217 protein-coding genes, 1 other RNA gene and 1 pseudogene (1 of these 219 only partly in view) are annotated in these 228,219 nt (G+C 65.2%); 131 read left to right on the top strand and 88 right to left on the bottom strand.

The features are described 5' to 3' along the window. Window positions 1-103: 103 nt before the first annotated feature. Together CMV14_RS22185 and CMV14_RS22190 are read left to right on the top strand one after the other, a co-directional pair. Window positions 104-1,297 (top strand): DUF932 domain-containing protein, encoded by a 1,194-nt coding sequence (locus tag CMV14_RS22185; RefSeq protein WP_066965574.1) that lies wholly within the window; start codon window positions 104-106, stop codon window positions 1,295-1,297. A gap of 125 nt (window positions 1,298-1,422) precedes the next feature. Further along, entirely contained in the window at window positions 1,423-3,492 is a 2,070-nt protein-coding gene (locus tag CMV14_RS22190) for a ParB/RepB/Spo0J family partition protein (RefSeq protein WP_096367809.1), read from the top strand. Window positions 3,493-3,638: 146 nt separating this feature from the next. Here the strand turns inward: CMV14_RS22190 and istB (CMV14_RS22195) are convergent, their stop codons facing one another. Both istB (CMV14_RS22195) and istA (CMV14_RS22200) read right to left on the bottom strand, forming a co-directional pair. Beyond that, complete coding sequence (gene istB / locus CMV14_RS22195; protein ID WP_066970386.1) at window positions 3,639-4,439, bottom strand: IS21-like element helper ATPase IstB; 801 nt, start codon at window positions 4,437-4,439, stop codon at window positions 3,639-3,641. A gap of 11 nt (window positions 4,440-4,450) precedes the next feature. Beyond that, window positions 4,451-5,971, bottom strand: a complete 1,521-nt coding sequence (gene istA / locus CMV14_RS22200) for an IS21 family transposase (protein ID WP_096367681.1) — start codon at window positions 5,969-5,971, stop codon at window positions 4,451-4,453. A gap of 218 nt (window positions 5,972-6,189) precedes the next feature. Between istA (CMV14_RS22200) and CMV14_RS22205 the strand changes: the two genes are divergently transcribed. The 8 genes from CMV14_RS22205 to CMV14_RS22240 all read left to right on the top strand — a co-directional run bounded on the left by CMV14_RS22205 (window position 6,190) and on the right by CMV14_RS22240 (window position 14,760). After that, entirely contained in the window at window positions 6,190-6,684 is a 495-nt protein-coding gene (locus CMV14_RS22205; RefSeq protein WP_066966574.1) for a DUF6878 family protein, read from the top strand. Window positions 6,685-6,694: 10 nt separating this feature from the next. Next, a complete protein-coding gene (locus CMV14_RS22210) occupies window positions 6,695-7,102 on the top strand; it encodes a DUF6915 family protein (protein ID WP_066966793.1) in 408 nt (135 codons plus the stop codon). Beyond that, complete coding sequence (locus tag CMV14_RS22215; protein ID WP_083215995.1) at window positions 7,099-7,368, top strand: DUF5983 family protein; 270 nt, start codon at window positions 7,099-7,101, stop codon at window positions 7,366-7,368. Before CMV14_RS22210 ends, CMV14_RS22215 begins: the two co-directional genes overlap by 4 nt. A gap of 80 nt (window positions 7,369-7,448) precedes the next feature. Further along, complete coding sequence (locus CMV14_RS22220) at window positions 7,449-7,967, top strand: hypothetical protein (protein WP_066966576.1); 519 nt, start codon at window positions 7,449-7,451, stop codon at window positions 7,965-7,967. Then, the gene (locus tag CMV14_RS22225; RefSeq protein WP_066966578.1) at window positions 7,954-8,169 is read left to right on the top strand and encodes a DUF6117 family protein; all 216 of its coding nucleotides are present in this window, start codon (window positions 7,954-7,956) and stop codon (window positions 8,167-8,169) included. The genes CMV14_RS22220 and CMV14_RS22225 overlap by 14 nt, the downstream gene beginning before the upstream one ends. A 43-nt stretch (window positions 8,170-8,212) precedes the next feature. Further along, a complete protein-coding gene (locus CMV14_RS22230) occupies window positions 8,213-12,562 on the top strand; it encodes a strawberry notch family protein (protein WP_066966581.1) in 4,350 nt (1,449 codons plus the stop codon). A 1-nt stretch (window position 12,563) separates the two neighbouring features. Then, window positions 12,564-13,613: a DUF7146 domain-containing protein gene (locus CMV14_RS22235; protein WP_066966583.1), complete on the top strand. Its 1,050-nt coding sequence runs from the start codon at window positions 12,564-12,566 to the stop codon at window positions 13,611-13,613. A gap of 235 nt (window positions 13,614-13,848) precedes the next feature. Then, entirely contained in the window at window positions 13,849-14,760 is a 912-nt protein-coding gene (locus CMV14_RS22240) for a DUF2493 domain-containing protein (RefSeq protein WP_066966586.1), read from the top strand. A 389-nt stretch (window positions 14,761-15,149) separates the two neighbouring features. Here the strand turns inward: CMV14_RS22240 and CMV14_RS22245 are convergent, their stop codons facing one another. Both CMV14_RS22245 and CMV14_RS22250 read right to left on the bottom strand, forming a co-directional pair. After that, window positions 15,150-16,391, bottom strand: coding sequence for a DGQHR domain-containing protein (locus CMV14_RS22245; RefSeq protein WP_066966589.1), 1,242 nt, complete (start codon window positions 16,389-16,391; stop codon window positions 15,150-15,152). 13 nt (window positions 16,392-16,404) lie between these two features. Beyond that, window positions 16,405-16,932 (bottom strand): hypothetical protein, encoded by a 528-nt coding sequence (locus CMV14_RS22250; RefSeq protein WP_066966591.1) that lies wholly within the window; start codon window positions 16,930-16,932, stop codon window positions 16,405-16,407. A 497-nt stretch (window positions 16,933-17,429) separates the two neighbouring features. Between CMV14_RS22250 and CMV14_RS22255 the strand changes: the two genes are divergently transcribed. The 14 genes from CMV14_RS22255 (at window position 17,430) to CMV14_RS22315 (ending at window position 33,989) form a co-directional block, all read left to right on the top strand. Then, window positions 17,430-18,512, top strand: coding sequence for a GTP pyrophosphokinase (locus tag CMV14_RS22255; protein ID WP_066966594.1), 1,083 nt, complete (start codon window positions 17,430-17,432; stop codon window positions 18,510-18,512). Further along, entirely contained in the window at window positions 18,509-21,079 is a 2,571-nt protein-coding gene (locus tag CMV14_RS27655) for a sigma factor-like helix-turn-helix DNA-binding protein (RefSeq protein WP_066966597.1), read from the top strand. Before CMV14_RS22255 ends, CMV14_RS27655 begins: the two co-directional genes overlap by 4 nt. Window positions 21,080-21,087: 8 nt before the next feature. Continuing rightward, window positions 21,088-23,067, top strand: a complete 1,980-nt coding sequence (locus CMV14_RS22265) for a DEAD/DEAH box helicase family protein (RefSeq protein ID WP_083215996.1) — start codon at window positions 21,088-21,090, stop codon at window positions 23,065-23,067. Further along, window positions 23,057-23,254 carry a CxC ATPase DNA modification system associated small protein gene (locus tag CMV14_RS22270; RefSeq protein WP_066966600.1) on the top strand — a complete coding sequence of 66 codons (198 nt, stop codon included), beginning with the start codon at window positions 23,057-23,059 and terminating at the stop codon, window positions 23,252-23,254. The genes CMV14_RS22265 and CMV14_RS22270 overlap by 11 nt, the downstream gene beginning before the upstream one ends. Continuing rightward, window positions 23,244-25,223, top strand: coding sequence for an AAA family ATPase (locus tag CMV14_RS22275; RefSeq protein ID WP_066966602.1), 1,980 nt, complete (start codon window positions 23,244-23,246; stop codon window positions 25,221-25,223). The genes CMV14_RS22270 and CMV14_RS22275 overlap by 11 nt, the downstream gene beginning before the upstream one ends. Then, a complete protein-coding gene (locus tag CMV14_RS22280) occupies window positions 25,223-25,690 on the top strand; it encodes a hypothetical protein (protein ID WP_066966605.1) in 468 nt (155 codons plus the stop codon). The genes CMV14_RS22275 and CMV14_RS22280 overlap by 1 nt, the downstream gene beginning before the upstream one ends. Window positions 25,691-25,840: 150 nt before the next feature. Continuing rightward, window positions 25,841-27,325: a DNA phosphorothioation system sulfurtransferase DndC gene (dndC, locus tag CMV14_RS22285; protein WP_066966608.1), complete on the top strand. Its 1,485-nt coding sequence runs from the start codon at window positions 25,841-25,843 to the stop codon at window positions 27,323-27,325. Beyond that, the gene (gene dndD / locus CMV14_RS22290) at window positions 27,322-29,307 is read left to right on the top strand and encodes a DNA sulfur modification protein DndD (RefSeq protein ID WP_066966611.1); all 1,986 of its coding nucleotides are present in this window, start codon (window positions 27,322-27,324) and stop codon (window positions 29,305-29,307) included. The genes dndC and dndD overlap by 4 nt, the downstream gene beginning before the upstream one ends. Beyond that, window positions 29,288-29,665 (top strand): DNA sulfur modification protein DndE, encoded by a 378-nt coding sequence (gene dndE / locus CMV14_RS22295; protein ID WP_066966614.1) that lies wholly within the window; start codon window positions 29,288-29,290, stop codon window positions 29,663-29,665. The genes dndD and dndE overlap by 20 nt, the downstream gene beginning before the upstream one ends. A gap of 68 nt (window positions 29,666-29,733) precedes the next feature. Next, window positions 29,734-30,825, top strand: a complete 1,092-nt coding sequence (locus CMV14_RS22300) for a cysteine desulfurase family protein (protein WP_238147119.1) — start codon at window positions 29,734-29,736, stop codon at window positions 30,823-30,825. A gap of 452 nt (window positions 30,826-31,277) precedes the next feature. Beyond that, window positions 31,278-31,676: a DUF2958 domain-containing protein gene (locus CMV14_RS22305; RefSeq protein ID WP_083215997.1), complete on the top strand. Its 399-nt coding sequence runs from the start codon at window positions 31,278-31,280 to the stop codon at window positions 31,674-31,676. A gap of 670 nt (window positions 31,677-32,346) precedes the next feature. Beyond that, the gene (locus CMV14_RS26910) at window positions 32,347-32,511 is read left to right on the top strand and encodes a hypothetical protein (protein ID WP_176489091.1); all 165 of its coding nucleotides are present in this window, start codon (window positions 32,347-32,349) and stop codon (window positions 32,509-32,511) included. 144 nt (window positions 32,512-32,655) lie between these two features. Further along, window positions 32,656-33,060, top strand: a complete 405-nt coding sequence (locus CMV14_RS22310) for a hypothetical protein (protein ID WP_066966802.1) — start codon at window positions 32,656-32,658, stop codon at window positions 33,058-33,060. Window positions 33,061-33,668: 608 nt separating this feature from the next. Continuing rightward, a complete protein-coding gene (locus tag CMV14_RS22315) occupies window positions 33,669-33,989 on the top strand; it encodes a DUF736 domain-containing protein (protein ID WP_066966805.1) in 321 nt (106 codons plus the stop codon). Between the two features lie 69 nt (window positions 33,990-34,058). On the opposite strand, the gene CMV14_RS22320 is transcribed toward CMV14_RS22315, so the two are convergent. After that, window positions 34,059-34,268 (bottom strand): helix-turn-helix domain-containing protein, encoded by a 210-nt coding sequence (locus CMV14_RS22320; RefSeq protein ID WP_066966622.1) that lies wholly within the window; start codon window positions 34,266-34,268, stop codon window positions 34,059-34,061. A gap of 292 nt (window positions 34,269-34,560) precedes the next feature. Here CMV14_RS22320 and CMV14_RS22325 point away from each other — a divergent pair, with 292 nt between their 5' ends. The 10 genes from CMV14_RS22325 to CMV14_RS22365 all read left to right on the top strand — a co-directional run bounded on the left by CMV14_RS22325 (window position 34,561) and on the right by CMV14_RS22365 (window position 41,280). After that, the gene (locus CMV14_RS22325) at window positions 34,561-34,773 is read left to right on the top strand and encodes a DNA -binding domain-containing protein (protein ID WP_238147120.1); all 213 of its coding nucleotides are present in this window, start codon (window positions 34,561-34,563) and stop codon (window positions 34,771-34,773) included. 151 nt (window positions 34,774-34,924) lie between these two features. Beyond that, a complete protein-coding gene (locus CMV14_RS27250; RefSeq protein ID WP_238147121.1) occupies window positions 34,925-35,218 on the top strand; it encodes a transcriptional regulator domain-containing protein in 294 nt (97 codons plus the stop codon). After that, window positions 35,136-35,696 carry a DUF2285 domain-containing protein gene (locus CMV14_RS22330; protein ID WP_083215999.1) on the top strand — a complete coding sequence of 187 codons (561 nt, stop codon included), beginning with the start codon at window positions 35,136-35,138 and terminating at the stop codon, window positions 35,694-35,696. Before CMV14_RS27250 ends, CMV14_RS22330 begins: the two co-directional genes overlap by 83 nt. A gap of 130 nt (window positions 35,697-35,826) precedes the next feature. Further along, entirely contained in the window at window positions 35,827-36,099 is a 273-nt protein-coding gene (locus CMV14_RS22335; RefSeq protein WP_066966808.1) for a helix-turn-helix transcriptional regulator, read from the top strand. 9 nt (window positions 36,100-36,108) lie between these two features. After that, the gene (locus CMV14_RS22340) at window positions 36,109-36,987 is read left to right on the top strand and encodes a replication initiator protein A (RefSeq protein ID WP_066966629.1); all 879 of its coding nucleotides are present in this window, start codon (window positions 36,109-36,111) and stop codon (window positions 36,985-36,987) included. 146 nt (window positions 36,988-37,133) lie between these two features. Continuing rightward, window positions 37,134-37,673 (top strand): DUF2840 domain-containing protein, encoded by a 540-nt coding sequence (locus CMV14_RS22345; protein WP_238147122.1) that lies wholly within the window; start codon window positions 37,134-37,136, stop codon window positions 37,671-37,673. After that, window positions 37,670-38,248, top strand: a complete 579-nt coding sequence (locus CMV14_RS22350) for a S26 family signal peptidase (RefSeq protein WP_066966632.1) — start codon at window positions 37,670-37,672, stop codon at window positions 38,246-38,248. Before CMV14_RS22345 ends, CMV14_RS22350 begins: the two co-directional genes overlap by 4 nt. A 3-nt stretch (window positions 38,249-38,251) precedes the next feature. Then, complete coding sequence (locus tag CMV14_RS22355) at window positions 38,252-38,581, top strand: DUF736 domain-containing protein (protein WP_066966635.1); 330 nt, start codon at window positions 38,252-38,254, stop codon at window positions 38,579-38,581. A 19-nt stretch (window positions 38,582-38,600) separates the two neighbouring features. Continuing rightward, a complete protein-coding gene (locus CMV14_RS22360) occupies window positions 38,601-39,287 on the top strand; it encodes a lytic transglycosylase domain-containing protein (protein WP_269148371.1) in 687 nt (228 codons plus the stop codon). Window positions 39,288-39,534: 247 nt separating this feature from the next. Then, entirely contained in the window at window positions 39,535-41,280 is a 1,746-nt protein-coding gene (locus tag CMV14_RS22365; RefSeq protein WP_066966639.1) for a relaxase/mobilization nuclease domain-containing protein, read from the top strand. Window positions 41,281-41,283: 3 nt separating this feature from the next. On the opposite strand, the gene CMV14_RS22370 is transcribed toward CMV14_RS22365, so the two are convergent. Together CMV14_RS22370 and CMV14_RS22375 are read right to left on the bottom strand one after the other, a co-directional pair. Next, window positions 41,284-41,577, bottom strand: a complete 294-nt coding sequence (locus tag CMV14_RS22370) for a hypothetical protein (RefSeq protein WP_066966642.1) — start codon at window positions 41,575-41,577, stop codon at window positions 41,284-41,286. A gap of 7 nt (window positions 41,578-41,584) precedes the next feature. After that, window positions 41,585-41,782, bottom strand: coding sequence for a hypothetical protein (locus CMV14_RS22375; RefSeq protein ID WP_096367875.1), 198 nt, complete (start codon window positions 41,780-41,782; stop codon window positions 41,585-41,587). A gap of 216 nt (window positions 41,783-41,998) precedes the next feature. Here CMV14_RS22375 and CMV14_RS22380 point away from each other — a divergent pair, with 216 nt between their 5' ends. The 13 genes from CMV14_RS22380 (at window position 41,999) to CMV14_RS22440 (ending at window position 54,264) form a co-directional block, all read left to right on the top strand. Further along, a complete protein-coding gene (locus tag CMV14_RS22380; RefSeq protein ID WP_066966652.1) occupies window positions 41,999-43,987 on the top strand; it encodes a conjugal transfer protein TraG in 1,989 nt (662 codons plus the stop codon). Then, window positions 43,984-44,373 carry a CopG family transcriptional regulator gene (locus CMV14_RS22385; RefSeq protein WP_066966656.1) on the top strand — a complete coding sequence of 130 codons (390 nt, stop codon included), beginning with the start codon at window positions 43,984-43,986 and terminating at the stop codon, window positions 44,371-44,373. Before CMV14_RS22380 ends, CMV14_RS22385 begins: the two co-directional genes overlap by 4 nt. Window positions 44,374-44,652: 279 nt before the next feature. Continuing rightward, entirely contained in the window at window positions 44,653-45,615 is a 963-nt protein-coding gene (gene trbB / locus CMV14_RS22390; RefSeq protein WP_066966658.1) for a P-type conjugative transfer ATPase TrbB, read from the top strand. Between the two features lie 62 nt (window positions 45,616-45,677). Beyond that, window positions 45,678-45,965 (top strand): TrbC/VirB2 family type IV secretion system protein, encoded by a 288-nt coding sequence (locus CMV14_RS22395; protein ID WP_238147319.1) that lies wholly within the window; start codon window positions 45,678-45,680, stop codon window positions 45,963-45,965. After that, the gene (locus CMV14_RS22400; RefSeq protein ID WP_066966663.1) at window positions 45,965-46,240 is read left to right on the top strand and encodes a VirB3 family type IV secretion system protein; all 276 of its coding nucleotides are present in this window, start codon (window positions 45,965-45,967) and stop codon (window positions 46,238-46,240) included. The genes CMV14_RS22395 and CMV14_RS22400 overlap by 1 nt, the downstream gene beginning before the upstream one ends. A gap of 5 nt (window positions 46,241-46,245) precedes the next feature. Further along, window positions 46,246-48,696, top strand: a complete 2,451-nt coding sequence (gene trbE / locus CMV14_RS22405) for a conjugal transfer protein TrbE (RefSeq protein WP_066966673.1) — start codon at window positions 46,246-46,248, stop codon at window positions 48,694-48,696. Window positions 48,697-48,701: 5 nt separating this feature from the next. Beyond that, window positions 48,702-49,475: a P-type conjugative transfer protein TrbJ gene (gene trbJ / locus CMV14_RS22410; protein WP_083216000.1), complete on the top strand. Its 774-nt coding sequence runs from the start codon at window positions 48,702-48,704 to the stop codon at window positions 49,473-49,475. Window positions 49,476-49,479: 4 nt separating this feature from the next. Next, complete coding sequence (gene trbK-alt, locus CMV14_RS22415; protein ID WP_066966676.1) at window positions 49,480-49,836, top strand: putative entry exclusion protein TrbK-alt; 357 nt, start codon at window positions 49,480-49,482, stop codon at window positions 49,834-49,836. 1 nt (window position 49,837) lies between these two features. Beyond that, the gene (trbL, locus tag CMV14_RS22420) at window positions 49,838-51,154 is read left to right on the top strand and encodes a P-type conjugative transfer protein TrbL (RefSeq protein WP_066966678.1); all 1,317 of its coding nucleotides are present in this window, start codon (window positions 49,838-49,840) and stop codon (window positions 51,152-51,154) included. Window positions 51,155-51,159: 5 nt separating this feature from the next. Next, window positions 51,160-51,843 (top strand): conjugal transfer protein TrbF, encoded by a 684-nt coding sequence (gene trbF / locus CMV14_RS22425; protein ID WP_066966681.1) that lies wholly within the window; start codon window positions 51,160-51,162, stop codon window positions 51,841-51,843. Next, window positions 51,840-52,850, top strand: a complete 1,011-nt coding sequence (gene trbG, locus CMV14_RS22430) for a P-type conjugative transfer protein TrbG (RefSeq protein WP_066966684.1) — start codon at window positions 51,840-51,842, stop codon at window positions 52,848-52,850. Before trbF ends, trbG begins: the two co-directional genes overlap by 4 nt. Then, window positions 52,847-54,040, top strand: coding sequence for a TraB/TrbI/VirB10 family type IV secretion system protein (locus tag CMV14_RS22435; RefSeq protein ID WP_066966689.1), 1,194 nt, complete (start codon window positions 52,847-52,849; stop codon window positions 54,038-54,040). The genes trbG and CMV14_RS22435 overlap by 4 nt, the downstream gene beginning before the upstream one ends. After that, window positions 54,037-54,264, top strand: a complete 228-nt coding sequence (locus CMV14_RS22440; RefSeq protein WP_066966692.1) for a DUF2274 domain-containing protein — start codon at window positions 54,037-54,039, stop codon at window positions 54,262-54,264. The genes CMV14_RS22435 and CMV14_RS22440 overlap by 4 nt, the downstream gene beginning before the upstream one ends. Here the strand turns inward: CMV14_RS22440 and CMV14_RS22445 are convergent. After that, entirely contained in the window at window positions 54,252-55,148 is an 897-nt protein-coding gene (locus CMV14_RS22445) for a LysR family transcriptional regulator (protein WP_066966695.1), read from the bottom strand. The two genes, CMV14_RS22440 and CMV14_RS22445, sit on opposite strands and share 13 nt — an antisense overlap. 165 nt (window positions 55,149-55,313) lie before the next feature. On the opposite strand from CMV14_RS22445, the gene CMV14_RS22450 reads away from it, so the two are divergent. From CMV14_RS22450 to CMV14_RS22470, 4 genes are all read left to right on the top strand, one after another. Continuing rightward, window positions 55,314-55,895 (top strand): TetR/AcrR family transcriptional regulator, encoded by a 582-nt coding sequence (locus tag CMV14_RS22450; RefSeq protein ID WP_176489092.1) that lies wholly within the window; start codon window positions 55,314-55,316, stop codon window positions 55,893-55,895. 71 nt (window positions 55,896-55,966) lie between these two features. After that, complete coding sequence (locus tag CMV14_RS22455; RefSeq protein ID WP_066966701.1) at window positions 55,967-56,191, top strand: tautomerase family protein; 225 nt, start codon at window positions 55,967-55,969, stop codon at window positions 56,189-56,191. Window positions 56,192-56,225: 34 nt separating this feature from the next. Next, window positions 56,226-56,801, top strand: coding sequence for a carboxymuconolactone decarboxylase family protein (locus CMV14_RS22460; RefSeq protein WP_066966704.1), 576 nt, complete (start codon window positions 56,226-56,228; stop codon window positions 56,799-56,801). Between the two features lie 724 nt (window positions 56,802-57,525). Next, window positions 57,526-58,176 (top strand): DUF6969 family protein, encoded by a 651-nt coding sequence (locus CMV14_RS22470; protein ID WP_066966709.1) that lies wholly within the window; start codon window positions 57,526-57,528, stop codon window positions 58,174-58,176. Window positions 58,177-58,179: 3 nt separating this feature from the next. Here the strand turns inward: CMV14_RS22470 and CMV14_RS22475 are convergent, their stop codons facing one another. The 4 genes from CMV14_RS22475 to CMV14_RS22490 are packed head-to-tail and all read right to left on the bottom strand — an operon-like array spanning window position 58,180 to window position 63,748. Next, complete coding sequence (locus CMV14_RS22475) at window positions 58,180-58,779, bottom strand: carboxymuconolactone decarboxylase family protein (protein ID WP_066966713.1); 600 nt, start codon at window positions 58,777-58,779, stop codon at window positions 58,180-58,182. Between the two features lie 12 nt (window positions 58,780-58,791). Then, on the bottom strand, window positions 58,792-59,412 hold the full coding sequence (locus CMV14_RS22480; RefSeq protein ID WP_066966716.1) for a CDP-alcohol phosphatidyltransferase family protein: 621 nt from the start codon (window positions 59,410-59,412) through the stop codon (window positions 58,792-58,794). Window positions 59,413-59,438: 26 nt separating this feature from the next. Next, complete coding sequence (locus CMV14_RS22485) at window positions 59,439-60,704, bottom strand: NupC/NupG family nucleoside CNT transporter (protein WP_083216001.1); 1,266 nt, start codon at window positions 60,702-60,704, stop codon at window positions 59,439-59,441. Window positions 60,705-60,718: 14 nt separating this feature from the next. Further along, window positions 60,719-63,748 carry a TonB-dependent receptor domain-containing protein gene (locus CMV14_RS22490; RefSeq protein ID WP_083216002.1) on the bottom strand — a complete coding sequence of 1,010 codons (3,030 nt, stop codon included), beginning with the start codon at window positions 63,746-63,748 and terminating at the stop codon, window positions 60,719-60,721. Window positions 63,749-63,911: 163 nt separating this feature from the next. Here CMV14_RS22490 and CMV14_RS22495 point away from each other — a divergent pair, with 163 nt between their 5' ends. From CMV14_RS22495 to CMV14_RS22510, 4 genes are all read left to right on the top strand, one after another. Further along, window positions 63,912-64,883 carry a DUF3179 domain-containing protein gene (locus CMV14_RS22495; RefSeq protein ID WP_066966719.1) on the top strand — a complete coding sequence of 324 codons (972 nt, stop codon included), beginning with the start codon at window positions 63,912-63,914 and terminating at the stop codon, window positions 64,881-64,883. Beyond that, window positions 64,880-65,269: a thioredoxin family protein gene (locus CMV14_RS22500; protein WP_066966723.1), complete on the top strand. Its 390-nt coding sequence runs from the start codon at window positions 64,880-64,882 to the stop codon at window positions 65,267-65,269. Before CMV14_RS22495 ends, CMV14_RS22500 begins: the two co-directional genes overlap by 4 nt. Window positions 65,270-65,359: 90 nt before the next feature. After that, window positions 65,360-65,815, top strand: a complete 456-nt coding sequence (locus CMV14_RS22505) for a CBS domain-containing protein (RefSeq protein WP_066966726.1) — start codon at window positions 65,360-65,362, stop codon at window positions 65,813-65,815. Between the two features lie 3 nt (window positions 65,816-65,818). After that, window positions 65,819-66,598 carry a YiiX/YebB-like N1pC/P60 family cysteine hydrolase gene (locus tag CMV14_RS22510; RefSeq protein ID WP_066966729.1) on the top strand — a complete coding sequence of 260 codons (780 nt, stop codon included), beginning with the start codon at window positions 65,819-65,821 and terminating at the stop codon, window positions 66,596-66,598. 12 nt (window positions 66,599-66,610) lie between these two features. On the opposite strand, the gene CMV14_RS22515 is transcribed toward CMV14_RS22510, so the two are convergent. The 10 genes from CMV14_RS22515 to CMV14_RS22560 form a co-directional block, all read right to left on the bottom strand. Continuing rightward, complete coding sequence (locus tag CMV14_RS22515; RefSeq protein ID WP_083216003.1) at window positions 66,611-66,832, bottom strand: GDCCVxC domain-containing (seleno)protein; 222 nt, start codon at window positions 66,830-66,832, stop codon at window positions 66,611-66,613. Between the two features lie 41 nt (window positions 66,833-66,873). After that, complete coding sequence (locus tag CMV14_RS22520) at window positions 66,874-67,395, bottom strand: peroxiredoxin-like family protein (protein ID WP_066966732.1); 522 nt, start codon at window positions 67,393-67,395, stop codon at window positions 66,874-66,876. A 32-nt stretch (window positions 67,396-67,427) separates the two neighbouring features. Beyond that, window positions 67,428-68,147 carry a cytochrome c biogenesis CcdA family protein gene (locus CMV14_RS22525; protein WP_066966735.1) on the bottom strand — a complete coding sequence of 240 codons (720 nt, stop codon included), beginning with the start codon at window positions 68,145-68,147 and terminating at the stop codon, window positions 67,428-67,430. Between the two features lie 25 nt (window positions 68,148-68,172). Then, on the bottom strand, window positions 68,173-68,562 hold the full coding sequence (locus tag CMV14_RS22530; RefSeq protein WP_066966738.1) for a thioredoxin family protein: 390 nt from the start codon (window positions 68,560-68,562) through the stop codon (window positions 68,173-68,175). Window positions 68,563-68,643: 81 nt separating this feature from the next. Continuing rightward, window positions 68,644-68,775 (bottom strand): hypothetical protein, encoded by a 132-nt coding sequence (locus tag CMV14_RS27420; RefSeq protein WP_255250185.1) that lies wholly within the window; start codon window positions 68,773-68,775, stop codon window positions 68,644-68,646. A 400-nt stretch (window positions 68,776-69,175) separates the two neighbouring features. Then, a complete protein-coding gene (locus CMV14_RS22540) occupies window positions 69,176-71,323 on the bottom strand; it encodes a dihydrolipoyl dehydrogenase family protein (protein WP_066966745.1) in 2,148 nt (715 codons plus the stop codon). 58 nt (window positions 71,324-71,381) lie between these two features. Further along, entirely contained in the window at window positions 71,382-71,573 is a 192-nt protein-coding gene (locus CMV14_RS22545) for an anti-sigma factor family protein (protein ID WP_096367813.1), read from the bottom strand. Window positions 71,574-71,575: 2 nt separating this feature from the next. Next, window positions 71,576-72,178: a sigma-70 family RNA polymerase sigma factor gene (locus CMV14_RS22550; RefSeq protein WP_066966753.1), complete on the bottom strand. Its 603-nt coding sequence runs from the start codon at window positions 72,176-72,178 to the stop codon at window positions 71,576-71,578. Beyond that, window positions 72,179-72,397, bottom strand: coding sequence for a nitrate/nitrite transporter NrtS (nrtS, locus tag CMV14_RS22555; RefSeq protein ID WP_066966825.1), 219 nt, complete (start codon window positions 72,395-72,397; stop codon window positions 72,179-72,181). An 11-nt stretch (window positions 72,398-72,408) separates the two neighbouring features. Beyond that, entirely contained in the window at window positions 72,409-73,527 is a 1,119-nt protein-coding gene (locus tag CMV14_RS22560) for a slr1591 family oxidoreductase (protein ID WP_066966756.1), read from the bottom strand. A gap of 11 nt (window positions 73,528-73,538) precedes the next feature. Here CMV14_RS22560 and CMV14_RS22565 point away from each other — a divergent pair, with 11 nt between their 5' ends. Next, window positions 73,539-74,411, top strand: a complete 873-nt coding sequence (locus tag CMV14_RS22565; RefSeq protein ID WP_139114749.1) for a DUF1499 domain-containing protein — start codon at window positions 73,539-73,541, stop codon at window positions 74,409-74,411. A gap of 20 nt (window positions 74,412-74,431) precedes the next feature. Here the strand turns inward: CMV14_RS22565 and CMV14_RS22570 are convergent, their stop codons facing one another. The 8 genes from CMV14_RS22570 to CMV14_RS22605 all read right to left on the bottom strand — a co-directional run bounded on the left by CMV14_RS22570 (window position 74,432) and on the right by CMV14_RS22605 (window position 79,118). Beyond that, window positions 74,432-75,088, bottom strand: a complete 657-nt coding sequence (locus CMV14_RS22570; protein WP_066966761.1) for an NrsF family protein — start codon at window positions 75,086-75,088, stop codon at window positions 74,432-74,434. Between the two features lie 5 nt (window positions 75,089-75,093). Beyond that, entirely contained in the window at window positions 75,094-75,618 is a 525-nt protein-coding gene (locus CMV14_RS22575) for a sigma-70 family RNA polymerase sigma factor (protein ID WP_066966764.1), read from the bottom strand. Then, window positions 75,615-76,073, bottom strand: a complete 459-nt coding sequence (locus CMV14_RS22580; RefSeq protein WP_066966768.1) for a DoxX family protein — start codon at window positions 76,071-76,073, stop codon at window positions 75,615-75,617. The genes CMV14_RS22575 and CMV14_RS22580 overlap by 4 nt, the downstream gene beginning before the upstream one ends. Beyond that, on the bottom strand, window positions 76,074-76,835 hold the full coding sequence (locus CMV14_RS22585) for an HvfC/BufC family peptide modification chaperone (protein WP_066966771.1): 762 nt from the start codon (window positions 76,833-76,835) through the stop codon (window positions 76,074-76,076). It lies immediately after the preceding gene. Beyond that, the gene (gene bufB, locus CMV14_RS22590; protein WP_083216005.1) at window positions 76,822-77,748 is read right to left on the bottom strand and encodes an MNIO family bufferin maturase; all 927 of its coding nucleotides are present in this window, start codon (window positions 77,746-77,748) and stop codon (window positions 76,822-76,824) included. Before bufB ends, CMV14_RS22585 begins: the two co-directional genes overlap by 14 nt. 30 nt (window positions 77,749-77,778) lie before the next feature. Continuing rightward, entirely contained in the window at window positions 77,779-78,117 is a 339-nt protein-coding gene (bufA1, locus tag CMV14_RS22595) for a BufA1 family periplasmic bufferin-type metallophore (RefSeq protein WP_066966777.1), read from the bottom strand. A 21-nt stretch (window positions 78,118-78,138) separates the two neighbouring features. Next, entirely contained in the window at window positions 78,139-78,438 is a 300-nt protein-coding gene (gene bufA1 / locus CMV14_RS22600; RefSeq protein ID WP_066966780.1) for a BufA1 family periplasmic bufferin-type metallophore, read from the bottom strand. 110 nt (window positions 78,439-78,548) lie between these two features. Further along, a complete protein-coding gene (locus tag CMV14_RS22605) occupies window positions 78,549-79,118 on the bottom strand; it encodes a TetR/AcrR family transcriptional regulator (RefSeq protein WP_066966783.1) in 570 nt (189 codons plus the stop codon). A gap of 194 nt (window positions 79,119-79,312) precedes the next feature. Here CMV14_RS22605 and CMV14_RS22610 point away from each other — a divergent pair, with 194 nt between their 5' ends. The 6 genes from CMV14_RS22610 to CMV14_RS26915 all read left to right on the top strand — a co-directional run bounded on the left by CMV14_RS22610 (window position 79,313) and on the right by CMV14_RS26915 (window position 83,566). Then, the gene (locus tag CMV14_RS22610) at window positions 79,313-80,089 is read left to right on the top strand and encodes a cysteine hydrolase family protein (RefSeq protein ID WP_066966787.1); all 777 of its coding nucleotides are present in this window, start codon (window positions 79,313-79,315) and stop codon (window positions 80,087-80,089) included. Window positions 80,090-80,141: 52 nt separating this feature from the next. Continuing rightward, window positions 80,142-80,570, top strand: a complete 429-nt coding sequence (locus CMV14_RS22615; protein ID WP_096367814.1) for a nuclear transport factor 2 family protein — start codon at window positions 80,142-80,144, stop codon at window positions 80,568-80,570. A gap of 47 nt (window positions 80,571-80,617) precedes the next feature. Then, a complete protein-coding gene (gene istA / locus CMV14_RS22620) occupies window positions 80,618-82,138 on the top strand; it encodes an IS21 family transposase (protein ID WP_096367681.1) in 1,521 nt (506 codons plus the stop codon). Between the two features lie 11 nt (window positions 82,139-82,149). Then, window positions 82,150-82,950 carry an IS21-like element helper ATPase IstB gene (gene istB, locus CMV14_RS22625; RefSeq protein WP_066970386.1) on the top strand — a complete coding sequence of 267 codons (801 nt, stop codon included), beginning with the start codon at window positions 82,150-82,152 and terminating at the stop codon, window positions 82,948-82,950. A gap of 174 nt (window positions 82,951-83,124) precedes the next feature. Continuing rightward, the gene (locus tag CMV14_RS22630) at window positions 83,125-83,304 is read left to right on the top strand and encodes an SDR family oxidoreductase (protein WP_066970355.1); all 180 of its coding nucleotides are present in this window, start codon (window positions 83,125-83,127) and stop codon (window positions 83,302-83,304) included. A gap of 121 nt (window positions 83,305-83,425) precedes the next feature. Then, the gene (locus tag CMV14_RS26915) at window positions 83,426-83,566 is read left to right on the top strand and encodes a hypothetical protein (RefSeq protein ID WP_190282641.1); all 141 of its coding nucleotides are present in this window, start codon (window positions 83,426-83,428) and stop codon (window positions 83,564-83,566) included. A gap of 117 nt (window positions 83,567-83,683) precedes the next feature. On the opposite strand, the gene CMV14_RS22635 is transcribed toward CMV14_RS26915, so the two are convergent. The 4 genes from CMV14_RS22635 to CMV14_RS22650 form a co-directional block, all read right to left on the bottom strand. Then, window positions 83,684-85,951: a TonB-dependent receptor gene (locus CMV14_RS22635; RefSeq protein ID WP_083216194.1), complete on the bottom strand. Its 2,268-nt coding sequence runs from the start codon at window positions 85,949-85,951 to the stop codon at window positions 83,684-83,686. A gap of 216 nt (window positions 85,952-86,167) precedes the next feature. Further along, the gene (gene istB / locus CMV14_RS22640) at window positions 86,168-86,926 is read right to left on the bottom strand and encodes an IS21-like element helper ATPase IstB (protein WP_066970376.1); all 759 of its coding nucleotides are present in this window, start codon (window positions 86,924-86,926) and stop codon (window positions 86,168-86,170) included. Then, entirely contained in the window at window positions 86,923-88,419 is a 1,497-nt protein-coding gene (gene istA, locus CMV14_RS22645) for an IS21 family transposase (protein ID WP_066970373.1), read from the bottom strand. Before istA (CMV14_RS22645) ends, istB (CMV14_RS22640) begins: the two co-directional genes overlap by 4 nt. 58 nt (window positions 88,420-88,477) lie before the next feature. Continuing rightward, complete coding sequence (locus CMV14_RS22650) at window positions 88,478-88,933, bottom strand: hypothetical protein (RefSeq protein ID WP_153046171.1); 456 nt, start codon at window positions 88,931-88,933, stop codon at window positions 88,478-88,480. A 234-nt stretch (window positions 88,934-89,167) separates the two neighbouring features. Between CMV14_RS22650 and istA (CMV14_RS22655) the strand changes: the two genes are divergently transcribed. The 3 genes from istA (CMV14_RS22655) to CMV14_RS22665 all read left to right on the top strand — a co-directional run bounded on the left by istA (CMV14_RS22655) (window position 89,168) and on the right by CMV14_RS22665 (window position 92,460). Continuing rightward, window positions 89,168-90,688, top strand: a complete 1,521-nt coding sequence (istA, locus tag CMV14_RS22655) for an IS21 family transposase (protein WP_096367681.1) — start codon at window positions 89,168-89,170, stop codon at window positions 90,686-90,688. 11 nt (window positions 90,689-90,699) lie between these two features. Further along, entirely contained in the window at window positions 90,700-91,500 is an 801-nt protein-coding gene (gene istB, locus CMV14_RS22660) for an IS21-like element helper ATPase IstB (RefSeq protein ID WP_066970386.1), read from the top strand. Window positions 91,501-91,815: 315 nt separating this feature from the next. Then, window positions 91,816-92,460, top strand: coding sequence for a glutathione S-transferase family protein (locus tag CMV14_RS22665; RefSeq protein WP_066963839.1), 645 nt, complete (start codon window positions 91,816-91,818; stop codon window positions 92,458-92,460). A 65-nt stretch (window positions 92,461-92,525) separates the two neighbouring features. Here CMV14_RS22665 and CMV14_RS22670 read toward each other — a convergent pair whose 3' ends face one another. From CMV14_RS22670 to CMV14_RS22685, 4 genes are all read right to left on the bottom strand, one after another. Continuing rightward, complete coding sequence (locus tag CMV14_RS22670; RefSeq protein ID WP_066963836.1) at window positions 92,526-95,027, bottom strand: S8 family peptidase; 2,502 nt, start codon at window positions 95,025-95,027, stop codon at window positions 92,526-92,528. Between the two features lie 5 nt (window positions 95,028-95,032). After that, window positions 95,033-96,028 carry an AAA family ATPase gene (locus CMV14_RS22675; RefSeq protein WP_066963833.1) on the bottom strand — a complete coding sequence of 332 codons (996 nt, stop codon included), beginning with the start codon at window positions 96,026-96,028 and terminating at the stop codon, window positions 95,033-95,035. A 180-nt stretch (window positions 96,029-96,208) separates the two neighbouring features. Then, window positions 96,209-96,532, bottom strand: a complete 324-nt coding sequence (locus CMV14_RS22680) for a helix-turn-helix domain-containing transcriptional regulator (protein ID WP_066963904.1) — start codon at window positions 96,530-96,532, stop codon at window positions 96,209-96,211. A 58-nt stretch (window positions 96,533-96,590) separates the two neighbouring features. Then, the gene (locus tag CMV14_RS22685; RefSeq protein WP_066963830.1) at window positions 96,591-97,859 is read right to left on the bottom strand and encodes a tyrosine-type recombinase/integrase; all 1,269 of its coding nucleotides are present in this window, start codon (window positions 97,857-97,859) and stop codon (window positions 96,591-96,593) included. A 407-nt stretch (window positions 97,860-98,266) separates the two neighbouring features. Between CMV14_RS22685 and CMV14_RS22690 the strand changes: the two genes are divergently transcribed. The 9 genes from CMV14_RS22690 to CMV14_RS22730 all read left to right on the top strand — a co-directional run bounded on the left by CMV14_RS22690 (window position 98,267) and on the right by CMV14_RS22730 (window position 108,944). After that, window positions 98,267-98,800 carry an RNA polymerase sigma factor gene (locus CMV14_RS22690; protein WP_176489027.1) on the top strand — a complete coding sequence of 178 codons (534 nt, stop codon included), beginning with the start codon at window positions 98,267-98,269 and terminating at the stop codon, window positions 98,798-98,800. Next, the gene (locus tag CMV14_RS22695; protein ID WP_066963827.1) at window positions 98,793-99,803 is read left to right on the top strand and encodes a FecR family protein; all 1,011 of its coding nucleotides are present in this window, start codon (window positions 98,793-98,795) and stop codon (window positions 99,801-99,803) included. Before CMV14_RS22690 ends, CMV14_RS22695 begins: the two co-directional genes overlap by 8 nt. Before the next feature lie 92 nt (window positions 99,804-99,895). Then, window positions 99,896-102,517 (top strand): TonB-dependent receptor, encoded by a 2,622-nt coding sequence (locus CMV14_RS22700; RefSeq protein WP_066963824.1) that lies wholly within the window; start codon window positions 99,896-99,898, stop codon window positions 102,515-102,517. Window positions 102,518-102,689: 172 nt separating this feature from the next. Next, window positions 102,690-103,949, top strand: a complete 1,260-nt coding sequence (locus CMV14_RS22705) for an MFS transporter (RefSeq protein WP_066963821.1) — start codon at window positions 102,690-102,692, stop codon at window positions 103,947-103,949. A gap of 163 nt (window positions 103,950-104,112) precedes the next feature. Beyond that, complete coding sequence (locus CMV14_RS22710) at window positions 104,113-104,472, top strand: hypothetical protein (RefSeq protein WP_066963818.1); 360 nt, start codon at window positions 104,113-104,115, stop codon at window positions 104,470-104,472. Between the two features lie 102 nt (window positions 104,473-104,574). Beyond that, entirely contained in the window at window positions 104,575-105,978 is a 1,404-nt protein-coding gene (locus CMV14_RS22715; protein ID WP_066963815.1) for an MmgE/PrpD family protein, read from the top strand. A 152-nt stretch (window positions 105,979-106,130) separates the two neighbouring features. Continuing rightward, complete coding sequence (locus CMV14_RS22720; protein ID WP_238147123.1) at window positions 106,131-107,369, top strand: cytochrome P450; 1,239 nt, start codon at window positions 106,131-106,133, stop codon at window positions 107,367-107,369. A gap of 22 nt (window positions 107,370-107,391) precedes the next feature. Continuing rightward, on the top strand, window positions 107,392-107,712 hold the full coding sequence (locus CMV14_RS22725) for a 2Fe-2S iron-sulfur cluster-binding protein (protein WP_066963898.1): 321 nt from the start codon (window positions 107,392-107,394) through the stop codon (window positions 107,710-107,712). A gap of 140 nt (window positions 107,713-107,852) precedes the next feature. Beyond that, on the top strand, window positions 107,853-108,944 hold the full coding sequence (locus tag CMV14_RS22730) for a Zn-dependent alcohol dehydrogenase (protein ID WP_066963808.1): 1,092 nt from the start codon (window positions 107,853-107,855) through the stop codon (window positions 108,942-108,944). Window positions 108,945-109,193: 249 nt separating this feature from the next. Here the strand turns inward: CMV14_RS22730 and CMV14_RS22735 are convergent, their stop codons facing one another. Further along, window positions 109,194-109,970, bottom strand: a complete 777-nt coding sequence (locus CMV14_RS22735) for an ABC transporter permease (RefSeq protein ID WP_066963807.1) — start codon at window positions 109,968-109,970, stop codon at window positions 109,194-109,196. Then, the gene (locus CMV14_RS22740; protein WP_066963804.1) at window positions 109,967-110,899 is read right to left on the bottom strand and encodes an ABC transporter ATP-binding protein; all 933 of its coding nucleotides are present in this window, start codon (window positions 110,897-110,899) and stop codon (window positions 109,967-109,969) included. Before CMV14_RS22740 ends, CMV14_RS22735 begins: the two co-directional genes overlap by 4 nt. Window positions 110,900-111,077: 178 nt before the next feature. Here CMV14_RS22740 and CMV14_RS22745 point away from each other — a divergent pair, with 178 nt between their 5' ends. Together CMV14_RS22745 and CMV14_RS22750 are read left to right on the top strand one after the other, a co-directional pair. Then, window positions 111,078-111,578 carry a hypothetical protein gene (locus tag CMV14_RS22745; protein ID WP_066963801.1) on the top strand — a complete coding sequence of 167 codons (501 nt, stop codon included), beginning with the start codon at window positions 111,078-111,080 and terminating at the stop codon, window positions 111,576-111,578. 53 nt (window positions 111,579-111,631) lie between these two features. Next, the gene (locus CMV14_RS22750; RefSeq protein ID WP_066963798.1) at window positions 111,632-112,141 is read left to right on the top strand and encodes a hypothetical protein; all 510 of its coding nucleotides are present in this window, start codon (window positions 111,632-111,634) and stop codon (window positions 112,139-112,141) included. A 10-nt stretch (window positions 112,142-112,151) separates the two neighbouring features. Here CMV14_RS22750 and CMV14_RS22755 read toward each other — a convergent pair whose 3' ends face one another. The 4 genes from CMV14_RS22755 to mscL form a co-directional block, all read right to left on the bottom strand. Next, complete coding sequence (locus tag CMV14_RS22755; protein WP_066963895.1) at window positions 112,152-112,850, bottom strand: glutathione binding-like protein; 699 nt, start codon at window positions 112,848-112,850, stop codon at window positions 112,152-112,154. A 163-nt stretch (window positions 112,851-113,013) separates the two neighbouring features. Continuing rightward, entirely contained in the window at window positions 113,014-114,831 is a 1,818-nt protein-coding gene (locus tag CMV14_RS22760) for a DUF885 domain-containing protein (protein ID WP_066963794.1), read from the bottom strand. A gap of 278 nt (window positions 114,832-115,109) precedes the next feature. Continuing rightward, window positions 115,110-115,451: a transfer-messenger RNA gene (ssrA, locus tag CMV14_RS22765) on the bottom strand. Between the two features lie 110 nt (window positions 115,452-115,561). After that, the gene (gene mscL / locus CMV14_RS22770) at window positions 115,562-115,999 is read right to left on the bottom strand and encodes a large conductance mechanosensitive channel protein MscL (protein WP_066963791.1); all 438 of its coding nucleotides are present in this window, start codon (window positions 115,997-115,999) and stop codon (window positions 115,562-115,564) included. A gap of 135 nt (window positions 116,000-116,134) precedes the next feature. On the opposite strand from mscL, the gene CMV14_RS22775 reads away from it, so the two are divergent. Genes CMV14_RS22775 through CMV14_RS22790 form a run of 4 tightly spaced genes read left to right on the top strand, consistent with a single transcriptional unit; the run spans window position 116,135 to window position 118,774 of the window. Further along, window positions 116,135-116,728, top strand: coding sequence for a LemA family protein (locus tag CMV14_RS22775; RefSeq protein WP_066963787.1), 594 nt, complete (start codon window positions 116,135-116,137; stop codon window positions 116,726-116,728). Window positions 116,729-116,784: 56 nt separating this feature from the next. Then, window positions 116,785-117,576 carry a TPM domain-containing protein gene (locus CMV14_RS22780; RefSeq protein WP_096367817.1) on the top strand — a complete coding sequence of 264 codons (792 nt, stop codon included), beginning with the start codon at window positions 116,785-116,787 and terminating at the stop codon, window positions 117,574-117,576. Beyond that, window positions 117,576-118,244, top strand: coding sequence for a TPM domain-containing protein (locus CMV14_RS22785; RefSeq protein WP_066963784.1), 669 nt, complete (start codon window positions 117,576-117,578; stop codon window positions 118,242-118,244). Before CMV14_RS22780 ends, CMV14_RS22785 begins: the two co-directional genes overlap by 1 nt. A 29-nt stretch (window positions 118,245-118,273) precedes the next feature. Beyond that, window positions 118,274-118,774, top strand: coding sequence for an NUDIX hydrolase (locus tag CMV14_RS22790; RefSeq protein ID WP_066963892.1), 501 nt, complete (start codon window positions 118,274-118,276; stop codon window positions 118,772-118,774). A 180-nt stretch (window positions 118,775-118,954) separates the two neighbouring features. Here the strand turns inward: CMV14_RS22790 and CMV14_RS22795 are convergent, their stop codons facing one another. The 4 genes from CMV14_RS22795 to CMV14_RS22810 form a co-directional block, all read right to left on the bottom strand. Then, entirely contained in the window at window positions 118,955-121,048 is a 2,094-nt protein-coding gene (locus tag CMV14_RS22795) for a malate synthase G (protein ID WP_238147321.1), read from the bottom strand. 136 nt (window positions 121,049-121,184) lie between these two features. Next, window positions 121,185-121,400, bottom strand: coding sequence for a hypothetical protein (locus CMV14_RS22800; protein WP_066963777.1), 216 nt, complete (start codon window positions 121,398-121,400; stop codon window positions 121,185-121,187). Between the two features lie 124 nt (window positions 121,401-121,524). Then, entirely contained in the window at window positions 121,525-122,235 is a 711-nt protein-coding gene (locus tag CMV14_RS22805) for an anti-sigma factor family protein (RefSeq protein WP_066963774.1), read from the bottom strand. Then, window positions 122,232-122,723, bottom strand: coding sequence for an RNA polymerase sigma factor (locus tag CMV14_RS22810; protein WP_066963771.1), 492 nt, complete (start codon window positions 122,721-122,723; stop codon window positions 122,232-122,234). The genes CMV14_RS22805 and CMV14_RS22810 overlap by 4 nt, the downstream gene beginning before the upstream one ends. Window positions 122,724-122,861: 138 nt before the next feature. Between CMV14_RS22810 and CMV14_RS22815 the strand changes: the two genes are divergently transcribed. Together CMV14_RS22815 and CMV14_RS22820 are read left to right on the top strand one after the other, a co-directional pair. Beyond that, the gene (locus CMV14_RS22815; RefSeq protein WP_066963768.1) at window positions 122,862-124,130 is read left to right on the top strand and encodes a S8 family serine peptidase; all 1,269 of its coding nucleotides are present in this window, start codon (window positions 122,862-122,864) and stop codon (window positions 124,128-124,130) included. 190 nt (window positions 124,131-124,320) lie between these two features. Further along, entirely contained in the window at window positions 124,321-124,908 is a 588-nt protein-coding gene (locus CMV14_RS22820) for a hypothetical protein (protein WP_066963765.1), read from the top strand. 150 nt (window positions 124,909-125,058) lie between these two features. Here the strand turns inward: CMV14_RS22820 and CMV14_RS22825 are convergent, their stop codons facing one another. Beyond that, a complete protein-coding gene (locus CMV14_RS22825; RefSeq protein WP_066963762.1) occupies window positions 125,059-125,889 on the bottom strand; it encodes a S1 family peptidase in 831 nt (276 codons plus the stop codon). Between the two features lies 1 nt (window position 125,890). Next, window positions 125,891-126,313: a DUF350 domain-containing protein gene (locus CMV14_RS22830; RefSeq protein ID WP_066963759.1), complete on the bottom strand. Its 423-nt coding sequence runs from the start codon at window positions 126,311-126,313 to the stop codon at window positions 125,891-125,893. Between the two features lie 180 nt (window positions 126,314-126,493). On the opposite strand from CMV14_RS22830, the gene CMV14_RS22835 reads away from it, so the two are divergent. Next, complete coding sequence (locus CMV14_RS22835) at window positions 126,494-126,967, top strand: DUF2383 domain-containing protein (protein ID WP_066963755.1); 474 nt, start codon at window positions 126,494-126,496, stop codon at window positions 126,965-126,967. 63 nt (window positions 126,968-127,030) lie between these two features. Here the strand turns inward: CMV14_RS22835 and CMV14_RS22840 are convergent, their stop codons facing one another. The 3 genes from CMV14_RS22840 to CMV14_RS22850 are packed head-to-tail and all read right to left on the bottom strand — an operon-like array spanning window position 127,031 to window position 129,484. Next, on the bottom strand, window positions 127,031-127,600 hold the full coding sequence (locus tag CMV14_RS22840) for a Smr/MutS family protein (RefSeq protein ID WP_066963752.1): 570 nt from the start codon (window positions 127,598-127,600) through the stop codon (window positions 127,031-127,033). Then, a complete protein-coding gene (mltA, locus tag CMV14_RS22845; protein WP_176489026.1) occupies window positions 127,578-128,837 on the bottom strand; it encodes a murein transglycosylase A in 1,260 nt (419 codons plus the stop codon). The genes CMV14_RS22840 and mltA overlap by 23 nt, the downstream gene beginning before the upstream one ends. Beyond that, on the bottom strand, window positions 128,834-129,484 hold the full coding sequence (locus CMV14_RS22850) for a Tim44/TimA family putative adaptor protein (protein ID WP_066963749.1): 651 nt from the start codon (window positions 129,482-129,484) through the stop codon (window positions 128,834-128,836). The genes mltA and CMV14_RS22850 overlap by 4 nt, the downstream gene beginning before the upstream one ends. Before the next feature lie 224 nt (window positions 129,485-129,708). On the opposite strand from CMV14_RS22850, the gene secB reads away from it, so the two are divergent. The 3 genes from secB to trpS all read left to right on the top strand — a co-directional run bounded on the left by secB (window position 129,709) and on the right by trpS (window position 133,089). Then, a complete protein-coding gene (secB, locus tag CMV14_RS22855; protein ID WP_066963746.1) occupies window positions 129,709-130,209 on the top strand; it encodes a protein-export chaperone SecB in 501 nt (166 codons plus the stop codon). Window positions 130,210-130,371: 162 nt separating this feature from the next. Beyond that, complete coding sequence (gene murJ, locus CMV14_RS22860; protein WP_066963743.1) at window positions 130,372-131,949, top strand: murein biosynthesis integral membrane protein MurJ; 1,578 nt, start codon at window positions 130,372-130,374, stop codon at window positions 131,947-131,949. 144 nt (window positions 131,950-132,093) lie between these two features. Further along, the gene (gene trpS / locus CMV14_RS22865) at window positions 132,094-133,089 is read left to right on the top strand and encodes a tryptophan--tRNA ligase (RefSeq protein WP_066963740.1); all 996 of its coding nucleotides are present in this window, start codon (window positions 132,094-132,096) and stop codon (window positions 133,087-133,089) included. Between the two features lie 110 nt (window positions 133,090-133,199). On the opposite strand, the gene topA is transcribed toward trpS, so the two are convergent. The 3 genes from topA to plsY form a co-directional block, all read right to left on the bottom strand. After that, window positions 133,200-135,746 carry a type I DNA topoisomerase gene (gene topA / locus CMV14_RS22870; protein ID WP_066963737.1) on the bottom strand — a complete coding sequence of 849 codons (2,547 nt, stop codon included), beginning with the start codon at window positions 135,744-135,746 and terminating at the stop codon, window positions 133,200-133,202. Window positions 135,747-135,811: 65 nt separating this feature from the next. Next, a complete protein-coding gene (gene dprA, locus CMV14_RS22875) occupies window positions 135,812-136,912 on the bottom strand; it encodes a DNA-processing protein DprA (RefSeq protein WP_066963882.1) in 1,101 nt (366 codons plus the stop codon). A gap of 2 nt (window positions 136,913-136,914) precedes the next feature. Continuing rightward, window positions 136,915-137,502, bottom strand: a complete 588-nt coding sequence (plsY, locus tag CMV14_RS22880) for a glycerol-3-phosphate 1-O-acyltransferase PlsY (protein WP_083215861.1) — start codon at window positions 137,500-137,502, stop codon at window positions 136,915-136,917. Window positions 137,503-137,662: 160 nt separating this feature from the next. On the opposite strand from plsY, the gene murI reads away from it, so the two are divergent. After that, on the top strand, window positions 137,663-138,457 hold the full coding sequence (gene murI, locus CMV14_RS22885; RefSeq protein ID WP_066963735.1) for a glutamate racemase: 795 nt from the start codon (window positions 137,663-137,665) through the stop codon (window positions 138,455-138,457). Window positions 138,458-138,580: 123 nt separating this feature from the next. Continuing rightward, complete coding sequence (gene hemA, locus CMV14_RS22890) at window positions 138,581-139,795, top strand: 5-aminolevulinate synthase (RefSeq protein ID WP_066963732.1); 1,215 nt, start codon at window positions 138,581-138,583, stop codon at window positions 139,793-139,795. A 58-nt stretch (window positions 139,796-139,853) separates the two neighbouring features. Here hemA and CMV14_RS22895 read toward each other — a convergent pair whose 3' ends face one another. Beyond that, the gene (locus tag CMV14_RS22895) at window positions 139,854-141,404 is read right to left on the bottom strand and encodes a methyl-accepting chemotaxis protein (protein WP_066963729.1); all 1,551 of its coding nucleotides are present in this window, start codon (window positions 141,402-141,404) and stop codon (window positions 139,854-139,856) included. Then, on the bottom strand, window positions 141,401-141,697 hold the full coding sequence (locus CMV14_RS22900; protein WP_066963726.1) for a hypothetical protein: 297 nt from the start codon (window positions 141,695-141,697) through the stop codon (window positions 141,401-141,403). The genes CMV14_RS22895 and CMV14_RS22900 overlap by 4 nt, the downstream gene beginning before the upstream one ends. Before the next feature lie 219 nt (window positions 141,698-141,916). Between CMV14_RS22900 and rimP the strand changes: the two are divergent. The 5 genes and pseudogenes from rimP to rbfA all read left to right on the top strand — a co-directional run bounded on the left by rimP (window position 141,917) and on the right by rbfA (window position 147,955). After that, window positions 141,917-142,440, top strand: a pseudogene (gene rimP / locus CMV14_RS22905) (ribosome maturation protein RimP). A gap of 6 nt (window positions 142,441-142,446) precedes the next feature. Next, window positions 142,447-144,042, top strand: a complete 1,596-nt coding sequence (nusA, locus tag CMV14_RS22910; protein WP_066963720.1) for a transcription termination factor NusA — start codon at window positions 142,447-142,449, stop codon at window positions 144,040-144,042. Between the two features lie 58 nt (window positions 144,043-144,100). Beyond that, on the top strand, window positions 144,101-144,844 hold the full coding sequence (locus CMV14_RS22915) for a DUF448 domain-containing protein (RefSeq protein ID WP_066963716.1): 744 nt from the start codon (window positions 144,101-144,103) through the stop codon (window positions 144,842-144,844). Window positions 144,845-144,860: 16 nt separating this feature from the next. After that, window positions 144,861-147,425: a translation initiation factor IF-2 gene (gene infB, locus CMV14_RS22920; protein ID WP_066963713.1), complete on the top strand. Its 2,565-nt coding sequence runs from the start codon at window positions 144,861-144,863 to the stop codon at window positions 147,423-147,425. A gap of 134 nt (window positions 147,426-147,559) precedes the next feature. Beyond that, window positions 147,560-147,955: a 30S ribosome-binding factor RbfA gene (gene rbfA / locus CMV14_RS22925; RefSeq protein WP_066963710.1), complete on the top strand. Its 396-nt coding sequence runs from the start codon at window positions 147,560-147,562 to the stop codon at window positions 147,953-147,955. A gap of 31 nt (window positions 147,956-147,986) precedes the next feature. Here rbfA and CMV14_RS22930 read toward each other — a convergent pair whose 3' ends face one another. Continuing rightward, window positions 147,987-148,727 carry an HPP family protein gene (locus CMV14_RS22930; protein WP_066963708.1) on the bottom strand — a complete coding sequence of 247 codons (741 nt, stop codon included), beginning with the start codon at window positions 148,725-148,727 and terminating at the stop codon, window positions 147,987-147,989. A 102-nt stretch (window positions 148,728-148,829) separates the two neighbouring features. Here CMV14_RS22930 and CMV14_RS22935 point away from each other — a divergent pair, with 102 nt between their 5' ends. Next, window positions 148,830-149,420, top strand: a complete 591-nt coding sequence (locus CMV14_RS22935; RefSeq protein WP_066963705.1) for a hypothetical protein — start codon at window positions 148,830-148,832, stop codon at window positions 149,418-149,420. A gap of 5 nt (window positions 149,421-149,425) precedes the next feature. Next, complete coding sequence (locus tag CMV14_RS22940; protein WP_066963702.1) at window positions 149,426-150,025, top strand: thymidine kinase; 600 nt, start codon at window positions 149,426-149,428, stop codon at window positions 150,023-150,025. A 14-nt stretch (window positions 150,026-150,039) separates the two neighbouring features. Here CMV14_RS22940 and CMV14_RS22945 read toward each other — a convergent pair whose 3' ends face one another. From CMV14_RS22945 to CMV14_RS23010, 14 genes are all read right to left on the bottom strand, one after another. After that, complete coding sequence (locus CMV14_RS22945) at window positions 150,040-151,050, bottom strand: sensor histidine kinase (protein WP_066963699.1); 1,011 nt, start codon at window positions 151,048-151,050, stop codon at window positions 150,040-150,042. A 187-nt stretch (window positions 151,051-151,237) separates the two neighbouring features. Continuing rightward, on the bottom strand, window positions 151,238-151,735 hold the full coding sequence (locus CMV14_RS22950) for a CcdC protein domain-containing protein (protein ID WP_066963696.1): 498 nt from the start codon (window positions 151,733-151,735) through the stop codon (window positions 151,238-151,240). 75 nt (window positions 151,736-151,810) lie between these two features. Next, on the bottom strand, window positions 151,811-154,147 hold the full coding sequence (pnp, locus tag CMV14_RS22955) for a polyribonucleotide nucleotidyltransferase (RefSeq protein WP_066963693.1): 2,337 nt from the start codon (window positions 154,145-154,147) through the stop codon (window positions 151,811-151,813). 203 nt (window positions 154,148-154,350) lie between these two features. Beyond that, window positions 154,351-154,620: a 30S ribosomal protein S15 gene (gene rpsO / locus CMV14_RS22960; protein WP_066963690.1), complete on the bottom strand. Its 270-nt coding sequence runs from the start codon at window positions 154,618-154,620 to the stop codon at window positions 154,351-154,353. Then, window positions 154,617-155,537, bottom strand: a complete 921-nt coding sequence (truB, locus tag CMV14_RS22965; protein ID WP_066963687.1) for a tRNA pseudouridine(55) synthase TruB — start codon at window positions 155,535-155,537, stop codon at window positions 154,617-154,619. The genes rpsO and truB overlap by 4 nt, the downstream gene beginning before the upstream one ends. 59 nt (window positions 155,538-155,596) lie before the next feature. Further along, on the bottom strand, window positions 155,597-157,699 hold the full coding sequence (locus CMV14_RS22970) for a catalase (RefSeq protein WP_066963685.1): 2,103 nt from the start codon (window positions 157,697-157,699) through the stop codon (window positions 155,597-155,599). Window positions 157,700-157,804: 105 nt separating this feature from the next. Beyond that, on the bottom strand, window positions 157,805-158,770 hold the full coding sequence (locus tag CMV14_RS22975; protein WP_066963683.1) for an MBL fold metallo-hydrolase: 966 nt from the start codon (window positions 158,768-158,770) through the stop codon (window positions 157,805-157,807). A gap of 10 nt (window positions 158,771-158,780) precedes the next feature. Then, the gene (locus CMV14_RS22980) at window positions 158,781-159,128 is read right to left on the bottom strand and encodes an STAS domain-containing protein (protein WP_066963680.1); all 348 of its coding nucleotides are present in this window, start codon (window positions 159,126-159,128) and stop codon (window positions 158,781-158,783) included. A gap of 69 nt (window positions 159,129-159,197) precedes the next feature. Next, entirely contained in the window at window positions 159,198-159,821 is a 624-nt protein-coding gene (locus CMV14_RS22985) for an arylesterase (RefSeq protein WP_066963875.1), read from the bottom strand. Window positions 159,822-159,879: 58 nt separating this feature from the next. After that, a complete protein-coding gene (locus tag CMV14_RS22990) occupies window positions 159,880-160,458 on the bottom strand; it encodes a M23 family metallopeptidase (protein ID WP_066963677.1) in 579 nt (192 codons plus the stop codon). A 10-nt stretch (window positions 160,459-160,468) separates the two neighbouring features. Then, entirely contained in the window at window positions 160,469-161,461 is a 993-nt protein-coding gene (locus CMV14_RS22995; protein ID WP_066963673.1) for a L,D-transpeptidase family protein, read from the bottom strand. Between the two features lie 57 nt (window positions 161,462-161,518). Then, on the bottom strand, window positions 161,519-163,006 hold the full coding sequence (locus CMV14_RS23000; RefSeq protein WP_066963670.1) for a serine hydrolase domain-containing protein: 1,488 nt from the start codon (window positions 163,004-163,006) through the stop codon (window positions 161,519-161,521). Between the two features lie 23 nt (window positions 163,007-163,029). After that, window positions 163,030-163,473 carry an HPP family protein gene (locus CMV14_RS23005; protein WP_066963667.1) on the bottom strand — a complete coding sequence of 148 codons (444 nt, stop codon included), beginning with the start codon at window positions 163,471-163,473 and terminating at the stop codon, window positions 163,030-163,032. 4 nt (window positions 163,474-163,477) lie between these two features. After that, window positions 163,478-165,061, bottom strand: coding sequence for a peptide chain release factor 3 (locus CMV14_RS23010; protein ID WP_066963872.1), 1,584 nt, complete (start codon window positions 165,059-165,061; stop codon window positions 163,478-163,480). A 119-nt stretch (window positions 165,062-165,180) separates the two neighbouring features. On the opposite strand from CMV14_RS23010, the gene CMV14_RS23015 reads away from it, so the two are divergent. After that, window positions 165,181-166,368, top strand: coding sequence for a BaiN/RdsA family NAD(P)/FAD-dependent oxidoreductase (locus tag CMV14_RS23015; RefSeq protein ID WP_066963665.1), 1,188 nt, complete (start codon window positions 165,181-165,183; stop codon window positions 166,366-166,368). On the opposite strand, the gene CMV14_RS23020 is transcribed toward CMV14_RS23015, so the two are convergent. Next, window positions 166,314-167,483 carry an acyltransferase family protein gene (locus CMV14_RS23020; RefSeq protein ID WP_238147124.1) on the bottom strand — a complete coding sequence of 390 codons (1,170 nt, stop codon included), beginning with the start codon at window positions 167,481-167,483 and terminating at the stop codon, window positions 166,314-166,316. The genes CMV14_RS23015 and CMV14_RS23020 overlap by 55 nt on opposite strands. A gap of 269 nt (window positions 167,484-167,752) precedes the next feature. Between CMV14_RS23020 and CMV14_RS23025 the strand changes: the two genes are divergently transcribed. Next, window positions 167,753-169,558: a DEAD/DEAH box helicase gene (locus CMV14_RS23025; RefSeq protein WP_066963662.1), complete on the top strand. Its 1,806-nt coding sequence runs from the start codon at window positions 167,753-167,755 to the stop codon at window positions 169,556-169,558. Window positions 169,559-169,600: 42 nt separating this feature from the next. Here CMV14_RS23025 and CMV14_RS23030 read toward each other — a convergent pair whose 3' ends face one another. Continuing rightward, entirely contained in the window at window positions 169,601-170,950 is a 1,350-nt protein-coding gene (locus CMV14_RS23030; RefSeq protein ID WP_202820875.1) for an MFS transporter, read from the bottom strand. A gap of 73 nt (window positions 170,951-171,023) precedes the next feature. On the opposite strand from CMV14_RS23030, the gene CMV14_RS23035 reads away from it, so the two are divergent. Beyond that, window positions 171,024-171,434 carry a helix-turn-helix domain-containing protein gene (locus CMV14_RS23035; protein WP_238147125.1) on the top strand — a complete coding sequence of 137 codons (411 nt, stop codon included), beginning with the start codon at window positions 171,024-171,026 and terminating at the stop codon, window positions 171,432-171,434. A 19-nt stretch (window positions 171,435-171,453) separates the two neighbouring features. On the opposite strand, the gene CMV14_RS23040 is transcribed toward CMV14_RS23035, so the two are convergent. The 3 genes from CMV14_RS23040 to CMV14_RS23050 form a co-directional block, all read right to left on the bottom strand. Continuing rightward, the gene (locus CMV14_RS23040) at window positions 171,454-173,244 is read right to left on the bottom strand and encodes an acyl-CoA dehydrogenase C-terminal domain-containing protein (protein WP_066963655.1); all 1,791 of its coding nucleotides are present in this window, start codon (window positions 173,242-173,244) and stop codon (window positions 171,454-171,456) included. 153 nt (window positions 173,245-173,397) lie between these two features. Continuing rightward, complete coding sequence (locus tag CMV14_RS23045) at window positions 173,398-175,704, bottom strand: 3-hydroxyacyl-CoA dehydrogenase/enoyl-CoA hydratase family protein (protein ID WP_066963652.1); 2,307 nt, start codon at window positions 175,702-175,704, stop codon at window positions 173,398-173,400. A gap of 2 nt (window positions 175,705-175,706) precedes the next feature. Continuing rightward, on the bottom strand, window positions 175,707-176,843 hold the full coding sequence (locus tag CMV14_RS23050; protein ID WP_066963649.1) for a thiolase family protein: 1,137 nt from the start codon (window positions 176,841-176,843) through the stop codon (window positions 175,707-175,709). A gap of 166 nt (window positions 176,844-177,009) precedes the next feature. On the opposite strand from CMV14_RS23050, the gene CMV14_RS23055 reads away from it, so the two are divergent. The 9 genes from CMV14_RS23055 (at window position 177,010) to CMV14_RS23095 (ending at window position 187,152) form a co-directional block, all read left to right on the top strand. Beyond that, on the top strand, window positions 177,010-177,414 hold the full coding sequence (locus CMV14_RS23055) for a DUF2147 domain-containing protein (RefSeq protein WP_066963865.1): 405 nt from the start codon (window positions 177,010-177,012) through the stop codon (window positions 177,412-177,414). 32 nt (window positions 177,415-177,446) lie between these two features. After that, window positions 177,447-178,757, top strand: coding sequence for an OmpP1/FadL family transporter (locus CMV14_RS23060; protein WP_066963646.1), 1,311 nt, complete (start codon window positions 177,447-177,449; stop codon window positions 178,755-178,757). A gap of 20 nt (window positions 178,758-178,777) precedes the next feature. Further along, window positions 178,778-180,502: a long-chain-fatty-acid--CoA ligase gene (locus tag CMV14_RS23065; protein ID WP_066963643.1), complete on the top strand. Its 1,725-nt coding sequence runs from the start codon at window positions 178,778-178,780 to the stop codon at window positions 180,500-180,502. 3 nt (window positions 180,503-180,505) lie between these two features. Continuing rightward, the gene (locus tag CMV14_RS23070) at window positions 180,506-180,913 is read left to right on the top strand and encodes a MerR family transcriptional regulator (RefSeq protein ID WP_066963640.1); all 408 of its coding nucleotides are present in this window, start codon (window positions 180,506-180,508) and stop codon (window positions 180,911-180,913) included. A 542-nt stretch (window positions 180,914-181,455) separates the two neighbouring features. Next, window positions 181,456-184,011, top strand: coding sequence for a TonB-dependent receptor plug domain-containing protein (locus CMV14_RS23075; RefSeq protein ID WP_066963637.1), 2,556 nt, complete (start codon window positions 181,456-181,458; stop codon window positions 184,009-184,011). 92 nt (window positions 184,012-184,103) lie between these two features. Then, complete coding sequence (locus CMV14_RS23080) at window positions 184,104-185,708, top strand: flavin monoamine oxidase family protein (RefSeq protein ID WP_066963862.1); 1,605 nt, start codon at window positions 184,104-184,106, stop codon at window positions 185,706-185,708. Between the two features lie 5 nt (window positions 185,709-185,713). Beyond that, window positions 185,714-186,139, top strand: coding sequence for a c-type cytochrome (locus CMV14_RS23085; protein ID WP_202820876.1), 426 nt, complete (start codon window positions 185,714-185,716; stop codon window positions 186,137-186,139). An 18-nt stretch (window positions 186,140-186,157) separates the two neighbouring features. Then, window positions 186,158-186,670 carry a RidA family protein gene (locus CMV14_RS23090; protein WP_066963631.1) on the top strand — a complete coding sequence of 171 codons (513 nt, stop codon included), beginning with the start codon at window positions 186,158-186,160 and terminating at the stop codon, window positions 186,668-186,670. 125 nt (window positions 186,671-186,795) lie between these two features. Beyond that, the gene (locus tag CMV14_RS23095; RefSeq protein WP_066963628.1) at window positions 186,796-187,152 is read left to right on the top strand and encodes a c-type cytochrome; all 357 of its coding nucleotides are present in this window, start codon (window positions 186,796-186,798) and stop codon (window positions 187,150-187,152) included. 37 nt (window positions 187,153-187,189) lie between these two features. Here CMV14_RS23095 and CMV14_RS23100 read toward each other — a convergent pair whose 3' ends face one another. Genes CMV14_RS23100 through CMV14_RS23110 form a run of 3 tightly spaced genes read right to left on the bottom strand, consistent with a single transcriptional unit; the run spans window position 187,190 to window position 189,542 of the window. Next, window positions 187,190-187,696 carry a L,D-transpeptidase family protein gene (locus CMV14_RS23100; protein ID WP_066963625.1) on the bottom strand — a complete coding sequence of 169 codons (507 nt, stop codon included), beginning with the start codon at window positions 187,694-187,696 and terminating at the stop codon, window positions 187,190-187,192. Further along, window positions 187,693-188,748: a GTP cyclohydrolase II gene (gene ribA / locus CMV14_RS23105; protein WP_066963622.1), complete on the bottom strand. Its 1,056-nt coding sequence runs from the start codon at window positions 188,746-188,748 to the stop codon at window positions 187,693-187,695. Before ribA ends, CMV14_RS23100 begins: the two co-directional genes overlap by 4 nt. A gap of 2 nt (window positions 188,749-188,750) precedes the next feature. After that, window positions 188,751-189,542 carry an exodeoxyribonuclease III gene (locus tag CMV14_RS23110; RefSeq protein WP_066963619.1) on the bottom strand — a complete coding sequence of 264 codons (792 nt, stop codon included), beginning with the start codon at window positions 189,540-189,542 and terminating at the stop codon, window positions 188,751-188,753. A gap of 216 nt (window positions 189,543-189,758) precedes the next feature. On the opposite strand from CMV14_RS23110, the gene thyA reads away from it, so the two are divergent. From thyA to nikE, 9 genes are all read left to right on the top strand, one after another. Beyond that, complete coding sequence (thyA, locus tag CMV14_RS23115; RefSeq protein WP_066963617.1) at window positions 189,759-190,685, top strand: thymidylate synthase; 927 nt, start codon at window positions 189,759-189,761, stop codon at window positions 190,683-190,685. An 88-nt stretch (window positions 190,686-190,773) separates the two neighbouring features. After that, entirely contained in the window at window positions 190,774-191,265 is a 492-nt protein-coding gene (locus CMV14_RS23120; protein WP_066963614.1) for a dihydrofolate reductase, read from the top strand. Window positions 191,266-191,422: 157 nt separating this feature from the next. Next, complete coding sequence (locus CMV14_RS23125; RefSeq protein WP_066963611.1) at window positions 191,423-192,364, top strand: bifunctional riboflavin kinase/FAD synthetase; 942 nt, start codon at window positions 191,423-191,425, stop codon at window positions 192,362-192,364. A 132-nt stretch (window positions 192,365-192,496) separates the two neighbouring features. Next, on the top strand, window positions 192,497-195,391 hold the full coding sequence (ileS, locus tag CMV14_RS23130) for an isoleucine--tRNA ligase (RefSeq protein WP_066963608.1): 2,895 nt from the start codon (window positions 192,497-192,499) through the stop codon (window positions 195,389-195,391). Continuing rightward, complete coding sequence (lspA, locus tag CMV14_RS23135; RefSeq protein WP_066963605.1) at window positions 195,384-195,902, top strand: signal peptidase II; 519 nt, start codon at window positions 195,384-195,386, stop codon at window positions 195,900-195,902. The genes ileS and lspA overlap by 8 nt, the downstream gene beginning before the upstream one ends. Further along, complete coding sequence (locus CMV14_RS23140; RefSeq protein WP_066963602.1) at window positions 195,892-196,323, top strand: DUF3035 domain-containing protein; 432 nt, start codon at window positions 195,892-195,894, stop codon at window positions 196,321-196,323. Before lspA ends, CMV14_RS23140 begins: the two co-directional genes overlap by 11 nt. A 197-nt stretch (window positions 196,324-196,520) precedes the next feature. Beyond that, on the top strand, window positions 196,521-197,441 hold the full coding sequence (locus CMV14_RS23145) for an ABC transporter permease (protein ID WP_066963598.1): 921 nt from the start codon (window positions 196,521-196,523) through the stop codon (window positions 197,439-197,441). Then, a complete protein-coding gene (locus CMV14_RS23150) occupies window positions 197,438-198,220 on the top strand; it encodes an ABC transporter permease (RefSeq protein WP_066963595.1) in 783 nt (260 codons plus the stop codon). Before CMV14_RS23145 ends, CMV14_RS23150 begins: the two co-directional genes overlap by 4 nt. Then, window positions 198,217-199,767 (top strand): nickel ABC transporter ATP-binding protein NikE, encoded by a 1,551-nt coding sequence (gene nikE, locus CMV14_RS23155; RefSeq protein WP_066963592.1) that lies wholly within the window; start codon window positions 198,217-198,219, stop codon window positions 199,765-199,767. Before CMV14_RS23150 ends, nikE begins: the two co-directional genes overlap by 4 nt. On the opposite strand, the gene CMV14_RS23160 is transcribed toward nikE, so the two are convergent. Then, window positions 199,764-200,216, bottom strand: a complete 453-nt coding sequence (locus CMV14_RS23160; RefSeq protein WP_066963589.1) for a MarR family winged helix-turn-helix transcriptional regulator — start codon at window positions 200,214-200,216, stop codon at window positions 199,764-199,766. The two genes, nikE and CMV14_RS23160, sit on opposite strands and share 4 nt — an antisense overlap. A gap of 75 nt (window positions 200,217-200,291) precedes the next feature. Here CMV14_RS23160 and hppD point away from each other — a divergent pair, with 75 nt between their 5' ends. From hppD to CMV14_RS23180, 4 genes are all read left to right on the top strand, one after another. Beyond that, window positions 200,292-201,368 carry a 4-hydroxyphenylpyruvate dioxygenase gene (hppD, locus tag CMV14_RS23165; RefSeq protein ID WP_096367818.1) on the top strand — a complete coding sequence of 359 codons (1,077 nt, stop codon included), beginning with the start codon at window positions 200,292-200,294 and terminating at the stop codon, window positions 201,366-201,368. Between the two features lie 121 nt (window positions 201,369-201,489). Continuing rightward, window positions 201,490-202,758 (top strand): homogentisate 1,2-dioxygenase, encoded by a 1,269-nt coding sequence (gene hmgA / locus CMV14_RS23170; RefSeq protein ID WP_066963587.1) that lies wholly within the window; start codon window positions 201,490-201,492, stop codon window positions 202,756-202,758. Continuing rightward, window positions 202,755-204,029, top strand: coding sequence for a fumarylacetoacetase (fahA, locus tag CMV14_RS23175; protein ID WP_066963582.1), 1,275 nt, complete (start codon window positions 202,755-202,757; stop codon window positions 204,027-204,029). Before hmgA ends, fahA begins: the two co-directional genes overlap by 4 nt. Further along, on the top strand, window positions 204,026-204,367 hold the full coding sequence (locus tag CMV14_RS23180) for a gamma-glutamylcyclotransferase family protein (RefSeq protein WP_066963857.1): 342 nt from the start codon (window positions 204,026-204,028) through the stop codon (window positions 204,365-204,367). The genes fahA and CMV14_RS23180 overlap by 4 nt, the downstream gene beginning before the upstream one ends. A 42-nt stretch (window positions 204,368-204,409) precedes the next feature. Here the strand turns inward: CMV14_RS23180 and CMV14_RS23185 are convergent, their stop codons facing one another. Next, window positions 204,410-207,193, bottom strand: coding sequence for a porin family protein (locus CMV14_RS23185; RefSeq protein ID WP_202820877.1), 2,784 nt, complete (start codon window positions 207,191-207,193; stop codon window positions 204,410-204,412). A 166-nt stretch (window positions 207,194-207,359) separates the two neighbouring features. On the opposite strand from CMV14_RS23185, the gene CMV14_RS23190 reads away from it, so the two are divergent. The 6 genes from CMV14_RS23190 to CMV14_RS23215 all read left to right on the top strand — a co-directional run bounded on the left by CMV14_RS23190 (window position 207,360) and on the right by CMV14_RS23215 (window position 215,137). Continuing rightward, window positions 207,360-208,922: an ATP-binding protein gene (locus CMV14_RS23190; protein ID WP_066963579.1), complete on the top strand. Its 1,563-nt coding sequence runs from the start codon at window positions 207,360-207,362 to the stop codon at window positions 208,920-208,922. Window positions 208,923-208,989: 67 nt separating this feature from the next. After that, window positions 208,990-210,039, top strand: coding sequence for a helix-turn-helix transcriptional regulator (locus CMV14_RS23195; RefSeq protein ID WP_066963851.1), 1,050 nt, complete (start codon window positions 208,990-208,992; stop codon window positions 210,037-210,039). Between the two features lie 115 nt (window positions 210,040-210,154). Continuing rightward, the gene (locus tag CMV14_RS23200; RefSeq protein ID WP_066963577.1) at window positions 210,155-211,069 is read left to right on the top strand and encodes an alpha/beta fold hydrolase; all 915 of its coding nucleotides are present in this window, start codon (window positions 210,155-210,157) and stop codon (window positions 211,067-211,069) included. Between the two features lie 14 nt (window positions 211,070-211,083). Continuing rightward, a complete protein-coding gene (locus CMV14_RS23205; protein WP_066963847.1) occupies window positions 211,084-213,309 on the top strand; it encodes a TonB-dependent receptor in 2,226 nt (741 codons plus the stop codon). Between the two features lie 59 nt (window positions 213,310-213,368). Beyond that, on the top strand, window positions 213,369-214,586 hold the full coding sequence (locus CMV14_RS23210) for a spinster family MFS transporter (protein ID WP_083215855.1): 1,218 nt from the start codon (window positions 213,369-213,371) through the stop codon (window positions 214,584-214,586). A gap of 20 nt (window positions 214,587-214,606) precedes the next feature. After that, on the top strand, window positions 214,607-215,137 hold the full coding sequence (locus CMV14_RS23215) for a CinA family protein (protein ID WP_066963572.1): 531 nt from the start codon (window positions 214,607-214,609) through the stop codon (window positions 215,135-215,137). On the opposite strand, the gene CMV14_RS23220 is transcribed toward CMV14_RS23215, so the two are convergent. Then, window positions 215,118-215,876: a glycosyltransferase family 2 protein gene (locus CMV14_RS23220; RefSeq protein WP_066963569.1), complete on the bottom strand. Its 759-nt coding sequence runs from the start codon at window positions 215,874-215,876 to the stop codon at window positions 215,118-215,120. The two genes, CMV14_RS23215 and CMV14_RS23220, sit on opposite strands and share 20 nt — an antisense overlap. A gap of 2 nt (window positions 215,877-215,878) precedes the next feature. After that, entirely contained in the window at window positions 215,879-217,624 is a 1,746-nt protein-coding gene (locus tag CMV14_RS23225; protein ID WP_238147126.1) for a DUF885 domain-containing protein, read from the bottom strand. 153 nt (window positions 217,625-217,777) lie between these two features. On the opposite strand from CMV14_RS23225, the gene CMV14_RS23230 reads away from it, so the two are divergent. The 3 genes from CMV14_RS23230 (at window position 217,778) to CMV14_RS23240 (ending at window position 221,267) form a co-directional block, all read left to right on the top strand. Further along, a complete protein-coding gene (locus CMV14_RS23230; RefSeq protein ID WP_066963565.1) occupies window positions 217,778-219,307 on the top strand; it encodes a peptide ABC transporter substrate-binding protein in 1,530 nt (509 codons plus the stop codon). After that, complete coding sequence (locus CMV14_RS23235) at window positions 219,304-220,794, top strand: ABC transporter substrate-binding protein (protein ID WP_066963562.1); 1,491 nt, start codon at window positions 219,304-219,306, stop codon at window positions 220,792-220,794. Before CMV14_RS23230 ends, CMV14_RS23235 begins: the two co-directional genes overlap by 4 nt. An 80-nt stretch (window positions 220,795-220,874) precedes the next feature. Further along, the gene (locus CMV14_RS23240; RefSeq protein WP_066963844.1) at window positions 220,875-221,267 is read left to right on the top strand and encodes a DUF4112 domain-containing protein; all 393 of its coding nucleotides are present in this window, start codon (window positions 220,875-220,877) and stop codon (window positions 221,265-221,267) included. 47 nt (window positions 221,268-221,314) lie between these two features. Here CMV14_RS23240 and CMV14_RS23245 read toward each other — a convergent pair whose 3' ends face one another. The 3 genes from CMV14_RS23245 to CMV14_RS23255 all read right to left on the bottom strand — a co-directional run bounded on the left by CMV14_RS23245 (window position 221,315) and on the right by CMV14_RS23255 (window position 226,150). Further along, the gene (locus CMV14_RS23245) at window positions 221,315-222,079 is read right to left on the bottom strand and encodes a DsbA family protein (RefSeq protein ID WP_066963559.1); all 765 of its coding nucleotides are present in this window, start codon (window positions 222,077-222,079) and stop codon (window positions 221,315-221,317) included. Continuing rightward, window positions 222,076-223,470, bottom strand: coding sequence for a M48 family metalloprotease (locus tag CMV14_RS23250; RefSeq protein WP_408014352.1), 1,395 nt, complete (start codon window positions 223,468-223,470; stop codon window positions 222,076-222,078). Before CMV14_RS23250 ends, CMV14_RS23245 begins: the two co-directional genes overlap by 4 nt. 73 nt (window positions 223,471-223,543) lie before the next feature. Beyond that, window positions 223,544-226,150 (bottom strand): Rne/Rng family ribonuclease, encoded by a 2,607-nt coding sequence (locus CMV14_RS23255; RefSeq protein WP_096367819.1) that lies wholly within the window; start codon window positions 226,148-226,150, stop codon window positions 223,544-223,546. A 463-nt stretch (window positions 226,151-226,613) separates the two neighbouring features. Here CMV14_RS23255 and CMV14_RS23260 point away from each other — a divergent pair, with 463 nt between their 5' ends. Together CMV14_RS23260 and CMV14_RS23265 are read left to right on the top strand one after the other, a co-directional pair. Beyond that, window positions 226,614-227,858 carry an N-acetylmuramoyl-L-alanine amidase gene (locus tag CMV14_RS23260; protein ID WP_238147127.1) on the top strand — a complete coding sequence of 415 codons (1,245 nt, stop codon included), beginning with the start codon at window positions 226,614-226,616 and terminating at the stop codon, window positions 227,856-227,858. Window positions 227,859-227,989: 131 nt separating this feature from the next. Continuing rightward, on the top strand, window positions 227,990-228,219 hold the beginning of the coding sequence (locus CMV14_RS23265; protein WP_066968738.1) for a penicillin-binding protein 1A. It continues 2,242 nt past the right edge of the window; the window shows 230 of its 2,472 coding nt (coding positions 1-230); its start codon is at window positions 227,990-227,992; the stop codon falls past the right edge of the window.

Raw genomic sequence — 228,219 nt, forward strand, 5'->3', positions numbered from 1 at the left:
ACGCGAAGCATGTGCAGGTGAGAGTGAGAGGCTGGCGGGCTTCGCCGTGACGGGATGAGGGTCGAGAGAGAGGCTCCCGGCCGCCCGTCATGGAGGTTTCCCCATGAACATGCAGGTTCTCGATGCGCGCCGTGACGTCAGCGGCGGCTACAAGGTTGACGTGTCCCGCGGCGAGCGCGTCGGTCGGGTTTCGTCGGAGTGGTTTTCACGGCCCGACGATGAGCGGTATCTCTCGCTCGGCGACCTCGCGCGCTCGGTGCGCGGTCGGTCGGAGCGCAGCCGCACCCGCGTCGTCGAAAGTGCGCTGATCCACGTAGAGGCGAATCGTAACGATCCCGAGCGCCTGGCGCTGATGCTGCCGGGCGCCGATGCGCCTGTCACGCCGACGCACTGGAGCTTCGGTCAGCTGGCGAGCCAGGTTGGCGCGCCTGCGGCTTACCTCCGCCAGCTTCCAGCGCCGCTGGCGGCGATCAATCTGCAGTACGGCCTGACCTCGAACCGGACCGAGCAGATCAAGACGCTCGAAACCGACAATGGCCGTGTCGAACTGCGCGCGGTCACCGGTCCCGACTATGGCCGGATCTACGACCATGAACTTGTCGAGGCGGTGCAGAAGATCGCCGGCAACGGCACTGGCGACACGCGTTGGAAAGTGCCGGGCGTGCTCGACTGGTCGACCGGCATCTACAATCCCCGTGTCGACATCACCCGTGACACGACCACGCTTTATGCCTCGGACCGGGACGTGTTCCTGTTCCTGGTCGACGATCTCAACCCGATCGAGGCGGGCCGCTTGCCCGACGGCTCGCCCGATCTCTACTTCCGCGGCTTCTACTGTTGGAACTCGGAGGTCGGGGCCAAGACGCTCGGCATGGCGAGTTTCTACCTGCGCGCCGTCTGTCAGAACCGGAACCTGTGGGGCGTGGAGGATTTCGAGGAGATCAGCATCCGGCACAGCAAGTACGCGGCGAACCGCTTTGCCCATGAAGCCGCACCGGCGCTGGAAGGCTTCGCCAACTCCTCGCCGCTGCCCTTCGTCAACGGGATCAAGGCGGCACGCGAGCGGATCGTCGCCCGCACCGACGAAGACCGCAGCGAGTTCCTGCGCGCGCGCGGGTTCTCCAAGGCCGAGACCGGCAAGATCATCGAGACGGTGCTCGCCGAAGAAGGCCGTCCACCCGAATCGATCTTCGACTTCGTGCAAGGGATCACCGCGCTCGCACGCGACAAGGCTCACCAGGATGCCCGGCTAGATATGGAGGGCAAGGCGAAGAAGCTGCTCGACCGGGTCCACTGAGCCCGGACCATCCCGCCAGTTCTCCGGCGTGGCGCTGCCTTCTCAGAGTGAGAGGGCGGCGCTTCGCTTCGTGACGGGTCGAGGCCGAGAGAAAGGCTCCCGGCGGCCCGTCATGGAGAATTGCCATGACCAAGTCTGTTCCCAAGCTGGTGCTCAGTTCCTCGCGCGACATTCCGTTCTCGCAGCTGGTGCTGAGCCAGAAGAACGTCCGGCGCGTTAAGGCGGGCCTCTCGATCGAGGACCTTGCCGAAGACATCTATCGCCGCACCCTGCTCCAGAGCCTCAACGTCCGCGCCATGCTGGACGATGATGGCAAGGAAACTGGCTTTTTCGAAGTTCCCGCCGGCGGCCGGCGGTTCCGCGCGCTCGAACTGCTGGTGAAGTCGAAGCGGATGGCCAAGGACCAGCCGGTGCCCTGCGTGGTACGCGAAGGCGGCATCGCCGAAGAAGACTCGCTCGCCGAGAACGTCATGCGCGAAGGGCTTCACCCGCTCGACCAGTTCCGCGCCTTCAGCGCGCTCGTCGAGGCGGGCCTCAGCGAGGAGGACATCGCGGCCCGGTTCTTCGTCTCGGCTTCGACCGTGCGCCAGCGCCTGCGGCTCGCTTCGGTCGCGCCAAGTCTGCTCGACGTTTACAGCGAGGACGGCATGTCGCTCGAACAGCTCATGGCCTTTACCGTCACCGACAACCATGCGCGCCAGGAGCAGGTGTGGGAACAGGTCAACCAGGGCCAACACACTCCGGCCTATCACATTCGCCGGTTGCTGACCGAACAGGCCGTTGCCGCCAGCGACCGCCGCGTGCGGTTCATCGGCATCGACGCCTACACCGAGGCCGGAGGCTATGTGATGCGCGACCTGTTCTCTACGGACGAGGATGGCTGGCTGCAGGATCCGGCGCTGGTCGAACTGCTGGTGAACGAAAAGCTCAATGAAGCGGCGCGGGAAATCGGCGCCGAGGGCTGGAAGTGGGTCGAAGCCGCCATCGACCTTCCTTACGGCTGCGAGCGGGGCAAGCGCCGGATCACCGGCACCACCGTTCCCCTGACCGACGAGGAACAGGCGCGGCTCGATGCGCTGGTCGAGGAGTACGATGCCATCGGCGAGGAATACCGCGATGGCTGCGACCTGCCCGATGAGGTCGATGCCCGGCTGACTGAGATCGACGCCGAACTTACGCCGCTTACCAGTCGCCCCGTAGTCTACGATCTCGATGAGATAACTCGCGCGGGCGTCTTCGTTTCGCTGGCGCACGACGGTCGGCTGCGGATCGACCGCGGCTATGTCCGACCCGAGGACGAACCGGTGGCAGAGGATCAGGGCACATCGGTCGATGCCGAAGCTGGCCAGCAGGCATCCGGTCCTGCGATCGGCGTTGGCGGGCAGGTCCAGGCTGAGCACCAGGGCGAAGACGAGGACGACACCATCCGTCCGCTGCCTGACCGGCTCGTCTCCGAGCTGACGGCCGTGCGCACGGTGGCGCTGCGCAATGCTCTTGCGCAGGATCCGGGTGCTGCATTCATTGCCGTTCTCCACGCACTCACCCTGTCGGTGTTCCGGCCGCACGGCACCCATGGCTGCGTGCAGATCGGCGTCACCCAGGCCTGGCTCGGCAACGTTGCCCCGGACCTGCGCGAAACGCCGTGGAGCCTGGCGATCCAGGAACGGCACGAGCAGTGGGCGGCGCGCCTCCCCGACGAGCCCGGTGCGCTGTGGGACGCGTTGAACGCACTTTCGCACGACGAGCAGATGGCACTGCTCGCCCACTGCGTCTCGCTCGGCGTCAATGCGCTGTTCGAACCGGTCAAGGGCTATGGCGGGCAGATTTCGGCACACGGCATTGCCTGCCGGATTGCTGCGGCAGATGCCCTGGCGTCGGTCGTCGGCCTCGACATGGCCGGCGCAGGCTGGGCGCCGACGGTCGACAACTACCTCGGCCGCGTGACCAAGCCCCGCATCATCGAGGCCGTGCGCGAAGCCAAGGGCGATGCGACCGCCGTGCTGATTGAGCATCTCAAGAAGGGCGACATGGCCCGCGAGGCCGAACGGCTGCTCCAAGGCACGGGCTGGCTGCCCGAACCGCTGCGGCTGCCGGTTATCGACGTTGCGGAGCAGGAAGCGCCTGACACTGACCTGCCCGACTTCCTCAACGATGACGAAGGCGAATTCGATCCGATGGTGTCAACGCCGGGATAAAAACGGGCCAGGCACCGGTTTAAAATGGGGCCAGTTGGTTTGAACAAAAAGCCCCAAGGTTGAGGCTGGGCAGCATCGGCAGCGGGGAAGCGGCTGGAGCGGAGCGGAAGCCGATTTCCCGCTGCCGATGGCCGCCCGTTCTTAGGTCATTTATCCTCCCCCTTGTCCTTCTGGCGCTTGCGGCTGCTGGCGAGACGGAAGCTGTCACCATTCATCTCGAGAATGTGGACGTGGTGTGTCAGCCGGTCGAGCAGGGCGCCGGTCAGGCGTTCGGAGCCGAACACCGATGTCCATTCATCGAAGGGCAGATTGCTGGTGATCAGCGTGCTGCCGCGTTCATAGCGCTGGCTGAGTACCTCGAACAGCAACTCGCCGCCCACGGCGGTGAATGGTACATATCCCAACTCGTCGAGGATCAGCAGCTTTACAGATGCCAGATGCTTTTGCAGGCTGCGCAAGCGACGCTCGTCGCGAGCCTCCATCAGGTCATGGACCAACGCCGCGGCCGTTGTGAAGGCCACGCTGTGCCCTTTCTGGCACGCAGCCAGTCCTAGCGCGAGGGCGGTGTGGGTCTTACCGGTGCCGCTGGGGCCCAGCGCAATGACATTACGCCGCCGCTCGATCCATTCACCGCGCGCCAGTTCCAGAACCAAGGCCTTGTTCAGTGATGGCTGGGCTGCAAAGTCGAAGGTGTCAAAGCTCTTGGTGTGCGGGAAGCGAGCCATGCGGATACGGCGCTCCACCATCCGGCGCTCGCGATCAATCCGTTCAAGTTCGCACAGGCGCAGCAGATAGCGGGGGTAATCGGCCCGATCCTGCGCGGCCTCGAAGGCGACCTTCTCATACTCGCGCACAAAGGTGGGCAGCTTGAGCGCTTTGAGATGGTTGGCCAGTAGTACAGCGGGCGGCACGCTGGTGGGTTCGGCCTCGATGGCTGGCAGCGGCATCATGGGATCACTCATGCTGCCACTCCCGTCGCTGGAGTGCCTGCCTGCGAGAGCAGGCCCATGTAGGTGCGCGGATCGGTACGCCCGACATTCGCGCGCGGCAAATGCGGGTAAAATTGCAGATCGAGGCGCGGCACACGCTGTTCGAGGCGGGCCAGCGCGATCATCTTGATCGCATCGAAGCTGATTGCCCCCATCTCCAGCGCGCGGGCCACTGCCCATTCCACCAGGGACTGCTCGAAGCGTTCGCATAGCCGCAGCACCTGGATGAACTCGCGCCGTCCCTCTTTGCCGCTGCGCGCCTCCATCAGTCGTCGGATGCGATGCATCGGTTCAGCCAGCACCCAGCCATCGAGCGGCGCTGCCTGATCAAGCGCGCGGGGTTTCTGTTCTAACAGCGCCAGATAGTGCAGCGGGTTGGCAATGAAGTCCTCCCGCTCATAGCTGCGCGGATGCACTGCGATCAGCTCCCCGCCACAGATGATCGCAACCCGATCGACATAGCCTTTGATTACGACCTCCTGGTGGGCATAGGCCGTCGGCACCGAATAATCATTGGTACGATAGCGCACCAGCGACATCGACGAGGCCCGCCCCGTCACCATATGGCAGGGATCGAACGGCACCGCCGGTAGCGGCATAAAGGCCGCCAGATCAGCCACCAGCCTGTCACCGATGCTGCGCTCATGCCCGCGCAAGATGGCCTGTCGTCGCTCCATGCATTGTTCGACAAAGCGCGCGTTCAGCGCATCAAAGCTGGGCGCCTCTGGCCTCGGCACCATGAAGTGGCGCCGGGAATAACCGACCAGCCCCTCGACCTTGCCCTTGTCGTTACCCTTGCCGGGGCGCCCGAATTTGTCTTCGAACAGGTAATGGCTCTGGAGGGTCGAGAACATCCGGCTGCGCTCGCGCTTCCCGTCGCCCAGGATCTGCGCCACTGCCAGCTTGGTGTTGTCATACAGGATCGACTGCGGGATGCCGCCGAAGAAGGCAAAGGCCGCCACGTGCCCTTCGCAAAATGCCTCAGCCACCTCGGCAGGATAGGCTTTAACGAACGGCGCATCGCTGTGCGGCAGGTCCATGCAGAAATAGTGGAACCGCACCAACTTGCCGTCGATGATCCCGTCCGCCTCACCAAAATCCACCTGCGCATGCCCCGGCTTGTGGCTCAATGGTATGAACACCTCGCGGCTGCGCAACTTGGCGCCCGCCACATAGTCGCGAACAATGGTGATGCCGCCGGTGAAGCCATGTTCATCGCGCAGACGCTCGAAAATACGCGCGGCAGTGTGTCGCTGTTTGATGTGAACCTTGCGGTCATCCACCAGGATTTGGTCAATGATGTCGGTAAATCCGGACAGCTTGCGGCTGTAGGTTTGCCCGCTCCGGCCGTGCGCTGCTGGCTCTGGAAAGCACAGCATCTTGTCGACGGTCTTGCGATTGATCCCAAAATACCGGGCGGCAGCGCGACGGCTCATCCCGTCAATCAGCACGGCGCGGCGGACCTTCTGATAAAGCTCCACTCTCTTCATCCTCCACCTCCGCCCAAAAACGGAGGTCTAGCAGGACTGGCCCCTTTTTAATCCGGTGAGACTGGCCGATCCGTGGCCCCTTTTATTCCCGGTGTTCTCAGATGGCGATCGCCGCCGAATGAACAGGTGCGCGGGGCGCCCTCGGTCGCCCCGCAACCCGCCATTTTCCGACACATCGGTCGCCGCGCCTTGGCGACCTAATTCCGAAGGAAATCGATATGACCACCGACCAACCGGCCAGTCCGGAACCCCAGTTCACGCCTGTTCGATTCGACCATGAAGCCTGGCTTATCGACGACGCCAAACGCCGCGCGGATTTCGTCAAGGAAATGGCCGCGCTCAAGACCAGCCTGTTCGACACCCTCGCATCGCACGGCATTGTCAGCTTGACCGTCACCTTCGACGGCTGCGGCGACAGCGGCCAGATCGAGGATATCGCTGCCTTCGATGAGCATGGGCAGGTCGCACTGAAGGGCCTCGCGCTGCCTGGACCGGACAGCCAGCCCGAGGGCATTCCCGACGCTGCAGCGCCTGAACGGATCGAGGATGCCATCGAATCCCTCGCCTATGACCTTCTCGCAAGCGAGCATTGCGGGTGGGAGAACAATGACGGCGCCTACGGCGAGTTCACCTTCGACGTCGCGACGCGGAAGATTACGCTCGAACACAACGAGCGCTTCACCTCGTCCGAACTTTACACGCACGAATGGTGAGGAGGCGATGATGGGACATTGTTATCACCACGCGGTCTCGAGCATGCGCCAATGGGGCGGCGAACCGGATGACTACCTCGCGCTCCATCAGTGGTTCGACGAGTCCAAGTCGATCACTGCTGATTTCCGCCACCGGGCGTTGCGCCACCATGCCGAGGGCATCTTCATGCTCGAACGCTTCTTCGGAGCGACGATCACGGTGTCGTCGGGGCGCGTGGTTCCGGTGCGGCTGATCGGCGAACGCCATGTGATCGAGGACCTGGGCTTTATCCCGAGCTTTGCCGACTGGGTACGCTGCATTCGTCCCGAACCCTGGATGGGCCGCGCACAGCCGATCCACAAGCTGGTCGATCCGTTTGCATCGGGCAATCCTGCACCGCCGCCGGTCGTGGCGCTTGTTGCGGGAGGCCGGTCATGACCATCGCCTATCCGCTGCGCTTGTTCTTCGACTGTTCGACGGCGCACCTTTCGCCCCAAGCACGCATCTATGTCGACCGGACGGACGTGGTCGCGTCACCAACGCCCTATGGCTGGTTCGTCTGGGCCAGCGAAGAACCCGGCAACGATGTGCCCCCCGACCTCATAGCGATCATGACTTACGCGCGATCGCTCGGTGCAGAGTATATCTGCTTCGACTGCGATGCGGACGAGATCGACGGCTTTCCCACCTTTGACTGGGGTTAGCCAGTCGCCACAATTTCTCCCGTTTCAACCTCCGAAGCCCGGCCATCGCGCCGGGCTTTCGCATTTTCAGGAGACCTTCAATGGCTGACTATTACACGCCCACCGTCGTCGAACCGGTGATCCCGCTATCCGCCGTTCTGCCGGTCGAGGACCTGTTTCTCGGGCAAGTCTTCGATGAGGATGTCGAGAACGGCATCGTCTATTATTTCAGCGAAGACGGTGCGCGCGATCTGGTCTTTTTCGACCCGAAGGAAGTCCGCGATGCTCTCGATAATAGCGACCACTCGTCGAGCCGACTCGTTGCCAAGCTGCTTGATGAATATGCCGAAGCCCTGCGCGGCGATGACGAATTCGAGTTTGATATGGCCGGAGACCTTTGGCCAGACGTGCTGCAGGACATCGTGCGCCGCTCGCCCGACCTTCAGGAACTGACCGTCACCATGGCGTTCACCTGCTCCAAGATGCGCCCCGATGGCTTTGGCGGTCTCGCCATGCTGATCACCGCCAGCGCGATCCGCTCGGAATCGACCCACACTCTGTTCGACCGATTCTACAAGGAAGCCGCGGCCAACGGGGAGATCCGTCATGGCGATTCCTGACTATGCCCGCACCAATTTCAACACTCTGCTCAGGGCTGCCAAGGACGGCAACCTCGCGCTGATGGAATGCACCGAGGTCGGCAGCGGCGAGACCCGCTATGTTCTGTGCGCCGTTGGGCGCGATGATGGTGATTACGTGATGACGCCGTTCGGTCATCTCGCCCCCGGCAACCCTTACGACGCCTATATCCCGCCCGCCTGAGCGCGGGCAGGCCTCTCCACACCTCCAATCGAAGGATCATGACATGACCAACTCGCCACTGGCGGGCGCTTCCACGCGCCCGCTTGCTTCTGCTCGTCCGGAGCAGACTGCCCGTTTCATCGTCGTAGCCGCCCAGGATCTGCTCGGGCATCTTGCCGCCGGTCGCCGGATCGAGGCACCTGCCATTCGCACCGCCATGCAATCGGCATTTGGCGCCAGCGATGCCAGCGGCGCTTGGGGCTGGAAGACCGCATACGAAGCGGTCGAGGTCGCCCAGCTGCTCTTCCTGCGCCGCTATGGCCCGGCCATCCATGCCAGGACTGCCGACCCGTTCGAACGGCTCAAACTCGTCGAACGGATTGCCCGACTTGCGCCCACCCAGACCCGGCGCAGCGAAGAGATGGCGCAATATCAGCAATTTTCGACCCCGCTTGGTCTGGCCTGGGTCGCGGGCTTGGCCGCTGACTTTCAGCCCGGCGAACTGGTGCTCGAACCCTCAGCGGGGACAGGACTGCTCGCCGTCCAGGCCGAGCTTGGCAGCACACGGCTTGTCCTCAACGAGGTCGCCAACGTGCGGCTCGCACTGCTCAAGGCCATATTCGACGACGCAAACATCGCGGACCACGATGCGGCGCAGATTCACGACCGGCTCGAACCCAGCCTGGTGCCCAGCTGCATCGTGATGAACCCGCCATTCTCGGCGGCACTTGGAGTCGACACCCGCGTCGCCGATGCCGCGTTCCGGCACATTGCATCGGCTCTGACCCGACTTGCCGAGGGCGGACGGCTCGTCGCGATCACGGGGAGCAACTGTGCGCCCGATCATGCCGCCTGGCGCGACAGCTTCGTTCGGTTGCAGGAGAAGGCCCGGGTCGTGTTCACCGCGCCGATCGCCGGCAGTATCTACGCGAGCCACGGCACGACCTTCGAGACCCGGCTGACGGTGATCGACAAAGTTCCAGCGGACGATCCTGCTGTATTCCCGCCTGCGCGCTCCTTGGCGCCTGACCTGCAGAGCCTGCTGGAAATGCTCGCCCACGATCTGCCGCCTCGCGCGCCGGTAAAGGCCGCGCCGCCAGCGCCATCAGTGGCAAGACCGGTTGGCAGCACACAACACATGTCCCCGGTCAGAACCAAACTCGCCGCAGTTCAAATGGTCGAACCCACCGGCGTCGCGCTCGACTATGAAATCGTCGATTGGGCTGCAACCAGCGACGGTCGTCTGACCGACACGCTCTACGAACCCTATGCGCTGCAATCGATCAGGATCGCAGGCGCGCAGCCCCATCCGACCCGCCTCGTTCAGTCCGCGGCCATGGCCTCGGTCGCGCCGCCCAACCCGAGCTACCGTCCGCATCTGCCCGAAGGCCTAGTGGAACAGGGCTTGCTCTCCGACGCCCAGCTCGAATCCGTGATCTACGCGGGCGAAGCCCATTCGGCGCATCTCGCCGGGAACTGGACCGTCGATCCCACCTGGGACAAGGTCGAAGCCGCACCGGACGATTGCGACACCGCTGTCCGCTTTCGTAAGGGCTGGTTCCTCGGCGACGGCACCGGTGCCGGCAAGGGGCGGCAGGTCGCGGGTGTACTGCTGGACAACTGGCTCAAAGGCCGCCGCCGTGCGGTGTGGATTTCGAAGTCCGACAAGCTGCTCGAAGACGCCCAGCGCGACTGGCGGGCCCTAGGTCAGGAGCCACTGCTGATCCAGCCGCTCGCCCGATTCCGCCAAGGCACGCCGATCCGGCTCGAGCAGGGCATCCTTTTTACGACCTATGCCACGCTACGCTCCGACGCGCGCGAGAACCGGGTTTCAAGGGTGCAGCAGATCGTCGATTGGCTGGGAACCGACTTCGACGGGGTCATTGTCTTCGACGAAAGCCATGCCATGCAAAATGCCGGTGGCGGCAAGTCTGACCGAGGCGATTTCGCACCCTCGCAGCAAGGACGCGCCGGGCTGCGCCTGCAGCACGCGCTGCCTGATGCGCGCGTGCTCTACGTTTCGGCAACCGGCGCGACCACGGTCGAGAACCTCGCCTATGCCCAGCGACTTGGCCTGTGGGGCGGCGCGGATTTTCCATTCGACAAGCGCACCGATTTCGTGGCCGCGATCGAAGCGGGCGGCGTTGCAGCGATGGAGGTGCTGGCCCGCGATCTGAAGGCACTTGGCCTCTATGCCGCCCGCTCGCTGTCCTACGAAGGCGTCGAATACGAGTTGATCGAGCACCAGCTGACCCCCGACCAGGTGCGGATCTACGACGCCTATGCCGGGGCCTTCCAGATCATTCACAACAACCTCGATGCGGCGCTCGAAGCCTCGGGTGTCACGAACAGCAGCGAAGGCACCCTCAACCGCCAAGCCAAGTCGGCGGCGCGCTCCGCCTTCGAATCGGCCAAACAGCGCTTCTTCAACCACCTCATCACTGCGATGAAGACGCCGACACTGATCGCCGCGATCGAGCAGGGCATTGCTGATGGTCACGCCGCCGTGGTGCAGATCGTTTCGACCGGGGAAGCTCTGCTCTCCCGCCGCCTCGCCGAGATCGATCCGGGCGAATGGAACGACATTTCCTGCGATGTCACTCCTCGAGAATACGTTCTGGACTATCTGTTGCACAGCTTCCCGACTCAACTCCACGAGACCTATTCCGACGGCGACGGCAATCTGGCCTCGCGTCCAGCCTATGATGGTGACGGCAATGCCATCCAATGCCGCGAAGCCATCGAGCGGCGCGACCGGTTGATCGAGAAACTGGCGTCGATGGAGCCAGTGCAAGGCGCGCTCGACCAGATCGTCCAGCGCTTCGGTACCGATATGGTCGCTGAGGTCACGGGCCGCTCGCGGCGCATCGTCCGCAAGGTCGATACGAACGGCGAACGATTCGTCGTCGAGAACCGGCCCGGCCATGCCAATCTTGCCGAAGCGCAGGCGTTTATGGAGGACAAGAAGCCGATCCTCGTCTTCTCCGACGCCGGCGGTACGGGGCGCAGCTACCATGCCGATCTCGGCGCCCGGAACCAGCGGCTGCGCCACCACTACCTGCTCGAAGCGGGCTGGAAGGCCGATACCGCGATCCAGGGGCTCGGGCGCACCAACCGCACCAACCAGGCGCAGCCCCCGCTGTTTCGGCCCGTAGCGACCAACGTCCAGGCCGAGAAGCGTTTCCTTTCGACCATCGCGCGGCGGCTCGACACGCTCGGCGCGATTACCCGCGGTCAGCGCCAGACTGGCGGACAGGGGCTGTTCCGCCCCGAGGACAATCTCGAAAGCCCGTATGCACATGCGGCGCTGCGGCAGTTCTACCGGCTGATCTACGCGGGCAAGGTCGAGCAATGCTCGCTGGCGACCTTCGAAACGATGACCGGCCTGTCGCTGACCGATGGCAGCGGCTGTCTCAAGGACGAACTGCCGCCGATCACGACCTTCCTCAACCGGCTTCTTGCGCTGACCATCGCCATGCAGAACGTGCTGTTCACGGTGTTCGAGCAGTTGCTCAGCGCCAAGGTCGAGAGTGCGATCACGTCGGGCAGCTACGACGTCGGTCTCGAAACGCTCACTGCCGACAGCTTCACGGTCACCGGCAGCGCGCCGATATACGTCCATCCTGCGACCGGTGCCGAGACCCGGCTGCTGACGATCGCCATGCGCGAGCGCAATCAGCCGCTGACGCTCGACAGGGTACTCGATCTGCGGCGCGAGCCGGGTGCACGGCTGCTGGTCAATTCCCGGTCGAAGCGCGCCGCCGTCCAGCTTCCAGCGCGAAGCGTCATGCTCGATGATGGCGAAGTTGAACGGCGGGTCCGCCTGATCCGACCGATGGAGCGGCTGAACTTCGCGCTCAGCCATTTGCCCGAGACAGCCTGGGAAGAGGTCGACGAGCGGACCTTCTCTTCGACCTGGCAGGCCGAGGTGGCGCAGGTCGAGGAGTTCACGACGAGCGAACTGCACATTGTCACCGGGTTACTGCTCCCCATCTGGAAGCGATTGCCCGAGGAATCGACCCGCGTGTACCGGCTCCAGACCGACGATGGAATAAGCATTGTCGGGCGCAGGGTATCGCCGGCATGGGCGTCAGGTGCGACGAGCAAGCGCGATGCCCCCGAACTGTCGGCGCCGCAGGCACTCGCACTGCTGCGCGAAGGCCAGACAGTGCTCGACCTCACCGATGGCCTGCAACTGCGCCGCTCGCGGCTGATGCAGGTGAACCGCATCGAACTCACCGGGTTTACATCGACGGCGGTGGACCGGCTCAAGGCGAAGGGGCTGTTCTCGGAGATCATCAGCTGGAAGCTGCGCCTGTTCGTGCCCGACGACACAGTGGCAGGATGCCAGGTGCTCGAACGTCTGTTCGACCGTCATCCGTTGACCCGCATCCTCGACAGGAAGGCCGCCTGACATGGGCAGGCTTTCAACGCGCGCGGCGGACTTGTCAGCACGGCTCGCCCAGAACGCGCAAGTCGTCTGCCGCCACTACCTCCCCGCCGGTCGGAGAGAAGGGCGCTATTGGATGGTCGGCGATGTGACCGGAACGCCGGGGCGCAGCCTCTATGTCCGCCTCTTCGAAACCGAACGCGGTGCAATCGGCAACTGGGTCGATGCCGCGACCGGCGAACATGGCGATCTCATTGACCTGATCCGACTCAATCAGCGCCATGGTCGGCTTGCCGAAACCATCGACGAGGCCGAGCGCTTCCTGTCGTTGCCGCCATCGGCTGACGATGAGCAGAGGAACCGTTCACCCGGCCCACCGGCACGCGCGGGGTCGCCCACTGCCGCGCGGAAACTGTTCGCTGCGTCGAAGCCACTCAAGGGCACACTAGCGGCGCGTTACCTGCAAGATCGCGGGATTACCCAGCTTACCGACCTACCAGCCCTGCGCTTCCATCCGCGTTGCTTCTATCGGCCCAATGACGACGATGTGCCGGGAACGCTCGGAGCGTTTCCTGCGCTGATCGCGGCGGTCACCGATCTCGATGGCACCCAGACCGGTACGCATCGAACCTGGCTGGACCCGGCAGGCTCTAATAAGGCCAATGTTGCGTCGCCACGCCGGGCAATGGGCAATATCCTCGGCAATGCCATCCGGTTCGGCCAGTGCGAGGACATGATTGTCGCAGGCGAAGGCATCGAAACGATGCTCTCCCTGCGCGAAGCCTTGCCCATACTGCCACTCGTCGCCGCCACGTCTTCGTCGCACTTGGCCGCGATCCAGTTCCCGCCGACAATACGCCGCCTCTACGTCGCGCGTGACCGCGACGCCGCAGGAGACGCGGCCTTTGCCATCCTAGCCGAGCGGGCACAGGCGGTCGGGATCGAACTGCTGCCGTTCATGCCTGTGCTCGGCGATTTCAACGACGACCTGCGCCAGCATGGACCATCGGTGCTTGGCGAGAGCCTGATCGCCCAATTGCACGAAGCCGACCGGGCCAGGGTTCTTCGTCGCTGAGCTTGGCCGAGACGAGGTCGGGTCAGGGCTGATGACATGGGCGGGGGTCGTCCGACATGCCGGGCACCCGGCCTTCTTTGGGGGCGATCCTGTAGACCGGCTACGGGGCGGCCGCAATGGCTGCGCCATGCTCCACTGCGTTTCGCCCCGAGGGTGCAGCCGCCCCGCAGCCTGTCAGTGGGATCGCCGGAAGGCCGGGCGAGGTGCCCGGCTCGAAGCCCCAAGGACCGCCACCATGGACGAGCCATTCGAACCCGAATACGAAATGTCCGCCACCGCCCATCTCCTCGATGAAATTGCCCTCTACGGCTACCGCCCCTTCTCGGACGAAGCCGATCCCAGGCCACTGCCCGAAGAACGCACCGCCGCTGGCGCTGTTGCCGACATGTTCGATGCGCTTATCGCCACCATGATCGACACGAGGCTCGAACCCGATCTTGAAGACCTGTGCTGGTCGCTCGCCAACCTCTTTCATCGCGCCGAAGGTCGCATCCAGCGCGAGCTCGACGACAACGAGGACGCCCAAAAACGCAGCCAGCGTGAGCAGGATGGCTCCGAGGTCAAATCGGTCGAACTCGAACGGCAGATCCGAGAAGGCATTGGCCTGATCGAACGGCGCAACACCATGGAGTTCATGCGCGAAGCCGCCGCCGACCAGTTCGAAGCCCATTTCCGCAAGGCCTGGACCCCGCGCACCGGTTCACTCGTCAATCATCGCACCATGACTGCCGCCATGATCGACAGCCGCGACTTCCTTGCCGCCAAGCGTCGTTCCGAAACCGAACCATTGCTGCCGACCGGCACGCGGATCGCATTCACCTCCGGCCCCGCCTACCAGGATCACAACCGCATCTGGGCCGTGCTCGACAAGGTTCTCGCCAAATATCCCGACATGGTTCTGTTCCACGGCGGCAATCCGACCGGCGGGGAGCACATCGCATCGCTCTGGGCGCGGAATCGCAAGATCGTCCATATCCCGTTCCGGCCCGACTGGGAGCGGTTCAAGAAGGCGGCACCGTTCCGCCGCAACGATCAGATGCTCGAGGCGCTGCCCAAGGCCGTGGTCGCCTGTCCAGGCAATGGCATCAATGCCAACCTCGTCGACAAGGCCCGCAAGCTGGGGATTTCTGTTTGGGTAATCGAATGATCGAGATTGGAAAAAGCTGCCGGTCGCCCCTACTGCTGGGAACACCCTGCTAAGCGGAAACTGGCCATTCGTTGACTCTTCGCGAAGGCGGATGCTCAACGGGCGCTGCGCATGTTTCGAGCAAGTGCATCGCGGAGGCATGTCGATACCGACCGTCTCCGCATGATCAGACTTTCAGCCGGTTCGATCACCACGCTCGATACCGTCCTGGAGAACAATTCGTACGCGAAGACCTGTCGACGCAGACGATCCTTAACGCCCTACGGGATCCGGTCGAACTCAAGTTGGCTCCTAAAAGGGGAATTATCTGCCACATTCCGGTGGAGATCGCTGGCCTTCGGTTGCGAATTCCCGATACAGGTTTCGAAGACGATATCATCAGCGGTTGATCAGGCGGAGCGCGGACGACCGATCGGCGGTAGTCCCAAAGCGTCTTCAATGGCTCGACGAATTGTGGAACGACCGGCACCCGACGCATTCTGAAAAACATCCTGCGTGAAGTCGATCATTGCTGCCGCCTCCAATTGGCCTGTGAAATGGTCAACTGAAATATCGCCACTATCGATCGTGGGGCGGGCCAGTCGACGAAGGATGTCGAGCAGTGCCTGGACGCCAACCGTCTTGGTTATGAAGGTGTTGCCGGTCGCCTTACTCCAGAACACCTGGTCGCAGGCAATAAGATAATTGCGGACCATCGTGTAGATTACGGCATCCTTGCCAGCCAGATAGTAGGCGCGCAGCGGCGAGCGGTCGGCGCGCATCTCTGCAATTTCAGCGCGGGGCTTGCGCCTGTCCTTCAACAGCGCCGCCGTGTCCGCCTTAGGATTGGATGTATAGAGCCGCATGACAGCCTCGACGATCACCGCAGTCGAGACCTTCCAGGGTTCGTTTCGAAGCTGGTCGTCAAGCTCATCGTCGCCGCGCACCGGGGCAATGTGGATCCGCCCGTTGAGTGGCGAGTCCTTGTCCACCGCGAGACGCCGCGTGAAATAAACCGCCAGCTTGTCAGGCGACCAGAACTTTTCGTCTTCTTCCTCGATGTTGTAGCCGAACATCTCGTAGGTCAGGCTCTTGTCGACCGGCTTCTGATTGGAATTGATCGTGGCAAAAAGCTGGGCTTGGTAGGGCTTGGGCAGATCGAGGAAGACCGAGCAGATCAGATCCATATCAAGGCGCTTGGAAAGGGCTTCGGCAAATGAGAACAGGCGGTGTTGCCCGTCGATGACCGAGGCGAGCTTGGCTGATGAGGGAATCGTTAATTCATGACAGCCATCGGGCTGTTCGGTAATGAACCACAGGTTCGCGCCATCGCCGCCCCCATGCTCATCATCAGGCGCCCCCTCCTCCTCGAGCAGGCCCGTATCGCGGCGGTAATTCGCCGCAAGGATGATCGAGTTTGGAAAGGCCGCATCTTCCCGGTCAATGTAGCTCGCGACGGGTTTGAGGCGCTTGGGGTCCCTGAGGCGCTGCGTGCCGTCCAGCTTGTAGGTGTGCTCGGTTTCGGACCAGGTTGCGCTGAGTGCATCGCTGAAGGCTACCTGCAGGAGCACGCGGGCGGGGATCACGGCAACAAAATAGACGCCCAGCGGCTGTTCGACCCTCAGAGCCTTGACGGTGAGTGGAAATGTCATCTGGGTCCCCGGTTCAATACTTGAGGCCATCGAGCGCGTCACTGCCGGCAATCGGCGCGTTGGGCTCAACATCTCCGCCAACTGGTGCGGTCAGCGGCTGTTCCTGGAACGTCAAGGCGTTGCCGTTAGCCGCGCACCAGGTCCACAGACTGACGAGCGTCGATGCAATGCCGAGTGCGAAGGCGGCGCAGTCAGACAAACGCCTGTCCGTCATCATGAGAAAGGCCACGAGCAGCAATATGGTCAGTCCAATTGCGATACCGCGGTTTGCCTTCTGGTCGTCCTCGAAAGTCATCTGCATTGCTGCCGCGCCAATGACAGCAGGGAAGTAGGTCGAGAGGGCTGTACGCAGCGGAGCCAAATTCCCGAACGCAGGGTCGGACGCCGATGTAAGCATCAGGTTCCAGACTTCCAACCACACCCCGAACCCGCCCGCAAAGACCAGTCCAAACAGGAAAGCTAGGGTGAACGGCGCATGGCGAAAGCCATTACGCGCGCGGCGATGAAGTTCCTGGATCACGACACTGATCGGTCGTTCCATACCTGTCTCATCCGCAGTCAACTTGTCCCCCATGCAATTATGGCTGGTGGCCTTACGTGCTGTCGCTACACCATAACCTATAACCAATGGCAAATCAGATAGTAGTGAGGCAGCCGACAAACGATTTTCTGATCATCATTACCAGATCGTAGCGTGGTTAAGATTTTCTGTTCGATTCGGAAAAAGGCACCTTAATTTGTCCGATCTCTCTGCATCTCACATCACGTAATTATCCGAAATTCAATTGCTATTCTGAAGATCGCGCTTCATATGCTTTGTGCAATTGTCTGCACCCGATATCGACACTGCTCCTTGGCGAGAAAAACTCGGGGATTCTGTGGGGTGACGAGAGATTTTGAACGATTTCGCGATTTTCGACGTGAAGTTGCTCGGGCGAGTAACTATGCATTGACGACAAGGCGCGATATGCCTTTCCCTCGAAGCAGGACCCGCAATCTTGGAGGGCAGGGGTTCGGTCGGCGACCAGGGGGCGTTGAGTGCCATTTTCGGAAACAATCATTGCTGAAGCTGTCGACCGCTATGACCGGGAACGGGACCGTTACATCAAGCTTGCCGGCAGGGTAGCGGACCTTTGCCGCGCGATTGTCGATGACAACGCGGTTCGAGCACAGGTCACGTTCCGCACCAAGACAGTGAAAAGCTTTGAGGGCAAGCTACGCCGCTTTGCAAAACGTCCGGACAAAAACTACGCTTCGGTCGATGAAGTCTTCGCGGAAGTCGGAGACTTTGCGGGCGTTCGGGTAGCCACCTATCGGCCTGAGGACGAGCAACGCGTCGCCGAAGCCATCGCAGCGCTGTTCTGCGGGCCCGGCGCCATTTCAGTAGATATTGATCGCAAGGACAAGCTCAATCCAGCGTCCGGCCAGTTCTATCGCGCGACCCATTGTCAGGTGCACCTCCCGCCCACCGAGCTCATCGGCAATTACGAGAATTTGCGAGGGGCGAGTTGCGAAATCCAAGTCTGCTCGATGATGGCGCATGTCTGGAACGAGATCGAGCACGACATCGGCTACAAACCGGAAGGCGAAGGCCCCAGCGAAGCCGAACGCGGCTTGTTGGAGACGCTGGGACATTTGGCCCGCGCTGGAGATGCCGCAATCACCCGCCTGCTTGCCGCCAACACGGCGCGAATGACCGCACAGACTGGCGATTTTACCGATGTGCACGATTTCGTGGCCCGGCTGAGGCCTCGCCTGCCCGATGCCGATCTGTCGGTCAACGCGGGCCCCGCATTCGATGCGGCACAGGTTCTGGGCCTGACCTCTCTCGAACAGCTTGAGGCGGCAACGCAAGGCCATGCCATCGATCATGCCTGGGGCGCGGACCGGATCGGCCAGTTCAATGCCCACGTTGAGGAGAACGGCCGCTCGGAACTCGGGCTCAACAGTGGTTCGGCCGATCTGGTGCTAGTAGCCCTGCTCGACCGCTATGCCGAGCAGATCGTGAAGCGACTTTCCGAAGCCGGGGTTCAGTCCCGCCCCGGGCGCCTTATGGTCCTGGCCCGGGCCTACCAAGAGTTCCTTGCCGGCGCCGCTAGCCCGGGACAATTTGCGGGATGACGGCCACCAGCTTTGTTGAGGACTTGACGAACGAAGCGCTCGCGGGCAGCGAGCCGCCGACCATCGAAGAGATCCGGAATTACCGGCTCGCTGAGCTTGTCGAGGACTTCGATGTCCGGGTTCGCCTGCGCAATTCGATCACTCTTGCCGCCAAGAGCGGGACATTGCCGCTTCAGACTGTGGGCGAATACCTCGATGCCGGCGATCAGGCGTTCGCTATCCTTGTGCGCAAAGTCAAGAATTTCGGGCGCAATTCGGGCCTTGAACTCGAGGCATTGGTCCATGACCTGATTGACGGCAAACTCCCGATGGCGGGCGAGGTCGAACCGCCTTGCGAGCCGGTCGATATTCGCACGAAGCTTGCTCCGCTCGGCGACGAGCGGATCGGCGATCTGGCGCGCGATGAACTGCTTTCGACGCGGCTCACGGCAGTGCTCGGGCGCAGCGCGATCAGTCAGGCGAGGCTCGTCGATGTGGTTGCGGATTTCGGCCAGGTCAGCGCGCAGCTGCTGAATGAGCCCAATTGTGGCCGCAAGTCCGTCACCGAATTCCGCGCGTTTTGCTACCGTCACGTCGCACGCCTGCTTCACGAAGCCGGAACGGATGACGTCGCGTCGACCGTCGCCGGCCTGTTTGGACCGCTGCCGGTCGGAGTGACTAATGTTTCCGGCGCCCCGGGCCAACAGTTCGGTTTCGATATTCCGGAACATGGCAGCCTGCAGGCCCGGGTCGAATGGCTGCTCGATGAGCTTCCACCACGGTCACGAATGATCCTCGAACGCCGCAACGGGATCGGGCAGGGCGACTGCGAGACACTTGAAGAGATTGGCCGAGACCTCACCGTTACCCGTGAACGCGTCCGCCAGATAGAAAGCAAGAGCCTCAGGCGATTGAAGATGCGCACGCGCCGGGCTCCAATCCGTGAACTGCTGCTCAGCGCGGCTGGCGACAACTGGGATGGACTAGCGGATGGCGGGGCGCGCCTGCTGAGGACCGAACTTCCTGCCGTCCGGCGGCGCCTCGACCCGTATCTCCGTCTTGCCTGCGACATCGAGCTCCTGTCGCTCGAGGGTCTGCTTAACCTTGTCGCCCATCCGATGCCCCATGGCTGGCTCGCTCCCGGCGGCGATGCCGAGGAGGTTATGGAGGCGGCCATGGCTTTGCCGGACGTTGACTCATGTCCTTTGCCCTATCCCGTCGGGGCCTTCGCCGGCGACGTCGACGATGCGGCGATCCAGCTCGCAGCGGAGCTCGTCGCTGATCGGACGATCCGGCATGGCTATCTGATGCCTGGGCGGGTCGGCACGAGATTGGCTCGGATGGTCCGGCTCCACGCCATGCTGGCCGAAGCCGGGCAGCCCATGGAGATTGCGCGCCTTGTCGGGCAATACCGTTTCCTGTTTCCCGACGACCTGTGCTCGGTTCGGGACGCCGAAATCGTCATGGATGCAGCGCCGCACCTGTTCCTCGAACTGTGCGACGCAGCCTGGGTTGCCATCAATCTGGGTGGCGAGGAGTTCGGCCCGATTCACGCCTCCTCGCCCGCTCCGCCTCCCGATGAGGAAGGGGGCACGATTGCCTTCGCCCTGCAACAAACCCTGACCGACCGCGGCCCGACCAGGCTTGCCGACCTCATGGACGAGGCCGAAAGCATCCTGCCCGAAGGACGGTCGGTCAACAGTATCGGTCCGGTCCTGCTGATGCGCCCGGATCTGTTCGTGCGAGCCCTGCCCGGCGTCTATGCGCTGCCGAACCAGGTGAGCGAATTGCAGGCGGCCATGCCCGCCGACTGGCCGGTGCTGTTCAATGACAATCAGGCGCGTCTCTATGCGCTCGCCCGCTACGCCGGCGAAGAACGAGATATCTTTCCGCTCTGGTCTGCCGAAACCGAGCGGCGCCTTTGCCAATGGGCTCGCCACTCTGGCGGCTCCGGTGTGTTTGCCTCGCTGATGTCGGTCTCCGAGCCCGGTGCGTGGCAGTTGGGCCCAGGGCAACTCGAGGAATGGGATACGCTGAAGCGCGCGGCCCATTTCGAGATTGCGCCGGTGCTTCGCACTGCCGCGGCATATCAGCTGCCGGACCTTGATCGCCTGTTCGCAGCACTGCGCTATGCACTGGGCCGGGGCGCCATCAGCTGGTGCGCTTGCAACCGCCTGGTCGGGCGCAAGCTCGATTCTCACACCGGCGCCGGCCTTGTCGCCCTGCTCCTGGCACTCGGCGCGGTCGAGGAACAGTCTCGCGACGGGTATCGTTGGCAACGCCCGCATCGTGTGAATGGGCGGGCGAAGCTCTTGGCGGACCGGTGCGAAGCGGCGTTCAAGCTCGCTCCCGAGGCACCGGACTGGAGCAGCCAGCTAGGGCGTGAGCTGGCCGAGGAGGCCTGTTCAAGCCGCGAACTTGAAGACAGCTGGGCCTCGCTCGACCTGGTGAAGTCCATGTTTGACGGCGCGCAGCAGGCCGACGTCATCGACAGCGATGACCCGCTAGAGCAGTTGCTCGAAGCACAACGGCGGGCCCGCGATGCCGAACGCCGCCAAGCAACGCTCGACTGGCTGCTGGAGGAATAGAGGCCGCCATGACCAAACAATCCGCCGGACCTGGTGAAGCTCCCTTGTCGCTCAAGGCGCATTACCGCAGCGGGAGGGATGACCTGGCCCAGGACTTCTTCGCCCCGTGTCTGCGTAAGGCGGTGCGGTACCGCCGGGCGGTCGGGTACTTTTCGACCTCGGCGCTCCTTTCCTGGGCCGACGCGCTTTTGCGGTTTGCGCATGACGGCGCGCTCACCGCGCAGTTGATCGCCTCGCCCGAACTGTCTTCGGCCGACGCCGCGACCTTGCGTTCGCTCCAGGACCCAGAGCGGATCGCCGCCTATCAGGCGATGATCGTCGATCGCGTGCTTGGCGAGATTGTCGCCCTGCTGGATAGCCCGGATGACCGCCGGTTGCGCGCCAATGTCTTTGCCTGGCTGGTGGCGAACGAGCGGGTCCAGCTGAAATTCGCCTTTCCCGAGCATGTCGAGGATGCCGGCATCTTCCACGAAAAGATCGGTGTGTTCGATTTTCCTGGCGGTGCGCAGGCGGCCTTCACCGGGTCCGCCAACGAAACGATCAGCGGGCACCGCAACAACTACGAATCCGTCGATGTCTATCGGAGCTGGGCTCCCGGCGAGCTCGAGCGGGTCAAGGTCAAGGTCGAGCAGTTTGAGGAAGCCTGGGCCAATCTGGCGCCCGGTCTCAAGGTGTTGTCACCTTCGACGGCCGTCCTCGACCGCATTCGCGAGCGCGCGCCGCGCGGCACCGCCCCGACCCCAGAACCTGAACCGGCGCCAGCAGTCTCGGATCCGCGTTGGGCGCACCAGGATGAGGCGGTCGCGGCCTTTCTCGAGGCGCGGGCGGGGGTCCTCGAAATGGCTACCGGCACGGGCAAGACCCGCACGGCGCTGAAGATCCTCTCGACCCTTGTCGCGCGCGACGCCATCAACACCGCTATTGTCACGATGGAAGGGACCGATCTGCTCGACCAGTGGGCCGACGAGCTGCAGGACTGGAACGCGACTGGCGCCGGGCCGGGATGGCTGATCTACCGGCAATACGAACGCCACCACGAATCCGGCGAATATGCACTCGACCCGGCGCGCGCCATCATGGTCATTTCCCGCGGGCAGCTGCGGCCCCTGCTCGACCGGCTCGCACCAGCGGTGAAGGCGCGAGCGATCATCGTTCATGATGAGGTCCACGGTCTTGGCACCCCGAGCCTGGTCGAGGCCCTCAAGGGGCGGCACGCGGGCTTCGCCTATCGTGTAGGGCTCAGTGCAACGCCCGAGCGGGCCTACGATGCGCAAGGCAATACGTTCGTTACAGAGGAGCTGGGGCCTGTCCTTTACCAGTTCCCTCTGGAGATGGCGATTTCGCGCGGGGTGCTGTGCGAGTTCGATTATCTGCCGCTGCCCTATGACCTCACACCAGGCGACCGCGAGCGGCTTCAAGCTATTTATGCCCGCAAGGCCGGGCGCGAGCGGGAGGGGCGGCCGATGAGCCGCGAGGAGCTGTGGACCGAGATTGCCAAGGTCTACAAGACCGCCGAGATGAAGCCGCAGGTATTTGCTGACTTCCTGCCCTCGCGCCCCGAAGTGCTCAAGCGCAGCATCCTGTTTGTCGAGACCCGTGAATATGGCGCGCCCATTCTCGAGCTACTCCACAAGTACACCCACCTTTACCGAACCTACTATGCCGACGATGACCGCGACCACCTCGTCGCGTTCGCTCGCGGCGAGATCGACTGCCTTGTCACATGCCACCGGATCTCCCAAGGCATCGACATCCGTTCGCTCAACACGGTGATCCTGTTTGCATCGGCCCGGGCGCGGCTGGAGACGATCCAGCGGATCGGGCGTTGCCTGCGGTTCGATCCCTTGCGTCCCGACAAGCGCGCGCTAGTCATAGATTTTGTTCGACCCGCGAGCGCCGGCGACCCGGTGCCCAATGCGGACCAGGCTCGCGCGCAATGGCTCAGCGAGCTTGCAACTGTCAGAAAGGGAGATTCCCATGGCGCTTGATCCAGCGCTTGAGTCGGCCATTTTCGAGGCCGCCGAGAAGGAAGGGCAGCCCAGGACCGTGGCCTTGCGTCTCGTTGCCTGGCTGAAAGCGCTGAGCACGGGCGAAACCAGCGAGGAGCAGGACCGGGAGTCCCACACACTCGTCTTGAGCGCGGTTGAGCTCAAAGGAGACGACGATGCAGATTAGTCTCGCCGGCTGGTCGGTCTCCGGACTTCGCTGCCCCGACATTACCATCGATCTTGCGGGCAAGACCGGGCAACCGGCCCAGGTTGCGCTCATCCAGATGCCGAACGGCACGGGCAAGACCACGACGCTTGAATTGCTACGCGCCGCGCTGACCGGCACGGCAAGCGGCTGGAAGCCCGGCGATGTGCGCGACATGCGCCGACCGGGCGCAACCAACAGCCATGGCGAGTTCCGGGTAACGCTGCTGGTCAACGGCAGGCCGCTCACATTCGAGATGCTCTTCGACCTCGACGAGGGGACCGTGGCCTATCGGACGACATGGCCCGGCGACGGCGGCGTCCGGTCGCGCTGGGAACCGCCGGCGAATGTCCGCCAGTTCCTGACGCCGTCGTTCCTCAGCCTGTTCATTTTCGATGGCGAATTTGCGGACAAGCTGATGACTGAAAGTGCCCATCGCGCCGACGACGCGATTGGCGCCTTGTGTCAGCTCGATTTGCTCGAAAACGTCAAGGCAGTGGTCGAACGCGAGTGGAAGCGGGCAACCAGTCAGGGCGGACCCAAGAGTTCCGGCGCCCTGGAGAAACTGCACTCCGAACGCGAGCAACTTGTTGCGCAGCAGGCCAAGACGATGAAGGCTCGCGAGCTGGCGCAGAACAAGCTGGAGCAGGCGAGCGCCGAAGTCGCCGCGCTGCGCAAGAAGATCGACGAGCGGCTGGGGAGCGTCGAGGAAACGAAGTCCCAGCACGCCGAAGGCCTGCTGGCCCTCGAGCGCGCCAACGCCGCGGTCGCTTCGGCCTCGGGCGAAGTGATGGGGCTGATCCGTATGCCGCTCGCCTTGCATCCCCAGTTCGCTAGCCAGCTGGTCGACCTCAAGGACAGCCTCGACAAGCTGCGGCTGCCCGAGACCAGCTCCGCGCAGTTTTTCGACGACCTGGTTCAGGACGAGGAATGCATCTGCGGACGCGCCATGACCGAGGCGGCGCGCCAGGAGATTCGTAAGCGCGCCAAAGGCTACCTCGACTACGACGAGGCCGGGACGATCAATGCGCTCAAGCACGACATCAGCCGGTTTGTCGCCCCGGCCGAAGGCGAAGGGCGCCACGAGCAACTCGGCCATGCCATCACGGGCCTTGCCAAGGCCCGGCGTCAGCAACGCGAAGCGCAGCAAACGTTGGAGGTCCTCGCCAAGAAGCTGATCGATGCTGGGGATGAAGAACTCCAGGCCTGGCAGGCTGCCCGCGTCAAGGCGGAGGGCGAATGCGAGGCCTACACCCGCTCGCTCGCCGAGATTGATGCGGGTGAAGAGGACGCGTCAGGCAGTGCGCTCGCCTCGCTCAAGAACCTTGCCAAACGGATCAAGGAACTGGACTCGAAGATTGCGGCCCTGACCGAGACCCGCACCCTGCGAGACAAGACCGACGTGATCAATCGGATCCTCGCCCAGGCGGAAACCGGAGCGCGCGAGGCCATCCGCGCCGAACTGGTCGCGCAAACCAACGAACGGCTCGAACAGGTCCTTGCGAACGACCCCTTGCGCGTCGCGCGCATCGACAAGTGCCTTCATCTTGCCCACCAGACCGGCGCGAGCGCTGGCCAGAAGCTTTCCGTCGGCTACACCTTCTTGATGAGCGCGCTCTCGCGCGGCAACAACGATTTCCCGCTGGTCGTCGACAGCCCGGCGGGGCCGATTGACGAAGGCGTCCGTCGCAACATCGGAAAGCTCATCCCGCAGCTCTGCAGCCAGTTCGTCGGCTTTACCATCAACACCGAACGTCCCGGGTTCGTCCCGATGCTCGAGAAATCCTCGGACGACTGCCTGTTTCTGACCCTGTTCCGGCGGACGCCAGGGACGGCGCGGCTCGAACGGGACCTGCCGGCTGCCGGTGTGACGCAGACGGATACCGCCACGCTCGTTGCCGACCGCGACTATTTCATGAACTTCGACGTGACCGAAGAGGAGGACAGCTGATGGCGCGGTTCCGGCTCCATGAAGACGCTCCCAAATGGTTCAAGAATATCTCCGGCGAACCGTTCAAGACCGATTTCGACCAGTACTATTTCTGCCTGATGGCCGGTTTCGCGAGCGGGCGGAGCAATGAGACCGCCGCGACAGTCGAGAAGACCGACACCTTCCCCGAGGACTACAAGGAGGCCAGCCGCTTCCTCATAGGTCTGCTCGTCATGGCCGAGCTGCGCAATGCCGGGATCGATCTGTCCGAACGCGATGCCGTGCGCGACATGTTCAAGCGCTTGGTCAAGCCCGATAGCTCCAATCAGCTCACCGACTGGGGTATGCGGCGTCTCAACGCCTATGCTAGCGGGGGGTACGACTACCTCGTCGAGCAGCGCGAACAGAAGCCGCAATCGAACGAAGAGCTCTTGCGCGATTACCCGCAGCTGATCGAGCGGGCGATCGCAGGCAACGTGGCATCCTGACCGCGATTCTGTCAGGGTCAGACGGTGGCGGTGCCGGTGCCGGGCAAAAACATAGGGGGATCGCGCGGCTAGGCGGTGGCCTTTTGAGCACTGCCGGGTTAACGTAGCCAGAAAAGCATCGCGCACTATTGATGAATTGTGATTCCGACCATGAGCAACAAGAAATCGGGGATTCTCGAAAGTCTCTACGAAGATATCCGACAAATATACCTCGCTGATGCCCGCCCGTGGGTGGTTGGATATAGTGGAGGCAAGGATTCAACCACGGCGCTCCAGTTGATCTGGACGGCGATCAAGGGCCTTGCTCCGGCCCAGCGCACGAAGACCATCCACGTCATAAGCTCGGACACACTCGTCGAGACCCCGGTTGTGTCGCGTTATATTGACGAGACTTTGGCGAAGATCACTACTGCGGCGGTCGAGCAGGATATGCCTGTCGTCACCCGAAAGGTCATCCCGAGCATCGAGCGCAGCTTCTGGGTCAACCTCATCGGTCGCGGCTATCCTGCCCCATCGCGTCGGTTCCGCTGGTGTACCGAACGGCTGAAAATCGAGCCGGCAAACGACTTCATCAAGAGCTGCGTCGCCGAATATGGCGAGGTCATTATGGTCCTGGGGGTGCGCTCCCAGGAGTCTGCCACCCGCTCGCAGGTCATGGCCCTGCATCGCATCGAGGGCTCGAAGCTGTCGCGGCATTCGAGCCTGCTCAACGCGTTCGTCTACGCACCGATCGCCGACTTCTCGACCGACGACGTGTGGACCTATCTGCTGCAGAACCCCTCGCCCTGGGGCAGCGACAACCGCGATCTGGTCGCGATGTATCGCAATGCCGCCTCGGGCGAATGTCCGCTGGTCGTCGATACAACCACGCCGTCCTGCGGCAATTCCCGGTTCGGCTGCTGGGTCTGCACGGTCGTCGAGCGCGACAAGGCAATGGAAGCGATGATCGACAGCGGCGAGGAATGGCTGACTCCGTTGCTCGAATTTCGCGACAAGCTGTCGGAAACCCAGCGGCCCGAACTCAAGGCCCGTTTTCGCGACTACAAGCGGCGGACAGGCAAGGTACAGTTCATCGGTGAAACGGACCGGGTGATGCCTGGGCCCTACACCATGAACTTTTGCCGCGAACTGCTGCGCGAGCTCCTGCAGACCCAGAAGGAGGTAGCAGCCGATGCGCCTCCTGGCGAAGCTCCGATCCTCATCCATGAGGCCGAGCTTCACGAAATTCGCCGGATCTGGCGCACCGAACGGGGCGACTGGCCGGACAGCGTGCCCCGGATCGTGCGCGAGGAGCTCGGCAAGGACCTCGTCTGGGTCACCGAGGATTCGGTTGCGTTCACCCAAGACGACAACGAACTGCTCGACAGCATCTGCGCCGAACTCGATGTGCCCACCGACCTGGTGGTCAAGCTGCTCGATGCCGAACGTGCTTCGCATGGCCTCAAGCGTCGCCATGCGATCCACACCAGGATCGAGGAAATCTTTCAGCACGAGTGGCGGGACCTCGAAACGCTGGTCACCGAACGGCGCCGCACTCTGGGTCTCGATGCCGACGGGGCGCCAATTGTGCTGGGGGATGAAGACCCCGACGAGGCACTCGATGTCGACGCCGACGCACAAGTGGGTGAGCCATGATCCTTCGCGCCATCCATCTCGAAAACTTTGGTCTCTACGCCGGACGGCAGACGCTGGATCTGGTCCCTCGCGGACGTTCGGTGGTTCTGGTCGGCGGGCGCAACGGCGCGGGCAAGACGACGCTACTCGAAGCGGTGCGGCTGGCGCTCTACGGCCGGCGCGCCCTAGGCTATCGTGTCGCCCAGTCCGAGTACGAGCTCTATCTGCGGCGCCGAATCCACGTCGGTGGTGATGAGCCGTGCACAGAAGCCTCCGTCGGTCTCGAGTTCGACTATGCCGAAGGCCATGAGCGCAACCGGTACGTCGTGACCCGGCGCTGGACCGCCAAGGCCAACCAGGTCGCCGAAGTGCTCCATCTGGAAAAGGACGGAGCGCCCGTCACCTCAGTGCCCCGCGAAGAGTGGCATAGTTTCCTCCACGAGCTGATCCCGCCCGGGGTTTCCCAGCTCTTCTTCTTCGACGGCGAGAAGATCGCAGAAATTGCGCATGACGGACCCGATGAAGGCCTCGGCGAGGCCGTTCGTGGCTTGCTCGGGATCGAATTGGTCGATCGCCTGCAAACCGACCTCGGGCTCTATCTGGCGCGCCACGCCAAGGGTGCCGACCGTGCTGCGGCCGAGCGTTACGAACAATGCGTGCGCGAACTGGTCGCGTGCGACGAGGATTGTCAGCGTCTCAGCGACGACGTCGATGAGTTGCGCTCGGTTCACGCCGGGCACGAGCGCCGCGTCCAGAACGTGCGGCAGCGCTTCGTATCCGAAGGCGGTGATGCGGCCGGACAGCGAATTTCGCTGGAAGCCACCCGCGCCGAGGTCCGGGGACAGATTGGCCGGCGCGAGACCGAATTGAAAGAACTGGCTGGCGGTCTGTTGCCATTTGCCATGGCGCCACGGCTGGTGAAGCGTTTCGCGGATGCCTTGCACGAAGCGGGCGATCCTGGCGCAGAAGTGGCCCTTGCCGTGCTCCGTCAACGGATGCTCGAGTGGAAAGCGACCGCCGAACCCACCCGCGAGGCGGCGTGGAAGAAGGCGCATTGGGACGATCTCGATCGGTTCCTGAACACCGAGGGTGCGAGCAAGGTCGGCGCCGAACTCTCTTGGCTCGAGCCCGGTGAGCGCCGTAGCCTCATGGCGCGGCTCGAGGAGGTCCGGGGCAAGACGTCGGAGCGGGCGCGCCTGCTGGCCTCCGACTTGTCGGCGATGACCAACCGGCTTCGCGACTTGGAAGCCGAGCTCCAGCGCGCTTCGGGGCAAGGCACCGACAGCGTACTCGAGGAGTTGAACGAGGCACAGATCCAGCTCTCGGCGGCCGAGGCCCAGCTGAAGGCGCGCCAGGAAGACTTGCGCCATGCCGAATATCGCCGCTCAACCCTACAGCGGGAAAAGCGTAAGCTCGAGGAAGCCCAGGTCGAGGCGCGCGATGCCGCCGGGCGCGTGAGTCTCGCCCAGAGGGTCGGCAGCGTGCTGCAGCGTTATGAGGAGCAATTGCTTGACCTCAAACTCGCCCAGCTCAAGGCGGCCTTCGTCGAGCGCTTCAATCACCTTGTCCGCAAGGACAATTTCGTCGCTGATGTGCGCATCGATCGCGCAACCTTCGATACCGTGCTGATCGATGCCGATGGGCGCGAGCTACACAAATCGAGCCTGTCGGCTGGCGAAAAGCAGGTTTATGCGACGGCCATGCTCTGGGCGCTTGCCCATACCAGCGGGCGCGAGTTGCCGATGATCATCGATACACCGCTCGCGCGTCTCGACAGCGAGCACCGCACGGCGCTGGTCGAGCGCTACTTCCCGGCAGCCAGCCACCAGGTCATCGTGCTGTCGACTGATACCGAAGTCGATAGTGAACTTCTTGACCGGCTCATGCCGAACGTCAGCCACAGCTATCACCTCGATTACGATCACGACCGCAGGGCCACGTCAGTACGGCCGGGCTATTTCGGGGATACAGACGGATCGCACGATGCGCTTCAACAAGCTTAAGATCTCAGCGGACGCCACAAGCCGTCTGCGCTCGCTGCGCCAGCGGACGGGCCTCACGCCGAACCTCCTGTGCCGGGCAGCGATCATGTTGTCGCTGGAGGAAGGACCCGTCGGCCAAGGGGCAAGGCCTGACGAAAATGGTCAGGAGTTCAATGCCTATACGCTGACCGGGGATTACAACGGGCTCATCGGCGCCCTGCTGCGCTTTGTTGAGGAGACCGAGCCAGGTCGCGAAGAGGTGCTCGGAAACGAAGAACTCGTCGCGCGGCTGCGCACTCATATCCATCGGGGCGTGGCGACGCTCTCGGTGCGGGCCAAATCCCCTGCCGATCTGGCGCGGCTGGCCATGGCGGCATGAGCGCGCCGACGCCGCTCTACCTCGACCATAATGCGACGACCCCGGTCGATCCGCGCGTCGTCGACCGAATGTTGCCCTATTTCACCGAGGTTTTCGGCAACCCGGCAAGCGTCGAGCACGTTCACGGCAATCGGGCGCAGGCGGCGGTCAAACGGGCCCGCGAGCAAGTGGCGCAAGCCATCGGCGCGCGCGAGAACGAGATTGTCTTCACCGGCAGCTGCACCGAGGCCAACAACCTCGCCATCCTTGGCGCGGCGCGGGCCAATCCCGACAAGCGCCACATCGTTACCACAGCTGTCGAGCATCCATCTGTGCTCGAACCCTTCCGCCAGCTTGAACGGGAAGGCTGGGACATCACCGTCCTGGGAGTCGATGAACAGGGCACGGTGGCACCGGCCGATGTGGCAGCGTCCTTGCGCGCAGACACGCTACTTGTGTCCGTCATGGGCGCCAATAACGAAGTCGGAACGATCCAGCCGATTGAGGAAATCGGTGACATTTGCGCGCGGGCGGGGGTTCTGTTCCACAGCGATCTCGCCCAGTTGCTGAGTTGCCGGAAGGTCGATGTGGCGACGGCCAATATCCACCTTGCCAGCATCTCGGGGCACAAACTCTATGGTCCCAAGGGCGTCGGCGCACTGTATGTCCGCTCCCGGTCTCCGCGTGCGAAGGTTGCGCCGATCCTGTTTGGGGGCGGCCAGGAGAAGGGACTGCGTCCGGCGACGGTCAATGTACCGCTCGTCGTCGGGCTTGGCGAAGCGCTGCTGCTGGCAACGCGGCAATGTGCGGCGGACTCAGCGCGGCTGGCCGCCATGTCGGGCGCATTCCGGGACCATATCGCGGCTCACCTCGAGGGTGTGTCGTTCAATGGGCACCCCACCGAGCGCCTGCCGGGAAACAGCTCGATCTCAATTGCCGGGGTCGAACCGCTGGCGCTGATGCACAAGCTCAACCCCTTTGCGAGCTTTTCAGCATCGAGTGCGTGTTCGACCGAGAAGGTCGAGACGAGCCCGGTGCTACTGGCGATGTTCGGCGACAGTGCGCGCGCGCGCCAGGCGTTCCGGGTCTCGCCCGGGCGGTTCACCGACAAGGTGGCGCTGATGGATTTTGCCCAGCAGCTCGTCGCCGAGGCTGCGCAATTGCGCCAGTTCGCGGGCTAGGCGACGGATGGTGCGGGCATGAGCGCACCCGGCGATCTTTTCGTTCCCATCATGGTCGCTCTGATGGCCGAGGCCATCCCCGGCGGCTAATTTCACTCCCTCGCAGCCCAAGCACTGATCAGACCGCCGAACCGGCGTGGCGGTGATGTCAGGTCCTTTGTTTCACGAGGTCCGGCTTTTCGCACAATCCGGGTGGGGAAAGCCCTTCCCTAACGTCCAGCCAAGCGTGCCGCTTGTCTGAGCGTACCCCTTCGACAGTCAGACGCCGCAAGTGCGGCGTCCTAGAGGGAGAGTCAGGCGGGTGGATCCGTGACGGATTGAAGGGGGTGAGAGCAGTTCGCCGCTGGTCCGTCGCGGAGACCGCACATGGCCCGTGGCATTATACACTCGACCACTCAGCCCCCCCACTATCAGCGCATCGATGCGAAGATCATTTACGGGAGGGCAGCGGCATGAAGCTCTTACCGCCCGCTCTCTATGCGGCTCTTCGCGCCAATCACGTCGCGCGGGGCAAGCGGCTTCGTCAGGGCGTCGACCGGTTCGATCCGGTTCCCCTTCTTCGCCTGTTCAATCCCATAGGCGCGGCCATATGGCTTGCGACCGAAATTGATGAAGACGGCGTCCTGTTCGGCCTGGCCGATCTTGGTTTCGGTTGTCCGGAGCTCGGTTACTTTTCGCTCGAGGAGCTTCAATCGATCCGATTGCCGTTTGGCCTCAGAATCGAGCACGACGGCTCGTTTGTCGGATGCCACCCTCTCTCTGTCTATGCGCGAGTAGCCACACGAGTTGGTTCGCTGCTGGAGGTTGAGCGCCGCCTTCACGAAGCTGCTGCCTTGAAGGGTGAACGGTGATGTCTGCCACGTCGCCAGGCGGCCCCTTCTCCGAAGCGCGCCAATGCAAACACTGTCGGCATTGGCGCGCTCCACCGCAATTCCAGATCAGAGCATGGGAGGCGTTCAAACAAGGCGTGTCGGCACGACGGGTCAAATCCCCGACCGGCCAGTGCGATCAGGTTCTGACGCAACCCGGCAAGCCCATCTCCACGTCGGCAACCCCACCTGGCTTCACCTGTCTGAACTTCGCTCGTCTATGCGATCCTACCAGCGCCAGACCTCCGGGAATTGTGACCGTGCATGAGGACGGGCGACTTGTCTGGAGTGGTCCGGAGGAAGACCTGCCGGAAGAATACCGCTAGCCTCATATTCTCGGGACTCTATCGTAACGGCGAGAGTTGGTCGCGCACCGAAGTTCCGACGACCACGAATCGCTTCAGCCAGGGGTAACTCCTGCATTGGTTCAAATGGATGTGTCCGCTTGCTCCTAACACGCACGGCCCACCCCACTCTCAAAGGCCAATCCGTTGGCCGCCCCCGAGCCTCCTTCAATCAACCCGTGAAGGGTCCGCTACGCTGCGCGTGCGGCCACTGCGGCCTGCTGCCTTCGTGGTGATTGCGGCTTTGCGCCGTCTGTCCGGGGCCTGTCGAGCGGGGATGGTCCCTGCTCCGAGACAGGAGCTCGAACATGTCACTCACCATCGCACAGCGTCACGCCTGGAGCCTCGCCCGCACCCTGATGGTCTGCATCACACTGTTCCACGCCGGCAGCGGCTATGCCGCAGTTCCCAGTTCCGAATTCGATGGCGATGCCGACAGCATCGTTCGCGAATATGACCCGTTCAATCCCTGAACGCGTCACAGCGCACATCACTCGCAGGCCGGATGCCGATCGGGTATTCCGGCTTGCGCTCACGTCTGCTATGAAATCCAAGCACATTGCGCTGCGGTGGAGGTGGAGAGCGCGTCCCTTGCCCTTGGCTTCAAGGAGGACGCCATGCTGATCGGCTTTGCCCTGATAATCGTCGCAGTTTTTCTGATCTGCGCACTTCTGTTCCGCCTTTCGATCCATGCCCTGCCTTTGTTCGTGGCCTTTCTCGCTGGGTCGGCAACCTATCGCGGCGACAACGGGATTCTCGCCGCACTTGCCGCCGCGGCCATTGCCGCGATCGTGCTGCTCGCCGTCGCCCAGTTCGGACTGGCCTTCGCCAAGTCCGACCTGACGCGGGCGGCGATCGGCATTGCCTTCGCAGTTCCTGCCGCGGTCGCGGGCTATCATGCAGTCCACGGCATCGCGGCTGCGACCCTGCCGCAAAGCGCTTGGCAGATTGTCGTTTCGCTGATCGGTGCCGCCGTCATTGCGAGTGCTTCGTGGACACAATGGAGCCGTGCCCGCCCTTAGCACCGGCGTCCCCCAAAGCCCCGCCCGGCAAATGCGGTGCGGGGCTGGCACGGTTAGACCGGCCGTTACGGGGCAGGCGATGGATCAAGCGAGGTCTGCCTTCGTCGTTCCGGGCGGGAGCAAGGTGGGGCGGTTGCCAGGTCGATCCAGCCAGGACCATCCCGCCTTCCGAGATCTTGTGAGTGTCGGGCCGATTGCAGCGTCGAGAATGGACCTCAGAAGGCGCGTTGCAGTCGCAAGGCTCCAGGATGCGAGACCGATCAGCAATTCCACCGGCGGTGAACATCGCCCTGCTCGTTGCTCGGTCTGGCAAGTCCGGGAAGGGCCATGGCTTCCTGCTCAAGTGTGACCCGAGCCCAATGCCGCCTCTCCAATGGCTTTGGTTGGCAGGGGATGGCTTCGCCGCTTGATCCCTTGCTGCAACGCCGTCTCAGCCGACTTTCTTCCCCTGCGTGTGCCACGCATTCCTCGCGAGGCAAGAAAGCCGCCTAGCCGCCGTCCTCCACTCGCGTTCCGGCCGTCCCGGTGCAGCGGGCACAAGCCCCTGCCTTCAACCAGCCATCGAGGCCGCGATGGGCGCGGGTTCGACCAACTTGAAGGAACTCATCATGGCCAACATCGGCACTTTCACCAAGACCGGCAACGAATACAAGGGCGAGATCGTCACCATGTCGGTGCAGCAGAAGAACGTCCGCATCGTCCCCGAAGCCAGCGACAACGAGAACGCGCCGTCGCACCGGGTCTTCGTCGGCCGCGCGGAAATCGGCGCCGCCTGGACCAAGACCTCGAACGAAGGCCGCGACTATCTCTCGGTCAAGCTCGACGATCCCAGCTTCACCGCCCCGATCTTCGCCAACCTCTTCGACGACGAAGACGGCAAGTCCTTCAACCTGATCTGGTCGCGCGCTCGCCGCACCAACGGCGACTGACCGCCAAGCCAGCCCCGCCCGGCACCTGCCGGGCGGGGCTTAGGCATGTTCATCGACAGAGCCGGAAGCTCAGGGTTGCTGCAGCAGAAGTGAGGCGTCGATCTTCAACTCACGCGCAAGCTTTTCGATGACGTCAACGGTAGCCGCGTATTGACAGCGCTCGAGGCTGCTGACGTAGGTCCTGTCGATGTCGGCGCGATGGGCAAGCTCTTCCTGCGACAAACCCGCTGCCAACCGGTGCCGTTTCAAATTCTCTGCAAGGACCTCGCGCAAAGTCATTGCGCGCAATGACGGCCATTGCAGAGTATTTAACCACGGAGTATACTCTTCAAGGCTTGTGGTTCAGTTGACAGTCGGGTGACCAGTGGTCGTGTGCCGAGTCCGCTTCATCGCACCATGAGGGCAAAGTTGTCCCCCAGATGGGGATCATTATCCCCGGTCTGGGCTAAGTATGAGCCACTGATATCGTGTACGCACCATGTTGAGCGTGGCGGCGTGATTCGGGTAAGCCACGCCAGCGGGTCCAATGGCAAAAATGCATTTTCTGACTGAACCGCCGCAAGGCGACGGCATGACCACTTATGACGAGCAGAACCTCGTCACATACCTGCGCTTGCTCGATGCCGAGGCCGAAGGGGCGGACTGGCGCGAGATTGTCCGCATCGTCTTCGAGATCGAACCTGATTCAGACACGGAGCATGCGCGGCTCATCTTTTCGAGCCACCTGGCGCGCGCGCACTGGATGCGTGACAATGGGTTCCGGCACCTGCTGCAGAAGCGTTGATCTTACGTCCGAACCCCGTCGAATCGCGAATGACGACTGCATCGTTCTACCTTGGTGCGGAGAACTCGGTGCAGTAACGGACCTTGCCAAGAAATTCTGATATTCAAATACTTACATACAGCCGTTTCACCTGAACTTACGGAGATCGGATGTGTCGGGTGGATCATCTTGGCGCGCGCCGAATGCAGCGGAGCGATACGCACACCACGATTACGCTGACTTTGCGCAGGAGTTCCTGCAGCGCAATTCCGACTACCTCCGAGATCATGCCGAGACACAGGCCCGGATCGCCAGGGAGCCCGCAAGCGCTCAAGCCGAAGAGGAGGGTCTGGCCGGGCGATGGGGGCTCAGTTTTCCCCACCTTGCCGGACGCCGATCCGCGAAACAATCCGGCGCTCTGGTCACCGCTCGTGGCGCCCGACGTCGTCGTCGTCGAAACCGGTGACTTCGCAGCAATCCCGCTGCCGCCCGGCTTTGAGCCGCTGGTGAAAGAAAGCAGTCCTACCGAACATCACCTGGTCGCTGCCTACGGCGCGGCACGGCTTCGCCTGTGCCTGCGCGCCGCACCTTCTGGTTGCCCCGACTGTTTAATTATTCTGCATGATCGATCTGCGGCAACCCGGCTCGCCGCTGCTACCCGCTTTGAGCGGGTCACGCGCGGACTTCGCCTCGGGCTTGACCGCTCGGCCTCGCCGTCCGCCTATCGGCGTTCGCGGCTCGTTTTGCTACTGGGTATCCATGACGCGCTCGATGCGGGTGCTGGCCCTCGCGATCTCGCCTTCGGCCTCGTTTTTCCTCGGCTGCGCCCGCTAATCGGCGCGACCTGGAAGGGTTCGGGAGAACGCCGACACACTCTCCGACTGATCGCAGAAGCGCGCCGTCTGGTTACTGGCGGATACCGCAAGCTGCTTCGCCACGACTGAGCAAACCCGGCGGGGTGACGGAATTCACCGGCCTTAATCTGTCACTCCGTCAGCCCATTGCCGTTTCGCCATTGCTGCCTGCGACCAGCGGCAGCCCGCCGCTGTGGTCGAACCTCAGCGGAGGCCGCCCATGGATGCCAGACCCACACCCGTCATTGCCAGATTTCTGCGAACGCCCGATGCCGCCGTGCATCTGGGACTATCCGCCCGCACCCTCGAGAAGCATCGTTGCTTCGGCACCGGCCCGGTCTACCGGAAGCTCGGCGGTCGGATTGTCTACTCCGTCGAGGATCTCGACGCTTGGGCCGAACAGGGGTTGCGCTGTTCGACTAGCGATCCGGGCAAGGGCATAGTTCACCCCGCCAAGCGGCTCGACGGCTACACTCCGCCGGTGCGGCGCTGAGGAACATCCATGCGCCGCACATCCGCCATTCCTGCCAGCGCGCAGCAACTCGACCTGTTCGTCGGTCAGGGCGGCGACATCGCCGCCCGCGACGCCCAGGATCTGATGGCCTGGCCCTTCTTCAGCTTGGCGAAGTCCAAGCGGGTACGCCCGATCGACTTCCGGATGGGCGAGGTGTCGATCCTGGTCGAGGCCACCGCCGAGCATGGCATGGCGACGATCTGGGACGCCGACGTGCTGATATGGGTCGCGAGCCAGATCGTCGAGGCGCGCGACATGGGCCGCCCGACGTCGCGCCTAATCGCCGCGACCCCGCACGAAATCCTGGCCTTTACCCGTCGCGGCACCGGCAAGGCCAGTTACGAGCGACTGAAGGCGGGGCTTGACCGGCTGCAATCGACCACCATCGCGACCTCGATCCGCCAGCGCGACGCACGGCGTCGTCACCGCTTCTCCTGGATCAACGAATGGAAGGAGCGGCTCGATGGCTCTGGCCGCGCGCTCGGGATCGAGATGATCATTCCCGACTGGTTCTACGAAGGCGTGATCGACCAGGCGCTCGTCCTGACCATCGATCCCGATTATTTCGCACTGACTGGCGGGCTCGAACGCTGGCTATACCGCTTGGTGCGCAAGCACGGCGGCAAACAGAAGGGTGGCTGGAGCTTCGACTTCCAGCACCTCCACATGAAGTCCGGCGCGTTGTCGGCTCCCAAGCGCTTCGCCTTCGAGCTGCGCGACATCGTGCGGCGGCAAGCGCTCCCCGGATACGCACTCACCATTGAGCACACGCTCGGCCGCGAGCGGCTGCTCTTCGTCGCGAACCCAGTCGATCCGTTCGACGCCGACATGCGGCGCGTCGGCCTCGGCCCTGTGGATATGTCGTGATGGAACACGGACTATCAGGAACCGCCGGACTCGGACGATCAGGAACCGAAAGTTCGGACTATCGGGAACCGAAATGGCCCGCAAAGCCGCGGATTACCTCGCGTTCCGGCTCCCTTAACTATGCTAACAAAGAATCCTTCGGATTCTTGCTAACGCAGCCCCGCCTGAGGACGGATGGCGCTGCGCCGCCGCACAGGCCAGCCGAAACGAGGGTCGGCGATGGCCCGCCGCTCACGCATGTCACGCTGGTCTGGCGCGAGGGCGAACGCGAAGAATGGCTCAAGTTCGGCAAGCCAATCGCCGAGAAGATCGTTAACCGGAGGCAGCGGATCGAAAGTTATTCCGCAGGCCAGGTGTTCGGTCTGGTGCGCTGGGCTGCCAACGACTACGGCACGATCCGCTCGACGCTCGACATCGTCCGCGCCGTCGGAGCGAATGAGTCCTGCACCCCGATCGCGCGGGTCGATCCCGGCGGTGAGCTTCTCCTCTCCGTCCTGGGCTGGCCCAAGGTCAACCAGGTCTTTCGCCTGATCGACGCGATCGAGGCTTCGGGCATCGATCCGTGCGACGTCGCGCCCGATCACTGGCGGCACATCCACAACCGCATGGCAGGGCGTGAACGCCCACGCGACTACAGCCCCGCGCGCCACCGCGCCTGGCTCCAGCGCAAGGCGCTGCTCCCATGATGCGGCGACGGTTCATCCTCGCTGGCGTTGTCGCCACCGCCACACTCGTGACGCTGACCGTGCCGGTCTCACGCTACGCGGTTTGGAACGCGACAGCCTCGGTCCCGACCGGGCTCTACGCCATCCGTGGCAAGGCGAGCCTGCACGTCGGCGAGCGCGTGGCCATCGAGCCGCCTCCGCCACTGCGCCGCCTGCTCGCCGAACGGCATTATCTGCCAACGGGAATTCCGCTCCTGAAGCGCGTCGCCGCCATCAGCGGCCAGCGCATCTGCCGCTTCGCGCATGGCGTGACCATTGACGGTGCATATGTCGGCGCAGCGCGTGCCCGTGACCGGCTCGGACGTGCGCTCCCCGTCTGGGCGGGCTGCCATGTGCTGCGCACCGGCGAGCTGTTCGTGATGAGCCCGGCCGCGCCCGACAGCTTCGACGGGCGCTATTTCGGCGTGCTGCGCGATGCCGATGTGATCGGCCGCGCGACGCCCGTCTGGACCGATGAAGCTGGGGATGGCGACCACACCTGGTTCGCCGATCCGCGTGCAACTCCACCCACCAGTTCAACAACCGAAGGAGACTGAACGATGAAGATTGGCTATTTCGTCAGCGGTGAGGACGGCTTTGCCGGACATATCACGACGCTGACGCTCGACATTGGCGTGGTGCTGCTACCCGCAGAACCGTCCGACAACGAGAACGCACCCGACTTCCGGGTAATAGCCGGCGAAGACGATGAAGCGCGCGAGATCGGTGCGGGCTGGAAGCGCACCGGCGAGAAGGCCGGCGACTATGTCGCGCTGCAGATCGACGATCCCTCGCTCGTCCAGCCGCTGCGCGCCAACCTGTTCCACGACGATGGCACCGGCCATGTCCTGATCTGGTCGCGCCAGTCCCGGCACGACAAGGCGGACTGAGCCGGTGCGCTGGAATCGCTTGGGCTTTGCCGCGTTCCTCGCCGCTGCCCTGTTCGGCTGTGCGCCTGCCTTCGGGCAGGCCGCTGCCGAACAGGCGCAGCCGCGCACCGTCGCCATCGAACGCCACGTCGCCGAAGCCTCGCAGCGCTTCGGCATTCCCGAAGGCTGGATCTATGCTGTGATGCGCAACGAAAGCGCAGGCCGGGTCGGCGCGGTCTCGTCTGCCGGGGCGATGGGTCTGATGCAGCTCATGCCCGGAACCTGGGCGCGCCAGCGCGCCCGGTTCGGCCTTGGTGCTGACCCGTTCGATCCGCGCGACAACATTCTGGCTGGCACAGCCTACTTACGCGAGATGTACGACAGCTACGGCGCCCCCGGCATGCTTGCGGCCTATAATGCAGGACCGGGGCGCTACGAAGACTGGCGCGATCGTGGGCGCGCACTCCCTGCGGAGACCCGCGCCTATGTCGCTAGGATTGCACCGATGCTGCAATTAGGCGGCGCGGCAGCGGTCGTTGCCAGCGCGTCGCCCGTGCAGCCGGTCCGCACATCCTGGACACAGGGCCAGCTTTTTGCCGTGCGCGGAGATGCAGCGGCAGACGCATCCGGCAGCTTCGCAGCCGCCGCGCCGCCGCCCCCCATTCCCGCTTTGCCCGCTCCCTTGAACGGCCTCTTCGCGCCCGTCTCGGGGAGCCGTCCGCAGTGATCGCCCGATTGACCCATGATCGTGTCATGGCGTCGATTGGCGTGGGGAAGTGCGGAAGGGCAGCAGGAGAAGGGGCAAGTACAGGAGGATGGCAAGATAAAAGCGGAGCCAGCCGCCGGGATGTGGGGGCGCAGATTTGTGAGCTTTCCAAAGCCAGCCGCTTCGTACCCCGACTGGCTCCCTTCAGGAGAATGCGCGCAATTCCGCCGTGCGCAGAGCCAGCCGCCATTCCCCTCCTTAGCCGCCCATGAGCGACGACGACTTCGATATCAAACCGGGACGCATCCGTGACCGCGCCTCTGGTCAGCACAAAGCGCGCACTCTCAAGGCGCAGCTTCGCGCCTTGTCCAACCGGGCCGGACACAGCGGTCGATCTGGCAGCTCGGGCGCTAGGCGCGGCACCGGTCGACTGGCGCGAGGCCGGATTGCCAACCTGCGAGCAACCACTCGCGCCAGCCATCGCCGTGTCATCGTCAAGGCGCGCGTCGTGCGGCACCGGGGATCGCGCTTCGCCGCAGCGCCGCTCGCTCAGCACCTGACCTATCTCAAACGCGACGGCGTTACCCGGGACGGGAAAGAAGCTGAACTGTTCGGCAACGGTGACGGTTCTGCCGATGGCACCGCCTTCGCCGAACGCTGCGCCGACGACCGTCATCACTTCCGCTTCATCGTTTCGCCCGAAGATGCAGGTGAGCTTGCCGATGTCCGGACCTTCACGCGCGAACTGCTGGCGGATATGGAGAGGGATCTCGGCACCGGGCTCGACTGGGTGGCAGTCGATCACTGGAATACCGACAATCCCCACATCCACATCCTGGTCAGAGGCAAGGCCGACGATGGCCGCGACCTGGTGATCGACAAGGACTACATCCGCGAGGGGATGCGCAGTCGCGCGGAAGCGCGCGTTTCGCTTGAGCTAGGACCACGCAGTGAGCGCGAGGTCGAACGAGCAATCATGCGCGAGATTGATGCCGATCGCTGGACCGGTCTCGATCGCCGTCTCCAGCGGATGGCCGATGAACTAGGCGGCGTGGTCGACCTTCGCCCCGATCCGCAGCGGGCTACAAACCCCGGCCACCAGCATCTCATTGGCCGCGCCACCAAGCTCGAACGCATGGAGCTTGCCGACCGGATCGCGCCCGGCTGTTGGCGGCTCAAGCCGGGGCTCGAACAATCGCTACGCGACCTCGCGGTCAGGAGTGATGTGATCAAGACGATGCACCGGGCGATGACCGGGCAGGGCCTCGCCGCTGAGACCGGGCGGTTCGCCATGCACGATGAAGCCGCGCCGGAGCCGGTGATCGGACGACTGGTCGAGCGCGGGCTGCACAACGAGCTGACCGGCGAGGCCTATGCAGTGATCGATGGTGCCGACGGCCATGTCCATCATCACAAGTTCAGCGATATCGACCTGACTGGCGATGCCGCGCCCGGTGCGATCGTCGAGCTCAGGACCTGGACCGACCGGCGCGGCCGCGAGCAATCGTCGCTCTGGACGCATTCCGATCTCGATCTCGCTGCACAGCAGACCGCGCGGGGATCGACCTGGCTCGACAAGCAGCTCGTCGCTTCCGAACCCCAGGCGCTTGGCGCCGGGTTCGGTGGCGAAATCGAAGCAGCCAAGACCCGGCGACTGGAGTATCTCGAAGCCGAGGGTCTCGCAAAGCGGCAGGGCAATCGTTTCGTGCTGACCCGCAATCTGCTTGGCGCGTTGCGCGATCGCGACCTTGCCGAGGCGGGAACCGCGCTCTCCCGCGAGCACAACCTGCCCTATCGTCAGGGCAGACCCAACGGTGAGGTGTCGGGCGTCTATCGCGGACGCGTCCAGCTCGCATCGGGGCGATTTGCGATGATCGACGATGGCCTCGGCTTCTCGCTCGTTCCCTGGTCGAAGCAGCTCGACCGGCACCTGGGGCAATATGTCAGCGGCGCATCGCGATCGGGTGGCGGGATCGAGTGGACGCTCGGGCGCTCGCGCGGGATCGAGATCTGAACATCAGCCCTGCCGGTCGAGCTTGAGCGGCCAGTCGAAATCGCCGCGCCGGGCTTTGCGTTCGGCCACCTCCCGTTCGAACACATCGCCAGCCCTCGCAACCCCATAGTCATCGGCGAACAGCGGCACCTGGCTGGACCTGGCTTCGGCGGCTTCGGCGTCGCGGAAAACATCGTAGCGCCCGAGCTGACGCAGAATGCTGACCTCGGCATCCTTGCTTTGTCCGCGCTTGCCGGTGACCGCAAGGCCCACGGCGATGCAGCGGGCAAGTTCGGTATCGCTGATCCGGACCTTCATGGGGCGCTCAGATCAGCAGCAGCTGGTGCGTGGCGTCACCGTTGAGGCAGGCATCGGCCCTCAGCGCGGCATCGACGGCATTGCGGTAATGGACCGTGCCGAACCGCTCGGCCTCGTCGAACGGGACGGGTGTCCATTCCTCGCCCGGATAAACGCTCTCGTAGATCGCGCGCGCGGCTTCGCGCAGCGCCACATCGTGCTGCATGATCATCATTCCTGTGCTGAAGCCGAATCGGCAAGGCGGCAACGATATTCGTTCTACCTATGTTCTTCAAGCGGCCGCAATCGGCGCGGCGGTCTGCCGGGCGATCCCGCCACCCCTTCCGATCATCCGCCAGCCTTCGATCACTGCCGCGCGGGCCTTGCAATTGCGCGCTTGCCGCACCGACATGCCCTCCCGAAACGGGAAGGAGCATGGTCATTGTCCGCAGCGAAGATCCTCTGGGGCCAGGTGCTGGCCGTATTCCTGATCATCCTGATCAGCGTCTGGGCCGCAACCCAGTGGACTGCGTCCGCACTTGGCCACCAGCCCGAACTGGGCGCGCCCTGGTTCTTCGCTTTCGGCCATCCGGTCTACCGGCCCTATGACCTGTTCTGGTGGTGGTTTTCCTACGACGCCTATGCGCCGCAGATTTTTGACAAGGGCGGGATGATCGCGACATCGGGCGGCTTCGTCGCCATCGTGGTCGCAATCGCCATGTCGGTCTGGCGCGGCCGCGAGAACCGCAACGCCAACACCTACGGGACCGCGCGCTGGGCGACCCGCGAAGACATCCGCAAGGCAGGTCTGTTTGCCGACAGCGGGGTGGTGCTCGGCCAGTTCAACAACAATTATCTGCGGCACGACGGCGCCGAACATGTGCTGTGCTTCGCGCCAACCCGTTCGGGCAAGGGCGTCGGCCTCGTCATCCCCAGCCTGCTCACCTGGCCGGGCTCGGCCATCGTCCACGACATCAAGGGCGAGAACTGGGACATCACCGCCGGGTTTCGCGGCACCTTCAGCCGCACCTTGCGCTTCGATCCGACCAGCCTCGATTCCGCCGCCTACAACCCGCTGCTCGAGGTGCGCCGCGGCATCAACGAGGTGCGCGATGTCCAGAACATCGCCGACATCCTGGTCGATCCCGAAGGCAGCCTCGAAAAGCGCAACCATTGGGAGAAGACCAGCCATGCCTTGCTGGTCGGCGCGATCCTCCATGTTCTCTATGCTGGCACCGACAAATCACTCGCCGGCGTCGCCGCCTTCCTCTCCAACCCCGACGAGACGATCGAGAACACGCTCTACGCGATGATGGACACTCCCCATCTAGGCGAGGCAGGCCCGCACCCGGTGGTCGCCAGCGCGGCGCGCGAATTGCTCAACAAGTCGGACAACGAACGATCGGGCGTGCTTTCGACCGCGATGTCATTCCTGGGGCTCTACCGCGACCCAGTGATAGCCAAGGTCACCAGCCATTCTGATTGGCGGATTGCCGATCTCGTCGATGGCCCTCCGGCTTCGCTCTACCTGGTGGTTCCGCCTTCTGACATCAGCCGGACCAAGCCGCTGATCCGGCTGATCCTCAACCAGATCGGCCGCCGCCTCACCGAAGAGTTCGATCCCAAGTCCAAGCGCCAGCGGGTGCTGCTGATGCTCGACGAGTTCCCGGCTTTGGGGCGCCTCGACTTCTTCGAGAGCGCGCTGGCGTTTATGGCGGGCTACGGCCTCAAGGCGTTCCTGATCGCACAGTCCCTCAACCAGATCGAGCGCGCCTACGGCCAAAACAATGCCATCCTCGACAACTGCCATGTCCGAGTGGCCTTCGCGACCAACGACGAGCGCACCGCCAAGCGCGTGTCGGAATCTCTGGGCACGACCACCGAGCAACGCTCGATGAAGAACTATGCCGGGCACCGCCTTTCACCCTGGCTCGGCCACCTGATGATTTCGCGGTCAGAAACTGCGCGAGCGCTCCTGACCCCTGGCGAGGTCCTGCAACTGCCCGAGACCGATGAAGTCGTGCTGATGTCCGGCGCCCCGCCAATCAAAGCCAAGAAGGCGCGCTACTACATGGATCGCCGACTTCAGGCCCGCGTGGTCAAGGCACCCGCCAGTTGCAGCCAGGCGAAGGCCCCTCGCTCGCCCGACGACTGGAGCGCGCTTCCCCTGATCGAGCCTGACGCAAAGTTGGCTGACGAACATCGGCGCAAGCTCGATTCCGCCAATGGCGGATTGCGGCGCGAACCGGAACTGCCTGAGCACATCGAGGTCGTCGCCAAACCAAAGCCACCGACAGCGGAGTTCGAGTTTTCCGATGCCGACGGTGCCGAAGACGATCAGGCAGCCGCCAATAACGAGCGGATACGCCGCACCATGGAGCGCAGTGCGCGGCAGGCCTCACTCGACCTGGATGACGGGATCGACATGTGAAACTCAAGCGCACCTTCCGTTTGCCCCCCGATGTGATCGACCAGCTTGCCGAGTTCGCATCGCGGAAACGAGTCGGACAACCCGATATCGTCGAAGCGGCGCTTCGCTCGTTCATGTCGCCTGACAATTCGGAGCAACTCGAAGCCGCGCTCAGCCGACGTCTCGACCGCATCGATCGACATATTGACGCTCTGGATCAGCAGGCCGAAATCACGACCGAGGCCTTGGCCCTGTTCGTGCGCTTCTGGCTGACCGCCAATCCGCCGCTCCCGGACAGCGCGCTGGCAGCAGCGCAGGCGCAGGGGAAGGAGCGGTATGAGGGTTTTGTCGAGGCACTCGCACGGAGGCTGGAAGGGAGGTCGCGGTTGGGGGACTTACTGAAGTAGGCCGGTGCCCAAGCCAATTCTGGCGCAGATTTCTGCTCAACTCGATTACCAGCACGACAGGTAAGGGTAGGTCGAATCGCGCTTTGCTTTTCCGCCTTGGAGGGCGCGATCGCGATAGTCACTCCCATTCGGTAGTCCGCAAAAGCACCGGAAATTTCTTGATCTTCGCCACACTACGCTGACTGCAACAACCTGTTGCCATCCCCCATTCTGATGTCTCTTTGATCTGCCTCGCGAGCGCAGCCGGTGGTCGGTTGCCTCATTTGAACGGGGCATCCCATGAGCGTCATTCCGATCCGGTCCGAAGCATCATCGCGCGGCGCGCGCATGTTGCGGACGGCGCTTGGGCCGGAGATAGCGGCCTGGCTTGACGACGCCTCGGTGATCGAGGTCATGCTCAATCCCGACGGGCGGTTGTGGATCGACAGGCTTGGCGCCGGAATCGCCGATACGGGGAGTGGGATGTCCGCTGCCGATGGCGAGCGGATCATCCGGCTGGTCGCGCACCATGTCGGGGCCGAGGTCCACGCCAAGTTGCCGCGGGTATCGGCAGAGCTTCCCGAGACGGGGGAACGGTTCGAGGGGCTGTTGCCGCCGGTGGTGGCCGCGCCCAGCTTTGCGATCCGCAAGCCGGCCGTAGCGGTGTTCACGTTGGGCGATTACGTCGCCGCCGGGATCATGGCGCAGTGGCAAGCTGATGCGCTGGCCCGCGCGGTTGGCGACAAAAAGAACATCCTGGTCGCTGGTGGCACCTCGACCGGCAAGACCACGCTTACCAACGCCTTGCTGGCGGAAGTCGCCACGACCGACGATCGGGTGGTCCTGATCGAGGACACCCGCGAGTTGCAATGCGCCGCGCCCAACCTCGTGTCGCTTCGCACCAAGGACGGCGTGGCAACGCTGTCCGATCTGGTGCGATCGGCCCTGCGGCTGCGGCCCGATCGTATCCCGATCGGGGAGGTGCGCGGCGCCGAAGCGCTCGACCTGCTGAAAGCCTGGGGCACTGGCCATCCCGGCGGCGTCGGGACCATTCATGCCGGTTCCGCGCTCGGAACGCTGTGCCGCCTTGAGCAGCTGATCCAGGAAAGCGTCGTCACCGTGCCGCGCGCGCTGATTGCCGAAACCATCGACGTGATCGCCGTGCTGGTCCGCGACGGCACCGGACGGCGGCTCGCCGAACTCGCCGAGGTCACCGGGCTCGATGAACGCGGCGACTATCGCATTCTCCCCACCACCCCCTAAGCAAAAGGAACTCCCAAATGATCCAGACCATTTCGCGCGCCCGTGCCCGCCTGTCCGCAGCCATGCTCGGCGGCTTCGTTGCCCTCTGCCTCACCACACCGGCCCATGCCGCTGGCTCGTCGATGCCGTGGGAAGCACCGCTTCAGTCGATTCTCGAATCCATCCAGGGTCCGGTCGCCAAGATCGTCGCGGTGATGATCATCATCGCCACCGGCCTCGCGCTCGCTTTCGGCGACACCTCGGGCGGCGCGCGGCGGATGATCCAGATCGTGTTCGGTCTGTCGATCGCCTTTGCCGCCTCGTCCTTCTTCCTGTCGTTCTTCAGCTTCGGCGGCGGAGCGCTGGTCTGATGGACGGCGCGCCGCCCGAAACCGTCCCCGGCTATGTGGTGCCGGTCCACCGCGCGCTGACCGAGCACATCTTGCTCGGCGGTGCTCCGCGTGGCCTGGCGATCGCCAATGCGACGCTGGCCGCGGCGATCGGTCTGGGCCTGCGACTGTGGATCGCCGGCGTGGTGATCTTCGCGCTCGGCCATGCGGTCTCGGTCTGGGCGGCGCGGCGCGATCCCCAATTCGTCGATGTCGCACGGCGGCATCTGCGCTTTCCCACCTATCTGAGGGTCTGAAGCCGATGCTCTCGCTTCGCGAATACCGTAACAAGGCCGACCGTCTCGCGGACTTCCTCCCCTGGGCGGCGCTCGTCGCGCCGGGCGTGGTACTCAACAAGGATGGCAGCTTTCAGCGCTCGGCGCGCTTTCGCGGCCCCGACCTCGACAGCGCCACACCAGCCGAACTGATCGCGACGACCGCGCGGCTCAATTCTGCGCTGCGACGCCTGGGCTCGGGCTGGGCAATCTTCGTCGAGGCGGTGCGCCGCCCGGCGCAGGACTATCCCGACAGCCAGTTTCCCGATCCGGCGTCCATGCTGGTTGAGCGCGAACGCGCCGCACAGTTCGCCGAGGAAGGCACGCATTTCGAGAGCGGCTATTTCCTGACCTTGCTGTGGATGCCGCCTGCCGAGGATGCGGCCCGCGCCGAAAGCTGGCTCTACGAGGGCAAGGCTGAGAAGGGGATCAACCCGAAGGAGTTGCTCGACCTGTTCAGCGACCGGACTGACCGGTTGCTGCGCTTGGTCGAAGGGTTCGTGCCTGAGGTGGCCTGGCTCGATGACAGCGAGACGCTGACCTATCTGCACAGTTGCATCTCGACCCGCCGCCACCGGGTTCGCGTTCCCGAAGTGCCGATGCACTTGGACGCGTTGCTTGCGGACGAGCCGCTTACCGGTGGGCTCGAACCACGCCTGGGCCGCGCGCATCTGCGCACGCTGACCGTGGTCGGCTTTCCCAGTTCGACCTTCCCCGGACTGCTCGAAGAACTCAACCGGCTCGCCTTCGCCTACCGTTGGTCGACCCGCGCGGTGATGCTCGACAAGACAGATGCCACCAAGCTGACCGCCAAGATCCGGCGGCAATGGTTCGCCAAGAGGAAGTCGGTCGCCGCGATCCTCAAGGAGGTGATGACCAATGAGGCATCAACGCTGCTCGACAGCGACGCCTCGAACAAGGCCGCTGATGCCGATGCGGCGCTGCAGGAACTGGGCGCCGACCACGTCGGGCAAGCCTATGTCACCGCGACGGTCACGGTGTGGGATGAGGATGCAAGCCTCGCCGCTGAAAAGCTGCGCCTGGTCGAGAAGGTGATCCAGGGCCGCGATTTCACCGTGATCGTCGAGGGCATGAACGGGGTCGAAGCCTGGCTCGGATCGCTGCCCGGCCATGTCTACGCCAATGTCCGGCAGCCGCCGATCTCGACACTCAACCTCGCCCACATGATTCCGCTCTCGGCGGTCTGGGCCGGGCCGGAACGGGACGAGCACTTCCGCGATGCACCGCTGTTCTATGCGCGAACCGAGGGCTCCACCCCGTTTCGGTTTTCGCTGCATGTTGGCGATGTTGGCCACACGCTGATCGTCGGGCCGACCGGAGCGGGCAAGTCGGTGCTGCTCGCGCTAATGGCCCTGCAATTCCGCCGTTACGATCGTGCGCAGGTTTTCGCCTTTGACTTCGGCGGTTCGATCCGCGCGGCCGCGCTCGCCTGCGGCGGCGACTGGCAAGATCTGGGAACCAGTCTTTCCGACGACGGTGCGGGCGCGGTGTCGCTGCAACCGCTGGCGCGGATCGACGAGCCCGCCGAGCGCAATTGGGCGGCCGAATGGCTCCAGGCTATCCTCACGTCCGAGGGCGTGACGGTCGATCCGGTCACCAAGGAACATCTGTGGTCGGCGTTGACCTCGCTCGCTACCGCACCGGTGGCCGAGCGGACACTGACCGGCCTCGCCGTACTGCTGCAATCGCAGGCGCTCAAGCAGGCGCTGGCACCTTATTGCATCGGCGGGCCGTTCGGTCGGCTGCTCGATGCCGAAGTCGAACATCTTGGTGAAGCGAGGTTTCAGGCCTTCGAGACCGAAGGGCTGACCGGCTCGGCCGCTGCACCCGCCGTCCTCTCGTACCTGTTTCACCGGATCGAGGGGCGGCTCGACGGCTCACCAACGATGATCATCATCGACGAGGGCTGGCTGGTACTCGACAGCCCCGCCTTCGCCGCGCAGCTGCGCGAATGGCTGAAGACGCTGCGCAAGAAGAACGCGAGCGTGGTCTTTGCGACCCAAAGCCTGGCCGACATCGAGACTTCGGCGATCGCGCCCGCCATCATCGAAAGCTGCCCAACCCGGATTTTCCTCCCCAACGAACGCGCGGTCGAGCCGCAGATTCTGGCGATCTATCGCCGGTTCGGCCTGAACGACCGGCAGATCGAGATCGTCGCCCGTGCCACCCCCAAGCGCGACTATTACTGCCAGTCGGCGCGCGGCAACCGGCTGTTCGAGCTGGGCCTCGGCGAAGTCGCGCTCGCCTTCACCGCCACCTCGTCGAAGACCGACCAACTGACGATCGCCGAGCTGACCGAAATCCACGGCGCTGACGATTTTGCGCGCCAGTGGCTGCGCCATCGCGGCCTCGCCTGGGCCGCCGACATGCTGCCGTCCCCCGTTTCCCCCGCCCCGATGGGCCAACCCAAGGAGTAGCCGCCATGAAGTCGAGTCATTTGAAAAAGCCAGGGGTCCGCCACCTGTTCGCCGCTGGCGCTGCCGTGCTGTCGATGACCGCCACGGCGCTCATGCCCGCGCCCGCCTATGCCCAGTTCGGCGGGATCGTCTACGACCCTTCCAACTACGCGCAGAACGTGCTCACAGCCGCACGCACGCTCGAGCAGATCAACAACCAGATCCGCCAGCTCCAGAACCAGGCGACCTCGCTGATCAATGAGGCGCGCAACCTCGCGAGCCTGCCGACCAGCATCCTCGATCCGCTCCAGCAGCAGATCCGCCAGACCCAGCAGCTCTTGGCGCAGGCGCAGCGCATCTCGTTCGACGTCCAGCAGATCGAGCGCGAGTTCGCGCGGCAATACTCCGGCCAGAACCTCACTGGCAGCCAGCGCGAGATGGTGCAGGGTGCCGAGGAGCGCTGGCGCAACAGTGTTGCCGCGTTCGAGGATGCGCTCAAGGTCCAAGCCGGGGCAGTGAGCAACATCGAAGGCGCCCGCAGCGCCGTGCAGACGATCGTCACTGCCAGCCAGTCGGCGACGGGCGCGTTGCAGGCCGCCCAGGCCGGAAACCAGTTGCTCGCGCTCCAGTCGCAGCAGCTCGCCGATCTGACTGCCACGGTCGCAGCGCTCGGCCGCGCCCAGTCGCTCGATGCCGCCAATGCGGCGGCGGCCAAGGTGCAGGCTCGCGAGCAGCTGCGCCGCTTCCTCGCGCCGGGGCGCGGCTATGTGCCCACCACCGCCCAGATGTTCCGGAACTGAGGCGATGGACACCAAGCTCTTCGCGCGGATCGGAGCCATCGCGTTCGTGGCCGTGGCGATCACCATGACCGCGCTCCAGCTGCGCGAAGAGCGCAAGCCTGATCGCACCGAGATCGTCACGGTGAGCGATCCCGATGGCGATCCGTTGCCCGAAATGCTCCGGCTTTGCTCCGAACTGGGTGAACTCGCCGAAACGACGAACGAGTGCCGCCAAGCCTGGGCCGAGAATCGTCGTCGTTTTTTGGCTCCCGGCGCTCGGCCCAAGGAACGATTTCCGCAAGCCGGCCCCATAATCGACAGTTCCGGGCAGCCATCCCAGTCACAACCGGTCGTCGTATCGTCCGGAACCGGAGGCCGTTGACATGGGTGGCACCGGCGTCGTCGACCGCTTCCTCGACATCTTCTCGCGCTACATCGACAGCGGCTTCGGGCTGCTTTCGGGCGAGGTCGCGTTCATCGCGACCACACTGATCGTCATCGACGTGACGCTCGCGGCGCTGTTCTGGTCCTGGGGCGAGAACGAGGACATCATCGCCCGCCTCGTCAAGAAGACGCTGTTCGTAGGCGTGTTCGCCTACATCATCGGCAATTGGAATTCGCTCGCCAGGATCGTGTTCGAGAGCTTCGCCGGGCTAGGCCTCAAGGCGAGCGGCACCGGCTTTACCGCTGCCGAGCTGCTGCAGCCAGGCCGGGTCGCGCAAGTTGGCATGGACGCCGCGCGACCGTTGATCGACGCGATCTCGGACCTGATGGGGTTCGTCAGCTTCTTCGAGAACTTCCTCCAGATCGTGATCCTGCTGGTCGCCTGGGCGATCGTCATCATCGCCTTCTTCATTCTCGCGATCCAGCTGTTCATCACCCTGATCGAGTTCAAGCTGACTACGCTCTGCGGCTTCGTGCTCATCCCGTTCGGGCTGTTCGGCAAGACCGCGTTCATGGCTGAGCGCGTGCTCGGCAACGTCGTCTCGTCCGGCATCAAGGTGCTGGTGCTCGCGGTGATCGTGGGCATCGGCTCGACCATCTTCGCCGAGTTCACCAGCGCCATCGGCGCCGAACCCACCATCGAGGACGCGCTTTCGATCGTGCTGGCCAGCCTGTCGCTGCTTGGGCTCGGCATCTTCGGCCCCGGCATCGCCAATGGCATTGTCTCGGGCGGGCCGCAGCTGGGCGCAGGCGCTGCTGCCGGAACCGCGCTGCTCGCCGGTGGCGCTGCCGCTGGCGCGGTCGCGGGCGCCAGGATGGCCGGTGGCGCGGTCGCCAGCGCCGCATCCAATGTCACGCACGGCACCTCCCGCGCCGCTGGTGGTGCCACGATGGCCTATTCGCTGGGCTCGGCAGGCAAGTCGGGAGCGGCTGCGGTCGGTTCCGGCATGGCTGCGGTCGGCGATGCTGCTGTTGGCGCTGCAACATCACCGCTCCGAAAGGCTGGCGATTCGATGCGCCAGTCGTTCCGCGAGGGCAGCCGCGCCGCAGTGACCAATACTGGCGGCACGATTACGCCCGGCCCCAGCACGCCACCCACGCCGCCTGCCGAAGTCGATCAGGGGCAACCTGCCTGGGCCAAGGCGATGAAGGATCGCCAAGCCATCACGCATGGCGCGACCATCGCCGCCCACACGCTCAAATCGGGCGACAGCCACGGCGGCGGCGCTTCCATCGACACCTCCGAAAAGGACTGACTTCCATGTTCCGACGCCCCTCGATCCGCTACGGCAAGACCCCCGAGCCCGAAACGCCCTACCAGCGCGCCGCGCAGGTCTGGGATGACCGGATCGGCTCGGCCCGCGTCCAGGCCCGCAGCTGGCGGCTCGCCTTCTTCGGCGCACTTGGTCTTTCGACTTGCCTTACCGCCGGAATCATCTGGCAGGGCGCGCGCGGCAGCATCGTCCCCTGGGTCGTCCAGGTCGACAAGCTCGGCGAGGCCCAGGCCGTCGCGCCCGCCGATGCTGGCTACACGCCGAGCGACCCGCAGGTCGCGTTCCATCTCGCACGGTTCATCGAGCAGGTTCGCGCCGTCCCCGACGACGCCATCGTGGTCCGTCAGAATTGGCTCAGGGCTTACGACTTCGCCACTGACAAGGGTGCGTTGGCGCTCAATGATTATGCCCGGACCAACGATCCGTTCGCACTGATCGGCCGAGAACAGGTCGGGGTCGATGTCACCAGCGTGATCCGCGCCTCGCCGACCAGCTTCCGGGTGGCCTGGGTCGAGCGCCGCTACCGCGACGGCAGCCTCGCCGAAACCAGTCGTTGGACCGCGATCCTGACCATCGCCCTCCAGACGCCGCGTACCCCCGATGCCCTGCGCAAGAACCCGCTCGGCATTTTCGTCAACGCCATCAACTGGTCGAAGGAACTCGGATCATGATCAGAAATCCCAAGCGCACAGCGCGCATCCTTACATTGGTCGCTTTATCGGCGAGCGTTGCCATCGTTTCTCCCACGCAGGCCAAGGACCAGCCTGCTGCACCTGCGATTTCCTACGAGGCACCGCAGGTGCCCAATCCTTCCGAGACGGTCGTGGCGATCCCCGTGCCGCTGCCGCTTCCCGGCCAGCTCAAACAGTTTCCGCAGCGGCCCCCTCCCCACGCTGCGGGCCGCTCCCACCCATCCTTGCCCCGGGACAGGGTGGGAGCGGCGATGGAGGCTGCACGGGTGCAGCCGGAACGCACTGGGTTCGTCAATGCGATTCAGGTCTTTCCCTATACCGAGGGTGCGCTCTACCAAGTCTATGCCAAGCCCGGTCAGGTGACCGACATCGCGCTGCAGGAAGGCGAGCAATTGGTCGGCTCCGGACCCGTCGCAGCCGGCGACACGGTGCGCTGGATGATCGGCGACACGGTGAGCGGTGTCGGCGCTGCCGCGCGGGTCCATATCCTGGTCAAGCCGATCCGGCCCGACATCGCGACCAACCTCGTGATCAACACCGACCGCCGCACCTATCACCTTGAGCTGCGCGCCAACCCTTCGGTCTATATGGCCTCAGTCTCCTGGACCTACCCGCAGGATCAGCTGATCGCGCTGCGTCAGGCCCGGGCCGAAGCCGAACGCGCAGCGCCGGTGGCGGCGGGACTCGACCTTTCCACGCTCAACTTCCGCTACGCGATAGAAGGAGGCCGCCCGGACTGGCGTCCCCTGCGCGCCTTCGATGACGGGGTGCGCGTGTTCATCGAGTTCCCAGAGAGCATCGCCCAGGGCGAGCTTCCGCCGCTGTTCGTGATCGGTGCCAAGGGCAACGCTGAACTGGTCAATTACCGGGTATCGGGCCGCTACATGATCGTCGACCGGCTGTTCGCCCGTGCCGAGCTGCGGCTTGGCGGCCGCAAGGGCCAGCAGACGGTGCGGATCGTCTCCAATCGGCGGGGGCGGGCATGACCGGTCAGGAGAAGGATGAACGCGCCGAAGCGCCGCCCGTCGATCCTGGCGATGCGGTCAAGCTCCGCGGCGATCCCCCGCGCGTCATGCGCCTGTCGAGGAAAGCCATCGGCATCGCCTCGGCCTGCGGCTTCGCGCTGGTCGGCGGCGCGCTGATCTATGCGCTTCAGCCTGCGGGACGGAAAGGCGCGGAAGAACTCTACAACACCGAGGGCGTGGCCGTAGCCGATAATCTCGCCGGTGCGCCCAAGGATTACGGCCAGGTGCCCAAGCTCGGCCCGCCGCTCCCTGGCGATCTCGGCAAGCCGATCCTCGACGCCCAGCGTCGCGGCGATGTCGCAGCGCTGCCGCCGGTCGGTGCGACGCCGCCCGATCCGGCGGCAAATGCCGCTGAAGTCGCTCGCCAGCGCGTCGAACAGGAACGCGAGGCTGCGCGCGGCAGCCGGTTGTTCTTCGGCGGCGGAACGCCGGGCAGTGGAGGCGTTGGCCTTGCCGGACTCCCGGTCACAGGCGATACTCCTGCCGCTGCGCCAGCGGCCGCGCCGCAGTCCGAGGCTGGGCGTAAGCAGGCATTCCTCGAACGCGCCAGCGACCGACGCACCGTCTCGGCCGAGCGCTTGACCGGCTTGACGTCGCCCGCGATCCTTCAGGCAGGCTCGGTCATTCCGGCAGCACTGATCACGGGCATCCGGTCCGACCTGCCGGGACTGGTGACTGCGCAGGTTACCCAGAATGTCTATGACAGCCCGACCGGACGCATCCTGCTCATTCCGCAAGGCTCGCGGCTGATCGGCGACTATGATGCCGATGTCGCCTTCGGGCAGAGCCGGATCCTGCTCGCCTGGAACCGGCTTATCCTCCCCGATGGCCGTTCGATCGTACTCGAGCGCCAGCCTGCCTCGGACCCGCGCGGTTTTGCCGGGCTTCAGGACGGAACCGATTATCACTGGGGCGGGGTGCTCAAGGCTGCTTTTGTGTCCACGCTGCTCGGCGCGGGCGCAGAACTGGGGTCGGGCGACGACGGCAATCTTGCCCGCGCGTTCCGCCGCGGCACCCAAGACAGCATCAATCGTGCCGGCGAACAGATCGTCAGCCGGGAACTCAATGTACGACCGATACTCACCATCCGGCCCGGCTTCCCGGTGCGCGTGTTGGTAACGCGCGATATTGTGCTGGGAGGCGATCAATGACCCGGTTGAAGCTCGCCGATCTGGCCGACGAGAAGCCGGTCCGACTTACTGTTGAAGTGTCGGCGCGGCTGCATCGCGAACTGCTTGCCTATGCTGCAGTTCTCAACGGAGGCGATGCCAAAGGCGCCCCAACGCCCGAACGGCTCATCCCACCGATGATCGAGCGATTTATCGCTACCGACCGGAGCTACGCCAAGTCGCGCCGCTCGGGTCAGCAGGGATAGCGCTCCTCGATCAGCTTGAAGAAGCGTTTCAGCGCGGGATTGTCATTGTCCTCGCACCAGTAGAGCGCGAACTCGAGGCGGGCGGGTCCGCTGGGATCGTAGATCTCGCGAAAATGCAGTTCCGGCCAACTCACACCCTGCGAGGATTCGGTTGCGACCGAGATATACCGCTTGGCCGAAACCATGCTCAGCACGCTCTCAAGGCTTGTGTCCTGGTAGATGATGTTGGGACGGAAGCCCTGTTCGGTAAGGCGTGCAGAGATCAGGTTCCCAAGGATCGGTCCGAGGCCGTTGCCCGGCACGACGAAGATCTCGCGTCGCAAATCCTGCCAGTATATCCGCTCCTGCGGGATGAGCCGATTGCCTTCGACAAGCACGACGAACAGGCGCTCGGACCAAAGCAAACGAGTCTTGAGTCCCGCTTCCGTCAGGCCGATCGGCGCTACCGCGACATCGATGGTGCGCGAAAGGAGGCCGTTGAGGAGCTTTTCTGGCCCAGCCTCGACGCCATCGAACTGCACATCAGGAAATCGCGTCAGATAGTCGGAAAAGGTCAGCTTGAGATTTCCTGACATCAATGGCGAGCAGTAGCCGACAGCAATCCGGCCTTGCAGACCGTAGCTGACGTTTCGCGCTGTGGTCTGCAGATTTTCAATGTCGGTGACGATGCGCCGGGCCTGCTCGATGAAAACCCGCCCATTTTCGGTGGGCTCGGCTCCACGCGTTGTGCGCTCGAACAATTTTACGCCCAGTCGCTCCTCAAGTTGCATCACCCGGCGACTGAGCGTGGATTGCTTCACGTTCAGTGCGGCCGCCGCGCGCGAGAAGCTCTGCGTGTCGGCCGTCATCACCGCATATCTAAGCTGCCGGATTTCTATACCCATGTGATGCCGCGCCTCTCCCCGCCGATGGAGTTCAGTCGCCGCAGCTGATCAAACCTTACATCGACGCCTCGGTCTTCGTGTCCCTTGCCGGCCGTTCTTCCCCCCGGCCTGCCGCAGCATCAAATTTGTCTTGACTGATCGTTCCAAACAATTATGTGGAGCACCATGCCTTGGGAAAAGAACTTCGATATCGATGAGACGCTGACGCGTGCCATGCAGACCTTCTGGGCGCATGGTTATGAGGCGACCTCGATGCAGGATCTGGTCACCGCCACAGGCGTCAATCGGGCCAGCATCTATGCGACCTACGGCGACAAGCGAGCGTTGTTCCTGACCGCGCTCAGAAAATACGATGGCGAAATCCGCAGGCGGATGCTGGCGGAACTGGCCGAAACGAAGACGCCTGCCGAGGCGATCGCTGCCGTATTCGACAAGTTCATCGGCCAGACCACCGTGCCGCAGGGCAACTGGGGCTGCTTTCTGGTGAACACGGCTCTCGAACTTGCCGCCCATGACGACGAAATTTCGGAACTGGTAAACGCAGCTCAGGATGAGATCGAAGCATTCTTCCTCGCCATGATCCGCAAGGGGCAGCAGTCAGGCGCGTTCGCTGCTGATCGCGATGCGAAGCCGCTGGCTCACCAAGCACTGGCATCCCTGCTCGGGATGCTGGTGATGATCCGCAGTCGCCCCGAAGAGGAGTTCCTCACCGCCGTCCGCGACGGGTTCTTGAAATCGCTTACCTGAGTCTTGCCCCTTTTTTGCCCAGTATGGAACGATCATTCCACACATAATCTCTCAACCCGAAAGGAAGCCCAATGCCACTTATCCAGATCACCGGAGTCGGCGATTATCTGACGCTCGACCAGAAACAGGAAATCATCCGCAAGGTCACCGACGCTGTCGTCTCGGTCGAAGGCGAAGGCTTGCGCCCTGTCACTTGGGTCACGATCGCCGACATCCAGCCCGGCGCCTGGGGCGTCGGCGGCAATCCCGTCACCGCTAACGACCTGCGCGCCATGGCCGCCGCACCCTCAGCCTGAGCTTCCCCCGAAAGAACCAAGAAAGGAAAGTCGTATGCCTACCGTATTCAAGACCAGCCTACCGCTTCGCACCATCGAAGATCCGAATCCGGCCGTCTCGGCACCGCTCAAGGCAGCTCAGGCAGGTATGGGGATGGTGCCCAACATGTACGCCGCCATGGCAAACCTGCCCGCACTGCTCGAAACCTACAACCACGGCTACGGCAAGTTTCGCGCTGAAGCGGGCTTCTCGCCGGTCGAGCAGGAAGTCGTGTTCCTCGCGATCAGCCGGCTCAATGGCTGTCACTATTGTGTGGCCGCGCACAGCTTCGTGGGCGACATGATGTCGAAGGTGCCGACCGAAGTGACCGATGCAATCCGCGATGGCCGACCGGTGCCGGACGCCAAACTCGAAGCCCTGCGTTACTTCGCACATGTGATGGCGGAAAGCCGCGGCAACCCGACACCTGATCAGGCGAAGGCCTTCCTCGAAGCTGGCTTCACCGAAGAGCACATTCTCGGGATCGTTCTGGCGATCAGCGTGAAGGTCATCTCGAACTACTCGAACCACATCTTCCACACCGAACTCGATCCCGGTTTCGCGGGTCGCGCCTGGTCGCCTGCTACCTGAAGGCACTGCTATCCTTGGCCCGGCTTCGTGACGGCCGGGCAAGGCCGGCGAACATGCCCCCGCCTCGCCGGCCGGGGCCGCGTCGCCCTTCGGGTCGCCCACCGAATGACGCGGCCCCTCGGGGATGCCGAAAAATAGGCTCTGCGCCCGTGTAACCAAACGCGATCTTTCGCCGAACTATGGCGTGAGGGAGCTGGACCAACTGCGAGCGCGGTCCATCAAGGTCGCGGTCGATTTCCTCCCCCTCGCTCCGCCGGTCGACGTTGTTCGGTCGGGCTTCGCCTGTCTTGCGGACGCGGCAGGACGAAGGGGGAAACCTAGCGTGTCCGGGACATAAAGGGGGTCTGACCCATGAAGAAAACCAAACTCGCTTCCATGCTTGCCGTGATGGGCGGCCTGACCATGGCCACCGCTGCCTGTTCCAAGGAAGCCGAAGCACCCGCAGAAGCGCCTGCAGGCGCGGTAATGGCGGACCAGGCGTCCGGCTGCGCGGCCGCGCCCTGTGCGGGTAAGAGCTGCGAGGCGAAGCCGTGCGCACCCAAGGGTTGCGGCGCCAAGCCTTGCGCTCCGAAGGGCTGCGGCGCGAAGCCCTGTGCCCCCAAGCCTTGCGCTGCCAAGCCCTGCGCGGCAAAGCCCTGATACCCCTGCAGGGCCTTGCCGATGTGGCCGGTGGCGGAATAGTGGACCTCCGCCGCCGGCCATGATTTCCACGGGCGGAAAGACCATGAACGAGCACGAAGCGGCCGAAGTGGTCGTCGCGACAATCACCCGCATGGCTGAGGAAGGACGGCCCCTGATGGCCCGCGTCCTGCCCGTGGGCGAGGCCCACTTCTGGGCGCACTATCCCGACGACGACGCGCGAGACAGCATGAGCCGGTCCCGCTGGTACTACCATGTTCACGCACCCGGCGAACGCGACCCCGCCGAGCACGGGCACTTCCACCTGTTCCTGCATCGCACACAGCTGGATGACCCGGGCGGTTTCCTCGCCGCGCCTGCCGAGGGCGAGGATGCACCAGCCCATGTCACCCACATCGCGGGGCTTTCGGTCGATCGCTCCGGGGTGCCGCTCGCCTGGTTCGCGACAAACCGATGGGTGACCGACGAATTTCTCTACCCAGCCGACACGATGATCGCACACCTGGATCGCTACGATGTCGATAATACCGAGGAAGACGGACTCGTGAACCGCTTCCTGACGGCCATGGTCACCTTGTACCGGACCGAACTGGCCGATCTCCTGCGTCGCCGCGACCTGGCTCAGGCCGAACTTGTCGCATCGACGGGTATCGCTGCCTATGAAGCGGACAACGATGTTCTGGCCACCTGTCCGATCGATCTCGACGCCAAGATCGACAGCCTCGGTCTTGAGTAGGGGTCAGGCCGTCTCCTCGATCCCCCACATTTTCGCCAGCCGGGTGTAGCTGCGCTCGCCGCGGTGCGGATCTTCGGTCGCACCGCCCATTCGCGCCATACGCGCATCGAGTTCGGCCTGGCCGGCTTCGAGGGGATTGGCCTTGATGCCCGAACCCTCGACGATGCGGTTCATGAAATTGAACAGCGCGCAGACGCTCACCGCGTCGAATAGCGCCTGTTCGTTCCAGCCCGCGGCATAGACGCGGTTGGCATCGGCCTCGGTCATCATGCTCGGCGTTCTGGTGAGCTTGCTGACATAGGCGAGGATGGGCTTGAGCCTGTCATCGATGCCACTTGTCTCGAGATCGGCCATCAGCCCATCGAACAATCCCGGATCGATGCCGAAGGCCCGCGCAGCGACGACATGGGCGCCGTGGCAGTAGGTGCAGGCGTTGAGGCCGGACACATAGGCGGCGATCAGCTCGCGCTCAGCCACGGTCAGTGGTGAAGGATCACGCAGCAGGCGGTCGTGATACTCGAGCAAGGGCATCACCGTATGCGGGAAGCGGCGAAAGACCTTGTCGAGCGCCGGCTCGCCTTCGATCGATGGGAACACGGGCATGGCTTCTCTCCTCTATTCCGCTTCATTCCGCTTCGTGAAAGTCCCGCGGGCGAGCAGGCTGCGCTGGATCACGGTGAGCAGGCAGAGCGCAGCAAAGCCGATGGCGATCACGGGGAACTGCGCTGGCCATAGGCACATGGCGACGAAGGCTGCGATGGTCTCGCCGCCCTCCGCGAGACCGGTCGAGTAGAAGATGCTCTTGGTCCCATGCGCGCTGGTTTCCTCGCCGCGACGGGCAGCGATCGCTGCAAAGACAAGGAAGCTGGCGCAGGTCAGCGTGAAGCTTGCGACAAGCAGTAGTGCAGGCACGGTATTGGCGGTACTCGCCAAGCCAAAGGCGACGGGCACAGCGACGTAGAAGGCGTAGTCTGCAAGCGTATCGAGGTAGCCGCCGAAGTCGGTCAGTCCGCTCGCTCTGGCGACCGCGCCATCGAGCCCGTCGAGCAGGCGGTTGACGAGGATCAGGGCCAGGCCAACGAGATATTGCCCGTGCGCGATCGCCGCGGCCGCTGCCAAGGCGGGGATCAGTCCGGCCAGCGTCACCGCGTTCGCACTGATGCCCCACCGCGTCAGCCAGCGCCCGATGGCGTTGAGCGGTGGGTCGATCAAGGGGCGCAGGTGGGCGTCGAACATGGCGGCTCCTCAGGACCCATACTCTGTCATGACCACGTGACCAGGCCGATCACGGCCCCGGTCATCAACGACACCATGTTACCCGCGAGCCAGCTCTTCATGCCAAGGCCCGCGACCTCGCCGCGCCGCTCAGGCGAAAGGGTGGAAATGGTCGAAACGATCAGACCGACGCTGGCAAGATTGGCAACCCCGCACAGCGCATAGGTGACGATCAGCAAGCTGCGCGGATCGAACGTCCCCGCTGGCAGCGCGGCGAGGTCGAGATAGGCGACATATTCGTTGAGCACGGCCTTGGTGCCCATCAAGCTGCCCGCCGCGGGCGCTTGGTCCCAGGGGACGCCGATCGACCACATCACGGGAGACATCAGCCAGCCCAGCATGCGCCGCAGGGTCAGCGGTGCGCCTTCGATCATAGGCAGCAGCGCCAGCACCTGGTCGACCAGACTCACCAGAGCGAAGGCGGTAACGATGATCGCAATGACTGCAAGTACCAGCGTCATCCCCTCCATCGCGCCGCGTATGACGGCGTCCATGCTGCTCTCATAATGCAGATCTGGCTCGGCTTGCTCGCGGTCGCCGCCAGCTTCGCCCGGCACCATCAGCCGCGCGACGAGCACGCCCGCTGGCAGCGAGATCAGCGAGGCAACGATCATGTGGCCGACCGCGTTGGGCACGGTCTTCGACAGGGTGGTGGCGTAAAGCACCAGGATCGCGCCCGAGATCGTCGCCATGATCAGCACCATGATCATGAACAGGTCAGAGCGGCTCATCCGGCCGAACCAGGCGCGCAATACCAGCGGGCTCTCGACGACGCCGAGGAAGATCGTCGCGCCGCCGCCGAGCCCAACGACACCGCTAACACCCAAGGTGCGCTGCAGCGCCCATGACAGCCCCCGGACCACGGCGCGCAGCACGCCCCAGTGCCACAGCAGCGCCGATATAGCCGAGAAGACGATGATCAGCGGCAGGATCTGGAAGGCGATGATAACCGGCGGCTCTTCCCCTGGCTTCAGCAGGAACGGGATTGGCGCGCCGCCGGTATAGCCGAACATGTAGGACGAGCCGACCAGCGTCGCCGCCTCGATCGCCGAGACTGCCTGGTTGGCATAGCCGACCAGCGTCCAGACGAAGGGCACCCGCGTCACCACCAGAGCGATGGCGACCTGCAACAGAAGTGCGCCACCGATCCAGCGCCAACCGGGGCGGGCCTTGCGGTCTTCGGACAAGGCCCAGGCCAGGAAGATCAGGGCGGCAATGCCGATCAACCCCTGAAGGTTTTGCATTGCCGCCATCACCCTTTTCCCCCTTAGAATTTGTATGCCGCGCCGAACTGGAACTGCCGGGGCGGGCCGGCATTTCGCTGAACAAAGGGTACGCCGCCGCCGAACTGCACCTGATTGGACGTCGTGGCCGCGTTGGCAAAGCCGGATTCGTTGTTGGTGTTGAAGACATTGAACACGTCGGCGCTGACTTCGAACCGCCCGCCAAATCCCGGCAGTGCGTAGCGAATGCCCAGATCGACCGTAGCCGACCAGGGCAGACGCGCGGAATTGCGCTTCGTCCCCGGATAGCGGTCCGAGTTGCCGACGAAGTTCTCGCCGAAAGAGGCACCGTCGCCGTTGAGATCCTGCGTGCCGAAGATCCGGGCATCGGGAACGAGGTTCACCGGCTGTCCGGACTGGAACAGGCCAGCGACGCTCAGCGTCAGTCCTTCCAGCGGATAGAGATAGCCGACCGCCGAAATCACATGTCGGCGATCATTGGCCGATGGCCCCCATTCGGTGCTGAAGTCGTTGGCGTTGGCCGCGCGGAAGTTGATGTCATCGGTATCATTTGTGAGCTTCGAGAGGGTGTAAGAGAGGCGGAAGGCGTAATTGTCGCTGCCCCGCACCTTGTTCACTTGCAGGATCAGCGCCTTGTATTCCGCTTCGCCGGCTGTCTCGGACACGGTGATCTGCCGTGCGCCGCCGGGAATCAGGGCAACCGGGCGGGTCGCGTCCGCATCCGCCTGGCTGCGCACCAGCCCGAGCGACCGGGCCAATGCGAAACGCGTGGCGTTGTCAGGCTGGCTCTGGAGCAGCGCGATATTCGCGGCCGTAAGGTTGGCGAGATTGGGTGTGAAGGGCGCGGGCGCGTTGAGGTCGCGCAGACGCACGAGGTTGTGCGAGCGGCTGTAGATGACGTCAGCGGACAGCGTGATCGTATCGGTCGCCTGGAACTGGTAGCCGCCGCTGAGTTGCAGGCTCCACGGGCTCTGGTAGCCATTGGGGTTGAGGATGCGGCCTTCGCCGAGCGTCGCCGTGTCGCGCAGCGCCTGGACCTGATCCGGCGCAGGGCAGGCCGATACGGTCGCGCAGCTCGGCGAAACCGTGAGATTGCCGTCGAAGGTCACCCTCGACAGGTCTGTTCCAGCCGGGATGATTCCCAGCGACTGGAGCTGGCCCAACTGGGTGAGGAAGCCCGGCGAGGTCGTGTTGCGCTGGAGCGCATCGGAGATCACCGCATAGGATAGCTTGCCGTAGAACAGGCCGGCCCCGAAGCGCAGCGTCGATCGGGCGTCGGGCCGGTAGTTGAGCGAGAAGCGCGGGGCGAAATTATCGTAGTCTCCGCCCTTTCCGCCCTTGGCGGTAAGGCTGTCATAATCCCAGCGCAAGCCCAGCGTCGCCGTCAGCTTGGGCGACAGCTGCCATTCGTCCTCAAGATAGACGGCCAGTTGCGTTTGCCCGGTGCCGAAGCTTTGCGGGCGAAGCTCGACCGAGTAGTTGGCCACCGCAGGATTGAGCGCCAGGACATCCTGCGCCGTAAGATCGAGAGCCTTTGCCGACAGGGCGGCCAGCTGCGGGGCGGTGAGATCGACCGTGTAGTTGCCGTCGGGATTTCCGCCGCCGAGCAGGGCGAAGTCGGAATGGATGACATCGCCGCCCAGGCTCAGCTTGTGACTGCCCAGCTTGCGCTGCAGCCGGTGCGTGGTCTGCCATGTTTCTTCAAGATCGTTGAACACGAAGCCCGGGTGGCCGACTACACCCGCGGTCTGGCCGCTCGGATCGCGGATGACGACCTGCGGTCCGGCGGGTCCCTTGGGCTTGCCGTAATCCCAGCGGAAGCGGCTGAACTGGAGCGCGCCATCATAGCTCCACTCGTCACCCGAATAGCTTGCCGTGGCGGCGACAAGTGTCGAGAAGCGATCCTGGTCCGAGCCCGCCGAAGGGAAAGTCACGTTGCCGCCGCCAAGGCCGCCGCCGGGCCGGTCGATCGTGACCCGGCCGAAATTCGCGCGCAAGCCCAGCGTCCAGTCCTCGGTCAGGCGATGATCGAGCCTGATCGAGCCGAGATAGAACTCGTTGTTGCCCGTTACCGTATCGACCACGCCGAGCACCGGCGCATCGACCACCTGCACGTTGCGATCGCGGGTGTATTCGAAGTTGGCGTAGAAGAAGGTCTTGTCGCGCACGATCGGCCCGCCGATGCTGGCACCGGCCTGGTAACGCTCGAAGCTTTCGCCGACTGCGTTGCCCGACAGGTCGCGGCGCGGGAAAGGCGATTTCGCATCGAGCGGCCGACCGGGGCGCACCAGCGCATAGACTTCGCCGGACAAGTCGTTGCTGCCCGATGGCGAGGTGTAGTTGACCACGCCATTAGCGGTGCGCCCGTAGGCCACCGAATAGGAATTGGCGAGTACCGTCACCTCGCGGGTGAAACCGAGCGGCACGGGAAACTTGAGGCCGCCCAGGAAGTTCTCGTTGTTGTCGAGGCCGTCGAGCAGGTAATTCGTGTCGAGCCCGTTGGAGCCGTTGATCGAGATCGAAGGTGCTTCGGGAAAGAAGCCGGTCGAGGGAACGACGTTGGGCAGGCGGACGAGCGAACCCAGCACATCGCGGCCTTCGATGGGCAGCACCATCAGTTCCTCCTTACCCAGAGAAGCTGAGACTTCCGCATTGACCGTATTGAGCCTGGTGATCCCGCGCGCGCCGGTCACGACGATGGTCCCGGTACCGACCGGTGCCAGGCGCAGCGTCACGCTGCTGGTGAAGTTGGCGCGCAAGGACACACTGGCCTGCTGATCAGCCTCGTATCTATCTCCCGAAAGGGTCGTGACGCGGTAGGTGCCCGCAGTCGTCAGACCTTCGACCCGGACAAATCCCTTTTCGTCCGAACGAGCGGTTCGCGAGAAGCCGATGTCCGCGTTTTCGATCCTCACTTCGACATCCGCCGCGGGCTGGTTGGTGGAGGCATCCACAAGCGCGATCTGGATCCCGGCCTGCTGGGCATGAGCCGGAGTGGCAAGGGTAGCGACGGCCAGCACACTTGCCGACAGGAGGAAGCGGGACGGAAACAAGTGGGTTCTCCGATGCTGGACGAGACAGGTCTCGGTTGCGGTTGATGCAGGCTTTGTCGCCAGGCCGGGGCGATCCTTACAAGTGTTGCGAAGATTTCCGATCACTGGCCCGGTTGTAACCGTTTGCCTGCCCGGTCCGAATTACCCTCTGGGAGGTAATCGCGTGAAACTGGCCAATCGCCTTAACCTGTTTGGTGTCGCAGCTTTGCTGGCCCTGCCTGCGAACGCGAGTGCGGAAACCGCTCGATCGCTCCAAAGGGAATTCCCCAAACTGGAAACCGCGAAAAGCGCGATCAATCTGCGCGAGCTTCAGTCCGGCGGTGTTCCGCGCGACGGCATCCCGGCAATCCTCGATCCGCAATTCCTGCCGGTGTCTGAAGCAACCGAACTCGGCAGCGACGAGCCGGTCATCTTCCTGTCTGGAACCTGCGGTGCCTATGCCTTCCCTTATCGAATCCTCATCTGGCACGAGATCGTTCATCACGACCAGTGTGGCGTACCCGTCGCCGTAACCTTCTGCCCCTTGTGCAACACATCAATGGTCTTTGACCGGCGGGTCGAAGGTGTGGTGCTGAGCTTCGGGACGTCAGGCCGCCTGCGCCATTCCGATCTCGTGATGTACGATCACCAGACGGAATCTCTCTGGCAGCAGTTTACCGGCGAGGCCATTGTCGGCCGCCAAGTCGGCAAGACGTTGGCTGCGGTTCCCGCCCGCATCGAGTCCTGGCAGCGCTTTCGCGAGGAGTTTCCCGATGGCCGCGTGCTGGTGCCGCCATCATGGGGGCGAAGTGCTTACGGGCGAACCCCATACGAAGGCTATGACTCGGCGCCTTCGCCCTTTCTCTTCCAGGGGAGGATGCCGCGCGGCATTGATCCGATGGCCCGGGTCGTGCGCGTTGGCACGCGCGCCTGGTCGCTCGCCTGGCTACGCAAGAATTCGCCAGTGGAGACCATGGACGGCCTGCGCCTCGAATGGCGCGAAGGTCAGAACTCGGCGTTGGATCGCGCCCTGATTTCGCGCGGAAGGGACATCGGCAACGTCCGAGTGACACGGGAGGGTGCCGACGTAGCCTTCAGCGTCGATTTCGCCTTCGCCTATCGCGCCTTCTATCCGCAAGGCGAACTGGTCAAATGATGGCCCGCGCGTCAGCTTGCCTCGCGGCTGTGCTGCTTGCAGTGCTTTTGCCGAGTGCAGCCACGGCCTCCGCGCCGATCGAATTTACCGACGCGGCCTTCGTCGCGGCGCAAGCCCGGGGCAGGACCATCATCGTCGAATCCTATGCTTCCTGGTGCCTGCCTTGCCGGATACAGGCTCCGATCCTCGATCGCCTGCGCACACAAGCACCGTTCCGGGACGTCCTGGTGCTCCGGATTGGCGAGAAAACGCCGAATGCGATCTGGCGGCGGTTCCGACTGAACGGCTTCGGCACTCTCGTGGTCTTCAAGGGCAGCCGGGAAATGGCACGGGGAACGCCGACGAACGAGGCAGCGGTCACGGACCTCCTCCGCCGCGGCCTTTGATCGGAGAAGGCATGGAAATGCACGGGGAATGTAACCGGCGACCGGCCTGATCCGAATTAATAATGGGGGGCGATCCTCGGAGTGTCGCTCATGAAAATCGCCGCAATAGTAAACCGCAAGGGACAGCACGTCGAAAGCGTGAGGGAGACCGAACCGCTCGATTCTGCGGTCGATGTGATGCACCGCAAGGCCATCGGCTCAGTGGTCGTGCACGACAGCGGGGCGCGGGAGATACTCGGGATCGTCTCGCAAACCGAAATTGTCGCCGCCACTGCCGCGCGCGGCGGGAATGCCCTCAAACTCCCCGTTCTGCTGTTCATGCGCAAACCGGCGCTGTTCTGCGCCTGCCAGGACGATGCGGCCTCGGTCATGCGTTTGATGACCCGGGAACGCTGCCGCCATATCGTGGTCTGTTCCGCCTCCGGGGGTATCGCGGGCGTGGTGTCGCTGGGCGATCTCGTCGCGGCCTTGCTTGAGGAGGCCCAACTCGAAGCAGGCGTCCTGCGCGACATGGCCCGTTCCCGCCTGCTCTCCGTGCCGGGTTAAGCGGTGAGCCTGCTGGTTTCCCTCGGGCGGCTCCTGGCCGGATACCTGACAGGCCCATCGCGTGCCCCCTACGCCAACGTCCCCACTGACCCTGAAATTCTGGCGCGCGTAATCAGACCGGGAGACGTTCTCCTGGTTGACGGAAAGCAGCGGATCAGCACGGCAATAAAGTACCTCACGCAGTCGACATGGTCCCATGCGGCGCTTTGCATCGATAGCGCGGGTGAAGAAGCCAACCATGCGTCCCGCTTCGTCGAGGCGGACGCCATCGAGGGCGTCCGGATCGTTCCGCTGTCCGAGTTCGCGGGATTGCACACCCGCATATGCAGGCCGGTCGGTCTCGACGAAGGGGATATCCGCGCCGTTGTCGATTTCGCGCTGGCCCATGTCGGTGACGAATACGACCTCGCCAATGTCATCGATCTTGCCCGATATCTCTGCCCCACGCCGCCAGTACCCTCTGGCTGGCGACGACGGATGATCGCGCTGGGCAGCGGGGAGCCGACCAAGGCAATCTGCTCGACGCTGGTTGCCAAGGCCTTCCAGTCGATCCGCTACCCCATACTGCCCGAAATCACCCGGGAGCTGATCGATGATCCCGATTGCCGAGGGTGTATCCGCGATATCCTGCATATCCGGCATCACAGCCTGTTCACGCCGCGCGACTTCGATGTCTCGCCCTATTTCCGGATCGTGAAGCCGACGCTCGAGAATGGGTTCGACCACCGGGAACTGAACTGGAGCGACACGGTATCCAGCGCGGAACGTCTGGCTCCGGTATGAGAGGGTACGAGATCACTCCTCGCAACAGACTTTGTCGTGCTGCCGAGGTGGACACGGCACCGTCCCGTAAGAGCAAAAGACGCAGCAATCTCCTTCGAGCGGTCGCAGCGTCTCGCCACAGCCCACGCAGCGATAGAAGAACCAGCAGGCGTCGGTCGGCATGAGTTCGTTCGCCTGCTGGCCGCAATGCGGGCAGGTGAGGGTCGATTCCAGGGTGACGGCAGGATTGGACATGGGGGAACTCGCCGCGTGCTAGAGGATGGATCGGAACATCGTCAATCCGCCGTGCCGCGCACTGGATAGTCGTTTGCCATGATGTAGCGCAGACCGCCCAGCAGCGCCTTCAGGTCCGGCCGGACAAAAGGTGCGTTCGACAGATCGACGATCTGGACCCTGCCTTGGGGATTGATCACGAAGATGGCCGGCTCGGCAAAATTGCGGTCGGTCTCATTGGGCGAGCGCGGTGAGGACATGTAGAGTCCGAGCTGGCGCATCTGTTCCTCGCCAAGACCTGCGAGCAGCGGAAATGTCCAGCTATGCGCCATGGCGTCTTCCTGGGCTCGCTCGACCGGGTCCGCCGACAGCGCCCAGACCGAGATCCCCGCAGCCAGGAAATCGTCCTTCAGACCTTCAAGCGTAGCCAGGTACTGCTTGCACAATGGGCAATGCTTGCCCCGGTAGATGACGATCAGACGCCAGCCTTCGGTTTCAGCGGGCGTGACCTGTCCGCCAGCCGCCGACGGCCAGGTGAAAGACGGAAAGAGATCACCGGCGGTGAATTTGGCCTGGATACCCATCTGATCTCATCTCCTTCCGACAAATGTGCGGCTCAGTAGCGCGTCGTCAATTCAACCAGCCAATCCGGCATGCCTGACAAGGCCATGCTCTCGAGGTCACGGTCGAAACCGGTCACAACGAGAAGGCCTACCACCAGCAGGGCTATCCCGAAGGCAGGTTTTGCAAAACGGGCAATGGCCTGCAGCGACCCGGCCTTCTTTCCGAGCGCCCTGCGCGATCCGTAAGCGAATGCGAGGATTGAAGTCGCGACGCCGAGACCAAAGGCGCAAAACGTCACGAAAGCGGACAGCAGATCGTCACCTTGGCTAGCGGCAGCAATTGCAGCGCCAAGCGTAGGCCCAACACAGGGAGCCCAGACCAGGCCGAGCAAGACGCCTATCAGGAATTGACCGCGAGCACTGGTCCCATCGACCCTGGAAAGGGCAAGGTTTGCGCGGTTGGTCAGCGGGCTTGCTGCGGCACTGATTGCAGCCTGAGCCGCCGGCACCAGCAGTACCACACCTGCCAGGATCAGGAGAGCGCCCGCGGCAATCCTGACTGACTGCTCATCAATCCCCAACTGGAACCCGAAGGCCACGATCACAAAGCCGAAACTGGCGAACGAAGCGGCTAGTCCGGCAGCCAGCGCAACCGGGCCAAGACGGGCGCTACCGAAAGCAGAGGTCACGAGGATCGGGATTAGTGGCAGCACGCAGGGGTTGAGGATGGTCACGACGCCCGCCACGAACGCGAGCAGGAGTTCTTCGGTCATTTCGGATCAAACCCGACCGCGAGGATCAGACGCCGCCGAGCACGGCCGCGCGCAACTGTTCGGGCCGCGTTTCAGCGATCGAACGCGCAGTCTCCTGCCGTCCCCTGAAGACAAGGATGGTGGACTGGCGGGGAATGCGGTGTTCGCGCAGGAATGTCTTTTCCTTGTCGAAATCAACCTTCACGAAGACCGCATTCCTGAGCCGGGGCTCGCTGCGCAACGCATCCAGGATCGGGGCCTGCGCCCGGCAGGTTGGACACCAGGTCGCGTGAATGTCGACCACGATGGTCTTGCCCTGCGCCTGAGCGCGCGCGAACGATGCGGCTGAATAGTTGGACCAGGTCGGGCTGGCAAAAGCCGGCACGGATGCCAGCATGGCCAGGATAAGAAGAATCTTCTGGATCAGACGCGTCATGATCGCACTCTCGTTTGGAAGTGAGTTGGATGCGGCCAAGGGGCTGACGGGCGTTTCCACCCGCCAGCCCCGGTCAAGCCGTCAGCAGCACGGCAGTCCGCAGCAAGCGGCTAACGCGCAGCACGCTTCGGCAAAGGACGACGGGCTCGCCGCGAAGGCGACGCCCGGTGTCAGCAGTGCCGAGGCTGCCAGGATCTTGGTGATGTACTTCATGTCAATTCTCCAGAATTCGGTTGTGATTGAGGTCGAGGCGCCTGCTCACGGGGAGGGGGCGGAACCGGCTTTCCAGAGAAGTGTGCAAGAAAGCGGGGAAGCTGGTAGCCCCGCAATTCGCCGCCGAGTTGACTGGCCACGGCTGGCGGAACCGAGATGATCGCCGCCGCACAGATTCGTTCGCAGGCCGCGAGGCCTGTCTCGCAGTCGCCTGATTGATTGTCGCAACAATCGATGCAGCTCGTGGCCGGGAGATGATCGCTGGCATGGACGGCCGCTGGACCCGGCAGCGGCCCCAGGATCAGAAGAAACGCGGTAAGGCAAAGTAGCGCAAATCGGCCCATAGGCCCTTGTTCGCGCCTGGTGCCGCGCTGGTTACAGTCATTCGCAGAAAATCCGGTCATCCCCGCCGCCAAGCGTGATAGCGTTCCACGAACCGGAGCAATGCCTCCGGAGCATGTTTCTTCTTCCACTCTCCAGCAGCGTACTTGTTGGCCTCGGCCATGGTCGGATAGGTGTGGATGGTTCCCATGATCTTGTTCAGGCCAAGGCCGTGCTTCATGGCCAGCACATATTCGGCGAGCAGCTCGCCGGCGTGCTCGCCGACGATGGTTGCGCCACGGATGCGATCCTTGCCCGGAGGGGTGAGAACCTTGACAAAGCCTTTCGTGGCGCTGTCGGCAATGGCGCGATCGAGCTCGTGCAGTGGAAACGTGGTGACTTCGTGGGCCACGCCCTGCTCGCGCGCTTCCTGTTCGTTGAGGCCGACGCGCGCCACTTCGGGGTCGATGAAGGTGGTCCAAGGGATGACCCGATAATCGGCCTTGAACCGCCAGAATTGCCCAAACAGCGCGTTGACGCTGGCGAACCAGGCCTGGTGCGCCGCCGTATGGGTGAACTGGTAGGGTCCGGCCACGTCGCCCGCAGCGTAAATGTTGGGATAAAGGGTCGCCAGGTATTCGTCCGTTACGACAGTGCGCTGCGTCTCGATGCCGAGCTCTTCGAGGCCGTAACCTGAAAGGCGAGCCTTGCGCCCGACCGCCACGATCAGGGCATCGAAGCCCAGAGTGTGTTCGTGGCTGCCATTGGAAAGGACCAGTTTTCGCTCAACGCCGTTTTCGACGCGAATGGCCTCATGCCCGGTCAACACGGTGACGCCTGATGCTTCCTGCGCCGCACGGGCGAGTTCGGATACATCCTCATCCTCGCGCGGAAGCAACCTCTCTCCGCGCTCCACTTGCGTGACTTCCGCGCCAAGCCGGGCAAAGGCCTGGCTCAGTTCCGAGCCGATCGGGCCGCCGCCGAGTACGACGATGCGCCGAGGCATTTCGTCGAGCGTTGCGAAATGCTCCCACAGCGTATCGCTCGTCACGTAGCCCGATTCCGCCAGCCCCGGCAGGTCAGGGACCAGCGGTTCGGCACCTGCGGCGATCACGATTGACCGGGTGGTGAGCCGCTGCGTCGTTCCGTCCTCGCGCGCGATCTCGACCGTCCAGGGGTCCACGATCCGGGCATAGCCCTTGACGACATCGACGCCGAGGCCGGTGTAGCGCTCGACGCTGTCGTGGGGCTCGACGGCGGCGATGATGTCGTGCACCCGGCCCATGACCGCCTTGAAACTGAAGCTCGGTTCTGAACTTTCCAGACCGTAGCGGTCGGCACGACGCATCTGTTCGGCGATGCGCGCGGACTTGATCAGCGCCTTCGATGGGACACAGCCGTAGTTGAGGCAATCACCGCCCATCTTCGAGGCTTCGACCAGCGTGACCTTAGCCCGAACGGTCGCCCCGATCAGCGAGGAGACGAGCCCCGCCGCGCCCGCGCCGATCACCACCAGATTGCGATCGAAGCGCCGGGGACGCCGCCAGCGCGCATAGACGCGCCGCCGCTTTGTCGCCGCCATGATCCACTTGCCGATCCACGGCAGCGCGCCCAGCGCGGCGAACGAGGCCAGCAGTCCGGGCGAGGCGATATCGGACAGCGCCTCGATCCGCGCCAATTGGGTGCCCGCGTTGACGTAGACAACCGTGCCCAGGAGCATGCCGACCTGGCTCACCCAATAGTAGGTCCAGGTCCTGATCGGGGTCAGGCCCATCACAAGATTGACCGCAAAGAACGGGAAGACGGGAACGAGCCGCAGCGAGAACAGGTAGAAGGCGCCGTCGCGGGCCACGCCTTCGTTCACCGAGCGAAGGCGTGCGCCAAAGCGGGTCTGAACCGCATCATGGAACAGGTAACGCGATGCGAGGAATGCGAGCGTTGCGCCAATGGACGAAGCGAAGGAGACGACAAGCGTGCCCGTCGTCACTCCAAACACCGCGCCTGCCGCCAGAGTCATGATTACGGCACCCGGAACCGAGAGCGCGGTCAGGACCACGTAGATAACAAAGAATGCCAGCAGAACGAGCAGCGGGTTGGCGCGGTAGAAATGTTCGATTGCCGCCTGTTGCGCCCTGAGCGCATCGAGCGTCAGATACTGCCCAAGGTCGAGCAGGAACCATGCGGCAAGGCCAATCACAAGCAGGCAGGCAACGGCAATGCGTTTCAACAGATTGCTCCTGGTTGGAATTGCTGTTGGCCGTTGGTCGGTGGAAGACCCCGCGTTCTTACACATCCTTCTGTTCAGGAGAGGACGCGTAGGCCTTGGCGGCGTCACCGAGACGCGGCAGCTGCCGTTCGAAATTTGCGCATCCGCGGCACATGCCGACGTGCAGGCGCAGTTTCATCCGCTCCGAAAACGACAGGGTGCGCTCCCGGCTCTGGGACAGCAGGAACGTGGCATCGTGGCAGTTCATCATGGTCAGGCTCCCTCATGGAACCAATGAAGTTGCAGACAGGCGCGCAAGGCAAGGCGTGCGCGATGAAGGATGACGTGGACATTGGAGACCGACAGGCCAAGCTCGGAGCAGATTTCCTGCGTCTCCAGCTCGACAACCTCGCGCATCATGAAAACGCGGCCTTGTTGGGGCGGCAGCCGGTTCAGACAGGCATCGAAGACCGCAAGAAACTGGCTGGAGTGCATATCTGCTTCCGGATCTTCCCAACGCGCTGGCCGGGCTGCATCCCGCCACATGCCCTTCCGGTCGAATACCGCTGGCAGAGCGCCTTCCTGGTCCGCCTCCGGCATCTGACTTGCGACCATCGGTCGGCGTTGGCGTTGGCGCAGGATGTCGGCGACCTTGTTCTTCAGGATTGCGATGATCCAGGTCTTGAGCGCCGCTTCACCTCGGAAGTTGGTCGCGTTCTTGAGCGCACCCGCCAGTGCTTCCTGCACCGCGTCTTCCGCTTCATCGTCACTGCCGAGTTGCAGACGGGCAAACCGGAGCATGTCTTCGCGAACACGGGTCAGGAATGCCGGATCGGCATTAGCGAACTCGGTCCCTGGCCTGGCGATCTGGTCCATTCAGCGCTCCAATGCCTTGCGTGCCTTGGCGGCGCTGTAGCTCGCGACGAGATAGGGGACGGTGTAGTTGAGCAGCACCTTGCCCCACTCAACCCCGGCACCGTGCCAGAGGGCGGAGCCTTGGTTGATGGCGTTAAGGCAGGTTCCGACAAACAAGGACACCTTGATGGCTCCCGTAACGACGGGCCGGGACAGCATGTGGTTCAGTAATCCTGCCATGTATCCCCTCATCATCCGTGTCTGGCGAGATCGGTGTAACGGCCGACAAAGCTGCGGTCGATCCAATCCTTGATGCGCCAGGCCCAATTGCCGATGGCGACTATGCGACCCCACGAAAGAATTGCTCGCTTGTCGCCCAAAGCCAGCAAGTACAGAGTTCGGCTTCGTGGTTGATATTGGCGGAGTTCGGTTCCTTCGATCGCCGCGCGAAGATTAGCGGCAAGGACCGGGCCTGCCTTCACGGCATGAACCCCGGATCGTTCGAGATTGCGGTCGATACGGTCGATGATGTCTCCGGCGGCGAAGACGAAGTCGTGGGATGTGCTGCGCATATCCGCGCCGACCGCGACGAAGCCGTCCTCGTTGCGGGCAAGACCCGACCGCGCCAGCCAACGTGGTGCCCGGCTGCCCGTCGCCGCGATTACGCAATCGGCAGGGAGAAAATGACCGTTGGAGAGCAATAGGCCGCCTTCCGTGCCCGCGGCCTGAGCGAAGTGCACGTCGATTCTTCGCTTCGCCAGTTCTTCGAGAGCGCGTGTGCGAACCCGCGGAGCATGGCCGGACAGGAAACCTTCCCTCGGGGTTACGAGCGATACCCGGGCATTCCTGAAAAAGCGGCGGATCGCCGTTTCCGCACCCAACGCGAGTTCCACGCCCGCTGCGCCGCCGCCGGCGACAGCAATGCCGACCGTGTTGGTGAGCACCGTCCGCTCCATAAAGGTCGACCACCTTTCCATGAATGTGCCGACCGGTCGCACCGGCAAGAGCCTGTCCCCAAGCGTTGCCAGGTTCGAGATGTCCGTCTCGCCTCCGGTTGCAAGGGACAGAAAATCGAACCCGATCTCATCGCCCGACGACAAGCTCAGCGTCCTGGCGGCGACATCGAGCCTGACCGCATCCGCAATGACCAGCCTGGCTCCGGCCCTTTCGGCCAGAGGCTTGAGGTCGATGAGCAGCTCGTTTGCCCGGTATATTCCGGCCAGCCAGCCTGGGAGCATCCCGGAATAGGCCGTATGACGAGATGACGTGACAAGCCATCGTTCGGTGTTGTCCAATGGTCGTGCGGCCCAGTCGGCAAGTACCGCCAGGTGTGCATGCCCGCCGCCTGCCAGGATGATACGTCTCTTCATGTTCGGGCCAGTTGTTCGATGTCCATCCGGGCTTGTCGCGCGAGCCGACCGAACCTTACACGCCTTCCGCAAGAATTCGTCCGAGATTGACCCCGTCTCGCATTCCTGCTGACTTCTCGTTCATGGCACAACGGGATCCCAATCTTTCCAATTGGGCGGTCTGGGCAACGCGCCTTGCCCTCTGGTCGCTCCGCCTCGCCCTTTTCTCGCTGGCGGTGGCCGCGATTGGCCTGACACTGGCCCGCTATGATGTGATCGCCAAGCTGGCCGGGTTTTCCGCGCTACTGGGTGGCGGACTAATCTCGGCGCTTGCCTTGATCCTTGGCATTGCGGGCCTTGTCGCTGGTCGCAAAGGCAGCGATCCTTCGCGGCCGCGTGGCATCGCCGGGGTTGCAATTTCCTTCGCCTACGTAGGCTTTCTCGCCACTCGGCCGCTCGTCGCCGGCGATGCGCCAGCCATCCATGATATTACGACCGATCTTTCAAATCCCCCGCAGTTTGAGGCCCTGCCGTTGAGGTCCGATAATCTCGCAGGCGTCGGCACGATGGAAAACTGGCGCAAGATCCACTCCGAAGCCTATGGTGACTTGGCTCCGATCACACTGTCGAAGCCCGTGGCGGAAGCGACTGCGGACGCTATCCGTCTCGCAAAGCAAGCTGGCTGGCAGATTGTGGCAAGCGATCCAGCGCGCGGTCATGTCGAAGCCACCGCCAGCGTCTCGTACATCCGGTTTCAGGACGATGTGGCCATCAGGATTGTGCCGACCGCAGACGGGCGCCGTTCACGCGTCGACATGCGTTCGGTCAGCCGTGTCGGTATCGGTGATCTTGGCGTGAACGCGCGTCGAATTCGTGATTTCCTGGAAGCGCTGGCCGCTGAGTGAGCCTTTCCGGCTTGCGTACCTTACCAGCGAATGATCGGCGGCACCGCAAACCGGCCAATCACCGCGCTCACCACCACGACTGCGCTGTGCCACAGCCCGATATGGACGATGTCGCTGTAGATGCAGTGGAACGAGAAGGCGAAGATGCCGAAGCTGCCGGCAGCCACGCCGGTAAGGAGACCGGCGCGTTCGGGTGAGGTCGGTGCGCCTCGACGAAGCCACCAGACAAGCACCGCGAACGTCATGAGCGCGAGCCCGCTCCCCATCGTCAGGCAGTCAAGGCCGTGCTCCACGGCAGTCGCCGAAATTGCGTCCGCACCTCGCCCAAGGCCGATTATTGCGGCAGCGGCAGGCAAAAGCGCCGTCATGGCGGCTGCCCATACCCAGCCGCCATGATCGCTGCCGACGTGCGGCCGGCTCATGACAATGACCGTGACGGCGGATGCCAGCCCAAGCAGGAGGAACAGCCCCGTCGCCAGCAGGAACACAGGATCGAACCGCCCGGCGAGCACGTCTGGGCGGACACCGAACATCAGGGTCACCGTGGCCAGGGTCACGCCAAGTCCGGCAAGTGCGAACCCCATCCCGCTCGAGAAGCGCAGCGGCCGTACCGGCTCAAGGCCATCGACCAACTGGGCGATCAGGGCGCCGGTGGAGTTTGGGGTATCACGGGACATCGGTTTCACGCTTTCTCGATCATCGCGGTTAGCTTTTTCAGCCCGCGGTGAATGTTGACCTTTATCAGGCTCTCGCTCTGTCCGCAGGCTTTTGAAGCCTCGGACACGGAAAGCCCTTCGATCTTGACCAGCTCGATCGCCCTGACTTGGGCGTCGGGCAATTGGGCGAACAGCCTCTCGAGGCTGATCCGGGCGGCGATGGCGGGCTCTTCGTCCGCCCCTGCCAGTTCGTCGGCAAGCTCTGCTTCATCGGCGCGATAGATCCTGCGTAGATGATCGACCCAGCGGTAGCGGGCGATCGCCGCCAGCCAGGGCAGGAACGCGCGCGCCGAATCCCAAGTCGCCAGCTTTTGATGAAGCGCCAGCAATGTTTCCTGGACGAGATCGTCCAACTGTCCGGGGGCGACCCGACGCCCGAAATAGGAACGGAGCCAGCGCTGGCATTCATTGAGGAGAGTGGCATAGGCTTGCTTGTCGCCTGCCTGTGCCATCGCCATCAGACGGGCCAGCGAGGGCTCGTCGGCCTTCATGCAGTCCGCCCGCGTGCCAGCGCAGCGTCAAGGCTGATGCTGCCCGCACCGCGCACGATCAGCACCAGCGCCATCGCTACCCACAAGGAATGCACCTGCCACCAGGCCTCCGGATAGACGAATATCTGGATGACCATGGTCATGCCCAGCAGGGCCAACGCTGAAAGGCGCGTGAACAAACCGAGCACCAGCAGGATCGGGAACATATGCTCCGAGACCGTGGCCATGACGGCGGCGAAATCGCTCGGCAGCGGCACGCCTTTGTATTCCTCCTGGAACAGGAAGTAAGTGTTGTCGCTGATCGAGAACCAGCTTCCCTCATCGACCTTGGTGCGCCCCGACCGCCAGAACACGCCCGCGAGCACGATGCGGGTAAACAGGAGGGTCAGGTTTTGCAGTCTGCAGTTGCTGACCAATGCGACCATTCGGTCATAGAAATTCAGTATCCGGTCCATTCACGCCACCTGTTGCTGTACTGTCCGGATCAGGGCGCCCGCTTCGAGCAGCGCTATCAGCGCTGCCATGAAGTCGTCGGACGACATTCGATCCTTACAGTCAGGTTCGCTGAAGCGGCCCAGAAGGTTACCGACAGTCTGAGAATCTTCGAGTTCTGCGAAGATTGCGTGCATGGCCGTGGACGCCGGTGACACCAGTACGTCGGCCTCGGGCCTGACGATCAGGATCGCCGGCGCATCGGCAAGATCAGGCACCTCAAAGCCAATTGCCTCATGGACGCTGCGATCGAAAGTCTCGATGAAAGCCGAATGATGGCCTGCGAGAGCCACATCGAGCAGCGCGCCCTCATCGAATCCGGCGAGATCGGCAAGGCGTAGCGCCACCGCGTCGGCAGCATGATAGGCTTCCAGCCAGAGCCATTCGAACCGGGCCAGGTCGACTGCCGCGCGAGGCTCGCCGCACCCGGCAAGATAGCCTGGAAATGCCTCGCCGATGCCCGCCAGGGTACTGGCCGTCACTCCCGGCTGTTCGAGATACAACCGGGAGTGTTCGTTGAATCGGGCATGCCCAATCAGGGCGAGCGTACGCGGAAAGGTATCCTCGAGCGCGACCAGCCGCGCGTGCGAGATCGTATTGGCATGGACTTTCATGCCGGCCAGAATCCGTGCGCGCGTCCCTGCGAAAAGGCGATCCGGCAGGAACTCGGGGCCATGATCGAGGGCCTGCATCATGGCCGCCTGGACGTGCTCAAGCGCAAGCATGGGCCGCGTCCGATGAGAGAGCATTCACTGGCGAGAAACTCGCCTGTACGCGCATAATGGCCTCCGCCTTTGCCGCTTCCGCCAACAGCACGCCGTAATCGGGAACATTGGTGTCCCACTCAATCAGCACCGGCTTGCGGCCAGCGCGCGAGATGAAGCGGGCAAAGAGCGTCCAGGTAATCTCGGAGACGGCCGAACCGTGGTCGTCGATCAGGAGGACGCCGTCCGCGTGTTCCTCCCTCGCATGGCCAGCCAGATGGATCTCGTCGACCAGGCCTGGATCGATGGAATCGATCATTGCTTGCGCATCGAGGCCGAGATTGGTGGCGGAAACTTCGATGTTGTTGATGTCGAGGAGAATGCCGCAACCCGTGGACGCGCAAAGCAGGTGAAGAAACTGCGCTTCGCTCATATCGTCGCGAGCAAACGCCAGGTAGCGCGAGGGGTTCTCGATCAGGATGCGGCGCTTCAGCCGGTCCTGCACGCGGCCGATCTGCGTGACGAAATGTCCCAAGGCTTCGTCGGTATAGGGCACCGGCAAGAGATCGGGATAGCGATTGTTGGCGCTACCGCTCCAGCTGAGATGGTCGGATACCGAGGCCGGCTCGTAGCGCTGGCAAAGCGCCGCAAGCTGTTCGAGTTCTTCCGCATCGACCCCGCCCGAGCTGCCCAGCGACAGGCCGACAGAGTGGAAGCTCAAGGGAAAGCTCTCCGCGATGGCGGACAGCCAGCGATGAGGTGGTCCGCCGGCGCCAAAGTAGTTCTGCGGGTGAACTTCAAGCCAGGCAGGGGCTATCGGCGGTTTTGGGGCTGGTGAAGAAATGCTGGCTGACATGGGCTGAAGCACTTGGGTGTAGTGCTGCGGCTTCAGTCCAATTCCCGGCAAGGGGGGCAGATTTGGCGGGAGTTTCATGTCAGCCAGCATCCATGCGACCCGAGGGCTTCAGCCCTTCTGGGCGGCGGGAGGGGTGTTTCCGGCACGCTCGACCAGCGAACCACCCATCGTCTCGCAACTTCCGACGTCGACGTACTTCCAGGCGTTGCCCTGATAGTCGACGGTCGAAGTGCCTGCACACGTTGTGCCGGGGCCGGCCTTGCAGTCGTTGTTGCCCTTCAGCGCCACGCCGAAGCACTTCTCCTTGGTCGCGACTTCGGTGCCCTTGGCATTGGCCTCGACACGGGGCTCCTGAGCGGACTTGCCGCCCGAACCGCAGGCCGCGAGCATCGCGGCACCGGCAAGCGCTGCGGCAAAACCCGGCAGCGGGATGGGATGTCTGGTCATGGCGAGGGCCTTTCGCATGCGTCAGCTACGGCGCGGGACCGGCCGGGCGTTGCCCGCGTGGGCCTCGAGCGTTCCGCCCTGCGAGACGCAGGTGCCGGCGGCCACCAGCTTCCAGGCATTGCCCTGGTAGTCGACCTTCGAGGTGCCAGCGCAGCTCGTGCCCGGGCCGGCCGCGCAGTCATTCTGGCCCTTGAGTGCGACGCCGTAGCACTTTTCCTTGGCGCCAGCGTTCTCGCCGGCGGCCGAGGCGGGCGAAGCGGCCAGCAAGGCAGCAGCGGCGAGTGTCGCGGCGGCAGCAGCGAGACCGGTCGTGGATTTCATGATGGTTCCTTTCGAAGCTGAAGTGAGGCTCTGTGCGCTCACTCAACTCAATTCGAAGGATCTGGGCTTTTGGTTACAGGGGGGCGATTATTTGATCGCGGCGCCTGCCCTCATTTGTCTGGAGTGGCCTCATCGACGAGCTTGATCGCCACGGCCTTTGCATCGAGCGCCGGCGTGCCGCCTCGGCCCATCGTCGCAAGGACGACCGCCCCTTCCTTTAGCAGCGCCAATTGCCGGGCCAGCTCGGTCGGCTGCTTCAAGCCTGCCTCTTCGGCAATCTCGGCGAGTTGAGCAGATACGCGGCTGACATGATCCGTAGCCTCCCGGTTGATGGGGTGCTCGGGATCCTGATACTCCGAACTGGCCTTGGCGAACATGCAGCCATGGAAATCAGGCTCATTGAACCATTCGTGCAGGGCGTCGAACATGGCGATCAATTGATCGCGTGGCGTCGAAGCGAGCTGTGCCATGCGGCCGAAGAGCCATCCACGCAGGAATGCGTCGCGCGATTTCAGCGCCGCAACGATCAGGTCATCCTTGGTCTTGAAGTGCTTGTAGATCGACGTCTTCGAGATGCCGGTTTCCGTAACCAGCCTGTCCATGCCGGTCGCCTGAAAACCATTGCGATAGAAGATCGCTGTTGCCTTCTCGACAAGCTCGTCGCGTTTGGTTTGCCGCATCAACGGAGTCTCCGGGTCGGCCGAATGCTATCCCGCGCGATGATTATAATCATCAATTCAATGCCTTGTATCGGTCCTACCCCCGATTGCAGGGAAAGGGGTTGACAGGGTTTACCGATCAGTACACCTAATGGAGTACCGATCGGTAAACCTTTTAACACTCTCCCCGCCAATTCCAAGCTTTGAAAGGGTTCATGATGAAAATCTCCGCTGCCGCCCGGTTCCGCCGGGCGCTGCTGATCGGTGCGGCCGCACTGGCCAGCCTCGCCCCCCTCGCGCCGGCCCAGGCCGATGGACTGCCCGATCCCGGCTTCCAGATCGTACAGGGCCAGACGGCCCTGCTTGTCACCGATCCGCAGAACGACTTCCTCAGCCCCAATGGCGTCGCCTGGGGCGTTGTCGGCAAGAATGTCGAAGCCAATGGCACCATCGGTCACATCGACCAGTTGTTCGCGGCCGCCAAATCCTCCGGCATGCCGGTCTTCATCTCGCCACACTACTATTACCCGACCGATCATGGCTGGCGTTTCGAAGGGGCGCTCGAAGCGCTCATGCACCATATCGGTATGTTCGATCGCAAGGGACAGCTGACGACCGAAGGCTTCGAAGGCTCCGGCGCAGACTGGCTCGCCCAGTACAAGCACTACATCAACGACGGCCAGACCGTCGTGACCAGCCCGCACAAGGTATTCGGTCCTGAAACCAACGATCTGGTTCTCCAACTGCGCAAGCGCGGCATTTCCAAGGTAATCATCGCCGGAATGTCGGCGAACCTGTGCACCGAAGCGCACATGCGTGAGCTTCTCGAGCAGGGCTTCGAGGTCATGGTCGTGTCCGATGCGACAGCCGCCGCCCAGCTTCCCGGCATGGACGGCTACGCCGCAGCTTTGGCCAATTTCCGAATGATTGCGAACCATGTCGCCGACACTGGTACGGTCGTCGGCGCGATCCGGGCCAACCATCACAAGTAATCGCAAACCCGGTGGGGCCGGTCCTGCACCGGCCCCCGTTCGGAGAATCAATATGCCCGATACCGATGACTTCGTCTTCACTGCGGAAACGGCACGCGCCAAGGTTCGCGCCGCTGAGGATGCATGGAACACGCGCCAGCCGGCCCGCATCGCGCTCGCCTATTCGCCGGATAGCCGCTGGCGAAACCGCAGTGAATTCGTCAACGGCCGCGCGGAGATTGAGGCATTCCTCACCCGCAAGTGGCAACGCGAGCTCGATTACCGCCTGATCAAGGAGATCTGGGCATTCGCCGGCAATCGCATCGCCGTGCGCTTTGCCTACGAATGGCACGACGATTCCGGCAACTGGTTCCGCTCCTTTGGCAACGAGAATTGGGAATTCGATGCCGAGGGCCTGATGCGCCGACGTTTCGCCAGCATCAATGATCTGAGAACACCGGGAATAAAAGGGGCCACGGATCGGCCAGTCTCACCGGATTAAAAAGGGGCCAGTCCTGCTAGACCTCCGTTTTTGGGCGGAGGTGGAGGATGAAGAGAGTGGAGCTTTATCAGAAGGTCCGCCGCGCCGTGCTGATTGACGGGATGAGCCGTCGCGCTGCCGCCCGGTATTTTGGGATCAATCGCAAGACCGTCGACAAGATGCTGTGCTTTCCAGAGCCAGCAGCGCACGGCCGGAGCGGGCAAACCTACAGCCGCAAGCTGTCCGGATTTACCGACATCATTGACCAAATCCTGGTGGATGACCGCAAGGTTCACATCAAACAGCGACACACTGCCGCGCGTATTTTCGAGCGTCTGCGCGATGAACATGGCTTCACCGGCGGCATCACCATTGTTCGCGACTATGTGGCGGGCGCCAAGTTGCGCAGCCGCGAGGTGTTCATACCATTGAGCCACAAGCCGGGGCATGCGCAGGTGGATTTTGGTGAGGCGGACGGGATCATCGACGGCAAGTTGGTGCGGTTCCACTATTTCTGCATGGACCTGCCGCACAGCGATGCGCCGTTCGTTAAAGCCTATCCTGCCGAGGTGGCTGAGGCATTTTGCGAAGGGCACGTGGCGGCCTTTGCCTTCTTCGGCGGCATCCCGCAGTCGATCCTGTATGACAACACCAAGCTGGCAGTGGCGCAGATCCTGGGCGACGGGAAGCGCGAGCGCAGCCGGATGTTCTCGACCCTCCAGAGCCATTACCTGTTCGAAGACAAATTCGGGCGCCCCGGCAAGGGTAACGACAAGGGCAAGGTCGAGGGGCTGGTCGGTTATTCCCGGCGCCACTTCATGGTGCCGAGGCCAGAGGCGCCCAGCTTTGATGCGCTGAACGCGCGCTTTGTCGAACAATGCATGGAGCGACGACAGGCCATCTTGCGCGGGCATGAGCGCAGCATCGGTGACAGGCTGGTGGCTGATCTGGCGGCCTTTATGCCGCTACCGGCGGTGCCGTTCGATCCCTGCCATATGGTGACGGGGCGGGCCTCGTCGATGTCGCTGGTGCGCTATCGTACCAATGATTATTCGGTGCCGACGGCCTATGCCCACCAGGAGGTCGTAATCAAAGGCTATGTCGATCGGGTTGCGATCATCTGTGGCGGGGAGCTGATCGCAGTGCATCCGCGCAGCTATGAGCGGGAGGACTTCATTGCCAACCCGCTGCACTATCTGGCGCTGTTAGAACAGAAACCCCGCGCGCTTGATCAGGCAGCGCCGCTCGATGGCTGGGTGCTGGCTGAACCGATGCATCGCATCCGACGACTGATGGAGGCGCGCAGCGGCAAAGAGGGACGGCGCGAGTTCATCCAGGTGCTGCGGCTATGCGAACGCTTCGAGCAGTCCCTGGTGGAATGGGCAGTGGCCCGCGCGCTGGAGATGGGGGCAATCAGCTTCGATGCGATCAAGATGATCGCGCTGGCCCGCCTCGAACAGCGTGTGCCGCGCCTCGATCTGCAATTTTACCCGCATTTGCCGCGCGCGAATGTCGGGCGTACCGATCCGCGCACCTACATGGGCCTGCTCTCGCAGGCAGGCACTCCAGCGACGGGAGTGGCAGCATGAGTGATCCCATGATGCCGCTGCCAGCCATCGAGGCCGAACCCACCAGCGTGCCGCCCGCTGTACTACTGGCCAACCATCTCAAAGCGCTCAAGCTGCCCACCTTTGTGCGCGAGTATGAGAAGGTCGCCTTCGAGGCCGCGCAGGATCGGGCCGATTACCCCCGCTATCTGCTGCGCCTGTGCGAACTTGAACGGATTGATCGCGAGCGCCGGATGGTGGAGCGCCGTATCCGCATGGCTCGCTTCCCGCACACCAAGAGCTTTGACACCTTCGACTTTGCAGCCCAGCCATCACTGAACAAGGCCTTGGTTCTGGAACTGGCGCGCGGTGAATGGATCGAGCGGCGGCGTAATGTCATTGCGCTGGGCCCCAGCGGCACCGGTAAGACCCACACCGCCCTCGCGCTAGGACTGGCTGCGTGCCAGAAAGGGCACAGCGTGGCCTTCACAACGGCCGCGGCGTTGGTCCATGACCTGATGGAGGCTCGCGACGAGCGTCGCTTGCGCAGCCTGCAAAAGCATCTGGCATCTGTAAAGCTGCTGATCCTCGACGAGTTGGGATATGTACCATTCACCGCCGTGGGCGGCGAGTTGCTGTTCGAGGTACTCAGCCAGCGCTATGAACGCGGCAGCACGCTGATCACCAGCAATCTGCCCTTCGATGAATGGACATCGGTGTTCGGCTCCGAACGCCTGACCGGCGCCCTGCTCGACCGGCTGACACACCACGTCCACATTCTCGAGATGAATGGTGACAGCTTCCGTCTCGCCAGCAGCCGCAAGCGCCAGAAGGACAAGGGGGAGGATAAATGACCTAAGAACGGGCGGCCATCGGCAGCGGGAAATCGGCTTCCGCTCCGCTCCAGCCGCTTCCCCGCTGCCGATGCTGCCCAGCCTCAACCTTGGGGCTTTTTGTTCAAACCAACTGGCCCCATTTTAAACCGGTGCCTGGCCCGTTTTTATCCCGGCGTTGACAGGTCGCGCCGCATGCGCGAGGGCGGCATGGGCTTCGACCCCAAGGGGCCGATCATGATGCCCGGCCGCCTGCTGCTCGGTTCCGCCCAGCCGATCCAGCTCGCGAGCGCGATCCTGTTCCTTGCCAGTCCCGCGTCGAGCTACATGACCGGCCACGTCATGGCCGTCGACGGCGGTTATATGGTGGGATGAACGGCGGCCGGTGGAGCGAGGGCGGTCAGGCTGCCCGGCGATCATGGAGGCGACGGCCCAGGCCATAGTCCCATGATCGTCGTGCGCTGCGGCCCGTGTCCGGCTGCACGAACGTGACGGGATGGACGACCGGCGGGAAATCGCGGTTGAGGCGAGGGATCTGCCGATCGCCGCCACCTGCCCGGCCCGCTGCAGCTTGTCGCCGGCGGCGACGCTCTGCATCGATCTGATGCGAGAGGCGATGTCGAAGGTCGTCGGATAGCCGGCCCCTGCGCCGAACTGCCTCAATCGGGCCTTGCTTTCGTCAGGGTGGACGGGCTGGCGGGATATCCTCCCGCCAGCCTTCCGGATATCGTTCGCCAGTGCTCGGCGGTGGCGATCAGAAGCGGACGCCGAACTCGACGCCATAATAGCGCGGCATGCCGCCAAAGGCGTTGTATCCGATGATCGGCGACTTGATCTCGGCATATTCGGTATTGGCCAGATTGCGGCCGAACAACGACACCGACCAGCGGCCCCGCTCGTAGGTGACGTTCGCGTCCCAAAGGCCATAGGCTTTCTGTTCGAGCAGGGGCGTGTTCTGCACGTCGGTGTAGACATGCGAGCGCCAGGTGTAGCCGGTGCGGAACGACAGCGAGCTGTCGTCGCCGAGATCGGTTTCGTAGCTGCCGCCGATATAGGCGGTCCATTTCGGCACGCGGTCGAAGCGGAGGCTCGTCGCGCTGACGCCGGCGGGCAGGCCGGTCAGGTTGTTGAACGAGTCGTATTTCGCGTCGGTATAGCCCAGCGATCCGTCGAAGCGCAGGCCACGGACCGGAGCAAATGCGGTTTCCAGCTCGATGCCCTGGATCGTCGCCTTGGCGGCGTTGAACAGCTGCTGGGCCGGAGGTTCGCCGGCAACGGCGAACTGGACGAGCCGCTGGATGTCGTCATATTTCTGACGATAATAGCCCAGGTTGATGCGCAGGCGGTTGTCCAGCAGGTCGGACTTCACGCCCACTTCGTACGACGCGACCGTCTCCGGATTGGCCGGGGTGACGGCACCGCCGGCCGATGGCGCGCGGGCATTGAAGTTGCCTGCGCGGTAGCCGCGCGAATAGCTCGCATAGAGCATGATATTGGGCTGCACCTTGTAGTTCACCACGAACCGCGGCGAGACGTCGTCCCACGACTTCTTCGCGTCGAGGAAGTTGAGCACGCAGGATTCGAAGCTCTGGCCCGGGCAGTTGACCAGCGGCTGGACGTGCATCCGCTTGGTGTCCTTGCTGTAGCGGACGCCGGCCGATGCGGTCAGTTCGGGGGTGATGTGGAAATCGAGATTGGCGAAGGCCGCATAGGACTTGATGTCCTGGTCCCACACGTTGACGGTGTAGCGGTCGAGCGTGGTCGTCGGGAGCCGGGTCAGGCGCTTCTCGAACACATCCTCCTTCAGGTTGAAGTAGAAGCCGCCGACCAGCAGGTCGAACCGGTCCGCGATGGTGATGTTGTAGCGTGCCTCGAAGCTGCTTTGCTTGGCATCCTCCTCCCCGTCAGGGTACAGCAGCACGTCGAAGGGATCGCCGCCGACGTTGAGCGTCGAGTCATAGCTGACCTTGCGGTAGGCGCCGATCGCGGTGAGCGTGCCGGCGCCGATGTCCTGCGACAGCTCCCCGATGATATGGAAGCCCTTGATGTCGGTATAGCCGGGCGTGCCCAGATTGACGCCCCACTTCTTGTCGGCAGGCGTATAGCCCCACAGGGTCTGCTGCTGCCGCTGAGGGCTGCCGGGAACGAAGAAGGAACGGGTCGCGCCGCCGCCGTCCTTGAAATTGATATACTGGCCGAGCAGCGTGAACCGCGTGGCTTCGGCGACATTGAAGACCCAGGTCGACTTGACGACCACCTCGTCGGCGCCACCGACCCGGCCTTCCTTGTGCTGCGCCGCGGCGGCCCCGGTGGGGTTGGCGTTGGTCGCGGCCGGGACGGTCACGAAGGTGCCGCTGTTCCGGTTGTGGAAGAAGCCGTCATTGTTGCGGGTCAGCACCGCGAGGCGCGCGAAGACCTTGTCCTCGACGATGGCGGTCTCCAGCCCGGTCCGGGTCTCGACCGTGTTCGCATTGCCCAGGGTGACCTTGAACGTCGCTTCGCTCTTGCCGGTGGGGCGCTTGCTGCGCAGGCTGACGGCACCGCCCGATGCGTTGCGGCCGAACAGCACGCCCTGCGGACCACGCAGCACCTCCACCCCCTCGGTGTCGAACGTGTCCAGCACGGCGCCCGCCTGGTAGCCGATGACCATCCCGTCCTGGATGATGTTGACCGCCGGGTCGAGCGACCTGACGCTGCTACTCACGCCGACGCCGCGCATGAAGAAGTTGGCGAAGCCGGGGAAGGTGCCGACCCCGTCGAGCTGGGCGTTGGGGACGAGGCGTCCGATGTCGCGGATGTCGATCGCGTGCGAGGCCTCGATCGTCTTGGAATCGATCGCGCTGATCGCCATCGGCACTTTCTGGAGCTGCTCGCCGCGCGCCTTCTTCTGGGCATAGACGACGATGTCCTGGATGCCGTCCGGATTCGGGTCCGCAGCCTGCGCGTAAGCCGGCGAAACCAGCGCCATGCCCAGTGCCGCAGCACTCGCCATCGCCAATGATCCTCGAACGGATGTCTTCATGCGACCTCTCCCTGTGCCGATTATTCGATTAATATCGATATCGAATTAAATGCATTCATATCGAAATATATCGATGCCGCAAGAATGTCAACGGCGGAGCAATTTCCGGCCACCGGGCGGAGCAAAAGTCGGCCACCCTTGCGCCCGGCTGAGACCGCCGTGAGGGCGTAGCCCGAGCGGGGTCTCAGCCGGGCGCGGCGATTTTTTTGAAAGGTTTCAGCCAGCCTTTCGGGCGCGGCTTTGGGCGAGACGATAGCTGTCGCCGTTCATTTCGAGAATGTTGACGTGGTGGGTGATGCGATCGAGCAGTGCGCCGGTCAGTCGTTCTGATCCCAAGGTTTCGGTCCATTCATCGAAAGGCAGATTGCTGGTGATCAGGGTGGCACCGCGCTCGTAACGCTGGGAGATCAGCTCGAACAGCAATTCCGCACCGGTCTTGGAGAGCGGCACGAAGCCCAGTTCGTCGATGATCAGCAGCTTGTAGGCGGCCATCTGCTTCTGGAAGCGGAGCAGACGCCGCTCGTCTCGAGCCTCCATCATCTCGCTGACCAGGGCCGCCGCCGTGGTGAAGCCGACGGATAAGCCTTTCTGGCAGGCGACCAGGCCGAGGCCGAGCGCGACATGCGTCTTGCCCGTGCCGCTGGGACCGAGAGCGATGACGTTCTCGCGGCGCTCGATCCATTCACATCTGGCCAGTTCCAGCACCTGTATCTTGTTGAGCTTGGGGATGGCGGCAAAGTCGAAGCTGTCGAGGCTTTTGACGACCGGGAATTTGGCCGCCTTGATCCGCCGTTCGACCTTGCGGCGATCGCGCTCGATCATCTCCCGCTCGGCAAGCCGGAAGAGGTAGCCGACGTGATCGACGTCCTCGGTTGCGCAGAGTCGGGCCAGCTTTTGGTGCTCGCGCTGGAAGGTCGGCAGCTTGAGGGTCTTGAGATAGTGGGCGAGCAGGATGTCAGGTGCTTCGGTGCTCATGCCGCCTCTCCCGCATCAGACGACAGGAGGCGCATATACGCCTTCGCCGAGGTCTTCTCGACCGTCGCCCTCGGAAGGTACGGATAGATCGACAGGTCCAATCGCGGCGGTCGGCGTTCTACGCGGCACAGGATCAGATGCTTGACCGCATCGAAGCCGATCGCGCCGAGCTGAAGGGCCTGCCTTACCGCCGCATGCAGGTCGGCAAGCTCGAAGCTTTCCAGCAGACGGAGAACCTGGACGTATTCCCGCCGGCCATGCTTTGCCATGCGGCCTTCCATCAAACGGCGCAGCGTGGCGAACTCGTCCGGCAGATCCCAGCCCTGCAATGGAGCTGCCTGATCCAGCGCATTGATCTTCTGCTCGATCAGCGGCAGGTAATGGACGGGGTCGAAGACGATGTCTTCCCGTTCCCAGCTCCGGGGATGGCGGGCGATGATCTCACCACGGCAACCGATCACCACCTGATCGACATAGCCCCGGACCCAGACGTCTTGATGACCGTAGGCAACCGGCACGGAATAGTCGTTCGTTTTGTAGCGCACCAGCGATTGGGCTGTCACAACAGCGCTGGTCTGGTCGCAGGCATCAAACGGCGACGCCGGCAAGGGACGCATGGCGGCAAGATCGCGCTGCAGCCGTTCGCCGATCGTCTCGTTCTCGCCGCGTAGCTTATCGCGCTGGCGCTTTCGGCACTGCTCCTCCAGAAAATCGTTGAACGCATCCCATGTCGCAAACTGCGGGATCGGCACCATAAAGTTGCGCCGGGCATATCCGACAAGACCCTCCACATTCCCCTTGTCATTACCCTTTCCCGGACGGCCATAGCGATCGCGGATCAGGTAGTGGGACAAAAAACCGCTGAACAGCGCTGCCCGCTTGCGCGTGCCGTCGGGCAGGATCTTCGCCACAAGGCAACGGTCGTTGTCGTATACGATCGACTGCGGCACGCCTCCGAAGAAGGCAAACGCATGGATGTGGCCGTCGACCCAGGCCTCGGCCACCGCCGCCGGATAGGCCCGCACGTAGCAGCCGTCGCTATGCGGAAGATCGAGCACGAAGAAGCGCGCCTTCTGCTCGACGCCGCCGATCACCACAGTCGCCTCGCCAAAGTCGGCCTGCGCATGGCCGGGAGGATGCGACAGCGGCACGAACACCTCCCGGCGGCGCTGATCCCGCTCGCGCATGTAGTCCTTGATGATCGTGTAGCCGCCGGTGAACCCGCATTCGTCGCGCAGCCGGTCGAACACCCGCTTGGCAGTATGCCGCTGCTTGCGCGGCACCTTCATATCCTCGTCGAGCCAATGCTCGATCGTCGAAACGAACGCATCCAGCTTCGGCCGCCGGATCGGTGATCGCCGCTGATAGCCGGGCGGTATCGAATACGACACCATCTTGGCGACGCTGTCGCGAGATATGTTGAAATGCTTTGCTGCCTGGCGCTGCGTCATCCCTTCGGAGACAGCCAGGCGAACCTTCAGATATAGTTCCACGGTGTAGATCCCCTGTCCCTCCTGCCGTCATTGCAGAAAGGAAATAGGTGGCCGGATTTTACTCCGCCCGCGGCTGGTTTATTCCGCCGCTACCGTGGCCGACTTTTGCACCGCCGCTCTCATTGGGCTGCACCTCGCGAAGGACGGCGTAGCCTTTGAACTCGGTATCCGTGATTGCAAAGCGAAGCGTCCGCTTGACGCCCTGATCGTCTGTGAACGGGACGCTCAGCGACTCCAGACCCGGCGGTAACGCATATTCGCCAGCAGGCAGAATCGCGAAGCCGGACGGCATGATCGTCACGGCATTGCGAGTGTTCCACAGTCGGGCGGTAAAGCGGAGCGGCATGGTCCCGCCCTGTTCCTTGCTCCCCATGAATGAATGCTCCACCAGCTTGGCGGAGCCGGTGCATTCGACCTCTTGATAGGACGGCGCGGCCAGCACGGGGGCTGCAATCGCAGCAACCGCCAGCGCAGCGGCTCCCGTGACGGATTTCAAAGCGGACAGAGAACGCATTCTTACCTCCATTCCATGGGCAGGATTGCCCATGGTGGAAGTTTCAGTCCTCACAGCCTGGAACGTGGGAGAAAGGTGCGCTTCTCAGCTATTTGGGTTCATTTCCAACGGACAATCCCCCTTTCGAACACGGGTGAGAACACCGGGAATAAAAGGGGCCACGGATCGGCCAGTCTCACCGGATTAAAAAGGGGCCAGTCCTGCTAGACCTCCGTTTTTGGGCGGAGGTGGAGGATGAAGAGAGTGGAGCTTTATCAGAAGGTCCGCCGCGCCGTGCTGATTGACGGGATGAGCCGTCGCGCTGCCGCCCGGTATTTTGGGATCAATCGCAAGACCGTCGACAAGATGCTGTGCTTTCCAGAGCCAGCAGCGCACGGCCGGAGCGGGCAAACCTACAGCCGCAAGCTGTCCGGATTTACCGACATCATTGACCAAATCCTGGTGGATGACCGCAAGGTTCACATCAAACAGCGACACACTGCCGCGCGTATTTTCGAGCGTCTGCGCGATGAACATGGCTTCACCGGCGGCATCACCATTGTTCGCGACTATGTGGCGGGCGCCAAGTTGCGCAGCCGCGAGGTGTTCATACCATTGAGCCACAAGCCGGGGCATGCGCAGGTGGATTTTGGTGAGGCGGACGGGATCATCGACGGCAAGTTGGTGCGGTTCCACTATTTCTGCATGGACCTGCCGCACAGCGATGCGCCGTTCGTTAAAGCCTATCCTGCCGAGGTGGCTGAGGCATTTTGCGAAGGGCACGTGGCGGCCTTTGCCTTCTTCGGCGGCATCCCGCAGTCGATCCTGTATGACAACACCAAGCTGGCAGTGGCGCAGATCCTGGGCGACGGGAAGCGCGAGCGCAGCCGGATGTTCTCGACCCTCCAGAGCCATTACCTGTTCGAAGACAAATTCGGGCGCCCCGGCAAGGGTAACGACAAGGGCAAGGTCGAGGGGCTGGTCGGTTATTCCCGGCGCCACTTCATGGTGCCGAGGCCAGAGGCGCCCAGCTTTGATGCGCTGAACGCGCGCTTTGTCGAACAATGCATGGAGCGACGACAGGCCATCTTGCGCGGGCATGAGCGCAGCATCGGTGACAGGCTGGTGGCTGATCTGGCGGCCTTTATGCCGCTACCGGCGGTGCCGTTCGATCCCTGCCATATGGTGACGGGGCGGGCCTCGTCGATGTCGCTGGTGCGCTATCGTACCAATGATTATTCGGTGCCGACGGCCTATGCCCACCAGGAGGTCGTAATCAAAGGCTATGTCGATCGGGTTGCGATCATCTGTGGCGGGGAGCTGATCGCAGTGCATCCGCGCAGCTATGAGCGGGAGGACTTCATTGCCAACCCGCTGCACTATCTGGCGCTGTTAGAACAGAAACCCCGCGCGCTTGATCAGGCAGCGCCGCTCGATGGCTGGGTGCTGGCTGAACCGATGCATCGCATCCGACGACTGATGGAGGCGCGCAGCGGCAAAGAGGGACGGCGCGAGTTCATCCAGGTGCTGCGGCTATGCGAACGCTTCGAGCAGTCCCTGGTGGAATGGGCAGTGGCCCGCGCGCTGGAGATGGGGGCAATCAGCTTCGATGCGATCAAGATGATCGCGCTGGCCCGCCTCGAACAGCGTGTGCCGCGCCTCGATCTGCAATTTTACCCGCATTTGCCGCGCGCGAATGTCGGGCGTACCGATCCGCGCACCTACATGGGCCTGCTCTCGCAGGCAGGCACTCCAGCGACGGGAGTGGCAGCATGAGTGATCCCATGATGCCGCTGCCAGCCATCGAGGCCGAACCCACCAGCGTGCCGCCCGCTGTACTACTGGCCAACCATCTCAAAGCGCTCAAGCTGCCCACCTTTGTGCGCGAGTATGAGAAGGTCGCCTTCGAGGCCGCGCAGGATCGGGCCGATTACCCCCGCTATCTGCTGCGCCTGTGCGAACTTGAACGGATTGATCGCGAGCGCCGGATGGTGGAGCGCCGTATCCGCATGGCTCGCTTCCCGCACACCAAGAGCTTTGACACCTTCGACTTTGCAGCCCAGCCATCACTGAACAAGGCCTTGGTTCTGGAACTGGCGCGCGGTGAATGGATCGAGCGGCGGCGTAATGTCATTGCGCTGGGCCCCAGCGGCACCGGTAAGACCCACACCGCCCTCGCGCTAGGACTGGCTGCGTGCCAGAAAGGGCACAGCGTGGCCTTCACAACGGCCGCGGCGTTGGTCCATGACCTGATGGAGGCTCGCGACGAGCGTCGCTTGCGCAGCCTGCAAAAGCATCTGGCATCTGTAAAGCTGCTGATCCTCGACGAGTTGGGATATGTACCATTCACCGCCGTGGGCGGCGAGTTGCTGTTCGAGGTACTCAGCCAGCGCTATGAACGCGGCAGCACGCTGATCACCAGCAATCTGCCCTTCGATGAATGGACATCGGTGTTCGGCTCCGAACGCCTGACCGGCGCCCTGCTCGACCGGCTGACACACCACGTCCACATTCTCGAGATGAATGGTGACAGCTTCCGTCTCGCCAGCAGCCGCAAGCGCCAGAAGGACAAGGGGGAGGATAAATGACCTAAGAACGGGCGGCCATCGGCAGCGGGAAATCGGCTTCCGCTCCGCTCCAGCCGCTTCCCCGCTGCCGATGCTGCCCAGCCTCAACCTTGGGGCTTTTTGTTCAAACCAACTGGCCCCATTTTAAACCGGTGCCTGGCCCGTTTTTATCCCGGCGTTGACAGCCCCGGCCGAAGCGCGTGACCGGGCGGAGCATGGAGTGGCACTGATCCAGGGCAGCCTTGTGCTCGCAAGAGGGCTCGGTTCAACCAAACCCTTCCGCAAGGCGCTTGATGCGCTTGCGGACGAACTCCTCGCAGGCATGGAGGAACGCGCGTGAAGCTCTATTACAGCCCGAAGTCGGGGCATTCCCACCGCGCGCGCCTGTTCCTGTCCCTGCTTGGCGTGCGCTTTGAATTGATCGAAGTCGACCTCGCCGCGCGTCAGCACAAGAGCGCCGATTTCCTTCGGCTGAATGCGTTCGGTCAGGTTCCGGTGCTGGAGGATGATGGAATTGCAATCGCGGATTCCAATGCGATTCTCGTCTATCTTGCGCAGAAGTTCGGCCGAACGGACTGGTATCCGGAGGATGCATCAGGCGCGGCGCGTGTGCAGCGCTGGCTGTCGGTCGCCGCCGGTCAACTCGTCCAGGGGCCAGCCAGCGCCAGACTCGTCACCCTGTTCGGCGCGAAGATCGATGCCCAAGCCGCAATCGATCGCGCGCATGCCCTACTGGCGGTCATAGAGACTGAACTCGAGCAGACCGGATGGCTCGCCGCCGATCACCCGACGATCGCCGATATTGCGCTCTACAGCTACGTGGCACGAGCGCCGGAAGGCAATGTTGGCCTCGATGCCTATCTGCGGATCCAGGCCTGGCTTGAACGGATCGAGACGCTTCGCGGCTTTGTTCCGTTCGCGATTCATCCGGTCGGACATTATGCACCCGGAGCGCCACTTGCGCACCTGGCGATGGCCTAGCAGCGCCAATTAACCCAGGCGCTCCCATCTCCTGACGATCAGGCCTGCCAGATCCGCTCCACTAATCAGAATTCGATCGGCACATCGACAAGTAGAGGCACCAGTGCGGCTACTGGGGTATAGAGGTCGACTTCGACAGTGGGTGTCTCAAGGCTAACCACCAGCGCGTAACGCGCTTCCTTATCGTATCTTCCGAGTGATTTGCGCTCGCGCCACCATCCTGAGATTGGATGGACATAGAGCGCATTTCTGGCTGCGAGTTCGACTGCAGGCCCCTCCCAAATATCAACATGCAGTGAGCCCGAGGAAATCTGTCTTTCGCCAAACAGCCAGCCGTCATTGATTTCATTGGCTGCGCGGGGTGCGTTGCGGTCGTAGCCTTCCGCATTGTTGCGGCGGTTAAAGTTGCCAAGCGTCTCGCGCGACCGTTTGAGATCAAAGCGCAGGCCGAATGACTGGTAACGTGCCGGGTCCAGGTTGGTCGCAAAGCTGGGGTTGGGTTCCACGAAGTAGGACAAGGCGACTTTCAATCTGACTCGGGTGTTGTCGAGCTGCTCAAGCACGTCCCGTGGCCAGGGAAGCTGGTAGATATGGGATTCGTTGAAGCGAACGCTCCCGCCTTCCATGCGAAACGGACGTATCGTATTTTGTGCGACCAATGCGAGATCATCGACAGCGGAAGCCATTGCGCGACCGAGATCGGGAACACCATAGCCAAACCGCCTGAGGCAATCGGCCTTGTCACGCTTTGTCGCGCACTGCGCGACAAGCTGCCCCATATGGCCAGTCCAACGCGCACTGTGCACCATGAGCGCGCGGATCGTTTCCGGCCAATACTGCGGGTAGGCAGCAGTCAGCTGCGCCGCCATCCGGGCGGCCTGAGCAGTTGCCGCACTGGTTGCCCAGAATGCGTCCAGCGGTTTCTGATCGACAAGCCGAGAAGCCGTAAGGAGGGAAAGTGAGTCGAGTCCGGCCACCGCTTCGGTGCCGCTCGGGCTAAGCGCCCGGTTCCCGGCCTCGAATACGAGTTCGGGTTTGAACGGAGACTGGCTGGTGTCCCAGAGGAAAGATGTCCTGCTGTAGGGACTGGCGGCACCAACCGGCGCCATGGGCGACCAAGTGTCGTAGCCGGCCTCGCCGATCCCGGTCTTTTCGGTGTACCCGCCGATGGTGAGAGCATTCCACGCCTGGGACGGGTCTTCCGCCGGAAAGACATCGGCATCGGCGATCTCGGCAGCTGCGGAATTATCTGGAATATTGCCTGCGGACAGCAGGACGAGCCGCCGGGGCGGCGGGTTTTCAGGATCGTCGGATTCCGCGCCAGCCGCCGCCTGGTCGATGGCCGCGCTCCACGCCGTCGCGTCAGATCCGCTGCGTCCCTCGTTAGTGACCGCCATACAGAAGACACGATCGCGATCAGGGTTGTTGATCTCGGCGAGCAGGATGGCGCTTTGCGTGATTGGTCCATAGGAATGGGGGTCATTATCCGGCAAATCCGGGGGCGGCAGTATCTTTACCGATTCCAGACGGTGTTTGAGCTGGATCGGCTGATTGCCGGCTAGCGGGCCGACGAGATCCCCATGCAGGGCAAGTCCGGCCATCCCGGTCCCATGGCCGGCGCCGTGTTCATGATCGTCGCCGCCCCAGTCAGTGTCTATCGCCATCAGATCTTCTGGCGACAGAGCCGGTTCGATCAGGGGATGGGCGCGGTTGACCCCGGTGTCGAGCAGACAGACGGCCGGCGCGTCATTGCCGGGCCAGGTCACGCGCTCTGCGAGATCATCGATAAATGCGGGAACATCTTCCTTCAGATCCCGGGTGAACACCAAAGGACTGTCGCTCGCGCGGCGAAGCTCGGAAATCCCTGCGGTTGCGAATAGCAACATTTCGACCGATGCGCGGCGTCCGTATGCCGGGATCACCGTCGTTTCCGGGAAACGCAGGAAAGTATCAGGATTCCCGACATGCAGTCCCAGCATCGCAGCGCTGGCGAGAACTCTGTCGGTGCGGTCATTGAAGCACCAGAGAGCCCACCACATCTGCGCCTGGGGGTCTTCCGGCAGTGCCTCGGGAACATCGCGCCAGAAGCTTTGGAGGCGTGCCGCGCGAATATGCTCGATTGGTTCGACCCTGGTCTTCTTGGGCGGTGATCCCTTTTCGCTCAGTTCGCCGTTTGTATAATCCTCGAAGACCTGGGCGAATGCGTCGCGCATGTCGTCGGGAACGAACAGGGCAATACGGCGCACTCCGTTCTCATCAACTATCTCGGCGGCTTGACGTGTTCCTTCCCGTTGCCGTTCAAGGTTGGTGGCGTTAGCAGCCCTATTCAGCTCGACCTCAATGAAAACACCGGCGGCAGGCTCAAGGCCGGCGGGCTGTTCGGGCAGGCCGCGTTGTCCTGCCTCCGCCTCGGCAAAGGCATTGCCTATTTCGGCGATGAGGCGGAGGCCATGATCCGCGCGGACCCTGTTCAGTGCGCGCTGCCGTGCATTGCTGCCCGGCGACTTGAATGCGCGACGCTGGGCAAGCGCGGTGATATCGATATGCGGTCGGTTGTGTTCGCTCACAGGGCTCAGCGCTTCACCGAGAACGCCGTTCGCATGGCCTGGCGCTCAGTGAGCTTGGCAACGACCTCCTGGGTGGTCGTCTGATTCCGCTGTTCGAGGATTGCAGTCTTCACGACCTCGTCTGCGGCGCGGGCAACTTCGGCCTGGCTGAGTCCGCGTGCCGCTTGCTCGATTGCTGTCCATGCCGCACGCTGGAACTTGAGCGGCTTGAGATTGGCCTTCATGACCGCACGGATCTGCGCGGCAGTCGGCATGTCAAATTCGAGGACGTCGTCGAACCGCCGGAGCAGAGCCCGATCGAGAAGTTCAGGATGGTTGGTCGCAGCGATGATCGGGCTGTCCGTCGAGGTCTTCTCCTCCATGAACTGGAGGAAGCTGTTCAGTACCCGGCGCATTTCGGCGACGTCGTTGGTCGCGGTGCGATGACCGCCGACGGCATCGAATTCGTCGAACAGATAGACCCCGCGCCGACGCCGGGTCTCGTCGAAAACCAGACGGAGTTTTGCGGCAGTCTCACCCATGTAGCGGGTAATCAGTGTTTCGAGGCGAATGATGAACAGCGGCAGTTTCAACTCACCGGCGATGGCCTCGGCGGTCATGGTCTTGCCTGATCCGGGCGGGCCGACGAACAGGAGGCTTCTCGATGGAACCTTGCCATGCTCGCGCAGCCAATCGCGTTTACGTTGCTGCAGGAGCATCGCATTGAGCCTTTCGGACACCGCCGAACTCAGAATGACATCCTGAAGATCAACCACGGGATCGCGATAATCGAGCAGTCCTTCGAGATCGCCGCGCGGCGCGGCAAAGGACACGGGAATGGATGGCTTGACCCCGCCCGCACCGCGCGCGGCATCGACCGCGGAACGGAGCTCGTTTGCGGTATCGCGGTGACCCTGACGTGCTTCCGAGGCAGCGACCTGCAAGGCGATAGAATAGAACTGCGCGTCGTCACCTTCGGCGCGACTGCGTAACATCGCCAGTATTTGCTTGGCGTTCGACATCTATTCTACTCGCTCATCCCCTCGCGTCGATAAATCGGCGACGCGCTATGCGATACGTGAAGGCTCCGAAAAATAGAAGCGCCATTGTCACTCCAGGCATGCCTGATGCCCTGCGCTGGTGAGATTGTGCCACCTCATCTGGCGAAAGCCCGGCCAACCCACACAACGTGCGGCGTGGCATCATGTCGCCTCGACTGTGTGAGCCACGAAAGCCAGGCCCAGACGCTTACGGACCGCGCCAAAGATGGCGGAGATGTTGTCCATGCTTGGATTGCCCTGAGCAGAGAGCATGCGGTGCAGGCTTTTGCTCGGCCGATTGGTCTCGGCGGCAAGCTGCTCGAACCCAACCGAGGCGTTGACAAGGTCGCGCAAGATCAGGCGCGCAATCTGCGGCTCACCGTTGAGGAAAGTTGTTGCAGCGTCGTCGAGCATGGCTCTGGCGAAAGCCGGATCGCGGGCCACCCTTTCCTTGATTGCCTCGGTAAAATTCCGCGTCAGCGCCACGTCTTTGCCCTTTGAGCATAACCTGCGGAAAAATAGTAACATATACGTTACCATTTCATCAAGCGGCGAGATTGACGCGTCGCAGCCCTGCCGCGCCCTCGTCGAGCAGGCGGGCAATTTCGTCCGAGGTCCGCCGGACGGCGAGCTTCAGTGCCTCGTCGATATGGATGTAGTCCTGCGTCACATTCTGGGATGCATGGCCGAGCATGGCGCGGATCGTCAGTTCGGTGAACCCGAGTTCGCCAGCGATGCTGGCGAAAGTGTGGCGCAAGGTGTGCAGCGTCGCGCCCTCGATCCCGGCCAATCGGCAGACGCGAATGAAGCAGGCGCTGGAGGCCTGATAAGGACCAGTGCCGGTCAGCGAAGGAAAGACGTGGGGATTGCCGGCGATCTCCGCCTGCACCAGCACAACCCGGAGCGCCTCCGGTCCGATCGCACGCACCTGGGCGTCTGTCTTGGTGTCGGGGAAAGCGACAAACCCGCCTTCGGCATGAACCCACGCCCGCTTCATCGCTTGGCCTTCCTCGCGCCGGAAGCCGGTCAGCGCCAGGAGCCGGACAACCGCAAGAGCGGTCGGGTTCTCTCCGTTGCGTTCAGCATAGGCCATAGCCTTGCCCAGCGCGGTGATCTCGGTCGAGCTGAGGCGCCGGGTCTTCTTTTTGGTCGCCAGCTTCTTCGCGCCTCGTGTGGGATGTTCAGTCAGCAATCCTTTGTGCTTGGCATGACCCAGGATCGCCTGAAGCGTGCCAAGGCAGCGCGCCGCAACGCCGGGGCCGCCAGCAGCCTTGCCGCCGCGCCCGCCGCCGCGCGCCTTGGCGGTCTTGCCGTCCCGCACATCGGACTGCATCTGCTCCACTTCGGCGATGGTCAAATGCTTGGCGTGTCGCTTGCCCAGCAGAGGCTTGATGTGCGTGTTGATCCGGCTCTCGTCCATCTTGAGCGAGGACTCCTTGATCGGCCGGTTCTTGCGTCCAAGGATGTTCCCGGCGCGAGCCTCGGTCAGATACCAGTCGCACATCTGGGAAACAGTCATCCCCTTTCGGGCTTCGTGGACTGTCACGGCCGGGTCTTCGCCAGCCGCGACTTCGCCGAGCTTGATTTTCGCCAGGTCGCGCGCGCGTTCGACGGTGATGACCCCATATCGGCCGATATTGATCCGCCGCTTGATGCCCTCGGCATTGCGGTACTGGACGATGAAGGTCTTGAGCCCTGACGGCAAAGCCCGAACACCGAAGCCCCGGATCTCGCTATCCCACAAGACTGCCTGTGGCTGTCCATCCGCGCTGAAGGCATCGACCGAGCGCTTGTTGATCTTGGCAGTCGGCATCGTTACGACTCCATTTGGAGACAAAGCTCAAATCGAGGCTTTCTGTCTCCGTATTGTCTCCAATTTTTGCCGTTTCGTGGCGATTTGGAGGCTACGGCGTCGTAAGCGAGGTTGCAACAACTAACGGAATTACCGTGCTATTTCGTAGATTCGGCTAGGCTGGCGAAATGGCTTGAATCGTTTTGCCAAGGTTGGGGTCGAGGGTTCGAATCCCTTCGCCCGCTCCAGTTTTCAAGGGTTTTCGATAAACCCCGTAGCCAAAATCCCAAAATTCATCATGTTCGGATCGTGTGCGGATTCAGGATATTGTTCGCCAGGGCGATCGATCGCGCCATGGTGACCTTGACGCCGTCAGTGCCTGGCTGGGCGGCACGGCCTTGCGGCGCTGCGGTGATTGGGAGGGACGCGTGAGGACAAGGTTCGATCCGCAGGGAGCGCTAGGCCCATCCGCACGGATCGAAGCGCTGGCGGAGCAATTCCACACACCCCTGAAAACCTATTTTGAACGCCGCGCTCGCACGCCGGAAGACGCGGAAGACCTAACCCAGGAGGTCTTTGTCCGGCTGTTGCATCGATCCGGCGCTGACGAGATCGACAATGTCGCCAGCTTCATCTTCGTCACCGCGGCCAACCTTCTCAAGGATTATTACCGTTCCCATGCCCGTCGTGGGCAGATGCAATCCACCGAAGGGCTCGATTTCGTCAGCCTCGCACCAAATCCGGCGCAGCAGGCTGAGGGTAAGGCCGAGATCGGCGTCTTACTGAAGGCGATCCAGGCGCTGCCGCCAAAATGTCGCGCTGTGTTCGTGATGCACCGCTTCGACGAGCTGCGACACACAGAGATTGCACGGAGGTTGGGAATTAGCGTCTCCATGGTCGAAAAGCATATCGCCGCGGCGATCAGGCAGTTGCGGGAAACGCTGGACGGCGGCCATGCGTAAGGCGTCGACCCTCTACGGCGACATCCACGAGGCTGCCGCCTATTGGTATGCGCGCATGTCGTCGGACGTGAAGCTGCCCGATGATCAGGCCGCCTTTGACGGCTGGATATCGCAACGGCCGGAACATGCCGAGGCCTATGCCGAAGCCTGCGCCACCGCCGCCAGCTTCGCGGCGCTGACCGGTCATCCGGAAGTGGAGGCCCTGCGGGTCGAGGCCCTACTCCTGGAGGAGCAGCGGCGGCGGCCGCTGTTGGCGCGGATAGGCTCGATGGGAACCGCTGCGGGCCTCATGGCCGCAGCCGCGGCATTCCTGTTCTACCTGCTATCGGTTCCTACCGAGACGGGGGTCTGGCAGACCGCCCCTGGCCAGACGCGGCAAATCGCGCTGAGCGACGGCAGCACGGTCGTGCTGGGATCGGACTCCAGGCTGGAGATACGGTTTCGACGCACGGGGCGCGATCTGGAGATCGGCCGGGGGCAGGCCTATTTCGACGTGGCGCACGACTCGACGCGGCCTTTCGTGGTGGCGGCGGATGGCCGCAGGGTCACGGCGCTGGGAACCGCCTTCGATGTCCGGTCCTATCCCAACGACACGACCGTCACCCTGGTGCGGGGCCGTGTGGAGATCGCCCGCGAGGATGGAAGCCGCGAGGCGCTGCTGATGCCAGGCCAGCAGTTCAGGGCTGCCTCCGGCGGCACCTCGGTGCGCGACGTCGATGGCGTGGCCGAGACGTCCTGGCGGGTGGGCCGGCTGGAGTTCCAGAACATATCGCTCGTCGATGCGGTGACGGAATTCAATCGCAGCGCGCCGCAGTCGATCGTCATCGCGGACACGCGGCTTGCCGATCTCCGCCTGTCCGGCGTGTTTCGTGCCGATGACGCATATGGGTTCGCAATGGCCCTCGTTCCCGCCTACCCGATCACCGCGACCCGTCAGAGTTCCGGCGACATCGTCCTGCGCTACAGGGACGGTGCGAGGAGCGGCGGATCCGCCGGCCGCTAAATATTTCTCGGTTCACCTGAGGGTCGGCCAGACTGCGGCGTCCTTCCTTCCACAACCAGGGCGATCAACGCCCGGGAGAGGGAGGATCCGACATGGGCGACAACCGTCAATCGCGAAGCTATCTGTGGGCTGCCGTCGCACTTTCGATGCTCGCGCTGCCCGGACAACCGCTGTTGGCTGCGCCGATTTCCATCGAAGCGCAAAGCCTGGACGATGCCTTGCGGACGCTGGCGCGCCAGACCGGTGCCCAGATTGTCTTCAATCCCGCGCTGGTAGCTGGACACCGCGCGGCGGGGGTCAGCGGAGCGACATCGCCTGAACGGGCGCTGCGGAAGCTGTTGTCCAACACCGGCCTGACCTATCAGGTCACCGGGAACAGCACTTATACCATCGTCGCGCAGGCCAGGCCGGCGAGGGTGCCCGCGGCCAGCCCCGCTGGAGGCCAGGACGGTTCCGACAGCCCTTTGGACGCCGACATCATCGTCACCGCGCAAAAGCGGGAGCAGTCCGTCCTTGACGTCCCGGCGTCGATCACCGCGCTCGCCGGCACCAAGATCGCCGAGCAGAACCTGACGAATTTCACGGCGGTGTCAACGCTCGTGCCGAACTTCAACGTCAACTATCAGCGCGGCACCAACGCGACGCCGAGCCTGACGATCCGCGGTATCAGCAACGAGGGCAGTGTCAGCCGTCTAAACGAGAGCTCGGTCGCGATGTATGTCGATGAGATATATCTCGGTGACGAATCCATGCTCACGGGTCTGATGTTCGACGTCGCCCGGGTCGAGGTGCTGCGCGGGCCGCAGGGGACGCTGTTCGGGCGGAATACCACAGCGGGCCTGGGGCATTTCATTTCAGTGGCGCCAACCCGCGATTTCGCCGGTTATGGCAGCGTCCTTTACGGTTCGGACAACTGGATATCGCTCGAAGGCGCGGTGAGCGGCCCCGTCTCCGACAGGGTCCGCGTGCGCCTGGCCGGAAAATATGAGCGCCATGATGGCCACTATAAGAATCTCCTGGATATCGATCAGGTGACGGCCGGTCTTCAGCGACCGCCGGGAGTGGAGGCGAAGATTGGCGACCGCGAGGTCTGGGGGCTTCGTGCCATGGCCGATATCGATCTGACGGACAGCGTCGTGCTGCGGTTGATCGCCTCGCATGCCGAGAACGATTCCCAGACGGCTGCCGGCCGGACCCCAGGCGTGCTCGATCCGGCCGATCGCACCGGTAATACCTATTGCTCGCTGAATCGGGTGCTGAAGGGCGAATGCGTCAGCATCACTCAGCTCTTTTCCGGCGCCCCGGCGAACGGCTTCCGCAAGCCGGGGCTTGCCGCCACCAATCTGACGGCGGCGCAACTGGCGGTCGTGCAGCATACCACGATGCTGACCGGCAAGTTGACGGCTGATTTCGGCGGAGCGACGCTGACGGCCGTCTCCAATTATTCGCGCAACTTCTATTTCGAAGGCCGCGACGGGGACGGCGGCCCTGATCCGATCGGTACGGCTTTCGACAGCCGCGGCGAGACGACCAACCGCGAGTGGCAGGCCAGCCAGGAAATCCGCGTGAGCGGCGATCTCGACATGCTCAACTGGGTGGCCGGCATCTATTATTACACCGACAGCAAGCGCAACATGTTCACTTCCAAGTCGGTGGCGCCTCTCAGGCCCGGCGGCATTTCGCAATCGCGGATCGATACATCGTCCGGAGCACTGTTCGGTCAGCTCGATGCTCAGATCGTGCCAGGTTGGACGCTCACCATCGGCGCGCGCTATACAGACGAAACCCGCGAGCTGAAACGCGCTATCGCGACGATCGAGGGGGTCGCTTCGGAAAATGTCTTGGCGCAACTTGCCCGCCCTAAATCCCATACCAAGGATTTGACGGGCAAAATCGGGCTGACATGGGAGCCGTCGGACGACAGCACGCTTTACGCCAATTATTCGCGAGGAGCCAAGAGCCCCTCATTCAACACGGCCTACTCGTCCAGCATCACGCAGTTCAACGGCGGAAACGCACGTGTCACTGGACCTGTTGCCCAAGAAAAACTGGATGCTTTCGAGTTGGGTTTGAAGCAGCGGCTATTCGATCGGAAGCTGTCGATCAACACGTCGGCTTTTTACTACAGTTTTTCGGGGAAGCAGCTTATTCTAAGCCGGTTCATAAACAACCAAGTTCAAAGCCAGTTCATCAATGCCGGAAATGCGCGGCTTTATGGTATAGAAACCGAGATTAATTTCGTCCCCAGCCGTTATTTTGATCTGAACTTCAACGCTGGCTATCTGGATAATAAAATCACATCCTCCGATGTGATCGTGCCGAACCCGCTCAATGTTCCCACCCCGTTGAAGGGCCGGAAACTCCCCCGGACGCCGAAGTGGAATGCCAACGCCATTGCGGCGGTGCATATTCCCGTGGAGCGGCTCGGCACCTTCACCTTCCAGGCTGAGGCCAATGCGGTGGCGAAGCAGAATTATTCGCTGACCAATTTCTATCTCGCGGCAGACGAGGCGCGCATCGTCGCCAATTTCCGCCTGCTGTGGAAGTCGGAAAGCGGCAAGATCAATGCGCAAGCGTTCGTGACCAACGCCTTCAACCGCAACTATTATCTGAACATCGCCGACACGGTCATAAACCGCGCGGCACTTGGCGGCATTGCCGGCCCCGAGAATGAGGGGCGGTTGTGGGGTTTCAAAGTCGGCATGACCTTTTAGCCCGCACCATCCCGTATCGCGCGCTCGTCCGCCGAGCCAGCGACTTTGGCTGGGTCGGCGGGCAGCGGGCGGACCATCGACAATTGGGTTGAGCGCCGCGCCAGGGTAGCGATATGGCTGTCGGGACAAGCGCGTTGGGAGAGATATTCTGTTCCATCCATCGAAAGTCGTGATGAGCCCCGCCGCACGCGCGGAATGGCGCGAGCATTGGCCCGTCGTGGTCAGCGCCATGGTGGGCCTCGCCGCCTGCCACGCTCATGTGTTGTCGCTGGGCGTCATGATCGGATCGCTCGAAAAGGAGTTCGGCTGGTCGCGCGCGGAGATCACGTCCGGCCTGTTCGCGATTGCGCTTGTCCTGTTTCCCTTGTCGCCCGTCATGGGCATCGCGATCGACCGGTTCGGCCCAAGGCGTATAGCCCTGTGGGGTGTCGCCATCTACTGCTTGTCGGTTGCGTCTCTGTCGCTGGCGCAGCCGGCGATCTGGAGTTGGTGGCTCTTGTGGCTATTCGTCGCTTGCGGCTGTCTGTTCGTTACGCCGACGGTCTGGGTTTCCGCGATCACCAGCCTGTTCTTCGCGAGCCGGGGCCTTGCCTTCGCCATGGTGCTCAGCGGCACCGGGCTGATGGCCTTCGCCGGTCCGATGCTGACTTATGTTCTCGTCGACCATTTCGGCTGGCGTATGGCCTATGTGATGCTGGGTGGGGGCATCGCCGCGATTGCGCTTCCGATCCTCTACCTCTTCTTTTCCAGCGCCAAGGATCGCTATCGCACGAGATCGCCATCCGACGATGGACCCGCCGCGTCACTCCTGACCGGGAAGTCGCTTCCGGAGGGCATAAAGTCGATGACCTTCGCCAGGCTGGTCACCGCCGGCCCGATCATGACGATCGCCTTTACCGCCTTCGTGGTCAATGTGGTGCCGATTTTGGTATCGTCGGGTCTTACCATGGCCACAGCTGCTGCCATCGCGGGCGTCATCGGTGTCTCGCAGATAACCGGGCGGCTGATGGCGGGGTATCTCGTTGACCGTTTCAACGCGCGCCTTGTCGGTGCGGCAGTCGTCCTATGCCCCATGATCGCCAGCCTGATGCTGATGTCGATCGGAAGCTCCGTGCTGTTGGCTGCGGTCGCGGTCTTCATCTATGGCCTGGCGATCGGCGCCGAACTCGATGTCCTGGCCTATTTGGCGTCGCGGTCTTTCGGCGCCCGCAACTTTGGCGCCCTCTTCGGCGTGATCGTAGGCTTCTGCTCGCTGGGCGCGGGTATCGGCCCCATCCTGGGCAGCCTGGCCTATGACTATTACGGCTCCTATCATCTGCTGCTGTGGGCGATCGTGCCGCTCTGCCTCTTGAGCAGCTACTGCTTTTTCACCGTTGCCCCCTATCCGAGCTTCGACGAGGAACAGGTCTTGCCGGCGAAAGCCGCAGAATAGAGCGGCGGCCTTCGCCGAGGCCGGTCAGGCTGCTCGCACTCCGGCGGGACGCCGGTTTACCGCCACTTTAGGATGCTGCGATGGCGGCGCGCAGCGCGCAGCCGCATATCTCGGCATGGCAATTAGTGTGAAAAATTCTCGAGATGGACCAGGCACGCACTTCATGCGCCTCCGTCTCCCTGCTCTTATCGTCGGCGTTGACCTCGGCGGACGGCTGGTTGCGATGCTCTCCCTGCGGGGCTTGGGCCGCAGGTACCACCATGCATGCGTTGGCGAGCCGCAACGATACTGGGAGCTGGGAACGGCGACGGAAGGCATGATCCTCGGGCAGATCACGGACGAGCCGATAGCGATGATGCGCCGACGCATCGGATTCCCCAATCCAACCCCTCGCCCGCAGTGGCTGTCCAAATATGTGGAGGACGTTCAGGTCAAGACGTCCAGCTTCGGTGGCAGGTCAGTCATCGTCGACAATGACGAGAGCTACTGGAACGACGAAGATGTCATCCTCGTGTGGAATTGAGACCTAGGTGCACATTGAGCGATGGAGGTCATCCGGCAACTGTGGTCAGACCATGAAGCGCGAGTTGTATGGCAGGATTTAATCAGTGAAGGACGTGTCTAAATGCCTCCTACCGACGTGATGCTTCGCAATAAATCGAATAGCAGCAGGCCGACGATCGACTTTCTGGCCGACTTCGCCTTCGATCTTTCGCTCGACGCCGTCCCTCCGGCTGTCGCGCGCCAGGCGCCGCTTTCCATCCTCGACACTGTAGGCTGCATCGTTTCCGGCGCTCGCAACGAAGACGCCATACGCATCGCTGACGTCGAGATTGGATCAAGCAGGGTGGGGGCCGCCCGGGTGGTCGGACGGCGCGAGCGCCTGACTGCCGAGGCCGCTTGCCGCATCAACGCCTTCTCGGGCGATATTTTCGAGCTCAATGACCTTACCGGCGGCCATTCCGGCATCGCCGTAGTGCCTGCCGCGTTGGCGCTTGGGCAAGAGGAGGGGATAAGTGGCCGGGTTCTGCTAGAGGCGGTGATCAGCGGGGTCGAATGCATCGCCCGACTGAGCAAGGCTATTGAGGGCCAAACCGACGCATTCCGATCCGGGACCGTGGGGCTGGGCGTGATGTACACGCTCGGCGCGGCGGCTGCGTCCGCCAAAATTCTTGGGTTGGATCGCGAGCAGACACGGCAGGCGCTGCGTATCGGCGCCGCAATGGGTCCCTGGTGTCCGACAGAGATACATTTCCGCGATGGAGGCACGGTAAAGCCCCTCTTTTTCGGATCGATGCCAGGCAGCACCGGCATCACCGCTGCGCGGTACGCACAGGCGGGCATGACCGGACCAGCCGGTATTCTGGACAGCGATATGGGCTTTCTCACGACTATCGCACCGAACTGGGATCCGACGGCCGTGCGGGGGGACTTGGGCTGGTTCCTGGCCCAGCCGAGGCGCAAGCTACATGCCTGCTGTGGGCGGATCCATTCGGCGATAGACATTGCCATCGAGATGCGGCTCTCCGGAGCACCGTTTCATCAGGCGCGGCGTGTGCAGGTCTCGGTCGGCCCACAAAGTTTCCCGTTGATCTCGAAGGGAGGGCGGCTGCCCTCTTCGCCGAACGAAGCGCGTTTCAACTTGGAGTACTGCGTTGCGCTTGCGATGCTAGGCGCTGACTTGATCACGCCCAAGGACAGCGAGGAGGTTAGGGCGCATCTCACCCGGGAAGCGTTGAGAGAATTGATAGCCAAGATCGAAGTCGTCAGCGATCCCAACCGGGCCGGCTTTTACGACGCCCGGATCGCCATGATTGACAACGACGAACGGCAGTATGTCGTCGAGGCTTCCACGGCGCGAGGGTCCTGCGGCAACCCGCTTTCCGATGAGGATGTGCTAGCCAAATTCCGGCATCTTACGGTGCCCCTGTTGGGCTCGGAAGTGATCGATCGCTATATCCAACAAATGGGCCGGCTCGCCGATGCGGACGAGGTGTCCTGGGTAATAGAAGAGGTTGCCGATGTGTGAACCGGCAGCACCTTAGGCTCGTGCTGCGGGACTATCGCAGCCTATTCATGCGCGTCCGACCAGCCCTCGTCAGAAACGCATTTCTCGCCACAGGGCGCAACAAGTAATCCTGAAATAACCGAGACAAGAGAAGCGTAATGGAGATTCGATTTATGGAAGATTTGGCGCTTGATGCCCTGCCAGCGGAGGGCCTCGATGTCAGCGATCCGTCGATCTTCGCTCAGAATCTACAGGGCCCGATCTTCGAGCGCCTCCGGCGTGAGGATCCGGTACATTATTGCTCTAAGAGCCCCTACGGACCCTACTGGTCGGTGACACGATACAAGGACATTATTGAGGTTGACAGCAACCACGGCGCCTTCTCCTCCGCGGGAGCCACGTCTCTAGACGAGGTCCGGGCGAAGGGCGTGAGCGCCGATGCCACGCCGATCGGCGGTTTCCTGAGCATGGATCCGCCCGGTCACGGCGCGCAGCGAAAGATCGTCACGCCTGCATTGGCGCCGAGCAATCTCGTCAAGTTCCAGGATCTCATTCGCGAAAGGACGCGCGGCGTGCTCGGCACGTTGCCTATCGGCGAGGAGTTCGACTGGGCGAAGACTGTCTCGGTGGAGCTGACGATGTTGATGCTCGCCACGCTTCTCGGCTTCCCGTCGGAAGGACGGCTGCGGCTCAAGCGCTGGTCCGACATCATCGCTGGCGTGCCTGGTGACGGAGTGGTCGAGTCCTGGGAGCAACGCGATCAAGAACTGAAAGAGATGGCGCGGACCTTCCTGATGCTCCGAGACGAGAGGAGGGCGCAGGAGCCTGCCTCCGACCTGCTCTCCATCATGGCGCACTCGCCCGAGGGGCAGGCGCTGAGCGACATGGAGTTCGCTTCTAACGTTTCCATCCTGATCGTGGGCGGCAACGACACCACGCGCAACAGCATGTCGGCGACGGTGATGTCGTTCCACGAAAATCCGGGAGAATGGGCGAAGCTCAAGGCCAATCCGGCCATGATCGATAGCGCCGTCTCCGAGATCATCCGTTGCCATACGCCCATCATGTCGCAGGGTCGGCGCGCCACACAGGACTACGAACTCGGCGGCAAGACGATCCGCAAAGGCGACAAGGTCATGATGTGGTACATCTCGGGCAACCGTGACGAGACCGCCATTCGCGATGCGGACAGGTTTATCATCGATCGGCAAAATCCGCGGCACCACCTTTCCTTCGGCTTCGGCATCCACCGTTGCCTCGGCAACCGCCTCGCCGACATGCAACTGCGCATTCTGCTCGAGGAGATCCTTGCCCAGGGCTGGTCCAGGATCGAGGTCACCCAACCCCCGCAGTTCGCGCAATCCAGCAGTGTCCGGGGGGTGCGCAGCCTTCCGGTCCGTATCCACCCCTAGCATCTGGCGAATGACGGTCACTATGCCCAAAGTCACTTATATCGAAGCGAGCGGAGCTGAGCACTTCGTCGACGCCCCGACCGGCCTGTCCGCGATGGAAGTCGCCATCGACAATAGCATCCCCGGGATCGATGGTGATTGCGGCGGCCAGGCGGCATGCGCGACCTGCCATGTCTTCGTCGACGAGGCGTGGAGCGAGGAGGTGGGCGGGCCAAGCGCGCACGAGGCGCAGATGCTCGAACTCGCGGAAGGGGCGCAGCAGAACAGCAGGCTGGCCTGCCAGATCAACTTCCGGTCTGACTGGGACGGGTTGGTCCTGCGCATGCCCGCGGCCCAATTCTGAACGCAGGGCAAGTGGGCCCGTCGGCTTAACCTGGGAGCACGGCGAAGTCAGAAGTCCGTAAAAGCCCCGAACAAATTTGAACAGAAGCCCGCTGGCTACCGATCAGGCGGCATCGGAACAGCAAGGAAGAGGATAAGACGATGAAAGCAGCGGTTCTCAACGCCCTGGACGGTACATTCCAAGTTGAGGAAATCGAGATTGGCGAGCCGATAGGCCGGGAAGTCCTGGTTGAGGTCAAAGCTTCAGGTCTCTGCCATTCTGATCACAATTACGCGGTCACGAACTTCGGCATGCAACTCCCAGCGGTTCTCGGCCATGAGCTGGCTGGAGTGGTTCAGGCTGTGGGTCCCGATGTGACGGACTTCGCGGTCGGCGATCATGTGGTCGGATCACTCCTGCAGTTTTGCGGTCGTTGCGAGGATTGCCTCGACGGACGCTCCTACCAGTGCTCCCATCCCGAGGAGACGCGACGCGGAGCGGATGACGGAGCTCGGTTGACGCGTCAGGGGGCGGCGGTCACCCAGGGCTTCGGCATGGGAGCGTTCGCCGAGCGGGCACTCCTCCACGAGAACCAGCTCGCGAAAGTTCCTGTGGAGCTCCCGTTCCCGCAGGCATCGCTGCTCGGCTGCGGCACCTGCACGGGAGCGGGCGCCGCCATCAACACCGCCGGCGTACGGCCGGGCGATACAGTCGTGGTTGTGGGCATTGGCGGCGTCGGACTGAACGTCGTGTCCGGCGCCGCGCTCGCCGGAGCCTCCCGCATCATCGCAATCGACATCCAGCCAAAGAAGCTCGAGCTCGCGGCGAAGTTCGGCGCCACGGACTTCATCGACTCGACCAACTGCGATCCCATAGCTGCAGTGCGTGAACTGGTCCCCGGTGGTGTCGATCACGCCTTCGAAGTCGTGGGCATGAAGGTCACTTCGGAACAGATCATCAAGATGGTCCGCAAGGGCGGCACCGCCTATATGATTGGGATGCATTCCCTCGAGAAGCCGATCGAGATCAATGTCACGACCGACCTGCTCAGAAGCCAGGTCTCCATCCGGGGCGTGACGATGGGATCGAGCAACATCAAGCGGGACATCCCGCTCTACGCCCAGCTGTACCTGCAGGGGAAGCTCAACCTGGACGATCTGATCTCGCGGGAGATCAATATCGCCGAGATCAACGAGGCTTATGAGGAGCTGCTCCAAGGCGAGATCGCTCGCTCCGTCATCACCTCGTTCTGATCGATTTGAAGGATCCCCATGACTTATCGGATGCTGATCGACGGAAAGAGGGTGAAAGTGCGTAGATCTTCGATGTGATCAATCCAGCCTCCGGAACTTCCTTTGTGAGATGCAGGCCGATGCGGCCCAGTGGGACCGGGCGGTCGCGGCGGCCAAGCGAGCGACAGGCGGGCGTTGTCCGCAGGCACCGCTCTTCGGAGCGACGCCGATCGGTCCGGCTTTCAAGAGGCCGCCGCGCGGCGCGCCGGTTCAGGCTTTCAGGCGGTAGCCGGTCCGGAAGATCAGCCATACCAGAGCGAGGCAGATAGCCAGGAACAGGCCGGTCATGCCCAGGCTCACCGCCATGTCCACATCGGCCGTCCCGAAGAAGGTCCAGCGGAAGCCGTTGATCAGGTAGACAACGGGATTGAACAGGGTCAGCGTCCGCCACGGCTGGGGCAGCATGTCGATCGAATAGAAGACCCCGCCGAGGAAGGTGAGCGGGGTCACCACCAGCAGCGGGATGATCTGCAACTGCTCGAACCCCTTGGCCCAGATGCCGACGATGAAGCCGAACAGGCAGAAGGTGGTGGCCACCAGCAGCAGATAGGCCAGCATCAGCACCGGGTGGGCGATATGCACGTCGATGAAGATATTGGCCGTCGCCAGGATCACCAGCGCGACGATCACCGCCTTGCTGGCCGCTGCGCCCACATAGCCCAGCACCGTCTCGAATGCGGACAGCGGTGCCGACAGCAGCTCGTAGATGGTGCCGGTGAAGCGCGGCATGTGGATGCCGAAGGAAGCGTTGAAAATGCTCTCGTTGAACAGCGACAGCATCATCAGCCCGGGGACGATGAAGGCGGCATAGCCGACCCCGTCGATCGCCCCCATGCGCGATCCGATCGCCGATCCGAACACGATGAAGTATAGCGAGGTGGTGATCGCCGGCACCGCGAGCCCCGTCCACAGGGTCCGGCCGAAGCGCTGCATCTCGAAGCGGTAGATCGCCCAGACGCCACGGGCGTTGAAGCGCGCCACCGTCATGCCGTCCTCCGGTCGCTGACCAGGCTCACGAAGATGTCCTCCAGCGAGCTCTGGCTGGTGTTGAGATCGGTGAAGCCGATATTCAGATCTCGCATCCTGGCCAGCAGCGACGGAATGCCGGTGCGTTCCGCCTTGGCGTCGAAACGATAGCGGAGCTGGTGGCCGCCATCCTCGATCTCCAGCTTCCAGTCGGCCAGTTCGGGAGGAACCGCCGTCATGGGCTCGACAAGATGCAAGGTCAGTTCCTTTCTGCCGAGCTTCTGCATCAAGTCGGTCTTGCCCTCGACCAGGATCAGCTCGCCCTGGCTGATCACGCCGACCCGATCGGCCATCTCCTCGGCCTCCTCGATATAATGGGTGGTCAGGATGATGGTGACGCCACTGTCCCGCAGGCGGCCGACCAGTTCCCACATGTCGCGGCGCAGCTCGACATCCACACCGGCGGTCGGTTCGTCGAGGAACAGGATGTCGGGCTCGTGCGACAGCGCCTTGGCGATCATCACCCGGCGCTTCATGCCGCCCGACAGTTCCTTGATCTTTGTGTCGCGCTTGTCCCACAGCGACAGATCGCGGAGCAGCTTCTCGATGAAGGTCGGGTTGGGTGCGCGACCGAACAGGCCCCGGCTGAAGCTTACCGTCGCCCGCACCGATTCGAACGCGTCGGTGTGGAGTTCCTGGGGCACCAGCCCGATCATCGATCGCGCCGCGCGATAGTCACGGACGATGTCGTGTCCATCGATGCGCACCGTTCCGCCGCTGGCATTGACGAGGCCGCAGACGATGCTGATCAGCGTGGTCTTGCCCGCGCCGTTCGGCCCGAGCAGCGCGAATATCTCGCCCCGCCCGATGTCGAGGCTGACGCCCTTGAGCGCCCGGAAGCCCGAAGCATAGCGCTTCTCCAGGCCCGAAATGGAAATGATCGGCGGCACGGTGGCTCCTTGCTCGCGAAGCGATTTGCCTCGCTGTAGCCGAGCAAGGCGACCAGGCGAAGGCCCTGCGTGCGGCCGCTCCGCGATCGCCGGCCGGCAGATCGTTCCGGTACGTGACGCAAGGGAACCGATCGGCTATGATCGGCGGCTCACCCACATGCCGGAAGGGAGGCATAAGATGGTGCTGGGGCTTTCGATCGCGACCTTCACCGCCCTCCATGTCGTCATCAGCCTGATCGGCATCGCGGCCGGGCTCGTCTGGCTGGTCGCACAGGCCAGTGGCCGGTGGCTCGGTGTCACCAACCTCGTCTTCCTGGCCACGACGATCCTGACGACGCTGACCGGTTTCCTCTTTCCCTTCGCAGGCATGACCCCCGCGATCATCACCGGCATCGTTTCGACGGGCGCCCTCGCCATCGCGCTGGTGGCAATCGGCCCGTTCAAGCGCAGGGGCGTGTGGCGGCGCATCTACACAGCAAGCGCGGCCTTCGCGCTGTATCTCAACTGCTTCGTGCTGGTCGTGCAGTCCTTCCTCAAGCTCGGCCCGCTCCAGCTGCTCGCCCCGACCCAGACCGAACCGCCCTTCACCCTGACCCAGGGCGCCGTGCTGCTCCTGCTGCTGGCACTCGGCTGGATCGCGGTGAAGCGTTCGGTGCCAGCTGCGGCACTTTCGGCCTGATCGCGCATTTTCCACTCCATACAGGGACATTTCAGGACGCAATCGTGAGGACGATGACGATTTGGCTGCTGACGCTCGCGCTCGCCGCGGGCCCGGTGCAGGCCCAGAACGAAGCCGAAAACAGCAACAGCGCCCAGCCGGACCGGATGCGCGAGGTCGGCCGTAGTGCCGGCAAGATCGCCAGCCAGCCGGTCCGCGACGTCGGTGTCGCGCGGACCGATATCCCGCCGGTGCTGCAGGAGGCGGCCGAAGCGCCATACAGCCTTAAGGGCATCAAAAGCTGCCGCGACATCTCCAACGCCTTCCACGCGCTGACCGACGTGATCGGCCCCGACTTCAAGGCGGGCGAGGTCAAGAAGGAGAACCGCGCGGGCAAGCTGGCCGAGGCGGGCGGCAAGACGATCGTGAACTCGCTGATCCCATTCCGGGGCCTCGTCCGCGAGGTGACCGGCGCGGCACCGGCGCAGCGCCGCCTGGAACGCGCTATCACCGCCGGCTATGCCCGGCGCGGCTTCCTGCGCGGCATCCACCAGACGCGAAAGTGCAAGACGCCGCTCTTCTGAACCGATCCGATCAGACCGTGGCAGGCTGGGCTCCGAACAGGTTGCGGCGGCGCTCTTCCTCGCTGGCCTGGGGCAGATCCTTGTAACGATCCCACACCGCATAGGCGCGCTGGGTCGCCGGCCGCGCCGCGATCGCATCGAACCAGCGCTTGAGGTTCGGGAAGTCCTCGAGCTTCTGGCCCTGCCGTTCGTGGGGGACGACCCAGGGATAGCTGGCCATGTCGGCGATCGAATAATCGTCCCCCGCCACGAAGGCGCGGTCCGCCAGCCGCCGATCGAGCACGCCGTAGAGCCGTGCCGTCTCCTTCACATAGCGGTCGATCGCGTAGGGGATCTTCTCCGGCGCGTAGATATTGAAATGATGGTTCTGGCCGGCCATCGGCCCCAGGCCGCCCATCTGCCAGAACAGCCATTGCAGCACGTCGGCCCGGCCATGGATGTCTGCGGGAATGAACCGCCCGGTCTTCTCGGCCAGATAGAGCAGGATGGCGCCCGATTCGAACAGAGAAACCGGCGCACCGCCGCCGGCCGGTGCATCATCGACGATGGCGGGAATGCGGTTGTTGGGAGCAATCTTCAGGAAATCGGGCTCGAACTGCTCGCCCTTGCCGATATCGACGATATGGACCCGGTAATCGAGCCCCGCCTCTTCCAGGAAGATGGTGATCTTATGGCCGTTGGGCGTGCCCCAATAATAGAGATCGATCACAAGCATCCTCCTGTTTGGCGTCGATGATGTTACAGATCGGTACGGCTGGGGCTAGAGTCAAGCCATAAGAGCATCGTAACCCCGGACCTGGTCGGGGTCCCGCTTCTTGCTTGAGCGAGGACAAGTAAGCGGGATCCCGGGCCAAGCCCGGATGACGAAATTTCTAGGCCTTCGCCCGGCTCTCGACCAGATTTTCTAGGATGGTCAGCGGCAGCGCGCCTTCCAGCAGCACCTCGTGGAACTGGCGCAGATCGAACTTCGCGCCCTGGAGCGCCTTCGCCTTATCGCGCGCCCTCATCCAGCTCATATGGCCGACCTTGTAGCTGCACGCCTGGCCCGGCCAGACGCAGTAGCGGTCGATCTCGCGCTGCGAACGGCCTTCGGCGAAGCCGGTCTTTTCGACCATATAGGCGGTGGCCTGCTCGCGGCTCCATTTCTTGTGGTGGATGCCGCTGTCGACGACGAGGCGCACCGCCCGGAACAGGAAGCTCTGGAGGAAACCGGCGCGGCCGAGCGGATTCTTCGCATAGACGCCCAGCTCGTCGGCCAGCTGCTCGGCATAGAGCGCCCAGCCCTCGATATAGGCACCGAACGGTGCGTTCCGGCGCAGCATCGGCAGGTCCTTCGCCTCCTGCGCCAGGCTGAGCTGGAGATGATGGCCGGGCACGCCCTCATGATAGGTCAGGCTCGGCAGGCCGTAGCGCGGCCACTCGGCCGTATCTTTCAGGTTGATATAGTAGATGGCTCCGCGCGAGCCATCGAGCGCGGCCGAGTTGTAATAGCCGTTGGGCGCTCCATCCTGGATGAAGGGCGGCACGCGCTTCACCTCCAGCGCCGCCTTGGGAAGGCTTGCGAAGGCCTGCGGCAGCTTTGCCTCGATCACCTTCACCAGCTCGTTGATATAGCCGATCAGCTTGGCGCGACCCTCGTCGGTGTTGGGATAGAGCTGCTTCGGATCCTTGTTGAGCGCGGTCAGCCGCTCGCCGACTCCACCCCTGGTCATCCCCTGCTTCTTGAGGATCGCGTCGATCTGCGCCGATATCTCGGCGACCTGGTCGAGGCCCATCTGGTGGACCTCCTCCGGCGTGAAGTTCGCCGTCGTCGCGTTGATCAGCGCGTCGGCATAATATTCGTCGCCCTTGGGCAGGCGCCAGCAGCCGGCATCATGGGTCGCCGCCTTGCGCAGGCCCGCCACGAGCGCGATCTGCCGGTCGAGCGCGGGAAACACGTCCCCGGACACGATCTTCTCGGCCTCGGCGCCCCAGTCTCCGGCGATACCCTTGGCCTTGGTCCGGCGAACCACCGATTCGACCAGCACCGTCGCCGCCGCAGGCTTGCCGCGCAGCGCGCGCAGCTGGCTCATCGTCAGGTCGAGGCAGAAATCGGGGGCGAAGGCGCCGAAGCGGACATCGTCCTGCTGGAAACGGGTTGCCTCATCAAGGACCCGGGCGAACTCGCGCAGGCGGGAGACATAGGCCTCGGCATCGGCCTTCGTCTCGATCACATGCTGCGAATCGAGGAAGTCGGGAATGCCGTAATGCGGCCCGCTGAGCTGGCAGATCGAATAGGGGACGAAATAGCCGCCTGAACGGCCATAGGGATATTTGCTGCCGCCCTTGGTGACCTGCTCGAAGATATAGACCACGACGTCATAGTTGAGCTGCTGCCCGGGAGAGAGCGCGGCCCGATCGAGCTTGCGGAGCGCGGCGAGCGAAGCCTTGTCCTCGGCGAGGACGCGCGCCTGCTCGGCCTTGGTATAGCTGTCGAGCCGGCCCTTGCTCGCGGCGCGGGTGCCCTTGTCGAGGCCGAGCGAGGTCACATATTCCGGGCTTTCGTCGAGCTGGCGCTGGAAGAAACCCTCGACCATCGCCGCGAGGCGCTTGTCGTTTTCGTTGCCGACCTCCGCCGCCTGCGCCACGCGCGGCAGCGCCGCCGCCAGCAGGGCAAGCCCCGCCGAGCCGATGAATTCACGTCTGTCCATGGGGGTGAGTCTCCCGAGAGGGGTCATGCGCGGGAGACTATCGGGGGATTTCGGGGAGGCAAGGGTGTATTAGAGAAAGAAGACAGCGGGATCCCGGATCAAGTCCGGAACCACGATTTCTCTAAAGGGGCCGAGGCTCCGAGAGGCAATCGCGTGCAGCGCGTCGGCGCAATAGCGCCGGAAGCCAAGCAGCAGCGCGGACGCACTGCGCCCGGCGTCTGAGGGCCACTTTCAAAGAAAGTGGGAGGCTTCTGTTGCCCGGTGCCTCCCGAACCGCTGGATTCCGCTTCTGTTGCCCGGTGCGGACCGAACCGCGCTAAGCCTTAGTAACGTCGTCCGTGAGGACTAGGTTACGCGGCGATCGCGAGTGCTTCGTTATCGTTAGCACTTGTGAGTTTGAACGGTTTTACGGCTCATTCAGGCCGGGCAAAAACGTCGCCTTTGAACACACGTCGATCCTGGTTCGGCCCCGTCATGAACCCCGGTTTCCCGGACTTCGTGGTGGAGCCGCCGGGTACTGCCCCCGGGTCCGCTGCATCTATTCCACGACATCATTTATCACCATAGCCGGCAAGCCGGCACGGATGGATATAGGCGTGGGCCGCGGAGATTTCAAACCGTCATCCTGACGAAAGTCCGGATCCAGAAACGCAGCGCCGCGCTTCGTGCTTCAACGCTGCGGCAATGGATCCCGGATCGAAGTCCGGGATGACGGTGGTGGAGGCAGACCTCACCCCTTCTTCTTGAGCTCGGCCAGTATCTCGCGCAGCAGCACGACATCTTCGGGCGGCGCCGGCGGAGCGGCTGGCGTCTCGTCCTTCTTGTGCTCGACCCGTTGGATCGCGCGCACGAGCAGGAAGACGATGAAGGCGACGATCAGGAAGTTCACGGCGACGGTGATGAACTGGCCGAAGCCGATCAGCGGCACCCCGGCCGATTTGAGATCAGCATAGCTCGTCACCGAACCCTTGAAGTCGGCGGGGATCGCACCGAGACGCAGAAAGTGGCTCGAGAAATCGAGGCCGCCTGTAACATAACCGATCACCGGCATGATCAGATCGTCGGTCAAGGACGTCACGATCCGCCCGAACGCGGCGCCGATGATCACCGCCACGGCGAGATCGACGACATTGCCTTTGTTGATGAAGGCCTTGAAATCATTGAGCATCGTTCCGGTCCCTTATGCGTTGGACGTGGCGCGATCATCGCGGCTGTGTAATAAAGGTCAAGCCAGCCCATTGAAGAGGGCCACCGCCTGCCTACCTACGCGACCAATACAGTCGATATCAGGGAAGTTTCGCAGATGACCATGGACCGACGTTTCTCCGCCGCCCTTCTCGCCCCTGTCGCCGCGATCGCCGTTTCCGGCTGCGGCATCAACAGCGTGCCGACCGCGCAGGAGGAGACCAAGGCGAAATGGGCCGACGTTCAGGCGCAATATCAGCGCCGTGCCGACCTGATCCCCAATCTGGTCAACACGGTGAAGGGATATGCGGCGCAGGAGAAATCGGTGCTGACCGAGGTGACCGACGCCCGCGCTCGTGCGACCAGCATCCAGCTTTCCGGCGCCGACCTTCAGGATCCCGCCAAGGTCAAGGCCTTCGCCGACGCGCAGGCGCAGCTTTCGGGCTCGCTCGGACGCCTCCTCGCGGTGTCGGAAAATTATCCCGAGCTCAAGTCGAGCGCCCAGTTCCTCGCGCTGCAGAGCCAGATCGAGGGCACCGAGAACCGCATCGCCATCGCCCGGCGCGATTACAACGAGTCGGTGCGCGCCTATAACGTCCTGATCCGCACCTTCCCAACCGCGATCGGCGCCAAGGTCTTCCACGGCGCCCAGCCGATGCAGCCGTTCGAGGCGAGCGCGGGATCGGAAAAGGCTCCGGAGGTGAAGTTCTGAGGGACGGGGTGGTGGACCGGATCCTGAATTCTCCCTCGCGGAGAGGGAGTGGAGTTTTGGGGTTCGCCCTGCTGCTTCTCACCCTCCTCCTCGCCTTTCCCGCCTTCGCGCAGAGCTTCCCGCCGCTCTCGGGTCGCGTCGTCGATCAGGCGAAGCTCCTCTCCCCCGAACAGGCCACGGCGCTCGACGCCCGGCTCGCGACGCTGGAGAAACAGAGCGGCCGCCAGATGGTCGTGGCCACCGTGGCCAGCCTCGAAGACTATCCGATCGAGGACTATGGCTATCGGTTGGGCCGCACCTGGGGACTGGGCGACAAGAAGGCCAATGACGGGCTGATCCTTCTCGTCGCCCCCAATGAGCGCAAGGTGCGGATCGAGGTTGGCTATGGCCTCGAACCGATCATCACCGACGCGCTGAGCCAGGTCATCATCCAGCGCCAGATCCTACCCCGTTTCCGCGACGGGGACATGGCCGGCGGCATTGTCGCCGGCAGCGACGCGCTGATAGAATTGCTCCAGCTTCCGCCGGATCAGGCAGAGGCGCGAGCCGAGAAGCTGGTCGCCGACGACCGCAAGGCCGAGCGGGGCGGTCCGCCGGTGGCCCTCATCTTCTGGATCATCGTCATCCTGTTCATCGCCGGTTCCAGCATCGCCAACCGCTTCGGCGGAGGCCGGCGCTATCGCGGCGGTACGGGCCCGATCGTGATCTGGGGCGGGGGCGATCATTGGGGCGGCGGCTCCGGTGGCGGCTGGGGCGGTGGCGGCGGCTGGGGCGGCGGCGGTGGCGGTGGAGGCTTCTCCGGCGGCGGCGGATCGTTCGGCGGCGGCGGATCGTCGGGGAGCTGGTGATGCGGATAACCGAAGCCGACATCGATCTGGTCACCCAGGCCGTAACCGACGCCGAGGCGCGATCGGATGCCGAGATCGCGACAATCGTCGCCGAGCGATCGGACAATTACAACGACGTCCCGCTGATCTGGGCGGCGTTGACCGCACTGCTCGCGCTGGCGGTCTATGCCGCCTTCCCGGATTTCTACATCGGCCTGCTCGACCGGCTGACAGGCGGCTGGCACGTCTGGACGATGCGCGAGTGGATGACGGTGCTGCTATTCGCGACCACCCTCAAATTCCTCGGCACGCTCGCCATCATCCGCTGGTGGCCGCTGCGCATGATCTTCACGCCGGGCAAGACCAAGACCCGCCGCGCGCGCAACCGGGCCATTGCGCTTTTCAAGGCCTCCACGGAACGGCGCACGCACAGCCGGACAGGGGTGCTCGTCTATCTCTCGCTCGCCGAGCATCGCGCCGAGATTGTCGCCGACGAAGCGATCGTTGCCAGGGTGGAACCCGAGGAGTGGGGCGCTGCGATGGCGCTGCTGATCGACGAACTGAAGCGCGGGCACCCGGGCGCCGGCATGGCGGCAGCGGTCCACGCGATCGGCGATGTGCTGGCCACGCATTTCCCCCGCACCGGCACGGACCCCGACGAGATGCCGAACAGGATGATCTGCCTTTGAGCGCGGATTCGAGCGGGCCGATCGAGACGATGTGGCAGGGCCGCTTCATCGCGGCGAAGCGCGAGGGGAAATGGGAATATGTGAGCCGGGCGCGCGGCATCCGCGCGGCGGTGATCCTTGCCATCGACGAGGGCGACGTGATCCTGGTCGAGCAATATCGCGTCCCGCTAAAGCGCAATTGCATCGAGCTGCCCGCCGGGCTGATCGGCGACGAGACCGACGGCGAAGCCGACGAGATCGCCGCGGCGCGCGAACTGGAGGAGGAGACTGGCTACCGCGCGGCCGCGATCGAGGTCATCGGCGAGTTCGCCTCCTCGCCCGGCATGGTGTCGGAGACCTTCACCCTGGTCCGCGCGCGCGGGCTGGAACGGGTCCACGAGGGCGGCGGCACAGAGGGCGAGAACATCACCGTCCATCGCGTTCCGCTGACCGGCATCGCCGATTTCGTCACCGAGCAACGTGCGCTGGGCAAGATGATCGACGTGCGCATCCTGCTGCTGCTGGCGGGAGGGATTCTGGCTTCCGCCTAGAGCGATTTCTAGGCAGATGGAAACATCTGCCGACTCGGAAATCGCGGTAAAACAACAAGGTAGAGCCCACGAGCCGATGCAATCGGATCGTGAAAGGCTCCAGAGCCCTGCTTTCAACTCCCTCTCCCGTTTTCACGGGAGAGGGATAAGAGGAGAAGAAGCGGTACAAGAAGCCTGTCTTCAGGCCGCCGCCTTCACCTTCAGCCGATAGGCGTGGAGCAGCGGCTCGGTATAGCCGTTGGGCTGCTCGACACCCTCGAACACCAGGGCGCGGGCGGCCTGATAGGCGAGGCTCGTCGCCTCGTTACCCGCCATCGGCCGGTAGAGCGGATCGCCGGCGTTCTGCGCGTCGACCTTCGCCGCCATCCGCTTGAGCGCGGCATCGATCTCTTCGCCCGACGCGACGCCGTGCAGCATCCAGTTGGCCATATGCTGCGAGGAGATGCGCAGCGTGGCGCGGTCCTCCATCAGGCCGACATCGGTGATGTCGGGCACCTTCGAACAGCCGACGCCCTGGTCGACCCAACGCACGACATAGCCGAGAATCCCTTGCGCATTGTTGTCGAGCTCGGCGCGGATCTCGTCCGGCGACCAGTTCCTGCCCGCCGCGACCGGGATGCTCAGCAGCCGCTCGATCGCCGCGACCGGCTCGGCCTTGCGCTCCTGCTGGCGGGCGAACACGTCGACCTGGTGATAATGGGTGGCATGCAGCGTCGCGGCGGTCGGCGAGGGCACCCAGGCGGTGTTGGCGCCGGTCTTGGGATGGCCGATCTTCTGGGCGAGCATGTCGCCCATCTTGTCGGGCGCCGCCCACATGCCCTTGCCGATCTGCGCCTTGCCGGAGAGGCCGCAGGCGAGCCCAATCTGGACGTTGCGATCCTCATAGGAGGCGATCCAGTCGCTGGTCTTCATCTCGCCCTTGCGGATCATCGGGCCGGCGCGCATCGAGGTGTGCATCTCGTCGCCGGTGCGATCGAGGAAGCCGGTGTTGATGAACATGATCCGGTCCTTCACCGCCGCGATGCAGGCGGCTAGGTTGGCCGAGGTGCGGCGCTCCTCGTCCATCACGCCAACCTTCAGCGTATGGCGGGCCATGCCGAGCAGGTCCTCGATCGCGTCGAACAGGCGATTGGTGAAGGCCGCTTCATCGGGGCCGTGCATCTTCGGCTTGACGATATAGACCGAGCCGGTGGTGCTGTTCCGGAACCGGCCATTGCCCTTGATATCGTGGAGCGCGATCAGGCTGGTGACGATGCCGTCGAGAATGCCTTCGGGCGCCTCCGATCCGTCCGCCAGCCGCACCGCCGGGGTCGTCATCAGATGGCCGACATTGCGGACGAAGACGAGGCTGCGGCCCTTCAGCGTGAAAGCGGTGCCATCGGGCGCGGTATAGGCGCGATCGCCGTTGAGGCGGCGGGTCATCGGCTTGCCGCCCTTCTCGAACGTGTCTTCCAGATCGCCCTTCATCAGGCCCAGCCAGTTGGCATAGGCCGCCACCTTGTCCTCGGCATCGACCGCGGCGACCGAATCCTCCAGGTCGCAGATCGTCGTCAGCGCCGATTCGAGGATGACGTCGGCGATCCCGGCCGGATCGGTGGCGCCGATCGCATGGGCGCGGTCGATCACCACCTCGATGTGCAGGCCGTTATGCTTGAAAAGGAGATTGTCGCCAGCACGGCCGACAAGCTGCGCCGGATCGGCAAGGGCGAGATCGCCGCCCGCCCAGTCCGCCCACTTGCCCGAGGCGAGCGGCACGGCCTGGTCGAGAAAGTCCTTCGCCCAGGCGATCACCTGCGCGCCGCGCGCCGCATCATAGCCCTTGCCCTGCGCCGCGCCGGGAATGGCATCGGTGCCATAGAGCGCGTCGTAGAGGCTGCCCCAGCGCGCATTGGCGGCGTTGAGCAGGAAGCGCGCGTTGAGGATCGGCACGACGAGCTGCGGGCCAGCCGTGGTCGCCAGTTCCGGATCGACATTGGCGGTGCCGACCGAGAAGGGCGCCGGCTCTGGGACCAGATAACCGATCTCGGTCAGGAAGGCCTTGTAGGCGGCCATGTCGAGCGGCTTGCCCGCCTGCGCGCCATGCCAGGCGTCGATCTTCGTCTGCAGATCGTCGCGGACAGCCAGCAGCCTGGCATTGTCGGCCGCGAAGCGGGCATAGATGTCCGCCATGCCCTGCCAGAAGGCGTCCGGCGCGATGCCGGTTCCGGGCAGCGCCTTTTCCTCGACGAAGCGGACCAGCACGTCCGCCACCTTGAGTCCCGCCTTGTCGATCATCGCGCTCATCGCCGCCTCGCTGGAATGAAAGCGCGCGGCTTAGCGCAAAGCGGCATTCAATATAATCGGGAAAATATTTGAAGCATCTTTTCCCAATGAGAACAAATCTATCCAAACCGACGGCAAGCGATCGGCGCTAGCCCCCCATCTGCCCTGTCCGGAACCAGCGGCGCGATGCGCCCAGACGCATCAGTTCGCAGCCGCAATGGCGACAGATGGCGTGCACGACGCCGTCTATCTCCACCTTGCTGCCGCTGACTGCCGAGTGGCGGCCATTTTCGCAACCAAGCGCGCTGAGTTTGGTGTGATGGGCATGCGGCGACGCGGAGATCGGCATCGGCTGGAGCGGCATGGCGGAATCCTTGCCTCGGAGTTGGCGTGGCCCGCCTCTCCGCCCGCCATCTTGCCGCGATATTTCAGCGCTGCAACGAAAGCCCGTCCGAAATCGAAAGCCTGGGTTCAGGCTCGATCAAGGTCTAGCGGGCCGCTTGCCAGCCCGCATCACGCGCCTGCCGCTCGGCCGTCGCGTCGAGCGGGTTTCCGGCCATCATGTCCTGCGCTGCCGCCAGCACATCGGACAGCGGCGAACCCGCCTGGGCATAGGCTCCGCTCCGCGCCGGCATGCCGGCGACGAAGCGTTCGAGCGTCCAGCCCTCCGCGCCCCGGCAACCGAGCCCGGCGCCGGCCGCCCCTTCGAAGCTGCGGCAATAGCGGCCGTCCTGCGTTCGGAAGCTGACCCCGATCCGATAGGGCGCGGCGGCGATCTGGGTGGAGGCGAGCTGGCTGTCGAGCGCGCGGGCAAGCCCGCCGGCGGCGACGAGCCGTCCGTCCCGCTCACCCACCGGCGCGGTGGAACGCGGCACCAGCTGGCCCAGGACGAGCCCCGCCACCAGCGTCGCGGCAAGCGCCGCATAGCCGCCCGCCCGTCCCATCATCATGCGCGGACGCGGCGGGAAGGGAATGACCTTCTCGTCGCGATCGAGCAGCCGCCGCAGCCGATCGGGCAGCGGCTCGTCCGCGACCCCGGAGAAATGGCCCGCCACCGTCTCGCGGAGGCGGCGATGGCGGCCAACCGCCTCGGCGAGCGCCGGATCGCCGTCCATCGCCCGTTCGAAGCGCAGCGCCTCCAGCGGCGCCAGCTCGCCATCGACATAGGCGATGATCCGTTCCTCGTCCTTGTCGGTCATGCCGCCTCTCCCAATATCTCCATCAGGGCCTGCCGGCCGCGCACCAGTCGGGAGGTCACCGTGCCCATCGGCAGTCCCAGCGTCTCGGCCGCTTCCCTGTAGGCGAACCCCTCGACCAGGATCAGCGCGATCACCTCGCGCTGCTCGGGCGGCAGCGCCGCCATCGCCCGATCGACCTTGCCAAGCTCGACCCTGGCCTCGATCCGGCGGTCATCGGCCTCACCCACATGCATTCCTTCCTCCTCCGCGACGAAGGTCTCGCCGCGCCGTTTCCGCGCGCGGACCTCGTCGATCCAGCCATTGCGCATGATCCGGTACATCCACGAATCGAGACGCGTTCCCGCCTCCCACTGGCTTTCCGCCTTCAGCGCGCGTTCAAGCGCGATCTGGCAAAGATCATCCGCATCCGCCGCGTCGAGCGTCAGCGCACGGGCGAAGCGACGCAGGCGGGGCAGCAGATCGAGCAGGGCGCGTTCGAATGGTGTCACTCTGGCCTGTCTTCCTGTCGCGCGCCGTGCCGATCGGCTCCCGGTGGATGAAACGGATCAGCCCGCGCGTTTCATCCATGCAACCCGATCGCGTGACGGCCGTTGGGTCATAACGGCCCTGAAAGGAAATCGATCCCGATGAAGCTGAGCGGCCCGATCCTGGCGATGGCGGCGGCGCTGGCCCTGTCCGGCTCCGGCGCCGCGCAATTGCTGCCGCCGGTCGGCGGAGCGATCGGCCAGACCATTGGCGGCGTGACCGAACGCGTCGGCCGGATCGGCGACAGGCTCGACGACAGCGTGGACCAGGCCGGCGGGGCGATCGGCCGGCTCGCACGCGACCGGCTCGGCCGGATCGACGCGCTGGTGCGCGCCAATCCCCAGGCGCTCGAATATGATGCGCGGGGCGATGCGGCGGTGAAGGGCGAGCTGATCCTGCTCGACCCCGATCCGGCCGCGCTGCGGGCGGCAATGGCGGCCGGCTTCGCGGTCGAGGAGCAGGGCGATCTGGCGGGCCTGGGCATCGCCGCCGCGCGGCTGCGCGTGCCCGCCTCCATGGACCTCGCCAGAGCGGAGAAGCTGCTGCGCCGGATCGCTCCCGGGGCCACCGTCCAGTCCAACCCCGTTTATCAGACGAGCGGCGAGGCCGCTGCTCCGGCCCGCGCCGCGCCCGCCGCTTCGGCTCCGGGCCCCGGCGCGCCGATCGGGATGATCGATGGCGGCGTGGCACGCCACCCCGCGCTGCCGGACGGCATCGTCCAGCGCGGCTTCGCGGCAGGCGCCCCCGCCCCCGGCAATCATGGCACGGCGGTCGCCTCGATCCTGGTCGGGCGTGGCGCGGTGCGGGGGGTCTCCCCACGGAGCCGGTTGCTGGCAGCCGACGTCTATGGCCGCGATCCGCGCGGCGGCAACGCGCTGGCCATTGCCCGCGCGCTCGGCTGGCTGGCGCAAAGCGGCGCGGCGGTCGTCAACATCAGCCTCGCCGGGCCCGACAATGCGCTGCTCGCCCGGGCCGTGGCTGCCGCTTCCGGCAAGGGGCTGCTGCTGGTTGCGGCGGTCGGCAATGACGGCGCCGCCTCGCCCCCCGCCTATCCCGCCTCCTATCCCCAGGTGATCGCCGTCACCGGTATCGACGCCAAGCGGCGGGTGCTGATCGAGGCCGGCAAGGCCAGCCATGTCGACTTCGCCGCGCCGGGCGCCGACCTGCTCGCCGCAAAGGCGGACGGCGGCACCGCCAGGCTGCGCGGCACCTCCTATGCCGCACCCTTCATCACAGGCCGGCTCGCCCGCCTCTCCGCCGGGGGGCCGCTCCCCCGCGCCCGCGCCGTCGCGCTGCTTGCCGCGGAGGCCACCCCCGCCAAGGGCCGGGCCGGACGCGGGATCATCTGCATGGACTGCGCGACTCGCTGACCTCCTCAGCGTCACTCCGGACCCGATCCGCGATTACGACAGTGGCGATGAAGCTGAAGATAATAGAGCCGGATCAGTCGGTTATCAAAAATCCGCAAATTTTTCTGCTTTTCCGGGATGAAACCCCTCGCCCCTCCCGTTGCCAGATGGAGCGGCACGCGATGCCGCCCGATGGGAAAGGACAAGAGCGATGGAGAACATCTTCTGGGGTAGCGCGCTGGCCGCGCTGGCGATCATGGCCGCTCCGGCCCCGGCCCAGCTTCTGGGCGGCGGCGGCGGCCTCGGTGGTGGGCTGGGCGGTGGCCTGGGCGGCGTCGGCAGCACCGTGGGCCGGGTCGGCTCGGACGTGACCGGCAGCGTCAACGGCGCGGTGTCGGGCACCGGCAGCGCCAATGTCGATCGCCGCAGCGGCCGCGCATCGGGCAACGGTTCGGCGGGTGCGGCCGGCGGCCTGACCGGCGGCGCATCGGGCGCGCTCGGCCAGCTCGCGCTGGCGGGCACCGGCGCGGCCAACGCCTCCGGCAGCTTCGACGTGTCGCCCGGCATGGTGGTGGAGGATGTGCGCGGCCGGGCGATCGGCACGGTGCAGCAGGTTCGCTCGACCGCCAACGGCACCGTCGAGGCGGTGGTGATGAAGGTCGGCGACGCGACCGCCACCCTGCCCGCCGCCAACTTCAACGGTTCCGGCAATGTCCTCGTCTCGGCGATGGGCAAGGGCGAGGTGAAGAAGGAGGCGAAGAGCCAGAACGGTTCGGACGGCAAGCAGGCCGCCAACTGAACGCGCGGGGCGTGCCGCGGGCCTCCCCCGCCGCGCCCCCGCTATCGACCGGCGAAACCCGGAGCGAGGAGGCCGTGCCGTCTGGAGGTGGCACGGCCTTTTCGCGCGCGGGAACGGACAGGTGGCGCCGCGTCATCGCAAAGGGCGCCATCATACATCGCAATAAATCTGCCGGATCAGCCCCGCATTCAGGAAAAGCTGGAAGCGGGCGAGCGCGCTTCGCCGCCCGGCAATCGGTGCCTTGTAGCGTTGATCGATACCGACCCGCGTCTGGACCATGAGGCCGCGAAGCGCGCCCGGCATGGCGCTGAGGATGCGGCCGCGACGCTCGGTCGCCATCGAAACGATACCCACGACATCGCCGTCGTCGTTCAGGACAGGGCCGCCGCTCAGGCCGTCCAGCGGCTCCGCCGGGTCCTGAGACCGCCAATCCTCGACCCAGGCCAGCACCTCCTCCGAGCGCCCGGTGCGGCGCACGGCCCCCGTCCTGCCGAGCAGCCGTGAACCAATCAGACCAGGCGAGCCCATCGGAAAGCCCATATGATAGCCCATCGCGCCCCGGACGGGTGTCCTCACCGCAAGATTGAGACCGGTCGGCGCGGCCAATCCGCCCGACAGCAGCGATATGTCGTCGCCAAGCGCGCGGGCGGGGGCCCGCGCGGCAAGCGCCATGCGCCGCCCCGCCAGCAGATGGACCTTGCTGCAATGATCGGTGACATGGGCGGCGGTGGCCCATGATCCGCGAGGATCGACGGCGAAGGCAGTGCCCTGCCGCGATGCCGCCGCAGCGCCGCTCTCTTCATAATAGACGGGCAGCGCCTCCTCCGGAAGCGGCCGCCGCTGATGGTCGGCCCGTCCGATCAGGCGGGCCGTCTCGCGGACCTTGACGAAGTTCGGCGCCGGCGCGGGCCTGGCGCCGAAGGACGCGAGCATGCCCAGCGAAATCATCCAGGATGCGGCGAGGAGGAACCGCATGGCCATGTCACGCCGCTATGGCCGCCGCGTTGATGCTGGCGAAGCCGATCCTGAACAGCAGCAGGAACAGCGCCGCGGCGACATCGCCATCGTCCAGCCTGGCGCTCAGGTCCGGGATCAGCAGCTGCGTCAGCCAGAAGGCCGAGAGCTGGATCAGCATAACCGGCATCGCCCAGATCAATATGTCCCAGCCGTTCACCGCGCCGGCAAGGCAGAAGGCCAGGGGGATGGCCGCACCCAGCGCGGCGCCGCCTGCCGATATCGCGACCGATATGTTGCCGGCGCGGATTTCTCGGACCTCGTGACAGGGCGTGATCCAGAAGCTGAGCGCCAGGGTGGATATCCAGATGATGATCGTCAGCAGAAGATGACCGAGCAGTATCGGCAGGCCCAGCTCAAGACTGAGCAATATCGCTTTCAAATCCCCCACCGCCACATTCCTCCATTTCGGAGAGAATTATGCCGATCCACCAGATATGGATCAGATATCAACGGGTTATATTCGGCATGATCGGACCAATCTTCGATCAAACCGGGGATTAAAATACAGTAATTATACAGAATTGATTAAACATCGTAGTAGATAATACTTACGTCCGGGAGGCTCGACATGTCCGGATGGAACGCAGGAGCGGTACATCTCCTGGAAACATTGACCGACAGCATGGCCGGCTATGATCATGTCGGCGAACATGCCCATCGCTTCGGCTTCTATGCCTTTTGCGAGCATCACGCGACCGAACGCGCCCAGCTTCTACATTCCTACCGCCGCCTTATGGAGATGCGGGCCGGGCAGGCAGAACGGCATGGAAGCATCCTCGGCACCGCCCACAGACTGTTTCTCGATTTCCGCGCCGCATTGTCCTCGGGCGATCTGGCCGTCATCGAGGAACTGATCCGTGGGGAGAGCTTTCTGGCCTCCCGGATCGACAGGCTGCTCGAGCAAGAGGATACCCCTCAGGACATCGCCAGCCTCGGCCGCACACTGCGGGCACATGTCAGCCAGTCGCTGCTCGACCTGCAGGCCATGCAGGATCATGCCCGGCAAGGCCAGAATGCCAAAGCCTTCAGGCCATTTTCCTGAGCCGGGGCCACGCCGCACCGCGATTGGACGGGAAATTCCATCCCCACCCTTCCCGGTCGCCGCTCACCGCCCGTCCCGCACCCGCCGCAGGATCACATAGAGCGCGCCCTGTCCGCCATGTCTTGGATGGGCGTTGCGCACCGCCGCGATGCGGCCGGCATGGCGGGAGCTTTGCAGCCAGGCGCCGATCGAGGCACGGATCAGGCCGCGGCGGGGTCGACCGTCGAGATTGCGATCTTCCTCGCGCGGGGGCTTGCCCGTGATCAGCAGGATGACCCTGATACCCTCGGCCACCGCCTGATCGAGCATCCCGTCGAGCAGCCGCCGGGCGCTGTCCAGGCTGTGGCCGTGCAGGTCGACGGTCCAGTCCGGCTGGGTGGCGCCGCGCCGGATGCGCTTGTCCCAGCCCCCGTCGAGACCATCCGCCAGCGGCTTCTGCTGGGCGACCGGCGTGGCGGCGGGAAGGCGGATCGGCGGCACGCGTCCGCGCTTGGGCGCGGGCATCGGGGCGGCAGGCGTTTCGGCGGCGGTGACAACCGGCGGCGCCTTGGCCGAACGGCGGGCGATCGGCCGGACCGTTGCGGTCACCTTGTGCCAGAGCGCCTTTTCGTCAGGATCGAGCCGCCGGCCCATCGGACCCCACCAATCGGGCTGCGGCGGCGCGGGGAATCATCAGCCAGGCCTGGCCGCGCCCGCTCATGCCGCCAGCGATGGTGCGCGCCTCGTCGCCCGCGCCCCAGAAGGTATCGAAGCGGTTCGAGCCCTTGATCGCACCGCCGGTGTCCTGCGCCACCCAGAGGCCGCTGGCCTCGGTGCGGTCGAGCTTGAGGAGGACGGGCGCGCCGAGCGGCACGAAGGCGGGGTCGGCCGCCACCGTCACCCGGCCCGTCACGGGCAGGTTCAGCGCGCCGATCGGCCCCGGGCCGGTGAGTTCGCGGAAGAAGACGAAGCTCTTGTTCTCGCGCATGATCGCGTCACCCTCGGCCGGGTTGGCACGCAGCCACGCCATCACCCCCTGCATCGAGAGCTGGCCCGGGCCAAGCAGGCCACGATCGCGCATCAGCTTGCCGATGCCGACATATTCGCGGCCATTCTGGCCGTCATAGCCGATCCGCATCACCGATCCGTCGGGCAGGCGGAGGCGCCCGGACCCCTGGACCTGAAGGAAGAAGAACTCGACCGGATCGGCGGCATAGCCGATCTCTAGCTTCATGCCCTTCAGCGCGCCGTCCTCGATCTGCCCGCGATCGGGATAGGGGATCAGCTTGCCCCCCTGCACCCGCCCGCGGATCTTCTTGCCCTTCATCTCCGGGAAGAAATCGCCGAGATCGCCTTCGATCAGATCGCCTGGCCGCTTGTAGACCGGCACTTCATAGCCGAGCCTGGGCTCCCGTGAGCCTGCTATCTCGGGTTCGTAATAGCCGGTCGCATAGGCCTGGCCATCGCCGACCTGGACGATGGCGAGCTGGGTGCCGAAGAAGCCGGCGGCGTCGCTGTCGGGCCAGGCGCTCGCCTGCGCACAGGCCTGCCCCCAGTCGCCCGATTGGGTCAGGCCGCTCTGATCGGCACGGCGCTGGAGCGCGGGGCAGGACAGACGGAAGGCGGTGAGCGCGGCGCGCGCGGCGGTGGGGTTGATCCCGAAGCTCAGGAAATCCGGCCCGGGCCGCACCCCGGCCTGGGCTGCGCTGGTCGGCTTGGGCGCGGGCTGCGGTACCGCCGGTGCGGTAGCGGCCGGCGGCGCGGGCTTGTGATGATGGGTGGGCGGCGGGCGGTGGCCGGCAACCTCGGGGCTTGGAATGACGCTACAGGCCGACAGTGCCGCAAGCGCGAAGATCGCCCCGAGGCTGCCCCCGCCAGGAAGGCGGATCACGCCGCCTCGTCGGTTTCGACTAGGGTCCAGTTGGGATCGTCGGAGCGGACGTTCCGGCTGAAGGTCCAGACGTCGTGCGTCGGGACCGCGTCGGTCAGCGAGCCGGCGATGACATTGCCGTCGCTGTCGCGGGTGACGGCGGCGATATCGGCATCGAAGCGGATCGTGACGCTCGCGGTCTGGCCGTTCATCCGCGCCTGCTCGATCACCGCATTCTCGATCGAGACCAGCCGGTTGTCGAGCTGCTCGCCCGCCGCCTTCCGGTCGGCGATGGCGGTGGCGAAGGCCTCGTGGACGTCATCCTCGGTCAGGCGGCGGAGGGTCTCCTCATCGCCGCGCCAATAGGCTTCGAGGATCATCCGGTAGGCCGAGCGGGCGCCTTCGAGAAACGCACCCGGGTCAAAGCTTCCATCGGCGGCCTGGATCGCGCGGACCCCGGCCTCGGCGCGCGGCTCGACCGTCGCGGGACGGGCCGGCGCGGCGGGAGCGCTGTTGTCGGGAAGCGAACGGCCTGCACCGATCGGGGCGGGCGCGGCCTCGGCGGGACGGGCGAGCGTCTGTTCGTGACCCGTGCGACGGCCCAGCACGCTCCACAGGCGGAACGCGACGAACAGAAACACCATCGCGAGTATGACAATCGTGGTCACCGGGCACTCCAATACGCTGCCTGCCGCCAACATAGGGGCAATGGCCGCAATATTCAAATGGCCGCGCGGCACAAGCCGCATCTTCCGCCCCGATATGGGGCGGTGCGGCCGCGTCGCCATGCCGCCATTGCTCCTCCGGGCCCCGCCTGCTAGGCGCGTGGCCCATTGCCGCGTGCAGCCGGGGGGCCGGCGGCCGGGCCGCAACCGAGATGGAAAGAATTGCAATGAGCGAAGAGACGGGCGCCGCCGAGACGATGACCAACGGCGAGGATCATCTGCCGCAGGTCGCGCTGATCGCCCAATATGTGAAGGACCTGTCCTTCGAGAATCCCAATGCGCCCGCCATTTACCAGGCGCCCGAGCAGCCCAAGATCGACGTCCAGTTCAACATCGGATCGCAGCAGGCGGGCGACGACGTCTACGAGGTCGCGCTCAAGGTGGAGATCACCGCGACCCAGGGCGACCAGACCGCCTATGCGGTCGAGCTGGTCTATGCCGGCCTGTTCGGCATCCGCAACGTGCCCGAGGAGCATCTCCCGCCCTTCCTGCTGGCCGAGGCGCCCCGCCTGCTCTTCCCCTTCGCGCGCCGCGTCGCAGCCGATGCGATTCGCGATGGCAATTTCCCTTCGCTGGTGCTGGAGCCGATCGATTTCGGCGCGCTCTACATGCAGCAGGCCGAACAGCAGGCCCAGCTCGCCGAGTCGCAGCCGGCCGGAGAGGCTTGACCTCCCTATCGCGCAGCGATGGGGAGGGGGACCGCGCCGTGGGCGTGGTGGAGGGGTAGTGCGGAACATATGACCTTGGCGCGCAGGGCGAGGTGGCAAACCCCTCCACCATGCTGCGCATGGTCCCCCTCCCCGCCTTCGGCAGGGAGGATCTAGAAGAAGATGAACCTCTTCCGCGCCAGCGCCACGATCGGCGGGCTGACCCTGGTCAGCCGCGTGCTCGGCTTCCTGCGCGACATGCTGATGGCGCGCTTCGTCGGCGCGGGCTTCGCTTCCGACGCCTTCCTGATCGCCTGGCGCCTGCCCAACCTGTTCCGCGCGCTGTTCGCCGAGGGCGCCTTTTCGGCCGCCTTCGTGCCGATGTTCAACCGCACCGTGGCCGAGGGCGAGGCGGCGGACCCAGGCAACGGCCTGAAGATCGCGCTGCGCTTCGCCGAGGATGTCCTCTCGGTATTGCTGCCCTTCCTGATCCTGTTCACGGTGATCATGATGCTGGCGGCCGCGCCGATCGTCTGGGCGATGACGGGCGGCTTCCCGGACGGCGGGCCGGAGAAATTCGAGCTCGCCACCCAATATACGCGGATCACCTTCCCCTATCTGATGCTGATCTCGCTGGTGTCGCTGCTCGGCGGCATCCTCAACTCGCTCAACCGCTTCTGGGTCAATGCGGCGGCGCCGATCCTGCTCAACCTCTGCCTGATCGTCGCGCTGCTGTTCTTCCGTGGGCACAGCGACGTGGAAACCGCGCGCACCCAGGCGATCGCCGTGACGGTGTCGGGCGTGCTGCAGCTCGCCTGGCTGGTGCTGGCCTGCTGGCAGGTGGGCGTCCGCCTGCGCATCCGCCTGCCCCGCCTGAGCCCCGAGGTGAAGCGGCTGCTGGCGCTGATCGGCCCGGCCGCCATCGGCGCGGGCGCGGTACAGTTCAACCTGCTGATCTCCACCACCCTCGCCGCGCGCTTCCTGCCCGAGGGATCGGTCTCCTACCTCTATTACGCCGATCGGCTGAACCAGCTGCCGCTGGGACTGATCGGCATCGGGGTCGGCACCGCGATGTTGCCCAGCCTGTCGCGCCAGCTGGGCGGCGGCGACCACAAGGCCGCGCTCGACACCCAGAACCGCGCGATCGAACTGGTGCTGCTGCTCACCCTGCCCGCCACCGCCGGGCTGATGGTGTCGGCGACGCCGCTGATCCGGGGCCTCCTCCAGCATGGCGTGTTCACCGCCGCCGACACGATCGCCAGCGCCCGCGCGCTTGCCGCCTTCTCGCTGGGCCTGCCCGCCTATGTGCTGATCAAGGTGCTGACCCCCGGCTTCTACGCGCGCGCCGACACCAGGACTCCGGTGCGGATCGCGCTGGTGGCTATGCTGGTCAACCTCGCGCTCAACCTGGTGCTGATCTGGCCGCTCGCCCATGTCGGCCTTGCCCTGTCGACGGCGGTCTCGGCCTGGGTCAACGCGATCCTGCTCTACTGGACGCTGCGCCGCCGCGACCATTTCGCCATCGACGCACGGCTGAAGCGGACCGGCCTGCGCCTGATCGCCGCGACGATCGCCATGGCGGCCATGCTCGTCTTCCTGAACCCCTGGATCGATCCCTGGACCGGCCGCAGCCTGATCGAGCGGACCCTGGCGTTGCTGGCGCTGATCCTCGCCGGCATGACTGTGTATTTCGCGCTGGTGTTCGGCTTGGGCGCCTATTCGCTGGCGACCTTGAAGGGGCAGTTGCGCAGGAAGCGCTGACTTTCCAATTCGTCGCCCCGGCGGAGGCTGGGGCCGTAAGAGGGACGCGGTGCGCTGGAGCCCGTGCCGGCCCCGGCCTGCGCCGGGGCGACGATATGGGGAAGCCTTGACTCCCCGCGCACGCGCCCCAATAGCCGCGCCATCATGACCCACAAGCGCACAGTCTCGGGCATCCAGCCCACCGGCAACCTGCACCTCGGCAACTATCTCGGCGCGATCCGGCGCTGGGTGCAGATGCAGGACGAGGGCGAATGCCTGTTCTTCCTGGCCGATCTGCACGCCATCACCGTGCACAATGATCCCACTGCGCTGCGCAACAATATCCGCGAGATGGCGGCGGCGCTGGTCGCCTGCGGGATCGATCCCGACAAGGCGGTGCTGTTCCGCCAGCGCGACGTGCCCGCCCATGCCGAGCTGTGCTGGCTGCTGAACGGCACCGCGCGGATCGGCTGGCTGAACCGGATGACCCAGTTCAAGGAGAAGTCAGGCAAGAACCGCGAGGGCGCGTCGATCGGACTCTATGGCTATCCGGTGCTGCAGGCGGCCGATGTGCTGCTCTACCAGACCACCCATGTTCCCGTGGGCGAGGACCAGAAGCAGCATCTGGAGCTGGCGCGCGACATCGCGGCCAAGTTCAACACCGATTTCGGCGTCGAGCTGTTCACCCTGCCCGAGCCGGTGATCGGCGGCCCCGCCGCGCGGGTGATGTCGCTGCGCGACGGATCCGCCAAGATGTCCAAGTCCGACCCGTCGGACATGAGCCGCATCAACCTGACCGACGACGCCGAGACGATCATGTCGAAGGTCCGCAAGGCCAAGACCGATCCCGAGCCGCTGCCCGATACGGTCGAGGGGCTGGAGGGCCGGCCCGAGGCGCGCAACCTGGTCGGCATCTATGCGGCGATGACCGATGCGACGCCGGCCGAGGTGCTGGCACAGTTCGGTGGGCAGGGCTTCGGCGCCTTCAAGCCGGCGCTGGGCGAACTGCTGGCGGGCAAGCTGGGGCCGATCGCGGAACGGCTGAAGGAGCTGAAGGCGAACCCGGCCGAGCTGGACGCGATCCTGGCGAAGGGCGCCGAGAAGGCCCGCGCGCTGGCGGCGCCGACGCTGGCCAAGGCCTATGACGCAATGGGGCTCTGACAAAATAACGGACCGTCACCCCTGCGAAGGCAGGGGTCCATGTCTCTCTCCCCCGAGATGGCTTCGGAGAAGAAAGCAGACATGGATTCCTGCCTTCGCAGGAATGACGGTTATTCTTTGGCCGCAGCTTTCTTCGCAGGGGCCTTCTTGGCAGCCGGCGCCTTCTTCGGCGCGGCCTTCTTCTTGCCCTTGGCCGGCGGCCCCTTCGCGGCCCGCGCCGCGAGCAGTTCCAGCGCCTGCTCGGCGGTCAGCTCATCGGGGCTGGCCGACTTCGGCAGGGTCGCGTTGGTCTCGCCGTCGGTGACATAGGGCCCGAAACGGCCCGCCATCAGCTTGACCTCCTTGCCGGTCACCGGGCTGTCGCCGAAGGTCTTGAGCGGTTCGGTCTTGCCGCGCTGGCGGCCGCCGCCATTCGCCGCGTCGGCGAGTTTCGCCACCGCCGCGTTCATGCCCGTCTCGAAAACCTCGGCGGTCGAGCCGAGCCGCGCATATTTGCCGTCATGCGCCAGATAAGGGCCGAAGCGGCCGATCGAGGCGGTGATCGGGTTGCCGGTTTCCGGGTGAGCACCGATGGTGCGCGGCAGCGACAGCAGCTTCAGCGCCCAGCCGAGATCGAGGTCCTCGCCCGGCACGTCCTTCGGGATCGACGATCGCTTGGCATCCTTGCCGTCGCCGAGCTGGATATAGGGGCCGAACCGCCCCGCGCGCTTGCTGACCTCCATCCCCGTATCGGGATCGGTGCCGATCACCACCGGCCCCGCATCGGCGCCGGCATCGCTCGCGCCGCCCGCCTGGGCGAAGCGGCGGGTATATTTGCACTCGGGATAGTTGGAGCAGGCGATGAAGGCGCCGAAGCGCCCGCCGCGTAGCGACAACTGGCCCTGGGTGCAGACCGGGCAGAGGCGCGGATCGGTGCCGTCGCCCTTGTCGGGGAAAAGATAGGGCGCAAGGAATTCGTCGAGCGCCTTGGTGATGTCCGAGGGCTTCTGCTCCATCACCTCGGCGGTCTTGGGCTTGAAGTCCTTCCAGAAGGCCTCCAGCACCGCCTGCCAGCCGGCGCGGCCGCCCGAGACGTCGTCCAGGCTCTCCTCCAGCCCGGCGGTGTAGTCGTAGCTCACATAGCGCTCGAAGAAGCGCTCGAGGAAGCTGGTGACCAGCCGCCCGCTCTCGTTCGGGGTGAAGCGGTTCTTCTCGACCGTCACATAGTCGCGGTCCTTGAGCGTCTGGAGGATCGAGGCATAGGTCGACGGCCGGCCGATCCCCAGTTCCTCCATCTTCTTCACCAGGCTCGCCTCCGAATAACGCGGCGGCGGCTGGGTGAAATGCTGCTCCGAATCGACCTTCTTCTTGGCCGGAGCATCGCCCTCCTTGATGCGCGGCAGGCGGCGCGATTCCTCATCACCTTCGTCATCGCGGCCTTCCTCGTAGAGCGCGAGATAGCCGGGGAAGAGGACGACCTGGCCGGTCGCGCGCAGGCCGTGCTGGCCGGTGCCGTCGACCAGATCGACCGTGGTCCGTTCCAGCCGCGCCGAAGCCATCTGGCTGGCCAGCGCGCGCTTGAAGATCAGATCGTAGAGCCGGCCATGGTCGCCGCTGCCGGCGCGATCCTTCGAAAAATCGGTGGGGCGGATCGCCTCATGCGCTTCCTGGGCATTCTTGGCCTTCGCCTGATACTGGCGCGGCTTGTCCGGCACGTAGGAAGCGTCGTAGCGATTGGCGATCGCGCCGCGCGCCGCCGAGATGGCGCTGCCGTCCATCTGGACGCCGTCGGTCCGCATATAGGTGATCGCGCCGTCCTCATAGAGCCCCTGCGCGATGCGCATCGTGTGGCTCGCCGAGAAACCGAGCTTGCGGGCGGCCTCCTGCTGCAGGGTCGAGGTGGTGAAGGGCGGGGAGGGGTTGCGGGTGAGCGGGCGGGTCTCGATGCTCGCGACCGCGAAGCGGCCGGCCTCGACGTCGGCCTTGGCCTGGGCCGCATCGCCGCCATTGCCGATCGTCAGCCGATCGATCTTCTGCCCCTTCCAGCGCGCCAGGCGCGCGACGAAGGGGATGCCGTCATGCTCCATGTCGGCGGTGACCGACCAATATTCCTGGGGCTTGAACAGCTCGATCTCGCGCTCGCGATCGACCACCAGGCGCAGCGCCACCGACTGGACACGGCCTGCGGACTTGGCGCCCGGCAGCTTGCGCCACAGCACCGGCGACAGGGTGAAGCCGACCAGATAATCGAGCGCGCGTCGGGCCCGATAGGCGTCGATCAGATCGCGATCCAGCTCACGCGGGTTCGCCATCGCCTCGAGGATCGCAGGCTTGGTGATCGCGTTGAAGGTGACGCGCTGGACATCCTTGGGCAGCGCCTTGCGCTTGGCCAGCACCTCCTGGACATGCCAGCTGATCGCCTCGCCCTCGCGATCGGGGTCGGTCGCCAGGATCAGCGTGTCGGCGGACTTCGCCTCATCGGCGATCGCCTTGAGCTGCTTGGTCTTGTCGGCATAGGCCTCCCATTCCATCGCGAAGCCGTTGTCGGGATCCACCGATCCGTCCTTGGCCGGCAGATCGCGGACATGGCCGTAGGAAGCGAGCACGCGGTGGCCCGGCCCCAGATATTTTTCGATGGTCTTGGCCTTGGCGGGCGATTCGACGACGACGAGCTTCATGGGGTTCGGGCTATCCTCTTACGCATGCGTACACGTACGAGGGTGGATAGCTCGCGGAAGAGTCGTCAAGTGCGGAGACTCACACGGCCACCGGCATGGCGCTCGATCCGGCCGGCCAGTTCGAACTCCAGCAGCACCATCTGCACCGTCGGGGCGGCGATGCCGCTCTGGCGGATCAGTTCGTCGATCGGCAGCGGCACCGGGCCGAGCAGGTCGAGGATCGCGCCCCGCGCCGAATCGTCCGCTTCGCCGGCCGGCGGGGCCTGCGGGGGGCCGTCGCCGCGCGGCGATGCCACGCCGCCGCCGATCGGGCTCAGTGCCTCGATGATGTCGTCGGCCGACTGGATCAGGATCGCGCCTTCGCGGATCAGCAGGTTGCAGCCCTGCGCGCGCGGATCGAGCGGGGATCCCGGCACCGCCATCACCTCGCGGCCGAACTCGGCGGCGAGCCGCGCGGTGATCAGCGATCCCGATTTCGGCGCCGCCTCCACCACCACCGTCCCCGCCGCGAGGCCGGCGATGATCCGGTTGCGATAGGGGAAATGGCGGGCGCGGGGTTCGGTGCCCGGCGGCGATTCGGCGATCAGCAGGCCGCGCGTGGCGATGTCGCGCTGCAGCGCCTCATTCTCCGGCGGATAGATATTGTCGAGCCCGCCGGCGATTACCGCCATGGTGCCGGATGCGATCGAACCGACATGGGCGGCGGTGTCGATCCCGCGCGCCAGGCCCGAGACCACCAGCCAGCCGCGTTCGGAAAGCCCATGCGCCAGCATCCGTGCGAAGCGCACCGCCGCGCCGCTGGCATTGCGCGCGCCCACGATCGCGATGGCCGGGCGATCGAGCAGCGTGCGATCGCCCATCAGGGTCAATACCGGCGGAGCGGTGTCGATCTGGTCGAGCAACGCCGGATAGCCGGGTTCGCCACGGAAAAGATGGGCGCCACCCAAGCGCTCGACACGGGCCATTTCCGATCCGGCGCTCTCCGCCGAGGGAATGGCGGGCGCTGCGCCGCCGCCGCGACGGGCCAGATCGGGCAGGGCGGCCAGCGCCGCCGCCCCGCTACCGAAGCGCCGCATCAGATGCGAATAAGCGACGGGGCCGATGCGCGGCGTGCGGATCAACCGCAGCCGGGCGAGGCGTTCCGCTGGATCCAGGCCGGCCGCCAGGGTCAGCCCTGGCCGACCTTCGGCTCGGTGCCGTCGAGCAGCCGGGCGATGTTGCCGCGATGCTTCCAGACCAGCAGCAGGGTCATCACCAGCATCACCAGCACCGCATCGGACTGGCCGCCCAGCGCCGCCGCGATCGGCGCCGCTACCGCCCCCGAAAGCCCGCCGACCGACGAACGCCGGCTGATCGCGAGCATCGCCAGCCAGACCAGCGCGAAGGCCAGCCCCGCCGGCCACCAGGCGGCAAGCGAGACGCCGAGCATGGTTGCCACACCCTTGCCGCCGTTGAACTTCAGCCACAGCGGATAGAGATGGCCGACAAAGGCGGCGAAGCCTGCCCACAAGGCGAGGTCCGGCTGGATCGCCTGAGCGATCAGCACCGCCGCCGCGCCCTTACCGCCATCGAGCAGCAAGGTCGCGGCCGCCAGCCCCTTGCGGCCGGTGCGCAGCACGTTGGTGGCGCCGATATTGCCCGATCCGATCTGGCGCAGATCGCCCGCTCCGCCCAGGCGGGTCAGGACGATGCCGAATGGGATCGAGCCGAGCAGATAGGCGCCGAGCAGAATCGCGATGGTAGCCAGCGAAATCATCGGTAATCCGTCACGCATCCCCAAGAGCGCGCAGCATAATCGATGCGGCCCCGCACGCAACACGCACAAATGCACAGAAAGTTACGGGGGCGACATGACGCCATGGCGGCGCGCCATGCGACGGTTGCGGTTCCCGATATGCGGCCCTAATTGAGGCGCGATGGCCGATGATCGCCCGATCCTGATGTTCGATTCCGGGGTGGGCGGCCTGTCCGTGCTCGCGCCGACGCGGGCGCTGCTGCCCCAGGCATCCTTCGTCTATGTCGCGGACAATGGCGGCTTTCCCTATGGCATCCGCAGCGAGGCCGAGATAGCGGCACGGGTGCCGGCCCTGCTGGGTCGCCTGGTCGAACGGCATCGGCCACGGCTGGTCGTGATCGCCTGCAACACCGCCTCGACGATCGCACTGACCGCGGTGCGCGCCGCGCTGGATCTGCCGGTGGTCGGCACCGTCCCCGCGATCAAGCCCGCCGCCGCCCTGTCGAAAAGCCGCGCGATCGGCGTGCTGGGCACCGACGCGACCGTCCGCCAGCCCTATGTCGACGATCTTTCGGCACGCTTCGCATCCGACTGTCTGGTGATCCGCCACGGCTCGGCCCGGCTGGTCGAACTGGCCGAGGCGAAGCTGCGCGGAGAGGCGACAGACCCTGCCGACTATGCCGAGGTGCTCGCCGGGCTGCTCGGCCAGCCGGGCGGCGAGCGGATCGATACGGTGGTGCTGGCCTGCACCCATTTCCCGCTGGTGGAGGAGGAACTTGCCCGCGCCGCGCCGCGCCCGCTGCGCTTCGTCGATGGCGGCCCCGGCATCGCCCGCCGCGTCGCCCATCTGACCGAAGGCCAGGACTGGCCGGCCGAATCGAAGGGGGAGTTCGTCTTCACGGCCCCCGCCGAGGCCGGCGATGCGCTGCGGACGGAGCTGGCGGCGCGGGGCCTGGGCACCCTGTCGACGCTGTAACCTTCCCTTCGAATCCGACGATCGAATAAAGCGAATCGTTCGCACTGGAATTCGAACCGCCAAGGCCGTAAAAGCAGCCCGATTCAGCCCCTTGGCAAAGCGGGGCAGTTGGGAGCAAGGCTCTTGGATTATCAGCGTGTTTTCACCCAGGCGATCGATCGCCTGCATGCCGAAGGTCGTTACCGGGTCTTCATCGACATCCTGCGCAACAAGGGCATGTTCCCCAACGCACGCTGCTTCGCGGGCCATAACGGGCCGAAGCCCGTCACCGTCTGGTGCTCGAACGACTATCTGGCGATGGGCCAGCACCCCAAGGTGATCGCGGCGATGGAGGAAGCGCTCCACGACGTCGGCGCCGGATCGGGCGGCACCCGCAACATCGGCGGCAACACCCATTACCATGTCGACCTGGAGGCCGAACTGGCCGACCTGCACGGCAAGGAGGGCGCGCTGCTCTTCACCTCGGGCTATGTCTCGAACGAGGCGACGCTGTCGACCATCGCCAAGGTGCTGCCCGGCTGCATCATCTTCTCGGACGAGCTCAACCACGCCTCGATGATCGCGGGCATCCGCAATTCGGGCTGCGAGAAGCAGGTGTGGCGCCACAACGACCTCGAGCATCTCGAGGAACTGCTGGCCGCCGCCGATCCGGAGGCGCCCAAGCTGATCGCCTTCGAGAGCGTCTATTCGATGGATGGCGACGTCGCCCCGATCCACGCGATCTGCGACCTGGCCGATAAATATAATGCGCTGACCTATCTCGACGAGGTCCACGCCGTCGGCATGTACGGCCCGCGCGGCGGCGGCATCTCCGACCGTGAGGACGCCGCCAAGCGGCTGACGATCATCGAAGGCACGCTCGCCAAGGCGATCGGCGTCATGGGCGGCTATATCGCCGCCGATCAGGTGATCATCGACGTGATCCGCAGCTATGCGCCCGGCTTCATCTTCACCACCTCGCTGGCCCCGGTGCTGGTCGCGGGCGCGCTGGCCAGCGTGAAGCATCTCAAGGAGTCGTCGATCGAGCGCGAGGGCCAGCAGGCCGCCGCCGCGATGCTCAAGAAGCTGTTCGCCGATGCCGGCCTGCCGGTGATGGACACCGTGACTCATATCGTGCCGCTGATGGTGGGTGATCCGGTCAAGGCCAAGAAGGTCTCGGACATCCTGCTCGCCGAATATGGCGTCTACGTCCAGCCGATCAACTATCCGACCGTGCCGCGCGGCACAGAGCGGCTGCGCTTCACCCCCGGCCCCGCCCATAGCGAGGCGATGATGCGCGAACTGACCCAGGCCTTGGTGGAGATCTGGAGCCGGATGGAAATGAAATTAGCTGCTTGAGCCAGAGGCTCCAGCAGCTGGTTTTTGTTTACGACCTCAAGCGCCGGGCAATTGAGGGCTAAGCCGCTTTCAGCTGCTTAACGAACTCACTCGTCGCCTGCTTCAGACTCACCGCCTGGTCGAGCAGTTCTCCTGCGGCGCCGCGCACCTGGCTGGACAGCTTGCCGGCTTCGTTCGCCACCGCCGCCACCTTGCCGATCCGCTCGGCCATCTCGTCGGCGCCCTCGGCGGTATTGTCGGCGTTGCGCTCCAGCGCCTCGGCGGTGCGGCGCTGCTCGGCCAGCATGGCGCGGATCCTCACCGTGGCATCGGCCAGTTCCTCAACGACCTGCGAGACGTCTCCAAGCGAGTCCTCCGCGATGCGGGCGCCGGCATGGACGCCGTCGATCAGCGTGCTGATCTCCTCGGTCGCGCGGGCGGCCTGGCCGGCGAGGCTCTTCACCTCGGTCGCGACCACCGCGAAGCCCTGCCCTGCCACCCCGGCGCGGGCCGCCTCGATCGTGGCGTTGAGCGCCAGCAAATTGGTGTGCGAGGCGATCGACTGGATCCGGCCGGTAAACTCGCCAATGTCGGTCGCGCTTGCCGACAGGGCGCGGACCGCCTGATCGCCCGTCACCGAATTGGCACGGGCGCGGGCACCCAGCTCCGCCTGCTTCTCGATGCTCTGGGCGATCCCGGCGATCGAGTGCGACAGATCGGCGACGCTGCCGGCCACCGCCCGGGCGGCCTGCGACGCGCTGGTGGCGCGTTCGGCGACGGCCGCGCTCTGGCGGCCGCTGTCATTGGCGAGATCGCTGAGCGAGGCGGCGGCGGCTTCGAGTTGCGTGGCCGCGGCGCCGACCGAGCTGACCACGACGTGGACCGATCCCTCGAACTGTTCGGCTAGCGCCAGAAGATCGCGGGTGCGGGCCAGGGTCGCCGAGCGTTCAGTGGCCTCGCGCAGGCGGCGTTCGGCGGCGGCGGCGGCATCCGAAGAGGCGGCGGCGGAAAGCGCGCGCTCCGCTTCGGCCTGGGCATCGCGCGCCTCGACCATCGCTTCGCGCGCTTCGCCCGCATAGCGTTCGCTCTCATGCCGCGCGCGGCCCTGATCGAGCAGCAGATTGCGCATCTGCATCGTCACATAGGACAGCACCGCGCATTGCAGCACCACCGCGACGGCATGGACAAGCACGCGCGGAATATCCGCTCCGCCGGTGAAAACCCAGGTGGGTGCGACGAAGTCGAGCAACAGGTGGTGGACCGCGATCAGGCCCGATGCGAGCAGGATCGGCCGCCAGTCGCACAGCATCGTCAGGCTCGCGAGCGCGACGAAGAAATACATGTGCATGTCCATCTGCCACTGATGGCCACGCAGGGCATAGACGAGGATCGCCGGCAAGAGGGCGGCAAGCGTGCCGACCGCCATGCGCGCCTGAACATCGTGACGGCGGCGGACGGCGAGCAAGGTCGGCAACAGGTTGATTCCGATCGCGGCAACCAGCGCCGGCAGGCTGACCGCTACGAGGCCGCCGAACATCGCCACCGCGAGCAGGGCAGTGAACAGCCAACCGCCCTGGACGATCCTGAGGATGCCGCGCTGCCGCAGATGATCCAATTCGCCTATTCTCATGTCTCGCTCCCAGGGCCGCCGCACCAGGATGGCGGCGCCGACAGCACCAGAATCCCCTTCAGCAACGCCGGCCCGACAAAACGGTCGCGCTCGCCCATGACGACGAGCGAGCCGGGCAGCGGCCCGGCACCGATCAGGCGCGCGCCGCCATCGACCACGAGCGCGGACGCACCCGCTCCGGCGATCGGCACCAGCAGCATTCGTCCCTGCGCGGGAGGCGCGAAGGCAAAGCCGGCCATTGCGATCAACGCGGTGGCGATCTGGGCGGGGACGATGAGGATCCTGCCATGCATTGCGCGACAGCTACGAAGCCGTGGTTATCGAACCCCTAACGACATGTGCTGCCGAAACGATCTTGAGACCAATGTCGAATGTCACGATCATGACGGATCGGATATTGCCCTGCCCGCCCTCTTCCCCTATATCGCCCTCACTTCTCGACATTGGAAACTTTGCCGGGCTCGGGGGCGGAAGCCTCCGGGGCTTAAACTGCTGCCCTGGACTGGAGACGAATGGCGGACATCGCCGCGATTACGAAGTTGATCGAGCCGGAGGCGGAAGCCCTCGGCCTCGCGCTCGTGCGCGTCGCCTTCTTCGGCGGCAAGAGCGATCCGACCCTGCAGGTGATGGCCGAGCGGCCCGACACCCGTCAGCTCGACATCAGCGACTGCGAGGCGCTGTCACGGCGGATTTCCGACAGGTTCGACGAACTTGACCCGATCGAGGAGGCCTACCGCCTCGAGGTGAGTTCGCCCGGGATCGACCGGCCGCTGACCCGCATCGCCGACTGGACCGACTGGGCCGGCTTCGACGCGCGGGTGAAGCTCGCCAGCCCGCTCGATGGGCGCAAGCAGTTCGACGGGCGCATCATCGCCAGCGATGGCGACTCGGTGACGCTCGGTGTAAACAAGCTCGGTGAGGTGGCGGTGCCATTGGCGCAGATCGCCAGCGCGAAGCTGATCCTGACCGACGCTCTCATCAAGGCCACCGCCCCCTCTCGACCGAGGGCGCGGACAAGATTCAAGTGGAAGGATAGACTCGCATGGCCACCGCCATTTCCGCCAACCGCGCCGAGCTGCTCGCGATCGCCGATGCCGTCGCGCGCGAGAAGCTTATCGATCGCGAGATCGTGATCGAAGCGATGGAGGATGCGATCCAGCGCGCCGCCCGCGCGCGCTACGGCGCCGAGAACGACATCCGCGCCAAGATCGACGGCAAGACCGGCGACATGCGGCTGTGGCGCGTCGTCGAGGTGGTCGAGCAGGTCGACGACTATTTCAAGCAGGTCTCGGTTCCCGACGCGCAGAAGCTGCAGAAGGGCGCCGCGATCGGCGACTTCATCGTCGACCCGCTGCCCCCGATCGAGTTCGGCCGCATCGCCGCGCAGGCCGCCAAGCAGGTAATCTTCCAGAAGGTCCGCGATGCCGAACGCGAGCGGCAATATGACGAGTTCAAGGATCGCGCGGGCGAGATCATCACCGGCGTGGTCAAGCGCGTCGAGTTCGGCCATGTCGTCGTCGACCTGGGCCGCGCCGAAGGCGTCATCCGCCGCGACCAGCAGATCCCGCGCGAGGTGGTCCGCGTCGGCGATCGGGTCCGCAGCCTGATCCTGAGCGTCCGCCGCGAGAATCGCGGGCCGCAGATCTTCCTCAGCCGCGCGCACCCCGACTTCATGAAGAAGCTGTTCGCGCAGGAAGTGCCCGAAATCTACGACGGCATCATCGAGATCAAGGCCGCCGCACGCGATCCGGGCAGCCGCGCCAAGATCGGCGTGATCAGCCATGACGGCTCGATCGATCCGGTCGGCGCCTGCGTGGGCATGAAGGGCAGCCGCGTTCAGGCGGTCGTCCAGGAGATGCAGGGCGAGAAGATCGACATTATCCCCTGGTCGCCCGACACCGCGACCTTCGTCGTCAACGCGCTGCAGCCCGCCCAGGTCTCGCGCGTGGTGATCGACGAGGAGGAGGAGCGCATCGAGGTGGTCGTCCCCGACGATCAGCTGAGCCTCGCCATCGGCCGCCGCGGCCAGAATGTCCGCCTTGCCAGCCAGCTGACCGGCAAGGCGATCGACATTCTGACCGAGGCCGACGCCAGCGAGAAGCGCCAGAAGGAGTTCCTCCAGAACAGCGAGATGTTCCAGAACGAGCTCGACGTCGACGAGACGCTGGCCCAGCTGCTGGTCGCCGAGGGCTTCGGCGCGCTGGAAGAGGTCGCCTATGTCGAACTCGACGAGCTGGCCTCAATCGAGGGCTTCGACGAGGAGCTGGGTGCCGAGCTGCAGAGCCGCGCCCAGGAAGCGCTGGAGCGTCGCGAAGCCGCCGCCCGCGAGGAACGCCGTGGCCTGGGCGTCGAGGACGCGCTGGCCGAGCTGCCCTATCTGACCGAGGCGATGCTGGTCACGCTCGGCAAGGCGGGCATCAAGACGCTCGACGATCTCGCCGACCTGGCCACCGACGAGCTGATCCAGAAGAAGCGCCCCGAGCAGCGCCGCCGCCAGAACAGCGACCGTCCGGACCGCGACCGCGGCGACCGCGAGGAGAACAAGGGCGGCGTGCTGGCCGAATATGGCCTGAGCGAGGAGCAGGGCAACGAGATCATCATGGCCGCCCGCGCCCACTGGTTCGAAGACGAGGCCTGATCCTTGATCTGCGCCCTTTCCTTCTTCTCTTTCGTCTCGCGGGAGGTCGCTTCCGCGAATGGCGAACAATGAGAATCACGGCGCGGTAGCACCGGCGCCCGGCACCGCCCCCGACCAGGGGCGGCCGGGCAGGCATGTCCCGGAGCGCAAGTGCATCCTCACGGGCGAGCATGATACGCGCGCGAGCCTGATCCGGCTCGCCCTCGCCCCCGACGGCACGATCCTGCCCGATCTGCGCGCCAAGGCGCCCGGGCGCGGCGCGTGGATCGGCGTCGATCGGGCCGCGCTGGAGACGGCGCTGGCCAAAGGCAAGCTGAAGGGCGCCCTGTCGCGCGCGTTCAAGACCGGCGACATCACCATCCCCGCCGACCTGCCCGCGCTGATCGAGGACGGCCTGCGCCGCGCGGCGCTCGACCGGCTGGGTCTGGAGATGCGCTCGGGCGCGGTGCTCACCGGCTCGGACAAGATCAGCGAAGCCGCCCGTCGCGGCCGGCTCCACCTGCTGCTGCACGCCGCCGATGCCTCGGAGGACGGCAACCGCAAGCTCGACCAGTCGCTCCGCGTCGGCCAGGACGCCGAGGGCTCGGATCTGCGCGGTGTGGTAATCCCGGCGGATCGCACCATATTGTCGATGGCGCTGGGGCGCGACAATGTGGTACATATTGGGGTGACCGTGCCGGCTTCCGCCGTGCGCGTCGCTGACGCTTTGGGCCGCTGGTGCGGTTTCATAGGACGTTCGGAAAGCGCTTCAGCCTTGCGGAACAGCTCCGCAGGGTCCATCGGCGCACAAATTGAGAAGTGAAGGGTTCGGTTACCAGATGAGCGATAGTGACAAGCCGAAACTGGGAATGCGCGCACCGCTGGGGCTGAAGCGCACGGTGGAGACAGGCCAGGTGAAGCAGAGCTTCAGCCATGGCCGGTCGAACACCGTGGTCGTCGAGGTCAAGCGCCGCCGCGTCCTCGGTCGGCCGGGCGAGGCCGAGCCCCAGCAGGTCGAGGAGGCGGCACCCGTGGCCGCCGCCCCTGCTGCACCGCGTCCCGCCGCGCCGCCGCCCGCCGCTGCTCCGCGCCCCGCACCCGCGCCGGTCGCGCAGCGCCAGCTTACCCCGCTCGAACGCCGCGAGCAGCAGGAGCGCCTGCTGCGCGAGGCCGAGGAAGCGCGCATGGCAGCGCTCGAAGAGACGCGTCGCCGCGAGGAGCGAGCCAAGGCCGAGGCCACCGAGGAAGAGAAGCGGCGCGCCGAAGAGAATCGCCGATCCGAGGAAGAGGCGGAGCGCTCCGCCGCCGAGTCCGCCGTCCTTGCTCCTGCGGAACCCGAGGCCCGCGCCGCCGATCCGGCGCCCGCTCAGCCCGCCGAGGCCGCATCCGGAGGCACCACCGAGCAGCGTGGCGGCACGACCATGCCGCCGCCGCGCCGCTTCACCCCGGTGCCCAGCCCGAAGCGGCCCGAGCCGCCGCGTCCGCAGCAGCGCGACCGCAAGGGCGACGACCGCCGCCAGTCGGGCAAGCTGACCGTCACCCGCGCGCTCGATGACGATAGCGGTGCGCGGGCTCGCTCACTGGCCGCGCTCAAGCGCGCCCGCGAGAAGGACAAGCGCGCCCATCAGGCCGGCACAGTCCAGCAGAAGCAGGTCCGCGACGTCGCGGTGCCCGAGACGATCACCGTCGGTGAGCTGGCCAACCGCATGGCCGAGCGCGGCGCCGATCTGGTGAAGGCGCTGTTCAAGATGGGCATGCCCGTCACCGTCAACCAGTCGATCGACCAGGACACCGCCGAACTGCTGGTCACCGAGTTCGGCCACAACATCAAGCGCGTCTCCGACAGCGATGTCGACCTGGTCACCACGCATGACGTCGACGCCGACGACACGCTGCTGTCCCGTCCGCCGGTGGTCACCATCATGGGCCATGTCGATCACGGCAAGACCAGCCTGCTCGACGCGCTGCGCGGCACCGACATCGCCAGCGGCGAGGCCGGCGGCATCACCCAGCATATCGGCGCCTACCAGGTGCAGGTGCAGAGCGGGTCGAAGATCACCTTCCTCGACACGCCGGGCCATGAGGCATTCAGCGACATGCGCGCGCGCGGCGCCAACATCACCGACATCGTGGTGATCGTGGTGGCGGGCGACGATGGCCTGCGTCCGCAGACGATCGAGGCGATCAGCCACACCCGCGCGGCCAATGTCCCGATGATCATCGCGATCAACAAGATGGATAAGCCCGGCTCGAACGCCCAGAAGGTGCGCGAGGCGCTGCTCCAGCACGACGTGCAGGTGGAGAGCATGGGCGGCGACGTCCAGGAAGTCGAAGTCTCGGCGCTCAAGAAAACCGGCCTCGACGAACTGATCGAGAAGATCGAGCTGCAGGCCGAACTGCTCGAGCTCAAGGCCAATCCCGATCGCGATGCCGAGGGCACCGTGGTCGAGGCCACCCTCGACAAGGGCCGCGGCCCCGTCGCAACGGTCCTGGTCGGGCGCGGCACGCTTCGCGTCGGCGACATCTTCGTCGTCGGCGCCGAGAGCGGCAAGGTCCGCGCGCTGATCGACGACAAGGGCCGCAACGTGAAGGAAGCCGGCCCGTCGCAACCCGTCGAGGTGCTCGGTCTGTCTGGCGTCCCCTCGGCCGGCGACCAGCTTTCCGTCGTCGAGAACGAGGCACGCGCCCGCGAGGTCGCAGCCTATCGCGCCAGCGTGATCCATACCAAGCGCACCACGGCGGCCCCCGCCAGCTTGGAATCGATGTTCTCGGCGCTGCGCGAGAAGCAGGCCCAGCAATATCCGGTCGTGGTCAAGGCCGATGCGCAGGGCTCGGTCGAGGCGATCGTCGGGTCGCTCAACAAGATATCGACCGATCTCATCCAGGTCCGCATCCTGCATTCGGGCGTGGGTGGCATCACCGAGAGCGACGTCAGCCTGGCGGCCGCCTCGCGCGCGCCGATCATCGGCTTCAACGTCCGCGCCAATGCCAAGGCGCGCGAGATCGCTACGCGGGATGGGGTCGCGCTCAAATATTATGACGTGATCTACGACCTGCTCGACGAGATTCGCGCCGCGATGGCCGGCCAGCTCGGGCCGGAATATCTGGAGCATGTCGTCGGCCGCGCCGAAATCCGCGAAGTCTTCTCGGCGGGCAAGCATGGCAAGGCGGCCGGTCTGCTGGTTCTGGAGGGCTATATCCGCCAGAAGCTGCGCGCCCGCATCCTGCGCGACGACGTCATCATCTACAACGGCTCGATCGCCTCGCTGCGCCGCTTCAAGGACGACGTCCCCGAAGTCCGCGCCGGCCTGGAGTGCGGCATCACGCTCGAAGCCACGACCGACATCAAGCCCGGCGACATCGTCGAGACGTTCGAGGTCGAGGAGCGCGAACGGACGTTGTAAGTTCGCGCAGAACATGACCGTCACCCCAGCGAAGGCTGGGGTCCATGTCTCTCTCCTACCCGATGATCATCCTTGGTGGAGACAGACATGGATGCCAGCCTCCGCTGGCATGACGGTGTATTGAAAAGGTCGTCATGCGCCGTAACGAGACCCCCGAAGGCAAGTCGGTCCGCCTGCTCCGCGTCGGCGAGCAGGTGCGCCATGCTCTGTCCGAGATATTGATGCGCGGCGAGGTGCATGACGAGACGCTCGCGAAGCACATGGTTTCGATCACCGAGGTGCGCATGTCGCCCGACCTCAAACATGCGACCGTCTTCGTGAAACCGCTGCTCGGTACCGACGAGGAAGCGGTGATCAAGGCACTGCGAACCAACACCGCCTATCTGCAGAGCGAGGTCGCGCGGCGGGTAAACACCAAATATGCGGCGAAGCTGAAATTCCTCGCCGACGAGAGCTTCGACGAGGGCAGCCACATCGACAGGCTGCTGCGCAATCCCGCAATCGCGCGCGACCTCGACACGGGCGACTGACATCCCCGCTCCGGCCTCCGCCGGGGCGACGCTATTTTCGTGCCGTCTGCCCGCGCCGTACGGCGGCGTGATGCTCGGCGGCGAGCAGCACCTCCTCCAGATCCTCGAAGCCGACGTCGAGCAGGTCGGGATAATCCTCGATCGCGCGCCTGAGATCGTGGCGCGAGAAATCCCCGGGCAGCGGCTCGGGCGGTACCGCGACATGCGCCGCACGATGCGGATAGCTGTGGCCCGAGAAACGGTGGAACCCCCAGGCCATCGCCAGCAGCAGCACCGTCCCCAGGCCGACCGGCGCGATCACGAAGCCGAAGCCCAGGTCATGGATCGCCGGGCCGCCGACCACGGCGGTGAGCGCCACCGCGCCGCCGGGCGGGTGCAGGCAGCGCAGCAGCGCCATCGCGGCGATGGCGCCGCCCACGGCGAGGCCGGCCGACAGCATCGGGTCCGCCCCGAGCCGCCCCACCGCGACGCCGACGAGTGCCGAGACAAGATTGCCGCCGATCACTGCCCAGGGTTGAGCCATCGGGCTGGCCGGCACCGCGAACAGCAGCACCGCCGCGGCGCCGATCGGCGCGATCAGCAGCGGCATGTGCGCGCCGGTGCCGATCAGCCCGCGCACCAGCAGCCCCGTCGCGATGATTCCGATCAGCGCGCCCCACCCCGAAATCATGCGATCGCGCATCGCCCGGTCTACCGGGACGGCAATCAGCATCGCCTGGTAGCGCGACCAGCGGAAATGGACGCGCGGCGTATCGGGTGGCGGTTTCTGCATGGCCGGCGCCTATCGCCCAGGGCCGTGGCGAAGACCACAAAAAGCTTCTTTGCCGGGCGATAAATAGGATTACTGTCGGTCCCGTCGGTTGGGGGACCTGCGATGGGCCTGGAAGCGCTCTGCATCTGTCGTGTCGATGACGAAACCGCCGAGGCGAAGGCCCTGCTCGAAAGCCGCGAGATGATCCTGCGGGCTCCGTTCCGCCGCAGCTTCCCGATCGCGTCGATACGCGACGTGCGGGTGGAGGGCGAGGGATTGCACTTCAACGCCGGGGATAGCGCGGTGGCGCTGATGCTCGGCGAGGCCGCCGCGGCAAAATGGGCGAAGAAGATTCTCACCCCGGCACCCAGCCTTGCCGGCAAGCTCGGCATCGGCCATGCGAGCCTGGCTCATGTCACCGGTGCGGTGACGGACGCGGCGCTGGCCGAAGCGCTGGACGGCCATAGCGGGCCGGCTGAGGCGGCAAAACTCAGCGTCGCGATCGTCGGCAATGCGGCCGAGCTGGATGCAGCCCTGGCCGAGCATGCCCTTCTGCCGCAAGGCAGCCATATCTGGGTGATCCACGGCAAGGGGACCAAGGCCGCATTCGGCGACAATGCGGTCCGCACGCATATGCGCGCGCTGGGCTATCGCGACAGCAAGAGCTCGGCGGTTTCCGAAGCTTTTTCGGCCACGCGCTATTCGCTAGGGTAGACGCGATGGCGAAGCTCTATTTCTATTATGCGGCGATGAATGCCGGCAAATCGACGACCCTGCTGCAGGCCGATTTCAACTATCGCGAGCGCGGCATGCGCACCCTGCTGTTCACCGCTGCTTTCGACGACCGCTTCGAGCCGGGCAAGATCACCTCACGCATCGGCCTCGCCAGCCATGCCACCGCGATCGACGAAGAGACGGACCTCTATGAGGAGATCGCAATCGAACTGGCCGAGGGCCGGATCGACTGCGTGCTCGTCGACGAAGCCCAGTGGCTGACCCGCACCCAGGTGTTTCAGCTTGCAGCGGTGTGCGACGAGCTGGACATTCCGGTGCTCGCCTATGGGCTGCGCAGCGATTTCCAGGTGAAGCTGTTTCCGGGAAGCGCGGCGCTGCTCGCCATCGCCGACAATCTGATCGAGCTAAAGGCGGTCTGCGCCTGCGGCCGCAAGGCGACGATGAACCTGCGGATCAACGCCGAGGGCTTTCCGGTGAAGGAGGGCGCGCAGATCGAGGTGGGCGGCAATGAACGCTATGTCGCGCTGTGCCGCCGCCATTATACCGAGCAGATGGGCTGGCGTGCGGGCGCGCATATCCCCTGAACGGCCGAAGGGCGTCAGCCCGTTATCGGCAGGGTCAGCTTCGCGGTGGTCCGCTGTCCGCCTTCGAGGCTGAACGTACCCCCGAGCTGACGCGCCAGCATCTGCGCAAGCCGCAAGCCGAGGCTGTCCGATGCGGCGAGATCGAAACCCGCCGGGAGCCCGACGCCGTCGTCGAGCACCGTCACCCGCAGGGTGCCATCGGCGGTTGTCGCCTCGACCAGGATTTCGCCCTCATCCTGCGCGGCGAAGCCATGCTCGATCGCGTTGGCGACCGCCTCCGCCACGATCAGCGCGATCGGCACCGCGGCCTGCGCGGGGAGATGGATCCCCGGTTCCGCTTCGATCCGGCAGCTGATCGCCGGCTTGCCACAGGAATCGATCAGGTCGCCGCCCAGCTGGCTCAAAAAGGCACCGAGATCGAGCTGTTCGCCATGCGGGTCGTAAAGTTGGCGATGGATGCGGCCGATCAGTGCCAGCCGGCGTGAAGATTCCTCCAGGGCGGCGCGCGCGGTGCTGTCGCTGACGCTGCGAATCTGCAGCGCGAGCAGGCCGCCCACCACCTGAAGATTGTTGGAGACGCGATGCTGCAGTTCTCGGAACAGCACCTCACCGCGCTCGGCAAGCTGGCGGCTGCGTTCGCGTTCCCGCGCAAGGCGCCGGTTCGAGCGCTGCATCCAGGCGATCAGTACGATATCGATCGCGACCACCAGGCCATAGAAGATCAGCGCGAAGGCGATGCCAGGGGTCATCTTCGCGCTGAACTGCGGCGGCATGAAGAAATACCAGGCCGACAGGCCGCATATGACGCCGGCGACGATGCCCGGCCCCACCCCGAACAGGAAGGTCGAGAGGATCACCGCCGGGAAGAAGGCCACATAGGGATAGCCCGCCGGCATCAGCGGATCGGCGAGGAAGCGCACCGTCAACGCCACGGCGATGATGCCCAGGGTGGCGGCATAGCCGAGCGCCGGCCGTTCCCGCGCCAGCGGGAAGCGCTCCAGCACGATGGCGACCGGACCGGTCAAGCTCGCTCCCCAATTTTGCCCCCGCCCTTTCTGACAGGTCGCCGGGGCAGCTGCAACAGAGCGATTTCTAGGCAGATGGAAACATCTGCCGACTCGGAAATCGCGGTAAAACAACAGGGTAGAGCCGACGAGCCGATGCAATCGGATCGTGAAAAGCTCTTGGGCGGGCGGCAGACCGGCCGGCGGATCACGCCCCTTTCGAAATTGCCCTGGCGCGCAGCCACAGCTCGATGCGGTAGAAGCTGAGCACGCCCACCGCGAAGGCGATGAAGATGTTGCCGACCAGCATCGCGCCGAGGTGCCAGCGCGCATCGCTCAGCTCGACCAGCCAGTGGAGCAGCCAGCGCAGGCCGAAGAGCAACAGCAGGAAGATCAGCGCGCCCGGCGAACTGCGCTGAGTCAGTCGGCCGCTCGCAGGATCGATGGCGATCTCGACCAGCCGGCCGCGCTGCCAGCCGACAGCTCCGCCTGCCAGGAAGCCGAGCGCGATCCACAGCCAGCCCCAGCCCTCGGGTGGGAACTGCCACAGGATCGCGGCGCCCAGCACCAGGAAGAGCGCGGGGATGATCCACAGCGTGCCGATGCGCAGCCGCTGCGTCCTGCCGATCCGCCGGATGCGGATGAACAGCGCCAGCGCGAAGGCGGCACCGATCAGACCATAGTGGAGGAGATCATCCTGGGTCATCGTCCCGGTTCAACGCGCCTCCAAAGAAAAAGGGGAGCGTTTCCGCTCCCCTTCTCCATTTCAGCCGATCGTCGATCAGTCGTCGTCGCGCTTCAGGAAGGCCGGTGCGAAATCGGGCGCGGGGCCGTCATCGCCGCCTTCCGAACGCTCACGGCGCGGGCCGCGATCGCCGCGCGGACCCCGGTCGCCGCCGTCACGGCGCGGGCCGCGATCGCGATCACCGTCGCGACGCGGGCCACGGCCGCGATCGCCGCGATCGCCACGCGGACCACGATCGCCACCCTCACGCGGCTCGCGCGGCGGACGGGTGTCGGGCAGTTCCTCGCCGGTCTCCTGGTCGACGACGCGCATCGACAGGCGGACCTTGCCGCGCTGGTCGATCTCGAGCACCTTGACCTTGACTTCCTGGCCTTCGCTCAGGGCATCGGCCACCTTCTCGACACGCTCGTTCTTGATCTCGGAGACGTGGACGAGACCGTCCTTGCCGCCCATGAAGTTCACGAAGGCGCCGAAATCGACGAGGTTGACGACCTTGCCGACGTAGATCTTGCCCACTTCCGGCTCGGCGACGATGCCGATGATCCAGTTCTTCGCGGCTTCGATCTGCGTGATGTCGGACGACGAAATCTTGACGGTGCCGTCATCATCGATGTCGACCTTGGCGCCGGTGGTGGCGACGATCTCACGAATGATCTTGCCGCCGGTGCCGATGATGTCGCGGATCTTGTCCTTGGGAACCGACATCGTCTCGATGCGCGGCGCGTGCGCCGACAGCTCGGTGCGGGTCGAATCGAGCGCCTTGGCCATCTCGCCCAGGATGTGCGCGCGGCCTTCCTTGGCCTGATGCAGCGCGGTCTTGAAGATCTCCTCGGTGATGCCGGCGATCTTGATGTCCATCTGCATCGTGGTGATGCCTTCGGACGTGCCCGCCACCTTGAAGTCCATATCGCCGAGATGATCCTCGTCGCCGAGGATGTCGCTGATCACCGCGAAGTTCTTGCCTTCGAGGATCAGGCCCATCGCGATGCCCGAGACCGGGCGCTTGATCGGCACGCCGGCATCCATCATCGCGAGGCTGCCGCCGCACACCGTCGCCATCGACGACGAACCATTCGACTCGGTGATGTCCGAGGTCAGACGGATGGTGTAGGGGAACTCCTCCTTGCTCGGCAGCACCGCGTGCAGCGCGCGCCAGGCCAGCTTGCCATGGCCGACTTCGCGGCGGCCCGGCGCGCCGAAGCGGCCGACCTCACCGACCGAATAGGGCGGGAAGTTGTAGTGCAGCATGAAATGCTCGTAGCGCAGGCCGGTCAGGCCATCGATCATCTGCTCCGATTCCTTGGTGCCCAAGGTGCAGGTGGAGATGCTCTGCGTCTCGCCGCGTGTGAACAGCGCCGAGCCGTGCGCGCGGGGCAGGAAATGCGCCTCGGCGACGATCGGACGGACCGTCTTCGTGTCGCGGCCGTCGATGCGGCGGCCATCCTTGAGGATCGCGGTACGGACGATCTCGGCCTCGAGCTTCTTGACGAGCTTGTTGGCGGCCATCTGGTCCTGCGGCGCGGCGTCGGCAAAGGCCGCCTTCGCCTTGGCACGGGCCTCGTTGAGCGCGGCCGAGCGGGCCGACTTGTCGGTCAGCTTGTAGGCGGCATCGATGTCCTTGCCGATCAGCTTCTTCAGCTTGGTCTTGGCGGCAGACAGATCGGCCTGGGGGGCCATCTCCCACGGATCCTTGGCGGCCTTCTCGGCCAGCTTGATGATCGCCTTGATGACGTCCTTGATCGCCTTGTGGGCGAACAGCACGGCGCCGAGCATCGTGTCTTCCGACAGCTCCTTGGCTTCGGATTCGACCATCATCACCGCGTCATGGGTGGCGGCGACGACCAGATCCAGATCGCCTTCGGCGACCTGGCCGTCGGTCGGGTTCAGCTGGTATTCGCCATCCTTGTAGCCGACGCGGGCGGCGCCGATCGGGCCCATGAAGGGAACGCCCGAAATCGTCAGCGCGGCCGACGCGGCGATCATCGCCAGGATGTCGGGCTCGTTCTCGCCGTCATAGCTCAGCACCTGGGCGATGACGTTGATCTCGTTGTAGAAGCCCTCCGGGAAGAGCGGGCGGATCGGGCGGTCGATCAGGCGGGAGACCAGGGTCTCCTTCTCGGTGGCGCCACGCTCGCGCTTGAAGAAGCCGCCGGGGATGCGACCCGACGAGAAATACTTCTCCTGATAATGGACGGTCAGCGGGAAGAAGTCCTGCCCTTCCTTGACACTGCGCGCCGCCGTGACGGCGCAGAGGACGACGGTCTCGCCGAGGGTCGCGAGCACCGCGCCATCGGCCTGACGGGCAACACGGCCCGTTTCCAGCGTGAGGGTCTGGCCGCCCCACTGGATTTCAACTTTCTTGGTATCGAACATCTGAGTTCCTTGTCTCCGGACGCCCTATGCGCCCGGGGCCTATGCGGGCGGCACGCAGGACCTTTTCCTGTGCCGCCTCATGAGGCAGGCCGCCTTCGGCCTGCCGTGGCGGGGCCTGGTGCCCGCCGTCCCGCCGGGTGCCGGATTGCACCTGGCCGGAAAGTGCGAACGGCCCCGTTTTGGCGGGGCCGTTCAAAGCTGGCTTACTTGCGCAGGCCGAGCTTGCCGATGAGGGCGGTGTAGCGGTCCGCGTCCTTCCGCTTGAGATAGTCGAGAAGGCTGCGGCGCTTGTTGACCAGCATCAGCAGACCGCGGCGCGAATGGTTATCCTTCGCATGGGTCTTGAAATGCTCGGTCAGGTTGTTGATGCGCTCGGTCAGGATCGCGATCTGCACCTCGGGGCTGCCGGTGTCGCCGTCGGTGCGGGCGTTGTCGGCAATGATCGCGGTCTTGCGTTCGGCGGTAACGGTCATGTGTCTTCCTTCGACATCACATTGAAGCCCCGCACCACCCGGACCTGCTGGTCCTCCACCTCGACCAGCGCCACCGGCATATCGCCGTCGATCGCAAGGTTGAGGCCGGTGGGTGCGGCGATCCCGATCAATCTGCGCCCCTCGCGGAGCGCCCTTGCCTGATCGGGGGTGACAGATAGAGCCGGGATGTCGTCCAGCCCCGCCGTCAGCGGCAAGATCGCTTTTTCAAGCTGCCGGGCCTTAGCGAGTTCCTCCAGTTTGTCCAGCGGAATCGCTGGTGCAAAGGTGAAGGGGCCCGCCTTGGTACGGCGGAGCATCGTGACATGGCCGACGCTGCCGAGCGCGCGGGCGATGTCCCGCGCAAGGCTCCTTATGTAGGTGCCCTTGGACACCGAACAAGAGAGGGTCCCCTCCGCCAGCTCGTCTCCCTCGCCCGCCGCGCCGACATCGACGATGTCCAGACGGTGGATGGTGACGGCGCGCGTCTTCATCTCCACCTGCTCACCGACACGGGCCAGGTCATAGGCGCGCTCGCCGTCGATCTTCAGCGCCGAATAGACAGGCGGCACCTGCTCGATCGGGCCGGTGAAGCGGGGCAGCACCGCTTCAAGAGCCGCGCGAGTCGGCCGCACGTCGCTGGTCGTCACCGCCTTGCCCTCGGCGTCGAGCGTATCGGTCTCGACCCCGAAGCCGATGGTGAAATCATAGGCCTTGTCGGCGTCGAGCATGCGGCCCGATAGCTTGGTCGCCTCGCCGATCGCGACCGGCAGCACCCCCGACGCCAGCGGATCGAGCGTGCCGCCATGGCCGACCTTGTACTTGCCATAGCCGCCGGTACGCAGCGCACGCTTTACCGCAGAGACGATCTGGGTAGAGCCGGGCCCGACCGGCTTGTCGATGATGATCCAACCATGCATGGCGCGCGCATCTAGACGCCATCGGACGCCGGCGCCAGCCTGCCCCAGCCGCTACCCGATCATTGCGGCAGGGCGGCGGCGTCGAGGTCCACCTTCAATTCGCGCTGCCACAGGCGAAGCGGCGCGCAGGCTGCGAGAAACGCCTTGGCATCGCCTTTGTGAACCAACGGGAAGCAACCCGCGTCCATGTCGTCGGCGGCAATGCCGGCTTTCTCGAACAGCAGCCGGGCGGGCTTGGTATAGGCGATGAACTTGCAATGGGCGAAAGCGTCGGAGACGAAATCCTTCGCGGGCTTGTCGATCGCCAGCATCCCCGCGCCCGCTTCCGAAAGGACCAATGCCACCGCGTCGTAGAGCACCGACGCGCCGCCATCGATCTTCTGCCGCGCCTCGATCATCGCGCCATCGGACAGCCTTGCCCCGGCGATGTGCGGGGCGATGATCTCATAGCTGCCGCGTTCGGCGCCCACCGCCGCGATCAGATCTGCGACGACCGCCGCGTCGGCGCCGTCGGTGACGAGGATGCCGAGCTTGCGGCCCTCGAAACGCATCGGCCCGCGCTTGACGATCGACAGCGCTTCCGACGGCGGAAGATCGGTCCGCGGCTCCACCGCGGCCGGGTGGGCCTTGGGCAATTTCTTCAGCCCGAGGCCCTTGGCCACGGTCTGGGCGAGGTCGGGATGGATGTTGGCGAGATGCGCCACCATCCGCTCGCGAATGTCGGGCCGCAGGCATTTGCTGAGTTCGAACACCAGCGCATCACCGATATGTTTCTGCTCGATCGGCGTCTGGCTGATGAAGAACTGGCGGGCCTGGCTGTAGTGATCGGCGAAGCTTTCCGGCCTGATCTGCTGCTTGGGCCCGTTTTCGGCGGCAGCGAAGTGGCGATAGCCGGTCTTGGGATCCTCCTTCGGTCCCACGCCCCAGCTGTTCGGTTCGTAGTTTACCCGCCCGCGCGGGTTGCGCATCGCCATATGCCCGTCCTGCTGATGATTGTGCATCGGGCAGCGCGGCGCGTTGATCGGGATATGGGTGAAGTTGGGCGAGCCGAGCCGCTTCAGCTGGGTATCGAGATAGGAGAAGTTGCGCCCCTGCAGCAGCGGATCGTTCGAGAAGCCGATGCCCGGCACCACATTCTGCGTGCAGAAAGCGACCTGCTCGGTCTCCGCGAAGAAATTGTCGACCCGGCCGTCCAGCACGAAGCTGCCGATGATCTCGACCGGCACCTGCTCCTCCGGAATGATCTTGGTGGGATCGAGGATATCGAACTCGAACCGCTCGGCGAACGCCTCGTCGAACAGTTGCACCCCCAGGTCCCATTCGGGCGGGGCGCCCATTTCGATCGCATCCCACAGGTCGCGGCGGTGGAAGTCGGGGTCCGATCCGTTGATCTTGACGGCCTCGTTCCAGAGCACCGACTGCAGGCCGAGCCGGGGCTTGAAGTGGAATTTGACGAAGGTGCTGGCGCCCTTGGCGTTGATGAGGCGGAAGCTGTGGACGCCAAAGCCCTCCATGAAGCGGTATGAGCGGGGAATGGCCCGATCGGACATGACCCACATGATCATGTGCATGCTTTCGGGCGTCAGGCTGATGAAGTCCCAGAAATTGTCGTGCGCGGTCTGGGCCTGCGGGAACTCGCGATCCGGTGCTGGCTTGGCGGCGTGAATGAGATCGGGAAACTTGATCGCGTCCTGGATGAAGAAGACCGGAATGTTGTTACCGACCAGATCCCAATTGCCCTGCTTCGTATAGAATTTGGCCGCGAAGCCACGGACGTCGCGGGCCAGGTCGAACGAGCCCTTGTTGCCCGCGACCGTGGAGAAGCGCACAAACATCGGCGTCGCCTCGCCGACTTCGGTCAGCACCTGCGCGGTCGTGTATTTCGCCAGCGACTTGTTGAGGGTGAACGTGCCGTGCACGCCATAGCCGCGCGCGTGGACGACCCGCTCGGGAATGCGTTCATGATCGAAGTGGAAGATTTTCTCGCGGAAATGGAAATCCTCGAGCAGCGTGGGTCCGCGCTCGCCGAGCTTGAGCGAGTTCTGGTCGTCGGCGACCGGAACGCCCTGCTGCGTGGTGAGGACCGTCTCCTCGCCGGACGGCCGCTGGTGCGTCTCGCCCCCGGTGCCCGGGTTGCGCTTCGAATAAAAGGGATCGGCCATGTGCTCACCTCCGCTGCTGGCGAAGGCGGTAACCGCTCAACCGGGCCTCAGGTCCCGCCGATAATGTAATTATTCCGCTAACTTAGATCAATTCCTGGGCGGACATCACACCTCCAGCTCCAGACTGTCATAGGAGCAGACGATCTCCAGCGGGGTACGATCCTTGCGATTCAGCGCCTCGTAACGGACGGTTTCGTCGTAGAGGCTGTCGATATCGGCGTCGCTGCTGGTCGGCTCATGGTGGAACAGGACCAGTTTCTTCGCCCCGGCACCATGGCAGAGGTTGACCGCCATCACATTGCTCGAATGGCCCCAGTCCGCCTTCAGGGTGATGCTCTCCGCCAGCGAATACATGGTGTCGCAGACGACAAGGTCGGCCCGGTCGAAGAAGGTCTCGAACGCCTGCTTGTCCTCCAGGTCGTCCATCCGGTGCTCGGCATCGGTCGAGAAGACGAAGGTCTTGCCGTTCTTGCGGAATTTCCAGGCATAGGAGACGTGGCTGTGGTCCTGCGGCATCAGTTCCACGTCGATCCCATCGACATTGTACGGCTCACCTGGGCTCAGCACCTTGAACTCGATCTTCGCGCGCAGCCAGTCGAACGCCACCGGGAAGCTGATCTCCTCCTGCTGGCGGCGCAGCGCCGCCTCGCAATCGGCATGGCCCGAATGGATGACGATATGGGCGTTGGGATCGAAGGCCGGCCCGAAGAAGGGAAAGCCCATGATGTGGTCCCAATGGAGATGGGACATGAAGAAATTATATTTCCGCGAGCGCCCCTGCTGGGCGATCCGCCGGAAGGCGTCATTGCCCAACTCGCGCAGGCCCGATCCCATGTCGAGGATGAAGAAGCTGTCGTCGGCGCCCTCGATCTCAAGGCAAGTCGTCGCGCCGCCATAGGTGTGGCCCTCACCGAAGCGCAGCTCCTGGTTGACGAAGCCCCGGGCCTCGCCTTCGTCGGCGAAGCTGCGGCCCTGGGCCCGCATCAGCGCATTGACGAGCTTGTCCTCGATGGCGCGGGCGCGTGGCGCCACCGGCAGCGATCCCCTCGTCCCCCAGAAGCGGACCAGCATCCCCAAAATTTCAGTCTCCACCCGTGTCGATATCATCGACGATATCGAAGATGAGCTGGTAGCGGCTGATCTCAAGCACCTCGCGGAGCGCAGGGTTGGGCCGGGCGAGCACGATCTTCACATTGCTGTTGATCGCCTCCTTGCGGGCAATCGTCAACGCCATCAGCGCGGCCGCCGACATATGCTCGACATCGGCAAGATCGACCACGAACTCGCCCTCCCGCATGTCCGCGCCGGCCGCAGCCGCCGCCACGCCGTCACGGAGATGGCTCAGAAAGGCATCGCGCGCGCCATCGTCGATGTCGCCCGCCGGATGTCCTACTGGTCCTCGCGTCGATGACGACGCCGCCCATTGCATCGAAGCCCTCCCCCGCTTCGTTTCCGCAGAAGAACTTAGGGCCAGATTCGGCCGGCTGCAACGGGCTCATTACGGAGTTGTCAGCAGGCGGCGTATCTGTGGAAGCAGGCCGCGTACGATCACGGAAACCCCGCGTTCATTGGGGTGGATCGCGTCGCCGATATGAAGCGAACGATCCCCCACCACGCCCTGCAGGAAGAACGGGTAGAGCGCAGCCCGGTGTTTCGCGGCAAGCCGCGCGTAGATCGGGTTGAACTGCCGTGCATAAGCGGCCCCAAGATTGGGCGCGGCGACCATGCCGGCGAGCAGAACCTTGATGTTGCGCTTGCGCAGCTCGGACAGGATCGCATCGAGATTGGCCTCCGCGCGACGGGGATCCTGCCCGCGCAGCATATCGTTCGCGCCCAGCTCGACGATGACGAGATCGGGCTTGGCCTTGAGCGAGGCGAGCACCCAGTTCAGCCGCGCCCGTCCCTGCGCAGTGGTGTCGCCCGACACGCCCGCATTGTGCACCCGCGCCGGCACGCCGGACTTGCGCAGCGCCGCTTCCAGCTGGGGCGCGAAGCCCTGTCCGGGAGGCAGGCGATAGCCGGCGGTTAGGCTGTCTCCGAAAGCCAGCACCAGCTTGTCGGCCGCCTGGGCGGACGCAGGGAAAAGGAGAAGGGCGAGAATAGCGAGGAAGGGGTGCAGCATGACGGCGATATTGGCATGGCGGGCGCGGATGTCACCCCCCACCCATCCGCTGTCCGCGCTATCGGCGCGTCAGCAAGGGATAGGGATTGACCGCCTTCCCCTGCCACCAGCTTTCGCCCGGGGCCATCGCGTTGATAGCATAATGAAGGTGCGGCGCCTCCGGGCTCGCATCGCCGGTCGAGCCGACCGTGCCGATCATCTGGCCCTGGGCGATCCTTTGTCCCTCGGCAAGGCCGGGAACGTAGGAATCCAGATGGGCATAATAATCGACCCACTGGCCACCGCCGCGCCGGATATAGATGGTCCGCCCGCCCAGCCGGCTGTCGAACAGCTTTTCGACCGTGCCCGCGGCCGCGGCGATCACGGGCGTGCCACGTGGTGCCATGATGTCGATCGCGTCATGAACCCGGCCTTCGCCCCGCGCATCGTCGAAGGTGTCGCTGAGCTGCGCGGCCTTCACTCCGGCGACAGGAATGACCAGCGCCCCCTGCCTGGCCACTGCTGGAAGGGCCGGCTGGGATGGCGACACTGCTTGCCGGGGCGCTGGTGCTGGCCCACCCGGCAGGTTGAGCGCGATCACCCAGCCGAGATAACCCAGCACAAGGACCAGCAGGACGATCGCAATCTTGCGGATCACCGTCGCCGCCTCATTCCTGGAAGACCGCCGGGGTGCCCGGCTTCACCATCAGCGCCAGCCGGGCCGCGTCCCAGTTGGTCAGGCGAATGCAGCCATGGCTTTCGGTTCGCCCGATCGTCTCCGGGCGCGGCGTGCCGTGGATGCCGTAATGCTTCTTGTCGAGATCGATCCACACCACCCCGACCGGCCCGTTCGGGCCCGGCGGCAGCAGCGCCTTCTTGTCGGTACTGTCGGCATCCCAGAACAGCTTGGGATTGTAATGGAAGGGCGGGTTGTAGGAACGGCCCTGGATTTTCCATGTGCCGATGGGCAGCGGATCATATTCGCTGCCCATCGTCGCGGGGAACTGGGCGACCAGCTTGCCGGCCCCGTCATATCCCCGCAGCACGCCGTCGGACTTGTCGACGACCACCTTGGCGACCTCGGGCTGGTCCGATCCCACATTGAGCGTCCAAAGCGTCTTGCGCCAGGCAGGGTTGATATCCTGCGCGAACGCCTGCTTCGGCGGGATGACGTTGGGCACCTTGATCGTCGCGCCGGGCCGCACCCGCGTCTGTGGGGAGTTGAGCGCGATCAGGGTGGCCCTGGTCGTATGATATCGCTCGGCCAGCTTCTCCATCGCGTCGGCATAGCCGAGCGATTTCATCTTCGCCTGATCGGACTCCTTGGCGGGGAGCGGGCCGACAAACGGCCCCTCGAGTATCGCCGGGGTCAGCTTCACGTCGATCACGGTGGGCATCGCGCGGAAGGGGGCGAAGCTCTTGACCGTCGCGGCATCCAGCTTGCCGGTCAGGGGCAGCCCTTTCGCCTCCTGCCAGCCGCGCAGCGCCTTGGCGAAACTCATGCCGCCGGCGCCGTCGATCACGCCCGGGCCGAAACCCAGCCGATCGAGCAGCACCTGCGCGCCCAGGATGCGCTGGTCGGGCGCGGCGGCGCTTGCGGCGATGGGGATGAGGGCGGGAAGGAAGGCGGCGGACAGGACCAGAAACTTCAGCAGACGCACACACAGCTCCTCTCGTCGTAACGAGGGGACAACGTGCGGCGGGTCGTTTCTTTCCCGTCAGGGGGCGGCGACGCCCAGCTTGAGTTCCTGGATGGCAGGTGTGCCAGTAGGGGCAAGCAGCAGACTGCCGTCGATCCGGCCATGCTCGCACGTCCAGCCGAAACTCCCCGCCATTGCCGTTGTAGCGGTGACGGGTTCGCCGGCCGCGCACGCGCCCACCTCGGCCCGGAGCCGCGCAAGCTCGGCTCGCCAATGTGGTGCATCGCGATCCATCAGGACGTTCATCGCGAGCCGGTCTTTCGCCACCATCACGTCGCCGGCCGCCCAGATCGCCCGCACCGCCTCATAGCCGGCCGCAACCCCGGGGCTGACCGGCACCGCCCTATCGTCGATCGAACCCGCCGCCTCCAGCGCCAGCGCGGCGCGGAAGGCCGGCACCGAGGGCGCGGCATAGGTGCGGCTGGCGAAGGCGAAGATGCCGATGCCCTTTTCGGGCAGCAGGATGACCACCGATCCATATCCGGGATAGCCGCCGGTATGGGTCAGCGCCCGCCCCAGATCGCAATCGTCGAGCACGCGCCAGCCCATGCCATAGGCCACCGCCTGACGGCAGGGCGCGCCGATCGTGGGATTGCGCATCTGGCCGGTCGCGAAGTTGGAACCCTCGGCGATCGCGCGGACGGTCGCGCGCGGAACCGGCCCCGTGTCCGCGCCGTCGCGCGGCGGCCAGGCCGAGAGCAGGAAGGCGACCCAGCGCGCATAGTCGTTCGCGGTCGTCTCCATCCCGCCCATGGCCCCGAAGGCGCCATCGGCCATGTCGGGCTCACGCAGCCAGCCGCCATCCTGCCAGCGATAGCCGATCGCGCGCGTTTCGCGCGGCGAGGCGGCGATATCGTAGCCGGTCGCATCCATCCCCAGCGGCCTGAGCAGCGTCCGGCCGATATAGGCCTGATAGGATTGGCCCGACACATTGGCGATGATCCGGCCCAGCGTCGCATAGCCGAAGTTCGAATATTCCATCGCCAACCCCGCCGGCCGGGAGAAGGGCACGCCCGCCTTCAGCATCGCGGTGAAATCCTGTTCGGGCAGCGATTGCTGCCGATCGCCCCAGGGATTGTCGTCGACGAAGCCCGCGCTGTGGTTGAGCAGGTCGCGCACCGTGATGCGGCGGGCGTCGCTGGTCGGATATGTCCAGCCTCGCATTTCGGGCACATAGTTTTCCGCCGGGGCGTCGAGCGATAATTTTCCCTCGTCGCGCAGCTTGAGGATGGCAAGCGCGGTGAAGGCCTTGCTCATCGAGGCGATGCGGAAGCGGCTGTCGAGATCGACGGGGCGCTTCGCCTCGAGATCGCGGACGCCGAGGCCCTTCGCATGGACCAGCTTCCCATCCGCGACGATGCCATAGACCAGCCCCGGAACATGGGAATCGAGCCGCCACCGGGCGAAGACGTTATCGATCTCGGCGACGGTCACGGGATCGAGCGACGCGGCGCGCAGGGGTAGGGCGATCAGCAGCAGGCTGAGGGTGACCAGGGATCTGAACATGCGCACTCCTCCCTATGATCAGATCAGCGCCGACGCAGCACCGCACCGAGCGCGGCGATCCCTGCGGCGCCGAGCAGCAGCAGCGGAACCGCGATGTGCGGCGACACCGGATGCAGGGTGAAGACCAGCCCGGTCGCGGCGGCGGGCGGATGCATCGCCCGGCCGACCAGCATCAGCAGCAGGCCGAGCGTCGCGGCGATGATCGCGACGCCCACCGAGGCCCCGAAGAAATAGCCGGCGACCGAGCCGACCACCGCCGTCGCCGCATGCCCCGCGACGATCGGCCAGGGATGGGCGCTCGGCAGCTTCGGGGTGGTGGCGACCAGCGCGAGCGAGTTCACCAGCGGCATCCACATCGCGATGATGCCGAAATGGTGGGCAAGGCCGCCGAATAGGGCGAGGGCGGCGAGAAAGACCGTCGCGGCGAGCGCGACCTGTTGCCACGACATCGCCTCGGTCCGCACCATGGGCTCAGCGCCGGTCCTTGGTGGCGGAGAATTTCAGAGCCGGGAATTTGCCCTGGATATAATTCAGCTCCCAGGCATCCTTGGCCATGAACACCGGCGCCTCGTCGCGGTCGGCCGCCATCGCCGAGCGGTGCAGACCGATGAACTCGTCCAGCGCCTTCTCGTCGTCCGAAGAAACCCAGCGCGCGGTGTCGTAGGGCGAGGGCTCGAAACCGGCATCGACCTTATACTCGACCTGAAGGCGCGAGATCAGCACGTCGAGCTGGAGCTGGCCGACCACGCCGATGACGAGCTGCGATCCGATCTGCGGATGGAAGACCTGCATGATCCCCTCCTCCGCCATGTCGTTGAGCGCGTTGCGCAGCTGCTTGGTCTTGGTCGGATCGGCGAGCTTCACGCGGCGCAGGATTTCGGGCGCGAAGTTCGGCAGGCCGGTGATGCGGACCGTCTCCCCCTCCGTCAGCGTGTCGCCGACCCTGAGGGTGCCGTGGTTCGGGATGCCGATGATGTCGCCGGGAAAGGCCTCTTCCGCCAGCTCGCGGTTCTGGGCGAAGAACAGGATCGGGCTGTGCACCGCGATCGACTTGCCGGTGCCGACCTGCGCCAGCTTCATGCCGCGTTTGAACCTGCCCGAGCAGAGCCGCATGAAGGCGACCCGGTCGCGGTGCTGCGGGTTCATGTTAGCCTGCACCTTGAAGATGAAGCCGGCGACATTGGGCTCGGCCGGATCGATGTCGCGCGGGTCGCCGGGCTGCGGGCGGGGCGACGGCGCATAGTCGGCCAGCGCGTCGATCAGCTGCTCGACGCCGAAATCCTTCAGCGCCGATCCGAAATAGACCGGCGTCAGATCGCCATTGCGATAGGCGGCCTCGTCAAACTCGGCATAGCCGACCTGGGCGAGCTCGATCTCCTCGCGGACCTGGCTCAGGACATGCTCGGGCACGATATCGTCTAGCTGGGAATCGTTGATCCCGGCGACCGCGATCGCATCCCCTTCATAGGCGCCGGTCGCATCGGCAGCCGGCCGATAGAGCCGGTCGCGGGCGAGATCGTAGATGCCTTCGAAGGTGCCGCCCATGCCGACCGGCCAGCTCATCGGCGCGACGTCCAGCGCCAGCGCGTCGGCAATCTCGTCGAGCAGCTCGAAGCAGGGCCGCCCCTCGCGATCGACCTTGTTGACGAAGGTGATGATCGGCACCGAGCGCAGCCGGCACACCTCGAACAGCTTGCGGGTCTGCGGCTCGATGCCCTTGGCCGCATCGATCACCATCACCGCCGAGTCGACCGCGGTCAGCGTGCGATAGGTATCCTCCGAGAAATCCTCGTGGCCCGGCGTGTCGAGCAGGTTGAAGGTGATGCCGCCGCGCTCGAAGGTCATCACCGAGGACGTTACCGAGATACCGCGCTGCTGCTCGATCTTCATCCAGTCCGATCGCGCCCGCCGCGTCTGGCCGCGCGCCTTGACCTCACCGGCGAGATGGATCGCGCCGCCGAAATAGAGCAGCTTCTCGGTCAGCGTGGTCTTGCCGGCGTCCGGATGCGAGATGATCGCGAAGGTGCGGCGGTCGGGGCGGTCGGTCTTGCTCATGATGGCGGCGGCGGATAGCAGCACTCTCTGGAAAAGCCCATTCCGTTCGTGTCGAGCGAAGTCGAGACACGTTCCGGAAGCCAGCGTCCCTCGACTTCGCTCGGGACGAACGGAGCGTGATGAAAGACTTCCCCATTTTTGACCTGATCATCATCGGCGCCGGTGCCGCCGGGATGATGTGCGCGCTCACCGCCGGGCAGCGGGGGCGCAAGGTGCTGCTACTGGACCATCTCGACCGGGCGGGCGCCAAGATCCTGATCTCGGGCGGGGGGCGCTGCAACTTCACCAATGTCGAGGGCGACAAGGCCGAACGCTATCTGTCGGCCAACCCGCATTTCGCACGATCGGCGCTGGGCCGCTATGCCCCGCAGGACTTCATCGACCTGGTCGAGGCGCATGGCATCGCCTGGCATGAGAAGACGCTGGGCCAGCTGTTCTGCGACGGATCGGCGAAGCAGATCGTCGCGATGCTGGAGGAGGAATGTGCGAAGGGCGGGGTCGAGACGAAGCTGCTGACCCGCATCACCGCCATATCGAAGCCCGACGAGAATTTCCGCGTGGAGACTCCAGGGGCAACCCACGCCGCGTCATCGCTGGTGATCGCGACCGGCGGCCCTTCCATCCCGAAGATGGGGGCGACCGGCTTCGCCTATGACGTCGCACGCCAGTTCGGGCTCAAGGTGGTCGAACCGCGTCCGGCGCTGGTGCCGCTGACGCTGGGCCAGGACGACCGGCTGTTCGAGAGCCTGTCGGGCGTCTCGCTCGATGTCGTCGCCTCGCTCGGCAAGGCCCGGTTCCGCGAGGCGGCGCTGTTCACGCATCGCGGCCTGTCCGGCCCCGCCATTCTGCAGATCAGCAGCTATTGGCGCCATGGCGACACGATCGCGCTCGACCTGCTGCCCGGCACCGATGCGCGCAGCATCCTTCCCGAAGCCAAGCGTGTCCGGCCCAATGCCGAACCCCGCACGATATTGCGCGAACATTTTCCGGACCGGCTTGCCGATGTGCTGGCCGATCGCCTGGGCCTTTCGGGGCCTCTGCACGAACACCGGGACGCGACGCTTGCCGAGGCGGGCGCCCGGCTCAACCGCTGGACCCTCACCCCCAATGGCTCGGAGGGTTTCGCCAAGGCCGAGGTGACGATCGGCGGCGTGTCGACAGACGGGCTCGACCAGCGCAGCCTGATGGCCAGGAAGGTGCCCGGCCTCCATTTCATCGGCGAGGGGGTCGACGTGACCGGGTGGCTGGGCGGCTATAATTTCCAATGGGCGTGGGCGAGCGGACGGGCGGCGGGCGAAGCCGCCTGATCCCTGCCCAGCCGGCCACCGCTAAGGAGATCGGCCGTGCCGGGTGAGATCGCCTCGATCGCCTGCGCGAGCAGCATCGCGAAGCCGAGCGCCAGCAGCGGCTGGACAAGGAAGAAGATCGGCCAGCCGGCGCCACCCATCGGCCCGGTGAAATGGCCGATCGCGGGGGCCAGCAGCCACATGAAAAGCAGATGGCTGCAGAACAGGAAGAAGGCATAGCGCTCCAGCCTGAGCAGCCGGCTTGCCACCGGCCAGCGCGCCAGCCCCATCGTCGTCCGCCAGACGAGCAGCGCCGCCGCCGCGCGGGTGGCCAGATCGACCGCCGCCGCCAGCATGACGTGATGGGAAGCGGCGCCCCCGCCGTGGACCGACAGCCAGATCTTGAGCGGAACGACCAGCGCGAAGGGCAACGCCGCCCGCCATGCCGCCAGTGTGCCGAGCCGTTCTGCAAGATCGTGCCGCCGCGCCAGGATGCCGGTGACGAAGAACAGCAATATGCCAGGCCGCAACAGCAGATAGAGCTGCCACGCGCCGACTACCCAGACCGCCGCAAGCCCCCCGATCAGCAGCAACCAGCGCGAGCGCAAACGCGCCAGCAGCGGTGCGGCCAACATGCAGAGGAACAGGTCGCGCAGGAAATTGGTCTGGACGTTGATGTCGCCCGCGCGAGTGAGATCCAGCATATTGTCCGCGATCCAGCGCGCGTCACCGAGAAGCGGGGCGCGGATCAGGCCGAGCGTCCCGGCGCCGACCACCAGCACCAGCGCGATCGCATTCCACAGCAGCATCGGCACCAGCACCGTTCGCGCCTTGGCCGAGAGGAACCGCCTTGCCCCGCGCTTCGCCAGCGAATGGGCGACCAGCCAACCCGATACGATGCTGAGCAGCGGGACCGCGCTTCGCCCAAACAGCTCGATCACCGTCCAGCGCAGCAGGTCCTGGCCCGATCCCGCCAGCGCCGCCATCTCGTCACCGGCCAGCCCGGTCCAGCCATGAACCCAGACGATGCCGAGGATGCAGATGAGGCGGGCGATAGCGATCGCCTGCGAAACCGGGAGGAGCGGCGGCTGTGCCATGCGCCATGCCGGCGCGTCGGGAGGGAGCATGCGCGTCATCGCTCCCGCCGATGGCGATGCGAAGCTGAACATCGGCTGCATGCCCGCCGCATCTGCCCCGGCGGCGCCACGGCCTGCCCCAGGGCGGTCGAATCCCGCGCCGACATGTTCATTCCCCCCACAATGGCTCCGCCACCCCATATGGAGCACGAAGGTTTTTCTTCCCTGGCCGCGACACTTTCCATGCTGCTGGCATTTCCGGCAACGATTGCCTATAGAGGCCGCTCATGCCGCGCGGAGAGGCGCCGGCCCTAGTAATCGGAATCCAGATGCCCTTTTCTTCTCTGCCGCGGCCGGTGGCCGAGGCAATCACCGAGCGTGGCTATACCGAGCCCACCCCCGTACAGGCGCAGGTGATCGCCGCCGAAGCCCATGACCGCGATCTGCTGGTCTCCGCCCAGACCGGTTCCGGCAAGACCGTCGCCTATGGCCTCGCCATCGCCGAGACGCTGCTCCAGGGCGCGGAAGCCCTGCCGCGACCGGGCGAGCCACTCGCCCTGATCATCGCGCCTACCCGCGAACTGGCGCTGCAGGTCCAGCGCGAACTGCAATGGCTCTACGCCAAGCTGGGCGCCCGCGTCGCCAGCTGCGTCGGCGGCATGAACGTGCGGGTCGAGCAGCGCGCGCTGTCCTATGGCTGCCACATCGTGGTGGGCACGCCGGGCCGGCTCAAGGATCACCTGGAGCGCGGTACGCTCCAGCCCGGATCGCTGCGCGCGGTGATCCTCGACGAGGCTGACGAGATGCTCGACCTCGGCTTCCGCGAGGACCTCGAGGAAATCCTCGACTTGACCCCGCCCGAGCGGCGCACGCTGCTGTTCTCGGCGACGATGCCCAAGCCAATCGCTATGATGGCCAAGCGCTACCAGCGCGATGCGCTGCGCATCGAAACGACCAGCGCGCGCGAAGCCCATGCCGATATCGACTATCGCGCGATGGCGGTCGCCCCGGCCGACATCCAGAACGCCGTCGTCAATGTGCTGCGCTTCCACGAAGCGAAGGGCGCGATGGTGTTCTGCGCGACCCGCGAGAATGTCCGCCGCCTGTCGGCCACCCTGACCGAGCGCGGCTTCTCCGCCGTCACCCTGTCGGGCGAGCTGAGCCAGAACGAGCGCAATCACGCCCTCCAGGCCCTGCGCGACCGCCGCGCCCGCGTCTGCATCGCCACCGACGTCGCCGCACGCGGCATCGACCTTCCCGGGCTCGAACTGGTCATCCATGCCGAGCTGCCGATCAACCCGGAGACGCTTCAGCATCGCTCGGGCCGCACCGGCCGGGCAGGCAAGAAGGGCACCTGCGTGCTCATCACCCCCTATCAGCGCCGCCGCCATGCCGAGCGGCTGCTGCGCGCGGCCAATGTCAACGCGACCTGGGAGCCGGTGCCGACGCCCGACGCCATCTATGCGCGCGACCAGGAACGGCTGATGGAAAGCCTGTCGGTCGGCGAGGTTGCCGAAGAGGATCTGGAGGTAGCCCGCAAACTGCTGGAGACGATGAGCGCCGAACAGATCGCCGCCGCCTTCGTGCGTACCCAGCGCCAGAGCCTCCCCGCCCCGGAAGAACTGATCGACGCCTCCCCCATGGCCCGTGGAGACCGCGAGCAGGCCACTCGCGAACAGGGCCCGCGCCCAGGCTTCGAGGACACCGTCTGGTTCCGGATGAACATCGGCCGGGGCCAGAATGCCGATCCACGCTGGCTGCTGCCGCTGCTGTGCCGGCGCGGCCACATCACCAAGCGTGACGTCGGCGCGATCCGCATCTTCCAGACCGAGACCCGCTTCGAGATTCCGCGCACGATCGCCAACAAGTTCGTCGACGCGCTCAAGCGCACCTCGGGCGAAGACGACGGGGTGATCATCGAACCGGCCGGCGACGCGCCGACCCCGCCGGTCGGCCAGCTCCGCGACCGCCGCGGCCCGCCGCCGCGCACGCAGCTGCGGCCGAACTACGAGCGCGGTCCGGGTGAGCCGGGCGGCGCGCCACGTGGCCCGTCACGGGGCCCGGGCGGCCCCGGCGGCCCTAAGCGCTACGGCGCGAAGCCGTTCAACAAGGGCGGGCGGAAACCGGGCGCCTGATCGATGCAGCGCGTGCCGAGCGCGCCGTAATCGTCAACGCGATCACGACCAGTCCGGCCGCGACGGTAAGGTCAACCGCATGCCCGCGGCCACCGCATCGGGCGCGGCGGCCATGATGTCGGCCGTACCGGTTCCGAACAGGAACAGCGCCCCCATCGCGGCAGTCCCGGTGAGGAGGCCCAGATTGCGCGACAGGCCGATCAGTCCCGATCGGAGGCCGCGCCGTTCGTGCGGGGCGCCCGCCATCAGGGCGCTGTTGTTGGCCGCCTGGAAGACCGCATAGCCGATGGTCATCAGCATGATCGACGCGAGATAGGCTGCAACGCCGCCGGCCATCGGCATCAGCGCGAGCGCCGCCGCTCCAGCCGCGATCCCGATGAGCCCGGCCGAACCCGCCCGCGCCGCGCCGAATCGGTCCACCAGCCGTCCGGCGGGAATACCCGCCAACGCGGCAGCGAGCGGCCCCGCGGACAGCAGCAGACCCATCATCGCGGGACCGAGACCGAGCGACCGAGACAGATAGAAGGGGCCGACGATCAGGGTCGTCATCATCACCGTCGCAACCAATGCGCTTGCCGCCAGGCCCGCCATCAGTCGTCGATCGCGGAGCTCCGCGATCGGGATCAGCGGCGCCGATACCCTGCGCTCGGTGCGGAGTAATGCGGCGAGGGCCATCGCCGAGGCGATCAGCAGCGCGACATTGGCCGCGCCGAACCGCCCCCGGCCCATCGTCATTGCCAGCGCATAGCTGGCGAGGGCCGTGCCCAGCAGCAGCATGCCGGCGCCATCGAAATCCCGGCTGGTGCGCGCCGGCGCCGCATCGGGCGGCAGAGTGCGCCATGCCAGCAGCAGCGCGGCAATCGCCAGCGGTACATGGATGAGGAAGATCGCCTGCCAGCTGCCCCAGGCGATCAGGACACCGCCCAGCGTGGGACCGAGCATCGTTCCGGCGGCCGACATGGTGCCGAGCAGCCCCATGGCGCTGCCGCTTCTCTCGCGGGGGACAATATCCCCGACGAAGGCGATAGCGAGGGTGAGCATGATCGCCGCACCGGCACCCTGGACGACCCGCGCCACGAGCAGCCCGGCCATGGAGGGGGCCACGGCACACAACAGCGAGGCGGCGGCGAAGGTCGCCATACCAACGAGCAGCAAGCGGCGGCGACCGACGAGATCGCCAAGCCGGCCGACGATCACGGTCAGCATCGTCACCGCCAGCAAATAGGACAGTATGACCCATTGCGCCGCCGCGAAGGACGCGCCGAACGCCTGCGCCAGAGCGGGCAGGGCGGCGTTGGCGATACTGGTGGCGAGCGACGGCAGCAGCACCGCAAACGACAGGCCAAGCATCGGCAGCGGAGATGTCCTGTCCGGACGGATGCGGGCGATCATGACGGTCTCCTTGTCTCGATGGATCAGGAGAGGCATGCTGCCACTTCAAGTTCAGTTGAGGTCAAGGATGAAAATGCCCGATATCGCCGAGGTGGCCAAAGCATCCGGCCTGCCCGCCTCGACCCTGCGATTCTACGAGGAGAAGGGCCTGATCGAGTCGCTCGGGCGTCGCGGGCTCCGCCGCACTTTTGATCCGGCGGTGATCGAGCGGCTGTCGCTGATCGGGCTCGCGCGGATGGCGGGTTTCTCGCTCGACGAGATCGCCGCAATGTTCGGCTCCGCGCTTACCGTGGACCGCGACCTGCTGGCAGCGAAGGCCGACGAGCTCGACCGGAAGATCCGGGAGCTTGCCGCGTTGAAACGCGGCCTGGAGCACGCCGCCGCCTGCCCGGCGCCGAACCATATGGAATGCCCGTCCTTCCGGCGGCTGGTGAAGATTGGCGCCAAGCGCGCGCGAAAGAGGTCAAAGCCCCTCTCCCGTTAAGGGAGAAGGGCTGGAATGGTCAGAACGCCTCTTCGGGCATGTCCATCATCGAGGCCTTGCCGGCCTTGATCGCGGTCAGCAGCCCCGCGACCTGGGGCAGGATGCGTTCGTAGAAGAAGCGAACCGTGACCATCTTGGCGGCGTAGAAGCCGTCCGGGTCCTGGCCCATCATCGTCTTGATGCCAGCGATCTTGGCCGAGCGGGCGAAAAGATAGGCGATCGCGACGAGGCCCAGCAGACGGAGGTAATCGGACGAGGCGGCGCCCGCCTCCTCCGGATCGGCCATGCCCTTCTGGGCGATCGTCGCGGTGGCGAGCTGGAGCGCACCGAACGCCTTTTCCAGCGCGTCGATCATCTTCTCCATGCCCGGCGTCGACTTGTTCTTCTCGATATATTCGGCGACCGGATGGAAGAAGCTGCGCAGGTAGCGGCCACCATGGGCCGGCAGCTTGCGGCCGACCAGATCGAGCGCCTGGACGCCGTTGGTGCCTTCATAGATCATCGCGATGCGGGCATCGCGGGCATATTGCTCGACGCCATGCTCGCGGATGTAGCCATGGCCGCCATAGGTCTGCACCGCGAGATGAGCGGCCTCATGCCCCAGATCGGTGAGCAGCGCCTTGACCACGGGGGTCATCAGCGCGGTCATGTCCTCGGCGCGCTGACGGATCTCCGGATCCTCCGAATGCCGCTCGGCGTCCAGCGCCCGCGCGACCCACATGCTCAGCGCGCGGCAGCCCTCGGTATAGGCGCGCATCGTCATCAGCATGCGGCGCACATCGGGGTGGACGATGATCGGATCGGCGGCGAGATCGGGACGCTTGGGGCCGGTCAGCGCGCGGCCCTGGATGCGATCCTTGGCATAGGCGACCGCGGCTTGATAGGCGGCGGCACCGACGCCGAGACCCTGGACGCCGACCGAGACGCGCTCGGTGTTCATCATCGTGAACATCGCGGCCAGGCCCTGGTGCGGTTCGCCGACCAACCAGCCGGTCGCATCGTCGAAGCTCATCTGGCAGGTCGCCGAGGCCTTGAGGCCCATCTTGTGCTCGATGCCGGTGCACTGCACGCCGTTGCGCGGGCCGATCGAGCCATCTTCCTTGATCAGGAATTTGGGCACGACGAACAGGCTGATCCCCTTCACGCCCTTGGGCGCGTCGGGCAGGCGGGCGAGGACGAGGTGGATGATGTTCTCGGTCAGATCATGGTCGCCGGCCGAGATGAAGATCTTGTTGCCGGTGATCTTGAAGCTGCCATCCTCCTGCGGCACCGCTTTGGTGCGCAGCATGCCGAGATCGGTGCCGCAATGCGGCTCGGTCAGGCACATGGTTCCGGACCAGGTGCCCTCGACCATCTTGGGCAGGAAGCGCTCCTGGATATCAGGGCTGGCATGCGCCTTGATCGCAGTGGTGCCGCCATGGGTGAGCCCCGGATAGAGGCCAAAGCTGAGATTGGCCGAGCTGATCATCTCCTCGACCAGCTTGTTCACCGTCTCGGGCAGGCCCTGCCCGCCCCATTTGGGATCGTTGGCCAGTGCGCACCAGCCGCCTTCGCGGAACTGGTCATAGGCCTGCTTGAAGCCCTTGGGCGTGCGGACGACGCCGTTTTCCCAGGTGCAGCCTTCCTCGTCGCCGCTCATGTTGAGCGGCAGCAGCACGTCATGCGCAAGCTTTGCCGCCTCCTCCAGCACGGCGTCGATCAGGTCGGGGGTGAACTCGGCATGGGCGGGAAACGTCCCGAAGCCGTCCTTGGCGAACAGCTCATGGATCAGAAAGCGCATGTCGCGCAGCGGGGCTTCATAGACTTGCATCGTCTTACTCTCCCTAGGTCCTCCCCGGTACGGGGAGGGGGACCGCGAAGCGGTGGAGGGGGGCCGTATCCTCGCAACGCCCGGTTGCGTCCAGTCTCACTCCCCCTCCACCATCCTTCGGATGGTCCCCCTCCCCGTACCGGGGAGGAATAATCAATTCCGCAGCGGCTTGCCGGTGGTCAGCATCGTCTCGACCCGCGCCATCGTGCGCGGATCGCGGACCCGCTTCATGAAGGCGGCGCGTTCGAGCGCCAGCATATCCTCCTCGCTCACCACGTCGACCAGATCGGCATCACCGCCGGTCAGCACGCCGGCGAGCGCGTCGGAAACGACAACGTCATAGTCGGTCGCGAGCCCGCGCTTGTGGAAGCCCTCAGCCGCCATGCCGAGCGCGACCCGGCCGCTTGCGCCCGGCAGGCGGAACACCGGCGGCTCGGGCGGCTTGTAGCCATCGACCAGGGCCAGCGCCCTGGCCTTCGCGTCGGCCAGCAGCCGATCGCGGTTCATGGTGATGCCGTCGTCCTTGCGCAGGAACAGCAGTTCCTTCGCCTCGGCTGCCGACTTGGCGACGGTCGCGGTCGAGATGGTCTCGAACGCCTTGGCCACCGCCGGCATCGGGCCGCGCGGCAACAGACCAGACTTCACCCAGCGATCGATATATTCGCCGCAGCCGCCCCAGCCAGGGACGAGGCCGACCCCGCATTCGACCAGCCCGATATAGCTTTCGGCATGCGCCTGGATCGCATCCGAATGCAGCAATATCTCGCAGCCGCCGCCCAGCGCCAGGCCGGCCGGGGCCGAAACCACCGGGAAGGGCGCATATTTGAGCGCCTTATAGGCCTGCTGTCCGCCGCTCACGAGCTTGTCGATCTCGCCCCAGGCGGCGATATTCACCGCGAACAGGGCGAGGCCGAGATTGGCGCCGGCCGAGAAATTGCCGCCCTCATTATAGACGACCATCGCCTTCATCGAAGTGGCAACATGCGCGATCGCCTTGCCCAGCAGGCCAAGCATCTCGCCGTCCAGCGCGTTCATCTTCGAAGTGAACTCGAAGCAGGCGACACCGTCGCCGATATCCCAGAGCGCCGCCGCGCCGTTCTTCATGATCGGCTTGGATGCCAGTTTGACATCCTCGAGCAGCAGCACGCCGTCGGGGCGGACGACGTCATGATAGGCGCCGTCGAGACCCAGATAGCGGCGCTTGCCACCTTCGACACGGTAGAAGCTGCCGTCACCCACGGTCGCCAGTATCGCCGGCACCGGTCGGCCCTCGCTCGCCAGCCGCTCGGCGAAAGCTTTGGCGCCGAGCTGGTCGATCAGCTCGAACGGGCCATATTTCCAGTTATAGCCGAGCTTCATCGCGTCATCGATCGCGACGATATCGTCGGCGATGGTGCCGACCAGACTCGCAGCATAGCTGAGCACCTGGCCCAGCACCGCCCAGGCGAAGTCGCCGGTCTTGCCGGGCATGGCGACGAGTTGCGGCAGCTTGGCGCGCGGCGCCTCCGCCTTGATCGTCGGACGATATTCGCCGGTGGCAAGATCGAGCGCTTCCTTGCGCTTCCCGGCCTCGCGGTTGATCCGGTAGAAACCACCCTTGCCCTTGCGGCCGGTATAGCCCTCCGCGATCATCTTCTCGACCAGCGGGATCGGCCGCACCGTGGCGATATAGGGATCGTCCTTGGGCAGGGTATCCGCGAAGCTCTTGAGCAGCAGCGGCATCAGATCGATGCCGACCAGATCGAGCAGGCCGAAGATGCCGGTCTTGGGCACGCCCATCGGCTTGCCGCCGATCGCGTCGGCTTCCTCGATCGCGAGCCCCAGATCGGTGGCCGCGTTGACCGCGACCTGCAGCCAGTAGCTGCCGATACGGTTGGCGATGAAACCCGGGGTGTCCTTGGCGAGCACGACCCGCTTGCCCATGGCCCGGTCGATGAAGGCGCCGACACGCGCGACGGTCGCCGGATCCGACTTCGGACCGACGACCATCTCCAGCAGCTGCATGTAGCGCGGCGGGTTGAAGAAATGGGTGATCAGGAAATCGGCGACGAAGGCCTCCGACCGCCCCTCGATCAGCCGCCCGAGCGGAATAGTCGAGGTGTTGGACGAGACGGCGGTGCCGGCCTTCCTGACCTTCTCGAGCCTGGCGTAGAGATCCTGCTTCAGGTCGAGCCGTTCGATGATCGCCTCGACGATCCAGTCGCATTCGGCGACGCGGGCGAGGTCATCCTCGATATTGCCGGTCTCGACCAGCTTCGCCGCCGCCTTCGACATGAAGGGGGCGGGGTCGGCCTTGAGCATCCTGGCGACCGCCCCCTCGGCGATGGCGCTGCGGTTCGCGCCCTCCCTGGGAACGATATCGAGCAGCAGCACCGGCACGCCGGCATTGGCCACCTGCGCGGCGATGCCGGCGCCCATGGTGCCGGCGCCGATCACGCAGACCTTCCTGATCGGCTCCATGGTCACACCGCCTCCAGCACGGTGGCGATGCCCTGGCCGCCGCCGATGCACTGGGTGGCGAGGGCATATTTGCCGCCCTCGCGCTTCAGCAGCGACGCCGCCTTGCCGACGATGCGCGCGCCGGTAGCGCCGAGCGGATGGCCGATCGCGATCGCGCCGCCATCGAGGTTGATCGTCTCAGGCTTGAGGCCGAGTTCGTTCGAACAGGCGAGCGCCTGGCTGGCGAAGGCCTCGTTCAGCTCCACGACGTTGAGGTCGCCCACCGCGAGCCCCGCCCGCTCCAGCGCCTTGCGCGAGGCGGAGACGGGACCGATTCCCATGATCTCTGGCTCACAGCCCGACACCGCGACGCTCCTGATCCGCGCGAGGATGGTGAGGCCGTTGGCCTTCGCATAATCCTCGCTGGTCACCAGCACCGCGGCGGCGCCGTCGGTCAGCGGCGAACTGGTACCCGCGGTCACCGAGCCATTGGCATCGAAGGCGGGCTTGAGCGTGGCGAGCGCCTCGGCGGTCGTCTCGGGCCGGAGCACCCCGTCAGTGTCGACCTGGCCCTTCTTCGTCCGGATCGGGACGATTTCATCCTTCAGCCGGCCACCTTCGCGTGCGGCGGCGGCCTTCTTCTGGCTCTCGACCGCGAAGGCCTCCTGCGCCGCGCGGGAGACCTGGAACTGGGTGGCGACATTCTCGGCGGTGTCGCCCATGCCGATATAGGCGCCGGGCCGCTTCTTCGCGAGTTCCGGGCTGGGGAGCGGGTTGTAGCCCATCATCGGCACCCGGCTCATGCTCTCGACGCCCGCGCAGACGAACACCTCGCCCGCCCCGATCGCGATCTGGCCGGCGGCGATGTGGACCGAGCTCATCGACGAGCCGCAGAAGCGGTTGACCGTCATGCCGCCCACCTTGAGCGGCAGGTCAGCCAGAAGCCCGATCAGCCGGGCGACGTTCAGGCCCTGCTCGGCTTCCGGAAAAGCGCAGCCGAGAACGATATCCTCGATATCCTCCGGTTTGACGCCGGTTTTCTCGATCAAGCCGCGAATCACCTGCGCGGCCAGGTCATCGGGTCGCACCCGGGCGAGATCCCCCTTGTTCGCAAGGTGGAAAGGCGAACGCGCATAACCCGCGATCACGGCATTGGTCATGGAACCGTCTCCTCCGGCGCGGCTTTTATGCAACAGCCGCGCATGATTTCTCTTAAAGGTATGAAGATTACCCTATACGTCAACCCCTTTTTGTGCAATCGATGCTGCATCGAAAAGGTTGACCCGGTCGCAGCATCGGGCGCCCTACAAGAGGATGATACAGGCGATGAGCATCACTCTGTTGGCCCTTGCCGCCGCCGCAGCCGCCAGCCCTGACGCAGTGGTCGGGCGCTGGAAGACTGAAACCCGCAACGGCATCGTAGAGATCACACGCTGCGGCGCTTCGCTATGCGGTAAGTTACTGAGCTCCGACGGCATCAACGCCAATCCCGCGCTCAAGGACAGCAACAACAAGGACGAGAAGCTGCGCGGCCGTCCGCTCAAGGGTCTGCAGATCCTGGGCGGCTTCAGCTTCAAGGACGGCGTGTGGAACGGCGGCACCATCTACAACGCCGAGGACGGCAAGACCTATGACGCGCGGATCACCTCGGTCGATCCCAATATGTTGAAACTCCGGGGGTGCATCTTCGTGCCCCTGTGCAAGAACCAGACCTGGACCCGGGTGCGTTAAGACGCCGGGACGCGAAGAGGAGGAACCCATATATGATGCACAAGACCATTCGCAGCATCGCCCTGGCAGGCACGGCCTCGACGATAGCGCTGCTCGGTGCGGGCGCGGCCAGCGCTTCGGCCTTCTATCTGCAGGAGCAATCGGTACGGGCGGCCGGACGCGCCTTTTCGGGCGAGGCCGCCGATCAGGGCGCCTCGTCGCTCTGGTGGAACCCGGCGGCGATCGCCGGCAACGAGAGCAGCAGCATCTATGGCGGCATCAGCGCGATCCTTCCCAAGGGCAAGGTCGCCAACGTCAACACCCGTATCATCCGGCCCGGCCAGGCGCCCGCGGCGGTCGGCGGCAATCAGGTGTCGGTCAACCCGCTCAACAAGGGCTTCCTGCCCTCGGGCGCGATCGGCTACAAGCTGAACGACCAGTGGGCGATCGGCCTGTCCATCACCGCGCCCTACAGCTTCGCGACCAACTATGAGAATAACAGCTGGGCGCGCTACACCGCCGACAAGACCAAGCTGACTACCTTCGACCTGCAGCCGACCATCGCCTTCGCGCCCTCGCCGATGATCGGCATCGGCATCGGCCTGAACGCCGAGTACAGCAAGGCATCGCTGTCCAACTCGCTGCCCAATCTGTCGCCGCTGCTTGCCGACGGCCACCAGACGCTGCGCGGCAAGGGCTGGGACTTCGGCTGGTCGGTGGGCGCCCAGCTCCACCCGAGCCCGATGATCGACCTCGGCCTGAGCTACAAGTCCTCGGTCAAGCATGTGCTGAAGGGCAGCATCACCACCGCCGGGTTGCTTGGCCCGCTCGCCGGCCAGAACGGCCGCATCAACGGCGTCAAGGCCAGCTTCCGCACGCCGTGGCAGGCCGTTGCCAGCGCCCGCATCCATGCCACGGAGGCGCTGACGCTGAACGGTCAGATCGTCCGTGCCGGCTGGAAGAAGTTCGACGCGATCCGCCTCGCCGCGCCGCTGAACGTCGCGCTGGACCAGAATTACAAGAACAGCTGGAGCTATGCGGTCGGCGTCGATTATGACGTCTCGCCGGAGTGGACGATGCGTGGCGGCATCCAGATCGACAAGACGCCGACCCAGGACGGCTCGCGCGACGCGCGCGTGCCCGACGCCAGCCGCGTCAACTTCGCGCTCGGCACCTCGTACAAGATCACCGAGGCGATCACCGTCGACGCCGCCGCCAACTATGTCGATTTCAAGAACGAGACGATCGACAGGCCGGGCGGCTTCTATCCCGGCACCCCGGCGCAGACGATAATCCTGCCGGCCGGGCAACTCCGCGATGCCCGCGCCATCATCCTCGCGCTCGGCGCCCGGATGACCTTCTGACACAGGAGACCTGAGCAGCCATGACCTCCGGCGACACCGTGGCACCCCCGAAATCCCCCCGTCGCGGTGCCGCATCCCCGGACGGCGGGGACGTGCCAGCGTCCCCGCCGATTCCGCCCCGGCTGCTGACCGACCTGATCGATGCCGCGGTGCGCGACCATGGGGGGCGCACCGCGATCGACTTCCTCGGGCGGACATGGCGCTATGCCGAGATCGGCGCCATGGTCGATCGCGCCGCCGCCGGCCTGCAGGCGATGGGGGTGGGACCCGGCGTGCGTTTCGGCCTGTGCCTGCCCAACACCCCTTATTTCGTGGTGCTCTATTTCGCAGCGCTGCGCTGCGGGGCGACGATCGTCAATTTCAATCCGCTCTATGTCGAGCATGAGCTGAAACACCAGATCCGCGATTCGGGCACCACCGTCATGGCGGTGATCGATGTCGCCTCCATCCACGCCAAGATCGCCGCGATCGCCCAGGAAAGCGGGCTGGAGAAGATCATCGTCTGTCCGATGACGGAGATATTGCCCCCGCTTCTCTCGATCCTCTACCGCCTGTTCAAGCGCGGCGAGATCGCCCGCCCGCCCCGGGACGGGCGCCATGTCACCTTCGCCGACATCCTCGCCGGCGGCGACGGCTTCCGGCCCGTGCCGATCGACCCGGACGATGTCGCGGTGCTCCAATATACCGGCGGCACCACCGGCGTCCCCAAGGGCGCGATGCTGACCCATGCCAATCTGACCGCCAACAGCCGCCAGATGATCCTGCACGTCGCGGGAACCAAGGCCGGGGATCCCGCGCGGCAGGATCGGATCATGGGCGTATTGCCGATGTTCCACGTCTTCGCCCTGACGACGGTGCTCAACTTCTCGATCGACACCGCCGCGCTGATGATCCTGTTGCCGCGCTTCGAACTGAAGCAGTTCCTGAAGACCGCGAAGCGCACCCGGCCGACCAAGCTGCTCGCCGTGCCGACCATGCTGACCGCGATCAACAAGGCGGCGGCCGAGCGGCCGATCCACTTCGACGATCTCGACTTCTGCGTTTCGGGCGGCGCGCCCCTGCCCTTCGACGTGCGCGCCGAGTTCGAGCGGCTGACCGGCGCCCGCGTGGTGGAGGGATATGGCCTGTCGGAAACCTCCCCGATCCTGACCTGCAATCCCTGCGAGGGCGAGGTTAAGGACAACAGCGCCGGCCCGGCCTTCCCCGGCACCATCATCGAGATCCGCAGCCTCGAAGACCCGCACCAGCTGATGCCGGTGGGCCAACGCGGCGAAGTCTGCGCACGCGGGCCACAGGTGATGAAGGGCTATTGGAACAAGCCCGAGGAGACCGCCAAGGTGTTCGTCGATGGCGCGATCCGCACCGGCGATGTCGGCTATCTCGACGAGGACGGCTATCTTTTCCTGGTCGACCGGATCAAGGACGTCATCATCTGCGGCGGCTATAACGTCTATCCGCGCGTGATCGAGGAAGCGCTCTATGAACATCCGGCCGTGCTGGAAGCGGTGGTGATCGGCGTCGCCGACGCCTATCGCGGCCAGGCGCCCAAGGCCTTCGTGGTGCTGCGCCCCGGCCAGCAGGCGAGCATTGACGACCTGAGCGAATTCCTCAAGACACGCGTCTCCAAGATCGAAATGCCACGCGAGATCGAAATCCGTACCAGCCTGCCCAAGACGCTGATCGGCAAGCTTTCGAAGAAGGAACTGGTTGCCGAGGAGGCCCGCAAGGCCTCCCCCGCAAGCTGATCCATGACGAAGCATGACCCCAGCGGTGGAGACCGCCAGCCGCTCCGCAGCATCCAGGATGTCGCCGACGAACTGGGCATAACCAGCCGCGCGATCCGCTTCTACGAGGACAAGGGACTGCTGGAGCCGCAGCGCGTGGGAACCATGCGGGTCTATTCGAAGCGCGAGGTCGGCCGGCTCCAGCTGATCCTGCGCGGCAAGCGGCTGGGGTTCAGCCTGCGTGAGATCAAGGAGTTCCTTGACCTCTACACGGTGGACGAACTGCACCTGGAACAGACCAAGCGGCTGCTCGCCCAGACCAGCGAACGGATCGATGCCCTCGAACTCCAGCGGCATGCGCTTGAGCAGACCCTCGACGAACTGAAGGATATTGTCCGCCAGTGCCGTGAGAGGATCGCCGAGGCCGGCTGAGGCCGTCCCCTATCGCATATCGACGCCCTGCCGGCGAAACCAGCCGTCGAGCCCGAAACACTCATGATCAGACTGCGTCGGATCGGCCGCTCCATCTGATTGTTTCAGCGCGGTTGCCGCGCCGGCAGACGTTTCTTCCGGCACGCCTCCCCGAATGCCCGGAGCGAATTTCCCGACAAGAATTTTTTTTGATCGCGGGGATGGCGGGTTTTGCGCTGTCGCTCGTCTTTCCCTTTAACCCGGGCGCGACTCGGGATGGGGGAGAGATCGTGGCGTGGCAGAAAAGTCACAGCACCTTCTCTTTTAACAAACATGTAAGAATTGAGATTGCCGACTCGCGATCAGGCCGTAGTCTGAAAAAATCAAAAGACGGACAGGGAGCTTAGATTCGAGTATAGTGGCATTATTATTTGCCAGAAACTCCGCATTTTTGCGGACATTGGCCTATGTCATCTCGAATAAATTCATCTAATACTTCCAGATACTGTCACTTTCAAAGGGAAGGTGTCCTGAAAGATTCTCGCAATCTTTTGGGGGCGCACATGAAAAGAACAGGTCTCGTTTCCTTCACCGCGCTGGCGCTCGCCAGCCTTTCTGCCTCGGCCGCAATGGCCCAGACGCTTCCGGCGGAGGCCGGCGAGGCGACCGACGAGGGAGCCACCATCATCGTCACGGGCACCCGCGCGAGTGGAATTACCGCCGCGGAAAGCCCGACGCCGATCAAGCTGCTCGGTGCCGATGCGATCGAGAAGGTCGGCCAGCCCAACCTCAACCAGGCGCTGACCCAGCTCGTCCCCTCCTTCGTCGCCCAGGCCTTCGGCGGCGACATGGCGAACCAGACTCTGCAGGCCCGCCTGCGCGGCCTCAGCCCGAACCACACGCTGGTGCTGGTCAACGGCAAGCGCCGCCACACCACCGCCAATTTCGCGGTGCTGAGCGGCCCGTTCCAGGGCGGCGCCTCGGCCGATCTCGACCTGATCTCGCCCCAGGCGATCCAGCGAATCGAGGTGCTCGAACAGGGGGCCGCCGCGCAATATGGCTCGGATGCGATCGCCGGCGTCATCAACATCCTGCTCAAGGACAATGACGAGGGCGGCACCGCCGTCGGCAGCTATGGCGAATATTACAAGGGTGACGGCGGCACCTACAACGCCCAGCTCAACCTCGGCACCCGCGTCGGCGAGGCCGGCTGGATCAACCTGACCGGTTTCTATCGTTCGCATGGCCGCAGCCAGCGCGGCGGGCTCGACCGCCGCGTCACCGACATGAACGGCGTGCTGCTGACCACGTTGAGCGCCGCCCAGCGCGCGCTCTATCCGGGCCAGGACGGCTTTCCCTTCGTCAACAAGATCGTCGGCGACGCCAAGTCCCGCCTGTACAACACCAGCTACAATGCCGGCTATGATCTGGGTGACGTGCAACTCTATTCGTTCGGCACCTACAGCCACAAGACGGCCAGCTCGATCCAGAACTTCCGCCTCGCCGATCGGGTCATCCGATCGCCCGTGCTGGGCGTCGCTGGCACGCTGACAACGCCGGGCGTGATCCTGTTCGACAATACCGGATTCGACCCGACCGAGGAGATCAGCGAGGACGATTTCGGCATCACCGGCGGCGTCAAGGGCGAGACGATGGGCTGGAAGTGGGACCTTTCCACCACCTACGGCAAGGACAAGGTCAAGCTCTACACCCGCAACAGCGCCAACGCCTCGTTGTTCGTCGACACCGGCTTCACCCCGACCGATTTCTATGACGGCCAGTTCATCAACGAGGAACTGACCCTTAACGCCGATTTCGGCAAGGAATTCGACGTCGGCATGGTCGAGCCAATGAACGTCGCCTTCGGCGCCGAATATCGCAAGGGCACCTATTCGATTGGGTCGGGCGATCCGGGCTCCATCTACAAGGAGGGCGGCCAGTCCTATCCAGGCTTCCGGCCGACCGACGCCGGCAGCCACAGCCGGAAATCCTATTCGGCCTATATCGATCTGGCGCTGATGCCGGCCGATGGCCTCAAGCTCGACGTAGCGGGCCGTTACGAGCATTATTCGGACTTCGGGAGCAAGGTGATCGGCAAGATCACCGGCCGCTATGACATCACCGATGGCTTCGCGCTGCGCGGCACGGTGTCGAACGGCTTCCGCGCCCCGACCCTGGCCGAGAGCTTCTATTCGGCGACCAACGTCGCCCCGACCTCGGCGACGGTGCAGCTGCCTGCCAATTCGGCGGCGGCCAAGCTGGTGGGCTTCCAGAACCTCAAGCCCGAGAAGTCCACCACGTTCAGCGCCGGTTTCGTCGCCGAACCGGTCGACAAGCTGACTGTCACGGTCGATGCCTATCAGATCAAGGTGAAGGACCGGATCATCGGTTCGGGTTCGATCGCGGGCAAGATCAGCGGCGTGGTCTGCAGTCCCGCGGCCAACCCGTCGGGCTGCCCGTTCGACGGCAACCTGATCCTCGGCGCGATCGCGGCACAGGGCAACATCCTCGATCCCACCGTCGGCGACGTCAGCATCGCGGTGTTCACCAACGGCGTCGACACCCGCACCCGCGGCATCGACCTGACGGCGTCCTACCCGATGAGCATGGACTTCGGTTCGATCAACTGGACGCTGAGCGCCAACTACAACGAGACCAAGATCACCAAGGTCTCGATCGACCCGCGCCTGATCGATGCGATCGCGATCAGCATCATCGAGAAATCGTCGCCCAAGTGGAAGGTGATCGCCGGCGCCACCTTCACCTCGGGCCCGCTCTCCATCACCCTGCGCGAGGCGCTCTACGGCCCCACCTCGCAGCTTACCCGTCCGTCGGGCGCCTATCTCGGCCCGGTCGGCGGCTACTACAAGGTTGAGGTCGGCACCTCGGCGCTCACCGACCTCGAAGTCAGCTACGAACTGGTCAAGGACCTGACACTGACCGCCGGCGCGAACAACCTGTTCAACAAGAAGCCCGAGAAGGTCTACAACGTCACCCTGGCCAACGGCACCGGCCTGCGCCCGGTCACCGGCTCCAACGTCTGGAACCAGCCGCTCACCTTTGGCCCCTACGGCTTCAACGGCGGTTATTATTATGGCCGCATCACCCTGAAGTTCTGATCGGCTTCCCCTTCTGGCCGGGAGTGAATCCGTTCGCTCCCGGCCTTTGCTTTCACTAGTGTAACCACAGACTGATTCCAGAAGGATGGATGATGGGCGACCTTGATATGGGCATGGCCTCGAACGGCCTGACCCGCCGCTTTTTCCTGGAAAGACTTGGCCGGATGGGCGGCACGGCGATGCTGCTCGCGGGCATGGACGCGCTGGGCTTCGGGATCGGATCGGCACTGGCCGCGCCGCCGAAGCTGGAGGGCAAGCCGAGGAAGAACCGGGTGGTGATCCTCGGCGCCGGCAATGCGGGCCTTGCCTCCGCATATGAACTCACCCAGGCCGGCTATCAGGTAACGGTAATCGAGGCGCGCAGCTTCCCGGGCGGCCGCGCCCAGACCGCGCGCAAGGGCTTCAGCTTGACCGAGCTGGGCGGTGCTACCCAGAATTGCGATTATGACGACGGGCTCTACATCAATCATGGCCCGTGGCGGATTCCCTACCACCATCATTCGACGCTCCACTACACCCGCAAGTTCGGCGTGCCGCTGGAGCTGTTCAACAACGACAACGACGCCAGCTTCCTGTTCTTCGAGAAGGGCAAGGGACCGCTGGCCGGCAAGCCCGTCCGCAAGGGCGAGGTCGCGGCCGACATGCTCGGCTATTCGTCGGAGATACTGGCCAAGCTGTCGAAGCAGGGCGCGCTCGACAGCCAGATGGGCGCCGAGGACAAGGAACGCTTCATCGAGTTCCTGACCGAGTTCGGCCATCTGTCGAAGAAGGACCTCAACTATACCGGCACGCCGGGCCGGGGCTTCCTGGTCGATCCGGGCGCGGGCACTGATCCCGGCCCCGGCAAGCCGTCGGCCCCGCACAAGCTCAACGATCTGCTCGACAGCGGCCTGTGGCACATGCTGCACAGCGTCGCCGAATGGGAGCAGCAGCGCACCATGTTCCAGCCGGTCCAGGGCATGGAGCAGATTCCCAAGGCGATCGCGCGGCATCTGCCGGACGGGATGATCCGCTATTCGACCGAGGTGCAGCGCATCCGACAGAGCCCCAAGGGCGTGACCGTCGATGTGATGCGCGACGGCCAGCCCGAGACGATCGCCGCCGACTGGTGCATCTGCACCATCCCGCTATCGGTTCTGAAGACCATCGACCATGGCCTGTCGCCCGCCTTCGCCGAGGCGATGGCGAAATGCGCCTATGCGCCGGTCGGCAAGATCGGCCTCCAGATGAAGCGCCGATTCTGGGAGGAGGATCATTCGATCTACGGGGGCCATGTCTTCTGCGACAATCCCGACATTAACAATATCGCGCTGCCCTCCACCGGCTGGCAGGGACAGAAGGGCGTGCTGCTGGGTTACTATAATTTCGGTCCCAACGCCGCGAAGGTCTCGGCCAGGTCGCCCGCCGACCGCGCCGCGCTGGCGCTCGACTATGGCCAGAAGATATTTCCCGCCTACAAGGAGAGCTACGAGACCAGCTTCTCGGTCGCCTGGCACCGGGTGAAGTACAACCTCGGCGGCTGGGGGATGTGGAGCGACGAGGCGCGTGCCACCGCCTATCCGCTGCTCACCGAGCCCGACGGAAGACTCTATCTGGCCGGCGAACATATGAGCTATATCGGCGGCTGGCAGGCCGGTGCGTTCGAAAGCGCATGGCAGCAGGTCGAACGGCTCCACGCCCGCGCGATGAAAGGATGAGAGCCGTGCGTATCCTGACCTGCCTGCCGCTGCTGGCGGCCGCCTTCGCCGTCTCCGCGCAGACCACCCACGCCCCGACCGTCGCCGCCGCGCCCGATCCGGCGCTTGATCCCGCCAGGGTGTTCAGCGACAATTGCGCCGCCTGCCACCAGGAGGACGGCAAGGGAATCGAGGGCGCCTTCCCTGCCCTTGCCGGCGACAAGTTCGTCCTGGAGGGCCCCGATCCGGTGATCCACGTCGTGCTGGAGGGCCGGGGCGGCATGCCCACCTTCAAGGCCGATCTCACCGATGCTCAGATCGCCGCCGCCGTCACCTATATCCGCACCAGCTGGGGCAATGCCGCATCGCCGGTGACAGCCGAAACGGTGGCAGCGATCCGATCGGGCGAAGCACCCAGGCCCGACGCCACCAAGATCATTTCCGCCCATTGATTCCTGAAGGAGACTGCCATGAAGACCAAGATGATCGCAGCCGCCATCCTCGCCACCGCCCTGGCCGCGCCCGCGCTCGCCGCCCCGGCCCCCGTCAACCGCATCACCAGCCCCGGCCCCGACGGCAAGCCGGGCCTGATCCTCAAGGGGGTGATCGTCCCGGCAGGCTACGAGACCTTCTACCTGTCGGGCCAGCTCGCCGATCCGATCGATCCGGCCAAGAAGGAGACGATGGACGATTTCGGGGACACCAAGACCCAGACGATCAGCACGATCAAGAAGATCAAGGCGCTGCTGGAAGCGCAGGGCTACGCGATTACCGATGTCGTCAAGATGCAGGCCTTCCTCGCCGCCGATCCCAAGCTGGGCAAGATCGACTTCGCGGGCTTCAACGCCGGCTTCAAGGAGTATTTCGGATCGGCCGACAACCCCAACACGGTCTCGCGCTCGACCTTCCAGGTCGCCAACCTCGTCTCTCCGGTCTTCCTGGTCGAACTGGAGGTGACCGCGGTGAAGGCACCGAAGAAATAAGCTTCAGCCCCGTCACGCGAAAGCGGGCCCCTCTCCTTCGGGAGCGGGGCCCTTTTCTTTGCCCTTGAACCGGAGCCGGTACGACCCCACCATGGAAAGTGGAGGAGGTTTAACGGAGCAACGCCATGCGCCGGATGATCGCCCTTGCCCTGATCGTTCTGACCCCTTCGCCCATCCTTGCCCAGCCGGGGCCCGACCCGGCGAAGATCTACGCCGAGAATTGCGCGCGCTGCCACCAGCTCAGCGGCAAGGGGCTGGAGGGCGCCTATCCCGGCCTGGCCGGGGACAGGATCACCACCGGCCCCGCGCCCGCCGCGATCCGCCTGGTCCTCGACGGGAAGGGCGAGATGCCGGCCTTCCGCAATCGGCTGAGCGACGCCGAGATGGCGGCGGCGCTCAGCTACGCCCGGACGAGCTGGGGCAATATGGCCGGCGCGGTGACCGGACAGGAGGTCACGAAAGCGAAGGCGGCAGCAAAATAGCGTCGCTCCGGTGGAGGCCGGGGCGACCGACGGAGACTTAGACGATCTCCACCACATCCCCGGGTGACAGCTGCGGCAGCAGACCCAACAGCGCGTCCCTCTCCACCGCCACGCATCCCGCCGTCGGGCGGCCTTCGCTGCAGTGGAGGAACACCGCGCTTCCCAGACCCTGAACCGGGGGCGCATCATTGTGGCCGAGCACCACGATCACGTCATAGGCGCCGTCCTCCCGCACCAGCCGTTCGGCCGAGAAGCGATGGGGGTGGCGCACCGGCCGGTTATATTGGGGATCGCCGGGGCCATCCGACCAGCCATCCTCCGCCCTGATCCAGCGCCACGGCAGACGCAGCCCCGGCGGCGGGGAGGCGGCACCCGGCCGGAACAGCACGGTACGGATCGGCCAGCGCCCCAGCGGGGTCGCCCCGTCGCCCTCGCGCTTGTCGGCGGCGGGCAGCGCGCCTGCACGGCCGATCGCGCAGGGAATGAGGGTGCCGTCCGGTGCGGTGAGGGTCAGCGTCGCGCTGTCGACCCTCAGCCCACTCACAGGACGTGGCCGGTGCGGTCGCGCTTGGTGGCGAGATAGGCGCTGTTGTGCGGATTCTCGCCCATGCGGTGCGCCACCCGCTCGACCACCTCGATCCCCGCGCCTTCGAGGCCGGCGACCTTCTGCGGATTGTTGGTGAGCAGCCGGACCCTGAGCTGGCCGAGCAGCGACAGCATCCGCGCCGCCACCCGGAAATCGCGCTCGTCCACCCCGAAGCCCAGCCGGAGATTGGCGTCGACCGTGTCGAAGCCCTGATCCTGCAAGGCATAGGCGCGCAGTTTATTGATCAGGCCGATGCCGCGCCCTTCCTGACGCAGATAGAGGAGGATACCCCAATTGGCCTCGGTCATCGCCGCCAGCGCGCCGCCAAGCTGCGGCCCGCAATCGCATTTGAGCGAGCCCAGCACGTCGCCGGTCAGGCATTCGCTGTGGAGGCGGACCAGCGGCGGGGTACCGTCGGGCGTGCCGATGATCAGCGCGACATGCTCGGCGGCGTCGGCGACATGGCGGAAGGCGACGATCTCGGCCTTCTCGCTGACCGCAACCGGCAAGCGCGCCTGCGAGGCGATGACGAGATGCGCCGGGTCCTCATAATCGTCGAGCGCCTCGGCCGACAGCTCGGCCTCGGCCGCCCCGTCATTCTTCACGAACAGCGCCGGCAGCAGCCCGGCGAGGCGCGCCAGCCGGAGCGCCGCCTCGGCCGCCTCCGGCGCCTCGACCGCCTTGGCGCGGAACGGTCCCTTCAGCGGGGTCGCCAGGTCGCGCACCGGATCGGCCAGTGCGATCGCCACCGGCAGGTCCAGCCACGGCACGCGTTCGACCAGCGCCGGGCTGGCCGGATTGGCCGCCTCACGCTGGTTGGCGAGACGCAATGTCTCGGCCCGCGTGGCGGAAAGCAGGACGTCGGCAGCGCCGCCCGTATCGAAATCGGCGAGGGTGACGTCATTGGCCGTCTCGATCGCCAGGGCGACCAGCCGCTTGCCCCCGGCCGACACCGCGACCGGCCAGCCGCGCTTGAGCGCATCGATGGCGCGGGCGGCGTCGCGGGCCATGCTCACACGTCGAGCTCGGTGATCAGCGGGATGTGATCGGAAGGCCGGATCCATGAGCGGCACGGCTCGCAGACATAATGGTTGGTGGCGAGCCTGGCGACCTCGGGGCTGGCCCACATATGGTCGAGCCGGCGGCCGCGATCGGACGCCGCCCAGTCCTGCGCGCGATAGCTCCACCAGGTGAAGAGCCGCGCCGGCGGCGGCACGAAGGTACGGCCCAGGTCGACCCAGTCATGCGCCGCCTGAAGCCGGCCCAGCGTCTCGACCTCGATCGGCGTGTGGCTGACCACGTCGAGCAGCTGCTTGTGGCTCCACACGTCGCATTCGAGCGGGGCGATGTTGAAATCCCCCACCAGCAGCGTCGGCTCCTTCAGATCCTCCGACCAGCGGATCATGCGGCCGAGGAAATCGAGCTTCTGCCCGAACTTCGGATTGAGCGCGCGATCGGGAATGTCGCCGCCCGCGGGCACATAGACATTCTCCAGCCGGATGCCGCAATCGAGCCTGACACCGATGTGCCGCGCCTCGCCATTGTCCTGCCAGTCGTGCCGGCCATTGTCGTGCAGCGGCAGCTTCGAGATGATCGCCACGCCATGATGCATCGGCTGGCCGTTGATCTCGAAATGCGTGTAGCCGATGTCGCGGAACATCTGGAACGGGAAGGTGTCGTCGCGGACCTTGGTCTCCTGCAGGCAGAGGATGTCGACCTGCTGCTCCTCCAGGAACTGCCTGACGATATCGATGCGGGCACGGACCGAATTGATGTTCCAGGACGCGATCTTGAGCTTTGCCATAGGCCGGCGATGTAGCGAGGGGGCGGGGTGAAAGGAAGTGGGGCGGCATCCAAACTTCACCGTCACCCCAGCGAAGGCTGGGGTCCATGTCTCTTTCCACCCGAAATGGCATCTGAGAAGGCGACAGACATGGATGCCAGCCTTCGCTGGCATGACGATATCAGGATTTGACGACCGACATTGACCGACACGGATACCCCCCGCTACCCACCTCGCATGACATCACATCCCGAGCAGCAATATCTCGATGCCATGGCCCGCGCCTGGTATGGCGGCGACGAGCGGGTCGACCGCACCGGCGTCGGCACCAGGGCGACCTTCGGGGTGACGATGCGGTTCGATCTGTCGGACGGCACGGTGCCGCTGATCACCACCAAGAAGATCTTCTGGAAATCCGCGGTGAAGGAGCTGATCTGGTTCCTTTCCGGCGACACCAACATCCGCCCGCTGGTCGGCCAGAACGTCCATATCTGGACCGACTGGCCGCTCGACAAATATCGCAAGGCGACCGGCGAGGATATCGACCGCGACGCCTTCGAACGCCGCATCATCGAGGAGCCCGACTTTGCCGCGCAGTGGGGCGATCTCGGCCCGGTCTACGGCAAGCAATGGGTCGACTGGCCGCGCTACACCCCGGCCGGAGACGGCCTGTTCAGGCGCGAGGAGAAGGGCATCAACCAGATTGCCGAGCTGGTCGAGGCGATCCGCACCAATCCCGGCTCGCGCCGGCTGATCTTCACCGGCTGGAACGTGCCCGAGCTGCCGGGCATGGCGCTGCCGCCCTGCCACATGACCTACCAATATCATGTCGCGGGCGGGCGGCTGTCGGGCATCCTCTACCAGCGCAGCTGCGACCTCGGCCTCGGCTTCCCGTTCAACATATTCGAGGCGGCGCTGCTGATCCGGATGCTCGCCCAGCAGACCGATCTGGAGCCCGGCGAGCTGGTGTGGATGGGCGCCGACACCCATGTCTATTCGAACCACGGCCATCTCGTCGAAGAGCAATTGTCGCGTTCGCCGCGCCCTTTTCCGAAACTGTCCTTCGCCCGCAGGCCGTCGAGCATGTTCGCCTATGCGCCCGATGACTTCGTGATCGAGGGCTATGATCCGCACCCGCACATCAAGGCCGAGGTGGCAGTGTGATTTCTCCGCGCAATCCGTTCGTGTCGAGCGAAGTCGAGACACGCCGGCCAAGCGGAACATCCCTCGACTTCGCTCGGGACGAACGGAAATGAACAAAGCCGAAATCGTCTTCGTCCTGGCCCGGGCGAAGAATGGCGTGATCGGCCGCGACGGCGACCTGCCGTGGCGCATTCCCGCCGACCTGAAGCATTTCAAGGCGCTGACCCAGGGGGCGCCGATGCTGATGGGCCGCAAGACCTTCGAAAGCCTGCCCGGCCTGCTGCCCGGCCGCCGCCATATCGTCCTGACCCGCGACCGCGCGTGGCGGGCCGATGGGGCGGAGGTCGTCCACGACGTCGCGGCGGCGATCACGGCGGCGGGCGATTCCGATCGGCTGTCGGTGGTGGGTGGCGCCGAGATCTACGCGCTGCTGCTGCCCCATGCCGACCGGATCGAACTGACCGAGATCGACGACGCCCCCGAGGGAGATACGGTGGTGCCACCGTTCGATCCGGCGAGGTGGCGGGAGGATGCGCGCGAGGTGCATCCCGCAGCGGATGGGCGGCCGGGATTCGCGTTCCTCACCCTGCGACGACAATGATCTGCAAAGACCGTCACCCCAGCGAAGGCTGGGGTCCATGTCTCTCATCGCCCACTATGGCATCTGAGAAGGCAGCAGACATGGATGCCAGCCTGCGCTGGCATGACGGATTGGGATATAATTGCGCGACACCCCGTCCCTTTCTATACGCCGCCTCATGGAGCGGCTGACATGTGACCGCCCCGTTCCCGAGCATCTGCGCGGGGGCGTGGTGGCGTTGGGGAATTTCGACGGCTTCCATCGGGGGCACCAGGCGGTCGTCGGCGCGGCGGTCGCGCATGGCCGCGCGACCGGCCGGCCGGTGCTGGTCGCCAGCTTCGATCCGCATCCGGTGCGCTATTTCCGGCCCGATACCCCGCCCTTCCGCCTGACCTCGCTGGACCAGCGCGCCGCCCTGTTCGCCGAAGCGGGCGCCGACGCGATGCTGCTGTTCAACTTCAACGAGCGGCTCGCCAATGTCGGGGCGGCGGAGTTCATCTCCGACTGGCTGATCGGGCGCACGGGCGCCGCCCATGTCGTCACCGGCGAGGACTTCACCTTCGGCAAGGGCCGCTCGGGCAATGTCGGCGTGCTCGCCGAACTCGGCGGCCCGCTTGGCCTCACCGCGCAGGCCATCGGACCGGTGAGCGACGCGCGAGGCCCGATATCGTCCAGCCGCATCCGCGAGGCGCTGGTCGCGGGCGATCCGATCGAGGCCGCGCGGCTGCTGACCCGTCCCTATCGCATCCAGGGCAAGGTCCAGCATGGCGACAAGCTGGGCCGCACCATCGGCTTCCCCACCGCCAATATCGCGATGGACCGCTATCTCCGCCCGAAATATGGCATCTACGCGGTGCGCGGCCTGCTGCCCGACGGGCGGATGCTGGAGGGCGCCGCCAATCTCGGCATCCGCCCGACCTTCGATCCGCCCAAGGAACTGCTCGAAGCCTATTTCTTCGACTTCGCCGAGAGCCTGTACGATGTCTGCATCGAGGTGGAGATGATCGCCTATATCCGCCCCGAGGCGAAGTTCGACAGCCTCGAGGCGCTGACCGCGCAGATGGACAAGGACTGCGCCGAGGCGAAGCGCATACTTGCCGCCTACAATCCGCTCGCCTAGAGCCTCCCCAAACTCCGTTCGTGTCGAGCGTAGTCGAGACACGCCTCCGAGCGACAGCGAGGAGCCTTCGCTCCGCTCAGGCGGTCCCTCGACTTCGCTCGGGACGAACGGATCTGTGGAATTGATGCTCAGATGACCGACGCCCCTGACTACCGCGACACCGTCTTCCTGCCGAAGACCGATTTCCCGATGAAGGCCGGCCTGGCCAACAAGGAGCCGGCGATCCTCGCGAAATGGGCGGCGGACGATCTGTACGGCAAGCTGCGCGAGACCCGCGCCGGCAAGCCCCGCTTCATCCTGCATGACGGCCCGCCCTACGCAAACGGCGACATCCATATGGGCCATGCGATGAACAAGGTGCTGAAGGACATCATCGTCCGCAGCCAGTCCTTGACCGGCAAGGACGCGCCCTATGTTCCCGGCTGGGACTGCCACGGCCTGCCGATCGAATGGAAGGTCGAGGAGGCCTATCGCGCCAAGAAGCTGAACAAGGACGAGGTCGATCCCGTCCAATTCCGCGCCGAATGCCGCGCCTATGCCGAGAAATGGGTGGGCGTGCAGAAGGAGCAGTTCAAGCGGCTGGGTGTGCAGGGCGACTGGGACGATCCCTATCTGACGATGAACTATGCGTCGGAAGCGGCGATCGTCGGCGAGCTGCTCAAATTCGCCGAGAGCGGCCAGCTCTATCGCGGCGCCAAGCCGGTGATGTGGTCCCCGGTCGAGAAGACCGCGCTGGCCGAGGCCGAGGTCGAATATGAGGACATCACGTCGACCCAGATCGACGTGGCGTTCGAGATCGTCGAGAGCAAGATTCCGGAACTGGTCGGCGCCTATGCGGTGATCTGGACGACGACGCCATGGACGATCCCGGTCAACCAGGCTTTGGCATATGGGCCGGAGGTTGAGTACACACTGGTCGAACTCGACGGACGAAAGCTGTTGGTTTCTTTCGATCCTGCTCTCCTCCGTCAAATCGCACTACGCCTAGTTGGCGCTGCGGATCACGAAGCCTGGCTTGCAGCGCAGTATGAGAAGATCGTTCCTTTTAAAGGCTCCGATCTCGCCGGCACCATCGCCCGCCACCCGATGCACAAGCTCGGCGGTTTCTATGCGAAGCCGCGCCCGCTGCTGGCCGGCGATTTCGTCACCACCGACGCCGGCACGGGCCTCGTCCACATGGCGCCCGACCATGGCGAGGACGACTTCCTGCTGTGCAAGGAGCATGGCATCGCCCCGGTGTTCGCGGTCGAGGGCGACGGCAAGTATCGCGCCGACTGGGAATGGCTGGCGGGCCAGGGCTCGGTGATCAATCCCAAGTTCAACGCGCCCGACGGGCCGATCTGCGCCGACCTGCGTGAGACCGGCGCGCTGCTCGCGGCGAGCGCGGACTTCAAGCACAGCTATCCGCACAGCTGGCGATCGAAGGCCAAAGTGATATTCCGCTGTACCCCGCAGTGGTTCATCCCGATGGACAAGCCGATCGGCGACGGCCTGGCCCCGCGCTGCGGGGAGGAAGAGGCGATCCTCAAGGCCCAGGGCAATGGCGCGACCCTGCGCGATCTCGCGCTGGGTGCAATCCAGCAGACCCGCTGGGTGCCCGAGAAGGGCGAGAACCGCATCACATCGATGGTGGCAGGCCGGCCCGACTGGGTGATCAGCCGCCAGCGCGCCTGGGGCGTGCCGATCGCGGTCTATGTGAACAGCAAGACCGGCGACTATCTGCGCGATCCAGCCGTCAACGCCCGCATCGTCGCGGCGTTCGAGGCCGGCGGCGCCGACGCCTGGTTCACCGCCGACCATCAGGACCTGCTCGGCTCCGCCCATGACGCGGCCGATTATGAGCCGGTCAACGACATCCTCGACGTGTGGTTCGATTCGGGCTGCACCCACGCCTTCACCGTCGAGGCGCGCTATGGGATCGGCACCCGCGCCGACCTCTATCTGGAAGGGTCGGACCAGCATCGCGGCTGGTTCCAGTCGTCGCTGCTCGAAAGCTGCGGCACGCGTGGGCGCGCACCCTATGACGCGGTGCTGACCCATGGCTTCGCGCTCGACGGCCAGGGCCGGAAGATGTCCAAGAGCCAGGGCAATGTCGTCGATCCGCTGAAGATCATCAATGAGAGCGGTGCCGATATCCTGCGCCTGTGGGTCGCCTCGACCGACTATTTCGAGGATGTCCGCATCGGTAAGGAGATCCTGGCCGGCACGTCGGACGCCTATCGCAAGCTGCGCAACACCTTCCGCTATCTGCTCGGCGCGCTCGACGGCTATAGCGATGCCGAGAAGGTCGCGCCGGCCGAGATGCCCGAGCTGGAGCGCTATGTGCTTCACCTGCTCGCCAGCCTCGACGCGGAACTGAAGGACGCGACCGCCGCCTTCGAGTTCAACCGCTATGCCCGCGCGCTGAGCGAGTTCGCGAACAACGACCTGTCGGCCTTCTTCTTCGATATCCGCAAGGACTCGCTCTATTGCGACGCGCCCTCGGACCCGAAGCGCCGCGCCTATCGCACCGTGCTCGACACGCTGTTCCACGCGCTGGTCCGCTATGCAGCGCCCATCCTGTGCTTCACCGCCGAGGAAGTGTGGGGCACCCGCTTCCCCGACGCCGGATCGGTGCATCTGCTGACCTGGCCCGAGGTCGATGCCGGCTGGAAGGATGACGACCTGCGGATGCGCTGGGAATTGCTGCGCCGCTATCGCGTCAAGCTGACCGGCGAGATCGAACCGCTGCGCCGCGAGAAGGTGATCGGTTCCAGCCTGGAAGTCGAGGTGACGGCGCTCAGCTATGACGCGGGCGAAGCCGCTCTGCTGCGCACCGTCGATCTCGCCGAACTCGGCATCGTCGCCAAGGTCGAGGTGTGCGAGGGCGATGCGGCGGTGGCGGAACTGGCCGCCGGCAGCGATCCGATCGCCTTCGAGGTGGCCAAGACCGAATATGAGAAGTGCGGCCGCTGCTGGCGCCACCTGCCCGAAGTCGCAAGCGACGGCACCCTGTGCGGCCGTTGCGAGACGGTGGTGCATGGCTGATCTGCCCGCGGACCACCGCATGCTCGGCTTCGGCGTCGCGGCGGCGGTGCTGCTGGCCGACCAGATCAGCAAGTGGTGGATCATGGCGGTGGTCGAACTGCCGGTCCGCGGGCTGATCGCGATCACCAGCTTCTTCGATCTGCGCTGGGTGGAGAATTACGGCGTATCGATGGGCTTTCTGGTCGCCGGTTCGAATCGCGAGCGCTGGCTGCTGGTCGGCGCAACGGCGGCGATCGCGATCGGAATCATCGTCTGGCTGTGGCGCGAAAAGAACCGGGCTGACGTGGTCGCGCTCGCCCTCGTCCTCGGCGGCGCGATCGGCAATATCATCGATCGCACGCGGCTCGGCTATGTCGCCGACTTCCTCGGCCCACATATCGGTGGCTGGTATCCCTTTTTGGTCTTTAACGTCGCCGACGCCGCGATTACGATAGGCGTCGTCATCCTCGTGCTGCGGGCCCTTCTGGCACGCGAGCACAAGGCCCCTGCGGAGAATATCGATGCGGTCTAAGTTGCTTCTCGGTTCGGCGCTGGTCGCCATGACGCTGCTGTCGGCCTGCAGCCGCGGCGATCGCGCGGGCGTGATGGCCGGCCGTTCCTCGAGCCTCGACGCCTTCGCGGTCTCGAAGCGCGCGCCGCTGACCATCCCGCCCGATTTCGCGCTGACTCCGCCGCGCCCCGGCGCGCCCCGCCCGCAGGAGGCCGATTCGAGCCAGCAGGCGCTGTCGGCGATGTTCGCCAACACCCAGCCGCCACGCAGCCAGACTGAGAAGGACATCATCGGCCTGACCCGCACCCTGCCCGAGCCCGGCATCCGCTCGACGGTGGGCGAAGTGAGCGTCTCGACCGTGAACAAGGGCCCGGCCACCCGCACCATCCTCGCCGCCGCCGCGACGGACAGCGCAGACGCCAGCGTCACGCTCGGCAACTGAGCGCCCTCGCCCCCTTTCCCCGTCATGCCGGCGAAGGCTGGCATCTCGGGAGATGGAGCGCTTCCCTCACAATCTCGTCATTCCCGCGAAGGCGGGAATCCACCTGGCCGCCTTATCCTGTCCCCGATGGGTTCGGAGTTTGCTCGCCGGTGGATTCCCGCCTTCGCGGGAATGACGGTCAAGGAGGATAGCGGCGGGTGCTAGACCTGATCCGCCGCCGCCTGTTCACCGCCCTGCCCACGCTCGCGGCGGTCGTCATCCTCTCCTTCGTGCTGATGCGCCTCGCCCCCGGCGGGCCCTTCGACGGCGAACGCCCGCTCGATCCCCGGACGCGCGAGGCGCTGATGAGCACCTATGGGCTTGATCTGCCGCTGCACCAGCAGATCGGCCGCTATCTCTGGCGGCTGGCCCATGGCGATTTCGGCCCGTCGCTGGTCTATCGCGATTTCACCGTCACCGACCTGATCGCGCGCGGCCTGCCGGTCTCGCTGGCGCTCGGCGCCCTCGCGCTGCTGCTCGCGTTGCTGCTGGGCCTGTCCACCGGCATGACCGCCGCCGCCCGCCCCGGCAGCCGGACCGACCATGGACTGATGCTCGGCGCCACCCTGCTGACGGCACTGCCCAGCTTCGTGGTGGGCCCGCTGCTCGCGCTGATCTTCGGGCTGTGGGCCGGATGGCTGCCGGTGTCGGGATGGGGCGAGGGCGAGCCGGGACATATGGTACTGCCCGTCGTCGCGCTGGCGCTTCCGGCGGCGGGCGCCATCGCCAAGCTGGCCCGCGCCGGCCTCGCCCAGGTGCTGGCGCAGGATCATGTCCGCATGGCCCGGGCGCGCGGGCAGGGCTGGCCCCGCATCCTGATCGTCCATGCGCTGCGGCCCGCGCTGGTGCCCGTTGCCTCCTATCTCGGTCCCGCCGCCGCCGGGCTGCTGACCGGGGCGGTGGTGATCGAGACGGTGTTCGCGCTGCCGGGGCTGGGCCGCTATTTCGTGCAGGGCGCGCTCAACCGCGACTATCCGCTCGTCCTGGGCGTGGTGACGCTCTACGCCGCGCTGATCATCCTGTTCAACCTGCTCGCCGATCTCGCTTATGGCTGGCTTGATCCCAGGGTGCGGGGATGAAGGCCGCGCTGACCATCATCGGCCTCATCGCGCTCGCCGCGCTGCTCGGCCCCTTCGCCCTCGACTGGCGCTATGACGCGATCGACTGGAACGCCGTGCGCGCCGCGCCGCTCACGCCCGGCCATATCATGGGCACCGACAGCGTCGGCCGCGACCTGCTCGCGCGAACGCTGGTCGGCACCCGCGTAACCCTCGGCGTCGCGGCGGCCGCCGCCCTCGTGTCGCTGGTCGTCGGCGTCGCGTGGGGCGCCATCGCCGGCTGGTGCGGGGGCAAGATCGACGAGGCGATGATGCGGGTGGTCGACGCGCTCTATGCGCTGCCCTTCATGTTCGTCGTCATCCTGTTGATGGTGGTGTTCGGCCGCTCGATCCTGCTCGTCTTCCTGGGAATCGGCGCGGTCGAATGGCTGACCATGGCGCGGGTGGTGCGCGGCCAGATGCTGGCCCTGCGCGAGCGCCCCTTCGTCACCGCCGCCGAGGCCGCCGGCACCCCGCCCGCCGCGATCGTGGTCCGCCACATGCTGCCCAACCTTGCCGGGGTGGCGATCGCCTATCTGCTGCTGACCGTGCCACAGGTGGTGATGATCGAAAGCTTCCTGTCCTTCCTCGGCCTCGGCGTGCAGGAGCCGATGACCTCGCTCGGCATCCTGCTCAAGGATGGCGCGGACGACATAGACATCGCCCCGCACGCGATGCTGCTGCCCGCCTTCGTCCTCGTCGCCCTGCTGCTCTGCCTGACCCGCGCGGGCGAGGCGCTGCGGGACCGCTTCGCGCTGTGACCCTGCTGGCCGTCCGCGACCTGTGCATCGACATCGGCGGGCGCCGGATCGTCGAGGATGTGAGCATCACGCTCGAGGCGGGACGCAGCCTCGCCCTCGTCGGCGCCTCTGGCTCAGGCAAGAGCCAGAGCTGCATGGCGCCGTTCGGGCTCTCGCCCGCCTCGGTCGGCGGCTCGGTCCTGTTCGATGGCGAGGAACTGGTCGGCGCGGGCGAGAAGCGGCTGCGCGTGGTGCGGGGCCGCGATGTCGGCTTCGTCTTCCAGCAGCCGCTGACCGCGCTGACCCCGCACCTCACCATCGGCGCCCAGCTCCGCGAAGCCTGGACCCAGGCCGGCGCGGCGCGCCCCGACCGGGCCGCTATGGCTGCGGCGCTGGAACGGGTGGGGCTCGATCGCCCCGCCGAGCGGCTCGACCAATATCCGCACCGCCTGTCGGGCGGGCAGCGCCAGCGCGCGCTGATCGCGATGGCTATCGCGCACAAACCCAGGCTGCTCGTCGCCGACGAGCCGACCACCGCGCTGGACGCGATGCTGCGCGCCGAGATCATGGCGCTGCTCGGCCGGCTTTGCACCGAGGAGGGGATGGCGCTGCTGCTGGTCAGCCACGACCTCGCCGCCGTCGCCGACCATGCCGACGATGTGGCGGTGCTCCATGCCGGCCGGATCGCCGAGAGCGGCCCGACCGCACAAATATTGGGAGCGCCACAGAACGACTATGCCCGCGCGCTGATCGCCGCGAGCCCCCGGCTCGACGGACCGCCACCCGAACTTGGTCCGGTCGGAGCACCGCTGATCGAGGCCGAACGGGTCTCGGTTTCCTTCCGCCGGCCTGGCTGGCGGCGCGGACGAACCATCGCCGTGGACGATGTGGGTCTGAGCGTCGCCGAGGGCGAGGCGGTGGCGATCGTCGGGGGATCGGGATCGGGCAAATCCACCCTGGCCCGCGCCATCGCCCGGCTGGGCCCGATCGACGTGGGCGAGGTCCGCTGGCGCGGTATGCCGCTGCCCGAGCGCCGGGCGATGCGCCCGCGCGACCGCGCCGGGCTGCAGCCGGTGTTTCAGGACCCGGTGGCCAGTCTCGATCCGCTGTGGACGGTCGCCGACATCGTCGCCGAGCCGCTGCGCCGGCTGCGCCCCGATCTCGACGCTACGGCGGTGGACGCGCGGGTTCGCGCAATGCTCGACGAGGTCGGCCTCGATCCGGCCCTCGCCGGGCGCCGCCCCTCCGCCCTGTCGGGCGGCCAGGCGCAACGCGTGGCGATCGCCCGCGCGCTCGGCCCCGATCCGGCGATGCTGCTGCTTGACGAGGCGACCTCCGCTCTCGACGTGCTGGTCGCGGGCACGATCCTCGATCTGCTCGCCGGGCTTCAGCGCCGGCGCGGCCTCGCCATATTGATGATCACCCACGACCTCGCCGTCGCGCGCCGGCTGTGCCACCGCATCCTGGTGATGGACGGGGGCCGGATCGTTGAGGCAGGACCGACCGAGCAGATGATCGCGGCGCCGCAACACCATGTTACCCAAAGGCTCGTGGCCGCAAGCCGCTAGGCCTCGCCAACCTCCAGCGCCTTCGCCTCGATTGCGCGCAGCATCTCGATGAAACGGTCCAGTTCCTCCGGTGGGAAGCTGGCGAAGATGCGCTGCTCATATTCGAGCGCCTTGGGGGCAATCTCGGCATAGAGCGCCCGCCCCGCCTTGGTCAGCGCCAACAGGCGTGAGCGCCGGTCGGCGCGGTTGGGCGCGCGAATCACCAGGCCGCGGTTGACCAGCGCGATCGTCGCGCGGCTGACCGTCACCTTGTCCATCCGGGTCGCGGTGCAGATGCCCTGCTGGGTCACCCCGTCGCGCTCCGCCACCACCGCGATAACGCGCCATTCCGGGATCGAGAGGCCGAACAGCGCCTCATAGGCGCTGGCGATGACATCGCTGACGACGTTGGTCGTCACCGAAAGCCGGTAGGGGATGAACTGATCGAGGGTGAGCCCTTTTGCGGTCATGCCGCGTTGGTAACATTTGACACGACTCGACACAAACCCATATTGGTTTCAAATGATACTTACTCAGAGGGCGCCATGACCGATTGCCAGCTCGAACCGCATCACAATCCCCTTGGGCTCGACGGGTTCGAGTTCGTCGAGTTCACCGGCCCCGATCCGCAGGCGCTGGCCGGGCTGTTCGAGGCGATGGGCTTCACCCATCTCGGCGACCATCGATCGAAGAACGTCCGCCGCTACCAGCAGGGCGACGTCAATTTCATCCTCAACATGGACGCAGCCGGCCAGGCCGCCGACTTCCGGGCCGCCCACGGCCCGTCCGCCAACGCCATGGCGTTCCGCGTCCACGATGCGGCCAAGGCGCTGGAGAAGGCCGTCAAGCGTGGTGCCACCGCCGTCACCGGCCCGGTCGGCCCCATGGAACTGAACATCCCGGCGATCGAGGGGATCGGCGGATCGAACCTCTATCTGGTCGATCGCTATGGCGCGCAGGAGATTTACGACGTCGATTTCCGTCCGGTGCCGGGCAGCACGCGCGACCAGCGCTCGGTCGGCCTGCACACGCTCGACCACCTTACCCACAATGTCCAGCGCGGCCGGATGAACCATTGGGCCAAGTTCTACGAAGACGTCTTCAACTTCCGCGAGATCCGCTATTTCGACATCGAGGGGCAGGCGACCGCCCTGCTCAGCAAGGCGATGACCGGGCCCGACGACAAGATCCGCATCCCACTCAACGAAAGCCAGGACGAGAACAGCCAGATCGAGGAATTCCTGCGCGAATATAAGGGCGAGGGCATCCAGCATCTGGCGCTGGCGACCGACGACATCTTCGCCACGGTGGACCGGCTGCGCGGCAACGGCATCCGCTTCCAGCAAACCCCGGACACCTATTATGAAGGCATCGACGCGCGCGTCCCCGGCCATGGCCACGACATCGCGAAGATGCGCGAGCGCGGCATCCTGATCGACGGAAATCCCGAGACCGGCGACGGCATACTGCTCCAGATCTTCACAGAGAACATGGTCGGCCCGATCTTCTTCGAGATCATCCAGCGCAAGGGCAACCAGGGCTTCGGCGAGGGCAATTTCAAGGCGCTGTTCGAGAGCATCGAGCGCGACCAGATCCGCCGTGGCGTGGTGAAGGTCGATTGATGGCCTCGCCCATCCGTCATCCTCGCGCAGGCGGGGATCCATATACTCTGAAGCTCAAACCTCTCGCGGTTCGGAGCTTATGGATTCCCGCCTGCGCGGGAATGACGCATGGGGTTGTAGAATGACATCCTACCATCCCGGCTTCGGCAACCATGTATCGACCGAAGCGGTCCCGGGCGCCCTGCCTGCCGGCCGGAACTCGCCCCAGCATGTCCCCTTCGGCCTGTATGCCGAACAGCTGTCGGGCAGCGCCTTTACCGCCCCACGCCAGGAGAACCGGCGCAGCTGGCTCTACCGGATGCGGCCGGCGGCCAACCATCCGCCCTTTCGCCCCTATGCGAAGCCGGGCCTGCTCCGCTCGACTTTCGACGAGGTGCCGCCCAGCCCCAACCGGCTGCGCTGGGACCCGCTGCCGATGCCCGACACGCCGAACGATTTTATAGACGGCCTGACCAGCATCGCCGGCAATGACGGGATCGGCGTGCACCTCTATTGCGCCAACCGCGCGATGGAGCGCCGCGCCTTCTTCAACGCGGATGGCGAGTTGCTGATCGTCCCCCAGCAGGGCAGCCTCCGCATCGTCACCGAACTGGGCCTGATCGATATCGAGCCGCTCCAGATCGCCCTCATCCCGCGCGGCGTCCGCTTTCGGGTCGAACTGCCGGAGGGCGAGGCGCGCGGCTATGTCTGCGAGAATATGGGCCTGCCCTTCCGCCTGCCGGATCTCGGCCCGATCGGGGCGAACGGCCTCGCCAATCCGCGCGACTTCGAAGCGCCGGCCGCCTGGTATGAGGACTGGGACGAGCCCACCGAACTGATCCAGAAGTTCGAAGGTGCGCTGTGGACGACGACGATCGACCATTCGCCGTTCGACGTGGTCGCCTGGCACGGAAATCTCGCTCCATATCGCTATGATCTGCGGCGCTTCAACACGATCAACACCGTCAGCTTCGATCATCCCGATCCATCGATCTTCACCGTGCTGACCTCGCCGAGCGAGACGGCGGGGACAGCCAATTGCGACTTCGTGATCTTCCCGCCGCGCTGGATGGTGGCGGAGGCGACCTTCCGCCCCCCCTGGTTCCACCGCAATGTGATGAGCGAATATATGGGTCTGATCACGGGCGCCTATGACGCCAAGGCGGGTGGATTCCTGCCCGGCGGCGGTTCGCTGCACAATCGCATGTCGGGCCATGGCCCGGACAGGGCGAGCTACGACGCCGCCATCGCCGCCGACCTCCGCCCCCAGAGGGTCGAGGACACGATGGCCTTCATGTTCGAGAGCCGCGATGTGCTGCGGCCGACCCGTTTCGCGATGGAGACGCCGCTGATGCAACTCGACTATGATGATGTCTGGTCGGGATTCGCGAAGGCGGAGCTGCCGAAATGAAGATCGACGAGACGCATGATCCCGCACGGACGAGCTGGGTGCCCGGTGCCGATACCCACAGGGACTTTCCGGTTCAGAACCTGCCCTATGGCATCTTCTCCGAAGCGGAAGGCGCGCCGCGGCCCGCGGTGGCCATCGGCGACTGGCTGCTCGACCTCTCCGCGATCTCGGGGCTGCTGCCCGTCGAGCTGCATGGCGCCACGCTGAACGCCCTGTTCGCGCTGCCCGCCGAACGCCGGCTGGCGCTGCGCCGCAAATTGTCCGAGCTGCTTTCGGAACCGAGCCACCGCCCGGCGCTGATGCCGCACCTCCGCCGCCAGGATGCGGTGACGATGCACCTGCCAGCGCATATCGGCGATTACACCGACTTCTATGTGGGCATTCATCACGCCAACAATGTCGGGCGCCAGTTCCGGCCCGACAACCCGCTGCTGCCCAATTACAAGCATGTGCCGATCGGCTATCATGGCAGGACCTCCTCGATCCGCCCGTCGGGGGTGCCGGTGGTGCGCCCTAAAGGCCAGCGCAAGCCGCCCGAGGCCGAAGCGCCCAGCTATGGGCCGACCGCACGGCTCGACTATGAGCTGGAACTCGGGGTGTGGGTCGGACGCGGCAATGATCTGGGCGAACCGATCCCGATCGCCGAGGCCGCCGATCATGTCGCCGGCTTCTGCCTGCTCAACGACTGGTCGGCACGCGATCTCCAGGCCTGGGAATATCAGCCGCTCGGCCCCTTCCTCGCCAAGAACTTCCATTCGACCATCTCGCCCTGGGTGGTGACGCCCGAGGCACTGGCCCCCTTCCGCATCGCCCAGCCGCAGCGGCCACAGGACGATCCCCGGCCGCTGCCCTATCTGTGGGACGATACCGACCAGCAGGCCGGCGCGCTGGCGGTCGAACTGGAGGTCCACCTGCTGACCGCGCGGATGCGCGACGAAGGCATTGCTCCGCATCGGCTCAGCCACGGTCCGGCCTCGAACATGTACTGGACCGTCGCGCAGATCCTCACCCACCACGCATCGAACGGCTGCAATCTCCAGCCCGGCGACCTGCTCGGCACCGGCACCATCTCGGCCCCGACCGAGGAGGGCTTCGGAAGCCTGATGGAACTGGCGCAGGGCGGCAAGCGACCGGTGAAGCTCGGCCATGGCGAGGAGCGCAGCTTCCTCCAGGATGGCGACGAGGTGATCCTGAGCGCCACCGCCCGGGCGGAGGGCCGCGTGCCGATCGGCTTCGGCGAATGCAGGGCGCGGATCCTGCCCGCGCGATGAGCATCGACCGGCGCCTTGCCGTCTATGGCACGCTCGCGCCGGGGCGCTCCAACCATCATGAGCTGGCGGAGCTCGGCGGCATCTGGTTCGACGGTACGGTGCGGGGCCGGCTGGTGCCCGAAGGCTGGGGCGCGACGTTTGGCTACCCGGCGCTGAGCCTCGATCCGGAAGGAGCCAGCGTGGCCGTCCAGATCTTCGAATCGGCCGATCTGCCGCAGCACTGGCAGCGGCTCGACGATTTCGAGGGACCGGGCTACCGGCGGACGGCGGTGGAGGTCGCCATCGACGGCGGCACCGTCGACGCCTGGATCTACGCGGCGGCCGAGACCGCGCGCTGACGTCGTCCCGGCGGAGGCCGAGGCGTCGAGAGTGGGCAAAACTCAGAAGATCAGCTTCCTGAATTCGATCCGGATCAGCCGGCCGACCGGATCGAGATAACCGGCCTGATAGCGCAGCGGCGTCGCCCCTGTCGCATCGCGGACGCGGGGCCGGGAGTCGAAGATATTGTCGACCCGGATCGAGACCCGCGCGCCGCGCGCCCAGCCGTTGTCGACCAGCGCCGGAATCTGGCCGAGCTGGACGAAGATGCGCGCGCTGGTGTTGAGGCGCGGCGCGAAACGCAGATCGCCGGTCGCCGATCCGGGCGTGCCGTCGACGGTGGTGCCACTCTGCCAGCTGGCGGTCAGCCGCCCGCCGAGGCCGTTATTGGCATAGGTCATCTGGCCCTCGATCTCGTGGCGCGGCTGGCCGCCGCCCGATTCGATCACGTCGCCATTGAGCAGATCCAGCACGGGCAGGCCGCGCCGGATCAACACCTTGTCCTCGATATGCCAGGTGTGGAACAGCGACAGCTGGAAACGGCCGCCCTGTCCGCCGCCGCCCGGCCCCCCAAAGCCCCGGCCACCGCCGCCGCCGGGACCACCGCCAGGGCGCCCGCCCTCGCCACGCTGCGCGCCCGGCTGGCCGCCTTGTCCGCCCGGCGTACCCTGACCCGCCGCATCGCGTGCCGCCTGGGCGGCGGCGCGCTGCTCGGCCATGCGGCGTGCGAAGGCGCTGTTGCGCATCGCATCGATCACTGCCTGCGACGTCTTGAGCCGCTTGGTGAAGGTCAAGCCCCAGCGCAGTTCGCTGCGTTCCTGCCGTTCGAAATTGATCGGCCGCGCGTCGATCCGGGTCAGATTGCCGTCGGCATCGCGGGTGAAGCGGTCGGGGAAGGCCGCCTCGATCGCGGCGGTCGCCTCGGGGAAGGTCGCCACCGCGTTGCGGATGCGGCTGTGGACATAGTTGGCAGTGAGGGTGACATCCTCCTTGAAAGGCTTGAGGGTGAGGCCAAGCTTGATCACCCGCCGCCGGTCGGCATCGAGCAGCGGATTGCCCCCGCCCACCTGGGCGATATCGACCGTCGTACCGCGCACATAATCGAAGGTCCGGACATCGGGCGTCACGACCAGCGGGTTGCCAAGTTGCTGGATGCTCGGCGGATTGCGGTCATGCATCACCGAGAGGATCAGGCCGATCCCCTCGCGCGGCTTCCAGTTCGCGCCATAGCCATAGCTGCCCAGCGTCCCGAAATCCGAATAGCGATCGGCCGCCGCATTGACGTTCAGCGACAGATCGCCGAGCGCCGGCAGGATATGGTTCCTGCGGCTGGTGAGCGGCAGATCGAGGCTCGCCCGGCCGTTGATGTCGGTGCGCGACAGATCGCTGGAGCTTTCCACACCCGAGCGCACCGACGTCGAATCGAGCCCGAGCGCGCTGATGCCGGCCTTGAAGCTGGCGCTGAGCGGGCCTGCCGGCAGCTCCGCCAGCGGCCCGTTCGCAACCAGCTGGATGTCGCCGCTGTCGGCCTTCGCACGGGCCCGGTCGATCAGCCGCGTCGAGAGGAAGCCCGGCGGCAGGCTGCCGAACGGATTGATCCCGGGATTGCCGGTGGTCAGCGCGGTCTGGAGGCCCGTGACGTCATAACCACGCACCGTATCGGTCCGCGTGATCGAATGGTCGTAATTGCCCGTCAGCGAGGCGCGCCATTTGGCGAAATCCTTGTCGAGGGTGAAGCCGAGATGGCCAGTGCTGCCCTCGCTGCTCTGGGTCAGCGCGCGGTCGCCCAGATAGCGGAGAAGGGTGACCTCGCCGCCGAAGGGCGAGAAGGGATTGCTGCCCGGCAGGGTGAAGCTCGCCCCCGGCAGGCCGCGCAGCGAATCCGTGTCGCTCAGGTTGAGCGAGGCGTTGAACGTCGCCGCGACATTGCCGAACAGGTTGAGCGCATAGACGCTGTTGACGTCGAGCGTCCGGCTTAGTGGCCGGATGGTGCGGAAGCGTCCGACATCGCTGCGGTTGGCCCGGTTCGCCGTCGGCAGGAAGTCGCCCAGCGCGGGCCGCCCGCTCGCCGCGGCTGCGGGCACCCCGGCGATGGTGACCGGCTGGCCGGCGAGGGTGCCGAGCGACGGGATCGCGCTGCCCGACGGCAGGCCGGTGATGTTGCCGAGCACGTCGAAAGCGCGGCCACCGCTGCGCGATACCAGCTCACGGTCGGCCTCGCTGATCGCGGCATCGGCCTGATATTCGATGTTGAGGTTGAGCCGGCGGTCGCGCTGGATGCGCAGCAGGTTCAGCTCCACCTCGCCGGTCCCGGCGCCGCCGCGCGTCGACATGCCGGCCTCGACCTCGCCCGTGATCGCCCGGAAGCGGCGGCGCAGGACGATGTTCACCACCCGCTGGTCGGCGCTGTAGCCATATTTCAGCGCGACCTCTTCCGGCAGGATATCGACCCGCTCGATCGCCTCGGAGGGGATGTCGCGTATCTCGCGAAAGCCGGAGATGCGGCGGCCGTTGAGCAGGGTCACGGGCTGCTCGCCGCCGCGCCCCTGGCCGCTGCGCGTCTGGGGGGCCAGCTCCTCGAGCAGCTCGGCCACCGAGCTTACCCCAAGCGCGCGGACATCGCCGGCGTTGAGCTGCTGGATCGGGGGCACGTCGCCCACCACCGCGCCGCGCTGGCGCTGGGTCTGGCCGGTCACCAGGATGGTGTTCGCATCGTCATAATCGTCGTCGATCAGCGACTGCCCCGGTGGGGCGCCCTGCTCCGGCACCTGGGCGATGCCCGGCCCGCCTGCGAGCGCCAACGCCAGCACCGCCGCATGACCTTCCAACCGACGCCCTGACCGCACCTGTCACTCCCGAATCGTTCGCAGCCGCTCATAACCGCGATTTCTGACCGGATATGTCAGCGCTGCAATGAACCCAAGGTTGCACGGCCGCCGTTCCGGCTTTCGATGTCGGCGGGCTTCGTCTACGACAATGAATGCAGGCGCAGGACCCGGGGGGGTAGCGGGAATGTACGAGAGCCTTAGGGAATGGATCAGCGGCAGCTATGCGCCGCACGGCTACTGCCTGCTGTGGGATCCGAAGCTCGTCTGGACGATGGCGATATCGGATGCGCTGATCGCGATCGCCTATTTCTCGATCCCGATCGCGCTCGTCACCCTGATCCGCAAGCGCCGCGATATCGAATTTGGCGGCATCTTCTGGCTGTTCGCGCTGTTCATCACCGCCTGCGGGCTGACCCATATCGTCGCGCTGTGGAACCTGTGGAACGGCGCCTACGCACTGGAGGCCGGGGTCAAGGCGGTCACAGCCGCCGCTTCGGTCCTCACCGCGATCATCCTCTGGCCGCTGCTGCCCAAGCTGCTGGCGCTTCCATCCCCCGCGCATCTGCGCGAGGCCTATGATGCGCTGCGCGCCGAGATGGCCGAACGCGAGAAGGCAGAGGCGGCTCTGGTGCAGGCCCGCAAGATGGAGGCGATAGGCCAGCTCACCGGCGGCATCGCCCATGATTTCAACAATCTCCTCCAGGTCGTCAGCGGCAGCCTCGACCTGATCGCCCAGCGCGCCGCCGACGACGAGCGCATCCAGCATCTCTCGGCGGCGGCGCTGGGCGCGGTCGAGCGCGGCAGGCGGCTGACCAGCCAGCTGCTCTCCTTCGCCCGCATCCAGCGTATCGAGCTGCGTCCGGTCGCCGTCGCCGAGCTGCTGGACGGGCTGCGCGAACTGCTCACGCGCACGATCGACCCGTCGGTCGAGCTTCGCTTCGACGTCGACAAGGCACCCGATGGCGTCATCGCCGATCCGGTGCAGCTCGAACTGGCCCTGCTCAATCTCGCACTCAACGCCCGCGACGCCATGCCCGACGGCGGCAGGCTGACCATCACGCTCGCCGAGCAGAATCTCGAGGGGCGGCCGGATGTCGAGGATGGCGCCTATGTGGCGATCACCGTCCGCGACACCGGCACCGGCATGACGCCGGAGATCGCGGCCCGCGCCTTCGAGCCCTTCTTCACCACCAAGGCCGTCGGCAAGGGTTCAGGGCTGGGGCTCAGCATGGTGTTCGGCATGGCCAAGCAGAGCGGCGGCACGGTCGACATCGATTCCGCGCCCGGCCGGGGCACCGCCGTGACGATCTATCTGCGGCAGAGCGCCGCCACGGAGATTCCGTGCCCCACACCCCGCCGCGTCTCCTCGGACGACGCCCGCGACATTGCCGGGACGAAGATTCTCGTGGTCGACGACGAACCGATCGTGCGCGAGGTGGTCGCCGAAATGCTCGCCGATCTCGGCTGCAAGGTGCTGACCGCCGAGAATGGCGAGAAGGCGCTGACCCTGCTGGAGGGAGACATGCCCGACGCGATGGTGCTCGACTTCGCCATGCCGGGGATGAACGGTGCCGAGGTCGCCCGCGCGGCGCTCGCGCGCCGGCCGGATATCCGCATCGTCTTCGCCACCGGCTTCGCCCAGTCCGACGCGATCGACGCGGTGCTGGGCGACAATGCGATTGTCCTGCGCAAGCCCTTCTCGCCCAGCGCTCTCGTCCAGGCGCTGCAGAAGGCGCTGGTGGAATAGCGGCTTCGTCCGTGGACGTGCAAACCCCGGCTTGATCCCGCTTCCGGCAGGGGCCAGAATCGTGGCCGTGAACGCCCTTTCCCATCCGCCTTCCGCACCCGTCATTCCCGTTGGCGCGGTGCGGCCGCTGCTGGCGGTGATGGAAGCGTCCGGGCTGGTGCCCGGCCATGTGCTGCGCCGTGCCGGCCTTCCCGCCGATCTGTTCGAGCAGCCCGACGACGCGCTGCTGCGCCTTTCCGACTATTTCCGGATCTGCGAGCAGATGGCGCTGCAGGGCGGCGACGAAAGCTGTCACGTCTCGCTGCGCCCTTTGATGGTCGGCACCTCGGAGCTGGTCCAGGCACGGCTGCGCGGCTGCGGAACGATGGCCGAGGTGATGGAAGTGCTGGCCAACAGCTACAACATCATCCACGGGCATCGCTACAATCAGGTCCAGCGGCGCGGCCACCTGATCAGCTATGCGATCGACGACGCCGATTTCCCCTATGCCTTCGATCCCGGCGACGCCTTCGTGCTGCTCTCGCTCGAATGCCTGCTGGTCTATGTCCATGTCCTGCTGCTGTCCCTCGCCCCCGGCGGCGCGCCGATCCCGCTGCGCGCGGTGCGGACGCGCGGGCCGGCCGCGGCACGCGGCCACCTCGCCTTCCTCGGCGTTCCGATCCGCGCCTCGGCGGGGCTGTTCGGGCTCGATTATGACGCGGCGCTGGAAACGGTCGGCGTGTCCCCCGCGCAGAGCCCGGTGCTCAGCGCGCGGACCATCTATGGCGGCGTCGCCGACATGCTCGACCGGATCGGGCCGGCCGTCCCCGCCGGCCCCGATCTGGTCGGCCGGGTCGAACGCGAACTGGCGGGGGGACGCCACGACCAGGCCGAGGTCGCGACCGCCCTGGGGATGAGCGTCGCATCACTGCGCCGCCGGCTCGGCGAGGCAGGACTCCAGTTCCGGGACGTGCGCGCACGCTATCTCAACAGCATCGCCCGGGCCGCGCTGGAGGATGGCAACAGCATTGCCGACATAGCGGAAAGCCTTGGATTCTCGGACGGGAGGAGCTTCGCCCGCGCCTTCCGCCAGTGGAATGGCGTCGCTCCGGGGGACTATCGCAAGACCCTGGTCTGAGCGAATTTGTCCCATCAAAACTGATCCGAACCGTCATCGACAGTCGCATCCGCCTTCCTATCCTTAGGCCGAGAACGAGCCGCCACGACGCGGCGACAGGGAGCAGGAACGCCTGATGGTGCGCCATCATCTGATTGGTTTTTCGATGTTCGCCGCGGTGCTGCCGGCCCTGGCCGGGCCGGTCTTCGCCACGGCACCCGCCGCCGCGCTCCCCTCCCCTGCGGCGGCGGACCGTTTCGTGACGGTCGAGGGCGTGCGCTTCCGTGTCCGCGAGGAGGGACCCCGCAACGCCCCGCCGATCCTGCTGGTCCACGGCTTCACCTTCAGCCTGGAAAGCTGGGACGGCTGGGCCGCCGATCTGGCCCGCGACCATCGCGTGATCCGTTTCGACCTCGCCGGCCATGGCCTCAGCGGCCCGCATCCCCGCGCCGCCTATGGCACCGAGGCGCGGGTCCGCCAGCTCGTCAAGCTGATGGACAGGCTGGGCATCGCCCGGGCGACGATCGCCGGCAACAGCTTCGGCGGGCTCGTCGCCTGGAACTTCGCCGCACGCTATCCGCGCCGGATCGACCGGCTGGTCCTGATCGACAGCGCCGCTTTCTCGATCAACGGCGTCACCGACAAGCCGGTGGACGTGCCGCCGGCGATGCGGGCCTATCTGCTAGATCCCAAGCCCGCCGCCGTCGCTTTCTCCGCCGCCGCCATCTACGCCCACCCCGATCGGCTGAGCCCGGCCCGGCTGGACCAGATGCGCGCGATGATCGTCGGCAACGGGCCCGCCCTCATCGCCCATCTCGAACAGTTCACCCTGCCCGATCCGCTGCCCGGGCTCGGCCGCATCAAGGCGCCGACGCTGATCCTGTGGGGCCGGGCTGACAAGGTGATCCCGGTAGCGCAGGCCGAGCAGATCGCCGCCGCGATCCCCGGCGCGAAGCTCGTCATCTACGACGATGTCGGCCACGCCCCCCAGGAGGAGGCGACCGCCGCCAGCCTCTCCGACCTCCGCACTTTCTTGAACCAGAGCAAATGAACAGGGAGAAGACCATGATCGCGAAGACCCAGGCCCTGCGGCTGCTCGCCGCCGCCACCGCGCTCACCGCCTTTGCCGCGCCGCAGGCCGGCCTCGCCCAGCAGGAAGCGGCAGCCGCCGCGTCCGCCGATGCCGACACGGGCGAGATCGTCGTCACCGCGCGGCGCCGCGAGGAGAGCCTGATCGACGTGCCGATCTCGGTCACCGCGATCAGCGGCGACAGCCTCGCCCGCACCGGCGCGGTCGACATCACCAGCCTGCAGGACAAGACCCCCAACATGACCCTGCAGATCGCGCGCGGATCGAACAGCACGCTGATCGCCTTCATTCGCGGCATCGGCCAGCAGGATCCGGTGTGGGGCTTCGAGCCCGGCGTCGGCCTCTATGTCGACGACGTGTATATCGCCCGCCCGCAGGGCGCGGTGCTCGACATCTTCGACATCGACCGGGTCGAGGTGCTGCGCGGGCCGCAGGGCACGCTCTATGGCCGCAACACGATCGGCGGCGCGATCAAATATGTGACGCGGCGGCTGGGCCATGAGTTCGAGGGCAAATTCCGCGCCTCCTATGGCAGCTACAACCAGCGCGACTTCATCGGATCGGTGACGGTCCCGCTGGGCGAGATGGTCTCGGTCGGCGGCGCGCTCGCCTATTACAAGCGCGACGGCTACGGCAAGAACCGCTTCACGGGCGCCGAGCATTACAACAAGGATGTGCTGGCCGGCCGCCTGTCGGCGGAGTTCACCCCGAACGACCAGCTCTCGATCCGCATCGCCGGGGACTATACCCGCGACAATTCGAACCCGCGCCACGGCTATCGCCTGCTGCCGAACGGCGCCGCCGCCGATTTCCTGCCGCTCGGCGACGTGTACGACACCCGCGCCGGGGTGGGCGACGACAACAAGGTCACCACCAAGGGCGTTTCGGGCACCATCGAATATGCGCTGAACGACACACTGACGCTCAAGTCGATCACCGCCTATCGCAAGGGCAAGACCGATACCGTCATCGATTTCGACGGCACGCCGGGGCCGGTGCTCGACATCCCGTCCTTCTACAAGGATCACCAGCTCACCCAGGAGTTCCAGGCGCTGCTGGAGACCGACATGGTCCAGGGCGTGTTCGGCCTCTATTATCTCAATGGATCGGCCTCGGGCGCATTCGACACGGTGATCGGCAATGCCGGGCTGACGACGCTGACCTCGGGCGATGTCGACACCAAGAGCTATGCCGCCTTCGCCGATGTCTCGGTGAAGCTCAGCGAGCGCTTCTCGGTCTCGCTCGGCGGCCGCTACACCAGCGACAAGCGCGAGGGCACGGTGTACCGAGCCGACTATCTCGGCCTGCGCTCGCCGCTGTTCGGACGGCCCACCGCCGTGCCGTTCCGCGTCCGCACAGACTATACCAACAGCCGCACCGACAAGAAGTTCACCCCCCGCATCTCTGCCAGCTTCAAGCCGAACGAGGATGTGAACCTCTATGCCAGCTGGTCGCGCGGCTATAAATCGGGCGGTTTCGATCCGCGCGGCGATGCGATCTTCACCCCCGGCACCGTCAACGGCTACAAGCCCGAGACCGTCACCGCCTATGAGGCCGGCATGAAGGGCGCCTTCCTCGACCGCACCCTTTTCGTGAACGTCGCCGGCTTCTATTCGCGCTATCGCGACCAGCAGGTGACGACGCAGTTCGTCTCCGGCACCACGGTGGTCTCGTCGGTCGACAATGTCGGCAAGTCGCGCATCTACGGCTGGGAACTGGAGGCGCGCGCCGTTCCCGACCGCAACTTCCAGGTGCAGGCCTCGATCGGCTACACCGATGCCAAGTTCCAGCAGTTCCTGACGCTCGATCCGGTGACCTTGACGATCAAGGATTTCGCCGACCAGCGCGTGTTCCAGAACACGCCCAAATATACCGCCAATGTCTCCGCGACGCTGGGCCACGATGTCGACGGCATCGGCCGCTTCACCTTCACCCCGGCGCTCAGCTTCCGCAGCGGCTATTCGCTGTTCGAGGTGCCGAACCCGGTCCTGGACCAGAAGGCCTATCAGCTGGTCGACGCCTCGATCGTCTGGACATCGGAGGACAAGCGCTTCTCGATCTCGGGCCATGGCCGCAACCTGTTCGACCGCAAATATCGCGTTGGCGGCTACAACTTCCCCGGCGCGCTGACCGGCAATTCGATCATCGGCTTCTATGGCCCGCCGCGCACCTTCACCATCACCGGCGAGGTGCGGTTCTGAGCCGCACCGCCTCTCCGGCGCAGGGCGGGACGGAGAAACCCGTCTCGCCCGCGCTGACCATGGCGATGCTGCTCGCCGCCTATACGCTCAACTTCATCGACCGGCAGATCGTCGGAATCCTGGCAGTGCCGATCAAGGCCGATCTGGGCCTGACGGACACCCAGCTCGGCCTGATGGGCGGCCTGGCCTTCGCGCTGTTCTACACCGGGCTGGGCATCCCGATCGCGATGCTCGCCGACCGTCGCGACCGATCGAAGATCATGACCATAGCGCTCGCCGTCTGGAGCCTGATGACGGCGGTCTGCGGACTCGCCCAGAATTTCTGGCAGCTCTTCCTGGCGCGGCTGGGCGTCGGCGTGGGCGAAGCGGGCGGGGTCGCCCCGGCCTATACGCTGATCGCCGATCTCTTCCCGGCGGAGAAGCGCGCCCGCGCGCTTTCCATCTACAGCTTTGGCATCCCCATCGGCAGCGCCGCGGGGATCGTCTTCGGCGGGGTGATCGCGACGCTGATCGACTGGCGATCGGCTTTCTTCATCACCGGCGCGGCGGGGCTGCTGCTCGCCCCCTTCTTCCGCCGCGTCGTCCGCGATCCGCGCGGCGACCGCCCCGCCGCTGCCGCTGCCGACATGCCCGGCTTCGGCGCGGTGCTGCGCACATTGGCCGGCAAGCCGGCCTTCTGGCTGCTCTGCATCGGCGCGGCCTGTTCGTCGATGATGGGCTATGGCCTGTTCTTCTGGCTGCCGAGCTTCTTCGTCCGCAGCTTCGGGCTCAGCCTGCTCGATGCCTCGCTCGGCTATGGAGCGATCCTGCTGGCCGGCGGACTCGCCGGCATCTGGCTGGGCGGGTCGTTGTCGGACAGGCTCGCCGGCCGCTCGAAGGGCTGGTACGCGCTCGTCCCCGCGCTCGCCTTTGTCGGCACCCTGCCCTTCTATGCGCTCGGCATCTCCGCCACGTCGCTGCTGCCCAGCCTGGCGCTGCTGCTGATCCCGACCGCGCTGGGCCTCGTCTGGCTCGGCCCGGTCATCGCGGCGGTACAAGGGCTGGTGCCGCCGTCGATGCGATCGACCACCTCGGCGATCTTCCTGTTCGTCAACAATCTGATCGGCATCGGCATCGGCACGCCCGCGATCGGCTGGATCTCAGAAAGCCTGAAGGCCCGTTATGGCGACGAAGCGCTGCGCTATGCGATCCTTTCGGGCACCAGCTTCTACGTGATCGCCACCATCTTCCTGCTGTTCGCGGCCTGGCGCCTGCCGAAGGACTGGCACGAAGGCTGAGCTGCGGCCATAAGCCGCGCATGCTCGACCAACTCTTTCCCCTCGCCGCCAGGGCCGCCGCGATGCTGCGCGAGCGCGGCCAGACCATAGCCGTCGCCGACGGCGCCACCGGCGGGCTGATCTCGGCCGGGCTGCTCACCGTGTCGGGCGCCACCGATTTCTGCCGGGGCGGCGGGGTGATCTACTCGCTCAGGGGCCGCAACGTCCTGCTGGGGCTCGGGCGCGAGGAGCTGGCCGGCATGGAGTCCGCGACCGAACCCTATGCCCTGCTCCAGGCCCGCGCGATCCGTGACCGCTTCGGCTCCGACTGGGGCATCGCCGAGACCGGCTCGGCCGGCCCCCTCACCCACCCGCGCGGCGTGCCGGCAGGCAGGAGCGCCATCGCGGTGGCGGGCCCGGGCGTCGAAATCGCGCGGACGATCGAGACCGGCGACAGTGATCGCATCGCCAATATGGGCGCCTTCGCCATGGCGGCGCTGGAGCTGCTGGTCGACGTGCTGGCGGAGACGGGGGAGCCGGGCAGGACGCCGATCAGTTCCGCATATAAGTAAGCGGCCAGAACCCCATCGCCTCCACACACTGGCTGACCCCCTGCGCCGTGGCCAGATAGGCCAGCGCGGGGGCGAAACTCTCGTCACTCTTGGCGCCTTCGGGGATCGGCCGATCCGCCGATGCATGATGGACCGCATATTGGCTGCGGAAAGCCACCGTCCGGGCCTGGGTCGAGGCGATGGCGAGCTTGCGGTGCAGCAGGCCGGCAAGAAAAATCCGATCCCCGATCGGGGACAATATCTTCGGCATGTCCAGCCAGAGCGAAAGACTGTCGAACGCCGTGCGATGGAGCATCAGGCAACTCGCATCGACGTGGCGAAACTCGTCCTCCTCGGCCTCGCTGATCCCCAGATCGACTCCGGCGGCATCGTGGAAGGTGCGCAGCGACGCACAGACCGGGCTGCGCTCCCGCTCCCACAGCTGCAGCAACGATCGCAGATGCCCGGGATGATACCAGTTATCGGCGTCGAGAAAGGCGATGAAGTCATAGCCCTCGCTTCTGGCCAGCAGCGCGGCCAGGCCCCGGGGCGTATTGCCATTGTCGCCATGCGCCCGGGGCAGGCGCACATGGCCGACGCCCCATTGGTCGACGATATCGAGCGGATGTCCGTCCGCGATCATGATATGATCGGCCGCCACATCCTGCACGGCGACGCTGCGGTGGCACTGGTCGAGAAACTCGACCGGCTCGCGATAATAGGGTGTGATGACGGCGATGCGGGGATCGGGATCGCGCACTCTCATTCCTCGGGCAGCTTCCACGGCCCCTTGCCGCCTTCGGCGATGAAGCGGTCGGTCCGTGCCGTGATAACCGGCAGCGGCACGGGCCCGAGCGACAGGATCATGTCGTGGAAGGAGCGGATGTCGAACCTCGCCCCCAGCGCCTGTTCGGCCCGCGCCCGCTCCTTCTCGATCTGGAGCTGGCCGAGATAATAGGACAGCGCCTGGCCGGGCCAGCCGATATAGCGATCCACTTCGGTCGTCACTTCATGTTCGCTGAGCGCGCTGTTGTCGCGGAGGAAGGCGATGCCCTGCTCGCGGGTCCAGCCCTTGCTGTGGATGCCGGTGTCGATCACCAGCCGCGCCGCGCGCCACATCTGGTAGCTGAGCATGCCGAAGCGATCATAGGGCGTCTCGTATAGCCCCATCTCGACCCCCAGCTTCTCGGTATAGAGCGCCCAGCCCTCGCCATAGGCGGAAACATAGGTGTAGCGGCGCCATTCGGGCCGCTCCTCATTCTCGGCGGCCATCGACAGCTGCCAGCTATGGCCTGGCGCGGATTCGTGGAGTGTCAGCGCGGTGAGCTGGAACAGCGGGCGCGAGGGCAGATCATAGGTGTTGAGCAGGTAACGGTCCTGCCCGCCGCGCCCCGCCGTGTAATAGGGCGCGATGTCGGCGGGCACCGGCACGATGCCGAAGCGCCCGCGCGGCATGCGGCCGAACCAGCGCGCCGCCACCCCGTCGAACCGCTTGGCGATCCAGGCTGCGCGGTCGAGCAGGTCCTGGGGCTTCTGTACATAGAATTGCGGATCGGTACGCAGGAATTTGAGGAAGGCGGGGAAATCGCCCTCGAACTTCACCTCCTTCATGATCTCCGCCATCTGCGCGCGGATCTTCGCCACCTCGGCGAGGCCGATGGCGTGGATCTCCTCGGGCGGCAGGTCGACCGTGGCATAGGCGCGAATCTGCGCGCGGTAATAGGCCTTGCCGTCGGGCCACCCCTCTGCCGCCAGTCCGTCGCGCAGATGCGGCAGATACTGGTCGCGCATGAAGCCGAGCAGCGTCGCATAGGCCGGGATGATCTCATCGCGGATCAGGGCCTCTGCCTCTGCCCGCAATTCGGCCTGCCGTGCTGCCGGGATCGAGGCGGGCAATGTCCTGAACGGTTCGAACCACATGGTGTCACGGGGCGATTTCGCTTCGGCGATCGCGGCGATCGAGGCGTCGCGGCCGGCCATGATCACCTTCGGAGGCGTGAAACCCCGCTTCAGCCCGGCGCGCATATTCTGGCTGTTCTGGGCGAAATAGCGGGGGATGTCCCGCATCATCGACAGCATGTTCGCCGCATCGCCCTCATTGCGGATCGGCTGCCGCGCGACATAGCCGAGATCGGCCCAGAAGCTGCTGTCCGAGTTCAACGGCTTCTCGAAATCGCGGAAGCGCTGCGCGTCGAGGAGGGTTTCGATCTGGGCGCGGTAGACGCCATAATCCTCCTGCCTGGAGGGCGAGAGATCGGCGGGCTTGATCGCATCGAGCTGCTTGAGGACGTCGGTCCAGGTGGCGCGCCGCTTCTGCTGGTTGACCAGGCCCTCGTCGGGCAGGTGCTTCGGTATGCCGCCCCGGTTGGATTCCTCGGTCTGCAATGTCTGCTGCCGCCACGTCCATTCCTTCGCGCTGATCGTGTCGAAGGCGTCGTCGGCCGGATTGGCGAAGGCGGGGGTGGCAAAGGCCAGAAGCAGTGCCGCCGCTTTGAAATTTCGCACCATCTTCCCTCCCGTCATTCCTGCGAAGGCAGGAATCCATGTCTCTCACCTCCGCGATGACCAGCGCAAGAGGAGACAGACATGGGCTCCTGCCTTCGCAGGAGCGACGAAAGGGGGTTGAGCCCGACGCGCCCCTCAGGCCACATCGTCATACCGATGCGACGGATCCTCCTCCCTCTTCTGCTGCTGCTTGCAGCCTGCAACAACGGCCCCCGCGCGCCGCTGCCCGCCGATCGGCTGGTCCGCCTTGCCGACGACGAGGTGAAGAGCCTCGATCCGCAGAAGGGATCGGACCTCGCCACCACGCGGATCGCGCAGGACCAGTTCGAAGGGCTGACCCGGATCGACGGGCTGGGGAAGGTCGAGCCCGGCCTCGCCACCGGCTGGAGCGTGTCGCCCGATGGGCTGCGCTGGCATTTTCCGCTGCGCCCCGGGCTCCGCTTCTCGGACGGGACGGCGATCGCGCCGGCCACCTTCGCCGCCGTGTTCGACCGGCTGCGCGACGATATCACCGCCTCCCCCAACGCATCGCTGTTCGCGGATATCGACAGCGTCGCCGCGCAGGGCGACGCGGTTCTCGTCACGCTGCGCACGCCGATGCCGTCGCTGCCCGAACTGCTCGCCCTGCCGTCGATGGCCGCGCTCCCCATCCATCGCATCGCCGCGCTCGGCGATGGCTGGACGGGGGAACGGCCGATGGTCTCGTCCGGAGCCTACCGGCTGACCGAATGGCGGCTCAACGAACGGCTGCGCCTCGCCCGCAATCCGCATTGGCATGGCGGCGCGGCGCCGATCGCCGAGGTCGAATGGCGCCCCGTCACCGATCGGCTGACGGCACTGCGGAGCTTCGCGGCCGGCGAGGCCGATCTCAGCAACGATTTCCCGCAGACCCGGCTGTCCTGGATCGCCCGGCGCAAACCCGGCTCCGCGCATGTCGCACCCTATAACGGCAGCTATTATTTCGTCTTCAACACAACCCGCCCCCCCTTCGACGACATCCGCGTACGCCGGGCATTGACGATGGCGATCGACCGGCGCTGGATCGCCGAACGGTTGATCGGGCTCGGCACCCGGCCGGCATGGGGCGTGATCCCGCCCGCCGTGGCCGGTGCGCCCGGCGCCTTTCGTCCGGATTGGGCCGATTGGCCCCGCGCGCGGCAGGTGGCCGAGGCACGGCGCCTGCTCCGGGAGGCGGGCTATGGGCCGGAGCATCGCCTGAACTTCGACATCCGCTTCAACAGCGATGCCGATCATCGCCGGGTGGCGGTGGCGATGGCCGCCATGTGGCGCCCGCTGGGCGTGGACGCGCATCTGCTCAACAGCGAGGCCTCGCTCCATTTCGCGAGTCTGCGCCGCCGCGATTTCGCCTTCGCGCGATCGGGCTGGATCGGCGATGTCGCCGCGCCGGAGAATTATCTCGCCGTCCACCGTTCCGATGCCGGCGCGCTCAACTATTCGGGCTATGCCAGCCCCGCCTTCGACAGGGCGCTCGAGCGGGCGATGGCAACCGCCGATCCGGCGGCGCGCGCCCGCGCGATGCGCTCGGCCGAGGCGATCCTGATCGGCGATGCCCCGCTTATCCCACTTTATCATTATGTAAGCCGCGCGCTGGTTGCGCCGCGCGTGACGGGCTGGCACGACAATCCGGCTAACGTCCATCCGAGCCGGACATTGAGCCTGCGATGAAACGCCTCCTTGCCATAACGCTATGCCTGACGCTGCCGCTCGCCGGCTGCGGCCGCGGCGATCGCGAGGGTCAGGTGAGCGTCAGCGTTATCGGACGCGAGACGAAATTGCGCGATCCGGCCGGGGGAACGCCGCGACAGGCCGATGCCGCGTTGCTCGGCGCAACCGCCCAGGGGCTGGTGCGGCTCAACGCCGGCGCGCAGATCGAGCCCGGCCTAGCGATCCGCTGGGCGATCTCGGACGATGGGCTCTACTATACCTTCCGGCTTGACCATGAACTGGCCGACGCCGATCGCGTGGTCGCGCAGCTCCGCCGGCTGCTCCGCCGGCAGGCCGCGGCCAATCCCGCCGCGGGGCTGGAGGCGGTGCGCGAGATCATCGCGGTCACGCCAGAGGTGATCGAACTCCGCCTGTCGGCGCCACGGCCCGAACTGCTGGCCCTGCTCGCAGGGCCGGGCTTCACCCTGCCGATCCGCGGGCAGGGCAGCGGACCTCTGCTGATCGAAGGGAAAGTGGGCCGGGTGACGGTGCTGCGCCCCAAGCCGGTCGCCATGCTGGCCGACGACGACAAGGGCCGGGCGCTGGCCGAGCGCCGCATCCGGCTGCGCGGGGAGCGCGCCGCGCTCGCGGTGGCACGTTTCCGCCAGGGCGAACTCTCCCTGGTGACGGGCGGCGGATATAACGACTTCATCTATGCGCGCGTCGCCGATCTTCCCCCTCGCGTCATCCAGATCGATCCCGCCAACGGCCTGTTCGGCTTCCGCGTCGGCCGCACCTCGTCCCCCGCCATGGCCCCCGAGATCCGGCAGGCCTTGTCGATGGCGCTCGATCGCGCCGCTCTCGGCGCGGCGCTAGGGGTACCCGGTTGGCGGCCCGCCCAGGCGATCCTGCCACCCGGCCTCACCGACCTGGCCGAGCCGAGCCGGCCCTTCTGGGCGCAGGCCTTCGCCAATGTCCGCGGCTCGGATCAGCAGGCCTTCCTGCGCCGGGTCGCGACGGCGCGGCGGATCGTGAGCATCTGGCAATCGCAGCAGCCGGGCAGCGGACCGGTGCGGATCGAGGTGGCGATGCCCGACGGGCCCGGCTCCACCATGATATTCGCCCATGTCAGGCGGCAATGGCGGGCGATCGGCGTGGATGCGGTGCGGGTCCGCGCCACCGACGGCGCCGACCTGCGGCTGATCGACGAGGTCGCCCCCGCCGACCAGGCCGACTGGTATCTCTCGTGGTTCCTCTGCGCACGCGGGCGGCCGTGCAGCGAGGAGGCCGACAAGGCGTTCGGAATCGCCCGTGCCGCCACCGATCCCGCGCTGCGCGCCCGGATGATCGCCGAAGCGGAGCAGCGGCTCGCCGCCATCGCCCCGTTCATTCCGATCGCGCAACCGGTGCGCTGGTCGCTCGCCCGGCCCGATCTCCCCGGTTTCCGGCTGAACCCGCGTGCCGTCCACCCGCTGCCCCCCCTCATCGGGAACCAGAATGGCCGCTGATGCGCTGAGGTGTCATGAACGCTCGAAATGACGATGTGAAACGCCCCGGCACCATCAATTTCGATGGCCTCGCGGATCGCATGCCCGGCATGGGCCGTGACGCGGCCTCGATCCGGCGAAGGATCGAGGCAATGGAAGGGCTGCTCGAACGGATGTTCGTTCTGCCCGGCATCAACAAGCCGATCGGGCTGGACGTCCTGCTCGATCTCGTGCCCGTCGTCGGCCCGGCGGTGGGCGCGGTGATGGGCAGCTGGCTGGCCTGGGAAGCCCGCAACCTCGGCATGTCGAAATGGCAGATGGCGCGGATGTTCGGCAATGTCGGCGTCGATCTGCTGCTCGGCGCCATTCCCTGGATCGGTGCGATCCCCGACTTCTTCTTCCGATCGAACAGCCGCAATCTGCGGATCATCAAGCGCCATCTCGACAAGCATCACCCTGCGACCGCGACGATCGAGGGCGTGGTCAAGGGTTAGTTTTGAGGTCCTCCCTGCGCGACGCGTGGGGACGGATCGTCGGCGGCTCAGGCCTTTGCCCGCTCCCGGGCGTCGGCGACGGCCTGCTTCAGCGCGTCATACCCCACGGCACCCTTCAGCATCTGCCCGTTGACCACGAAGGTCGGGGTAGCAAAATTCGGGTCGATGCGGCCAGCCAGCTCCATGTTGCGGCGAAGTTCGGCCATCACCTCCGGCCCCTCCAGGTCGCGCTGGATACGGGCAAGGTCGAGCGGCATCGAGCGCAGCACGGCCGAGACCTTGTCGCCATTGGGCTGGCCGGTGGCGAACATGCGCTGGTGGAAGGTCTGGAATTCGCCCTGCCGAGCGGCGGCCAGGCCGGCCTTGGCCGCGATTTCGCTGCCCGGACCCAGAATCGGCATCTCGCGCCACACCACCCGGAGCTTCTTGTCACCGGCGATCAGCCGGTCGATGTCGGGCAGGCTGGTCCGGCAATAGCCACAGGCATAATCGGTGAACATCACCAGGGTGACGTCGCCCTTCTCTGCACCCGCCCAGGCCGAGGCGAAGGGCGTTTCCAGCGCCGCCTTGTTCTGGGCATAGGCATCGCGGCTCTGCCGGTCGCGCAAGCGGTCGATCGCCTGCGGGATGATCTCGGGATGGGCGAGAATATAGTCGCGCACCACGGCTTCGATCTCGGCCTTGTTGCCGGCCTGGGGCGCGGCGTGGCGGTGGGTCAGCCAGGCGGCGCCGATCCCGAACAGGATCGCCGATCCGGCGCCGATGGAGACAGCCAGCCGACTGCGCCGCTGCATGAATTCGCGGATGTTCATCGCCTCTTCTTGTCGCTTGCCTCGGCGCGCGCGGACAGCGCGATGTCCTCGGCACGGATATAATCGGGGGTGCCGCGCGGGATGCGGGCCATCGCCGCCTCCGCGCTGGCCATGGCCAGCCGCGTATTCCCGATCAGCGCGTAGCGCTCGGCGGTGGCGAGCTGGGCGCGCGGCTCGTCGCCGAGACGCGCATAGGCCATGCCGAGCGTGTACCAGGCGAAGGGATTCTCGCGATCGCGCGCCACCGCCACCTTCAGCACGTCGCGCGCCTCGGCGAGATTGTCATTATCCTCGGTGGCGAGCAGCGCATGGCCGAGCAGCGAGGAGATCAGCGGCGAACCGCGTGATCCCTTCACCGCCATTCGCAGCGGCGCCAGCGCCTCTTTCGGCTTGCCCGATTCGAGCAGTATCTGGCCCTGCAGTTCTCGGAAATAGGGATCGTCGGGGGCCGATGCGACAAGCTTCGCCACCTCTTCCGCCGCCTTGTCGGGATAGGCGCCACGATGCCAGGCATAGGCCCGCGCATAATGGGCGGCTGCACTGCGGTCGCTCTCGGGATATTTGCGCAGCGCGGTGGTCGGATCGTCCATATAGCCGATCAGCTTGGCCTTGATCCGCTTGAAGCGCGCCTCCAGCGCCGGATCGGTCTTGTTGCGATAGGCAGGCGATTTCAGCACATCCCCCGACAAGGCGGCCTCGCGCTCGCCCGACATCGGGTGGGTCTGCATGAAGGGATCCGCCTCGGCATAGGTGGAAGTGTAGCGATACTCCTCCTTCCGAAGCTTCAGGAAGAAGCTGAGCATCCCCTCGCCCGAAATGCCGGCCTTCTCGAGAAAGCCGACCCCGGCGGCGTCGGCGCTCGCCTCCTGCACCCGGTTGAAGGCAAGGAACTTGCCGAGCGCGGCCTGCTGGCCGGCCATGATCACGCCCATGCCGGCATCGGCGGACCCGGCGGCCATTGCCGCCGCGCCCAGCAGCAGCGACAATAGGGTGATGCCGGTCGCGCCGCGCGCGCCTTCGCCGAAGCGGATGATATGGCCGCCGGTGATATGGCCCAGCTCATGGGCGATAACGCCCTGGATCTCATTGGTGTTGTCGGCGGTTTCGATCAGGCCGCTATGGATATAGACGGCCTGCCCCCCGGCGACGAAGGCGTTGATGCTCTTGTCGCCGACCAGGATGATGTCGACATTGCCGGGCTGGAGGCCGGCGGCCGCGACCAGCGGCGCCGATATCTCCTTCAGAAAGGCCTCGGTCTCGGCATCGCGCAGGATCGACTGCGCCGCGACCGGCTGCGCCATCAGTGAAACCGACAGCAGCAGCACGGCCAGGCCGCGCAGCAGGCGGCCCGGACGGAGCGGCGACAGGATGGCGTTCCCCATGCTGGTCATGGCTTGCATGGTACGACTGAACCCCGCGTGAAGCACGGGACGGGCCCCGCCGATCGAGGCCCGTCCGTCATGCTCAGGCGCCGAACGTCCGCTGCCACCAGCCGCGGCGCGGCGTGCCGCCCTCATCCTCCTCGGCGGATTCGGCGGGCTCGGCAGCCGCTTCGGCCACCGCTTCCGCGACGACGGTCTCAACGGCCTCGGCCGGAGCGGCCTTGGCACGCGAGCGGCGGCGCTTAGGGGCTTCCGCTGCGGGCGCCTCTTCGGCGACGGGCTCGGCCGGAGCCGGCTCGGCGGCCGGAGCTTCCGCCGCCTCAGGAGCGGCATCGGCCTTCTTGCGGCGGGTCCGCTTGGGCTTGGCCTCGGCGACCGGCTCGGCCTCTGCCGCTTCGGCAACCGGCTCGGCCGGAGCTTCCTCGGCTACGGGCGCGGCCTCGACGACCGGATCGGCCTTGCGGGCACGCGGGCGGCGACGGGCCTTGGGCGCGGGCTCTTCGGCGGGCGCGTCCTCAACCGGTGCGGTGGCAGCGGCGGGGAGTTCCTCGGCCATGATCGCCTCGGCGGCCTCGGCCGGCGTCGGCTCGGCGCCCTCGACACCCTCGCCATTGCCGCCACGACGACGACCCGAGCGACGACCCCGGCGACGGCCGCGACGGGCCTCGCCATTGCCTTCCTCGGCATCGGCCGGCTCGGCCTCCTCACCGGTCTCGCCCGGCTCGTCAGCCTCGCCTTCTTCGGCACCCTCGCCGGACTCGGACTGGCCTTCCTGATCACGGCCACGACCGCCACGACGGCGACGACGACGGCGGCGACGGCCTCGGCCGCCATCCCCACGCTCGCCATCCTCGGAGCCCTCGGCCTCCTCGTCCTCGGCCTCGATCTCCTCCTCTTCGATCTCGTCGTCGAGAATATCGTCATCGGCCTCGATCGGCAGCGGCGCCGGCAGGCGCGGCGCATGGCTCGGCGGCGGACCGCCGGCCTCGACGCTCATCCGCGCGCCTTCCAGCGTGCCGTCGGAGAGAATCTCGATGACCACGCCATAGCGATCCTCGATCTCGGCCAGTTCGGCGCGCTTGCGGTTGAGCACATAAAGGGCCGCTTCCTGGCTTGCCCGCAGCATCAGGCGCGAACCGCGGCCGCGCGCGGCCTCGTCCTCGAGCATGCGCAGCGCCGACAGGCCCGCGGAAGACGCGGTGCGAACCAGCCCGGTGCCTTCGCAATGCGGACACTGGCGGGTCGACGCCTCGAGCACGCCGGTGCGCAGGCGCTGGCGGCTCATCTCGAACAGGCCGAAGCTGGAGATGCGGCCGACCTGGATGCGGGCGCGATCGTTCTTCAGCGCCTCCTTCATCGCCTTCTCGACCTTACGGATGTTGGAGTTGTTCTCCATGTCGATGAAGTCGATGACGATCAGACCCGCCATGTCGCGCAGGCGAAGCTGGCGGGCGATCTCGTGCGCCGCTTCCAGGTTGGTCGCGGTCGCGGTCTGCTCGATATTATGCTCGCGCGTAGAGCGACCCGAGTTGATGTCGATCGACACCAGCGCCTCGGTGGGATTGATCACCAGATAGCCGCCCGACTTGAGCTGGACGACCGGCTGGTACATCGCCGCCAACTGGTCCTCGACGCCGAAGCGCTGGAACAGCGGCACCGCATCGGCATAGAGCCCCACCTTCTTGGCGTGGCTCGGCATCAGCAGCTTCATGAACTGCCGCGCCTGGCGGTATCCCTCCTCGCCCTCGACGATCACCTCGTCGATGTCGCGGTTGTAGATGTCGCGGATCGCCCGCTTGATCAGGTCGCTGTCGCCATAGATCAGGGCGGGCGCCGACGAGCTCAGCGTGTTCTCGCGAATCTCGTCCCACAGCCGGGCGAGATAGTCGAAATCGCGCTTGATCTCGGTCTTGGTGCGCTGGAGGCCGGCGGTGCGAACGATGCAGCCCATCGTGCGCGGCAGGTTCAGCTCGGTCATGATCGACTTGAGCCGCTTGCGGTCGGCCGCGTTCGATATCTTGCGGCTGATGCCGCCGCCATGGCTGGTGTTCGGCATCAGCACGCAATAGCGGCCGGCCAGCGACAAATAGGTCGTGAGGGCAGCGCCCTTGTTGCCGCGCTCTTCCTTGACGACCTGGACCAGCAGCACCTGGCGCCGGCGAATCACGTCCTGGATCTTGTAGCGGCGGCGCAGGCTCATCCGCCGCTGGCGGAGATTCTCGACCGCGCCGTCATCGGAACCGCCGCCGACCGATTCGCGGCGGGGCCGGGGGGCGTCCTCTTCGTCACCATGCTCGTGGTCATGATCATGCTCGTCATGATCATGGGCCTCGCCCTCGATCACATCGGCGTCATCATCATGGTCGGCCTCGCGGGCGCGGAGCGCCTCTTCCTCGGCGGCATGCTCGGCCTCCTCGCGGAGCAGCGCCTCGCGATCCTCCTTCGGGATCTGGTAATAGTCCGGGTGGATTTCCGAGAAGGCGAGGAAACCGTGGCGGTTGCCGCCATAATCGACGAACGCCGCCTGAAGCGACGGTTCGACCCTCGTTACCTTGGCGAGATAGATATTTCCCTTGAGCTGCTTCCGCTCTGCGGACTCAAAGTCAAATTCCTCGATCCGGTTCCCCTGGACGACAGCCACGCGGGTTTCCTCCCGGTGGCGTGCGTCGATAAGCATGCGGGTGGTCATTAAAAGCTCTCCAAGCGCGGGGGCCGGCAGCACGGCCGGGCCACGTCGCGCGATATGATGTGGATGTGTCGCCGGGTGGCGCGGCAAGCCGCGTTCCGCCCGGAAACGTCATCGAAGGTGAAAAGATGGTGTGCGCAGCCGTCGCATCGTCACCTCCGGCGCGACGCGCCGGAAAAGCGGCCTCGCCCCACGCGCTGCCGACAAATCGGCAGCGGAGGGATCGGGGCGAAAAATGACTCATGCGATCGTCAACCTGTTACGCCGTCGCCAAATGGCGGCGGATAGGCCGGGACGGCGCTGTGACTCTCGTTCGAACGAGGATCGGCCGACTTCCGGACAAAAACTGCTAGCATCCGAATGACATCGGGGCAAGCATCACCATGACTGGACAAGCGCGCCGCGGCTTTGGATAAATATCGGAAGCTGCCCCCGTTTCGGGGCGGACCGGGTACGCGGGGCCGACTTGCCAGGATCACGATATAGTCTGCGTTTCGGCTGGAACAACGGCCCGATCCTGCTCCTGTTGCTGCTGCTGTCGCTTCCCGGCACGGCCAGCGCGGCGATGGTGAGCGCGATCGAGATCGGCGCGTCGAGCGTGACGATGCGATTCGACAAGCCGGTCGCGACCGCCTCAGCCTTCATGCTAACGGGCCCTCAGCGCATCGCGGTCGATCTGCCCGGCGCGCGGATGGGGCGGATCGCCGCATCGGGCGGGATGATCGCCTCCACCCGCCATGGCCAATATGATCCCAACACCGCGCGGGTGGTGTTCGAGCTGAACCGGTCGGCGATCGTCGGCGATGCCAGCTTCTCGGCCGATCATCTCTCGCTGACGCTGACGCTGAAGCCCGTCACCGAGAGCCTGTTCGCCCGCGCGGTGCGCAGGGGCCGGCAGCTGTTCGGGCTCAACGACAAGCCGGTCGATCCGAAGGCCGCGCAGCGGGGCGGCATCACCGTCCCGCTCGATCCGCCCCGCCCGCTGCCGGTCCCCGCCGTCACCGGCGCGCGCGGCAGCAACCGGCCGCTGGTGGTGATCGATGCCGGCCATGGCGGCCATGATCCGGGCTCGCAATCCGCCGATGGCCGCTATCGCGAGAAGGACGTGGCGCTGGGCATCGCCCAGGCGATCCGCGACGAACTGGTGGCCTCGGGCCGGGTGCGCGTCGCGCTCACCCGCAACACCGACCGTTTCCTGGTCCTCGGCGAACGGCGCGAGATAGCGAGACGGCTGAAGGCGGACCTGTTCATCTCGGTCCATGCCGACAGCGCGGAGAACCGCGCGGCGCGCGGCGCCAGCATCTACACCCTGTCGGAGGTCGCATCGGACCGGGTGGCGGCCCAGCTCGCCGCGAAGGAGAACCGCGCCGATATCCTCAACGGCGTCGATCTCGGCGGCGAGAACAATGAGGTTTCCTCGATCCTGCTCGACCTCGCCCAGCGCGAGACGATGAACATCTCCTCGCAGTTCGCGGCACTCCTCCAGCGCGAAATGGCCCCGACCATCCACTTCAAGGACGACGCCCATCGCTTCGCGGGACTGATCGTGCTGAAGGCGCCCGACGTACCCTCGGTGCTGCTGGAGACCGGCTATATCTCCAATGACGACGATCTCGCGCTGCTGCTGTCCAAGGAATATCGCCGCAACATCGCCAGCGGAGTGCGCCGGGCGGTGGAGATCCATTTCGCGAGACGGCTGGCGGGAGAATAGTGGAGGGCCCTCTCCATCGCCATTCCCGCGAGAGCGGGAATCCATGGACGGCGGCACTGCTGAGCCTCCTGCGGGCCGTGACCGTGGATTCCCGCTTTCGCGGGAATGACGATCTGGAGTAGAGCGCCGCCGTGCCGAAACTGCCCTCTCTCCATATCCCGATCCGCGAATGGCGCGATCATACGCGCCATCTCAAGCAGTTCCGGGTCTGGCGCTGGTCGGGCTATCTGTTCTGGTCGCTCGCCCTTTTCTGGCTGCTGCTGTGGTTCTTCTTCGCGCGCGGCCTGCCTTCGGCCGATGCCCTGCTCGCCTATCAGCCGCCGCTCCCCACCAATGTCCGCGACCGCGATGGCGAGCCGAT

The organism is Rhizorhabdus dicambivorans (assembly GCF_002355275.1).
GTDB lineage: Bacteria > Pseudomonadota > Alphaproteobacteria > Sphingomonadales > Sphingomonadaceae > Rhizorhabdus > Rhizorhabdus dicambivorans.

Coding starts and splice junctions, on each gene's coding strand:
- CMV14_RS22185 (WP_066965574.1), top strand. CDS start 104: ATGAACATGCAGGTTCTCGATGCGCGCCGTGACGTCAGCGGCGGCTAC.
- CMV14_RS22190 (WP_096367809.1), top strand. CDS start 1,423: ATGACCAAGTCTGTTCCCAAGCTGGTGCTCAGTTCCTCGCGCGACATT.
- istB (WP_066970386.1), bottom strand. CDS start 4,439: ATGCCGCTGCCAGCCATCGAGGCCGAACCCACCAGCGTGCCGCCCGCT.
- istA (WP_096367681.1), bottom strand. CDS start 5,971: ATGAAGAGAGTGGAGCTTTATCAGAAGGTCCGCCGCGCCGTGCTGATT.
- CMV14_RS22205 (WP_066966574.1), top strand. CDS start 6,190: ATGACCACCGACCAACCGGCCAGTCCGGAACCCCAGTTCACGCCTGTT.
- CMV14_RS22210 (WP_066966793.1), top strand. CDS start 6,695: ATGGGACATTGTTATCACCACGCGGTCTCGAGCATGCGCCAATGGGGC.
- CMV14_RS22215 (WP_083215995.1), top strand. CDS start 7,099: ATGACCATCGCCTATCCGCTGCGCTTGTTCTTCGACTGTTCGACGGCG.
- CMV14_RS22220 (WP_066966576.1), top strand. CDS start 7,449: ATGGCTGACTATTACACGCCCACCGTCGTCGAACCGGTGATCCCGCTA.
- CMV14_RS22225 (WP_066966578.1), top strand. CDS start 7,954: ATGGCGATTCCTGACTATGCCCGCACCAATTTCAACACTCTGCTCAGG.
- CMV14_RS22230 (WP_066966581.1), top strand. CDS start 8,213: ATGACCAACTCGCCACTGGCGGGCGCTTCCACGCGCCCGCTTGCTTCT.
- CMV14_RS22235 (WP_066966583.1), top strand. CDS start 12,564: ATGGGCAGGCTTTCAACGCGCGCGGCGGACTTGTCAGCACGGCTCGCC.
- CMV14_RS22240 (WP_066966586.1), top strand. CDS start 13,849: ATGGACGAGCCATTCGAACCCGAATACGAAATGTCCGCCACCGCCCAT.
- CMV14_RS22245 (WP_066966589.1), bottom strand. CDS start 16,391: ATGACATTTCCACTCACCGTCAAGGCTCTGAGGGTCGAACAGCCGCTG.
- CMV14_RS22250 (WP_066966591.1), bottom strand. CDS start 16,932: ATGGAACGACCGATCAGTGTCGTGATCCAGGAACTTCATCGCCGCGCG.
- CMV14_RS27655 (WP_066966597.1), top strand. CDS start 18,509: ATGACGGCCACCAGCTTTGTTGAGGACTTGACGAACGAAGCGCTCGCG.
- CMV14_RS22265 (WP_083215996.1), top strand. CDS start 21,088: ATGACCAAACAATCCGCCGGACCTGGTGAAGCTCCCTTGTCGCTCAAG.
- CMV14_RS22270 (WP_066966600.1), top strand. CDS start 23,057: ATGGCGCTTGATCCAGCGCTTGAGTCGGCCATTTTCGAGGCCGCCGAG.
- CMV14_RS22275 (WP_066966602.1), top strand. CDS start 23,244: ATGCAGATTAGTCTCGCCGGCTGGTCGGTCTCCGGACTTCGCTGCCCC.
- CMV14_RS22280 (WP_066966605.1), top strand. CDS start 25,223: ATGGCGCGGTTCCGGCTCCATGAAGACGCTCCCAAATGGTTCAAGAAT.
- dndC (WP_066966608.1), top strand. CDS start 25,841: ATGAGCAACAAGAAATCGGGGATTCTCGAAAGTCTCTACGAAGATATC.
- dndD (WP_066966611.1), top strand. CDS start 27,322: ATGATCCTTCGCGCCATCCATCTCGAAAACTTTGGTCTCTACGCCGGA.
- dndE (WP_066966614.1), top strand. CDS start 29,288: ATGCGCTTCAACAAGCTTAAGATCTCAGCGGACGCCACAAGCCGTCTG.
- CMV14_RS22300 (WP_238147119.1), top strand. CDS start 29,734: ATGTTGCCCTATTTCACCGAGGTTTTCGGCAACCCGGCAAGCGTCGAG.
- CMV14_RS22305 (WP_083215997.1), top strand. CDS start 31,278: ATGAAGCTCTTACCGCCCGCTCTCTATGCGGCTCTTCGCGCCAATCAC.
- CMV14_RS26910 (WP_176489091.1), top strand. CDS start 32,347: ATGTCACTCACCATCGCACAGCGTCACGCCTGGAGCCTCGCCCGCACC.
- CMV14_RS22310 (WP_066966802.1), top strand. CDS start 32,656: ATGCTGATCGGCTTTGCCCTGATAATCGTCGCAGTTTTTCTGATCTGC.
- CMV14_RS22315 (WP_066966805.1), top strand. CDS start 33,669: ATGGCCAACATCGGCACTTTCACCAAGACCGGCAACGAATACAAGGGC.
- CMV14_RS22320 (WP_066966622.1), bottom strand. CDS start 34,268: ATGACTTTGCGCGAGGTCCTTGCAGAGAATTTGAAACGGCACCGGTTG.
- CMV14_RS22325 (WP_238147120.1), top strand. CDS start 34,561: ATGACCACTTATGACGAGCAGAACCTCGTCACATACCTGCGCTTGCTC.
- CMV14_RS22335 (WP_066966808.1), top strand. CDS start 35,827: ATGGATGCCAGACCCACACCCGTCATTGCCAGATTTCTGCGAACGCCC.
- CMV14_RS22340 (WP_066966629.1), top strand. CDS start 36,109: ATGCGCCGCACATCCGCCATTCCTGCCAGCGCGCAGCAACTCGACCTG.
- CMV14_RS22350 (WP_066966632.1), top strand. CDS start 37,670: ATGATGCGGCGACGGTTCATCCTCGCTGGCGTTGTCGCCACCGCCACA.
- CMV14_RS22355 (WP_066966635.1), top strand. CDS start 38,252: ATGAAGATTGGCTATTTCGTCAGCGGTGAGGACGGCTTTGCCGGACAT.
- CMV14_RS22365 (WP_066966639.1), top strand. CDS start 39,535: ATGAGCGACGACGACTTCGATATCAAACCGGGACGCATCCGTGACCGC.
- CMV14_RS22370 (WP_066966642.1), bottom strand. CDS start 41,577: ATGAAGGTCCGGATCAGCGATACCGAACTTGCCCGCTGCATCGCCGTG.
- CMV14_RS22375 (WP_096367875.1), bottom strand. CDS start 41,782: ATGCAGCACGATGTGGCGCTGCGCGAAGCCGCGCGCGCGATCTACGAG.
- trbB (WP_066966658.1), top strand. CDS start 44,653: ATGAGCGTCATTCCGATCCGGTCCGAAGCATCATCGCGCGGCGCGCGC.
- CMV14_RS22395 (WP_238147319.1), top strand. CDS start 45,678: ATGCTCGGCGGCTTCGTTGCCCTCTGCCTCACCACACCGGCCCATGCC.
- CMV14_RS22400 (WP_066966663.1), top strand. CDS start 45,965: ATGGACGGCGCGCCGCCCGAAACCGTCCCCGGCTATGTGGTGCCGGTC.
- trbE (WP_066966673.1), top strand. CDS start 46,246: ATGCTCTCGCTTCGCGAATACCGTAACAAGGCCGACCGTCTCGCGGAC.
- trbJ (WP_083216000.1), top strand. CDS start 48,702: ATGAAGTCGAGTCATTTGAAAAAGCCAGGGGTCCGCCACCTGTTCGCC.
- trbK-alt (WP_066966676.1), top strand. CDS start 49,480: ATGGACACCAAGCTCTTCGCGCGGATCGGAGCCATCGCGTTCGTGGCC.
- trbL (WP_066966678.1), top strand. CDS start 49,838: ATGGGTGGCACCGGCGTCGTCGACCGCTTCCTCGACATCTTCTCGCGC.
- trbF (WP_066966681.1), top strand. CDS start 51,160: ATGTTCCGACGCCCCTCGATCCGCTACGGCAAGACCCCCGAGCCCGAA.
- trbG (WP_066966684.1), top strand. CDS start 51,840: ATGATCAGAAATCCCAAGCGCACAGCGCGCATCCTTACATTGGTCGCT.
- CMV14_RS22435 (WP_066966689.1), top strand. CDS start 52,847: ATGACCGGTCAGGAGAAGGATGAACGCGCCGAAGCGCCGCCCGTCGAT.
- CMV14_RS22440 (WP_066966692.1), top strand. CDS start 54,037: ATGACCCGGTTGAAGCTCGCCGATCTGGCCGACGAGAAGCCGGTCCGA.
- CMV14_RS22445 (WP_066966695.1), bottom strand. CDS start 55,148: ATGGGTATAGAAATCCGGCAGCTTAGATATGCGGTGATGACGGCCGAC.
- CMV14_RS22450 (WP_176489092.1), top strand. CDS start 55,314: ATGCCTTGGGAAAAGAACTTCGATATCGATGAGACGCTGACGCGTGCC.
- CMV14_RS22455 (WP_066966701.1), top strand. CDS start 55,967: ATGCCACTTATCCAGATCACCGGAGTCGGCGATTATCTGACGCTCGAC.
- CMV14_RS22460 (WP_066966704.1), top strand. CDS start 56,226: ATGCCTACCGTATTCAAGACCAGCCTACCGCTTCGCACCATCGAAGAT.
- CMV14_RS22470 (WP_066966709.1), top strand. CDS start 57,526: ATGAACGAGCACGAAGCGGCCGAAGTGGTCGTCGCGACAATCACCCGC.
- CMV14_RS22475 (WP_066966713.1), bottom strand. CDS start 58,779: ATGCCCGTGTTCCCATCGATCGAAGGCGAGCCGGCGCTCGACAAGGTC.
- CMV14_RS22480 (WP_066966716.1), bottom strand. CDS start 59,412: ATGTTCGACGCCCACCTGCGCCCCTTGATCGACCCACCGCTCAACGCC.
- CMV14_RS22485 (WP_083216001.1), bottom strand. CDS start 60,704: ATGGCGGCAATGCAAAACCTTCAGGGGTTGATCGGCATTGCCGCCCTG.
- CMV14_RS22500 (WP_066966723.1), top strand. CDS start 64,880: ATGATGGCCCGCGCGTCAGCTTGCCTCGCGGCTGTGCTGCTTGCAGTG.
- CMV14_RS22505 (WP_066966726.1), top strand. CDS start 65,360: ATGAAAATCGCCGCAATAGTAAACCGCAAGGGACAGCACGTCGAAAGC.
- CMV14_RS22515 (WP_083216003.1), bottom strand. CDS start 66,832: ATGTCCAATCCTGCCGTCACCCTGGAATCGACCCTCACCTGCCCGCAT.
- CMV14_RS22520 (WP_066966732.1), bottom strand. CDS start 67,395: ATGGGTATCCAGGCCAAATTCACCGCCGGTGATCTCTTTCCGTCTTTC.
- CMV14_RS22525 (WP_066966735.1), bottom strand. CDS start 68,147: ATGACCGAAGAACTCCTGCTCGCGTTCGTGGCGGGCGTCGTGACCATC.
- CMV14_RS22530 (WP_066966738.1), bottom strand. CDS start 68,562: ATGACGCGTCTGATCCAGAAGATTCTTCTTATCCTGGCCATGCTGGCA.
- CMV14_RS27420 (WP_255250185.1), bottom strand. CDS start 68,775: ATGAAGTACATCACCAAGATCCTGGCAGCCTCGGCACTGCTGACACCG.
- CMV14_RS22545 (WP_096367813.1), bottom strand. CDS start 71,573: ATGATGAACTGCCACGATGCCACGTTCCTGCTGTCCCAGAGCCGGGAG.
- CMV14_RS22550 (WP_066966753.1), bottom strand. CDS start 72,178: ATGGACCAGATCGCCAGGCCAGGGACCGAGTTCGCTAATGCCGATCCG.
- nrtS (WP_066966825.1), bottom strand. CDS start 72,397: ATGGCAGGATTACTGAACCACATGCTGTCCCGGCCCGTCGTTACGGGA.
- CMV14_RS22560 (WP_066966756.1), bottom strand. CDS start 73,527: ATGAAGAGACGTATCATCCTGGCAGGCGGCGGGCATGCACACCTGGCG.
- CMV14_RS22570 (WP_066966761.1), bottom strand. CDS start 75,088: ATGTCCCGTGATACCCCAAACTCCACCGGCGCCCTGATCGCCCAGTTG.
- CMV14_RS22575 (WP_066966764.1), bottom strand. CDS start 75,618: ATGAAGGCCGACGAGCCCTCGCTGGCCCGTCTGATGGCGATGGCACAG.
- CMV14_RS22580 (WP_066966768.1), bottom strand. CDS start 76,073: ATGGACCGGATACTGAATTTCTATGACCGAATGGTCGCATTGGTCAGC.
- CMV14_RS22585 (WP_066966771.1), bottom strand. CDS start 76,835: ATGCTTGCGCTTGAGCACGTCCAGGCGGCCATGATGCAGGCCCTCGAT.
- bufB (WP_083216005.1), bottom strand. CDS start 77,748: ATGAAACTCCCGCCAAATCTGCCCCCCTTGCCGGGAATTGGACTGAAG.
- bufA1 (WP_066966777.1), bottom strand. CDS start 78,117: ATGACCAGACATCCCATCCCGCTGCCGGGTTTTGCCGCAGCGCTTGCC.
- bufA1 (WP_066966780.1), bottom strand. CDS start 78,438: ATGAAATCCACGACCGGTCTCGCTGCTGCCGCCGCGACACTCGCCGCT.
- CMV14_RS22605 (WP_066966783.1), bottom strand. CDS start 79,118: ATGCGGCAAACCAAACGCGACGAGCTTGTCGAGAAGGCAACAGCGATC.
- CMV14_RS22610 (WP_066966787.1), top strand. CDS start 79,313: ATGATGAAAATCTCCGCTGCCGCCCGGTTCCGCCGGGCGCTGCTGATC.
- CMV14_RS22615 (WP_096367814.1), top strand. CDS start 80,142: ATGCCCGATACCGATGACTTCGTCTTCACTGCGGAAACGGCACGCGCC.
- istA (WP_096367681.1), top strand. CDS start 80,618: ATGAAGAGAGTGGAGCTTTATCAGAAGGTCCGCCGCGCCGTGCTGATT.
- istB (WP_066970386.1), top strand. CDS start 82,150: ATGCCGCTGCCAGCCATCGAGGCCGAACCCACCAGCGTGCCGCCCGCT.
- CMV14_RS22630 (WP_066970355.1), top strand. CDS start 83,125: ATGCGCGAGGGCGGCATGGGCTTCGACCCCAAGGGGCCGATCATGATG.
- CMV14_RS26915 (WP_190282641.1), top strand. CDS start 83,426: ATGGACGACCGGCGGGAAATCGCGGTTGAGGCGAGGGATCTGCCGATC.
- CMV14_RS22635 (WP_083216194.1), bottom strand. CDS start 85,951: ATGAAGACATCCGTTCGAGGATCATTGGCGATGGCGAGTGCTGCGGCA.
- istB (WP_066970376.1), bottom strand. CDS start 86,926: ATGAGCACCGAAGCACCTGACATCCTGCTCGCCCACTATCTCAAGACC.
- CMV14_RS22650 (WP_153046171.1), bottom strand. CDS start 88,933: ATGCGTTCTCTGTCCGCTTTGAAATCCGTCACGGGAGCCGCTGCGCTG.
- istA (WP_096367681.1), top strand. CDS start 89,168: ATGAAGAGAGTGGAGCTTTATCAGAAGGTCCGCCGCGCCGTGCTGATT.
- istB (WP_066970386.1), top strand. CDS start 90,700: ATGCCGCTGCCAGCCATCGAGGCCGAACCCACCAGCGTGCCGCCCGCT.
- CMV14_RS22675 (WP_066963833.1), bottom strand. CDS start 96,028: ATGTCGAACGCCAAGCAAATACTGGCGATGTTACGCAGTCGCGCCGAA.
- CMV14_RS22685 (WP_066963830.1), bottom strand. CDS start 97,859: ATGCCGACTGCCAAGATCAACAAGCGCTCGGTCGATGCCTTCAGCGCG.
- CMV14_RS22695 (WP_066963827.1), top strand. CDS start 98,793: ATGCGTAAGGCGTCGACCCTCTACGGCGACATCCACGAGGCTGCCGCC.
- CMV14_RS22700 (WP_066963824.1), top strand. CDS start 99,896: ATGGGCGACAACCGTCAATCGCGAAGCTATCTGTGGGCTGCCGTCGCA.
- CMV14_RS22705 (WP_066963821.1), top strand. CDS start 102,690: ATGAGCCCCGCCGCACGCGCGGAATGGCGCGAGCATTGGCCCGTCGTG.
- CMV14_RS22710 (WP_066963818.1), top strand. CDS start 104,113: ATGCGCCTCCGTCTCCCTGCTCTTATCGTCGGCGTTGACCTCGGCGGA.
- CMV14_RS22715 (WP_066963815.1), top strand. CDS start 104,575: ATGCCTCCTACCGACGTGATGCTTCGCAATAAATCGAATAGCAGCAGG.
- CMV14_RS22720 (WP_238147123.1), top strand. CDS start 106,131: ATGGAAGATTTGGCGCTTGATGCCCTGCCAGCGGAGGGCCTCGATGTC.
- CMV14_RS22725 (WP_066963898.1), top strand. CDS start 107,392: ATGCCCAAAGTCACTTATATCGAAGCGAGCGGAGCTGAGCACTTCGTC.
- CMV14_RS22730 (WP_066963808.1), top strand. CDS start 107,853: ATGAAAGCAGCGGTTCTCAACGCCCTGGACGGTACATTCCAAGTTGAG.
- CMV14_RS22735 (WP_066963807.1), bottom strand. CDS start 109,970: ATGACGGTGGCGCGCTTCAACGCCCGTGGCGTCTGGGCGATCTACCGC.
- CMV14_RS22745 (WP_066963801.1), top strand. CDS start 111,078: ATGGTGCTGGGGCTTTCGATCGCGACCTTCACCGCCCTCCATGTCGTC.
- CMV14_RS22750 (WP_066963798.1), top strand. CDS start 111,632: ATGACGATTTGGCTGCTGACGCTCGCGCTCGCCGCGGGCCCGGTGCAG.
- CMV14_RS22760 (WP_066963794.1), bottom strand. CDS start 114,831: ATGGACAGACGTGAATTCATCGGCTCGGCGGGGCTTGCCCTGCTGGCG.
- mscL (WP_066963791.1), bottom strand. CDS start 115,999: ATGCTCAATGATTTCAAGGCCTTCATCAACAAAGGCAATGTCGTCGAT.
- CMV14_RS22775 (WP_066963787.1), top strand. CDS start 116,135: ATGACCATGGACCGACGTTTCTCCGCCGCCCTTCTCGCCCCTGTCGCC.
- CMV14_RS22785 (WP_066963784.1), top strand. CDS start 117,576: ATGCGGATAACCGAAGCCGACATCGATCTGGTCACCCAGGCCGTAACC.
- CMV14_RS22790 (WP_066963892.1), top strand. CDS start 118,274: ATGTGGCAGGGCCGCTTCATCGCGGCGAAGCGCGAGGGGAAATGGGAA.
- CMV14_RS22795 (WP_238147321.1), bottom strand. CDS start 121,048: ATGATCGACAAGGCGGGACTCAAGGTGGCGGACGTGCTGGTCCGCTTC.
- CMV14_RS22800 (WP_066963777.1), bottom strand. CDS start 121,400: ATGCCGCTCCAGCCGATGCCGATCTCCGCGTCGCCGCATGCCCATCAC.
- CMV14_RS22805 (WP_066963774.1), bottom strand. CDS start 122,235: ATGACCGACAAGGACGAGGAACGGATCATCGCCTATGTCGATGGCGAG.
- CMV14_RS22815 (WP_066963768.1), top strand. CDS start 122,862: ATGAAGCTGAGCGGCCCGATCCTGGCGATGGCGGCGGCGCTGGCCCTG.
- CMV14_RS22820 (WP_066963765.1), top strand. CDS start 124,321: ATGGAGAACATCTTCTGGGGTAGCGCGCTGGCCGCGCTGGCGATCATG.
- CMV14_RS22825 (WP_066963762.1), bottom strand. CDS start 125,889: ATGGCCATGCGGTTCCTCCTCGCCGCATCCTGGATGATTTCGCTGGGC.
- CMV14_RS22835 (WP_066963755.1), top strand. CDS start 126,494: ATGTCCGGATGGAACGCAGGAGCGGTACATCTCCTGGAAACATTGACC.
- CMV14_RS22840 (WP_066963752.1), bottom strand. CDS start 127,600: ATGGGCCGGCGGCTCGATCCTGACGAAAAGGCGCTCTGGCACAAGGTG.
- secB (WP_066963746.1), top strand. CDS start 129,709: ATGAGCGAAGAGACGGGCGCCGCCGAGACGATGACCAACGGCGAGGAT.
- murJ (WP_066963743.1), top strand. CDS start 130,372: ATGAACCTCTTCCGCGCCAGCGCCACGATCGGCGGGCTGACCCTGGTC.
- trpS (WP_066963740.1), top strand. CDS start 132,094: ATGACCCACAAGCGCACAGTCTCGGGCATCCAGCCCACCGGCAACCTG.
- topA (WP_066963737.1), bottom strand. CDS start 135,746: ATGAAGCTCGTCGTCGTCGAATCGCCCGCCAAGGCCAAGACCATCGAA.
- plsY (WP_083215861.1), bottom strand. CDS start 137,502: ATGATTTCGCTGGCTACCATCGCGATTCTGCTCGGCGCCTATCTGCTC.
- murI (WP_066963735.1), top strand. CDS start 137,663: ATGGCCGATGATCGCCCGATCCTGATGTTCGATTCCGGGGTGGGCGGC.
- CMV14_RS22895 (WP_066963729.1), bottom strand. CDS start 141,404: ATGAGAATAGGCGAATTGGATCATCTGCGGCAGCGCGGCATCCTCAGG.
- CMV14_RS22900 (WP_066963726.1), bottom strand. CDS start 141,697: ATGCATGGCAGGATCCTCATCGTCCCCGCCCAGATCGCCACCGCGTTG.
- nusA (WP_066963720.1), top strand. CDS start 142,447: ATGGCCACCGCCATTTCCGCCAACCGCGCCGAGCTGCTCGCGATCGCC.
- CMV14_RS22915 (WP_066963716.1), top strand. CDS start 144,101: ATGGCGAACAATGAGAATCACGGCGCGGTAGCACCGGCGCCCGGCACC.
- infB (WP_066963713.1), top strand. CDS start 144,861: ATGAGCGATAGTGACAAGCCGAAACTGGGAATGCGCGCACCGCTGGGG.
- rbfA (WP_066963710.1), top strand. CDS start 147,560: ATGCGCCGTAACGAGACCCCCGAAGGCAAGTCGGTCCGCCTGCTCCGC.
- CMV14_RS22930 (WP_066963708.1), bottom strand. CDS start 148,727: ATGCAGAAACCGCCACCCGATACGCCGCGCGTCCATTTCCGCTGGTCG.
- CMV14_RS22935 (WP_066963705.1), top strand. CDS start 148,830: ATGGGCCTGGAAGCGCTCTGCATCTGTCGTGTCGATGACGAAACCGCC.
- CMV14_RS22940 (WP_066963702.1), top strand. CDS start 149,426: ATGGCGAAGCTCTATTTCTATTATGCGGCGATGAATGCCGGCAAATCG.
- CMV14_RS22950 (WP_066963696.1), bottom strand. CDS start 151,735: ATGACCCAGGATGATCTCCTCCACTATGGTCTGATCGGTGCCGCCTTC.
- pnp (WP_066963693.1), bottom strand. CDS start 154,147: ATGTTCGATACCAAGAAAGTTGAAATCCAGTGGGGCGGCCAGACCCTC.
- rpsO (WP_066963690.1), bottom strand. CDS start 154,620: ATGACCGTTACCGCCGAACGCAAGACCGCGATCATTGCCGACAACGCC.
- truB (WP_066963687.1), bottom strand. CDS start 155,537: ATGCATGGTTGGATCATCATCGACAAGCCGGTCGGGCCCGGCTCTACC.
- CMV14_RS22970 (WP_066963685.1), bottom strand. CDS start 157,699: ATGGCCGATCCCTTTTATTCGAAGCGCAACCCGGGCACCGGGGGCGAG.
- CMV14_RS22975 (WP_066963683.1), bottom strand. CDS start 158,770: ATGCTGGTCCGCTTCTGGGGGACGAGGGGATCGCTGCCGGTGGCGCCA.
- CMV14_RS22980 (WP_066963680.1), bottom strand. CDS start 159,128: ATGCAATGGGCGGCGTCGTCATCGACGCGAGGACCAGTAGGACATCCG.
- CMV14_RS22985 (WP_066963875.1), bottom strand. CDS start 159,821: ATGCTGCACCCCTTCCTCGCTATTCTCGCCCTTCTCCTTTTCCCTGCG.
- CMV14_RS23000 (WP_066963670.1), bottom strand. CDS start 163,006: ATGTTCAGATCCCTGGTCACCCTCAGCCTGCTGCTGATCGCCCTACCC.
- CMV14_RS23005 (WP_066963667.1), bottom strand. CDS start 163,473: ATGGTGCGGACCGAGGCGATGTCGTGGCAACAGGTCGCGCTCGCCGCG.
- CMV14_RS23010 (WP_066963872.1), bottom strand. CDS start 165,061: ATGAGCAAGACCGACCGCCCCGACCGCCGCACCTTCGCGATCATCTCG.
- CMV14_RS23015 (WP_066963665.1), top strand. CDS start 165,181: ATGAAAGACTTCCCCATTTTTGACCTGATCATCATCGGCGCCGGTGCC.
- CMV14_RS23020 (WP_238147124.1), bottom strand. CDS start 167,483: ATGACGCGCATGCTCCCTCCCGACGCGCCGGCATGGCGCATGGCACAG.
- CMV14_RS23025 (WP_066963662.1), top strand. CDS start 167,753: ATGCCCTTTTCTTCTCTGCCGCGGCCGGTGGCCGAGGCAATCACCGAG.
- CMV14_RS23030 (WP_202820875.1), bottom strand. CDS start 170,950: ATGATCGCCCGCATCCGTCCGGACAGGACATCTCCGCTGCCGATGCTT.
- CMV14_RS23035 (WP_238147125.1), top strand. CDS start 171,024: ATGCCCGATATCGCCGAGGTGGCCAAAGCATCCGGCCTGCCCGCCTCG.
- CMV14_RS23040 (WP_066963655.1), bottom strand. CDS start 173,244: ATGCAAGTCTATGAAGCCCCGCTGCGCGACATGCGCTTTCTGATCCAT.
- CMV14_RS23045 (WP_066963652.1), bottom strand. CDS start 175,704: ATGGAGCCGATCAGGAAGGTCTGCGTGATCGGCGCCGGCACCATGGGC.
- CMV14_RS23050 (WP_066963649.1), bottom strand. CDS start 176,843: ATGACCAATGCCGTGATCGCGGGTTATGCGCGTTCGCCTTTCCACCTT.
- CMV14_RS23055 (WP_066963865.1), top strand. CDS start 177,010: ATGAGCATCACTCTGTTGGCCCTTGCCGCCGCCGCAGCCGCCAGCCCT.
- CMV14_RS23060 (WP_066963646.1), top strand. CDS start 177,447: ATGATGCACAAGACCATTCGCAGCATCGCCCTGGCAGGCACGGCCTCG.
- CMV14_RS23065 (WP_066963643.1), top strand. CDS start 178,778: ATGACCTCCGGCGACACCGTGGCACCCCCGAAATCCCCCCGTCGCGGT.
- CMV14_RS23070 (WP_066963640.1), top strand. CDS start 180,506: ATGACGAAGCATGACCCCAGCGGTGGAGACCGCCAGCCGCTCCGCAGC.
- CMV14_RS23075 (WP_066963637.1), top strand. CDS start 181,456: ATGAAAAGAACAGGTCTCGTTTCCTTCACCGCGCTGGCGCTCGCCAGC.
- CMV14_RS23080 (WP_066963862.1), top strand. CDS start 184,104: ATGGGCGACCTTGATATGGGCATGGCCTCGAACGGCCTGACCCGCCGC.
- CMV14_RS23090 (WP_066963631.1), top strand. CDS start 186,158: ATGAAGACCAAGATGATCGCAGCCGCCATCCTCGCCACCGCCCTGGCC.
- CMV14_RS23095 (WP_066963628.1), top strand. CDS start 186,796: ATGCGCCGGATGATCGCCCTTGCCCTGATCGTTCTGACCCCTTCGCCC.
- ribA (WP_066963622.1), bottom strand. CDS start 188,748: ATGGCCCGCGACGCCGCCCGCGCCATCGATGCGCTCAAGCGCGGCTGG.
- CMV14_RS23110 (WP_066963619.1), bottom strand. CDS start 189,542: ATGGCAAAGCTCAAGATCGCGTCCTGGAACATCAATTCGGTCCGTGCC.
- thyA (WP_066963617.1), top strand. CDS start 189,759: ATGACATCACATCCCGAGCAGCAATATCTCGATGCCATGGCCCGCGCC.
- CMV14_RS23120 (WP_066963614.1), top strand. CDS start 190,774: ATGAACAAAGCCGAAATCGTCTTCGTCCTGGCCCGGGCGAAGAATGGC.
- CMV14_RS23125 (WP_066963611.1), top strand. CDS start 191,423: ATGGAGCGGCTGACATGTGACCGCCCCGTTCCCGAGCATCTGCGCGGG.
- ileS (WP_066963608.1), top strand. CDS start 192,497: ATGACCGACGCCCCTGACTACCGCGACACCGTCTTCCTGCCGAAGACC.
- lspA (WP_066963605.1), top strand. CDS start 195,384: ATGGCTGATCTGCCCGCGGACCACCGCATGCTCGGCTTCGGCGTCGCG.
- CMV14_RS23140 (WP_066963602.1), top strand. CDS start 195,892: ATGCGGTCTAAGTTGCTTCTCGGTTCGGCGCTGGTCGCCATGACGCTG.
- CMV14_RS23150 (WP_066963595.1), top strand. CDS start 197,438: ATGAAGGCCGCGCTGACCATCATCGGCCTCATCGCGCTCGCCGCGCTG.
- CMV14_RS23160 (WP_066963589.1), bottom strand. CDS start 200,216: ATGACCGCAAAAGGGCTCACCCTCGATCAGTTCATCCCCTACCGGCTT.
- hppD (WP_096367818.1), top strand. CDS start 200,292: ATGACCGATTGCCAGCTCGAACCGCATCACAATCCCCTTGGGCTCGAC.
- hmgA (WP_066963587.1), top strand. CDS start 201,490: ATGACATCCTACCATCCCGGCTTCGGCAACCATGTATCGACCGAAGCG.
- fahA (WP_066963582.1), top strand. CDS start 202,755: ATGAAGATCGACGAGACGCATGATCCCGCACGGACGAGCTGGGTGCCC.
- CMV14_RS23180 (WP_066963857.1), top strand. CDS start 204,026: ATGAGCATCGACCGGCGCCTTGCCGTCTATGGCACGCTCGCGCCGGGG.
- CMV14_RS23190 (WP_066963579.1), top strand. CDS start 207,360: ATGTACGAGAGCCTTAGGGAATGGATCAGCGGCAGCTATGCGCCGCAC.
- CMV14_RS23200 (WP_066963577.1), top strand. CDS start 210,155: ATGGTGCGCCATCATCTGATTGGTTTTTCGATGTTCGCCGCGGTGCTG.
- CMV14_RS23205 (WP_066963847.1), top strand. CDS start 211,084: ATGATCGCGAAGACCCAGGCCCTGCGGCTGCTCGCCGCCGCCACCGCG.
- CMV14_RS23210 (WP_083215855.1), top strand. CDS start 213,369: ATGGCGATGCTGCTCGCCGCCTATACGCTCAACTTCATCGACCGGCAG.
- CMV14_RS23215 (WP_066963572.1), top strand. CDS start 214,607: ATGCTCGACCAACTCTTTCCCCTCGCCGCCAGGGCCGCCGCGATGCTG.
- CMV14_RS23225 (WP_238147126.1), bottom strand. CDS start 217,624: ATGGTGCGAAATTTCAAAGCGGCGGCACTGCTTCTGGCCTTTGCCACC.
- CMV14_RS23230 (WP_066963565.1), top strand. CDS start 217,778: ATGCGACGGATCCTCCTCCCTCTTCTGCTGCTGCTTGCAGCCTGCAAC.
- CMV14_RS23235 (WP_066963562.1), top strand. CDS start 219,304: ATGAAACGCCTCCTTGCCATAACGCTATGCCTGACGCTGCCGCTCGCC.
- CMV14_RS23240 (WP_066963844.1), top strand. CDS start 220,875: ATGCCCGGCATGGGCCGTGACGCGGCCTCGATCCGGCGAAGGATCGAG.
- CMV14_RS23245 (WP_066963559.1), bottom strand. CDS start 222,079: ATGAACATCCGCGAATTCATGCAGCGGCGCAGTCGGCTGGCTGTCTCC.
- CMV14_RS23250 (WP_408014352.1), bottom strand. CDS start 223,470: ATGACCAGCATGGGGAACGCCATCCTGTCGCCGCTCCGTCCGGGCCGC.
- CMV14_RS23255 (WP_096367819.1), bottom strand. CDS start 226,150: ATGACCACCCGCATGCTTATCGACGCACGCCACCGGGAGGAAACCCGC.